The organism is Mycolicibacterium arcueilense, assembly GCF_058536225.1.
Genome location: NZ_JBZTYL010000007.1, coordinates 338,686 through 569,371, shown reverse-complemented (window position 1 = coordinate 569,371; position 230,686 = coordinate 338,686). Strand labels below are relative to the sequence as shown.

214 protein-coding genes and 2 pseudogenes (2 of these 216 running past the window's edge) are annotated in these 230,686 nt (G+C 64.6%); 114 read left to right on the top strand and 102 right to left on the bottom strand.

Annotated elements, in window-relative coordinates; translation table 11 throughout:
- Positions 1–2,824, bottom strand: partial view of a HAMP domain-containing sensor histidine kinase gene (locus AC4LGL_RS06875; protein ID WP_491838067.1) — the 5' portion only. The gene continues 176 nt to the left of window position 1, outside the view; the window shows 2,824 of its 3,000 coding nt (coding positions 1–2,824); the start codon lies at positions 2,822–2,824; its stop codon lies beyond the left edge, outside the window.
- A 331-nt stretch (positions 2,825–3,155) separates the two neighbouring features.
- Here AC4LGL_RS06875 and AC4LGL_RS06870 point away from each other — a divergent pair, with 331 nt between their 5' ends.
- The gene (locus tag AC4LGL_RS06870; RefSeq protein WP_491838066.1) at positions 3,156–3,620 is read left to right on the top strand and encodes a tRNA (cytidine(34)-2'-O)-methyltransferase; all 465 of its coding nucleotides are present in this window, start codon (positions 3,156–3,158) and stop codon (positions 3,618–3,620) included.
- A gap of 111 nt (positions 3,621–3,731) precedes the next feature.
- On the opposite strand, the gene AC4LGL_RS06865 is transcribed toward AC4LGL_RS06870, so the two are convergent.
- Positions 3,732–4,385, bottom strand: coding sequence for a nitroreductase family protein (locus tag AC4LGL_RS06865; RefSeq protein ID WP_491838065.1), 654 nt, complete (start codon positions 4,383–4,385; stop codon positions 3,732–3,734).
- A gap of 146 nt (positions 4,386–4,531) precedes the next feature.
- Positions 4,532–5,104, bottom strand: a complete 573-nt coding sequence (locus tag AC4LGL_RS06860) for a hypothetical protein (RefSeq protein WP_064880189.1) — start codon at positions 5,102–5,104, stop codon at positions 4,532–4,534.
- A gap of 264 nt (positions 5,105–5,368) precedes the next feature.
- On the opposite strand from AC4LGL_RS06860, the gene AC4LGL_RS06855 reads away from it, so the two are divergent.
- On the top strand, positions 5,369–6,340 hold the full coding sequence (locus AC4LGL_RS06855) for a hypothetical protein (RefSeq protein WP_491838064.1): 972 nt from the start codon (positions 5,369–5,371) through the stop codon (positions 6,338–6,340).
- A gap of 17 nt (positions 6,341–6,357) precedes the next feature.
- Here AC4LGL_RS06855 and AC4LGL_RS06850 read toward each other — a convergent pair whose 3' ends face one another.
- Positions 6,358–9,642, bottom strand: a complete 3,285-nt coding sequence (locus AC4LGL_RS06850) for an error-prone DNA polymerase (RefSeq protein WP_491838063.1) — start codon at positions 9,640–9,642, stop codon at positions 6,358–6,360.
- A gap of 141 nt (positions 9,643–9,783) precedes the next feature.
- Here AC4LGL_RS06850 and AC4LGL_RS06845 point away from each other — a divergent pair, with 141 nt between their 5' ends.
- Positions 9,784–10,785: a hypothetical protein gene (locus tag AC4LGL_RS06845; protein ID WP_491838062.1), complete on the top strand. Its 1,002-nt coding sequence runs from the start codon at positions 9,784–9,786 to the stop codon at positions 10,783–10,785.
- A gap of 29 nt (positions 10,786–10,814) precedes the next feature.
- On the opposite strand, the gene AC4LGL_RS06840 is transcribed toward AC4LGL_RS06845, so the two are convergent.
- The 3 genes from AC4LGL_RS06840 to AC4LGL_RS06830 all read right to left on the bottom strand — a co-directional run bounded on the left by AC4LGL_RS06840 (position 10,815) and on the right by AC4LGL_RS06830 (position 14,242).
- Entirely contained in the window at positions 10,815–12,371 is a 1,557-nt protein-coding gene (locus AC4LGL_RS06840; protein ID WP_491838061.1) for an APC family permease, read from the bottom strand.
- Positions 12,368–13,258, bottom strand: a complete 891-nt coding sequence (locus tag AC4LGL_RS06835) for a universal stress protein (RefSeq protein WP_491839287.1) — start codon at positions 13,256–13,258, stop codon at positions 12,368–12,370. The genes AC4LGL_RS06840 and AC4LGL_RS06835 overlap by 4 nt, the downstream gene beginning before the upstream one ends.
- A 114-nt stretch (positions 13,259–13,372) precedes the next feature.
- Positions 13,373–14,242, bottom strand: a complete 870-nt coding sequence (locus AC4LGL_RS06830; protein WP_055109688.1) for a MaoC family dehydratase — start codon at positions 14,240–14,242, stop codon at positions 13,373–13,375.
- An 816-nt stretch (positions 14,243–15,058) separates the two neighbouring features.
- On the opposite strand from AC4LGL_RS06830, the gene AC4LGL_RS06825 reads away from it, so the two are divergent.
- Both AC4LGL_RS06825 and AC4LGL_RS06820 read left to right on the top strand, forming a co-directional pair.
- Positions 15,059–15,781, top strand: a complete 723-nt coding sequence (locus AC4LGL_RS06825) for a hypothetical protein (protein ID WP_077743356.1) — start codon at positions 15,059–15,061, stop codon at positions 15,779–15,781.
- Positions 15,782–15,871: 90 nt separating this feature from the next.
- Entirely contained in the window at positions 15,872–16,540 is a 669-nt protein-coding gene (locus AC4LGL_RS06820) for a hypothetical protein (RefSeq protein ID WP_077743355.1), read from the top strand.
- A gap of 334 nt (positions 16,541–16,874) precedes the next feature.
- On the opposite strand, the gene AC4LGL_RS06815 is transcribed toward AC4LGL_RS06820, so the two are convergent.
- Both AC4LGL_RS06815 and AC4LGL_RS06810 read right to left on the bottom strand, forming a co-directional pair.
- Positions 16,875–17,135 carry a hypothetical protein gene (locus tag AC4LGL_RS06815; RefSeq protein WP_077743354.1) on the bottom strand — a complete coding sequence of 87 codons (261 nt, stop codon included), beginning with the start codon at positions 17,133–17,135 and terminating at the stop codon, positions 16,875–16,877.
- 56 nt (positions 17,136–17,191) lie between these two features.
- Positions 17,192–17,371: a hypothetical protein gene (locus AC4LGL_RS06810; RefSeq protein WP_133118292.1), complete on the bottom strand. Its 180-nt coding sequence runs from the start codon at positions 17,369–17,371 to the stop codon at positions 17,192–17,194.
- A gap of 450 nt (positions 17,372–17,821) precedes the next feature.
- Between AC4LGL_RS06810 and AC4LGL_RS06805 the strand changes: the two genes are divergently transcribed.
- From AC4LGL_RS06805 to AC4LGL_RS06790, 4 genes are all read left to right on the top strand, one after another.
- Entirely contained in the window at positions 17,822–18,757 is a 936-nt protein-coding gene (locus AC4LGL_RS06805) for a hypothetical protein (RefSeq protein WP_133118291.1), read from the top strand.
- Between the two features lie 941 nt (positions 18,758–19,698).
- Positions 19,699–20,685 (top strand): hypothetical protein, encoded by a 987-nt coding sequence (locus tag AC4LGL_RS06800; protein WP_133118290.1) that lies wholly within the window; start codon positions 19,699–19,701, stop codon positions 20,683–20,685.
- A gap of 241 nt (positions 20,686–20,926) precedes the next feature.
- The gene (locus AC4LGL_RS06795) at positions 20,927–21,487 is read left to right on the top strand and encodes a hypothetical protein (RefSeq protein WP_077743351.1); all 561 of its coding nucleotides are present in this window, start codon (positions 20,927–20,929) and stop codon (positions 21,485–21,487) included.
- A 37-nt stretch (positions 21,488–21,524) separates the two neighbouring features.
- Positions 21,525–23,165, top strand: coding sequence for a hypothetical protein (locus AC4LGL_RS06790; protein WP_077743350.1), 1,641 nt, complete (start codon positions 21,525–21,527; stop codon positions 23,163–23,165).
- Between the two features lie 91 nt (positions 23,166–23,256).
- On the opposite strand, the gene AC4LGL_RS06785 is transcribed toward AC4LGL_RS06790, so the two are convergent.
- Together AC4LGL_RS06785 and AC4LGL_RS06780 are read right to left on the bottom strand one after the other, a co-directional pair.
- Positions 23,257–24,435 carry a hypothetical protein gene (locus AC4LGL_RS06785; protein WP_133118289.1) on the bottom strand — a complete coding sequence of 393 codons (1,179 nt, stop codon included), beginning with the start codon at positions 24,433–24,435 and terminating at the stop codon, positions 23,257–23,259.
- A gap of 146 nt (positions 24,436–24,581) precedes the next feature.
- Positions 24,582–25,568, bottom strand: coding sequence for a hypothetical protein (locus AC4LGL_RS06780; protein WP_491838060.1), 987 nt, complete (start codon positions 25,566–25,568; stop codon positions 24,582–24,584).
- A 1,033-nt stretch (positions 25,569–26,601) separates the two neighbouring features.
- Between AC4LGL_RS06780 and AC4LGL_RS06775 the strand changes: the two genes are divergently transcribed.
- Entirely contained in the window at positions 26,602–27,066 is a 465-nt protein-coding gene (locus tag AC4LGL_RS06775) for a YbaB/EbfC family nucleoid-associated protein (protein ID WP_077743346.1), read from the top strand.
- Between the two features lie 1,355 nt (positions 27,067–28,421).
- Here the strand turns inward: AC4LGL_RS06775 and AC4LGL_RS06770 are convergent.
- The 15 genes from AC4LGL_RS06770 to AC4LGL_RS06700 form a co-directional block, all read right to left on the bottom strand.
- The gene (locus tag AC4LGL_RS06770; protein ID WP_097925775.1) at positions 28,422–30,557 is read right to left on the bottom strand and encodes a 3-hydroxyacyl-CoA dehydrogenase NAD-binding domain-containing protein; all 2,136 of its coding nucleotides are present in this window, start codon (positions 30,555–30,557) and stop codon (positions 28,422–28,424) included.
- 15 nt (positions 30,558–30,572) lie between these two features.
- Positions 30,573–31,784, bottom strand: a complete 1,212-nt coding sequence (locus AC4LGL_RS06765; protein ID WP_077743345.1) for an acetyl-CoA C-acetyltransferase — start codon at positions 31,782–31,784, stop codon at positions 30,573–30,575.
- A 65-nt stretch (positions 31,785–31,849) separates the two neighbouring features.
- Positions 31,850–33,820: an acetate--CoA ligase gene (gene acs, locus AC4LGL_RS06760; protein ID WP_077743344.1), complete on the bottom strand. Its 1,971-nt coding sequence runs from the start codon at positions 33,818–33,820 to the stop codon at positions 31,850–31,852.
- A gap of 177 nt (positions 33,821–33,997) precedes the next feature.
- Positions 33,998–34,492, bottom strand: coding sequence for a CAP domain-containing protein (locus AC4LGL_RS06755; protein ID WP_061263317.1), 495 nt, complete (start codon positions 34,490–34,492; stop codon positions 33,998–34,000).
- Positions 34,489–34,875, bottom strand: coding sequence for a DUF732 domain-containing protein (locus AC4LGL_RS06750; RefSeq protein WP_061263316.1), 387 nt, complete (start codon positions 34,873–34,875; stop codon positions 34,489–34,491). The genes AC4LGL_RS06755 and AC4LGL_RS06750 overlap by 4 nt, the downstream gene beginning before the upstream one ends.
- On the bottom strand, positions 34,845–35,504 hold the full coding sequence (locus AC4LGL_RS06745; RefSeq protein WP_234815572.1) for an Rv1363c family protein: 660 nt from the start codon (positions 35,502–35,504) through the stop codon (positions 34,845–34,847). The genes AC4LGL_RS06750 and AC4LGL_RS06745 overlap by 31 nt, the downstream gene beginning before the upstream one ends.
- The gene (locus AC4LGL_RS06740) at positions 35,501–36,094 is read right to left on the bottom strand and encodes an Rv1363c family protein (RefSeq protein WP_077743343.1); all 594 of its coding nucleotides are present in this window, start codon (positions 36,092–36,094) and stop codon (positions 35,501–35,503) included. Before AC4LGL_RS06740 ends, AC4LGL_RS06745 begins: the two co-directional genes overlap by 4 nt.
- On the bottom strand, positions 36,058–37,518 hold the full coding sequence (locus tag AC4LGL_RS06735; protein WP_077743342.1) for an MCE family protein: 1,461 nt from the start codon (positions 37,516–37,518) through the stop codon (positions 36,058–36,060). Before AC4LGL_RS06735 ends, AC4LGL_RS06740 begins: the two co-directional genes overlap by 37 nt.
- 1 nt (position 37,519) lies before the next feature.
- Positions 37,520–38,659: a virulence factor Mce family protein gene (locus tag AC4LGL_RS06730; RefSeq protein WP_491839286.1), complete on the bottom strand. Its 1,140-nt coding sequence runs from the start codon at positions 38,657–38,659 to the stop codon at positions 37,520–37,522.
- A 29-nt stretch (positions 38,660–38,688) separates the two neighbouring features.
- Complete coding sequence (locus AC4LGL_RS06725) at positions 38,689–39,990, bottom strand: MCE family protein (RefSeq protein WP_077743341.1); 1,302 nt, start codon at positions 39,988–39,990, stop codon at positions 38,689–38,691.
- Positions 39,987–41,303, bottom strand: a complete 1,317-nt coding sequence (locus AC4LGL_RS06720; RefSeq protein WP_077743340.1) for an MCE family protein — start codon at positions 41,301–41,303, stop codon at positions 39,987–39,989. Before AC4LGL_RS06720 ends, AC4LGL_RS06725 begins: the two co-directional genes overlap by 4 nt.
- Positions 41,300–42,328: a virulence factor Mce family protein gene (locus AC4LGL_RS06715; protein WP_036447014.1), complete on the bottom strand. Its 1,029-nt coding sequence runs from the start codon at positions 42,326–42,328 to the stop codon at positions 41,300–41,302. Before AC4LGL_RS06715 ends, AC4LGL_RS06720 begins: the two co-directional genes overlap by 4 nt.
- A gap of 30 nt (positions 42,329–42,358) precedes the next feature.
- Positions 42,359–43,774 carry an MCE family protein gene (locus AC4LGL_RS06710; protein WP_077743339.1) on the bottom strand — a complete coding sequence of 472 codons (1,416 nt, stop codon included), beginning with the start codon at positions 43,772–43,774 and terminating at the stop codon, positions 42,359–42,361.
- Positions 43,775–43,778: 4 nt separating this feature from the next.
- Complete coding sequence (locus AC4LGL_RS06705; protein WP_077743338.1) at positions 43,779–44,597, bottom strand: ABC transporter permease; 819 nt, start codon at positions 44,595–44,597, stop codon at positions 43,779–43,781.
- A gap of 43 nt (positions 44,598–44,640) precedes the next feature.
- Positions 44,641–45,354: an MlaE family ABC transporter permease gene (locus AC4LGL_RS06700; protein ID WP_234815585.1), complete on the bottom strand. Its 714-nt coding sequence runs from the start codon at positions 45,352–45,354 to the stop codon at positions 44,641–44,643.
- A 324-nt stretch (positions 45,355–45,678) separates the two neighbouring features.
- Between AC4LGL_RS06700 and AC4LGL_RS06695 the strand changes: the two genes are divergently transcribed.
- The 3 genes from AC4LGL_RS06695 (at position 45,679) to AC4LGL_RS06685 (ending at position 48,373) form a co-directional block, all read left to right on the top strand.
- Complete coding sequence (locus AC4LGL_RS06695; protein WP_077743337.1) at positions 45,679–46,329, top strand: TetR/AcrR family transcriptional regulator; 651 nt, start codon at positions 45,679–45,681, stop codon at positions 46,327–46,329.
- 148 nt (positions 46,330–46,477) lie between these two features.
- A complete protein-coding gene (locus tag AC4LGL_RS06690; RefSeq protein ID WP_077743336.1) occupies positions 46,478–47,323 on the top strand; it encodes a hypothetical protein in 846 nt (281 codons plus the stop codon).
- Positions 47,324–47,341: 18 nt separating this feature from the next.
- On the top strand, positions 47,342–48,373 hold the full coding sequence (locus AC4LGL_RS06685) for an LLM class F420-dependent oxidoreductase (protein ID WP_077743335.1): 1,032 nt from the start codon (positions 47,342–47,344) through the stop codon (positions 48,371–48,373).
- A gap of 4 nt (positions 48,374–48,377) precedes the next feature.
- Here the strand turns inward: AC4LGL_RS06685 and AC4LGL_RS06680 are convergent, their stop codons facing one another.
- From AC4LGL_RS06680 to AC4LGL_RS06640, 9 genes are all read right to left on the bottom strand, one after another.
- On the bottom strand, positions 48,378–49,130 hold the full coding sequence (locus tag AC4LGL_RS06680; RefSeq protein WP_077743334.1) for an enoyl-CoA hydratase/isomerase family protein: 753 nt from the start codon (positions 49,128–49,130) through the stop codon (positions 48,378–48,380).
- An 8-nt stretch (positions 49,131–49,138) separates the two neighbouring features.
- On the bottom strand, positions 49,139–50,167 hold the full coding sequence (locus AC4LGL_RS06675; protein ID WP_491838059.1) for an LLM class F420-dependent oxidoreductase: 1,029 nt from the start codon (positions 50,165–50,167) through the stop codon (positions 49,139–49,141).
- 24 nt (positions 50,168–50,191) lie between these two features.
- Entirely contained in the window at positions 50,192–51,328 is a 1,137-nt protein-coding gene (locus AC4LGL_RS06670; RefSeq protein WP_077743332.1) for an acyl-CoA dehydrogenase family protein, read from the bottom strand.
- 15 nt (positions 51,329–51,343) lie between these two features.
- Complete coding sequence (locus tag AC4LGL_RS06665; RefSeq protein WP_077743331.1) at positions 51,344–53,098, bottom strand: acyclic terpene utilization AtuA family protein; 1,755 nt, start codon at positions 53,096–53,098, stop codon at positions 51,344–51,346.
- A complete protein-coding gene (locus AC4LGL_RS06660) occupies positions 53,095–53,889 on the bottom strand; it encodes a TIGR03084 family metal-binding protein (protein WP_077743330.1) in 795 nt (264 codons plus the stop codon). Before AC4LGL_RS06660 ends, AC4LGL_RS06665 begins: the two co-directional genes overlap by 4 nt.
- Positions 53,889–54,647: an enoyl-CoA hydratase/isomerase family protein gene (locus tag AC4LGL_RS06655; protein ID WP_077743329.1), complete on the bottom strand. Its 759-nt coding sequence runs from the start codon at positions 54,645–54,647 to the stop codon at positions 53,889–53,891. The genes AC4LGL_RS06660 and AC4LGL_RS06655 overlap by 1 nt, the downstream gene beginning before the upstream one ends.
- The gene (locus tag AC4LGL_RS06650; protein ID WP_077743328.1) at positions 54,644–56,653 is read right to left on the bottom strand and encodes an ATP-binding protein; all 2,010 of its coding nucleotides are present in this window, start codon (positions 56,651–56,653) and stop codon (positions 54,644–54,646) included. The genes AC4LGL_RS06655 and AC4LGL_RS06650 overlap by 4 nt, the downstream gene beginning before the upstream one ends.
- Before the next feature lie 5 nt (positions 56,654–56,658).
- The gene (locus AC4LGL_RS06645; protein ID WP_061263298.1) at positions 56,659–58,257 is read right to left on the bottom strand and encodes an acyl-CoA carboxylase subunit beta; all 1,599 of its coding nucleotides are present in this window, start codon (positions 58,255–58,257) and stop codon (positions 56,659–56,661) included.
- Positions 58,258–58,373: 116 nt separating this feature from the next.
- Positions 58,374–59,324: an NAD(P)H-dependent flavin oxidoreductase gene (locus AC4LGL_RS06640; RefSeq protein ID WP_061263297.1), complete on the bottom strand. Its 951-nt coding sequence runs from the start codon at positions 59,322–59,324 to the stop codon at positions 58,374–58,376.
- Positions 59,325–59,515: 191 nt separating this feature from the next.
- On the opposite strand from AC4LGL_RS06640, the gene AC4LGL_RS06635 reads away from it, so the two are divergent.
- Together AC4LGL_RS06635 and AC4LGL_RS06630 are read left to right on the top strand one after the other, a co-directional pair.
- A complete protein-coding gene (locus AC4LGL_RS06635; protein WP_234815571.1) occupies positions 59,516–60,598 on the top strand; it encodes a LuxR C-terminal-related transcriptional regulator in 1,083 nt (360 codons plus the stop codon).
- The gene (locus AC4LGL_RS06630; protein WP_061263296.1) at positions 60,595–61,785 is read left to right on the top strand and encodes a LuxR C-terminal-related transcriptional regulator; all 1,191 of its coding nucleotides are present in this window, start codon (positions 60,595–60,597) and stop codon (positions 61,783–61,785) included. The genes AC4LGL_RS06635 and AC4LGL_RS06630 overlap by 4 nt, the downstream gene beginning before the upstream one ends.
- A gap of 18 nt (positions 61,786–61,803) precedes the next feature.
- On the opposite strand, the gene AC4LGL_RS06625 is transcribed toward AC4LGL_RS06630, so the two are convergent.
- From AC4LGL_RS06625 to AC4LGL_RS06600, 6 genes are read right to left on the bottom strand one after another with little or no spacing between them, the layout of a single operon-like run.
- Positions 61,804–62,298 (bottom strand): flavin reductase family protein, encoded by a 495-nt coding sequence (locus AC4LGL_RS06625; protein ID WP_061263295.1) that lies wholly within the window; start codon positions 62,296–62,298, stop codon positions 61,804–61,806.
- The gene (locus AC4LGL_RS06620; protein ID WP_061263294.1) at positions 62,295–62,744 is read right to left on the bottom strand and encodes a hypothetical protein; all 450 of its coding nucleotides are present in this window, start codon (positions 62,742–62,744) and stop codon (positions 62,295–62,297) included. The genes AC4LGL_RS06625 and AC4LGL_RS06620 overlap by 4 nt, the downstream gene beginning before the upstream one ends.
- Positions 62,745–62,770: 26 nt before the next feature.
- Positions 62,771–64,273: an aldehyde dehydrogenase family protein gene (locus AC4LGL_RS06615; RefSeq protein WP_061263354.1), complete on the bottom strand. Its 1,503-nt coding sequence runs from the start codon at positions 64,271–64,273 to the stop codon at positions 62,771–62,773.
- 16 nt (positions 64,274–64,289) lie between these two features.
- Entirely contained in the window at positions 64,290–65,897 is a 1,608-nt protein-coding gene (locus AC4LGL_RS06610; protein WP_077743326.1) for an AMP-binding protein, read from the bottom strand.
- Between the two features lie 6 nt (positions 65,898–65,903).
- A complete protein-coding gene (locus AC4LGL_RS06605) occupies positions 65,904–66,416 on the bottom strand; it encodes a ketosteroid isomerase-related protein (protein WP_077743325.1) in 513 nt (170 codons plus the stop codon).
- An 11-nt stretch (positions 66,417–66,427) separates the two neighbouring features.
- Positions 66,428–66,880, bottom strand: a complete 453-nt coding sequence (locus tag AC4LGL_RS06600; protein ID WP_036446991.1) for a nuclear transport factor 2 family protein — start codon at positions 66,878–66,880, stop codon at positions 66,428–66,430.
- 255 nt (positions 66,881–67,135) lie between these two features.
- Between AC4LGL_RS06600 and AC4LGL_RS06595 the strand changes: the two genes are divergently transcribed.
- From AC4LGL_RS06595 to AC4LGL_RS06560, 8 genes are all read left to right on the top strand, one after another.
- Positions 67,136–68,371 (top strand): acyl-CoA dehydrogenase family protein, encoded by a 1,236-nt coding sequence (locus tag AC4LGL_RS06595; protein ID WP_061263353.1) that lies wholly within the window; start codon positions 67,136–67,138, stop codon positions 68,369–68,371.
- A gap of 1,102 nt (positions 68,372–69,473) precedes the next feature.
- Positions 69,474–70,322, top strand: a complete 849-nt coding sequence (locus AC4LGL_RS06590; protein WP_061263291.1) for an SDR family oxidoreductase — start codon at positions 69,474–69,476, stop codon at positions 70,320–70,322.
- A 370-nt stretch (positions 70,323–70,692) separates the two neighbouring features.
- On the top strand, positions 70,693–70,887 hold the full coding sequence (locus AC4LGL_RS06585) for a ferredoxin (protein WP_061263290.1): 195 nt from the start codon (positions 70,693–70,695) through the stop codon (positions 70,885–70,887).
- The gene (locus tag AC4LGL_RS06580; RefSeq protein ID WP_061263289.1) at positions 70,884–72,089 is read left to right on the top strand and encodes an NAD(P)/FAD-dependent oxidoreductase; all 1,206 of its coding nucleotides are present in this window, start codon (positions 70,884–70,886) and stop codon (positions 72,087–72,089) included. Before AC4LGL_RS06585 ends, AC4LGL_RS06580 begins: the two co-directional genes overlap by 4 nt.
- Positions 72,086–72,973, top strand: a complete 888-nt coding sequence (locus AC4LGL_RS06575; RefSeq protein WP_201027954.1) for an NAD(P)-dependent oxidoreductase — start codon at positions 72,086–72,088, stop codon at positions 72,971–72,973. Before AC4LGL_RS06580 ends, AC4LGL_RS06575 begins: the two co-directional genes overlap by 4 nt.
- Positions 72,966–73,361, top strand: coding sequence for a carboxymuconolactone decarboxylase family protein (locus AC4LGL_RS06570; RefSeq protein ID WP_064774126.1), 396 nt, complete (start codon positions 72,966–72,968; stop codon positions 73,359–73,361). The genes AC4LGL_RS06575 and AC4LGL_RS06570 overlap by 8 nt, the downstream gene beginning before the upstream one ends.
- On the top strand, positions 73,358–74,590 hold the full coding sequence (locus AC4LGL_RS06565) for a cytochrome P450 (RefSeq protein WP_061263288.1): 1,233 nt from the start codon (positions 73,358–73,360) through the stop codon (positions 74,588–74,590). Before AC4LGL_RS06570 ends, AC4LGL_RS06565 begins: the two co-directional genes overlap by 4 nt.
- A 61-nt stretch (positions 74,591–74,651) precedes the next feature.
- Positions 74,652–75,353, top strand: a complete 702-nt coding sequence (locus AC4LGL_RS06560) for a TetR/AcrR family transcriptional regulator (protein WP_234815569.1) — start codon at positions 74,652–74,654, stop codon at positions 75,351–75,353.
- Here AC4LGL_RS06560 and AC4LGL_RS06555 read toward each other — a convergent pair.
- Both AC4LGL_RS06555 and AC4LGL_RS06550 read right to left on the bottom strand, forming a co-directional pair.
- Positions 75,350–76,291: an SAM-dependent methyltransferase gene (locus AC4LGL_RS06555; RefSeq protein WP_061263286.1), complete on the bottom strand. Its 942-nt coding sequence runs from the start codon at positions 76,289–76,291 to the stop codon at positions 75,350–75,352. The genes AC4LGL_RS06560 and AC4LGL_RS06555 overlap by 4 nt on opposite strands.
- 60 nt (positions 76,292–76,351) lie before the next feature.
- The gene (locus tag AC4LGL_RS06550; RefSeq protein ID WP_308207267.1) at positions 76,352–77,182 is read right to left on the bottom strand and encodes an acyl-CoA thioesterase; all 831 of its coding nucleotides are present in this window, start codon (positions 77,180–77,182) and stop codon (positions 76,352–76,354) included.
- A 101-nt stretch (positions 77,183–77,283) separates the two neighbouring features.
- On the opposite strand from AC4LGL_RS06550, the gene AC4LGL_RS06545 reads away from it, so the two are divergent.
- From AC4LGL_RS06545 to AC4LGL_RS06535, 3 genes are read left to right on the top strand one after another with little or no spacing between them, the layout of a single operon-like run.
- Complete coding sequence (locus tag AC4LGL_RS06545) at positions 77,284–78,105, top strand: SDR family NAD(P)-dependent oxidoreductase (RefSeq protein WP_061263284.1); 822 nt, start codon at positions 77,284–77,286, stop codon at positions 78,103–78,105.
- Positions 78,102–79,256: an acyl-CoA dehydrogenase family protein gene (locus AC4LGL_RS06540; RefSeq protein ID WP_061263283.1), complete on the top strand. Its 1,155-nt coding sequence runs from the start codon at positions 78,102–78,104 to the stop codon at positions 79,254–79,256. The genes AC4LGL_RS06545 and AC4LGL_RS06540 overlap by 4 nt, the downstream gene beginning before the upstream one ends.
- Positions 79,253–79,711: a Zn-ribbon domain-containing OB-fold protein gene (locus tag AC4LGL_RS06535; protein WP_061263282.1), complete on the top strand. Its 459-nt coding sequence runs from the start codon at positions 79,253–79,255 to the stop codon at positions 79,709–79,711. The genes AC4LGL_RS06540 and AC4LGL_RS06535 overlap by 4 nt, the downstream gene beginning before the upstream one ends.
- 20 nt (positions 79,712–79,731) lie before the next feature.
- Here the strand turns inward: AC4LGL_RS06535 and AC4LGL_RS06530 are convergent.
- Positions 79,732–79,854 (bottom strand): annotated as a pseudogene (locus AC4LGL_RS06530) (Zn-ribbon domain-containing OB-fold protein); the annotation flags it as partial.
- 231 nt (positions 79,855–80,085) lie between these two features.
- Between AC4LGL_RS06530 and AC4LGL_RS06525 the strand changes: the two are divergent.
- Positions 80,086–80,943, top strand: coding sequence for a 3-carboxyethylcatechol 2,3-dioxygenase (locus AC4LGL_RS06525; protein ID WP_061263281.1), 858 nt, complete (start codon positions 80,086–80,088; stop codon positions 80,941–80,943).
- On the opposite strand, the gene AC4LGL_RS06520 is transcribed toward AC4LGL_RS06525, so the two are convergent.
- Positions 80,912–82,021: a CaiB/BaiF CoA transferase family protein gene (locus tag AC4LGL_RS06520; protein WP_072278937.1), complete on the bottom strand. Its 1,110-nt coding sequence runs from the start codon at positions 82,019–82,021 to the stop codon at positions 80,912–80,914. The genes AC4LGL_RS06525 and AC4LGL_RS06520 overlap by 32 nt on opposite strands.
- Positions 82,022–82,105: 84 nt before the next feature.
- On the opposite strand from AC4LGL_RS06520, the gene AC4LGL_RS06515 reads away from it, so the two are divergent.
- A complete protein-coding gene (locus tag AC4LGL_RS06515) occupies positions 82,106–84,280 on the top strand; it encodes an acyl-CoA dehydrogenase family protein (RefSeq protein WP_061263280.1) in 2,175 nt (724 codons plus the stop codon).
- Complete coding sequence (locus tag AC4LGL_RS06510) at positions 84,277–85,467, top strand: CaiB/BaiF CoA transferase family protein (protein WP_061263279.1); 1,191 nt, start codon at positions 84,277–84,279, stop codon at positions 85,465–85,467. The genes AC4LGL_RS06515 and AC4LGL_RS06510 overlap by 4 nt, the downstream gene beginning before the upstream one ends.
- On the opposite strand, the gene AC4LGL_RS06505 is transcribed toward AC4LGL_RS06510, so the two are convergent.
- From AC4LGL_RS06505 to AC4LGL_RS06495, 3 genes are read right to left on the bottom strand one after another with little or no spacing between them, the layout of a single operon-like run.
- On the bottom strand, positions 85,454–86,794 hold the full coding sequence (locus AC4LGL_RS06505) for a TetR/AcrR family transcriptional regulator (protein WP_061263278.1): 1,341 nt from the start codon (positions 86,792–86,794) through the stop codon (positions 85,454–85,456). The two genes, AC4LGL_RS06510 and AC4LGL_RS06505, sit on opposite strands and share 14 nt — an antisense overlap.
- Before the next feature lie 12 nt (positions 86,795–86,806).
- A complete protein-coding gene (locus AC4LGL_RS06500; protein ID WP_061263277.1) occupies positions 86,807–87,256 on the bottom strand; it encodes a MaoC/PaaZ C-terminal domain-containing protein in 450 nt (149 codons plus the stop codon).
- On the bottom strand, positions 87,253–87,690 hold the full coding sequence (locus tag AC4LGL_RS06495) for an FAS1-like dehydratase domain-containing protein (protein WP_171508149.1): 438 nt from the start codon (positions 87,688–87,690) through the stop codon (positions 87,253–87,255). The genes AC4LGL_RS06500 and AC4LGL_RS06495 overlap by 4 nt, the downstream gene beginning before the upstream one ends.
- Before the next feature lie 87 nt (positions 87,691–87,777).
- Here AC4LGL_RS06495 and AC4LGL_RS06490 point away from each other — a divergent pair, with 87 nt between their 5' ends.
- Both AC4LGL_RS06490 and AC4LGL_RS06485 read left to right on the top strand, forming a co-directional pair.
- Positions 87,778–89,217 carry an aldehyde dehydrogenase gene (locus AC4LGL_RS06490; RefSeq protein WP_234815568.1) on the top strand — a complete coding sequence of 480 codons (1,440 nt, stop codon included), beginning with the start codon at positions 87,778–87,780 and terminating at the stop codon, positions 89,215–89,217.
- A gap of 19 nt (positions 89,218–89,236) precedes the next feature.
- Positions 89,237–90,361 (top strand): Zn-dependent alcohol dehydrogenase, encoded by a 1,125-nt coding sequence (locus tag AC4LGL_RS06485; protein ID WP_061263275.1) that lies wholly within the window; start codon positions 89,237–89,239, stop codon positions 90,359–90,361.
- 70 nt (positions 90,362–90,431) lie between these two features.
- Here AC4LGL_RS06485 and AC4LGL_RS06480 read toward each other — a convergent pair whose 3' ends face one another.
- Positions 90,432–91,526: a Gfo/Idh/MocA family protein gene (locus AC4LGL_RS06480; protein ID WP_061263274.1), complete on the bottom strand. Its 1,095-nt coding sequence runs from the start codon at positions 91,524–91,526 to the stop codon at positions 90,432–90,434.
- A 139-nt stretch (positions 91,527–91,665) separates the two neighbouring features.
- On the opposite strand from AC4LGL_RS06480, the gene AC4LGL_RS06475 reads away from it, so the two are divergent.
- From AC4LGL_RS06475 to AC4LGL_RS06410, 14 genes and pseudogenes are all read left to right on the top strand, one after another.
- Positions 91,666–92,940: a cytochrome P450 gene (locus AC4LGL_RS06475; protein ID WP_061263273.1), complete on the top strand. Its 1,275-nt coding sequence runs from the start codon at positions 91,666–91,668 to the stop codon at positions 92,938–92,940.
- On the top strand, positions 92,937–93,740 hold the full coding sequence (locus AC4LGL_RS06470; protein WP_061263272.1) for an enoyl-CoA hydratase/isomerase family protein: 804 nt from the start codon (positions 92,937–92,939) through the stop codon (positions 93,738–93,740). Before AC4LGL_RS06475 ends, AC4LGL_RS06470 begins: the two co-directional genes overlap by 4 nt.
- Before the next feature lie 2 nt (positions 93,741–93,742).
- On the top strand, positions 93,743–94,168 hold the full coding sequence (locus tag AC4LGL_RS06465; RefSeq protein WP_061263271.1) for a Zn-ribbon domain-containing OB-fold protein: 426 nt from the start codon (positions 93,743–93,745) through the stop codon (positions 94,166–94,168).
- Complete coding sequence (locus AC4LGL_RS06460; RefSeq protein WP_061263270.1) at positions 94,165–95,088, top strand: SDR family NAD(P)-dependent oxidoreductase; 924 nt, start codon at positions 94,165–94,167, stop codon at positions 95,086–95,088. Before AC4LGL_RS06465 ends, AC4LGL_RS06460 begins: the two co-directional genes overlap by 4 nt.
- 1,386 nt (positions 95,089–96,474) lie before the next feature.
- Positions 96,475–97,372 (top strand): annotated as a pseudogene (locus AC4LGL_RS06455) (IS1634 family transposase); the annotation flags it as partial.
- 1,289 nt (positions 97,373–98,661) lie between these two features.
- Entirely contained in the window at positions 98,662–99,429 is a 768-nt protein-coding gene (locus tag AC4LGL_RS06450) for an MlaE family ABC transporter permease (RefSeq protein WP_061263350.1), read from the top strand.
- Positions 99,426–100,286 carry an ABC transporter permease gene (locus tag AC4LGL_RS06445; RefSeq protein WP_077743320.1) on the top strand — a complete coding sequence of 287 codons (861 nt, stop codon included), beginning with the start codon at positions 99,426–99,428 and terminating at the stop codon, positions 100,284–100,286. The genes AC4LGL_RS06450 and AC4LGL_RS06445 overlap by 4 nt, the downstream gene beginning before the upstream one ends.
- 4 nt (positions 100,287–100,290) lie before the next feature.
- Positions 100,291–101,727 carry an MCE family protein gene (locus AC4LGL_RS06440; protein WP_061263267.1) on the top strand — a complete coding sequence of 479 codons (1,437 nt, stop codon included), beginning with the start codon at positions 100,291–100,293 and terminating at the stop codon, positions 101,725–101,727.
- Positions 101,728–101,771: 44 nt separating this feature from the next.
- The gene (locus AC4LGL_RS06435) at positions 101,772–102,800 is read left to right on the top strand and encodes an MCE family protein (protein WP_061263266.1); all 1,029 of its coding nucleotides are present in this window, start codon (positions 101,772–101,774) and stop codon (positions 102,798–102,800) included.
- Complete coding sequence (locus AC4LGL_RS06430) at positions 102,797–104,158, top strand: MCE family protein (RefSeq protein WP_061263348.1); 1,362 nt, start codon at positions 102,797–102,799, stop codon at positions 104,156–104,158. Before AC4LGL_RS06435 ends, AC4LGL_RS06430 begins: the two co-directional genes overlap by 4 nt.
- Positions 104,158–105,492 (top strand): MCE family protein, encoded by a 1,335-nt coding sequence (locus AC4LGL_RS06425; protein WP_061263265.1) that lies wholly within the window; start codon positions 104,158–104,160, stop codon positions 105,490–105,492. The genes AC4LGL_RS06430 and AC4LGL_RS06425 overlap by 1 nt, the downstream gene beginning before the upstream one ends.
- On the top strand, positions 105,489–106,634 hold the full coding sequence (locus AC4LGL_RS06420) for a virulence factor Mce family protein (RefSeq protein WP_061263264.1): 1,146 nt from the start codon (positions 105,489–105,491) through the stop codon (positions 106,632–106,634). Before AC4LGL_RS06425 ends, AC4LGL_RS06420 begins: the two co-directional genes overlap by 4 nt.
- 1 nt (position 106,635) lies before the next feature.
- Positions 106,636–108,072 (top strand): MCE family protein, encoded by a 1,437-nt coding sequence (locus AC4LGL_RS06415; RefSeq protein ID WP_061263263.1) that lies wholly within the window; start codon positions 106,636–106,638, stop codon positions 108,070–108,072.
- A gap of 180 nt (positions 108,073–108,252) precedes the next feature.
- Positions 108,253–108,519, top strand: coding sequence for a hypothetical protein (locus AC4LGL_RS06410; protein WP_234815567.1), 267 nt, complete (start codon positions 108,253–108,255; stop codon positions 108,517–108,519).
- Positions 108,520–108,587: 68 nt separating this feature from the next.
- On the opposite strand, the gene AC4LGL_RS06405 is transcribed toward AC4LGL_RS06410, so the two are convergent.
- Positions 108,588–110,003, bottom strand: a complete 1,416-nt coding sequence (locus tag AC4LGL_RS06405) for an amidohydrolase family protein (RefSeq protein ID WP_061263347.1) — start codon at positions 110,001–110,003, stop codon at positions 108,588–108,590.
- 127 nt (positions 110,004–110,130) lie between these two features.
- Here AC4LGL_RS06405 and AC4LGL_RS06400 point away from each other — a divergent pair, with 127 nt between their 5' ends.
- Positions 110,131–110,766: a TetR/AcrR family transcriptional regulator gene (locus tag AC4LGL_RS06400; RefSeq protein ID WP_061263261.1), complete on the top strand. Its 636-nt coding sequence runs from the start codon at positions 110,131–110,133 to the stop codon at positions 110,764–110,766.
- An 18-nt stretch (positions 110,767–110,784) separates the two neighbouring features.
- Here AC4LGL_RS06400 and AC4LGL_RS06395 read toward each other — a convergent pair whose 3' ends face one another.
- On the bottom strand, positions 110,785–112,119 hold the full coding sequence (locus AC4LGL_RS06395; protein ID WP_491838058.1) for a phosphotransferase family protein: 1,335 nt from the start codon (positions 112,117–112,119) through the stop codon (positions 110,785–110,787).
- The gene (locus tag AC4LGL_RS06390; RefSeq protein ID WP_061263259.1) at positions 112,112–113,173 is read right to left on the bottom strand and encodes a TIGR03857 family LLM class F420-dependent oxidoreductase; all 1,062 of its coding nucleotides are present in this window, start codon (positions 113,171–113,173) and stop codon (positions 112,112–112,114) included. Before AC4LGL_RS06390 ends, AC4LGL_RS06395 begins: the two co-directional genes overlap by 8 nt.
- Positions 113,174–113,222: 49 nt before the next feature.
- Between AC4LGL_RS06390 and AC4LGL_RS06385 the strand changes: the two genes are divergently transcribed.
- Complete coding sequence (locus tag AC4LGL_RS06385) at positions 113,223–114,308, top strand: phosphotransferase family protein (RefSeq protein WP_061263258.1); 1,086 nt, start codon at positions 113,223–113,225, stop codon at positions 114,306–114,308.
- 8 nt (positions 114,309–114,316) lie between these two features.
- On the opposite strand, the gene AC4LGL_RS06380 is transcribed toward AC4LGL_RS06385, so the two are convergent.
- On the bottom strand, positions 114,317–115,549 hold the full coding sequence (locus tag AC4LGL_RS06380) for an FAD-dependent oxidoreductase (protein WP_061263257.1): 1,233 nt from the start codon (positions 115,547–115,549) through the stop codon (positions 114,317–114,319).
- A 74-nt stretch (positions 115,550–115,623) separates the two neighbouring features.
- On the opposite strand from AC4LGL_RS06380, the gene AC4LGL_RS06375 reads away from it, so the two are divergent.
- Both AC4LGL_RS06375 and AC4LGL_RS06370 read left to right on the top strand, forming a co-directional pair.
- Positions 115,624–116,235, top strand: coding sequence for a TetR family transcriptional regulator (locus AC4LGL_RS06375; RefSeq protein WP_077743319.1), 612 nt, complete (start codon positions 115,624–115,626; stop codon positions 116,233–116,235).
- Entirely contained in the window at positions 116,220–116,579 is a 360-nt protein-coding gene (locus AC4LGL_RS06370) for a nuclear transport factor 2 family protein (RefSeq protein WP_491838057.1), read from the top strand. The genes AC4LGL_RS06375 and AC4LGL_RS06370 overlap by 16 nt, the downstream gene beginning before the upstream one ends.
- A 120-nt stretch (positions 116,580–116,699) precedes the next feature.
- Here AC4LGL_RS06370 and AC4LGL_RS06365 read toward each other — a convergent pair whose 3' ends face one another.
- From AC4LGL_RS06365 to AC4LGL_RS06335, 7 genes are all read right to left on the bottom strand, one after another.
- The gene (locus AC4LGL_RS06365) at positions 116,700–118,178 is read right to left on the bottom strand and encodes a class I adenylate-forming enzyme family protein (protein WP_061263345.1); all 1,479 of its coding nucleotides are present in this window, start codon (positions 118,176–118,178) and stop codon (positions 116,700–116,702) included.
- 66 nt (positions 118,179–118,244) lie between these two features.
- On the bottom strand, positions 118,245–119,396 hold the full coding sequence (locus AC4LGL_RS06360; protein ID WP_061263255.1) for an acetyl-CoA acetyltransferase: 1,152 nt from the start codon (positions 119,394–119,396) through the stop codon (positions 118,245–118,247).
- Complete coding sequence (locus tag AC4LGL_RS06355) at positions 119,393–120,415, bottom strand: acyl-CoA dehydrogenase family protein (protein ID WP_061263344.1); 1,023 nt, start codon at positions 120,413–120,415, stop codon at positions 119,393–119,395. Before AC4LGL_RS06355 ends, AC4LGL_RS06360 begins: the two co-directional genes overlap by 4 nt.
- A gap of 21 nt (positions 120,416–120,436) precedes the next feature.
- Positions 120,437–121,609 carry an acyl-CoA dehydrogenase family protein gene (locus AC4LGL_RS06350; protein ID WP_061263254.1) on the bottom strand — a complete coding sequence of 391 codons (1,173 nt, stop codon included), beginning with the start codon at positions 121,607–121,609 and terminating at the stop codon, positions 120,437–120,439.
- Positions 121,610–121,740: 131 nt separating this feature from the next.
- Positions 121,741–122,457: an aldolase/citrate lyase family protein gene (locus AC4LGL_RS06345; RefSeq protein ID WP_174814597.1), complete on the bottom strand. Its 717-nt coding sequence runs from the start codon at positions 122,455–122,457 to the stop codon at positions 121,741–121,743.
- Positions 122,458–122,501: 44 nt separating this feature from the next.
- Entirely contained in the window at positions 122,502–123,323 is an 822-nt protein-coding gene (hpaH, locus tag AC4LGL_RS06340; protein ID WP_077743315.1) for a 2-oxo-hept-4-ene-1,7-dioate hydratase, read from the bottom strand.
- Positions 123,320–124,246, bottom strand: coding sequence for an alpha/beta fold hydrolase (locus AC4LGL_RS06335; RefSeq protein ID WP_061263343.1), 927 nt, complete (start codon positions 124,244–124,246; stop codon positions 123,320–123,322). The genes hpaH and AC4LGL_RS06335 overlap by 4 nt, the downstream gene beginning before the upstream one ends.
- Before the next feature lie 198 nt (positions 124,247–124,444).
- Between AC4LGL_RS06335 and AC4LGL_RS06330 the strand changes: the two genes are divergently transcribed.
- From AC4LGL_RS06330 to AC4LGL_RS06270, 13 genes are read left to right on the top strand one after another with little or no spacing between them, the layout of a single operon-like run.
- The gene (locus AC4LGL_RS06330; protein ID WP_061263251.1) at positions 124,445–124,690 is read left to right on the top strand and encodes a hypothetical protein; all 246 of its coding nucleotides are present in this window, start codon (positions 124,445–124,447) and stop codon (positions 124,688–124,690) included.
- 32 nt (positions 124,691–124,722) lie between these two features.
- Positions 124,723–125,841: a thiolase family protein gene (locus AC4LGL_RS06325; RefSeq protein WP_061263342.1), complete on the top strand. Its 1,119-nt coding sequence runs from the start codon at positions 124,723–124,725 to the stop codon at positions 125,839–125,841.
- Positions 125,838–126,278: a PhlB family protein gene (locus tag AC4LGL_RS06320; RefSeq protein WP_061263250.1), complete on the top strand. Its 441-nt coding sequence runs from the start codon at positions 125,838–125,840 to the stop codon at positions 126,276–126,278. Before AC4LGL_RS06325 ends, AC4LGL_RS06320 begins: the two co-directional genes overlap by 4 nt.
- On the top strand, positions 126,275–127,564 hold the full coding sequence (locus tag AC4LGL_RS06315; protein ID WP_171508157.1) for an aromatic ring-hydroxylating oxygenase subunit alpha: 1,290 nt from the start codon (positions 126,275–126,277) through the stop codon (positions 127,562–127,564). The genes AC4LGL_RS06320 and AC4LGL_RS06315 overlap by 4 nt, the downstream gene beginning before the upstream one ends.
- A 2-nt stretch (positions 127,565–127,566) precedes the next feature.
- Positions 127,567–128,082: an aromatic-ring-hydroxylating dioxygenase subunit beta gene (locus tag AC4LGL_RS06310; RefSeq protein WP_061263249.1), complete on the top strand. Its 516-nt coding sequence runs from the start codon at positions 127,567–127,569 to the stop codon at positions 128,080–128,082.
- Positions 128,082–129,656 carry a class I adenylate-forming enzyme family protein gene (locus AC4LGL_RS06305; protein WP_061263248.1) on the top strand — a complete coding sequence of 525 codons (1,575 nt, stop codon included), beginning with the start codon at positions 128,082–128,084 and terminating at the stop codon, positions 129,654–129,656. The genes AC4LGL_RS06310 and AC4LGL_RS06305 overlap by 1 nt, the downstream gene beginning before the upstream one ends.
- Positions 129,653–130,432 (top strand): enoyl-CoA hydratase/isomerase family protein, encoded by a 780-nt coding sequence (locus tag AC4LGL_RS06300; RefSeq protein ID WP_061263247.1) that lies wholly within the window; start codon positions 129,653–129,655, stop codon positions 130,430–130,432. Before AC4LGL_RS06305 ends, AC4LGL_RS06300 begins: the two co-directional genes overlap by 4 nt.
- 9 nt (positions 130,433–130,441) lie before the next feature.
- Positions 130,442–131,932, top strand: coding sequence for an aldehyde dehydrogenase (locus AC4LGL_RS06295; protein ID WP_061263246.1), 1,491 nt, complete (start codon positions 130,442–130,444; stop codon positions 131,930–131,932).
- Positions 131,933–131,954: 22 nt separating this feature from the next.
- Positions 131,955–132,542: a flavin reductase family protein gene (locus tag AC4LGL_RS06290; RefSeq protein ID WP_061263245.1), complete on the top strand. Its 588-nt coding sequence runs from the start codon at positions 131,955–131,957 to the stop codon at positions 132,540–132,542.
- A 44-nt stretch (positions 132,543–132,586) separates the two neighbouring features.
- On the top strand, positions 132,587–133,702 hold the full coding sequence (locus AC4LGL_RS06285; protein ID WP_061263340.1) for an acyl-CoA dehydrogenase family protein: 1,116 nt from the start codon (positions 132,587–132,589) through the stop codon (positions 133,700–133,702).
- 51 nt (positions 133,703–133,753) lie between these two features.
- Entirely contained in the window at positions 133,754–134,650 is an 897-nt protein-coding gene (locus AC4LGL_RS06280; protein WP_174814598.1) for a TIGR03619 family F420-dependent LLM class oxidoreductase, read from the top strand.
- Positions 134,651–134,663: 13 nt separating this feature from the next.
- Positions 134,664–135,407, top strand: a complete 744-nt coding sequence (locus tag AC4LGL_RS06275; RefSeq protein WP_061263243.1) for an alpha/beta fold hydrolase — start codon at positions 134,664–134,666, stop codon at positions 135,405–135,407.
- Positions 135,404–136,243, top strand: a complete 840-nt coding sequence (locus tag AC4LGL_RS06270; RefSeq protein WP_061263242.1) for a thioesterase family protein — start codon at positions 135,404–135,406, stop codon at positions 136,241–136,243. The genes AC4LGL_RS06275 and AC4LGL_RS06270 overlap by 4 nt, the downstream gene beginning before the upstream one ends.
- Positions 136,244–136,259: 16 nt before the next feature.
- Here AC4LGL_RS06270 and AC4LGL_RS06265 read toward each other — a convergent pair whose 3' ends face one another.
- Complete coding sequence (locus AC4LGL_RS06265) at positions 136,260–137,489, bottom strand: CaiB/BaiF CoA transferase family protein (RefSeq protein ID WP_077743314.1); 1,230 nt, start codon at positions 137,487–137,489, stop codon at positions 136,260–136,262.
- 224 nt (positions 137,490–137,713) lie between these two features.
- Here AC4LGL_RS06265 and AC4LGL_RS06260 point away from each other — a divergent pair, with 224 nt between their 5' ends.
- Positions 137,714–138,352, top strand: coding sequence for a TetR/AcrR family transcriptional regulator (locus tag AC4LGL_RS06260; RefSeq protein WP_061263240.1), 639 nt, complete (start codon positions 137,714–137,716; stop codon positions 138,350–138,352).
- A 118-nt stretch (positions 138,353–138,470) separates the two neighbouring features.
- Here AC4LGL_RS06260 and AC4LGL_RS06255 read toward each other — a convergent pair whose 3' ends face one another.
- The 3 genes from AC4LGL_RS06255 to AC4LGL_RS06245 all read right to left on the bottom strand — a co-directional run bounded on the left by AC4LGL_RS06255 (position 138,471) and on the right by AC4LGL_RS06245 (position 139,961).
- A complete protein-coding gene (locus AC4LGL_RS06255) occupies positions 138,471–138,860 on the bottom strand; it encodes a PaaI family thioesterase (protein ID WP_061263239.1) in 390 nt (129 codons plus the stop codon).
- 19 nt (positions 138,861–138,879) lie between these two features.
- On the bottom strand, positions 138,880–139,665 hold the full coding sequence (locus tag AC4LGL_RS06250) for an enoyl-CoA hydratase-related protein (protein ID WP_061263238.1): 786 nt from the start codon (positions 139,663–139,665) through the stop codon (positions 138,880–138,882).
- 101 nt (positions 139,666–139,766) lie between these two features.
- On the bottom strand, positions 139,767–139,961 hold the full coding sequence (locus AC4LGL_RS06245) for a ferredoxin FdxE (protein ID WP_072278936.1): 195 nt from the start codon (positions 139,959–139,961) through the stop codon (positions 139,767–139,769).
- 323 nt (positions 139,962–140,284) lie between these two features.
- On the opposite strand from AC4LGL_RS06245, the gene AC4LGL_RS06240 reads away from it, so the two are divergent.
- Positions 140,285–141,439, top strand: coding sequence for an acyl-CoA dehydrogenase family protein (locus AC4LGL_RS06240; protein WP_061263236.1), 1,155 nt, complete (start codon positions 140,285–140,287; stop codon positions 141,437–141,439).
- Positions 141,440–141,466: 27 nt separating this feature from the next.
- Positions 141,467–143,071, top strand: coding sequence for an FAD-dependent oxidoreductase (locus AC4LGL_RS06235; RefSeq protein ID WP_061263235.1), 1,605 nt, complete (start codon positions 141,467–141,469; stop codon positions 143,069–143,071).
- Positions 143,072–143,077: 6 nt separating this feature from the next.
- On the opposite strand, the gene AC4LGL_RS06230 is transcribed toward AC4LGL_RS06235, so the two are convergent.
- Positions 143,078–144,277 (bottom strand): amidohydrolase family protein, encoded by a 1,200-nt coding sequence (locus AC4LGL_RS06230; protein ID WP_061263339.1) that lies wholly within the window; start codon positions 144,275–144,277, stop codon positions 143,078–143,080.
- Between the two features lie 102 nt (positions 144,278–144,379).
- Here AC4LGL_RS06230 and AC4LGL_RS06225 point away from each other — a divergent pair, with 102 nt between their 5' ends.
- Positions 144,380–144,688 carry a hypothetical protein gene (locus AC4LGL_RS06225; protein WP_061263234.1) on the top strand — a complete coding sequence of 103 codons (309 nt, stop codon included), beginning with the start codon at positions 144,380–144,382 and terminating at the stop codon, positions 144,686–144,688.
- A gap of 36 nt (positions 144,689–144,724) precedes the next feature.
- Positions 144,725–146,041, top strand: a complete 1,317-nt coding sequence (locus AC4LGL_RS06220) for a TetR/AcrR family transcriptional regulator (RefSeq protein ID WP_061263233.1) — start codon at positions 144,725–144,727, stop codon at positions 146,039–146,041.
- Here AC4LGL_RS06220 and AC4LGL_RS06215 read toward each other — a convergent pair.
- The gene (locus tag AC4LGL_RS06215) at positions 146,020–146,370 is read right to left on the bottom strand and encodes a DUF732 domain-containing protein (protein WP_061263232.1); all 351 of its coding nucleotides are present in this window, start codon (positions 146,368–146,370) and stop codon (positions 146,020–146,022) included. The genes AC4LGL_RS06220 and AC4LGL_RS06215 overlap by 22 nt on opposite strands.
- Positions 146,371–146,421: 51 nt before the next feature.
- On the opposite strand from AC4LGL_RS06215, the gene AC4LGL_RS06210 reads away from it, so the two are divergent.
- Complete coding sequence (locus tag AC4LGL_RS06210; protein WP_061263231.1) at positions 146,422–146,919, top strand: CAP domain-containing protein; 498 nt, start codon at positions 146,422–146,424, stop codon at positions 146,917–146,919.
- Between the two features lies 1 nt (position 146,920).
- On the opposite strand, the gene AC4LGL_RS06205 is transcribed toward AC4LGL_RS06210, so the two are convergent.
- The 3 genes from AC4LGL_RS06205 to AC4LGL_RS06195 form a co-directional block, all read right to left on the bottom strand.
- Positions 146,921–148,459, bottom strand: coding sequence for a class I adenylate-forming enzyme family protein (locus tag AC4LGL_RS06205; protein WP_061263230.1), 1,539 nt, complete (start codon positions 148,457–148,459; stop codon positions 146,921–146,923).
- A 19-nt stretch (positions 148,460–148,478) separates the two neighbouring features.
- Positions 148,479–149,672: a thiolase family protein gene (locus AC4LGL_RS06200; RefSeq protein ID WP_061263229.1), complete on the bottom strand. Its 1,194-nt coding sequence runs from the start codon at positions 149,670–149,672 to the stop codon at positions 148,479–148,481.
- A 64-nt stretch (positions 149,673–149,736) separates the two neighbouring features.
- Positions 149,737–150,195 carry a MaoC family dehydratase gene (locus AC4LGL_RS06195; RefSeq protein WP_061263228.1) on the bottom strand — a complete coding sequence of 153 codons (459 nt, stop codon included), beginning with the start codon at positions 150,193–150,195 and terminating at the stop codon, positions 149,737–149,739.
- A gap of 109 nt (positions 150,196–150,304) precedes the next feature.
- Here AC4LGL_RS06195 and AC4LGL_RS06190 point away from each other — a divergent pair, with 109 nt between their 5' ends.
- The 3 genes from AC4LGL_RS06190 to AC4LGL_RS06180 are packed head-to-tail and all read left to right on the top strand — an operon-like array spanning position 150,305 to position 152,949.
- On the top strand, positions 150,305–151,495 hold the full coding sequence (locus AC4LGL_RS06190) for a thiolase family protein (protein WP_061263227.1): 1,191 nt from the start codon (positions 150,305–150,307) through the stop codon (positions 151,493–151,495).
- 1 nt (position 151,496) lies between these two features.
- Positions 151,497–151,922, top strand: coding sequence for a Zn-ribbon domain-containing OB-fold protein (locus tag AC4LGL_RS06185; protein ID WP_061263226.1), 426 nt, complete (start codon positions 151,497–151,499; stop codon positions 151,920–151,922).
- A 10-nt stretch (positions 151,923–151,932) separates the two neighbouring features.
- Positions 151,933–152,949: a DUF2889 domain-containing protein gene (locus AC4LGL_RS06180; protein WP_077743312.1), complete on the top strand. Its 1,017-nt coding sequence runs from the start codon at positions 151,933–151,935 to the stop codon at positions 152,947–152,949.
- 28 nt (positions 152,950–152,977) lie between these two features.
- On the opposite strand, the gene AC4LGL_RS06175 is transcribed toward AC4LGL_RS06180, so the two are convergent.
- Positions 152,978–153,985: an aromatic ring-hydroxylating oxygenase subunit alpha gene (locus tag AC4LGL_RS06175; RefSeq protein WP_491838056.1), complete on the bottom strand. Its 1,008-nt coding sequence runs from the start codon at positions 153,983–153,985 to the stop codon at positions 152,978–152,980.
- Positions 153,986–154,147: 162 nt separating this feature from the next.
- Between AC4LGL_RS06175 and AC4LGL_RS06170 the strand changes: the two genes are divergently transcribed.
- Complete coding sequence (locus AC4LGL_RS06170; RefSeq protein ID WP_418020300.1) at positions 154,148–154,753, top strand: TetR/AcrR family transcriptional regulator; 606 nt, start codon at positions 154,148–154,150, stop codon at positions 154,751–154,753.
- A gap of 62 nt (positions 154,754–154,815) precedes the next feature.
- On the opposite strand, the gene AC4LGL_RS06165 is transcribed toward AC4LGL_RS06170, so the two are convergent.
- Positions 154,816–155,418, bottom strand: coding sequence for a TetR/AcrR family transcriptional regulator (locus AC4LGL_RS06165; protein ID WP_061263338.1), 603 nt, complete (start codon positions 155,416–155,418; stop codon positions 154,816–154,818).
- A gap of 148 nt (positions 155,419–155,566) precedes the next feature.
- Between AC4LGL_RS06165 and AC4LGL_RS06160 the strand changes: the two genes are divergently transcribed.
- Positions 155,567–156,808 (top strand): amidohydrolase family protein, encoded by a 1,242-nt coding sequence (locus AC4LGL_RS06160; protein ID WP_491838055.1) that lies wholly within the window; start codon positions 155,567–155,569, stop codon positions 156,806–156,808.
- A gap of 47 nt (positions 156,809–156,855) precedes the next feature.
- Here the strand turns inward: AC4LGL_RS06160 and AC4LGL_RS06155 are convergent, their stop codons facing one another.
- Positions 156,856–157,158 carry a hypothetical protein gene (locus AC4LGL_RS06155; protein ID WP_491838054.1) on the bottom strand — a complete coding sequence of 101 codons (303 nt, stop codon included), beginning with the start codon at positions 157,156–157,158 and terminating at the stop codon, positions 156,856–156,858.
- 31 nt (positions 157,159–157,189) lie between these two features.
- Complete coding sequence (locus tag AC4LGL_RS06150) at positions 157,190–158,683, bottom strand: class I adenylate-forming enzyme family protein (RefSeq protein ID WP_491838053.1); 1,494 nt, start codon at positions 158,681–158,683, stop codon at positions 157,190–157,192.
- A gap of 135 nt (positions 158,684–158,818) precedes the next feature.
- Here AC4LGL_RS06150 and AC4LGL_RS06145 point away from each other — a divergent pair, with 135 nt between their 5' ends.
- From AC4LGL_RS06145 to AC4LGL_RS06105, 9 genes are all read left to right on the top strand, one after another.
- Positions 158,819–159,973, top strand: coding sequence for a thiolase family protein (locus AC4LGL_RS06145; protein ID WP_491838052.1), 1,155 nt, complete (start codon positions 158,819–158,821; stop codon positions 159,971–159,973).
- Between the two features lie 39 nt (positions 159,974–160,012).
- Positions 160,013–161,233 (top strand): cytochrome P450, encoded by a 1,221-nt coding sequence (locus AC4LGL_RS06140; RefSeq protein WP_491838051.1) that lies wholly within the window; start codon positions 160,013–160,015, stop codon positions 161,231–161,233.
- A 67-nt stretch (positions 161,234–161,300) separates the two neighbouring features.
- Positions 161,301–162,815 (top strand): class I adenylate-forming enzyme family protein, encoded by a 1,515-nt coding sequence (locus AC4LGL_RS06135; protein WP_491838050.1) that lies wholly within the window; start codon positions 161,301–161,303, stop codon positions 162,813–162,815.
- Positions 162,812–163,963: an acyl-CoA dehydrogenase family protein gene (locus AC4LGL_RS06130; RefSeq protein WP_061263218.1), complete on the top strand. Its 1,152-nt coding sequence runs from the start codon at positions 162,812–162,814 to the stop codon at positions 163,961–163,963. Before AC4LGL_RS06135 ends, AC4LGL_RS06130 begins: the two co-directional genes overlap by 4 nt.
- Before the next feature lie 116 nt (positions 163,964–164,079).
- A complete protein-coding gene (locus tag AC4LGL_RS06125; protein WP_491838049.1) occupies positions 164,080–165,231 on the top strand; it encodes an amidohydrolase family protein in 1,152 nt (383 codons plus the stop codon).
- 11 nt (positions 165,232–165,242) lie between these two features.
- Complete coding sequence (locus AC4LGL_RS06120; protein ID WP_061263335.1) at positions 165,243–165,470, top strand: hypothetical protein; 228 nt, start codon at positions 165,243–165,245, stop codon at positions 165,468–165,470.
- A 30-nt stretch (positions 165,471–165,500) separates the two neighbouring features.
- Positions 165,501–166,661 carry an acyl-CoA dehydrogenase family protein gene (locus AC4LGL_RS06115; RefSeq protein ID WP_061263216.1) on the top strand — a complete coding sequence of 387 codons (1,161 nt, stop codon included), beginning with the start codon at positions 165,501–165,503 and terminating at the stop codon, positions 166,659–166,661.
- A gap of 44 nt (positions 166,662–166,705) precedes the next feature.
- Positions 166,706–167,848, top strand: coding sequence for an acetyl-CoA hydrolase/transferase C-terminal domain-containing protein (locus AC4LGL_RS06110; RefSeq protein ID WP_491839285.1), 1,143 nt, complete (start codon positions 166,706–166,708; stop codon positions 167,846–167,848).
- Positions 167,849–167,863: 15 nt separating this feature from the next.
- On the top strand, positions 167,864–168,775 hold the full coding sequence (locus AC4LGL_RS06105) for an SDR family NAD(P)-dependent oxidoreductase (RefSeq protein WP_491838048.1): 912 nt from the start codon (positions 167,864–167,866) through the stop codon (positions 168,773–168,775).
- 50 nt (positions 168,776–168,825) lie between these two features.
- Here the strand turns inward: AC4LGL_RS06105 and AC4LGL_RS06100 are convergent, their stop codons facing one another.
- From AC4LGL_RS06100 to AC4LGL_RS06075, 6 genes are all read right to left on the bottom strand, one after another.
- Complete coding sequence (locus AC4LGL_RS06100) at positions 168,826–169,212, bottom strand: hypothetical protein (RefSeq protein WP_491838047.1); 387 nt, start codon at positions 169,210–169,212, stop codon at positions 168,826–168,828.
- Between the two features lie 37 nt (positions 169,213–169,249).
- Entirely contained in the window at positions 169,250–170,194 is a 945-nt protein-coding gene (locus tag AC4LGL_RS06095) for a VOC family protein (RefSeq protein ID WP_061263212.1), read from the bottom strand.
- Positions 170,194–171,405, bottom strand: a complete 1,212-nt coding sequence (locus tag AC4LGL_RS06090; protein WP_491838046.1) for a CaiB/BaiF CoA transferase family protein — start codon at positions 171,403–171,405, stop codon at positions 170,194–170,196. The genes AC4LGL_RS06095 and AC4LGL_RS06090 overlap by 1 nt, the downstream gene beginning before the upstream one ends.
- 32 nt (positions 171,406–171,437) lie before the next feature.
- Complete coding sequence (locus tag AC4LGL_RS06085) at positions 171,438–172,019, bottom strand: nuclear transport factor 2 family protein (protein ID WP_061263210.1); 582 nt, start codon at positions 172,017–172,019, stop codon at positions 171,438–171,440.
- A 2-nt stretch (positions 172,020–172,021) separates the two neighbouring features.
- A complete protein-coding gene (locus AC4LGL_RS06080) occupies positions 172,022–172,756 on the bottom strand; it encodes an SDR family NAD(P)-dependent oxidoreductase (RefSeq protein ID WP_491839284.1) in 735 nt (244 codons plus the stop codon).
- A gap of 185 nt (positions 172,757–172,941) precedes the next feature.
- Complete coding sequence (locus tag AC4LGL_RS06075; protein ID WP_491838045.1) at positions 172,942–174,444, bottom strand: aldehyde dehydrogenase family protein; 1,503 nt, start codon at positions 174,442–174,444, stop codon at positions 172,942–172,944.
- A gap of 113 nt (positions 174,445–174,557) precedes the next feature.
- On the opposite strand from AC4LGL_RS06075, the gene AC4LGL_RS06070 reads away from it, so the two are divergent.
- From AC4LGL_RS06070 to AC4LGL_RS06050, 5 genes are all read left to right on the top strand, one after another.
- The gene (locus tag AC4LGL_RS06070) at positions 174,558–175,766 is read left to right on the top strand and encodes an acyl-CoA dehydrogenase family protein (RefSeq protein ID WP_491838044.1); all 1,209 of its coding nucleotides are present in this window, start codon (positions 174,558–174,560) and stop codon (positions 175,764–175,766) included.
- Positions 175,763–176,743 (top strand): acyl-CoA dehydrogenase family protein, encoded by a 981-nt coding sequence (locus AC4LGL_RS06065; RefSeq protein WP_491838043.1) that lies wholly within the window; start codon positions 175,763–175,765, stop codon positions 176,741–176,743. The genes AC4LGL_RS06070 and AC4LGL_RS06065 overlap by 4 nt, the downstream gene beginning before the upstream one ends.
- A 10-nt stretch (positions 176,744–176,753) precedes the next feature.
- On the top strand, positions 176,754–177,896 hold the full coding sequence (locus AC4LGL_RS06060; RefSeq protein WP_061263206.1) for an acyl-CoA dehydrogenase family protein: 1,143 nt from the start codon (positions 176,754–176,756) through the stop codon (positions 177,894–177,896).
- Between the two features lie 111 nt (positions 177,897–178,007).
- Positions 178,008–178,748: a FadR/GntR family transcriptional regulator gene (locus tag AC4LGL_RS06055; RefSeq protein WP_061263205.1), complete on the top strand. Its 741-nt coding sequence runs from the start codon at positions 178,008–178,010 to the stop codon at positions 178,746–178,748.
- Complete coding sequence (locus AC4LGL_RS06050) at positions 178,745–179,566, top strand: PaaI family thioesterase (protein WP_491838042.1); 822 nt, start codon at positions 178,745–178,747, stop codon at positions 179,564–179,566. Before AC4LGL_RS06055 ends, AC4LGL_RS06050 begins: the two co-directional genes overlap by 4 nt.
- Positions 179,567–179,611: 45 nt before the next feature.
- On the opposite strand, the gene AC4LGL_RS06045 is transcribed toward AC4LGL_RS06050, so the two are convergent.
- Genes AC4LGL_RS06045 through AC4LGL_RS06035 form a run of 3 tightly spaced genes read right to left on the bottom strand, consistent with a single transcriptional unit; the run spans position 179,612 to position 182,807 of the window.
- Entirely contained in the window at positions 179,612–180,421 is an 810-nt protein-coding gene (locus tag AC4LGL_RS06045; RefSeq protein WP_061263203.1) for an enoyl-CoA hydratase/isomerase family protein, read from the bottom strand.
- Positions 180,422–180,432: 11 nt separating this feature from the next.
- A complete protein-coding gene (locus tag AC4LGL_RS06040) occupies positions 180,433–181,593 on the bottom strand; it encodes a thiolase C-terminal domain-containing protein (protein WP_061263202.1) in 1,161 nt (386 codons plus the stop codon).
- Positions 181,590–182,807 carry a Zn-ribbon domain-containing OB-fold protein gene (locus tag AC4LGL_RS06035; protein WP_491838041.1) on the bottom strand — a complete coding sequence of 406 codons (1,218 nt, stop codon included), beginning with the start codon at positions 182,805–182,807 and terminating at the stop codon, positions 181,590–181,592. Before AC4LGL_RS06035 ends, AC4LGL_RS06040 begins: the two co-directional genes overlap by 4 nt.
- 106 nt (positions 182,808–182,913) lie before the next feature.
- Here AC4LGL_RS06035 and AC4LGL_RS06030 point away from each other — a divergent pair, with 106 nt between their 5' ends.
- From AC4LGL_RS06030 to AC4LGL_RS06015, 4 genes are read left to right on the top strand one after another with little or no spacing between them, the layout of a single operon-like run.
- Positions 182,914–183,765 (top strand): SDR family oxidoreductase, encoded by an 852-nt coding sequence (locus AC4LGL_RS06030; RefSeq protein ID WP_235680577.1) that lies wholly within the window; start codon positions 182,914–182,916, stop codon positions 183,763–183,765.
- On the top strand, positions 183,762–184,895 hold the full coding sequence (locus AC4LGL_RS06025) for an acyl-CoA dehydrogenase family protein (protein ID WP_061263200.1): 1,134 nt from the start codon (positions 183,762–183,764) through the stop codon (positions 184,893–184,895). The genes AC4LGL_RS06030 and AC4LGL_RS06025 overlap by 4 nt, the downstream gene beginning before the upstream one ends.
- Complete coding sequence (locus AC4LGL_RS06020; RefSeq protein ID WP_151247257.1) at positions 184,892–185,962, top strand: acyl-CoA dehydrogenase family protein; 1,071 nt, start codon at positions 184,892–184,894, stop codon at positions 185,960–185,962. Before AC4LGL_RS06025 ends, AC4LGL_RS06020 begins: the two co-directional genes overlap by 4 nt.
- Before the next feature lie 45 nt (positions 185,963–186,007).
- Complete coding sequence (locus AC4LGL_RS06015; RefSeq protein ID WP_491838040.1) at positions 186,008–186,787, top strand: SDR family oxidoreductase; 780 nt, start codon at positions 186,008–186,010, stop codon at positions 186,785–186,787.
- A 54-nt stretch (positions 186,788–186,841) separates the two neighbouring features.
- On the opposite strand, the gene AC4LGL_RS06010 is transcribed toward AC4LGL_RS06015, so the two are convergent.
- Positions 186,842–187,669, bottom strand: coding sequence for an enoyl-CoA hydratase/isomerase family protein (locus AC4LGL_RS06010; RefSeq protein ID WP_061263197.1), 828 nt, complete (start codon positions 187,667–187,669; stop codon positions 186,842–186,844).
- A gap of 173 nt (positions 187,670–187,842) precedes the next feature.
- Between AC4LGL_RS06010 and AC4LGL_RS06005 the strand changes: the two genes are divergently transcribed.
- The 4 genes from AC4LGL_RS06005 (at position 187,843) to AC4LGL_RS05990 (ending at position 191,602) form a co-directional block, all read left to right on the top strand.
- A complete protein-coding gene (locus tag AC4LGL_RS06005) occupies positions 187,843–188,670 on the top strand; it encodes a mycofactocin-coupled SDR family oxidoreductase (protein ID WP_061263196.1) in 828 nt (275 codons plus the stop codon).
- A gap of 5 nt (positions 188,671–188,675) precedes the next feature.
- The gene (locus AC4LGL_RS06000; protein ID WP_061263195.1) at positions 188,676–189,473 is read left to right on the top strand and encodes an SDR family oxidoreductase; all 798 of its coding nucleotides are present in this window, start codon (positions 188,676–188,678) and stop codon (positions 189,471–189,473) included.
- A gap of 60 nt (positions 189,474–189,533) precedes the next feature.
- Positions 189,534–190,646, top strand: coding sequence for a cytochrome P450 (locus AC4LGL_RS05995; RefSeq protein ID WP_077743562.1), 1,113 nt, complete (start codon positions 189,534–189,536; stop codon positions 190,644–190,646).
- A gap of 335 nt (positions 190,647–190,981) precedes the next feature.
- The gene (locus AC4LGL_RS05990; RefSeq protein ID WP_061263193.1) at positions 190,982–191,602 is read left to right on the top strand and encodes a cysteine hydrolase family protein; all 621 of its coding nucleotides are present in this window, start codon (positions 190,982–190,984) and stop codon (positions 191,600–191,602) included.
- Here the strand turns inward: AC4LGL_RS05990 and AC4LGL_RS05985 are convergent.
- From AC4LGL_RS05985 to AC4LGL_RS05975, 3 genes are all read right to left on the bottom strand, one after another.
- Entirely contained in the window at positions 191,582–192,283 is a 702-nt protein-coding gene (locus AC4LGL_RS05985; RefSeq protein WP_174814531.1) for an Rv1363c family protein, read from the bottom strand. The two genes, AC4LGL_RS05990 and AC4LGL_RS05985, sit on opposite strands and share 21 nt — an antisense overlap.
- On the bottom strand, positions 192,280–192,915 hold the full coding sequence (locus tag AC4LGL_RS05980) for an Rv1363c family protein (RefSeq protein ID WP_061263192.1): 636 nt from the start codon (positions 192,913–192,915) through the stop codon (positions 192,280–192,282). Before AC4LGL_RS05980 ends, AC4LGL_RS05985 begins: the two co-directional genes overlap by 4 nt.
- Before the next feature lie 732 nt (positions 192,916–193,647).
- Positions 193,648–194,256, bottom strand: a complete 609-nt coding sequence (locus AC4LGL_RS05975; RefSeq protein WP_061263191.1) for a DUF305 domain-containing protein — start codon at positions 194,254–194,256, stop codon at positions 193,648–193,650.
- Positions 194,257–194,605: 349 nt separating this feature from the next.
- Between AC4LGL_RS05975 and AC4LGL_RS05970 the strand changes: the two genes are divergently transcribed.
- Complete coding sequence (locus tag AC4LGL_RS05970) at positions 194,606–195,067, top strand: hypothetical protein (protein ID WP_131809025.1); 462 nt, start codon at positions 194,606–194,608, stop codon at positions 195,065–195,067.
- 413 nt (positions 195,068–195,480) lie between these two features.
- On the opposite strand, the gene AC4LGL_RS05965 is transcribed toward AC4LGL_RS05970, so the two are convergent.
- The 5 genes from AC4LGL_RS05965 to AC4LGL_RS05945 all read right to left on the bottom strand — a co-directional run bounded on the left by AC4LGL_RS05965 (position 195,481) and on the right by AC4LGL_RS05945 (position 198,527).
- Positions 195,481–196,029, bottom strand: coding sequence for a hypothetical protein (locus tag AC4LGL_RS05965; protein ID WP_077743308.1), 549 nt, complete (start codon positions 196,027–196,029; stop codon positions 195,481–195,483).
- Between the two features lie 360 nt (positions 196,030–196,389).
- The gene (locus AC4LGL_RS05960; protein WP_133118288.1) at positions 196,390–196,584 is read right to left on the bottom strand and encodes a hypothetical protein; all 195 of its coding nucleotides are present in this window, start codon (positions 196,582–196,584) and stop codon (positions 196,390–196,392) included.
- Positions 196,585–196,645: 61 nt separating this feature from the next.
- Positions 196,646–197,808 (bottom strand): IS3 family transposase gene (locus AC4LGL_RS05955; RefSeq protein ID WP_491838039.1). Its coding sequence is split into 2 segments (ribosomal slippage): positions 196,646–197,521 and positions 197,524–197,808, totalling 1,161 coding nucleotides; the frame shifts between segments, so codons are not numbered across the junction.
- A gap of 91 nt (positions 197,809–197,899) precedes the next feature.
- Positions 197,900–198,160: a helix-turn-helix domain-containing protein gene (locus AC4LGL_RS05950; protein ID WP_151247243.1), complete on the bottom strand. Its 261-nt coding sequence runs from the start codon at positions 198,158–198,160 to the stop codon at positions 197,900–197,902.
- A gap of 91 nt (positions 198,161–198,251) precedes the next feature.
- A complete protein-coding gene (locus tag AC4LGL_RS05945; protein WP_491838038.1) occupies positions 198,252–198,527 on the bottom strand; it encodes a helix-turn-helix domain-containing protein in 276 nt (91 codons plus the stop codon).
- Positions 198,528–198,718: 191 nt separating this feature from the next.
- Between AC4LGL_RS05945 and AC4LGL_RS05940 the strand changes: the two genes are divergently transcribed.
- Positions 198,719–200,746, top strand: coding sequence for an SDR family oxidoreductase (locus AC4LGL_RS05940; RefSeq protein ID WP_491838037.1), 2,028 nt, complete (start codon positions 198,719–198,721; stop codon positions 200,744–200,746).
- 1 nt (position 200,747) lies between these two features.
- Here the strand turns inward: AC4LGL_RS05940 and AC4LGL_RS05935 are convergent, their stop codons facing one another.
- Complete coding sequence (locus AC4LGL_RS05935) at positions 200,748–201,395, bottom strand: TetR/AcrR family transcriptional regulator (RefSeq protein WP_491838036.1); 648 nt, start codon at positions 201,393–201,395, stop codon at positions 200,748–200,750.
- Between the two features lie 51 nt (positions 201,396–201,446).
- Between AC4LGL_RS05935 and AC4LGL_RS05930 the strand changes: the two genes are divergently transcribed.
- The 3 genes from AC4LGL_RS05930 (at position 201,447) to AC4LGL_RS05920 (ending at position 203,652) form a co-directional block, all read left to right on the top strand.
- A complete protein-coding gene (locus tag AC4LGL_RS05930) occupies positions 201,447–202,193 on the top strand; it encodes a 3-oxoacyl-ACP reductase family protein (RefSeq protein ID WP_491838035.1) in 747 nt (248 codons plus the stop codon).
- A gap of 16 nt (positions 202,194–202,209) precedes the next feature.
- Positions 202,210–202,527, top strand: a complete 318-nt coding sequence (locus AC4LGL_RS05925) for a DMT family transporter (RefSeq protein WP_491838034.1) — start codon at positions 202,210–202,212, stop codon at positions 202,525–202,527.
- 90 nt (positions 202,528–202,617) lie between these two features.
- Positions 202,618–203,652, top strand: coding sequence for a nucleoside hydrolase (locus AC4LGL_RS05920; RefSeq protein ID WP_491839283.1), 1,035 nt, complete (start codon positions 202,618–202,620; stop codon positions 203,650–203,652).
- Between the two features lie 7 nt (positions 203,653–203,659).
- Here AC4LGL_RS05920 and AC4LGL_RS05915 read toward each other — a convergent pair whose 3' ends face one another.
- Positions 203,660–205,210, bottom strand: a complete 1,551-nt coding sequence (locus AC4LGL_RS05915) for a DNA polymerase Y family protein (RefSeq protein WP_491838033.1) — start codon at positions 205,208–205,210, stop codon at positions 203,660–203,662.
- Between the two features lie 39 nt (positions 205,211–205,249).
- Positions 205,250–205,957, bottom strand: coding sequence for a DnaE2-dependent mutagenesis accessory factor ImuA' (gene imuA', locus AC4LGL_RS05910; protein WP_491838032.1), 708 nt, complete (start codon positions 205,955–205,957; stop codon positions 205,250–205,252).
- A gap of 294 nt (positions 205,958–206,251) precedes the next feature.
- Between imuA' and AC4LGL_RS05905 the strand changes: the two genes are divergently transcribed.
- The 6 genes from AC4LGL_RS05905 to AC4LGL_RS05880 all read left to right on the top strand — a co-directional run bounded on the left by AC4LGL_RS05905 (position 206,252) and on the right by AC4LGL_RS05880 (position 212,884).
- Positions 206,252–206,548: a hypothetical protein gene (locus AC4LGL_RS05905; RefSeq protein ID WP_491838031.1), complete on the top strand. Its 297-nt coding sequence runs from the start codon at positions 206,252–206,254 to the stop codon at positions 206,546–206,548.
- 254 nt (positions 206,549–206,802) lie between these two features.
- Positions 206,803–207,090, top strand: coding sequence for a hypothetical protein (locus tag AC4LGL_RS05900; RefSeq protein ID WP_491838030.1), 288 nt, complete (start codon positions 206,803–206,805; stop codon positions 207,088–207,090).
- Between the two features lie 40 nt (positions 207,091–207,130).
- Positions 207,131–208,744, top strand: coding sequence for a S53 family peptidase (locus AC4LGL_RS05895; RefSeq protein WP_491839282.1), 1,614 nt, complete (start codon positions 207,131–207,133; stop codon positions 208,742–208,744).
- Entirely contained in the window at positions 208,741–209,949 is a 1,209-nt protein-coding gene (locus tag AC4LGL_RS05890) for a zinc ribbon domain-containing protein (RefSeq protein ID WP_491838029.1), read from the top strand. The genes AC4LGL_RS05895 and AC4LGL_RS05890 overlap by 4 nt, the downstream gene beginning before the upstream one ends.
- Complete coding sequence (locus tag AC4LGL_RS05885) at positions 209,946–210,665, top strand: hypothetical protein (protein ID WP_491838028.1); 720 nt, start codon at positions 209,946–209,948, stop codon at positions 210,663–210,665. The genes AC4LGL_RS05890 and AC4LGL_RS05885 overlap by 4 nt, the downstream gene beginning before the upstream one ends.
- 467 nt (positions 210,666–211,132) lie before the next feature.
- Complete coding sequence (locus AC4LGL_RS05880; RefSeq protein ID WP_491838027.1) at positions 211,133–212,884, top strand: zinc ribbon domain-containing protein; 1,752 nt, start codon at positions 211,133–211,135, stop codon at positions 212,882–212,884.
- On the opposite strand, the gene guaA is transcribed toward AC4LGL_RS05880, so the two are convergent.
- Positions 212,885–214,444 (bottom strand): glutamine-hydrolyzing GMP synthase, encoded by a 1,560-nt coding sequence (gene guaA, locus AC4LGL_RS05875; RefSeq protein ID WP_491838026.1) that lies wholly within the window; start codon positions 214,442–214,444, stop codon positions 212,885–212,887.
- Between the two features lie 113 nt (positions 214,445–214,557).
- Here guaA and AC4LGL_RS05870 point away from each other — a divergent pair, with 113 nt between their 5' ends.
- From AC4LGL_RS05870 to AC4LGL_RS05850, 5 genes are all read left to right on the top strand, one after another.
- Complete coding sequence (locus AC4LGL_RS05870; protein WP_491838025.1) at positions 214,558–214,806, top strand: DUF7683 domain-containing protein; 249 nt, start codon at positions 214,558–214,560, stop codon at positions 214,804–214,806.
- A 38-nt stretch (positions 214,807–214,844) separates the two neighbouring features.
- Positions 214,845–215,090, top strand: coding sequence for a DUF7683 domain-containing protein (locus tag AC4LGL_RS05865; protein WP_491838024.1), 246 nt, complete (start codon positions 214,845–214,847; stop codon positions 215,088–215,090).
- A 92-nt stretch (positions 215,091–215,182) separates the two neighbouring features.
- On the top strand, positions 215,183–215,926 hold the full coding sequence (locus AC4LGL_RS05860) for a beta-phosphoglucomutase family hydrolase (protein ID WP_491839281.1): 744 nt from the start codon (positions 215,183–215,185) through the stop codon (positions 215,924–215,926).
- Positions 215,926–218,283 carry a glycoside hydrolase family 65 protein gene (locus AC4LGL_RS05855; protein WP_491838023.1) on the top strand — a complete coding sequence of 786 codons (2,358 nt, stop codon included), beginning with the start codon at positions 215,926–215,928 and terminating at the stop codon, positions 218,281–218,283. Before AC4LGL_RS05860 ends, AC4LGL_RS05855 begins: the two co-directional genes overlap by 1 nt.
- A 116-nt stretch (positions 218,284–218,399) precedes the next feature.
- On the top strand, positions 218,400–219,854 hold the full coding sequence (locus AC4LGL_RS05850; protein WP_491838022.1) for a catalase: 1,455 nt from the start codon (positions 218,400–218,402) through the stop codon (positions 219,852–219,854).
- Here AC4LGL_RS05850 and AC4LGL_RS05845 read toward each other — a convergent pair whose 3' ends face one another.
- Positions 219,855–220,436, bottom strand: a complete 582-nt coding sequence (locus tag AC4LGL_RS05845) for a TetR/AcrR family transcriptional regulator (protein ID WP_491838021.1) — start codon at positions 220,434–220,436, stop codon at positions 219,855–219,857. It abuts the gene before it with no gap.
- Between the two features lie 73 nt (positions 220,437–220,509).
- Here AC4LGL_RS05845 and AC4LGL_RS05840 point away from each other — a divergent pair, with 73 nt between their 5' ends.
- Positions 220,510–221,406 carry a TauD/TfdA dioxygenase family protein gene (locus AC4LGL_RS05840; protein ID WP_491838020.1) on the top strand — a complete coding sequence of 299 codons (897 nt, stop codon included), beginning with the start codon at positions 220,510–220,512 and terminating at the stop codon, positions 221,404–221,406.
- Here the strand turns inward: AC4LGL_RS05840 and AC4LGL_RS05835 are convergent, their stop codons facing one another.
- Together AC4LGL_RS05835 and AC4LGL_RS05830 are read right to left on the bottom strand one after the other, a co-directional pair.
- Positions 221,407–223,362 (bottom strand): YhgE/Pip family protein, encoded by a 1,956-nt coding sequence (locus AC4LGL_RS05835; RefSeq protein WP_491839280.1) that lies wholly within the window; start codon positions 223,360–223,362, stop codon positions 221,407–221,409.
- 68 nt (positions 223,363–223,430) lie between these two features.
- Positions 223,431–224,210: a P-loop NTPase family protein gene (locus AC4LGL_RS05830; RefSeq protein ID WP_491838019.1), complete on the bottom strand. Its 780-nt coding sequence runs from the start codon at positions 224,208–224,210 to the stop codon at positions 223,431–223,433.
- Between the two features lie 58 nt (positions 224,211–224,268).
- Between AC4LGL_RS05830 and AC4LGL_RS05825 the strand changes: the two genes are divergently transcribed.
- Positions 224,269–224,880, top strand: coding sequence for a TetR/AcrR family transcriptional regulator (locus AC4LGL_RS05825; RefSeq protein WP_491838018.1), 612 nt, complete (start codon positions 224,269–224,271; stop codon positions 224,878–224,880).
- Positions 224,881–224,885: 5 nt separating this feature from the next.
- Here AC4LGL_RS05825 and phoU read toward each other — a convergent pair whose 3' ends face one another.
- From phoU to guaB, 4 genes are all read right to left on the bottom strand, one after another.
- Positions 224,886–225,545: a phosphate signaling complex protein PhoU gene (gene phoU, locus AC4LGL_RS05820; RefSeq protein ID WP_055111425.1), complete on the bottom strand. Its 660-nt coding sequence runs from the start codon at positions 225,543–225,545 to the stop codon at positions 224,886–224,888.
- 66 nt (positions 225,546–225,611) lie between these two features.
- Positions 225,612–227,348, bottom strand: a complete 1,737-nt coding sequence (locus AC4LGL_RS05815) for a GMC oxidoreductase (RefSeq protein ID WP_491838017.1) — start codon at positions 227,346–227,348, stop codon at positions 225,612–225,614.
- A gap of 204 nt (positions 227,349–227,552) precedes the next feature.
- Complete coding sequence (locus tag AC4LGL_RS05810; RefSeq protein WP_064878374.1) at positions 227,553–228,689, bottom strand: GuaB3 family IMP dehydrogenase-related protein; 1,137 nt, start codon at positions 228,687–228,689, stop codon at positions 227,553–227,555.
- 29 nt (positions 228,690–228,718) lie between these two features.
- Entirely contained in the window at positions 228,719–230,260 is a 1,542-nt protein-coding gene (gene guaB, locus AC4LGL_RS05805; protein WP_055109737.1) for an IMP dehydrogenase, read from the bottom strand.
- Between the two features lie 158 nt (positions 230,261–230,418).
- On the opposite strand from guaB, the gene AC4LGL_RS05800 reads away from it, so the two are divergent.
- Positions 230,419–230,686: the 5' portion of a DUF5319 domain-containing protein gene (locus AC4LGL_RS05800; RefSeq protein ID WP_003882245.1), read on the top strand. 137 nt of this gene lie beyond the right edge of the window; 268 of the gene's 405 nt are visible here — the first part of the coding sequence; its start codon is at positions 230,419–230,421; its stop codon lies off the right edge, out of view.

Here is a 230,686-nt window from a genome sequence, read left to right as displayed (position 1 = left end):
GGTGTACTCCACCGTTGCGGTGACGACCGTTGGACTCGCCGGCCACCCCGACCGCGGCAGCGACACCACCCGGCACCAGACGGGCACCCGGCGTACGCATGGGCAGGCCTTCCTCGGTGTGCTCCTCGACGGGCGCATCCTGCGCCGCGGCGGCCACCGACCAGCCCTTCTCCCAGACCGTTTTCCAATCCAGGTCGGCGCTGCGCACATGCGTCGTCGGGTCGATATCGAATTCCGAAATCATCGACTGATAGATCGAGTCGCCCTCGACCTCTGCGCTTTCGGCCTGAGCCTGAGCCGCTTCGACGGGTTCTTCCGCTCCCTCGCCGGGATCCGGTACGTGCACACCGTTGACACCGTTGAGGTCACTGTGGCCGTTCAGACCGCTGTGGCCGTTGAGACCGTTGACCCCATTGAGGCCGTTGACTCCGTTGACGCCGTTCGTGGCGGCTTGCCCGCGAGAGGCGAAGAACGACGACGTGTTGGTCGGTGACAGTCGTCCGGGCTCCGCGTCTTCGTCGGCCGCGGTGTCGGCCCCCGCGTCCGCCGCTGCATCCGAACCCAGGTCCGCCGCCGCGCCCGCTTGCCCCTTGGCCAGGGCCGCACTCTCTTCGGTATGCACCGGCCACTGCTGTGGCCACTCGCTGACCGGTTCGTCCTCGGGCTCTTCAACCGATTCCTCGGCCTCCGATTCCGGTTGGGGGGCCAGCGTGCCCGGCAGCTCCGAGATACCGCTGGCTCCCGGACTGCGCTGAGGCAGCAGGTCGAACGGAACATCGGCACCGTTGACATGAGGCTCGTCGAGACCGGACCCGAACATCGAGGCGTCGGCGGGATCGGCGTCCAACGACAACGCCGTGGCGATCCCGGCATGGGCATCGACGGGCATGCCATAGGGCAGCTCGTCGACGGCGTCGCCGCCGTCGCGGGCCAACAGCGTGGCCGGGACGTACACCCCTGCCGTGGTGCCCGAGCTCGGTTCCTCGGCGACCGTGCTGCGCAGCCGCACCACCAAACCGTGCTGGGTGGCCAGTCGCCCGACCACGAACAGGCCCATGTGGCGTGCGGTGTAGGGGTTGACCTCACCGCCGGACTGCAGACGGGTGTTCGCGACCCGCAGGTCAGCCTCGGTCATGCCGAGGCCGACGTCGCTGACCTCGATCACCAACGCACCCTTGGCGGCGTGCACCGCTGACACCCGCACCTGCGAAATCGGCGGCGAATAGCGCAGCGCGTTGTCGAGCAGCTCGGCCAGCATGTGGATCAAGTCGCCGGCTACGGCACCGGCAATCTCGACGTCGGCCACCGAGGCGGTGACGACGCGCGTGTAGTCCTCCACCTCCGAGGCCGCTGCGTTGACCACCGTCGCCAGCGGGACCGGGCGGCTGTGCTCGCGGGCCAGCTTGGATCCGGACAGCACCAACAGGTTGGCACCGTTTCGGCGCATGCGGGCAGCCAGGTGGTCGAGCCGGAACAGGCTCTCCAAGCGCTCCGGGTTGTCCTCGTTGCGTTCCAGCTGATCGATGAGGCTCAGCTGCTGATCGACCAGTGAGCGGCTGCGCCGCGACAACGTCTCGAACATGTCGGAGACCTGCAACTGGAGCTGCGCCTGCTCGCCGGCGAGGAACACCGCCTGCTCGTGCAGTTCATCGACGGCGTGGGCCACCTGGCCGACCTCTTCGGTGGTCTGCACGGGGATCGGGGTGACCGGAACCAACTCGCCGCCGGCGCGGACCCGTTCGATCTCCTTGGCCAGATCCTGATGGGCCACCCGCAGGGCGCTGTCCCGAAGGGTCCGCAGCGGACGCACCAGCGAGCGGGCCACCAGCAAAACGATGACCATGGCGCTGACGATCGCGGTCGCAACCAGGATCGCGTCGCGGATCGCGTCGTTGCGGGCGTCGTTGGCCTGAGCCTCGACCGCGGCCGGAATCGCCGAGGTGGTGTTCTCGATGATCTGCCCGGCGATCTTGTCGGTCGCCTGCAGCGACGCCAGCATGTCGGGGTTACCGACGAGCGGAACGCCCGGGTTGGACATCATCGCCATGCGCTTGACCATCTCGGCGCGGAGTGTGGCCGCCTCCTCGGAGCCACCTCCCAGAACCTTGGTCAGTGCCGCGACTGTGGACGGTTCGGTACCGGCCATCGTGATCATCGAGGTGCGCAGCAGAGGTTCCGGCTCGGCACCGCCCGCAGTGACCAGCATCTGCTGGATGGCCATCTGGCCGCGCGCGCCGACCGCCCGGGCCAGCGCCTCAACCTGAGACTGAAGCGACTGCTGGTTGCTGTGCACCGAACCGGTGATGGCAGCTTCCCCGGTCAGCAGCAGCGGGCCGTAGTTGAGGATGCGCTGACGGAGGTCGATCGAGTTCGACATCACGGCATCGACCAGTTCCGGCCCCTTGGTGAGCAGGCTGCCCACCGCCTGGCCGACGTCCTCGGCCACCTCGGTGGCTTCCAGACGTTGCTGCAGGTCCAATTTCCGGTCATTGAAAGTGGACATCGCGGCCTGCCCATCGCCACCCTCGGTAGCTGCGATGAGCACACCCTCCATGGCGGCCATGTAGTCGTCGATACCGGGAATCAACTCGGCCCGGTCGGCGGCCAGCCGGAGATCTCCGGCGGCGCTGGCACTGGCATAGATGCGCAAGCCACCGAACGTCGCGGCCAGGATCAGTGGCACGAGGACGATGGCGAGGACTTTCCGGGTGACCGGCCAGTTGGCCGGCGACCAGCGCGAAGGGCGCTTGGCCGGAGCCGATGGTGCTGGGGAGAATTCGACGAGGGTGCCGTCAGCCTGTTTCAGCTGCGTAAAGGCAGTCATCGGCGCCCAACCGCACTACCGGCTGCGTGGCCGCAATTTACTCGTGGGGCGTGATTCATAAGACTTCCTGCTGTTTCCGCCCAGGCGGGGGCGGGCGTCAAACGCCTTGGCAATTGCACGAGTATGACAGCAGCTCGCGAGCGTTTCCACAATTCTTACTGAACAGACAGAGTTCGTGACCGAGCTGTAGCGGAGTTGTGTGGTAATCGAGCAAACAGTGATGTGCTTGCCCAAACACGTGCCGATTTCCCGCTCCGATTCGCAGGCTGATTCACGGATGAAATTGCATCCCGATTCGTCACCGGGCGGGCCGCCATACGATCATCATCGGATGTTCCGGGTGATGTTCTTTTCTCCCCGTATCGCACCCAACACCGGCAATGCGATCCGGATGGTGGCGGGCACCGGATGCGAGCTGCATCTGGTCGAGCCGCTGGGTTTCGATCTGTCCGAACCCAAGCTGCGCCGGGCCGGCCTGGACTACCACGACCTGGCATCGGTGACGGTGCACGCCGACCTGGCCGCGGCGTGGCGCGCGCTGATGCCGGCCCGGGTCTATGCCTTCACCGCGCACGCGTCGACGTCGTTCACCGACGTCTCCTATCAACCCGGCGATGTACTGATGTTCGGCCCGGAACCCACCGGACTGGATGCACAAACTCTGGCCGATCCCAATATCACCGCGCAGGTGCGTATTCCGATGGTCGCCGGCAGGCGGTCGCTGAATTTGTCGAATGCGGCGGCCGTCGCCGCCTATGAGGCTTGGCGCCAACACGGGTTCGCCGGCGGCGTCTAGTTACGCCGCGGGCGTGGGCCGCCACGCGACCCACGCCCGAATCCCACAGAGTGTTCATACTCCGGCTTCACAATTTCATCTCGGACAACAGGCGCCCCAGGGCGCCCGGACTCACCAACTGTCCCAGTGCGAGAACTGCTCGGCGGGAAGGCGCTTGGCCTTCTTGAAATCGGTGCCCACGGTGTAGGCGACCGGGAACAGACCGGCCTGGGCGTACCGGTCGAACGGGATGCCCAGCAGTTCGGCGGCCTGCTTCTCACCGTCGCCGAGCAGGTGCAGCGTCGTCCAGGCCGACCCAAGGCCCCGCGACCGCAGCGCCAGCATGAAGCTCCACACCGCGGGTAGCAGGGAACCCCAGAACGATGCGCTCATGCCGGCGGGTGCGCCGTCGGGACGGCCCTCAAGGCACGGGATCATGAGCACCGGCGCCTTCTCGAAGTTGTCGGTGAGATACCGAGCGGAACTAGTCACCGCATCCATCTGCTGGTCGCGGATGTCGCCGCGCTCCGGCTTCGGTTGATCGAGGTACGGGTTGGCATTGGCCCGGTAGATGTCAGCCAGGGCCTTTTTCTTCGCCGGGTCTTCGACGAAAACCCATTGCCAGCCTTGCGCATTCGACCCGGTCGGGGCCTGAAGCGCCAGGTCGAGGCACTCCATGAGCACCTCGCGCGAGACCGGCTTCTCGAAGTCGAGACGTTTGCGCACCGAGCGCGTAGTGGTGAGGAGCTCGTCAACGGTCAAGTTCAGGGCTGGTTCGGCTGTCATGCCGCGAGACTACAACCGTTCGCCGAACCAGAGAAGCTCCCCAGCAGTTTGCTGGGGAGCTTCCAATCATCGTGCGCTGCAGTACAACTCAGCTAACCGATGGAGGTTGCGCGCCGACGCCTGATCGACGACGGTGCACGGGCTTTTCAGCCGGCGTTCTCGGAGACCAGCACCGGCTCCCAGCCGTTGGCCTGCGGCTCGTCCGATGACGCGTAGTCAACCGAGGACGGGACGGCGTGGATGCCGTGATCGTCGCCGGGCAACCCGCCGAGCGCGGCGATGGTGTCGCGGATCTTGGCGGCCTCGGCATCGGTCGGCGTTGCGCCGGCCTCGAGTTCGTCGAGCAGTCCGTCGCGCAGACCCGCGCCGTTGGCGACTTCCTGAGCCGACAGCTTGGCGTGGACGCGGGTGACGTAGATCTGCTGTCCCAGAGAGGAACCCGGAGCCGACGCGGCGTGGGCCATCAGCGAGTCATACCGCTGGCGAACCCCGCTGAGCGCCACGATCACCGCAGGAGACGGCCGGTTGCTGCTGGCCGCCTCGGCCAGGGAGGCACGCAGCTTGCGCAGGCCGGACAGGACGACGTCGGCGCGCTTGTGGAACTTCTTGTCCTCGGGGAAGGGCAGTGCGTCGATAGCAGCGGAATACATGTGCATCGCCGCCTCCGACAGACTGACGATGACCGCCGAATCACCTTCCAGCGTCGCGTTTTGTCCCATGGGCCCTCAATTCTCAAGCGAACAGATCAACAGAAAGTGGGCGGCCGGTTGCCGGACCATCGGGTCCGATTCTCCGCCGCTCACGGTGAGCACGCCGATGACACTAGCGGTTTCGGAGCGGCACGTCATCGCTAGGGGCCCTTGAAGAATGACGAGAAACAGGGTATGCGAGTGCGGGTGCCACCGGCCGGTAGCACGCGGCGCCGAGGGTGGCCTTACTCTGAACGTCGGCACGGTGGCAGGCTTGGCCGACGGGAGGTCGACATGGCCGGACTAACTGAATCGACAAGGGCCGCTGAGTCTTCAGTGGGTGCCCCGCCGGACTACGACCAGGTGGGCGAGGTGACCGAGCCGATGCGGGTGGCTGTGGTGGGTCAAGCCACCGCCCCCAAGGCGATGTCGGTCGACACCAAGGCGAACAAGGGATGGCTGGTGTGCGGCGGCCTGGCCGGTCTGGCGATCGTCGGTTATCTGGTGTTCGGCCCGGGAGCATCCGGCAGTAAGGCCGAGTGGTTCTTCGGTGCCGTCGTCTTCGTCGTCGTGATGGTGACGATGTGGCTGACCCTCACCATCCAGCGTCAGGCCAAGAACGACATTGCCCGGGCCGACGAGCGGCTGCGCCATGAGCTGGCGGCCGCCGACGAGCGCTCGGCGCTGGAACTCGCCCTGACCCAGAAATGGCATCGGGCCCAGATGGAGTCGCAGCAGAAACTGCACCACGCCGAACTGGTGGCCCAGCACGAACTCGCGCGCATCGAGCGCAACAACCTGCTGGAACAACTGCAGAAGCAGGCAATGATCGAGGTGTCCCGCGCGGTGGGTGCACACACCCGGATGCTCGCAACGCTGTGGACCGAAGGCGCGACGCAGCTGCGCAACCCGGACCGCGCCGAACGGGAAGCCGCGATGAACGCGCTCTTCGGGCAGATCAGCCAGGTGGTGAGCGACGTTTCGGTCGAGCTCGACAACGCCCACCTGCTCAGCCAGGACGACCGCCTGCAGGATGCGCTCAACCGGGTCAACGACGCGGTGCTGATGGCGATCCAGGTCGCCGAGGATCTGCACGCCGATGTGGTCGAGGGCCGGACCCCGGAGACCAACCCCATCCCGGCCGTCCAGCATCTCCTGCACGAGCGGGCCACCGCCGCGCGGCGGCTGGCCTGGTCGCTGCTGCGGACCGGGCTGGAAGGCAGCGCCGGTCCGGCCGTCGACCCGGTCATCGACCCGTCGGTCTGAGCGCCGATCCTCGGCCCTCAGCGGAAGTCTCGCGACCGCGAGCCGACCCTCAGCTCGACCGGCCCCATCCGGTCGGCGATCACGGTGACCGCACCACTGGCGTTCTGCACGATGCCGCGGACCACCAGCGCCGGTGCCGTCTGCGCCAGCTTGCGGTAGCGCGCCCACACCCCCGGTGCACACAGCACATTGACCATCCCGGTCTCGTCTTCCAGGTTCATGAACGTCACCCCCTGCGCGGTCGCCGGGCGCTGGCGGTGAGTCACCGCCCCGGCAACCAGGATTCGGGTCCCGTCGACGACCTCCAGCAACTTGTCGGCGGGAATCACGCCGAGGGCGTCGAGGTCGGCGCGCAGGTACTGGGTGGGGTAACTGTCCGGTGAGACACCGGTGGCCCACACATCAGCGGCCGACAGCTCCAGCGCACTCATCCCGGGTAGCGGCGGCACGTGCGAGGAAGAGCCCACCCCCGGCAGCCGGTCTGGCCGCTGGGTGGCCGCCGCACCTGCCGCCCACAGCGCCTCGCGCCTGCTGATCCCGAAACAACCCAGCGCACCGGCGGTGGCCAGCGCCTCGGTCTGCGGCACCGACAGCTGCACCCGGTTGGTCAGGTCGATCAGGGTGGTGAACGGCCCGTTGGCATCTCGCTCATCGACCAACCGCCCCGCCAACTCGTCACCGATGTGGCGGACACTGCCCAGCCCCAACCGCACGTCCATGCCGAGGTTCTCGCACGTCGCGTAGGCCAGGGATGCGTTGACGTCAGGGCCGTGCACCATCACCCCGTGCCGACGGGCGTCGGCAACCAGGGACTGCGGCGAGTAGAACCCCATCGGCTGAGCCCGCAGCAGAGCCGCGCAGAACGCCGCCGGATGGTGCAGCTTGAACCACGAGGAATAGAAGACGAGCGACGCGAAACTCAACGAATGGCTTTCCGGGAAGCCGAAATTGGCGAACGCTTCCAGCTTCTCGTAGATCTGCTCGGCCACGTCGCCGGTGATCCCGTGAAGCTCCCGCATGCCGTCGTAGAACCGGCCGCGTAGCCGCCGCATCTTCTCGGTGGAGCGTTTGGAACCCATCGCCCGGCGCAGCTGGTCGGCCTCGGCCGCGGTGAAACCCGCACAGTCGACTGCCAATTGCATGAGCTGCTCCTGGAACAACGGGATGCCCAGCGTCTTGCGCAGCGCGGACTCCATCGACGGATGGTCGTAGGTGACGGGCTCCATACCGTTGCGGCGACGGATGTACGGATGCACCGAGCCACCCTGGATCGGGCCCGGCCGGATCAGCGCCACCTCGACCACCAGGTCGTAGAACTCCCGCGGCTTGAGCCGGGGCAGGGTGGCCATCTGCGCGCGGGACTCGACCTGGAACACCCCTACCGAGTCGGCCTTCTGCAACATCTCGTAGACCGCCGGTTCGGACAGATCCAGCTTGGCCAGGTCGACGACGATGCCCTTGTGCTCGGCCAACAGGTCGATGGCGTAGTGCAGCGCCGAGAGCATGCCGAGGCCGAGCAGATCGAACTTCACCAAACCTATTGCCGCACAGTCATCCTTGTCCCACTGCAACACGCTGCGGTTGGCCATGCGGGCCCACTCCACCGGGCACACGTCGGCGATCGGGCGGTCACAGATCACCATGCCGCCCGAGTGGATGCCGAGGTGCCGGGGCAGATTGGCGATCTGGGTGGCCAGCTCGATCACCGGTTGCGGGATGTCTTCCGCCTCCGGCGAGTCCGGACGCCCGTTCCACCGGCTGAGTTGCTTGCTCCAGGCGTCCTGCTGACCCTGGGAAAAGCCCAACGCCCTGGCCATGTCGCGGACCGCACTGCGTCCGCGGTAGGTGATGACGTTGGCGACCTGGGCGGCGTAGTCACGGCCGTAACGCTCGTAGACGTACTGGATAACGTTCTCGCGCAAGTCCGATTCGATATCGATGTCGATATCGGGCGGCCCGTCGCGAGCCGGAGACAGAAACCGTTCGAACAGCAGCTCGTTGGCGATCGGGTCGACGTTGGTGACCTTGAGCGCGTAGCAGACCGCCGAGTTGGCCGCCGATCCCCTACCCTGACACAGGATGTCGTTGTCCCGGCAGAACCGGGTGATGTCGTGCACCACCAGGAAATAGCCGGGAAACTTCAACTGCTCGATAATGCGCAACTCGTGTTCTATCTGCGCATAGGCCTTTTTCGCGCTGTCGACGGGCCCGTAGCGTTCGGCCGCTCCCGCCATGACCAGATGCCGCAGCCAACTGTCCTCGGTATGCCCGGCCGGGATGTCGAACGGCGGCAGCTGCGGAGCGATGAGCGCCAGGCCGAAGGCACACTGCTCACCGAGATCGGCTGCGGCCGAAACGATATCAGTACCGAACCGCTGGGCCATCTCCTCCCCCGAACGCAGGTGGGACCCGCCGAGCGGGGCCAGCCAGCCCGCCGCGGTGTCCATCGAGTTGCGGGCCCGGATCGCCGCCATCGCCATGGCCAGCCGGCCCCGGTCGGGTGCCGCGAAGTGCGCACCGGTGGTGGCCACCACCGGTATCCCGAACCTCGACGCCAGCCCGGCCAGGACGGCATTGCGTTCGTCGTCACACGGATGGCCATGATGGGTGAGTTCGATGCTGACCCGGTCGACCCCGAACCGGTCCACCAGATCCGCCAGCGCAGCGGCGGCAGCGTCCGGACCACCTTCCGAGAGCGCCTGGCGGACATGACCTTTGCGACAGCCCGTGAGAATGTGCCAGTGCCCACCGGCAGCCTCGGTGAGCCCGTCGAAGTCGTAGCGCGGCTTACCCTTCTCGCCACCGGCCAGGTGCGCCTTGGCGATCTCGCGAGACAACCGCCGATACCCCTCCGGCCCGCGGGCCAGCACCAGCAGATGCGGACCGGGCGGGTCCGGATCCTCGGTACGGGGAACGTTCCCCAGCGACAGCTCCGCGCCGAACACCGTGGCCACGTCCAGTTCCCGGGCCGCCTCGGCGAACCGGACCACTCCGTAGAGCCCGTCGTGATCGGTCAGCGCGATCGCCCGCAGGTTCAGCCGGGCCGCCTCCTCGACCAACTCCTCCGGCGTACTCACACCGTCGAGGAAGCTGTAGGCGCTGTGCGTGTGCAGCTCGGCGTACGGCACTGAGCCGGGTGTGCGGGAAACCTCGGGTGGCTGATAGCTACCGCGTTTGCGCGACCAGGCCGGGCTGTCCCCGCCGTCGCCGACGGGCTCCAATGGCAGGCCGGAACGGCGGGGCTTGCCGGTAAGCACCCGCTCCATCTCCGACCAGCTCGGCGGCCCGTTATGCCAACCCACCTCGCCAGTATATCGAACGTCTGTTCGATATCTCATGGGTGTGCGGCAACGGGTGTAGCCCGATACAACCCAAGAGATGCCGATCACGTCGTCGCCCCCTACGATGCCTCTGGGCTGGGGATCGGCTGTGAAAGGACGGCAATGGCGTCAACGAAATACATCGGCTACGTCGGTGGTGTCGCGGTGGCGGCGGGAGTCGGCGCGGCGATCGCCGTGGCCGGCCAGGGCACTGCTCACGCTGATTCGACGGATGGTGCCTCCAAGGAGTCGACCGGCAGCACATCCCAGCACGTCAACGCCGGACCCAAGCGCGGTATCGCCAAGGCCGGCGAGGTCAAGCGCCCTAAGCCGTTGTCCAAGGTCCCGTTGTCCAAGGTCAAAGAAAGCGTCAGGGACAACCTCGAGAAGCGCGCCGGCAAGATCGAGAAAGCCGCTGCCCAGGTCACTGACACCGTCAAGTCCGCCAAACCGGTGGCCGCCGCGCCCAAACCGAAGCCCACTGCCGAGGAGTTCGAGGCCGGCGAGGTCGCCAAGCTCAAGGACCTGTTCTCCCCCAAGCAGGCCGCAGCTCCCAAGCCGGCGCCCGTGGTGGAGGAAAAGCCGGATACCGAAACAGTCGCGCAGCCGACGAGCAAAACCTCGGTCGCCCCGAAGGTCGCCGCGGTCCAGGACCAGGCAGCTACGCCGTGGGACCCCAACCCGCTGCGCGACAATGATCCCGAACCGAAAGGCATTCCCCCCGAGATCCTGAATCTGCGGGATGCGTTGATGGGCGCCGCGCCGAACGAGCTCAAACCGCTTGTGCGCGAGGCGACCGAGCAGATCTACCGGGGCACCCAGATCGTGCCGTGGGTGAATGCGGTGATCCCGATCAGCAAGATTCTGCCCAGCCTGGCACCGGCGCTGGGTGACGATCCGGCCGCGCGGGATGCCCGGCAGACCATCATCAACGAGCTGATCAAGACCACGCCGCCGGGTTCGGCGGTGTACTACGGCTACGACATCATCGCCGACTTGATCAACCTGGAGGAGCCCGGCGCCGAACTCAAGGTCCAGGCCGTGACCACGGTCTGGGATCTCCTCGATCCATTCGAGCTGGCACACAACAAGGGCAACTCCGGCATCGGCGGCGCGGCCGGCTGAGCCACACCTTCACCGCGCCCGGGTGGGCCCTACTCCACGAGTGAAGGCGTGTCGTACCGCAGGGTTTCGCCCCGGAAGAACTCTGGACTGCGAGACCGCCAGACCATCATCAGCACGGCACCGAGGATCAGCACGCCGAAGCCGATGAAGAACACCAGGCCGATGCCGCCGATCGCCGCGCCGCTGGCGTTCTCCGGGTCCATGCTCTCCTTGATCGAGATCACGAACACCGCGGCCAGCACGATTCCGCCGAGCAGCGGGAACAGGAACTTGAACACCATGTTGTGGGCGTTGTCGAACAGCTCACGGCGGAAGTACCAGACACATGCAAACGCGGTGATGCCGTAGTACCAGCAGATCATGATGCCAAGGGCGGCAATGGTATCCAGCAGCGCACTCTCCGAGAGCAGGCTCACCACGGTGTAGAACACCCCGGTGACCACCCCGGCGGTGACGGTCGCGAACACCGGCACCAGATAGCGCGGGCTGACCTCGGCGAAACGCGGCGGGAACGCCTTGTAGGCGCCCATCGCCAGCATCGCCCGTGCGGCGGGCAGGAACGTGGTCTGCAGGCTGGCCACCGACGAAGCCAGGATCGCCAGGAACAGCAGCGGCCCGGCATAGGTACCGAGCACCGGATCCGCCAACGCGGCGAACACGTTTTCGGCATTGTCCGGATTGCCCAGCCCGAGATCGGTTTCCCCGACGCCGGCATACATCATGACCGCGACAGCGATCAGCAGATACGTCGCCAGGATGGACAGGACGCACAGCAGCCCGGCCCGGCCCGGCACCTTCGTCGGATCTTTGGACTCCTCCCCCAGGGTCAGGCAGGTGTCCCAACCCCAGAAGGCGAAGATCGACCCTGTTACCCCAACCACGAAGGCGCTCAACGCAAGTCCGTTGAACGGATTGAACCAGTCCAGGTCGAACGACAGCCCGGCCGGCGCATCGCCGCGGCTCACGTGCACGAACGCCATCACCGCGAACGCCAGCAGCACCACCATCTGGAATCCGACCAGTACGTACTGCACGCGTTCACTGGTGGTGATGCCACGACTGGCGACCAGAGTCGCGATGACCAGGAACACCAGCGTGGTGATGATGTTGATGGCCTTGTTGTCGGCGAGCTCGGCGATCGACGGGTGGTTGGTGATCCGAGCGATGAACAGATAGAAGAACTCCACCGCGATGGCGGCGAGGTTGGACAGCACGATGATGGACGCGACCACCATGCCCCACCCACACATCCAGCCGACATACGGGCCGAATGCCTTGGTGGACCACGTGAACGACGCCCCGCAGTCGGGTGCGCGCGAGTTCAGCTCACGATAGGCGTAGGCGGTCAGGAACATCGGGATGAACCCGGCGATGAAGATCGCGGGCATCTTGAGTCCGACGGCCGCGACGATCAACCCGATGCTCGCGGTCAGCGTGTATCCGGGTGCCACACATGAGATGCCGAGGATCGCACCGGAGAAGGTGCCGACCTTGCCCGCGGCCAGACCCTTGGAGACCAGCCCGGCAGAGTGCTCGGCGGCTTCGAGCTTCTGATGCGACGCGGATTCCGATGCGGACTCGGTCATGAGTGATCCTCGCCGTCTTTCAGTTCATCCCGGGGCACAACCACCATGGGCACGTCCAACACCCGCAACATCTTGGCCGCCGTGGAACCGAGGAAGATCCGTCGCGGCGCGCTGAGCCGACTGGATCCGACCATGATGATGTCGCCGTCATCCCACCCCAACTGTTCGACGGCGGCCTCGACGCTGGGCCCGGTCACGATGGTCGAGGACACCGGAAAATCCGCAGGCAGTTCATTTCTGGCGGCCTCCAAAGTCCGTTCGGCGTGCGCGAGCGCGTGGGCTCGCACGGCTTCACTGTCGCCGCGCAGCGAGCCGAAGGTCGGATCGAGCGCAACCAGCGACACCAACCGCAGCGGGATATCCGCGGCCCGGCTGGCCCGTACCGCGGTGGCGAGCAACAGATCCGAACCTTGACGCTGACCGATGGCACACGTGATCTCATGCACCCGTTCGATCTTCGAATCGCGCGTTCCGCGGGGTGCCACCGCAACCGGCACCGGCGAGGCGTGCAACAACTCGTTGACCACCGACCCCAGCGAGTAGCTGCCGACCAACCCGCCACCTGCACCGCCGACCACGATCGCGATCGCCTGGAGACGCAGTGCTTCGCGGATCAGACCGTCGGTGAACGACTCGTCGAAGCTCAGATGCGTGTGCGCCACAACGTCGTCGGGCACCAGGCCCAGGGCATCGTCCAGCCAACCCTGCGCCTGCTCGGCCAGGACTTCCTCGTAGCCGCCCTTGGGAACGGTGCCCGGCGGCGCGTTGTCGGGTGGCAGCACGATGCAGACGTGGACCTCGGCGGCCAGCGTTCGGGCGAACCGAACTGCCAACGCCAGCGCGTCGGCGCCACCGGGAGTGGCCAGATACCCAACGACCAGGTTCACCTGCGTCATCTGCCACCGCCCATCCCCGCACCGCCGTGCGACCTCAGTGGTTCGATCCTGTCAATCCACCACGCGGTGTGCAGCCGCTTCTACGAAATTGCCGCGCCTGCCAGATCAGTCGGAATACTCGGCGACACCGTCCTCCAGCACGAGCCGGGCATCGGCACCGTCGGGCCCGGCGGCCTCGGTACGGAACACGGCCCGCCCCGGTTCGGTGCGCCAGATCGACGTCGTCAACGTCTCCCCCGGGAACACCGGAGAGCTGAACCGCGCTGCCACGGCATGGACCTTCGTGGCGTCGCCGCCACCGAGTTCGGCGACCAGCGCCCGCCCGGCCACCCCGTAGGTGCACAGACCGTGCAGGATCGGCTTCGGGAACCCGGCCAGATTCTTCGCGAACCACGGATCGCTGTGCAGCGGGTTGCGGTCCCCAGAGAGTCGATAGATCAGCGCCTGATCCTCGCGGGTGGGCAACGCCACCTGGGCGTCCGCGTCGCGATCGGGAATCTGCGGCGCCACGGGACGTTGCCCCTGCTGCCCACCGAACCCGCCTTCACCCCGAATCACCACGGTGGTAAGGGTTTCCGCGACGACCTCGCCGCTGGCCGGATCGGTGCCGATGCCCTTGAGCATGACCACCGCGTTCTTACCCTCACCCTTGTCCTGGATGTCGACGACCTCGGAGACCACACTGAGCTTCCCGGCCGGGGGCAGTGGCCGGTGCAGCCGGATCTCCTGGGAGCCGTGCAGAAGCATGCCGAAGTTGAACGTGCCGATCTTGAGTGCTGCAGGGAAAGCCGAGCAGGCGATCACCGCATAGGTCGGCAACACCTGCTGTTCGATCTCGTGACTGTTCTCGGTGGTGAAGGCGAGGTCGTCGGTACCCGCGCCCACGCCGATGGCGTACAGCAGGGTGTCGCGGTCGGTCCAGTCGAACGGAATCGGATCGGTTGTCTCGCCAATGGCGTCCGGATTGAGGGGCATGCGTGCCGACGATAGCGGTTCAGTGGCCGAGTTGACCGGCCTTGTTGACTGTAGGTTCTCAATCCGCGTGTCATCTCAGGACCCCCTGACCGGCGGTAACGCGAGTTATCTCACGTCGTGTCATCCAGGTTTTGTCTCAAGTTCGTGTCATTTTTTCGGGCGGACCCGATGGCAGGACTCCGGTCAGTCCGATCGGTTTTCCGCGAGGCGCCACTGGGCCAACCGTGCCGGCAGGTCACGTGACGGGGCTGGATCCGTCGCGCAAGTCGCAACGTTTCGCTCCGAGGGGTTCTTCCAGGCAGATACGGCCGCGCTGAGACCATGGGCGACCTGCATGAATGGCTGCCCACGAGCCAGCGTAGGAGACACGTCGCAATCACCTTCGATGGTTTGGATCACTCCACTCGGCAACTAACCCGGGCCTTGTCAGATACACAGTTCAGCTGACCGTCCCAGATATCTTGAATACATGACGTTTCAGCGCATCATTGCGCCGTTCAAGAGTTCACTTCCGCAGGTTGAGATAGTCCCCCGCCAAAAGATACTGGTGAACGGATATCCCAATCCGATTTTCAAACGAAAGCGGCAAGGCTTTCAGGTCGCCGCGATAGGAATGTCCGTCGCAAGTGTGTCATTCCTTGTTTGCATCGTCGCATTGTGGGTAGAGACGCACTTTAATCTCGCGATTCATTGGCCACATCTACTTGCATTGGGCACGTCAGGCCTAGCAGCTCTGATATCTTTTGTGTCCATTCTGGCGGTCAGCATACGTCCGGAGACGTCCGGCGGAATCGCATCTAAAGACGAGGACGTATCGTGACGGTCGGACAGGTCGCCGGCGCGGTCGGGATCTGGCTGCTGATGTGCGTCTTCACCGTTTGGATATTGGCCGCTTACCACCGTTATGCGGGCGCTGAACTTCGTCTCAACGGGCTGTACCGAGCGGCCGTTACTGATGCAATCACCAAGTCGTCAGGATGGGATCAAGGTTGCGCGGAGTTCAAACCGGACGCTTTCCTGTTGCTGACAGAATCCGAACGAAGCGACCTGCGAAAGGTGCGCGTTCCATTGACGCGCTGGCTAGGCACCGCGAAGCTCTCTGAACTTGACTCTCAGTCCGCAGCGGACTTCGAGGCCTTGGCGCGAGAGCGTATGGAAAAATTTGAAGACCGCTTCACACTGATGATGCTGCTGCCCGGCCAGATATTTTCAGTAGTGACGGTACCATTGATAATTAGATTGGCCACGTCAGCAGAGCCCGAGTTATTAGTGACTATGGGACTGTCAATCACCGGCATAGCCATTATGGCTGTAGTTGTGTTTGGATTGCAGTGTCGACGGGTAGCGAACGTGGTCAGAGAGCAGGTCAAGTTATTCGCTGACCGGAAAGAAGAAGCTCAGCTGGCAGAACGGGCCGTTGAACAATCCGAAGCCGACACGCCACCGCCGAAGCGAGCTACCAATCTCCGCCGATGGACTCACAGCCGAAAATGGGTCCACCGCATCGTGATCCGAGGGATTGACGCGACCGAACGTTAAGGGATACGCGCTGTTGGTGGTGTCGCTGAATCGAACTCCTCAGGGACGCTTCCCTACCGCTCACCTCGCTACTCGTATCCGCACTCGCCAGTGAGCTACTACCGGGCCTCCAGCCTCGCCTGCGCCATGCGTTTTCGACGGCCCGGAAGGGATGCAGGTGCGATCCCGGACCGTCGAGAACGCGCGCATCGTGGTCACCACGGACACGGCCACGCTCGCTGCCGTGAACAACGGCGCCCGGACAGTGGCGGATGCGATCGCAGAAGGGGCACATTCTTCGGTGTCGACAAAACCCTGCTGGTTCCGGAATTCGGCGCTGAGTTCACCGACATCACCTCCAGCGACCTCACAACCATCGAGCAGATGACCGGGCTGGAGAATCTCGGGCCAGCCCAGCGCGTCGCCATATTCCGGATGAATGTCACTCCGAAACTCCGGATCTATCTGCGCCAGGATGGCATCTGGACGGCCCCTGCGCACATCAAGGCGCCAAAGCTGTTGCGCAGTATCGGTGTTCCCGCGCCGTTCTCGATCGACACCGACGTTCCGTTGCCGGACAGTGTGCTGCTGGAGTACCTCGTCACAGGCAAGGCATCCACCGCGCTGGGCCGCAACTTCTTGCGCAGGGTGCGGGATCGCTTCTTAGACAACCACAGCTGGTTCGACTCCCAAACGACGGTCACCGAACGTTCCGGGGAGATCGCAGATGCCTTTGCAGACACCCGCCGCGTCGTACGTGGCAGCAGTTCCGCACTCTGATCTAGCAACAGCGCAAGACTGCTCTGCGACGGGCGGGGGGCGCGTGAGTGGTACGAGTACGCAGCACAATCCGGCACTTAAAACCACTTACATGCCGATGCAGGCGATCATCTGCGACCAGATGGGCGAGTCCACCCTCTATAGTCACTGGCTGCAAAATGCCGCCGACCCTCGCGATCCTGCCGCTTGGTGGGCGCAGGGCAGATCGCCGAAGTGAAAGACTGCGACGCCGGCAGGGCCTCTGGCGACAATCGGACCGTGTGAGACAGCTTGACGTCCGTACCTAATTGCGGCAAGTGTGCGGCGGTGCGGATTTGAGGGCACCGCCGCGCCCCTAACCCTTACCCTTTTCGGCGGCGCGCGCCTGGAGCTTGCGGAACTCGTCTTCGTCAATCGCACGGTCGTAGCCGTGCTGCCGCTGCTCGAACTCGCTGTTCATCTGGACGTAGCGCTTGCGCAGGACGGCGCCCGCCGCCTCAAGATCGTCACCTTCGGTGAGGATCTTGTCGTCGGCGGCGTCTTCAGCTTCCCGCTTGTTCTTCGCTGCGAGGATGTCATTGACGTTCTGGAATTCCCTGCCTGGTGTCCTCTGCACTCTCGGTGTCTTGTGCTGTGCTTGTACACAACGCAGGAGAACGGCCACGGCGATGGCTAAGTTCCTCGCGACGGCATCCACTCCGTGGTAGCGGTCATCCTTAATAATTGCGGTGTGGACGTACGTACTGCCTTTTGCAGCTCGGCGAACAGCGATTGATCAAGGTCGGCCACTTTGAGGAGCAAGTCGGCGGCCAGCGCAAATTTCCGGAGCTCATCGTCGTCGAGGTAGGACACCTCAACGAGGCTCGGACCCTCTCCTAACGGACACGGTGGCGCCATCGAGCCGTACGCAAATCCGCGACCTTGCACCGCATCAAAGACCTCTCTCGGCTGCCAGTTGGTCTCATCGACTGCGCGAACTGACGTCCGGATAAGTGAACAGGCAGAATTGCCTTTTGCGAAGTCCACCGGAGCGGGCGGGCGCACGAGATCCCGTTGCCCTTCCGCCGCATCAACCCTCGCACCACTCACCGTCGAGGATCGGCTCACACCGCCAGTGTTCCCGCACAGTTCTGAGTCGCAGCGCTTTCGACCGGCTCTAAGGTGGGCGCATGCCCCTCCAGCTCCACCAAGTTGTCGACGGCATGCTGCTGACTATCAGCAGGCCGAACTCAGGTAAGCAGAACGCAGTGCGTTCTGCCTCGCCGATGAATGAGGCGTCAGTACGGCGCGAAGGTTGCCAACGTGACGGCATTTGAAATCGCGACCGTAGTTGTCGGCGCGGTGGCCGCACTGGGCGTCGGCGCAATCGCAGCCGCGGTAATCACAGCTGTCGCCACTAATCGCCGCGAACGAGGCGCGTGGCTACGCGAGCTGCAGATCAATGCCAACCGCGACTTCTACGCCGCCGCGCAGGATATCGTCACCTACGTCGTGACCGGAAGTGCAGACGAACCGCTCATCGACCCCAACGCGCCGCCGAGCGGCGCGCCCGATGCGATAGCGATACGCGCAACCAATCTGACTCAGAGACACCTCGAAATGATGCCGGTCAGTGAGCAGAGAACGGTCGACTTGGCGACAACTGTCGTACAAGCGCTGCCCTGTCTTGCCTACCAAGGGGTACCGCTTCCGGGGGCGGCCACGATCGCCGCGCTAAGCCAGCGGCGACTCGCCATAGGAGCAATGACCCTGCTCATGGTGGACTTGACAGGCGTCATGCGCCAAGATGTCGGATTATCGGGCTGGCGCGAACGCCGCCAGTTCACCAAGCAGAAAAAGAGTTCCCAGCCCGTCTACGCGGCCATGATTTTGAGTATCGTTGATCGACCTCATCCGCCTGAGGACCTAGGGAAACTGCTGTGGGAGTGGCAGGTTCAGGACTTGTCTGCCAGCACTGTGCCCGACACCATCGCAGGCTACTACGTCGAGGCGAAGCGCATTCCGTTGAAGCATCCCAAAGGATTTGAACCGCAAGCCTGCGCCCAAAAGCCACGAGACGGTAGTTGGCGGTTCGCCATTGTGCGAGGGCTGCCGACCGCAGTCGAGTCTGAAATCATCAAGGACATGGTCAGGTTGGTGACCGGGCACCACAACGCATTCAGACCCAAACACACCGGTCAGTGGCTTTCGCTGCCTGACGGTGGCCGCGGATATGTGTGGCCGAGCGTAGGCGGATAGCCCAAATGTGCGAATCCCGCCGGCGACGCGTGCCCAGAGGCCACAAGTGGTCCACGTTCGGTCACCGCAATGGGCAGGATCCAATGGTGCCCAGATCTGGACGCACCAGCACAAGCTGGTCAGATGGAACAGCACAGCCCGGATGCCGCCGCCACCGCTGAACTGGGCTGTGTGGGTCCCCAATCGCATTCGCATGCCACGCGGCTTTCGTTCCCTGTTCAACAACTGACGCGCCCTGTGGCGGCAGTTCGCATAGAAACAGGTCTGGGGCGACTACCTGTCACGCACCACAACCCGGCGGACACAGACCGGACAGAATCTGTGGCGTGAGCTGCTCACGCGGATTCGTGCCGATCACGCCAGCCGACCTCTGCGAGCCATCAGAGCACCGTTTGCCGCGTTCCTGCTGCGCACCATCTACTCCGAAGACAACGAAGGGGACCCCAGCGAACTCACCAATCTCACGCCGCCAACGCAATGTCTATGAGGCCAGCCTCCCAGGCGGCACGCCCGGCGGGCAACCGGGAGTGCAGCACCGTCGACATGTTTCATTGCCACCACGAGTTGTTTGTTGCTTGCGAACTGGGACTTGCCTGAAAGAGCTTCATAATTCACGCTCCGCAGACATGCTGGCCGCGGTGTCTATCATTAGGCGAGCCGGGTCTCTACAACTTCGGATACTGTTGGGGCGCTGGCTAAGTCTGCGAGTTTGGCTCGACCGGTCCGTGCGATCAGGGACTCACTCTGTCAGCTCACAACTTCAGGCGGCTGTGTTGTGTACGGACGACGGCACGAACCGCCACAACGATCGGGATGGCTAGCTGAGAATTCACCTCGACTTCACCGACGAAACCCCAAGAATATTGACTTGACCGCTCATGGGCAAAATCTGATGGAATCACCTTTGCCCGAAGATAACTCAGACCGAAGTCAGGAGCGCAATGAGCGCACCCAGCGACCTTGAAGCTGAAAGTCCAGCAGCGCTAACGACGATCAGCGACGCCTACATTCGCGAATCCTGTCTGGGTGTCGCGGGCTTGATCAACGATCTTGTCCAATGGGGTGCATATGAACCTCACGGCGATCCCGCTGCTATCGATTCAACCTACGCATCGTTGATTTTCCCGGCGCCGCTGTCATATTCGCACCAACTAATCAGGTATTACCTTGAAGGGGTGCGCGACGGGCTCATCGCGTTGTCGCGAGTGTTCACGCAGGACATCACCGTCCATGTTCCAACAGCTGTTCTTAGTCGTCAGGTAATTGAATACAGCGCGAGCGCTCACTATCTTTCCGATCCGGACGACACTCCTGAGATGCGGCTCGCCAAGATGCTGAGCATCTATAAGCCGTCGTTGGTCAAGCGCACGCTCAAGGCACCACAGGTGCACGGCCTCTACAGCGCGGCGAACAGATTGTTGAACGACTGGCAAAGCACTACGTCGCTGCCTTCGGCGACTCCCCCGTTCGGCAGTATCACCGACGCTGTTGCGGTGTTGCTCAGCAGTTTCGCCGAAAGGAAAGTGTCGGAAGGGTCGTATCGGCGGTTATGCGGGTTCGCCCACGCGTCGCCGCGAGACATCACCGAACTGTATGAACTCACTTGGCGGGAATCGGCACAGATGAACGCTGTGCGCTACGCCGAAGCTGTCGGCGACATCGCTGTGGGCTTACGCAGCGTATGCGCCGCCACACTCAGGGTGTATCGCCTGCGTGTGCCACCGTCAGAGTTGGACCACAAACTCCTCGGCATCAGAATCCAACACTTTGGCCTCGTCATCGACGAGATCACCGCACGACTCGGCGCATTCTGGAAAACCGTGCCACAACTGATGGAACAGGCATACGCGTCACGGGGAATGGAGTCGCCGCGACTGGAGGACCTGTTCGATGATATGTCCGACGATGGCGAGGACGAGACCGATTGAGGACCGCTCCGGAGCAAGTTGGCAGCGGCGCCATGTGGAACCAAGGAAGACGAAACCTATGAATTTGGACCGACTCTCACATGAGGCTTTTCCGACCCAGATGGCCTGTGACAGGGCAATGTCAGTGAAGGAAGGGATGGTGTTGGCGACAAGAAGCCGCCGCATCTCGTCACCCGGAGCGAAAAGCCCTGTCTAGGAAAATATTTGATGAGAGCTGCATCGACCGTATCGGGGGCGAGAAATGACCTACAGTGAGCTGGCGAAGAGGTTGCAGGCACTACTTGCAGGGGATCCGGCCGCATTGCGGCACGTCGAGGCCATGACTGATGTCGTGGACTTTCCGACGACACCGCTGCTGCAAACACATCTGCTACCACCCGAATTGGACTCGTTGGCGGTGCTAGTCGTCGACCTCAACGACCCCGACCAGCACCGCGCACTGGCGACCCTCGGCGCGTTCGAGAACTTGGGTATCCCGCGACGCCGGGACCTCATCGATGGAACGGCCCTCGCCCTCGCCCCGCCAGGCTGGAGCTATTTCCTGTGGCCGTGGCAGGTCGCTATTCTCGCTGGCAAGCATCCGCGAACACACGCCGCACGCAAACTGTTGTTCACCGAGCTCTTATGCCCCCGCCCCTGGTATGACCAACTCGCCCACGGCCAGACCGGGGCAATGGGCCTGTTCATCGGCAACTTCTTCAACCAAGACGTGTCCGCACAAGCGATTGTCGACCACATGAGGGCAGGTGAACTGCTCGCCTGTGTCGTCCCAGGGCTCACCTCGGAAGGCAAACTCCGCTGAACCACGCCGCTAGTCAGCACCGGAATAGGGACACGCAATGATGGACTATGACCGGGCGTTCTTCGCCCGGAATCTACGACCGGAATTCCTCGCCACCGCGGCGGGACAACAGACCCTCGAATGGGTCGATTACCGCGACCACATCTGGGCCGCTGCGCTCACGGGCGAGCGCATTGAGCGCCGAAACTTTGATCCCTCACTGCTGATCGCCCTCGACACCGAGCTCAACTACACCAGCAAGCAAGCCGGCGACGCGCTTGGCAAGGTCAACCCTCGCACCGTGGGAGCATTTGGCATCTTCGACGACCTCGTGAGCGCCGCTAGCTGGGGCGAGGATTTGCGGGCGGGCGGACTGGGCCAGCCGATTTGGGCGGCAGGCGCAGCCGGGGCTGGGACCGCAGCACCCGGCGGGTACTTGGCGCGATACTTGCGTTGCTACGCCCAATGGCGGGCAACATCATTGCTGTCCGACCTGATGGAAGTGCCCGACGAATCCGGCTCCCTTACCGTCATGATTGAGGCGCTCTCCGCTCGCCTCCTCCCATCGCGCGCCAGTTTCTGGTGGGCATCGCGCGAACTGGCACAACTGATCGCCCGACACACACCCAATGGCGTTCTGCCACAACAAGCGGTCAACGAGTTGGCCGACTACGTCGACACCACCGCCCAACAAGCCCACTGGTGGGACGGCAATTGCGGCGCCGTGCCCCTCTCACCGGCCGCGCGTGCCGTTGCCCAACTGTGCTCGTATCCGTGTGGATCGCAAGCCGAAAAGCCGTTCGACGACATCATGGTCAAACGCGATATCGAGGTGCACCCGTTCATCGACGTCGACGGGGTGATCATCCCGGCCGCGCTACAGCACATCTTCGAGTCCTACCACGTGGCGATCTTTGATGCCCTGCGCCGAACACACGGGAACAATGTCGACACCTCCGAGCTGTTCGAGCTCGTCTGCCGAGACACGCTAGCCCGGCTTTTCACGACATCGACCAGGCTCTTTCCCGACCGGATGCACGTCTACAACCGCGCCGGAAAACAAGTTGGGGAAACCGATTTCGCGATCGCCCATGGCCCGGTCCTGCTGCTCGGGGAAGTGAAGTCGAAAGCGGCACCCGGGCAGGTCCTCATGAATGGCAAGCGGTTCAACGACCAAATCACCGAGACGATCGAACAACTCGATACAGTCATCGACAACCTCGCCAACCACGAGGGGACCCTGGTGTCCAACGGCCACACCGTCGACACCACCGGAATCAGCACATACCTCGGGTTCGCTGTCGTGCTCCACGACTACGGCGGCGGCATATGGAACTCAGCCGTGCTGCACCAGGCACGCAAGGGCCGGCCCGGATTCGCGATCCTGCGCGCAACCGACCTGATGTTGCTGGCTCACACGCTGCGCGACATGAGCGAGTTCATCGAATACCTGAAATTCCGGCAAGAATTCATCGACCACACCGGGATGTCGACCGACGAAATCGACATCCTCGCAACTTTTCTGGAGGACTCCCGCCGGTTTCGGCACCGACTCAGCAACACCGCCGACATCACTGGCCTGACAACCCTGCTACGGCCGCGGGATGTGGACAAGACACTGCTGAACTCCCCCACGCCACCAGCAAGTTCGGGGCAGTGGCGGGCAACGGTAGCCAACCTCCCCAAAGTGGGCGGTTGACTTCTCCAAAGGCGCTTCGGTCACTCGTCGACGATCCCGTCACTATCGCCGAGCGACCATGCTCGCCGGGAAACATTTCAGGTTCGTTGCCTTAGCCCGCAGCGCCCTCGCCTGTGGATTCGTCTGAAGGCTGCATCGCCGAATGTCGATCGGCCAACTGACCCAGCCCGGCATGAAAGGGTAAGTCCACAAGGCGTTCAAGCGGTAGCGCGACTTGCTCACCTCCAACCTGACGTAGGCAGCGCAGGCTTACCAGCAGTAGGCCTCGGTGTTCGGCGGTGAACAGATGCGCGAACGCTGGCGCCTTCCATGCCGATCCGCCCAGGATTGCTTCAAAACAGGCCAATTCGGCGGTCTGGAGAAGTTCACGGGCCACCACTGGGTTCGCGCGAAGGCGGGCCACGAAATCCATGTAATCATCGATGTACGGTGGCGGCTGGGCTATCGCGTCGCGTAGAGACGGGACATCGATGCGTATCGCGTCAGCACCAGCAGCCGTGTAGGCGCGGTGTGTTTTTTCTTGATAGTAACGGACAAGCGAGTCAGCCCGCTCCAGCAGTGGCAACAGGAAAACGTCGTTTTCATCACCGGTCGTCAGCGCCCGTATTCGACGCGCCCGCAATTCGGTTTGCCCAAGCGAATCGATTTGGCCGGCATCTCTGGTAGCTGCCAGGATCAGCGCGAGCAGCGCGTGACCGGCCAGCACCTGAGAAGCGGGTTCGGGTAGAACGCCTTGCAGTTCGGATGCCCGTCCGAGTTGTGCCACTGCTGACAGCAATGCCGGAGCGTCGGACAGGACTCCATGGCCCCGCAAGAATCGCGTTAAATCCAGTGGGACGTCCGGAAGTCCTTTGAGCTGAACATCTGTGCGCGTCTCAGCGATAGTGCAGTGCTCTCCGTCGACGTGAGCGAAGCGCTCGGGTATCCACGCGTGGCCTTGTTCACGGTGGGTCAGCGCTTCTACGTCGATCGCAGTGATTCCCAATTGACGCGCGAGGTTTCGGCCGCGAACGCTTATTGTTTGGCGCATGATCGCGACGCGATCGAGACGCAGGAGTTGCCGAAATCCCGCGAGCCAGACCAACGTATAGGGCTCGCCTTTTTGGCCCGCGCCTCCTTTCGACTCATAACTTGATGTCTCGACACGCAGCCTATTGTCGACATCGATCGACAGGACATCGATATCGGTGAGCACACTGCGCGCAGAGTCGTCAGTGTCGGCGGGCAACGGAACACGCAGTCGCACGAACGCGCCCTCAGCGAACTCCAATCGAGCTATCCGTCGTTCGAGGTCCCCGCCGGCGGTGTCGCTCGGCCGGGTGCCCGGTGGCGTCTTCTCCGAGCGCCGGTATGTCCTGCTGGTCGTGCCCTGTCGACGCCCTGAGCGATGGGGTTGGCCGGTTTCGTCCGACGATGTCACTTTTGGCTCCTCAGTGTCCGCGCCACAGGTACTTCCCGGAGTGCCGAAAGCAGCCGTTGTTGTTCGACCTCGTCGACGTCAGTCGTCAGTCCCAGACGCGCGCGTTCACGTTCAACATGCACGTACGAGCGCTGAGCCCGAAGGGCTGCGGCATCATGGCCGCCACTTGTGGCCGCGTCACGGATGCTGAGCATCGATAGTGCCGACTCAGCGACGTCGGAACGCAAAAGCTCCAATCGATATCGCTGTGCGCTCGAACCCTGGATAACCTTGACGATGCCAGCCTTTTCCAGCATGGGATAGTCGGTGCCGATCGAGGTGACGTCGCCTGCTACACCGTTCTCGATCAGGCGTCGCAAGAACAGGGCCGGGTTCTGCAACCGGTACTCCGCGAAAGTCGCTGCATAGATCATCGAACCGACTAGTTGCCTGACTTGCCCGGACGCGTCGCCGGCAGTTCCACCGAACGGGTCGCGTCCCAGATGGGGAGTAAAGAGGAATCCCTGTTCGATGCCCTCTGATGTCTGAATGAAGGACCGCTGGACCAACCCCTGTGCGATCGCGAAATTGATCCACTTTGGCTCGGTGGATGTCACATGCGCCTCGGGCAAACCTGGGTTCTCCGCAAGCTCTTCGAGTAACCCCCGCAGTTCGACGGTCGAACGAGCATCCGCGGCGGCCAATGCGGCCTGCGCGATCTGGTCACCCTGGGCCCAGACATTTGGGTTATAGACAACGTCTCGCCCGTCCTCAGTGCGGACGCGGCGCACCAGCCCCACCGCGATCAGGGTGCGAACCGCATCCTCAGCGGTTTCGTCGCTGGCACCTGGGGCGGTTTTTGCTGCAGCCAGTGCATCTTCGATGACGAGCGGTTGCAGAGTGGTCGCGCGCAGCAAGGACAAGGCCGCGTAGTCATGCGGCTGTGCATCACAAGCGGTCAACACGTTGTCTGACTCGGCGATCAAAATGCCCGGGGCCGGCATTGTCTCAGTCACCACGAGCGGGCGCCCTTGGGCGTCGCGATCGACGATCAGTCAGCCGAGCTGCTCCATTGTCGCCACGACGCTTGTCAGGTCTCGCTGCCCCAGACCGATGTCACGGCCCATCGCCCTCACCCGACCGGGCGTGTTTGTGGTGCTGCCCTGAAGCCTGAACGCGAGATCGTATATCCAACCGGCGAACTCGATGGTGTCTAGGTCTGCGCGTTCAGAGGTCTTGGCGTAGGCCGAAAGGTGCCTTGACAGACCCAATACCAGTTCTGCGTCTGACAGAATCATTTGGCAACAGCTCCTCTGAGCGAACACCTGTTAGAGATGGCCCGCGCGTGACCGTTGAGAACTTTAGCCTCTGAGATGCACTGACCGGTACGCAATCTCGACAACCATTTGCGTGGCGACCGCAGCCACAACGTCGTCCTCGGCAGGCCTCGATGGGCGTTGCGAATACTGCGGCACCTTGCGCACAGGGCCGGCTGATCGATCAGGTGGGACCACCCGCTTATCTGCCGATCCCTCTGATAGCCAGGTGGGCTATGAGCGCCTGCGCATGGCGCGGTAGTTCAGCTGTGCCGTGACTGAAGTTCTTTCGCTCCGGACAATCGAGGTCGCCCCCGGGGAGCAAAGGGCGTCTCCGGCATCGGTGGGATGCACGTTCGGATCACCAGTCGCGTTGGAGTCAGAGTTTCTGTAGTACGTGGTCGTGCTGAAGAGCGACCTGGACGAGCGAGTCCAGGTCACGCTCGGTCTCGTACTGGTCTTCGATGCTCGATGGCACCGGTGTGGGCATTGGGCGGGGCCAGCCCCGAGCATGGATCTAGCGCCACGCGGCCCCGGAGCTCTGAGCGTCACCCATTATCGAGATAACGATGCGTCCGCACAGTCGACGGATTTACCAAAAGGGACCGACCATGAGAACCCGACATGGCAGCGGCTACATCTTCGTGCAGCCAACTAGGGAGGCACTGCCGGGGTGCTTGCACTATGGACACGACGCGCTATGGAGCGGCTCCCCGAATGAGTGACGACCACCTTTTCGGCCCGGACCTCGACCTCGACACCCCGCGAAGGTCAAGCCGAAGCGTTCCGGCGAGCTCGACAAGCCATCGACGCCATCGGCCGCGTCGACGGCGTATCCGACAACGGGCTTGTGCGCGCGTGGGTCACCGCCTCCGGCGAGCTCGTCGACATCGACCTGGCCGACGACACCCAATACATGGACTGTGATCAACTGAGCCGACTCATCGTCGCAGCCACCCAGCAGGCCTCGTTCAACGCAGCAACACAGATGGCCGAAGTGCTTGAGCCGCTGGAACGACACCGACAACGGCTACTCGAGGACCTCGAAGGCACCGATGCCTTCACCGCGACGACCCTACGCAACGTCACAGCTGAGGCACTGCCGCATTTCACCCGGCCGCCATCGAGCGATCCTGGCTTCAGCCAAGACCTTTTTCGGCGTCCTTGGCGAGCAGACGACTCCTAACACCAGGCCCACGTTGGATGAGTGCGCCGTCGGCACTGGTTCGTCGCCACGTATCCACGGCAGCCAAGTCCAGTTGGACAGCCAACCCACCGATCCGGTTGCCTACCAAAACCCCACACGACGTCGCGAGACCACTACAGAGAAAAGTACTGTTTCCAACGAACCGGCCGGGCCCGTCAACGCCCGTGGGCAGCGGTCCTCCACAGCGCGAAAGCCATTGCGACGACACGGGTCACCGACTACATCATGCGGGTTGGGCGAGTCAGCGCTCGCACCACAATCAACCGTGAACGGGAGTGGCTATTCACGCACTGGCACTGGGTGGTGGGCGCCGACACCCTGAGCTGGGCGATAAGCACGCGCAGCATGTTTTCGCGTGCGCCGCCCTTGTAGCCTGCGAGCCAATTCTGCAGATCGGCAACGACATTCTGCGGCACGTGAGCCTTATGGCTTGCAAGGCATGACAGTACTCTTCGAATGGCAGTGTCCAGCTCCCCTGCACCGATATGTGCGCACAACCACGCGCGTGTGTCGGGGCTAACGTATTGCGTCGCTAACTCCAGCAAATCCCATGCAAGCGAAACCTCCTGCGCCCGGTTCACATCAGTGTCCGCTTCAAGTTAGTCACCGCGGGGTGCCCGCCGGCTGACGCACCACCTGTCGACGGTGACCGGCCGACGGGCGCCGGTCCACTGACCCCGCCAACACCTCGCCTCCCGCGGCAGTTCGTTTGATCCGTGGCGTCCCGCATTCCATGCGTGCTCTCCCAGGTCGTCGCGTTCGCGCGGCAACGAGGCTGGTCGTCGCTGCCATCGAGGGACTCAGTCATTTTCAATTCCTGATCATCGAAGCGACAATGTGCTCACCTGACGAAAGGCGAACATCAAAGGTGTACGGCGCGACCGGACTGACCACTCCCAGACATCTGATGTAGTGCTTGGCGTCGCGGCCGGTGGCCCACTCTGAACGATGACTGCTGTCGCTTCGCTCCACTGCCCACATCTGAGCCTCCTTGAATCCGAAGGTGACGCACCCCCTCGGCGAGGGTTGACGTGCTCAGATTTAGGGTGCGCGAAAGGCGGCATCGGTGCGCCTATCACCAGGGGGAATTGCTTCCCCCAACGGGGTTGCGGTGGCCGGCGCGCATACCGAATGCACCGGTAAATGCGCTCCGCAGCACCACTCAGGTTCATCCACCCGTCAACTCGAAAACGACTGGGCGGGCACCCCCAGACGCACTCGGACGGCACGGGGCTCTCAGCTCATACCGGTTTGCCGAAAGCGCCGCGCCAACAGTGGTCGGCGACTCCGTGCCAACCACTGTGGTCAGCACGGTCCGCGGACCGTCGAATGAGCTATTCGCTTAGTGAGGCTGGGGGCAGGAAGCGGTCACCGTAGCGGGCGGCCAGTTCCTTGGCACGGGCCACGAAGGCCGCCTTGCCGACGCCGAGCTCGCCCTGGTAGCCGACGATGAACTGGGCCGAGCCACCGGTGTACGGCGGGAAGCCGATGCCCATGATCGAGCCGATGTTCGCATCAGCGGTCGAGGTGAGCACGCCCTCGTCGATGCACTTCTGGGTCTCCAGCGCTTCGGCGAACAGCATGCGGTCGATCATGTCCTGCAGCGGGATCGAGGTGCTTCCGGAGTTGAACGTCTCCTTCAGTCCGGGCCACAGCTGCGTCCGCTTGCCGTCGACGTACTCGTAGAAGCCGGCACCCTTCAGACGCGACGGGCGACCGATCTCGATCATCTTCTCCACCACGGCTTCACCGGGGTGCGCGACGTACGTATCGCCGTTGTCTTCGGTGGCTTTGCGGGTCTCAACCGAAACCTTCTGCAGCAGTTCCAGGTTGAGCTCGTCGAGCAGTTGCAGCGGAGGTGCGGGATATCCGGCCTGCGAACCCGCCTGCTCGATCGACGCGGGCGCCACGCCCTCGGCGAGAATTGCCATGGCTTCCCGTACGAAAGTCATGATGACACGCGAGGTGAAGAAGCCGCGGCTGTCGTTGACCACGATCGGGGTCTTGCGGATGGCCAGGGTGTAGTCGAACACCCGGGCCAGGGCCTCGTCGGAGGTCTTCTCGCCCTTGATGATCTCCACCAGCGGCATCTTGTCGACGGGTGAGAAGAAGTGGATGCCGATGAAGTCCTCCTGGCGCTTCACGCCGGTCGCCAGACCGGTGATCGGCAGCGTGGAGGTGTTCGAGCCGAGCAGCGCGTTGGGCTCGACGATGTCCTCGATCTCCTGGAACACCTTGTGCTTGAGTTCCTGGTTCTCGAACACGGCCTCGATCACGAAGTCGACGCCCTTGAGATCCTGCGGATCGGCGGTCGGGGTGATCCTGGAAAGCAACTCAGCAGCACGCTCTTCTGAGCTGGCGCCCCGGCCGATCGCCTTCGCTTCCAGCTTCCTCGAATAGTCCTTGCCGCCTTCTGCAGCCTCCATCGTGACGTCCTTGAGCACGACGTCGTAGCCGGCCTTGGCCGACACGTAGGCGATACCGGCGCCCATCATGCCCGCGCCCAGCACACCGATCTTCTTGATCTCCTGCTTGGCGATGCCCTCGGGGCGCGACGCGCCACCGTTGATGGCCTGCAGGTCCAGGAAGAACGCCTGAATCATGTTCTTGGCGGTCTGGCCGGCAGCCACCTCCGAGAAGTAGCGGCTCTCGATACGGCTGGCGGTGTCGAAGTCGACCTGCGCACCCTCGACAGCAGCAGCAAGGATCGCCCGAAGGGCGGGCACCGGAGCACCCTTGAGCTGGCTACGCAGGTTCGACCCCAGCGACGGCAAGATCGCTGCTAACCCCTCACTGCCAGGAACCTTGTAGCCCTTGACGTCCCACGGCTGGGTGTGGGCCTCGGGGTTGGCCTTGATCCACGCCTTTGCGGCCGGAACCAGCTCGTCGACCGAACCGACCAACTCGTCGACCAGACCGGTCTCCTTCGCCTTGGCCGGGTTGAAGCGCGTGCCCTGGCTCAGGACCTCCATGAAGGCCTTCTGGATACCGAACATGCGCACGGTGCGGGCCACGCCGCCACCACCGGGCAGCAGGCCCAGGGTGACCTCGGGCAGACCGATCTGGCTGCCCTTGACGTCGGCGGCGATGCGGTGGTTGGTGGCCAGCGCGATCTCCAGGCCGCCGCCGAGCGCGGCACCGTTGATGGCGGCCACGACGGGCTTGGGCAGGGTCTCCAGCTTGCGCAGATCAGCCTTGACACGTTCCACAGTGTCAAACGCCTCCGCCGCTTCGCCTGGCCCCAGATTCAACATCCATTTCAAGTCGCCACCGGCGAAGAAGGTCTTCTTCGCGCTAGTGATGACCACACCGGTGATCGAATCCTGCTCAGCAACAAGGCGTTGTACCGCGCGGTGAATCGATTCCTGGAAATCGGCGTTCATCACGTTGGCCGAACCGGTCGGGTCGTCCAGCGTCAGGGTGACGATGCCGTCGGCATCTTTGTCCCACTGAATGGTGTTCTCAGCCAATGTTTTTCGCTCTCCCTAGACGCGCTCGATGATGGTGGCCACGCCCATGCCGCCGCCGATACACAGCGTGATCAGGGCACGTCGAGCGCCACGACGCTCGAGCTCGTCGACCATGGTTCCGGTGATCATGGCGCCGGTGGCGCCCAGCGGGTGACCCATCGCGATGGCGCCACCGTTGACGTTGAGCTTCTCGTCCGGGATGTTGAGGTCCTTCTGGAACTTCAGGACGACGGAGGCAAAGGCCTCGTTGAGCTCGAACAGGTCGATGTCATCGACCGTCAGGCCGGCACGATCCAGCACTTTTCGGGTCGCTGGCTGCGGTCCAGTCAGCATGATCGTCGCGTCGGCGCCGCTGGTAGCCGTCGCCACCACGCGCGCCCGCGGCGTCAAGCCTTGAGAGACGCCCGCCTTCTCCGAGCCGATTAACACCAGCGCGGCGCCGTCAACTATGCCCGAGCTGTTTCCACCGGTGTGAACGTGGTTGATCTTCTCGACGTAGTGGTAGCGCTGCAGCGCCACGTCGTCGAAGCCGCCCATCGCGCCGAGGCCCTCGAACGCGGACTTGAGCTTGCCGAGGTCAGCCGCGGTGGTGCCGGGGCGCATGTGCTCGTCGTGGTCCAGGACGACGAGGCCGTTCTGGTCCTTGACCGGGACGACCGACTTGGCGAAGTAGCCGCCGGACCAGGCCGCCGCCGCGCGCTCCTGCGAGCGTGCAGCGTAGGCGTCGACGTCGTCGCGGGAGAAGCCCTCGATGGTGGCGATCAGGTCGGCGCCGATGCCCTGCGGGGCAATGCGGTGGTCGTAGGTAAAAGCGACGTCGTTGAACATGGCGCCACCGTCGGAAAGCATCGTGATGCGGCTCATCGACTCAACACCACCGGCCAGCACCAGGTCGTCCCAGCCCGAACGCACCTTCTGCGCAGCCATGTTGACCGCCTCAAGACCCGACCCACAAAACCGGTTCAGCTGGACCCCGCCGGTCGTGTCCGGCATGCCTGCCGCAATAGCGACAGTGCGGGCGATGTCGCCGCCTTGCTCGCGGATCGGTGTCACCACACCGAGCAGGACATCGCTGATCAGCGTCTCGTCCAGGCCCGGGAACCGGGCGCGCAGCTCCTCGATGAGCCCGACCACCAACGCAACCGGGCGAATCTCGGTAAGAGACCCACCACGCTGTTTCCCGCGCGGAGTGCGAATCGCCTCGTAGATGAACGCTTCTTCAGACATATCAGCTCCCTGCCATGTGGCGTTGGTACTTGCAGATCGTGAAAGACATTCCGGTTAGCGGCCTCTTACTTGCTGGCGCGGATCGCCTCGAACACGCTGGGGTCGACCAGGGTCGAGGTGTCACCGAGCTCGCGGCCCTCGGCCACGTCGCGCAGCAACCGGCGCATGATCTTGCCGCTGCGGGTCTTGGGCAGCTCGGGCACCACGTGGATCTCGCGCGGCTTGGCGATCGGGGAGATCTCGGTGGCCACCTGGGCCCGCAGTTCCTCGATCATGGTGTCGGCCCCGCCGTGCGCGGACGCCGTGAGGATCACGAACGCGCAGATGGCCTGGCCGGTGGTGTCGTCGCTGGCGCCGACCACGGCGGCCTCGGCCACCCCGGAGTGCCCGACGAGGGCCGACTCCACCTCGGCGGTCGAGATGCGGTGGCCCGAGATGTTCATGACATCGTCGATGCGGCCCAGCACCCAGATGTTGCCGTCCGAGTCGTAGCGGGCGCCGTCGCCGGCGAAGTACCAGCCCTGCTCGGCGAAGCGCGACCAGTAGGTGTCGGTGAACCGCTGCGGGTCGCCCCAGATGCCGCGCAGCATCGCCGGCCACGGCTGGTCCAGCACCAGGTAGCCGGTGACATGTTCGGCTTCGTCGGCGCCGGGAACCAGCTCGTTGCCGGCGTCGTCGACGATCTTGGCCGAGATGCCGGGCAGCGGGGTCATCGCCGAGCCGGGCTTGGCCGCGGTGACACCAGGCAGCGGGGAGATCATGATCGCCCCGGTCTCGGTCTGCCACCAGGTGTCCACGATCGGGGTCTTGTTGGCGCCGATGACTTCCCGGTACCAGCGCCAGGCCTCGGGGTTGATCGGCTCGCCCACCGAACCCAGCAGCCGCAGGCTCGACAGATTGTGCTCGGCCGGGATCTGCCGTCCCAGCTTCATGAACGTGCGGATCAGCGTGGGCGCGGTGTAATAGATTGTGACGCCGTACTTTTCGATGATCTCGAAGTGGCGGTGCTCGGTCGGCGAGGTGGGAGTGCCCTCGTACACCACCTGGGTGGCGCCGTTGGCCAGCGGCCCGTAGGTGATGTAGGTGTGCCCGGTCACCCAGCCGATGTCGGCGGTGCACCAGTACACGTCGGTCTCGGGTTTGAGGTCGAAGACGTTGTAGTGCGTGTACGCCGCCTGGGTGAGGTAGCCACCCGAGGTGTGCACGATGCCCTTGGGCTTGCCGGTGGTGCCCGAGGTGTACAGCAGGAACAGCGGCTGCTCGGAGTCGAACGCTTCCGGGGTGTGGTCGGTCGACGCCTCGTCGACGGTCTCGTGCCACCACAGGTCGCGGCCGTCGGTCCAGTTCACGTCGATCCCGGTGCGCCGCACCACCAGGACGTGCTCGACCGACGGCTGATCCGCGACAGCTTCGTCGACCGCGTCCTTGAGGGAGGCGGCCTTGCCGCGGCGGTACTGGCCGTCGGTGGTGATGACGAGCTTGGCCTCGGCGTCCTCGACGCGCGCCTTGAGCGCACTGGCCGAGAACCCCGCGAAGACAACACTGTGCATGGCGCCGAGCCGGGCGCACGCCAGCATCGCCACGATCGCCTCGGGCACCATCGGCATGTAGATGGCGACGCGGTCGCCGGCGGTCAGTCCGAGTGCGGTCAGCGCGTTGGCGGCCTTGCTGACCTCGTCCTTGAGCTGGGCGTAAGTGATGTCGCGGGCGTCGCCGACGGGCTCACCCTCCCAGTGGATCGCGACCCGGTCGCCGTTGCCTGCCTCGACGTGACGGTCCACGCAGTTGTAGGCCACGTTGAGCTTGCCGCCCACGAACCACTTCGCGAACGGAGCCTCCGACCAGTCGAGCACCTCGTTGAACGGGGTCTGCCAGCTCAGCCGGTTGGCCTGGGCGGCCCAGAACGCCAGCCGGTCGGCCTCGGCCTCGGCGTACAACTCGCCCGTCGCGTTGGCGTTGGCCGCGAAATCGGCAGGCGGTGCAAAACTCGACTGCTCCTCAGACACGTTGCCCGAGCGGATCGAGGGTGAATCCATTGCGTGTCACCTCTACTTCATCGTGGCGGCCGGCGTCATGCGTCATCGAGCCCGGCGGCGTATCAACCGGCACGCGTGACATGGTGCTGGCTTGCGCCGCCGGAAACACCCACCGCTGGGGGGAATTCACTCCTCCGACCCGGGGATTGATTCCCCGAACGGGAGGTGTTGATGTCGTCAGGGATCGGGGCTGCCATAGACCGCGACGAGCACCGAGCGATCGAGGCTGTTCTCCGACCAGACTCCGATTCTCGTGAAGCCGCAATCCTGCATGATCGCCAGATAGTCGGGCCGGTGATACCACTGATTGATCACGTCGAGGTTGTTGATCGCCAACGCCGGGTTGATGGCGATGGTTTGGGCCACTCGTCCACGAAATCCCGCGTTAGATGCCCGAACTTGTGGTGTCGACCCGTCCGACCCGGTGTCACCGTCGAGGGATCTGTTGTTGAGGACGTCGAGGGTGTGCCAGTGGGCGGCTTCCAGCAGGCGCGGATCTACGGTGATGTTGTTGGCGCAGCCAGCTTGGCGTTGGACGGTGTAGACGTTGGCGACAACACTGCTGTTGAGGCGTCGGTTGTCTGCTGCGGCACCGGGTGCATGCAGCAATGCGGTCACGGTGAGCACGCCGCACTGGGCCAGGATGGCTAGCCGCCGGGCATTGATTGTCATTTCACCTCGCCGGGTCGATAGCCGGCTGCCGAATTCCGCAGCTGCCAGATCAATTCGGGGCACAGCTCGTTGACGGCTTGCGTTACCAGATAGGACGCGTGGAATTCGTCGTTGGTGTTGAAGTCACGATCGATGTCGCCGATGAGTTGGCGGTAGGCAATTCCAGCTGCCACTTCCGAACAGATGTCGTGCCCATAGGCCAGGGCGGCGTCAGGGCCGGCGAAGTTGTAGCCGGGGCGCACGGTGACGTTGACCAAGTACACGAAATCATCTGCGGCGGCACGTGGCACTGCCGTTGTCGCTGTCGCCGTGCCCATCGCAGCGGCGATCAATACGAGCGCCGTTGACCGGTTCAGATCGGGGTGAAATCGGAAACGAGCCATCGGTCACCCACTTTGTCCATCGTCACCCTGACAGTCGAGGCTGTCGCGGTCGGCGGATCTGCGCCCACGATCGTCGTTTGGTTCACGAAGACCATGACCACCGCGCGCTTGGCGGTCGCCGAAACCACCGAGGCTGCAGGCACTGTCGCCACTGCGGATATCTGCTTCTGCTGGGCGCCCGGTATCACGACGTCGTGGGTCAGCGCGTTGTAGGAATCCTTGAACGCCCCGGTGAGTCCTTCGCGTGCTGCCTCCAGATCCTTCTGAACGGTGTCGGGTTTGTAAGACAACATCTTGATCGTGCTGTCGGTAGCGGCGGGCACAGCACTGACGCTGGCAGCCTGGGCGGCGCGCAGCGAACTGTCTTTCCACAGCAGATAACCCGCGCATGCGGCCAGGCCGACGATGAGGACCGGAATGATTCCGTAGGTCAACCACATGACCGATCGTCGAGATGTGCTCGTGGGATGTTCCTCGGCCGCAGCTGGTTCCGAGGCCGCTTCGACTGCAGGCTCGTCGGCGTCGCCACGGGTTTCGTCGGGGAGTTCCATCCGCGCGTGTTCTAGGAGATCACCGCCGGCATCGATGTCGGCTTCGGATGTTTCCTTGGTCTTGAGGCGGGTGCTCATGCCACGAACCCCACATTCGTCACCTTCGCGACGTCGCCGACTTTCTGGACATCGATGCGCATCCGCCACAACCTCGGACGCTGTTCGGCTGCGGCGATATTCGAGGTTTTCACCGACACCGCGACCAGCACTCTGGCCGAATCGCCGGACACAGATTCAATTCCGGCTTCCGTCACCGTTCCCTGCGTCTTGGACTGGGTCTTCCTCACCACTTCCTCAAATGCCGGTGCCCGTTGCTCGAAGTCGTCGTAGAACGTTCCGACCGACCCGTCCAGTACACGCTGAATGTCAGCTTCGACATGTGCGAAGTCCATGGTGGTCAGGTTCAACGCGCCCTGACGACCTGCCTGCAGGAACATGTCGTTGAGCCGCTGTGTCTGCTCGGATCGGTGGGTGTGCCAACCGAGCCAGCCCGTCAGTCCACCGATGACGGCGAGGGTGAGCAGTCCCACCAGCAGAGTGCCACGCACTCCCCTGCCCCGACGTGTGGCTCGGGACCGAAAGCCGTTGTCGACCTTGAGATCGTTGCCGGTGTAGTCGGCGGTGGGCTCGGCTACTTCATCGCTGGCGGGGTCAGCATCGACTGCCATGTTTGCTCCTTTGATCCGTTGTCAGCCAAATCGGCCTGGGTGTACACCTGACCGTCTGGTCCTAGATAGGTGCCTGTCGCCGGGTCGTAGCGGGCTACCGCCATCGGTACCGGCTCGCCCTCAGCAGGTGCAGCCGGCAGGCCCTGCCCGGGTCCCCGATCGGGGATGGGCTGTCCCGACAAGGTTGCGTTGGGGTCGCCCTTCCAGTTGAAGCCGTCATTGAGGGGCACGAAATCCTCGTCGCTCTCACAGAGCTTCACCGTCGGCGCACGTTTGCCTGGCACCGTTTCACACGGCAGGTTGCGGGCGCCGCGCACGTTGAACACTGAATCCTGGGGGGTGCGGCAGTACAGATCGCCGGCTGGGCGCTCGGGGTAGTCCTGGAAGGACGGGGGGCGGCGTTGCTGTGCCGGTAGGAATCCGGTGGTGCACGGTGGTGGCAGGTTGATGTTGGTGTTGAAGGCCAGATAGATGCCCTTGTGGGCCTTGTCTTTATTGTCGCGGTTGGCCAGGTTGGGCCCCTGTAGTTGGGCGATGCCCTGGGGTAAGAGAACGAGCAGTTGCTCGATATCTGGCTGATAGGTCAGGGCCACCTGGTTGAGGCTGACCAGGTTGGCCAACAGGATCGGCAGCGTCGGCTGAACCCGCTGCAGCAGATCGCGGGCCTCTGCGGCCGCCGGCGCTCCATGCTCGATGAGACCGACGACATCGCCATTGTGCTGCCTGAGTTGATCGGTGACCGAGGCCAGGTTCGCCGCCCACGCCTCGATCGAATCGGCGGTGTGGGTTTGCGAGTCGGCGACCGGCTGCCAGTGGTCGATCAAGGTGGTCAGTGAGTCCAGGTTCTTCCTGGCATCGGACGCTAGCGCGGTCGAGCCCCGGACCAGCCGGGAGATCTCTGGTCCGAGACCTCCTACGGCGGCATACGATTCGTCGATCGCCGTCTTGAGGTTGTCATGCGGGATCGCCTGCAACCCGGTGTTGGCGGCACTGAGCAGGCTGTTGATGTCAGGCGGGATAAAGGCGTCTTTGGCGGCGATCACATCGCCGTCCTTCAGTGGTGGCGCTGCGGCGTTGCGCGGCAACAACTCGACGTACTGTTCGCCGATCGCTGATTGGCTGTGCACTTCGGCGCGCAGGTCCGAGGGGATGTCGATGCCCGATCTCAGCGTCAAAACTGCTTGTACGCTGCCGTTGTCGTTGAGGCCCACCGATTTCACACGACCGACCTCGGTGCCGCGGTAGGTGACGTTGCCCGTGGGGTACAGCCCGCCGGTGGTGTCCAGCTCAAGGGTGACCGTGTACTGGCCGATGCCGAACAGGTGCGCCGGCAGCCTCATGTATCCGAAGATCATGACGGTGCCGAACACCACGGCGATCACAGCGAAGATGGCTAACTGAATTTTTGTTCTGCGGTGGATCATGTCAACGCCCCTGATCCCAGCGGTAGGGCGCCACAAGCGGATTGACCGCGGTATAGGGGCTTGGGAGCTGACCGATGGTGCGGCCCCATTGCATTTCGAGCTCGGTCAGGTTGCCTTCCCAGCGGGTGCCGGTGAAGAATCCGGCGTCGATTCGACTCAATGTGAGGTCCACGATCGCAGTCATGTTGGCGTAGTCACCGCGCAGCCACTTCTCCAGGGTTTCGTTCGGGAATGGGTAGGTGGTCAGGATCGACAGCGAGCGCGTCATGTTGGGGCCCGCGTTGGCCAGCGATTCCAGCACCGGGCCGAGGTTGTTGAATTCTCGGACCAGCGATTCCTTGGTTTGTCGTGTCGAGTCAGCGGCCAGGGCACTGAACTTGCCGAGCTGATCCAGTGCTGCGATCAGGTGGTCGCGCTGGTCTTTGAGCACCTGCAAAGCGTCGGGAATGGTGCGTACAGCCTTGTCGACGATGGGCTGTTGGGCGGCGAATTTGCCTGTCAGGCTGTTGAGTTTGTCGGTGGCCTCGATGATGTCGCCGGTCTGCTCGTTGGTTTTCGCGACGAACGTCTCGAGCTGGTTGATGAGGTTTCTCAGATCGGCCTCACGTCCGCGCAGCGCAGTGCTCAGCGCCGTGGTGATGTCTTGCATCTGGCCCAGGCCGCCGCCATTGAGAAGCATCGACACCGCGGCCAGTGTCTGCTCGGTGGTCGGGTAGGCAGCCGAGTTGGCCAACGGGATCAACGAACCCTGGTGCAGCCTTCCCTGCGGTGCGACGCCCGCCGGCGGCGCCAGTTCGACGTGCAACGAGCCCAGCAGGCTGGTTTGGCCGATAGTGGCGGTGGCGTTGGCGGGAAGATTCACTTCGCCGTTGAGGCGCAGCGTCAATAGTGCGTGCCAGTCTTGACGTTCGACCTTGGTGACGGTGCCTACGGTGACATCGGCGACCCGAACCCGCGAATTCGGCTGCAGATTGGTGATGTCAGGCAGCTGCACCTGGATGTCGAAGGCGCCCGGCCCGCCGCCTTCGGTGCCGGGCAGCGACACCGAGTTCAAGCCGCGCCAATTGCCGCAGCCGGTGACGCTGAGGGCGATGGTTGCCGCGCCAACCGTGCCCGCGACCAGTCGCTTCATCATCGTCATCGATGTCGTCGGCCACGCGATGCTGATGGTCATGATCCCGCTCCCGTGGGAATCATCAGGCCGGGCAGCCCGGCGGCGGGGTCGGTGCTGTGATCGGGCGGCGCTGCTTCGGCCGGCAACGCTGCAGGTTCTGGAACAGACACCGCAGACCCCGCGGGCGGAATGTAATCGGGGCGCAGCCAATCCTGGCTGTAGGTGACCTCATTGGGCCGCGCTTGAGCACCGACGAAGGCGTTCTCCCCAAACGGTGGAAAGTTGAACTGGCGGTTTTTGACGATGGGCGCCAGGTACTGCACACACAGCTTCGCCGATTGCTCGGCGCCGAGCCGCGATGCCGCCTCGACCGCGCCGCAGATGAACGAGATCGGATCAGAGAAGTTGTTGACCGCCAGCGCACCGGTCAGTGAGCCGCTCGCCGGCTCGTAGATGTTGCCGAAGTTGGCCAGAGTGGTGGGAAATATGTGCAGGGACTGTTTGATGTCGTCAAGACTTTGCACCAGCGCCGTGCTGATCGACGCTGCCGTGTCCGACGTCGTTCCCACCGCCTCGCGGTTGTCGGCCACGAAGCTTTTCACATCAACTGCCAACGCGCTCAGGTCAGCCATCGCCTGACCTACCTCGTCGGGGCTGTCGGAGAGTAGTGCGCTCACCGCGGCCAGGTTGTGGTTGAGCGTTGACAGCACATCGGTGCTGTCATGCAGCGCCGAGACCAAGGTGGCGAGGTTGGTCAGGGTGGAGAAGACGTCGTCTTTGTGATCGCTGAGCGTGGTCACCGTTTTGGATAGCTTCAGCAGCGCATCGTGGATGTTGGCGCCTTCACCGCGCAGGTTGTCGGCCGCGGTATTGATGAAGTTGCCCAGGGCACTGGTCCCGCCAGGCCCCTGGGGCTGCAGCGTGCGGGTCAGCTTCTCCAACTGCACTCGAAAGTCGTCCCAGCTCACCGGTACTGCGGTCCGCTCGATCGGTACGACAGCGTTGTCGAGCAATTCGGGACCGGATTCATAGGGCGGGGTCAGCTGAATCGCGCGGCCCGTCACCAACTGCGGTGAGAGGATCGCGGCGGTGACCTCTGCGGGGACCTTGTATTGGGTGTCCACCCAGAACGTCACCTTCGCACGTTCGGGTTGCGGTTCGATCTTGCTGACCTTGCCGACCGGCACGCCCAGGATCAGCACGTCGTCCCCGACGAACAACCCGTTACTGTTCTCGAAATAGGCGGTGACAGTGGTGCGGGCAGTTGGGCCGTTCAACCGGAACGCCAAGAGCACTCCGGCCGTCAAGACGACTACCAGGCCCATCGTCAGCGCCAGTTGTGTTTTGCTGATCCTCATTGTCCTTCACCTGCCGGAGTCGGGTTCATGGGCTCGCCGGGAGCGGGTACGAAGACCGGGCTCGGTGTCGGCTCCGGTGTCGATTCCAGCCCGGGGATCGGTGGTGCGGGCGGTCCCGGCGGCGGGCCGCCAGGGGCGGGGGCGGGCTCAGGCTCCCGGTACGGGTATCGCGGATCGCCGGGCTTTCCGGTGATCGCATCGGGCAGATTCAGGCGTGGCTCTCCGCCTTGCCCGGTGCGCGGGAACGGCACCGGCAACGCCGGGGTGCCCGGCTGCCCCACCGGCGGGTCGACGCGCTCAGAGGGAAGCAGCGTCGCGGGGTCCAGACCGAGGTCGGAGAATGCCGCATCGATGAACGGCTGCGCGATCTGGCCGGGGATCAGGTTGGGGATATAGGCCTTGAAGAACGGGCCCGAACCCACCGACTCCCCGAGCGACAGCGCATACTTGTTGAGGAGTTTGATGGCCTCTTGCAGCCGTTCCTTGCGATTGTCGACGATCGTCAGGACGCCATTGAGCTTGTCGAGCATCGGGTGCAACTGCTGACGATTGTCGGCGATGAACCCTCTCAATTGCGTTGCAGCTCTGCTGATGTCCTGAGACACCCGGTCAAGCGCATCGCCTTGGGTGCGCAACTCGGCCAGTAGTGCGTTGCTGTCACGCACAAGGCCGACGACCTGGTCACTGCGATTGGCCAGGACGGCTGTCGCCTTGCGTGCATTGGTGAGCAGGTTGCGCAGTGCGCTGTCGCGCTTGTTGATCGTCTCGGAAAGCCGTGCCACGCCGGCTACAGCGATCTTGACGTCGGGTGGCGTGCCCGCGAAGGTCTGCGCCATGGTGTCGAGTGCGGCCGAGAGGCTGTCGGTGTTGAGTCCTTCGACAGTGGTGGCCAAGTCGCCCAGCGCATCGGGCAGCTGATATGGCGAGGTTGTGCGTTCCAGCGGAATAGTTTCGCGCAGTTGACCGCTGCCTCGCGGGATGACGTCGATCACCTTCGTCCCCAACAGGCTCTTCACCTTGATTGCGGCTTCGCTCTGCTCGCCGAGCCGAATGGCGCTGTCGACGGTGAAATCGACCAGAACCCTCCTGCCGTCGAGCCTGATGCGGTGCACCTTGCCGACGGCGAAACCCGAGACTCGTACGGTGGCACCGGTATTGAGGCCGCCTGCGTCGGCGAAATATGCCGAATACTCTTTGGTGCTGCTGAGCATCGGCAGCTTGTCGAAGTTCAGCGCCGCGGCCGCGATGACGATCGTGATGGCAATACCGATCAGACCGATCGTGCGCGGGTTGCGTTCTGAGAAGGACTTCATTTCGCCGCGCACCGTCCTGTCACCTGTTCGGCGAGCTTGACGTAAACGGGTTGTCCTCCTTTGCCGTTGAGCTTCAAGATCAGGTCACAGATGTAGAAGCTGAAATAGTCGCCGTACATCGCCTGTCTGCCGAGCACCCGGTACTTGTCGGGAAGGGTGTTGAGAATGTTGTCGAGATACTCGTGATCGGCGACGGCGATCGAGGCGACCCGGTCGGTTTGGGCGATCACGTTCTGTAGTGGCGGGCGGGCTTGGGACATCAGGTCGGCGATCTCAGTGGCCGCGTTGTCACTGTGTGCGATGGCAGCGGCGATGTCGGTCCTGCGCGCCGATAGCCCGGCCACCAGATCCGACAGTGAGGTGACCGCTTTGTCGAACTGGTCGCTTTGGCCACCGAGTGAACCCAAGAGGGCGTTGAGGTTGGTGATCACCTCGCCGATGAGCTGGTCACGGTCGGCCAGCGTGGAGGTCATCGCCGCGGTTTGGTTCAAGAATGACCCGATGGTGGCACCTTGCCCCTGGAACACCTCGATGAGCTGGCTGCTCAGCGCGTTGACCTGATCTGGATCCAGCGCCTTGAACAACGGCCGGAACCCACCGATCAGTTCGTCGAGGTCGAGGGCGGGTTGGGTGCGTTCCACCGGAATCGTGGCGCCCGCTGCCAGGGCCTGGCCCGGTCCGTCGCCCTGCTGCAGCTCCAGGTAACGACCACCGATCAAGTTGTCGTACCGGATCACCGCGGTGCTCGCGGTGGTCAGAGCCACCGAGTCCTCGGTGGAGAAGTCGACGAGCACCTTGGCGTCGCTGTCGATCGAAACACCCTGCACCTGACCGACTTCCACGCCGGCGATCCGTACGAAATCCCCCTTCTTCAACCCGCTGATGTCGGTGAACTGCGCGGTGTATTGACTGCGCTCACCGAAGCGCAGGTCGGCGAAGATCGAGAACAGGGCGAACACTCCGACAGCGCAGACGGTCAGGAAGGCGACAACGCGTATCAGGGTGGCGAGCACTTCTTTGTTCACGGATCGGCTCCTGTCGGGGTCGGCGGGCCATCACTGAGTGGGCGTCATGGCGGCGGGTGCGGGGGGAACGAACGGCTCCGCACCTGGTGGTGGGTTGTTCGGATCCGGTGGTGGCTGATCCGAGGCCGGTGGCGCCGGCGGCAGACCCGGCCACAACGGGGTCCCGTCGTCGGCGTACAAGTCCGCGCCGTAAGCCGGTGCGCCCGGATACGGAATGGGTCCGGGCGCCGGCCCGCCACCGAGATTGCGCAGGATCGGCGGCTGCGGGGTTGCACGGGTGACAGGGAAGTAATTGGCCCAACCGGGAAACCCGATGCCGGGGTTGGGCCGAATGTCCATGCCGGTGCCCCACCCGGTGTCGGTCACCAACTGTCGCACTGGGAAGTTCTTCGCAACATCGGGCAGCGAACCGCAGCCCGGCGTTCCGCCGGGACCGCCCTTGGCCCCGACGATCGGCAGGTTGTCCGGATAGAGGTAGGGATCGTTGCCCAACAGCAGACCGATGTCGAAGATCGCCGAGCGCCCGTTGGCGCCGAAAGCATCGACATGGCCGTTCTGCAGCAACGAGACCGACCCATTCAGCAGACAGGTGTACTCGGGCTGGTATTTCATCAGTAGATCCGACGTCGGAGCGAAGCCATTGACCGCATCGACAAGGTTCTTGGCGTTGGGGGCCAACAAGTCGACACCGGCTTGGCCGAAGCCGGCGACGTTGAGCAACAACGTGTCAAGCTCTGCACGCTGGGCGGTGATCGTCTCGGCGGTGGCGCTACCGGCGTCGAGGATCGCGACGATATCGTCGGCGGCACGGTCATAGGTAGCGCTGAGCTCGCCCATCGCCTTCCAGTCCTGGCGGATCACATCCTGGCGCGGGTTGATCGCCGACAGAACCTCATTGGAATCGGTGATCGCCTGCCCAATGTGCTCTCCCTGGCCGCGAAATCCCTGGGCCAGCGCCGACAGAACGGCGTTCAGCTTGGCCGGATCGACCATTTTCAGAACGTCGGTCAGATTCTCGAACACAGTGTTGACCTCAGTGCTGACGTTGCGCGAGTGCAACACCGCACCAGCGGCCAGTCGCTGACTGACAGGGTCGTCCGGATAGCTCAGATCAACGTACTTCGCGCCGAAAGCCGTTGTCGCAGTGATTCTCGCGTCGACATTGGCCGGGATGAACTTGATCTGATCGGGAGCGATCTCCAACTGAAGGCTCACCGCCGAGGCACCGCCGTGGATGGCACTGACGCGGCCCACCTCGACGCCGTGCAGTTTCACCTTCGCCCCGGTTTCCATCACCAAACCGGCGCGGTCTGACATCAGTGTCACCGGGACGAAGGTGCGGAAGGTTCCGGCGAACAGCGAACCGGTCGTGAAGAAGAAAACGCCGAGGGCGGCGACGAGGATCAGTGTCCACCAGGCTGGCTTGATCCGGGCATCGTTGTGCATGGATTCACCCCGCCAGATGGAAGTTGCCGGACTGGCCGTACAACGCCAGCGAGATCATCACCACGACGATGGCGGCCACGATCAACGAAGTCCGCACCGCGCGGCCGACGGCTTCGCCCACACCGGCCGGTCCGCCGGAGGCAGTGAACCCGTAGTAGGTATGCACCAACATGATCACCACCGTGATCGCCACGGACTGGCCGAACGACCACAGCAGATCGGTCGTGTTGAGGAACGTATTGAAATAGTGGTCGTAGACACCGGAACCCTGCCCGTAGATCACGGTGGTACCCAACCGCGACGAAACGAACGACATGATGACCGCGACGCAGTACAGCGGAATCACGACGATGACCCCCGCGGCCACCCGCGTCGATGCCAGATAGCTGACGCTGCGAATACCGATGACTTCCAATGCGTCGATTTCCTCGTTGATGCGCATCGCGCCCAGCTGGGCAGTCGCGCCGGCACCGATCGTGGCCGACAGTGCCACCGCCGTGGTGCCCGGAGCGATGAGCCTGACGTTGAAGAATGCCGACGCGAACCCGGTCAGCGCTTCCACACCCACCGACGCGAATTGGTTATAGCCCTGGACCGCGACCAATGCACCGGTGGTCGTGGTCAAAAACCCAACGATGGCCACCGTGCCGCCGACGACGGCCAACGCCCCCGCACCCAGCCCCATCGTGGCGATCAGCCGGATGAGCTCGGTGCGATAGTTCATCGCCGCGTCGCCGATCGACGCGATCGCACGGGCGTAGAACTGGGTTTGCACACCGATGTCGTTCCACGCCGTGCCGATTCGTCCGGCCCGCCTGCTCACCCTCGGGAACCTTTGACGCACTACAGAACTCAACTCCCCCACCTCATACCACCGTGATCTTCACACCGACCGCTGTGGCGATCACGTTGATCGCAAACAGGGCCATGAAGGTGAATACGACTGTTTCGTTGACCGCATTGCCGACACCGGCGGGTCCACCCCCGACAGAAATCCCCTTATAGCAGGCGATCAACCCGGCAGACAGCCCGAACAGTGCAGCCTTGGCCAGTGCCACAGCGACATCGGCCCCGTGAGTCAGCACCGTCAGTCCGGCCACAAACGAGCCCGGCGGAACATGCTGAATGAAGACGGCGAAGGTGAATCCGCCCGCCAACCCGACCATGATGACCGTTGCCGACAGCGCCAGTGCCACAGTGGTTGCGGCCAGCACACGCGGGACCACCAACGCCTGGATGGGATCGATACCCATGACCCGCATGGCGTCGAGCTCCTCGCGAATCGTTCTGGCGCCCAGGTCAGCACACATCGCTGTGGAGCCAGCGCCGGCCACGACCAACACCGTCACGATCGGCCCGATCTGGCTCACCGTGCCGATCGCGGCCCCGGTTCCCGAGAAGTCGGCGGCCCCGAACTCGATCAGCAAGATGTTGAAGGTGAACACCAGCAGCACGGTGTAAGGAATCGTCAACATCAATGCCGGGACCAGCGATACCCGGGCCACAAACCACGTTTGGTTCAGATACTCGCGCCACGCGAAGGGGGGACGGAAAATCAGCACGAACACATCGAGGGTCATCGCGAAGAACCCGCCGAGCGCGCCCACCGGCTTGGCCACGGGCCCCAACGCGATCACCGAGCGTCCCGACACACCGGTAGCGAGCGGTCACTTTGCCAAAATGCGTGCGCGGTGCGCATAAACGGGGACCCTTCGTTGGGAAGCACGCCGAAAATGTATGGCACAGATCACTGTGGTTTCCCCTCCTCGCAGGAGGAGATGGCTCCCCCCATCGGGGCACAACCCCACCTCGGCACGTGCCAACCGACGTTGCATTGACGCCCGAGTTAGTTATTTGTGGTTCACTTAAGTGAAGTGATATGCCCAGCCCAGACACGATGCATAATGAGTGGACATGCACTAGGAGGTGTACTCATCGTCGTTGATTCGCGCCCCGGCGCAGCGGGGGTCAGAACGCGCGATCCCGACCGCAAGAACCGTATTCTGCTGGCGGCCTCAGATCTGATCGGGCGCAAAGGCTTTCACGCGGTTTCGATTGCTGACATCGGCAACGCGGCCGGAATCACCGGATCCGGGGTCTATCGCCACTTCGACAGCAAATCGGCAATCCTGGTCGCCTTGTTCGACCGGGTGATCGACGATCTGATCGCCGAGGAGCAGAGCATCCTCGACGGCACCGCCGAGCTGCCCACCGCGCTGGAAGCGCTGATCGACGGCCAGGTCGAGTTCGTGGTCGGAGATCGTCAGTTGGCGCAGGTCTATTACAACGAGATCAACAACCTGCCCGACGAGGACCGCAGGCGGTTGCGCCGAAAGCAGCGGCTGTACCTGGAGGAGTGGGTACATCTGGTCGACGAGCTGCGCGAGGACTTGGACGACACCGAAGCACGGGTCGTCGTGCACGCCGCCATCGGCGCCATTCAATCACCGCTGTTTCACAACACAGGTCTGGCCGATGACCAGTTGCGGGTTCTGCTGACCGACTCAGCTCGCGCCATCTTGAGCACCAGCCGCGCCGGCGCAGCACGCCTTTGACGGCGCTTCGCTCGTGCACCCCCTAATGAGAGTGCATGTCCCCCCGCAGGGGATATGAGACACACATCACCGTGGATAGCGTCCTTCCTGCAGGGCGGCACCCGGGCACCTCAACGCTCACCGTCGCCACGTCAACGGAGGAGCGCACATGGGCCGAATGACCACCGAGGTGATGACACATGATGTCAGCCTGCTGTGGCAGAACATTTTCACCTGGCTGAGTTGGGCGATCGCGTTGGCGATGATCGTTGTCGCCATTCAGATGGGCCGTCGGCACCGCACGCCGTTCTACCTCATCGCGTGCGTGGCAGCCGGTGTGGCCGCCTACGCCGAGCCGCTCTACGACGTGGCGTTCGACCTGTGGTTCTACGACGCGCACAACGGCCAGCCCGGTGCCGGGCTGATGCACTTTTCGGCTTTCGGTATCCCGCAGCCGAACTGGACTCACAGCGGCTACATCATCCTCTACGCCGGTGCCTGCCTGTACGCCGGAAAACGTATCTACGAGGGCCGGTTCAACCGCAAGGGCCTGTTCGCGTTGTGGGGGCTGGAAGTTCTCACCTCCTGCGTGTTCGAAGTGATCGGCACCGGTACCGATGTGTACACGTACTACGGTCCCCATGTCCTGCGGATATGGAACTACCCGATCGTGATCGGAATCCTGGAGGGCACCCAGGTCGTGCTGTTCACCGTTGTGGCGGTGCTCATCTGGCGCAAGACTTCTCGTTGGTGGGAACTGATGAGCCTGTTCGTGGTGTTCCCAATGACTTTCTTCGGCGCCAACTTCGGTCTGGGCTATCCACTCATCATCGCGATGCATCTCGACAACGGGCTGGCATCCCCCGCGCTGGTCTTCGCAGCGACATTGGTGTCGATCATCTTGTGCACCATCGTCATCTACGGGCTTACCGTCTTTCTTCCAGCGGCACCGGCTGTGGCCGGGGCGCCACCGAACCGACCTGGCCGACCAGCCGAAGCGCAGCTCGCCGGATAAGCCTAGGTAGAGCTATTCATGTACATCGACTGCAACATCGGGGGCACAGTCTCGGGCGGCGACGAGGCCGGCATCGCCGGTCTCGTCGCCCAGGCAGCTCGTGCCGAACGCATCGGGTTCGACGGCATCTGGTCGACCGATGTCGACCGAGATCCGTTTCTGCCCTTGGCAATCGCAGCCATGACCACCACCGGTGTGCAGTTGGGCACCGGTGTCGCAGTGGCGTTCGCGCGCAATCCCATGACCACTGCCATAGCCGCAAACGATCTCCAGGAAATGAGCGGCGGGCGCTTTGTGCTGGGACTGGGCACCCAGATCCAGGCGCACATCGAACGACGATTCTCGATGCCGTGGTCGGCTCCCGCGGACCGGATGTGCGAATACGTGCACGCGCTGCGTGCGATCTGGCACGCCTGGCGCACCGGGGAGCGCCTGGACTTCCGGGGAGTGCACTACCAGCACACGCTGATGACCCCGATGTTCACCCCGACCCCTCATCCTTACGGAGATCCCAAGATCGTGGTCTCAGCCGTGGGGCCCAAGATGACCCAGGCTGCCGCGCAAGTCGCCGACGGCCTGCTCGTGCATGGTTTCACCACGCGCCGCTACCTCAGCGAGGTAACCCTGCCGGCCGTCACCACGGTCTTGCACGAAACCGGCCGCGCCCGCGCCGATCTCACCGTGTCCTATCCGGGACTGATCGCCTCGGGTCGAACCGAGTGCGAGATCGCCCACGCCATCGAAGCGGTCCGACGCCAGATCGCCTTCTACGGGTCCACTCCGGCCTACCGCCACGTCCTGGAACTGCACGGATGGCACGACTTGCACACCGAGCTGCATCGGCTTTCCAAGGCGGGGGACTGGACGACGATGAGCGCCCTGATCGGCGACGAGGTATTGGATACCTTTGCCGTGGTGGGTGAACCGGCCGAGATCGGGCCGCAGGTGCTCAGTCGGTTCAGCGGATTGGTCGACCGTTTCACACTACTGACGCCCTATCCGTTGGCCGAGGAGGCAGCCGCGGCGATCGTCGCCAGCATGAGGTCGTGAGTCGCTACGTGCGGCCCTCGACGAATCTGGCCAGCGCCTGCGCATTGTCTGGAGCCCCGAGAAGATCCTCGAGATAGGCATCCTCCCTGGCCAGCGCCGCGCGAACCGCCCCGATATGGGGTGCGGTGATGGTTCGCTTGACCGCGATCAAGCTAGACAGAGGATGGCTGGCAAGGATTTCGGCGTGCCGACGGACCTCGGTGTCGAGATCGTCCGGTTCGCACAGCCGCCACACCAGCCCCATCGCATGGGCCTGCTCGGCATCAATCCATTCCGAGGACATCAGTACCCAGGCCGCGTTCTGCCTGCCCAGCAGCGCCGGCAGCAGGTACGACGACCCTGCTTCGGGTGCGAGACCCAGACTGGTGAACGGGCACTTGAGGCGGGCGGTGGTGGACATGAATGCCAGATCGGCGAACCCCAGGATGGTGGCGCCGATCCCCAACCCCACTCCGTTCACCGCGCAGATCAACGGTTTGGGGAATTCGGCGAGAACATCCATCAGTCCTGTGAAGCCGTATTCCCCTGGAATGAAACCATTTTGGGAGGCTCGGGCCGCAAGTTCCTTCAGATCGGTCCCAGCGCTGAACGCCCGGCCCGATCCGGTGAGGATGACCACCGCGACGGCGTCGTCTTCGGCGGCCTCCTGCAGTGCGATCGCGGTGGCGTCATAGAGCGCCTCGTCGAAGGCGTTGAGTGCCTCCCGGCGCGCCAAGGCGATGGTGCGAACCCGATTGTGGTCGGAGATTTCCAGCATGGCTGTCCTCACAAGTTGCTCAGTTGGTGGATGTATTCGGGGCTGCGGGTGTTGATGACCATGGTCGTCACGCCTGCGGCCTGCCAGACCTCGATCTGCTCGCGGACCTGGTCGTAGTCCCCCACGATCGCCGAATCCTCGACCAGTTCGTCCGGAATGACCTGGGCGGCGCGATGTTTGTCCTTGTTGCGCAGCAACGCGGTGACCTCGTCGACCACCTCGCCGTAGCCCATCCGTCGGTAGACGTCGGCGTGAAAGTTGGTGTCGCGGGCACCCATTCCGCCCAGGTACAAGGCCAGCCGCGGTTTCATGGCCGCACATGCGGCGGCGCGATCGTCGGTGATCACGACGTTGGCGGTCGCGCAGATCTCGAAATCCTCGCGGCGACGCCGGGCACCGGGACGGGCGAAGCCCTCGTCGAGCCAGGCGTTGTAGGTCTGGGCCATTCGCGGGGTGTAGAAGATCGGAAGCCATCCGTCGCAGATCTCGGCGGCCAGCGCGACGTTTTTGGGTCCCTCAGCGCCGAGCATGATGGGGATGTCGTTCCGCAACGGATGGGTGATCGACTTCAGCGGTGTTCCCGCACCGGTGCTGCCCTGCCCTGTCAGGGGCAGTGGATAGTGCGGCCCACTGTGGGTTACCGGCTCTTGGCGGGCCCACACCTGCCGGACGATGTCGATGTATTCGCGGGTCCGCGCCAACGGTTTCGGGAAACGCTGTCCGTACCAGCCCTCGACCACCTGCGGCCCGGATACGCCCAGGCCGAGGATGTGTCGTCCACCGCTGAGGTGGTCCAACGTCAGCGATGCCATCGCGCACGCTGTCGGTGTGCGGGCCGACAGTTGCGCCACCGACACCCCCAGGCGCATCCGATTGGTCTGCCGGCCCCACCAGGCCAACGGGGTGAAGGCATCCGAGCCCCACGCCTCGGCGGTGAACACGGTGTCGAATCCGGCGTCTTCGGCTGCGGCAACCAGCTGTGCGTGGTTGGTGGGCGGTTGGGCATCCCAATAGCCAAGCTGCAGACCGAACTTCACGATTGTTCTGCTTGCTGTCCGGGGTCAGTACGATCGGGGCAGGTTGAGGCTGTGCTGCGCGACATAGTTCAAGATCATCTCTCTGCTGACCGGAGCGATCTGCAACAATCTGGCCAGACCCCATTGCGGGAGCAAGCCGTACTCGGCTGATATTCCATTTCCACCGTGTAGTTGGATCGCGTGATCGACGGCGCTGACCGCTGCCTCGGCGGCCACGTATTTAGCGATGTTGGATGCCTCTCCGGCGGGCAACCGGCGATCGAAGAGCCAGGCGGCGCGGCCGGTGGCGATGGCGGCCAGGTCGACGTCGATCTTGGCTTTGGCCAACGGATGTGAGATCGCCTGATAGGTGCCGATAGGTGGGCCCCACACCGACCGTTGGCGCGCGTAGTCGGCTCCTTTTTCGACCGCATGTCTGCCGATGCCCACGCACACCGCGGCTCCGGTGATGCGCTCTGGATTGAGTCCGTCGAAAACCTGGTTGAACCCTTCGTGTTCGACACCCAGAAGCTGCGATGCGGGCACCCGGACGTCATCGAAGTGCAGCGTGTACTGCTTCTCTGGGAGGTTGATCCCCACCGGAAGTCGGTGTTTGACCAGACCCGCTGTATCGGTAGGCACCACAAACAACGACAGCCGCTGTGGCGCACTACGCGCCACGACGACGATCGCGCCGGCTTCGTCGACTCCGGAGATGTAGTACTTGGTGCCGTTGAGCACATAGTCGCCGCCGTCGCGTACCGCGGTGGTGGCGATCTGTCGGGTGTTGGATCCGGCGTCGGGCTCGGTGATGGCGAACGCCATCTTGGTGTCGCCGGAGGCCATGCGCGGCAACCATTCCCGTTGCTGGCTGCTGGTGCCGTATCGGGTGAGAAGCTCACCCGATATGGCGCTGGACACCAGCATGAGCAACAGGGGGCAGCCGTGAGCGGCGGTTTCCTCGCAGACGATGGCCAGTTCGGTCAGTCCCGCGCCGCCACCGCCGAATTCCTCGGGGAAGTTGATGCCGATGAATCCGTGTTGGGCCAGCTCCAGCCAGAGTTCGTCGGTGGGTTCGTGAGCGGTGGCTCGTTCGGCGAAGTAGGTGGGGCCGTATTTGTCGGTGATCGCGGCGACAGCGGTGCGCAGGTCGCGGTGTTCGCTGGATTCGGTGAAGTCCATTCGCCCTGCGTTCTCCTAGATCAGCTTGTCCGGAACGTCGGTGTTGAGCGCCCGCAGGTACTCCCCCAGGCTTTTGGCCTGGGCATCGGGGCGGGTGCACGACGCGACACCGTCGCCGAGGAATCCGACGACCACGAAGTTCAGCGCCTTGAGGTTGGGGAACGCGTAGCGCCGGATGGTCAGCCCGTGGACCTCGGGCACGAGTTCGGCGAACTTCTGTGCGCTCAGGTGTTCATCCAGCCATTCCCAACGCTGGTCGGTGTCGGTCCAGATGCCGACGTTGGCGTTTCCGCCCTTGTCACCTGAGCGGGCCGCCACGATGCTGCCCAGCGGCCGGCGGGTGGTCGGCCCGAAATCTGAGCGGACCGGTGAGGGTGCGGGATCAGGCACATCGATCTCGGTCACCTCGGTCGGCGGGTCTATCGGCTCTCGTGTCCCGTCGGCGTGAACCACGGTGTGCAGCACTGCCGTTGCCGGGACCAGTGTCGGCCAGTAGACGCCGAATTCGCTGGCCGTGGTGGGTGGGGTGGTGGTGTAGAAGCCGGCGTATCCGGCCACGTACAGCTCGATGACCGCATTGGAGAATGCTCGGTCGACCTTGGTGCGGTCGCGGTCTTTGACGGTGACCCGCAGATGGGCGGTTGCCTGGGCCATGTTGGCCGGATCGGCAGTGTCATAGCGCAGCAATTGGATATCGACACCGTCGAATCGGTCTCGCCCGCCAAGGATCGTCATGAGTTCCTCGACGGCCCATTGGGCCTTCTCGTCGATGTCCAGGCCGGTCAGCGCCATGGTCATGGTGTTGCGGAAGCCACCGATGTAGTTCATGGCGACTTTGAGCGCCGGCGGTGGCGGCGTGCCGGTCGTGCCGCTGACCCGCACTCGGTTCTCACCGACCTGGGTGATCGAGCAGGTGTCGAAGTGGGCCACCACATCGGGGTTGGCGTAGGCAGGGGCGCCGACCTCGTAGAGCAGCTGGGCGGTGACGGTGCCCGGTGTGACCACGCCCCCGCTGCCGGGCGCCTTGGTGATGACGAAGCTGCCGTCGTGGCCCAGTTCGGCAATCGGTGAACCGGGGTAGCGCCGGTCGGTGACCTCCCGAATCTGGGAGTAGTTTCCGCCCGTAGCCTGTGGGCCGCACTCGATGATGTGACCGGCTGCGACGGCACCGGCCAGCGCGTTGTAGTCGTTGCGTGCCCAACCGTGCCACCAGGCACCCACCCCGACCACCAGCGCCGCGTCGGTCACTCTGCCCGTGATCACAATGCCGGCGCCGCGAGTCAGGGCCGAGGCGATTCCCCAGCCGCCCAGGTAGGCGTTGGCCGAGACCGGTTCGACGTTCTTGTCGCGCAACCGGATACCGGTGTCGAGGTTGGCGAAGTCGATGCCTTGCTCCATCAGCTGCGGTAGCCGCGGCATCAGGTCGTCGCCCTCGACGTGGGCGACCGTGAGATCGACGTCGAGCTCAGTGAGCAGGTGGCGAACTCGTTGGGCCATTCCGGCGGGATTGAGCCCGCCCGCATTCACCACAACTTTGGTCCCGCGGCGCGCGCATTCGGCGGCCACGTCCCGGAATTGGGTGAGAAAAGTATGCGCGTAACCGGTGTCGGGATTCTTCTTGCGCGCCTTCCACAGGATCAGCATGGTGAGCTCGGCCAGGTAGTCGCCGGTGATCACGTCGACGTCGGCGGCGGCGACCAACTCCTGCATCGCCGAGTGCCGGTCCCCGTAGAACCCCGAGGCGTTGCCGATCCGAACCGCACGTTTCATCGCTGCTGCACCTTCGGTTTGCGCTGGCTGGCTGCTCCGGCGAACGCTTGAGCGATCTCCATCCAGCCGGTGGCCACCGCACCGTTGACGGTCAGCCCGGTCTCGGTCCAGTGTTTGCGTTGGGTGACAGTGAGGACGAAATCTTGCGCGGCGCCCACGACCGTGTTGGCGGTGTCTTGTGGTCCCCAAGTCCACGTCTGGCCCTCGGCCGAATGCAGCTGCACGCCGACCGGCTCGCCAGGCACATCAAGACCGTTGAGGCGGTGTGAGAACGCGAACGTGGACACGCCGAGATGCGCGATGCTGCGCAGCCCGGGGGTGGCCGGGTGTTCGACACCGAGTGCTTCGTAGATGTCGTGTCCGTGCGCCCATGTCTCCATCAGCCGGGCGGTCGCCGAGGACGCCACGCTCATGTCGGGACCGAACCACGGCACACGGCGTTTGGGGTCGCTGTTGGCGAACAGGGTCAGCAGCTCCTGACGTGCCGCCGAAAACCAGCTCATCAGTGCCTCGGGGGCCAGGATGCGGTGTTGTTCGGCAATCCGGTCGGGAAAGTCCATCCCGCCGTCGATCAATTTGGCGGCCATCTGCGCGAAGTGATCCGGCGCGGTCAAGGCCAGTTTGGTGGCATCGTCGAAGAAGGCCAGGTGAGATACCTGATCTTGGATGCTCCAGCCCTGCGCTGGTGTCGCGCGACCCCAATACTCGAACGGCAAGTCCTGCAAACGATGTGTGAGCAGCTCAGATTCCACGTGCAGCGCTGCTAGCAGTCCGGGGTAGTCCAGGCTCATCAGCGTCCTTTCCACTGTGGGGAGCGCTTCTCCTTGAAGGCGGCCATTCCCTCTTGCGCGTCCTGGCTCAAATAGACGGGCTCCCAGATTGATTCGGCTAGTTCGAACGCCTCGCGCAGTGGATGCTGCGCAGTCAGTGTCGCGGTCTGCTTGCCCGCAGCCACCGACAGCGGCGCGTTCGCCGCGATCTGCTCGGCGAGTTCTTGCGCCGCCGCATGCAGGTCGGTGGGCTCTGCCAGCCGGTTGACCAGTCCGATCTCGTGGGCGCGCGCGGCCGATATCGGCGCGCCGGTGAGCACCAGTTCCATGGCGATGCGGCGCGGAATCATCAGTGGCAGCGGCGCTGCCCATGGCGAACCGCGGCCTACCTTGACCTCGGTGATGGCAAACTTCGCCGTCGTCGAGGCCACACACAGGTCACACGTCTGTGCCAGCAGGAAACCGCCGGCGAAGGCGACGCCGTTGACCGCGGCGATGGTCGGCTTGTCCACGGCGATGTTGCGCCCGAACTGTGGCACGAAATCCACCGGCGGAACGGTGAGTTGTTCCTCCGACATCTCTTTGAGGTCGCCGCCGGCACAGAATGCTTTGTCCCCGGCGCCGGTCAGGACCAGAACCTTGGCTTGCCGGTCGTCGTTGAATCTGCGTACCCCGTCGAATAACCCATCGCGGACTGCCTTGTTGAGGCTGTTGCGCGCCTCTGGACGGTTGATAGTCAGCCAAGCGATCCCGTTGCGGACCTCGTACTCAACGCTCACGACGCGGCACCGTCATCGGGCCCGGAGACCACGGCCAGCACCTGCCCCGATTCCACCTGGTCCCCGGACTTGACGGCGATCGTTGCCACGAGGCCATCGGCTGGGGCGCGCACGGTGTGTTCCATCTTCATTGCCTCCAGCACCACGATGGCGGCGCCTAGGCGTACTTCGTCGCCTTCGCTGACCTCGACGCGCACCACCGCCCCTGGCATCGGGGCCAGCAGTGACCCGGTCTCCTGCATCGAGCTGGGGTCTGGGAATCGTGGAGTCTCGTGCAGTGCCGTCGATCCCAGCGCACTGTCGACGTAGTGAACGTCCCCGGACCGTGCCACCTGGTAGCGCCGTCGCACTCCGTCGATTTCGGCGTCAATCAAGTCTGGGGCCGCACTGAGTATCCGCACCTGGGGCTGCCAGTCGCCGACGGTGACTTTGACGCCGTCACGCTCTACGCGGTAGTGCACCTCGACAATGTCTTCGCCGAGGCGGTACTGCACGATCTGATCCTGGCTGGGCAGATTGCGCCAGCCAGCGGGAAGACCGGGCACGACGGTTGTCTGCTGACGTCGCTGCGCCAGCGAGGCCAGCGCCGCGGCTACCGCGTGGGTGCCGGTTGCGGCCCGCTCCGCCACGATCAGGGCGGCGGGATCGTGGCGCTGCAGGTAGCCGGTGTCGATCGCGCCGGCGCGGAATTCGGCCTCGCGCAGGATTCCCACCAGCAGATCACGGTTGGTGGTGACACCGTGGATGCGGGTCTCGCGCAGCGCCCGCGCCACCCGTCGGCAGGCTTCGTCTCGCGTCTGGCCGTAGCCGATGACTTTGGCCAGCATCGGGTCGTAGAACGTGCTGACTGTCGACCCGGAGCTGAATCCGGCATCGACCCGCACGCCGGGCAGATCGGGGAACTCCAGGGTGTGCAATGTTCCCGATGCCGGAATGAAGCCGGCGGCAACGTCTTCGGCGTAGAGCCGGACCTCGACCGCGTGGCCGTCGGGGCGGGTGTGCAGCATCTGAGCCGGCAACGGTTGCCCGGCGGCGACCAGCAACTGCGCGCGTACCAGGTCGATTCCGGTGACCAGCTCGGTCACCGGGTGTTCGACCTGAAGCCGGGTGTTGACTTCGAGGAAATAGAAGGAGCCGTCGGGTGCCATCACGAACTCGACGGTGCCGGCCCCCTCGTAGGCCAATGCTTTACCCGCGGCCACCGCGGCGCGCCCCAGTTCTTCGCGCAGCGACGGGTCGACTGCCGTCGAAGGTGCCTCTTCGATGATCTTCTGATAGCGACGCTGAATGGAACATTCGCGTTCACCCAGGTGCACGACCGTGCCGTGGCTGTCGCCGAAGATCTGGACCTCGATGTGTCGGGGTGATTCGACGAACTTCTCCAGGAACACGGTTCCGTTGCCGAACGCCGACGCCGCTTCTCGCCGTGCGCCGGTGACCGCTTCCAGCAGTTCGTTCTCGTCGGTGACGATCCGCATTCCGCGGCCACCGCCGCCGAAGGCGGCTTTGACCAGTATCGGGAAGCCGATTTGGGTTGCGGCGTTGCGCAGGTTGTCGGGGTCGGCGTCCTGTTCGGCATCCACGGTGACCCCGGGCAGCACCGGTACGCCGGCTGCGGCCATCATGTCTTTGGCGGCGATCTTGGATCCCATCGAGGCGATCGCTTCGGGGCTGGGACCGACGAAGATCACGTTCGCATCGGCGCAGGCTTTGGCGAATTCGGCGTTCTCAGAAAGAAATCCGTAGCCTGGGTGGATCGCGTCGGCGCCAGTGGCGGCGGCGGCAGCCAAAACCAGGTCGCCGCGCAGGTAGGTATCGGCCGGCGCGGTGCCGGGTAGGTGCACCGACTGGTCGGCCTGGGCGACGTAGGGGGCGAACCGGTCGGCATCGGAGTAGATCGCGACGGTGGCGATGTCCATTTCGCGGGCGGTGCGAATGATCCTTGAGGCGATCTCGCCGCGGTTGGCGATGAGCAGCTTGCCGATGGGCTGATGAGTGGTGGTCACGTTCCTCACATCCTGAATACGCCGAAGCCGCGGCGTCCGGAAATCACGTTGGAATGTGCTGCGGACAGGGCCATTCCGAGCACTGAGCGGGTGTCGCGTGGGTCGATCACCCCGTCGTCGTAGATGCGGGCGGAGATGAAGAAGGCGTGCGATTCGCGCTCGATCTGCTCTTCGATCTCTGCGGTGCGCTTCGCGTCGGTCTCCAGGTCGAATTCGCGGCCGGCGGCCTGGGCGGCGGCCTTGCCCACGATGGACAGCACACCTGCGAGTTGCTGGGCGCCCATGACGGCGAGTTTGGCGTTGACCCAGGTGAACATGAACCTGGGGTCGTAGGCCCGGCCGGACATCCCGTAGTTCCCGGCGCCGAAGGATCCGCCCATGTTGATGGTGATGTGCGGGACGGTGCTGTTGGTGACGGCGTTGATCATCTTGGCGCCGTCTTTGATGATGCCGCCCTGCTCGTACTCGGTGCCGACCATAAAGCCGGTCACGTTCTGCAGGAAGATCAAGGGTGTGTCGGTCTGGTTGGCCAGCAGAATGAATTCTGTTGCCTTCTTTGATTCTTCGCTGAACAGGACACCTCGGGTGTTGGCCAGGATGCCGACGGGGAAACCGTGGATCGATGCCCATCCGGTGGCCAGGCTGGTCCCCCACCGGGGCTTGTACTCGGAGAAGCGGCTGCCGTCGACGATGCGGGCGATCACCTCTCGGGGGTCGAACGGGACGCGGGAGTCGCCCGAGGCGATCCCGAGAAGTTCGTCGCTGTCATAGAGCGGATCATCGGCCGCAGTGCTCGGTCCCGGTCCCAGCTTGCGCCAGTTCAGGTGCGCGACGATATCGCGGCCGATGCGGATAGCGTCGACCTCGTCGACGGCGAAGTAGTCACCGAGTCCCGAGACCCGGGTGTGCATGTCTGCCCCGCCCAAGGATTCGTCGTCGGCGTCCTCACCGGTTGCCATCTTGACCAGCGGCGGGCCGCCGAGGAATACCTTGGCCTGCTTGTCCACCAGCACCGCGTAGTCGCACATGCCCGGCACGTAGGCGCCACCGGCGGTGGAGTTTCCGAACACCATGGCGACGCTAGGAATGCCCATCGACGACAGTTCGGTGAGGTCCCGGAAAATTCGGCCCGCGTGCACAAACAACTCGGACTGGGTGGGCAGATCAGCACCGCCGGACTCCACCAGGTACAGCACGGGAAGCCGGTTGACTTTCGCGATCTCCAACGCGCGCAGGTTTTTGCGCAGTGTGTACGGGTTCATGGTGCCGCCACGGACGGTGGGGTCGTGGGCGATGATCATGCATTCGGCACCGCTGACGACCCCCACGCCGGTGACGATTGCAGCGCCCACGTTGAACTGGGTGCCCCACGCCGCCAGCGATGACAGTTCCAGGAACGGCGCGTCACGGTCGAGAAGCAATTCGATGCGTTCACGGGCCAGCAGTCGGCCGCGATCGTGGTGGCGTTTGACGTAGCGCTCACCGCCGCCGGCGGCCACAGCTTGGAGTTGCTCGTTGAGCGCTGCGACCGCTGCCGACTGCACTTCGTAATTGCTGACAAAGGTGTCGGAGTCGGTGTCAATCTCCGATGACAGGGCTGGCATCGATGTCCTTAACGTTGTTAGTGAATGCCAATACACTAAGTGCGTTGGCGCTGATCACAATGGGGATGCCGGCGAAACACCCCCAATAGGTGACAAAGGCCGTTCGAACGGGGCATTCACCCCACCGGCCGGCCCTCCGCGCACAGGGCCGCCAGTTCCCGCCGGGCTTGGCGGTACTGGCCGGCCAACTCCGCGACCAGTTCGTCGACCGTGGTCAGCTCGTGTACGCCGAAGACGCTGTGGCCTGCGCTCCAGGCGTCGGCGTTGGACAGCAACTGGTCTTGGGTAAACCCGTCACCGCTGCCGCCGCGCTCGCCGCCTTGGCGATCCAGCCATGCAGCCAGCAGGCTGGCCGGTATTCCGCCCACCCGGTCGGACAGCCGGACATCGTCGAGTGTCGAGGCGACCAGCGCTCGGCGGTATTCGTCGCTGGCCCGGCTTTCTGCGGTGGCGATGAACCGGGTCCCGATGTAGGCCAGGTCGGCACCAGCGGTTTGGGCGGCGAGGATCGAGCGGCCGTCTGCGATGCCGCCGGCAAGGACCAGCGGCCCGTCGAATCGTTCGCGAACAGCGCGCACAAAAGCGAAGGGGTTCGCCCAGCCGGTCTGTCCGCCCGCGCCCGCGGTTAGCAGCACCAGTCCGTCCGCGCCTGCCTCCAGCGCGGCCCAGGCATGCTGAACGCTGGCCACATCCGCGTATACCTCGGCACCGGCCGCGTGCAGTCGCTCTACGACCGGCGCCGGAGAGCCCACGCTGGTGATGACCAGTTTCACCTGGTGGCCGATAAGGCAGTCCAGGTCGGCCTGTAGTCGGGCATTGCTGCGGTGCACCACCAGGTTCGGCGCCACCGGTGCGCACCCATCCCCGGAGGCCTCCGACGCGATCTGGCCCATCCAGGAGTCGAGGTCACCAGGCGAGGGAGCGTTGTGGGTCGGGAACGAACCGATCACCCCCGCACGGCAGGCCGCAATCACCAATTCCGGTCCCGACACGTTGGTCATCGGCGCGGCGATCACCGGCAGCGCCAGAGCCCCAGGCCAGCCGGCAGATCGCATCAACGGGTCCATCTCATCCTCACCTCCTAATTAGTGAATTGAGATTTACTAGCACGGGATCGTCCTTGTCAACCGCGGCACCGCCGAATCGACGCCCAACTGCGGTTCAGCGGCAATAACGCAGGCCACGAATGGTTTGACAAAGTGATTCAGATCACCAATGATGAGGGCGCGTTAGTAAATCCTGAACCGCATTCGTGGTGATGACGACCAAGGAGCACCCCATCGGCACCGAGCTTCTGTCGCGGTCATCGTCGACCGACGACCCAAAGTTGCTGAGCGAGCAGGCCATTGCGTCCGATTGCACGCCACACCGTGACCTCGCCTCACCGGGCGAGCAGATATCGGCAGCCCTCACCGCACTGCTTGCATCCCTGGCAACGGTGAGAGACGCGCCCTCCCCGGCCGCGACTTTGGAATGCGCCCCCCACGCACTGGCCGAATCGGCGGTATTCCAGCGGGTGATGTATTCCCAGGTACGCGGGTCCACATGGTCGCCCGACGCCATATACGGGGTGGACGGGCAACGGCATGTGAGCATGCAGATCGAGTGCTACCCCACCGATCGGGTCGAAGACCTGCAGATTCCGCTGGCATCACCGCTGGTAGAGGCCGAAGTGGTGCGCCGCCGGTTACCCGCCCTGATCCTGGACGCCGACCAGGAGGCTCGGGTGTACCGTCCCCTGGTCGAACGCATGCGGACCAGCGAATACGTGGTGGCCCCCGTCGTGGCGGGTTCGGTGGTTATCGGATTGCTGCACGCAGACCGTCCCACCGACGGCCGACCGTTGACCGCAGCACATCGCGACCTGCTGCGGATGTTCGCCGACGGTGTGGGGTTGTCCTACGAACGCGCTCTACTTGTCGAACGCATCGAGCGTCAGCGCCAGTACGTCCTCGGAGTTTGCGATGCGGCAGTGGGATCGGTGACCACCACCGACATGACCAGCCCGATCCCCTTGCGCGCCAATGCCGCGGCCACCGCATCGATCGACGCACCCGAATCCGCACCGCCGCCCAGGGTTCGCCACACCAAGCCCGCCCATGCCACCGAGGTGCGGGACTCGTCTCGGTTGACCACATTGACCAGCCGGGAGCGCGAGGTCTTGGGATTGTTGGCCAGCGGCGCAACCAACGCCCAGTTGGCCGACCAACTGACCGTCGCGGAGAGCACCGTGAAATCGCACGTCAAGCACATCCTGCACAAACTCGGTGCCACCAACCGGGCCGCGGCGATCTCGTACTATCTGCGCGAAACCCGCGACGTGAACAGGTCACGCCGATGAGCGTCCTCATCGGCGGCGAGTCTTCACGCGCAGCCGGCACCGGACGGGTGCGCGCCGACTGGTCGTCGAAACAAGCCGAGTTCAGCGAGCGCTTCTCAGCGCTGCGCGCACAGGTCGTCGGTGTCTTGGGCATCGAGGGACCGCCGGGACTGGAAGCCGACTCTCCGGCACAGGCCGGCGAGGTGATCTCGGACTTCTCGAGGTTGTGCGCGTTGCGTTTGCGCGCGGTGCCTAGTTCGGACACCGAGACCGAACGACAGTTGTACACCTTGTTATTGAGGCTGCAGCAGTTGGCCATGGACTGGTATCTGTTCGAGACCGGCGTGCGCAGCCAGCGCCTGGCCGACTGCGCAGTGAGCCTCAACAGGCTGCGCGCCATGCCGACCACGGCCGCTCTGGTCGATAACGCGTGCCACGAATTGGTTTTCCGCCTGGGGTTTCGCCGCGCGGTGCTTTCCACCGTGGACGCCGCAGGGTGGAAGCCGCTGATCCTGCTGGATCGGACCGAGGTCGCCAACCGAGCCTGGTTCAGTGCGTGGCAAAACCAGCCGGTGCCGTTGATGCCGGCCACCCCAGAGGCGGTATCGCTGTCGCGGCGCCAGCCCACCCTTATCCAGGACACCGCCGATGCGCCGGTCTATCGACCGTTGATCGTCCAAGCCGGCCAGTCGCGTTCCTATGTCGTCGCACCGCTGGTGCAGGGCAGCGACGTGATGGGATTCCTGCATATCGACCATTACCCGGAGACCACTCGGGTCGACGAAGCCGATCGGGATGTGTTGTGGGCCTTTGCCGACGGTTTCAGCCATATCTACCAACGTGCCGCACTGCTGGAGAACCTGCGCCAGCAGCGCGACACCATCAGGGACATGCTGATCACCACCGTCGACCAGATCGACGATTTGTGCGACCTGGGTACCGACGCCGCCGCCTGGTCAAGCGATGACAGAGCAAATGGCCATGACCTCGGCGCAGCGCCTGGGAGCCATGCGCCGCACCGGGTGGAACTGACCGAACGCGAATCCGAGGTACTGCGGCTCATGGTGACCGGCGCCAGCAACCACGAAATCGCCGACCAACTGGTAATCACCGAGGGCACCGTGAAATCTCACGTCAAACACATTCTGCGCAAGTACGGGGCAGTCAACCGCGCCCAAGCCATCGCCTGGGCCCTGCAGAGCACCTGAGCTGGCCTGCGCCAGCCGTCAGGTCAGCGGTTGAGTGCACAGGTAGGCGCCGTCGTGATACAGCAACGGCTCCGGGCGCGCCAGGGAATCCTCGCAATGAATCTGGGCGACCGCGCCGACGACCAGCGTGGAATCGCCAGCGGCGATGAGGCGGTCCACGCGTACCCGCAACCACGTCGGCACCCCATCGAGCACGGGTTCGCCGGTCGGCAGCAGATGCCACAAGGATCGGTCGGAGAATCGCTGCTCGGCCGATCGCGAAAACCGTTGTGCCAGTTCGAGCTGCCCAGCACCGGGCAAGTGAATGACCACCGAGCGGGCTGCCCGCATGGCCTCGATACTCGACGAGGTATGGGTGATGTTGAACGACACCAACGGTGGATTCAGCGACAGGGAGGCAAACGATGTCGCGGTGAAACCCACTGGGCCGCCTGCCGACGTCATGGTGACGATGGCGACGCCGGCGGGATGGCGTCGAAGCGCGGTACGGTACTGCTCAGCGCTGACCATCATGCCGCCGACATTGTGTGCAGCTCGGGGACGACGACGTCGCGGATCAGCTCCACAACGCCCTCGCTGTCGACCGGCAGCAGGATTGCTCCGTCGGCGATGCCCAACGCGTAGATATCGGCGATCAGTCCGGACAACCCGCCCGGAGTGCCTACATAAGTCATCGTGTCACCGCATTCACACCCCGAATCGCTGATCGCAGCGCGCGCGGTGCGGGCATCGCCGGCGATCAGCACGTTGATGTCGACGACGACCACAGCGTGGGGGCAATCCTCGCGGGCCGCCGCCGCCTTGTGCGTTAGGTCCCGCAGATCCACGGCGTGGATACGGACCAACTCATCAGATCCGTTGGTCCACAACCCCTTGTCCGATACCACACCGAATCTCAGGGGCCGCCTCGGTGCGCCCGGAGATCCGGCTATGTCACGTTCTGCAGTCGCCATCGTCATCAGCTTCTCCTCGTTGCCGCTTGGGCTCAGTTCTCTGCGGGATCGATCACGATGGCGAACGCTTTGTTCTCGATTCCGCCGGAACGATCGAGTGCGATGAACTTCTCCTCGACGTATTCGTCGATCGCGTTCGGGCCTCCTTCACGGCCCAAACCGCTCTCCTTGTATCCACCGAAGGGATAGGCGGGGTGGATGATGTGCCAGTTGTTCACCCACACCATGCCTGCCTCGAGCCGGCGAGCCAGGCTGGCGGCTCGTTCGTCGCTGCCCCAAACACCGGCCGACAGGCCATAATTGGTGTCGTTGGCTATCGCGAGGGCTTGCTCGTCGGTGTCGTAGGTCATCACGACCAGTACCGGACCGAACACCTCTTCCCGGGCGATTCTCATGTCGTTGGTCACGTCGAGGAAGATGGTGGGTTCGATCCAGTAGCCCTTGTCGAAGCCCGCTCCCGAGGGTGCCTTGCCGCCGATGGCGGCGGTGGCGCCCTCTTCGGACGCGATCCGGAAGTAGTCCAGGATTCGGTCGCGTTGGGTCGGGGAGATGATCGGCCCGACGTGGGTCGTCGGGTCCAATGGGTCACCGACGCGCAATGTCGCTGCCCGCGTCAGCAGCTTGTCCACGATCTCATCGCGTCGTGACGCCGGGATGAGCAAGCGGGTGCCCGCCTCACACGCCTCGCCGTTGTTGGCCATGCATGCGAACAGGGCCCCGTCGACGGCCATGTCGATGTCGGCGTCATCCAGGATGATGTTGGCGCCCTTACCGCCCAGTTCGAGGGTAACCCTTCGCACTGAGTCCGCCGACTGGCGCAAGATGCTCTTGCCCACCGCCGTCGAGCCGGTGAACGCCACCTTGCGCACATCGGGGTGTCCAGAAAGGTGGGCGCCCACCGGCTCGCCGTCCCCGGTGACGACGTTGAATACACCGGGCGGCAAACCCACAGCGTCGAACTCGCGGGCCAGCTCCAGTGCCAGCAACGGTGCGTGCTCATCGGGCTTGAGCACCACCGAGTTACCGGCGACCAAGGCCGGCGCGATCTTCCACACCGTGGTCAGCATCGGTATGTTCCACGGCACGATGGCAGCGACCACACCGAGCGGCTCGCGCACCACAACACCGTCGGCGGCAATCGGTGCAATCGCCGGCCCGGGCGTCTCCCACTCGTAGTTCTGCGCGATCCCCGCCAGATACTGCATCTGGGCAACCGACAACCCGACGTGTAGTGCACTGGTGATGCGGATTGTGGCCCCGTTCTCGCGGCTCTGCAGGGCTGCGAGTTCCTCGGCGCGAGCGCCCAGCCTTTCGGCGACGGTGTTGATGATCGCCGCCCGCTGCGCCGGGGGGGTCCGGCGCCACGTCCCGTCGGCGAAGGCTCCCTTGGCAGCGTTCACCGCGGTGTCGACCAGCTCAGGGGTGCCTTTGGCGACAGTGGCGACCAGTTCTTCTGTTGCCGGGCTGCAGATCTCATACACCTCGTCGGTGTCGACCCACTTGCCGTCGATGTACATCGGGTAGTGCTCGGACATCGCGAGCATCCTTTCCTTAGCCGACCTGGCGAGACTTGTTGCGCCAGTAGGGTTTACGAATGGCCTTCTTGTCGACCTTGCCCGCCGGATTCAGCGGGAGACTGTCGGCAAAAAGGATGGTCTTGGGAGCGGGGATGCTTCCCAGCGCGGCCTTGACATGCTTGATGAGTTCGGATTCCAATGCCGGCCCCGTGATCTCACCGGTGCGGGCGACCACCACGGCCATCACCGCCTCACCCCACTTCTCGTCGGGCACACCGATCACCGCCGCCTGAGCTACCGCGGCATGGGTGGCCAGAACGTCCTCGACCTGACGTGGGAACACATTGAACCCGCCGCTGACCACCATGTCCTTCTTGCGGTCGACGAGGTAGAGGTAGCCGTCGGTGTCGAGGTAGCCCACGTCTCCGGTGTGCACCCACCCGCCCCGCAGTGTTTCGGCGTTGCGTGCCGGATCGAGGTAGCCCAACATTTGTCCCAGCTGGCGTGAACAGATCTCGCCCACCTCGCCGACCGGCAATATCGCATCGTTGTCGTCCTGAATCGTGACACTGACCTGAAACATCGGCCGGCCCGCACCACCGAGGCGAGCCGTCCATTGACCGACCGATTCGCCGTCACGCTTGACGTGTTCGTGTTTGCGCAGGCACGCGATGTAGCCGGGTTCGGTGCCTGCGTAGGTCTGGATGAAGATCGGTCCGAAGACCTCCAGCGCCTGGCGCAACCGCTCCGGGGTGATGGGAGACCCCGCATAGACCACGGTCTGCAGCGAAGTGAGGTCGAATTCGCTTCGGCGAGGGTGATCGAGCAGCAGGTAGATGATGGTGGGCACTAGTGCGGCTGCGGTGACGCGGTACCGCTCGATATGGGCCAGCAGCGACTCTGGCTCCAGCCCGGGAAGCATTACGTTGGTGCCACCTCGGATGAAGGTCGGCATCACAAAGATCTGCGTGAAATGCGTCAGCGGTGCGCCGTGGGCGAACACTTCGCCGAACCGGATATCGGCGATCTCCAGCCCGGCCGAAATGCTGTAGTGACTCCAGGTGAAGTGAGAATTGACCACGCCCTTGGGTTCGCCGGTGCTGCCCGAGGTGAACAGCACGTAGGCTTCGTCGTGCTCAGCGATATCGACCTGTGGTCGCTGTGAGCTCTGTGCAGCCACCAGAGTCGCAAAGTCCAGTGCGTCAACCTTGGCGGCACCTTCGACGGTGCCCACCCGGATCAGGGTCTGTAGCTTCGGCAACTGGCCCCGGATCGCGGCGACGGCGTCTTCGAACTTCGCGTGATACAGCAACGTCGTCGCGTCGGTCTGTTCCAGATTGGACTTGAATCCGTCGGCCGCAGCCCGGGTCGGCATCTGCACCAGCACCGCCCCAGCCGCCCACACGGCCTGCTGAATCGGGATGAACTCCAGGCAGTTGGGCATCAGCAGCCCGATTCGATCGCCCTTCTGAACCCCGGCACCGATCAGGGCATTGGCGATCCTGTTGCGCCACTGGCCCAGCTCGCGATAGGTAACACTCGCGCCGGACGCGGCATCCAGAATCGCGGTGCGCTCACCGTAGTAAGCGCACGCGCGATCCAGGACGTCGGGCAGCACGCCCCACACACCATCGTTGGACACCTGCGGCTATCCCGTCAGCGAAGCGGGGTCGAAGCCCTCGACCCAGTACTCCGGTGTGACGATCGGCAGGCCGAGTTCCTGCAGTACCGGGGTGTCATTCCAGTAGGTGGTTTCGCGGGCGATCTTGCCCTGGGCATCCAGCTGATGCCAGGTGATGCCCCGAGTGCTGAGGGTTTTGCCCTCGGTGGGAACGCCGCGGAACGCGCTCAGGCCCTCACCGGCCCAATTCCACAAGATGACCACTGCGGGTTGTCCATCCACGCCGGCGAGCTGGAACGCCTCGGTGGCAGTGAAGGCGTGCACACCGATCCCGTTGTCGAGGTCTGTGTTGGCGAAAGGCGCAAGCCGCGGTTCGAGCTCGGCTTTGGTGATGGCGGTGTCGATCATGTGATCGGAGTCGCCGTGGTCGTCGTAGACCAGGTCGTCGGCGTAGAGCGCGACCGCTGAAGCGGTGTCGCTAGTCAGCGCATCGACCCAGCGTTGGGCGTGCTGTCTTGCTTGGGAAGTATCCAGGCTCATCGCAATTCCTTTCAGACCAGAGCCGGGGCTTTGGCCACGGCGGTGGGGTCGACGGGCAGACCGAGATCGCGAACGGCGGTCGAGACGTCCCAGAAGCTTGCTTCCCGCGTGATACGGCCGTCTGTGTCGTAGATGTGGAAGGTGATGCCGCGGGCACCCGGGATCTTTCCGCCGGTCGGGACCCCGACGAACGCCGCTGCCGTGGGGGCGTGCCAGGTCCAGCGGTAGATCGCGGCGTTCTTGTCTCCGACCACCTCGTCGATGCGGAAGTTGTTGATACCGATGCCGTTTTCGGTGTCTTTGTTGGCGTAGGGGGCGAACACCCGCAACAGTTCCTCTTTGGAGGTGATTCTCTGGCCGAGAATCGGGTCTTCGAACAGGAAGTCGTCGGCGTATAGGGCGACCACGGCTTCTGCGCTGGTGCGGAACGCTTTCAACCATTTGACCGCGAATGTATGACTCATCGGAAAGTTCAACTCCTCGCGTTGAAATGCAAGTTAGACAACTCCGAGGCTATGGACGACGGACCTGCTGCGGCGACTACCGGGGGGAGGAAACCTCCTGCCCGTAGGGGGGACATGATCCTGCTGCCCCATAACTCTGTCAGCGAGACGGTCTCCTCCGATGCCGGAGCGAGTTCCCCCTTGGGAGAGGTGTGCAGCCCTAGTGGCCGGAGCAGCATGTGGACGACCGGACACCAATAGCTATAGGGAGTGACCATGTTGGAACAAGATCTGACCGACGAAGACTTCGAGCCCTACTTCGCCAAGGCGCAGGAGGTCTCTGAATTCTTCCGCGAGATCGGCCCGAAGTACGACGTGGAAAACACGTTCGCCTACCCGTCGATCGATGTCTTCAAAAAATCCGGGTTGGGCAAGCTACCCGTGCCGAAGGCATTTGGCGGGCCCGGTGCCAACATCCTTCAGGTATCGAAGATCGTCTCGGAGCTGTCACGGGGTGACTCGGCGATCACGCTCGCTTACAACATGCACTACATAATGGTCGGCATTGCCGGAAACCTGATGACTGATGAGCAGAACAAGTACTGGTTGGGCCGCGTCGCCGACGGCGAGCTGATGTTCGGGCCGTTCTCCGAGCAGCGCGCCGGCTTCTCCGGTCTGGCCGACATGAAGGCCGTACCGCAGGCCGGTGGCGGCTGGAAGATCTACGGCAAGAAGACCTGGGGCACGTTATGTGAGGCCGCAGACATCATCACCACCAATGCCACCGAAACCGATGCCGACGGCAACCTCCCAGAGACTTTCGAAGGCCGGATCGCCGCCGAGAAACTGTTCATCGGCGACTTCAAGGTCGACAAGAACGGTGTCGGCGACGGAATCCGGATTGAGAAGACCTGGAACGCACTCGGTATGCACGCCACCGGAACCCAGACCATCGTGTTCGACGGATACTTCGTGCCCGAGGACGGTTTCGTCTCGCCTTGGCGTGCCGGCGCTTTCGGTGTACTCGAGTGGGCGTCTCTGATGTTCGCCAGCATCTATCTCGGTATGCAGCAACGGATTCTGGAAGAGTCGGTGGCTGTCCTGTCGAAGAAGCACCTCGGCGCCACTTTCGGGGCCATCGTCGCCGCCGACACTGAGGTCAAGAGCGTCGGACACATCATCGACGGTATCGGCGACATGGCCTCCCGGGTCGAGATGTCGCGTCGCGTTCTCTACCAGACCTGCCAGGAGCAGATCGAAGGCAAGGACAAACTCTGGGCGCCGGAGCTGCGATTCCCCTACCTCGGCCTGGCCAAGACGTTCGTCGCCGACAACGTCATGCATATGTCGCGGCATGCCATGAGCCTCGTCGGCGGCTCGTCCTTCCGAAAAGGCACCATCTTCGAGCGGCTCTACCGCGATTCGGCGGCATCGATGTTCCAGCCGCTCAATGCTGACCAGACTCGCACCTACGTCGGCCAGTTTCTACTCGAGCAGGCTGCGGCCAAGTAAACGACGCGGCGCCAGTGTCCGACGCCCCGGTGGATTTGATCCGCCGGGGCGCACGTCATGACTGCGATGTGTCAAGCCTGGCTACCCAATTGACGGACCCGACCTGCATCCTGAGGCTAACGCGGGTCGACCCTGTCAGCGCCGTGTCATGCGGGCCAATCATGATCCAAGGCTTGCCAGCCGACCGCGTTCCAGATGGTGTGCGCTGTGCGTACCAAGATATGAGCCACAACGTGTTTCAGCCAGAATCGCAGATCGATCGATTTGCAGACCGCATTTTCGATCACATGCGAATCATCGTCCTATGACACCAAATCCGCGCATATCAGTGTGACAGTACCGTCTCGAACAATGGCGGTCAGCCTCCCTCACCAGACCAGTCAAACGAAAGCGGTCGGGCACCAGACGCCAGCCATTGCCCTCGTGGCGTATGGAGAAGTCCTGCCATCGGCTGGTCCTCTGTTTCCAGGCCGCGGCATTCCTCAGCACCGATGAGCAGATCACCGCGTGCGCGCTTAACCCGACAGACCTCTGCGAAGGTATCCGTGCAGGTTCACTGGCGTAGACAGCAAGGCATCCACCGCCCATTTCGCCACGTTGCGCCGGATCGTCGACTACGCGGGCGTAGCAATGCTTTTCGGTGAGCGAGCAGATTCTGGAGCGTGCGCCACGATCGCGACGGTCTGAGCACCAGACTTCAGGCCTATTGAGCGCGTGTGCGATTCGTTATCACAGGAGGCGGTTACGCACTTGGTGACCCCAACGACGACGGGCCACCGTGAAGCCAGGGTCTCGAATCGACTAGTTCGGAGGATAAGCCGGTGGCGGATACGTGCCACGCAATGCCCACGGCAACCAGTTGAAGAAGAACTCGAGCTCATCGCTCGCGTCGTAGTCCGGAACCGGATCCATATTCCACCCCTTCGCCGGGCAATGTTTCGAGACATTGTATCGTTGCAAATCGATAAACCACTAACTCTTTAACTGTTTATTCGGACGATCTGGGCCTGCCTTCAGAAGCGGGACGGATCGGCCCGAACTACCTGCCCGCCCACCTGAACCACGAGCCAAGCTAGGCGCACAACCAACCGCCAGGAGGACCATGTCGCTGTCTGGGAAGACCATGTTCATCTCCGGCGCCAGCCGCGGTATCGGCCTGGCCATCGCCAAGAAGGCCGCCGCCGACGGCGCCAACATCGCGTTGGTCGCCAAGACCGCCGAACCGCATCCCAAGCTCGAAGGCACCGTCTACACCGCCGCCAAGGAGATCGAGGACGCCGGCGGGCAGGCCCTGCCGATCGTCGGTGACGTCCGCGACGGCGACTCGGTGGCAGCCGCGGTCGCCAAGGCCGTCGAGCAGTTCGGCGGCATCGACCTCTGCGTCAACAACGCCTCGGCCATCAACCTCGGCTCCATCGAGGAAGTTCCGCTCAAGCGCTTCGACCTGATGAACGGGATCCAGATCCGCGGCACCTATGCCGTGTCGCAGGCCTGCATCCCGCACATGAAGGGCCGCGAAAACCCGCACATCCTCACACTGTCCCCGCCGATCCGGCTGGAATCCGAGTGGCTCAAGCCCACCGCCTACATGATGGCAAAGTTCGGAATGACGTTGTGCGCGTTGGGTATCGCCGAAGAGATGCGGGAGGCAGGCATCGCTTCGAACACACTGTGGCCGCGCACCCTGGTGGCCACCGCAGCGGTGCAGAACCTGCTCGGCGGCGACGAGGCGATCGGCCGGGCCCGCAAGCCTTCGGTGTATGCCGATGCGGCGTACACGATCTTCAACAAGCCCGCGCGGGAGTACACCGGGCAGAGCCTCCTGTGCGAGGACGTGCTACTCGACAACGGCGTGACCGATCTGTCGGTGTACGACTGCGTGCCCGGGTCCGACCTCGGCGTGGACCTGTGGGTGGACACCCCCAACCCGCCCGGATACACCGCCCCGTAGCACGATCGCCCCTGGAGATTATCCAGTTCCATGCCGCGATCCCTGCGAATTTGAACCGCTGCCCACCGTCCCAGAAGTGCCTTCTTGGACGGTGGGCAGCTTCGCGTACACCGATGAGGAGTCCCGCGAGGCCCATCACGGCCATCCCAGACGGACGTATCGACACTCGTCCCGCATCAGCAGCCATACATCGCTCGGTGAGGGTCGCGCTGCCGCCGGTCGACCTAAACACCAACGATCCTGGATTAGTTAGCACATTTATCGACTGTGTGCTGAATCACCGCACGCCGACGTGCCGAAACCGCTTTTCCGGGTATAGCCTCACGTTGTACTGAACTTAGTTAGGTTAAGGCGGAAAGGTGAGAGTCGGATGCACATCACAATCGACGAAACGAAATGCTGCGGCGCGGGCCAGTGCGTGCTCGCCGCCCCAGACATCTTTGACCAGCGTGAAGATGACGGCGTGGTCATTCTGCTGAACGCTGATCCCCCCGAGGACCAGTACGGTCCGGCGCGGGAGGCAGCGGCGGTGTGTCCTGCGGCGCTGATCGAGGTACACGAATGACACCAGCACCATCCGTGCTGATCGTCGGCGCCTCGGCGGCCGGGTTATCGGTTGCTGATAATTTGCGGAGAGGCAACTTTGCCGGTCGACTGACGATGATCGGCGAGGAGCACCACCTGCCCTACGACCGTCCCCCTCTGTCCAAAGAAGTGCTGTCGGGGCTTTGGCCGGACAGCAAGACTCAACTCCGGGATCGGAGCACGTTCTCCGAACTCGACATCGACCTGCGCCTTGGGACGGTCGCTGAACGCGTCGACAGCGCCGCTCGCATCGTCACCTGTTCCGACGGTACCCAGATCACCTACGACGACCTGGTGATCGCTACCGGGGTCCGCCCCCGGCCACTGCCCGGCACCGAGGGTCTCCAGGGAGTGCATATGCTGCGCACCCTCGACGATGCCCAACGGCTGCGCTCAGCCCTCGATGGGCGTCCCCGCTTGGTGATCGTCGGCGCAGGATTCTTGGGCGCAGAGGTGGCTTCAGTGGCACGCACCGCCGGGGCCGACGTGACACTGATTTCCGATATCGAGTCACCTCTGTCCGACGTGATTGGCACCGAACTCGGCGGGCTGTTGCTGCGCGCGCATACCGACCACGGCGTGCACCTCAAGACCGGCGTGAAAGTAGCTGCCGTCACGCACCACGACAACCGGGTCACGGGAGTCGAACTGGCCGACGGCTCGACGCTGCCTGCCGACGCGGTCCTGGTTGCGATCGGATCAGTCCCCAACACCGAATGGCTTGCCGGCAGCGGTATCCCGATTGGCAACGGGGTGATCTGTGACGAATTCTGCCGTGCGCAACCCGGAGTGTGGGCCGCCGGCGATGTCGCCTCCTGGCACCACGTTGAGCTCGACGAGCGCCTCAGGCTGGAGCATCGCACCAACGCCGCCGAGCAGGGTATCGCGGTGGCACGCAACATCCTTGCCGCCGACAGCCCTACTCCCTTCACACCCGTCCCCTACATCTGGTCAGACCAATACGACCTGAAACTGCAGATCTACGGACAGACCCGTGGGGCAGACGCGTTCGCCGTCATCGACGGCGATCTGGCCGACCGCAAATTTGTCGCGGTCTACGGCAAGGACGGACATGTCCGTGGGGCCGTCGGCGCCGGGATGATCCGCCCACTACGGGCGGCGCGCGCCCTCGTCGCCGCCCGCGCACCCTGGTCCACCATCGAACAAGGAGCATCAGTATGAGTGTTCAAACCCACAGCGCTACAACAGGCTCCGTGCGCATCGCACCGCGGGCCGGCGTCATCGGCCTTGGCATGATCGGTGGCGGTGTCGCTGTCAGCCTGGCCCGCAGCGGACGCATCCCGGTCGTCTACGACATCCGCCCCGACGCTGCCGACGGCCTGCTGGGAGTACCACCCGTGGCGGCCTCGCCCGCCGACGTGGCTCGCGACAGCGATGTCGTGCTGGTTGCAGTGGTCGATGCCGCCCAGGCCAGGACCGTGCTGTGTGCCGATGACGGTGTGCTCGCCGGCGCTCACCCCGGCCTCGTCGTGGTGCTGCTGAGCACCGTTGCCGTCCCGGTCGTGCACGAGCTCGCCCGGGCGTGCTCGGCCAAAGGTGTCGAATTGCTGGACTGCGGAGTCACTCCGGGCGATCAGGCAGCCAACAACGGCCTGGTTGCCATCCTCGGCGGCAACGACGACGCCGTCCGCGCGGCGATGCCCGTTCTGGTCGACTTCGCCAAGGAGGTGGTGCACTGCGGGCCCCTCGGTGCCGGCATGGCCACCAAGATCGCCCGCAACGTCATCACCTACGGCACCTGGCGCGCAGTCCACGAAGCCGCGGGACTTGTCCACGCCGCGGGTGTTGCACCGGAAAGACTGATCGAAGTGGTTCAGGCAGCCGACCCCGACGGCGCCACGTTGTTCTCCTGGCTGCGCAATCAGATTGCCGCACAGCCGGATACCCGCGCGCTTGTCCCGCAAGTGCGCCGGTTGATGGACAAGGACCTCGCCGCCGCACAGGAACTGGCCGCCGATTGCGGTGTCGCCGTACCGCTGGTCGACGCAACCCGCGGTAACGGCGCTGAAACCCTGGACATCCCCATGAGGAGCACCGATGAGTGAGACCACAGAACTCGGCTTGAAAACGATGGACGCCGTCTACGGACCCGGCTTCGCCGAGTCGCTTCCCGACGAGCGGACTCCGACGTTGGAAATGACCGTAGACCATCTGTTCGGCGAGGTGTGGAGCCGGCCAGGCCTGTCCATTCGGGACCGTCGACTGCTCGTTCTGGGCGCCACCGCGGCGCTGGGCCGGGCCGACCTGGTCGAGATCCAGGTGCGCGGTGCGCTGGCCAACGACGAGCTGTCCGCGGGCGAACTGCGCGAAGCCGTTCTGCAACTGCAGTACTACGTCGGCTGGGGCAACGGAACCCAGCTGAACAACGGTGTCGAGGCCGCGCTGCGGGCCCACGCCGAAAGCAATCACGAGAAGCCGGAGAACCACAAATGACCATCGAACTCGACGTTCCCGCCATGCCCGTCGAACGGCAACGACTGCTCGACCCGCCAATGGCCTACTACCACCTGCGCGAAGAGCAACCCATCACCCGCATCCGGTTCCCCAGCGGCCGAATCGGTTGGCTGGTCACGCGATTCGAGGAAGGCAGCCAGGTCTTCTCCGATCCTCGAATGAGCTCCGCGCGACCCCGCCACGACGTTCCGCCTGAGGAAGGCGTCGATCCCAACTCCAACGACACATCCGAAGCGGTCGATCCGACTTTCGTGTTCATGGACGAGCCCGACCACAGCGCCTACCGCCGGCTGCTCTCAGGGCGGTTCACCCCGAAAGCGGTCCAAACTCGGTTGCAGCCCTACATCGACCAGATCGTGACCGAGCATCTCGACACCATTGAGGCGCTCGGGTCCGACGGCGAACCGGTCGACCTCATTGAACATCTGGCTCTGCCCATCCCGTGCCTCGTCATCTGCGAGCTACTGGGTGTCCCCTACGCCGACCGGGATAAATTCCACCATGCCACCGAGGCCATGATGGACACCAGCCGCACTCGCGCTGAACGTGCCGAAGGCGGCCTCTGGCTGCGTGATTACATCACCACGTTGGTCGCCGAGAAGCGAGCCGATCCTGCCTCAGAAGGGCTGCTGGCCGATCTCATTCGCAGCAGCCAGGAGGAAGGCTCGATCCTGACCGACAACGATCTGGTGTCCATCGGTGTCCTACTGCTGTTCGCCGGTCACGACACCACCATGGCGATGATCGGCCTGTCCACCCTGACATTGCTCACGCACCCGGAGGCGCGTCAGAACCTGGTGGAACATCCCGACAAAGTGGGCCCCGCCGTCGAGGAACTGCTGCGCTACCTGACCATCGTCCAATTCGGCCTCGGCCGGACCGCGAAGGAGGATCTCGAAATCGGTGGTCAGCAGATCGCCAAGGGAGACCTGGTGGTGGTGGCGATGCCTGCGGCCAACCGGGACCCGCGAGTATTCGACAATCCCGATGAACCCGACTTTGACCGGAAGATCACCCGGCACCTGGCCTTCGGCTACGGCGTGCACCAGTGCTTGGGGCAAAATGTCGCCCGCGCCGAGTTGAAAACCATTCTGCCTCAGTTGTTCACGCGGTTCCCGGAGTTGCGCCTTGCGACGCCGCTCGATCAGGTCGAGATGGATACCTATGGGACGAACTACGGAGTGCGCAAACTTCTCGCCACCTGGTGATCCCACACTCCGCGATCGGCACCGCTTAGGCTGGACCGGCGGTGTCGATTGCGGAGGTGTGGTGGAGCAGGTCGCAAACGTGCCAGCGCGGCGACGACGCCGGCGCGGGCAGGGAGATCTTCGCGGCGAGGTACTCGACGCCGTGAATCGGCTGCTCGACAGATGGGGTAGCGACGAGAAGCTCACCATGCGCGCCGTCGCTCAGGAAGTCGGAGTCGCCGCGCCCAGTATCTACCTGCACTTCTCCGACAAGGCCGAGCTGGTCTGGGCGGCCCTGTCCGAGAAATACGCTCAGCTGGCTGACCAGATGGACGTGGCCGAACGCACCGCCGATAGGGAGGGGCCGCGCGAGCGGCTCCGGGCCCAGGTCCACTCCTACTGCAGATTCGCGATGGACAATCCGGGCCACTACCGGCTGATGTACGAAATACGACAACCGGCAGTGGACCCCGAACGGATGGGCCTGCACCCGGCACGGCAGGTGTCGGGCCGGCTGCGACGCGCATTGGCCGCATGCGCCGACGCGGGCTATCCGCTCACCCTGCCGCTGTACCAGGCGACGCACACCCTCTGGACCGGCCTGCACGGATTGGTGTCGATCCAGCACAGTCTTGCCATGGCGGGATCGATCGATCAGCTCGACGACATGGCCGACGGTCTCCTCGACGTGCTGGTCAGCCCGGAACAGCGGGACGGCCCAGCGTATCCGCCGCAAACAGACGTGGACCGCTTCATCGCCGAAACCGTCGTCGATGAGCCTTAGCTCAATCGACCGTCGACGAAGACGCTTTCTGGAATGCCGTCGTCCAGACCCTCCGGCATCGAACGGCCGTTGCGAGCCAGCAGGTCGACTGCGCTCACACCGGTGGCTTGCCAGCCGTGGGCTTCGAGCCAGTCAACGACCTCAGTACGCTCCTCTTCATAAAGGAGGTTGCCGGATGCGGCGATGTCCTCCCGGCCGAGTTTGGCAGCAGCCTCGCGATACCGCTGCATCTGCTCCTCGCGACGCGCGAAACTCTCGGCGCTGAAGAACTCGTTGCTGAATGCCTCCACCGCCACCCGGCTGCCCGGCGCGCTCAACTCTGTGATCCGCTCGAACAGCACGTCCTGCGCCTCGGCTGTCAGGTACGGCAGCAGGCCCTCGGCCGACCAGGCCGTCGGCGCTGCGGGATCGAAACCCGCTGCGCGCAGAGCGGCCGGCCAGTCGTTGCGCAGGTCGATAGGAACACCTACATAGGTCGCCAGCGGTGATACCCCCCGCGCTTCCAGAGTGGCGAACTTGAAGTCCAGTACTTTGGGTTGATCGATCTCGTACACCACGCTGCCGGCGGGCCAGTCCAACCGCCAAGCTCGCGCATCCAGACCTGCCGCCAGGATCACTGACTGCCGGATGCCGCTCGCCGCCGCATCGGTGAAGAATTCGTCGAAGAACAACGTGCGCGACGCGGTGTAGCCCATCATCGCCTGCATCCGCTCTTTGAAATGGGGGTCCAGTGCCGCCAGTTCGGCGGGCAATTCTTCCGGTCGAAGGTACATGTTCCAGAGACCATCGCCGGCGGCCTCCAGAAACATCTGCGCATACGGATCACGGATCAACGGGTTCTCACTGTTGGTCTCCGCCGCCCGACCCGCGGCGACACCCAAGGCGGTGGCACCCACGCTCTCGTTGATGTCCCAGCTGTCGCCTTCTGTTCTAGCCATGGTTGCCCCTTCGCCGTCTTCGTCCGATGTCCACGGACGAAGTCCAAATCATTATACTGACTAACTTTCCCTGGGCGGTGGGAAGTAAATCTCCTGGGCCGCCGTGCAGACCAAATCGCCGGCCCGGTTATAGATCGCGCCCGTCGCCAGAGCGCGTCCGGCGACTCCGGTGGTTGAGGTCTGTTCGTAGAAAAGCCAATCCGAGAAATCAGCAGGGCGGTGGAACCACACTGTGTGATCGAGAAGAGCCGAGATATCGTATTGCGATTTCCGCATCGGCCCCAGCGTGGCCTCCACCGGCGTGAGAGCGCTCTGCAGGGTGAGCACACAACTGTTCACCACCGGGTCCGCCGGAACCGCACCCCTGGCGCGCAGCCAGATGCGACTCACCGGGCCAGAGGGCTCTTCTGAGTCCATGGCGATGCGCGGCGGCGGGTCGAGATAGCGGACGTCGAACGGTCGTTCCTCGATCCAAAACCCGCCGAACTCTTCGGCGTAGGGCGCGAGTTGTTGTTCGATGGGCATCAACGATTCCGGCGGTGGCGCCGCGGGCATCGTGCGCTGGTACCCGGCGGAGTGGACGCCTGCGGTGAACGAGGCGAGGCCCTCCATCAGCACCTCGCCGGCCTGGGTGGCGGCGATGCGGCGGGCCGAAAAGGTGCCGCCGTCATGCAGTCGGGTGACCTCGAACCGGACCGGCCAACGTGCATCACCACGGCGCAAGAAGTAGACGTGCAGGCTGTGCGGCCGGCGCCCCTGTGCGGTCCGGCTTGCAGCCATCAACGCCTGCGCAGCGATCTGACCACCGACGATGTGATGGTTGGGCGGATCGGGTTGGGTGCCCTCGAAGGTGTCGCCCCCCAACGGTGCGAGTTCAAACAAGTTCAACACATCCGCCAGCGTTACCAGCATCCAACCCTCGATCCCCGTGTCACTAAAACGATAAATAGTTTACTGTTTGTGGAACATCGTGCGAAGGAGGACGCGGCAACGTGCGGATCATCGTTACGGGAGGAAACAGCGGCGTAGGCAGGGCGACCGCTGGCGCGATGGTCGCGGCAGGCCATGAAGTGGTGATCGCCTGCCGGACTCTGAGCAAAGGCTTCGAGGCCGCCGAGGCGATGCCCGGCGATGTCGATGTACGCGAACTCGACCTGGCAGATCTCACGAGTGTGCGCAAGTTCGCCGATACCGTCGACTACGTCGATGTACTGGTGAACAACGCCGGAATACTCGGCCTGCCACTCACCCGTACGGCCGACGGATTCGAAGCCCACATGGGCACCAACCACCTCGGCCACTTCGCATTGACCTGTCTGCTCAGCGACCGGATCCGCGATCGCGTGGTGGCGGTGGCCAGCACGAACTACCAAACGGCCCAGATCCACCTTCACGACCTGAACTGGGAGCACCGCAAATACAACCCGTGGGCGGCGTACGGGGAATCCAAGCTGGCCAACTTGCTGTTCGTGCGTGAGTTGACGGCTCGCGGAGTAACCGCGTACGCCTCGGATCCGGGGATGACGAACACGTCGATCACCCGTGACGGTTCGGGTGCGCTGCAGTGGGCCGGCCGCGTGATCTCACCCCACATCGCCCAGAGTCCGGCTGACGGCGCACGTTCCACCATTCAAGCGATCACCACGGCACTGCCCAATGGCAGCTACATCGCCCCGCGCGGCCCATTTCATCAGTGGGGCGCGCCGAAGCCCACCAAACTGAAAGACAAGGCCCGCGACGCGAACAGCGCAAAACGGTTGTGGGAGTTGTCCGCCGAACTGACGGGATGCGAGTGGCAGGGCGACGGGACGTGACCGTCGAACGTCTGCTGCCCACCCCCGAGGCGTACGAGTTGGTACGCCTTGCCGCCACTGTCGCCGACAAGGTACTAGACCCGGTCGTCGACGAGCACGAAAGAGCGCAGACCTACCCTGAAGGCGTGTTCCGCACACTCGGCGAAACCGGTCTGCTCACACTGCCCCACCCCGAGGAATGGGGGGGCGGTGGGCAACCCTACGAGGTCTACCTGCAGGTCCTTGAGGAGCTGGCGGCGCGCTGGGCTGCTGTGGCGGTCGCAGTGAGTGTGCATGTGCTGTCGTGTCATCCGTTGATCGCGTTCGGTACCGCCGAGCAACAGGAAATGTGGCTGCCGGACATGTTGGGCGGTCAGAGGATCGGCGCCTACAGCCTGTCCGAGCCGCAGGCCGGCTCAGACGCGGCCGCACTGTCATGCAAAGCTTCCGCGGTAGATGGCGGCTACCGCATCAACGGCGCCAAGGCCTGGATCACCCACGGAGGCATCGCCGACTTCTATAGCCTTTTTGCACGTACCGGTGATGGCGCACAACCGATCTCATGCTTCCTAGTCGACCGGAGCACCGACGGGCTGTCCTTCGGCAAACCAGAGGACAAGATGGGCCTGCACGCGATACCGACCACCACGGCGCACTATGACGACGCGTTCGTAGACACCCAGCGCCGGATAGGCACCGAGGGTCAAGGATTGCAAATCGCCTTCAGTGCACTGGATTCCGGACGACTGGGCATCTCTGCCGTCGCCGTTGGACTGGCACAGGCTGCACTCGATGAAGCATCCACCTATGCCCAGCAACGGACGACATTCGGCCGCAGGATCATCGACCACCAGGGATTGGCATTCCTGTTGGCCGATATGGCCGCCGCCGTCGACTCGGCCCGTGCCACCTACCTGGATGCCGCGCGCCGACGCGATGCCGGACTGCCGTATTCACGCAATGCGTCGGTCGCAAAACTCGTTGCAACCGACGCGGCGATGAAGGTGACTACCGACGCCGTGCAGGTCCTCGGCGGGTACGGCTACACCCGCGACTACCGTGTAGAACGGTATATGCGCGAGGCGAAGATTACCCAGATCTTCGAAGGCACCAATCAGATTCAGCGGCTGGTCATCGGCCGGTCGCTCACCGCCTCGGGAGGAACGAAATGACGTCTGACACCGAATACCAGCGACCGCAGCTGCGGCTGGCACCCAGCCCGACCGCAGAGTCGCGGGCTTTCTGGACCGGGGGCGAACACGGTCAACTGCTGATCAACCGCTGTCATGGTTGCGGACATTTCTTCCACCCGCCGGGACCGGCCTGCTGGCGCTGCCGGAGCACCGATGTCGCACCGGAGCCGGTGTCCGGGCGGGGGAAGGTGACGACCTACACCGTCAACCGCCAGCCCTGGATCCCCGGGTTCGAGCCGCCCTACATCGTGGCGATGGTCGAACTCGAGGATGAGCCCGACGTCCGGCTCATCACCAATGTGGTTGGAGTGTCTGAGAACGACATCCGAATCGGCATGGCCGTCGAGGTGTTCTTCGAAGACTGGACTGCGCTCTCGGGCGCCGAGGACAGCCGGGTCTGGCTACCGCTGTTCCGTCCCGTCGGCACGGCTTGACTCCCGCCCCAACAGGTCTGTTTGATGACGAATTCAGTTATGCGGTAGCTGCTTTCGCCGAGATCAACGATGCGCAGCTTGACCCCTTGCCCGATTCGCAGGTGAGCGGGATCGGCGTCGATGACAGCGGTGATCCGCAGCCCATGATCGCCACCTCCTGGCACCCATCGGACGCTCCTCGTCGAGCGTGCGTTCGACCGAATGGTTGCCGGAGCCGGTGCGCGCCCTCGATGACCTGATACGTCAAAGAGGTCGCCGCGTTGCCGACCGTGCTGAACTGACGAGGTACGGTTTGAAGCGGTCCGCCATAGTGGTGCCGGCTGTGCGCTGAACGTCATCTAACATTAGTGTCACTTTCCATGGAGGTGACAGATATGAAGCCTGACCGACTCGTGGTGTGCGCAAGCCACAGCCCGGGCAAAGAACGCGACGTCGAGCACGCCTTTGGTCGCCAGTTCCGCTCAGCGCTCGACGCCGCCGCCGAAAAGGTGCGGGAGTTCGACCCGGACGTCGTGGTGTTGTTCGGCGGTGATCACCGACGCGCCTTCCGGCACGTGGTGCCAGCCTTCGGCGTTGCGCTGTCCGCGTCGATCCTGGCCGAGGGCGGCCATCCGGCCGGGGCTCTCGATGTGCCGTCCGCGTTGGCTCGCAGCCTGTGCGAATATCTGCTCGCAGCCGGATTCGATATCGCCACGTGTCGCGATATCGGACTCGATCATGCCTTCGCCCAACCAATTCGGGATCTGCTTGGCGATCTCACCGCCAAACCCGTCATCCCCATTGCGGTGAACTGCGCCACCGCTCCGCTCCCCACTGCCCGCCGCGTCGCCGATTTCGCAGCTGAGGTTGGGCGGTTCCTCGACGGCGTCGACCAACGCGTCCTACTGATCGGCACGGGCGGGTTGTCGCATTCACCCCCGAGCCTCGAGATCGACACCTACGACCTCAGTGACGAGGAGCGGGCACGGATCATCGCTGACGGTATGGCAGACGCGCGCAACAAGATTCGCCCCGACTGGGATGCCGAAGTGCTTGACGCGATGTCGACCTGGGATCTGGCGGCTCTGATCCGGCTCGTCGACAGCGCGCACTCCCGTGCGGGCGCCGGCGCCAATGAGGTGCGTACCTGGCTGGCGGCCGGTGCCGCCGGCGGCGGTCGGCCCATCACCCCGCTGGTCTACGAACCCGTACCGGAGTGGATCACCGGGATGGCGGTCGCGATGTCGGAGTGAGGGACCCGTCTCGCGCGGGCACCGGCCGCAACGCCGGCGTGCGGGAGAACAACGGCGCGGGCGCCGGCTGACGGACGCCATCCACCTCGACAAACACATTGCGGGCCTGCAGCTGGGCATCGTCGGCCGCCTCGACGACCGTCAGCACGGGCGTGACGCAGGCGTCGCTGTCCGCGAACACCCGAGACCACTCGTCGCGGGAACGCTGCCGGAACGTCTCAGCCAGTACCCGCCGCATCTCCGGCCAGCCGGCCTTGTCCCGTTGCGCACCAAGGGTTCCCGGATCGATCTCCAGCAGCCGCAACATCTCTCCGAAGAACTCCGGTTCGAGCGCGCCCACGGCGACGTAGCCACCGTCCGCGCATTCGTAGGTGCAGTAGAACGGCGCTGAGCCGTCGAAGATGTTGGTACCGCGCTGATCCGACCAACGGCCGTCGCCCAGCATCGACCACAACACGTGACCAAGCACCGGAGCACCGTTGACGATGGCGGCGTCGATCACCTGGCCGCGCCCCGAGCCTTGCCGCTCGATTAGGGCGGCAAGCACACCAAGGACGGCGAACATCGAGCCACCGCCGTAGTCGCCAACCAGGTTCAGCGGCGGGACGGGGGGAAGGCCTGGGTTGCCCATGGCATACAGCAACCCGGTCAGCCCGATGTAGTTGATGTCGTGACCGGCCTGCTGAGCGCGCGGCCCGGTCTGCCCCCAGCCCGTAACCCGGGTATAGATCAGACCCGGATTGCGCCGACAGCATTCGTCGGGGCCGAGTCCGAGCCGCTCGGTGACGCCGGGGCGGAATCCTTCGATGAGGACGTCGGCGCGGTCGATCAGCTGGCGAACCCGGTCGAGATCATCGGTGTTCTTCAGGTCCGCAGCGACCAGTTGGCGACCGCGCAGCCCAGCGCCGCTGCCCACATGCCCCGGTCGGTGTACTCGTAGTACCTCGGCGCCGAGATCAGCGAGCACCATGGCGGCGTGCGGACCGGGACCCATGCCCGCCAGCTCGACGACTGTGACATCTACCAGAGGGCCACTTCTTTCTTCGCCGGCCCTGCCGATATCTGACGCAACGTTCATATCTCTAACCTTGCCTACTTGGGTTGTTAACTCGTCATGTTAGATTGCATCTGACATATCCGTCACTATGCCGGGAGTAACATCGTGAGCATCTCCGCGCTCGCCATCGTCGAGGAGCACCACGAGCTGGCCGAGGCCGCCGTGGGTCAACTGTCCAGGCACAAGAGTCGCGCCACCGCCCGCGCCACCCTCGACGGCGGTTCGCCACACCCAATCGACCTGTGGGAAGCAGCTGCGGCACTCGGTTGGCATGGGTTGGCCATCAGCGAGGAGCACGGCGGCTCGGGATTCGGCATCGCCGAGCTGGCCATCGTGCTGGAAGCCATGGGTCACGAACTGTGCCCTGGACCCTTCCTGCCCACTGCGACCGCCGCACTGGTGATCGACCGCTGCGGCACCGATATGCTGCGCGCAGCCCTTCTCCCCTCGTTGGCGAGCGGGAAACTGGTTGGCGCCGTGGGCCTCTCCACAGACATCGTGCTCAGCCGCGACTCGATCGCCAATGGCACCGCCCGCGCCGTCGCCGGGGCGCCCGATGCCGGTGTGCTGGTGCTGGCCGCCGGCGCAGACCTGATCGTGGTGGACACCGAGGCCGACGGCGTGACCATCACCGCACTGGCCGGGTTGGATACCAGCCGCAGCATCGGAGATGTCACTCTGCACGATGTCGAGCTACCCGTCGAACGAATTCTTTCGGGCGCAGACACAAAGGCGCGCTCAGCTTTCCGCATTCTTGCTGCTGCCGAAGCGGTCGGTGTCGGCTGGGCGGCGCTGCGGATGGCCACCGAGTACGTCAAGGTCCGCGAGCAGTTCGGACGCACCATCGGCACCTTCCAGGCGGTCAAGCATCACCTGGCCAACATGTTCATAGCCGCCCAACAGAGCACCGCGGCGGTGTGGGACGCGGCGCGCTCGAACGATCTGGACGATGCGTCATTCGCCGCCGCGGTCGCCGCGGCCCACGCCACACGCATGCAGACGTTCATCACGCAGAAGAACATTCAGCTTCACGGCGGAATCGGCTACACCTGGGAGCACGATGCCCACCTGTACCTGCGGCGGGCCCAGAGCCTGACCGCACTGATCGGGGATACCGGCGACGCACTCGCCGACATCACCGAGGCGCAACGCACCGGGGCAGCCCACGGCGTTTCGTTCACGCTGCCCGCCGAGGCCGACAGATTCCGGCGTGAGGCGGCCGAGGCGGCCGCGCGGTTGCGCTCGTTGCCATCTGCCGAGCAACGCGACTACCTGGTCGATTCCGGTTATCTGGTGCCGCACTGGCCAAAACCGTGGGGACGCCAAGCCGGTGTGGTCGAACAACTCGTCATCGACGAGGAATTCGCGGCAGACAGCGGTGTCGATCTGCCTGATCTGGGTATCACCGGGTGGGTGATGCTCACCATCGCGCAGGCCGGTACCGATGACCAGAGGGCGCGCTGGGTAGAGCCGGTGCTGCGCGGTCAGACCAACTGGTGCCAACTGTTTTCCGAACCTGGCGCAGGCTCCGATGCCGCGGCTGTGCGCACCACGGCCACCCGGGTCGACGGTGGGTGGCGGGTCACGGGGCAAAAGGTCTGGACCAGCTTGGCGCACGAATGTCAATGGGGCCTCGCGACGGTACGCACCGATCCGGACGCCCCGAAACACGCAGGTGTCACGATGATGGCGATCGACATGTCCGCCCCTGGCGTCCGGGTGCTTCCGCTGCGTGAGCTCACCGGCGAGGCATTGTTCAACGAGGTGTTCTTGGACGATGTGTTCGTGCCCGACAACGATGTGGTCGGGGACGTCAACCGTGGCTGGCTCGTGGCGCGCGCGACGCTGGGCAATGAGCGGGTGTCGATCGGCGGCGGCTCCGGTGCCATCGGCGTGGGTGCCGACGACCTGATCAAGCTGCTCGACAACACTTCCCACGCAGCAGCGGCGCGCCGGGAGCACCGGGTCGGCGAGGTGATCGCCGAACTTCATGCCCTACGCCTACTGAATCTGCGCAATGCCAGCCGCGCCATCGCGGGCGGCGACACCGCGGCCGAGGCCAATGTCAGCAAGCTGCTTCAGGCCGAATCCTCGCAACACGTCAGCGAACTCGCGATCGAGCTGGCCGGAACGTCCGCGGTCGCCGGCGGAACGCCGGAGCTGACCCGCGCCTATCTGTACGCCCGGTGTCTGACCATCGCCGGCGGCACCTCGGAGATCATCCGCAACACCATCGCCGAGCGCCTGCTGGGCCTACCGCGCGATCCGCTGGCGAAATGACGGACGCACCGCTGGCGGGAGTCACCGTCGTGAGCATGGAACAGGCCGTCGCGGCACCGTACGCGACCCGCCAACTCGCCGACCTCGGCGCCCGCGTAGTGAAAGTCGAACGCCCGCAAGGTGGTGACTTCGCGCGCGGCTACGACCGTTCGGTGCATGGCGAGTCGAGCTACTTCGTCTGGCTCAACCGCGGCAAGGAGTCCTTGACTCTGGACCTCAAAGCTCCCGAAGGTCTGCGGATCGTGCACCGGTTGCTCGAGGACGCCGATGTGCTGGTGCAGAACCTGGGGCCGGGGGCGTCGGCCCGGATGGGTCTCGATGCCGAGTCGGTCGCCCGCTCGCACCCACAAATCATCACCGCGACCATCAGCGGCTACGGCCAGGACGGCCCGTGGAAGAACCGCAAGGCCTATGACCTGCTGGTGCAAGCCGAAGCCGGGCTGCTGTCGGTGACCGGTTCCCCGGCCGAGGTGGCACGCACCGGGGTGTCCATCGCCGACATCGCGGCCGGAATGTTCACCTTCTCCGGTATTCTCACCGCGCTGTACACCCGTGCCACCACCGGTGTGGCGCGGCCGGTTTCGGTGTCCTTGTTCGATGCGCTGGTCGAATGGATGTCTCAACCGCACTACTACGGCCGCTACGGCGGAACTGCACCCGCCCGCACGGGTGCGCGCCATCCGACCATCGCCCCGTACGGCCCGTTCACGGCCGGCGACGGCGGCACGGTTCTACTGGCGGTGCAGAATCCGCCGGAATGGCAGCGGCTCTGCGAAATCGTCTTGAACAGAGCCGATCTCGTCGCAGATCCGCGATTCGCCACCAACCCCGATCGCGTTGCGCACCGCGACGAGTTGGAGGCGATCATCAGCGCTGCGGTGGCCCGCTTGGGCACCGACGAACTCGAGGCGCGTCTCGACGAAGCGGTGGTGGCGCATGCCCGCATGAACGATGTCAAGCACCTGTCGGACCACCCGGTACTCACCGGCCGCGACCGGTGGCGCGGAATTCAGACTCCGGGCGGGCCCGCCCAGGCGCTGCCGCCTCCGGCAGAACTGGCAGGTGTGGAGCCGACGCTCGGCGACGTGCCGGCGCTGGGCGCGCACAGCCGAAAGGTGTTGTCCGAGCTGGGTTACTCCCACTCCACTGTTGACCAGTTGATCGCGGCGGGCGTCACTTCGTCGTAGCGAGGAAGCCGCGCTTGATGCAGGTCATCAACAATTCGATGACATCATCCTGGCTCAGCTGTTCGGGCAGATCCAGGGCGGCTTCGGGCACCCGGGTGACCAGGGACCGCAGGATCAGTGCCGAAATCACCGGGTCATACGGGTACGCACCGGGTCGGCGGATCAACATCCTGGCTGCGCCGATGTCCATCAGCACCTGGCCGTTCTCGCCTATCCCAACAATCGTGGGGTCGTCAGTGGTGCCCTCGGCCCAGGCGTCGATGCAGCCGGAGTACCGGTCGTAAAACTCGACGTACGTGGCCAGCCAGTGCCGCAGTGTCGATTCGTCGGCCACCGGATCCACCTGCGCGATCCGTTCTGCGAATGCCTTTGCAGCCACATAGACCTCGGCACCCACCGCGGCGAGCAGATCCTGCTTGTCGCTGAAGTACTTGTAGAAGGTGCCACGGGCGACGTCAGCGGCCGCGACGATGTCGTCGACACTGGTACTGCGGTATCCCCTGGCCCGGAACTGCGCGGCACCGGCGTCGGCCAGCGTCGTCACGGTGGCGACGGCGCGCTTACTCAGGTTCGCGGTGCGCTCGGTGATGGACAGCCCCGTGAGATCGGGAGCGTCGGGCACCTGCACGGCGTCCACATCGGCGGCCGGGTCCTCGCTGGCGTGCAGTCGTAGCGATTTCAGCACGGCCGGTGGCGTATCGGGGAACAGCACCAACTGCAGGAATACGGACAGGGTATCGATGGCGTCCTTGGCGCTGCGACCGTAGGCACGGTCGGTGTGCACGAACAGGTTGATGCGGTGCACCAGCGCGGTCATCGTCATGGCCGCGACCTCGGGATCCAGACCTTGCAGACCCGACGCGGTGAGACGTTCGGCGAGCCGATGGTTGTAGCTGCGCACGAACCCCGTGATCGCGGGTCGCACCTTCGTGTCCGACGACGCGATCGCCGTCCACTGCACGAACATCGTGGAGTACTTCTCGAAGACCCAACTCCACTCGCCGAGCCACCAGTTCAGATTGTCGAAGCCGGTTTCATCCGGGCCCATCGGGCCGATCCGGCGTGCGACCCGGAACAGTGCGCTGCCGCATTCGTTCAGCAGCTCCAGGAAGATCTCGTCCTTGCCCTGGAAGTACTGATATAGCGCGGCGCGCGATATTCCGGCGGCCTTGGCAATCGCATCGACGGAGGTGTCGAAGTAGCCGAGCCGGCCGAACAGCTCCAGCGAGACCTCGGTGATCCGGCTGCGGGTGCTGGCACCCCGGGCACCAACAGCGGGGCTGGAGGGGCCATAACTGGAGCGGCGGACTATCGAGGCTTCGGACATGGTGCCACCAGCCTATTGCTGATTCGCCGGGCCCGCGGCACCGTGTGCCGCGTTTCGTGGTCCGCTTCTAGGTACAGCGAATTCCGCAGTGCTGGTGATCGCCACACCGCCGGTCTGTCTGGTGGCGGTGAGTTCGACACTCACCCGGTCGACCTCGTCCTCCTCAGACACTGCGACGATCGTTCCCGCGCAGGTCAGAACGTCGCCCGGCCAGACCTGTTCGCGGAAGCGAACGCCGAACCGCCGCACACCGGGTGCCCCCAGCCAGTCGATGGCGAACCCGGCCAGCAGCGCTGCCGAGAACATGCCTTGCGCGAACACCGAGGGATGGCCCGCGGACCGTGCCAGTTCGTCGTCATAGTGCATGGGGTTGAAGTCACCGGACGCGCCGGAGTAGCGGACGAACATCTGCCGGGTGAGTGGACCGAACTCCCGGGACGATGCCTGATCGCCGGGCTTCATTGCCTTGCCGCCGTTTCGATGAAGGTGGCCTTTGCCTCGGCCACCACCGCCCCTGCAGTGTCGCGGTATTCGGTCACCACCGTGGCGAAGCGCATGATGCCGCCACGCTTGCCCGGCTTGGAGAACCGCTCGACGATCCGCTCCCGCGCGGTCAGGACATCGCCGGCAGCGGGCAGTTCGCCATGGAACGTGTACTCCTGCTCGCCGTGCAGGAGTCGCTTGCGGTCGAAGCCCACGTTGACCCGGACACCCGGCGGCGCCCAGCGGGCCGCACTCGTCAGGAAGGTCGGCGGAACGATCGCGTCCGGACCGCGATAGGCGGGATCCTCGCTGAGCATGGCTTCCGCGAACTCCGCGATCTTGCCGCGCTCCACGACCACCTCCCACGGTTGTCCCACACCGAGGTCGGCGTCGCTGTCAGGCTCTGCAGTCATAGTGACCAATAGTGTCAGAAAACTGTCGGATACGAAACACGAACCACATTTAATCGCCCATGAACAGCTTGTCTAAAGATGACATAGATGCCAGAATTGGCGTCCATGATCGAGTTGGCGGCGAGCTACGTCGCAGGCAAATGGGTGACGAGCGCGGCCGCCGTCACGATGGAGGTGGCCTCGCCGACCACCGGTGAGGTGCTCGGCACAGTAGGTATCGCGGGCGACGACGAAGTCTCTGCCGCCGTGGCGGCGGCCCGTACCGCACTGCCGACGTGGGCGCAAACCTCCCCCGCCGATCGCGGCGCCGCGCTGGGACGGCTCGCCGATGCCCTCACCGCCCGCAAGGGCGGGCTGGCCGACCTGGCCACCGCGGAGATCGGTTCGCCACGCTCATGGAGCACCTTCGGTCAGGTCATCACCGCGACCGGGGTGTTGCGCGCCTACGCCGCCATCACACCCGACCATCCGTTCAGCTCCAGCCGACCCTCGATGACCGGTGGCGTGGTCGACGTGCGGCAGGTGCCGGTGGGCGTGGTCGCTGCGATCGTGCCGTGGAACACCCCATTGTTCATCGCGGTGCTGAAACTGGGCCCTGCGCTGGCCGCAGGATGCACGGTGGTGCTCAAGCCTGCACCCGATGCACCGCTGAGCTTCGGTGTGCTCATGGATGCGGTCGAGGAAGCCGGCATCCCGGACGGTGTGGTCAATGTGGTCAACGGCGGGGCCGTGACCGGCGAGTTGCTCACTGAGCACCCCGATGTCGACAAAGTCAGCTTCACCGGATCGACGGCGGTCGGCGCTCGAATCGCCGCGTCGTGCGGATCCCGGATCCGCCGCTGCAGCACGGAATTGGGGGGCAAGTCCGCGGCCATCGTGCTGCCCGATGCGCCGATCGAGAAGACGGTCGCCGGACTGGTCGGCGGGGTGATGGGCAACAACGGCCAGCTGTGCGCCGCGCTGACCCGAATCCTGTTGCCGCGCAGTCGGTACGACGAGTACGCAACGGCCCTGACCGCCGCGGTCTCCACGCTGACGGTCGGCGATCCGGCCGAGCGGTCCACCGATATCGGTCCCCTGATCAACGAAGCGGCGCGTGACAAGGTGGAAGGTCTCCTGCGCCGAGCGCGCGACGAGGGTGCCACGGTACTCACCGGCGGTGAGCGTCCGGACCGGCCGGGGTGGTTCGTCACCCCCGCCGTCGTCGAGGCCACCAACGACATGGAGATCGCCCGCGAGGAGGTTTTCGGTCCGGTCGTCGTCGTCATCGCCTATGACGACATTGCCGAGGCGGTGGCCATCGCCAACGACTCGCGCTACGGACTGGTGGGTGCGGTGTGGTCGGCCGATGAGGAACGAGCAGCCACGGTGGCGACGCAACTGCAAGCCGGGTCGATCGCCGTCAACTCCACCGCCGTTCTCGACTTCGGCAGCCCGTTCGGCGGCTTCAAAGAGTCCGGCATCGGCCGCGAAGGCGGCCCGGAAGGCATCACCGGATTCGTCGAGTACCAAGCCATCATCCGTTGATCCGAAAGGGATTTCATCAATGCTGACGCAGGCCGCAGTCCTGTTCGAACGCAATTCACCGTGGTCGGTCGAGACGATCGAACTCGACCCACCGAAAGCGACCGAGGTCCTCGTCGAATTGCACGCCTCCGGTATGTGCCATTCCGATGACCATCTGGTCACCGGCGACATGCCGATCGCGCTGCCGTGCATCGGTGGGCACGAGGGCGCGGGTGTGGTCAAGGCCGTCGGTGAGCACGTGTCATGGTTGGCACCAGGCGACCATGTCGTGTTCAGCTTCATCCCGTCGTGCGGGCGCTGCCCGTCATGTTCGACCGGCCATCAGAGCCTGTGCGACCTCGGCGCAAAAATCTACTCCGGCATGCAGATTCACGACGGTACCGCCCGCCACCACTTCGGCGACCAGGACCTTGCACTGGCCTGCGGCGTCGGATCGTTCGCACACCACACCGTGGTTCACGAGGCCAGCTGCGTGAAGATCCCGAAGCACTACCGGCTGGACCGGGCCTGCCTGCTCGGCTGCGGCTTCATCACCGGATGGGGATCGTCGGTGTACGCCGCCGACGTGCGGCCGGGTGACACGGTGGCCGTCGCGGGCGTCGGCGGCATCGGCGCGGCGGCGGTGCAGGGCGCCCGACTCGCCGGCGCGCGCACGATCACCGTCATCGACCCGTCGGAGTACAAGCGGGCCGAAGCGGTGAAAATGGGCGCCACCCATACCGCAGCGAACTGGGACGAAGCCAAAGGCGTTGTCGCCGCAGCCACCTGGGATCGAGGTGTGGACAAGTTCATCTGCGCCATGGGAGTCGGTGACGGCCAGCTCGTCGGCCAGGCCCTGGCCATGACGGCCAAGCGCGGCAAGCTCGTCGTCACCAACATCCACCCCATGCTGGAGCGGGAGATCCGGGCCAACCTCATGGATCTCACCCTGACCGAGAAGCAGATCGTGGGCACTCTCTACGGCTCGGGTAACCCGCGCGCTGATATCCCGAAAATCCTCGAGCTGAGCAGCGCCGGGCAGGTGGACCTGGACTCTATGGTGACCCGCACCTATCCCTTGGAGAAGGTCAACGACGGATACGCCGATATGCACGCGGGCGCCAACATCCGTGGCGTGCTGGTCTATCCGCCGGCCGAGGGTTAGCAGTCGCCGAACATGAGCTCGTGCACTACTTTTCGGTTGATTTTTCGCACACGAGCTCATGTTCGAACCGCTAAACTTGCACGGGTTCCCACCCACCGCCTTCGGTAGAGCGGTGCGCAGCGTCAATCACCGCGAGCGAGAGCAGCCCGTCCTCGAAGGTTGCTGCCGAACTGGGCGCACCATCGAACGCCGGCAGCCAATCCTCAAGCATCAGCGCCATCGCCCGGCTCGCGTGTCCGGCCAGACCAGAAGGCAGCTTCTCCGGATAGGCCGGCTCGCGGTCGGCGACCGTCAGCCGGTTCAGCCCGTCGTCGGTGGCCAAGCCCGCCGAGTATGCCGCCGAGCGCAGGTCACCGTCGCCGATGATCGTGCCGTCAGAGCCGAACAACTCCAGCCGGTAGTGATCGGCGTGGGCGCCCATCACCGAAACGCTCAGCACCGCGGTCACCCCGGATTCCATCCGCATCAACAGCGCCGCGGTGTCGTCGGCGGTGACGTTCAGGATCGTGCCATCGGGCCGCTCCCGCTCCGGCTCGGTGGTCCGCACCTCGGCGCACACAGACACCGGTTGGCCGAGCAGGCTGCACAGGAAGTCCAGGTCGTGCACCAGCATCCCGGCGAGGTAGCCTCCGCCCTGATCACGGTCGTACATCCAGCCGGCCTGCAGCGGGTGACTCGGATGCCAGTACGACGCGCTGCGGCTGACCCGGGCCAGGTACTGGGTGCCCAGAAAGCCCGAACGCACCCGGTCTGCGACGGCCAACCAGTCCGGATTCCACCGATTCTCGAAGCAACAGGCAGTGGGCAGGCTTGACTCGGCGGCGGCTCGCACCATCTCACGCGCCGCATCGAGGTCACCGGCAAGCGGCTTCTCACACAGCACAGGCTTGCCCGCGGCCAAGGCGGCCAGCGTCATATCACGATGCAGGACGTTGGGCGTCGCGACCGAGATGACATCGAGATCGTCGCGGGTCACGAACGACTGCCAATCGGTGGAAGTCTCTTCGATCCCCAGCTTGGCGGCCACGCGCTCCAGTCGATCGGGTGTGCGTGCACAGAGTGCCACAGGCTCAAAGCCCTTCGCCGCCCGCAATGCAGGCACCTGCACATGCGCACCCCACCCGACCCCGATGACGCCGACTCGCTTGGGCCCCTGTTCTGTCATGTCTCTCCTCGGTCGATTCCCTATGTGACACATATGTTAGATACGTGACGCCCACCCATCGGGATGAATCCGCACGATCCCTTCAATTGCACGTGCTCGACATTGCCAAAAGGTGACACTAGTGCCAGAATCGAGTGTTGTGAACGCGATCGACACCGATGAGCAGCAGTTCGCACCGCTGATCGACCTGCAGTGGTGGCAGGAACGCCCCGCCGACCGAACGGAGCTTTACCGGAGCCTGCGCGACGCGGGTAGTCCGGTGTTCGTCCGCACCAGCCGCCCCGACTCGCCGCGGGTACGCGGATTCTGGGCAGTCGGCTCGCACCGTGACGTCTCCCAGATCAGTCGGCGGCCGGAAGACTTCTGTTCGGGGCAAGGCACCCAGATCTTCGACCAGACGGCGGAGATGCGGGAGTACCGCGGGTCGATCATCGATATGGACGACCCCGAGCACATGCGGCTGCGCAAGATCGTCTCCCGTGGATTCACCCCGCGCATGCTCTCCGAGCTTCGTGGACTGGTGCAGGAGACGACGGCGGAGATCCTCGAAGAAATGCCGCGCTCCGGTGAGTGTGATTTCGTCGCCTCTTTCGCCACGCTGCTGCCACTCCGCATCATCGACAACATGCTGGGCGTGCCACGCGAGCACGAACAGTTCATCCTGCACGCCACCAATGTGGTGCTCGGAGCCTCCGATCCCGAATACGTACCCGACCAGAGCATCAAGGGCATCGAGACGGCCGTCACAGAAACCAGCGAACAACTCATCGACTTGCTGAAAAGCATTGCCGAGGACCGTATCGCGAGCCCCCGCGACGATGTGATCAGCAAATTGGTGACCTCTGACGAGGAGAACCTGACCCCGCAGGAACTGGCCAAGTTTTTCATCCTGCTGATTGGCGCTGGTAATGAGACGACCCGCAATGCACTCACGCACGGCTTGCTGATCCTCAGCGCCCACCCCGAGCAGCGGGATCGGCTGCTGGCGAACTACGACGAACTGGCATCGCCTGCGGTCGAGGAGATCTTGCGATATGCCAGTCCCGTGATCCACATGCGCCGCACCGTCACCCGCGACGGCGTGACGCTGACCGACGAGCAGGGCGCGATCACTCACACCTTCAACGCCGGCGACAAGGTCGTCCTCTGGTACCCCGCCGCCAACCGCGATCCAGCTGTCTTCGCGGAGCCGGAGCTCTTCGATATCGCACGAAAACCGAATAACCACATAGCCTTCGGCGGTCCGGGTCCACATTTCTGCCTGGGTGCACACCTCGCCAGGCTCGAACTCAACGTCGCGTTCAAAATGCTTTTCGACCGATATCCTGATATCACCTCGGCCGGCGAGCCGGTCATGCTGAGATCGAACTTCGTCAACGGCATCAAACACCTCAAGGCGACCTACACCCCATGAACACTCAACCTGCGGTGCTGTCCGACACCACCGACGGCGTCCTGACCATCACCCTCAACCGCCCCGAGGCCGCCAACGCGGTGCGTCCTGATGACCGCGATGCGTTGATCGCGTTGTTGACTGCTGCGGATGCCGACGACAAGGTGCGCGTGGTCGTATTGCGGGCCAACGGCAAACACTTCTGCGCAGGTGCCGATGTCGGATCGCTCGCCGACCGGCGTGCAACTGTGGAAAAGCGGGTGATGGACCCGATGCGGCGCATCATGAACGGCGCCCAGAAGCTGGTGGCCAGCGTGCTGGACTGCAACAAGCCGGTGATCGCCGCAGTGCAGGGTGCCGCGACCGGCGTAGGAGCTCACCTTGTATACGCCTCCGATCTGGTCATCGCCACCGAAAATGCCTATTTTGCAGAGTCTTTCGCCAAGCGCGGCTTAGTGGTCGATGGCGGCGGCTGCTACCTGCTGCCGCGGCGGATCGGCATGCAGAAGGCCAAGGAGTTGGCGTTCTTTGGTGAGAAGCTCACCGCAGCCGAGGCTTTGAGCCTCGGCCTGGTGAACAGGGTGGTGGCGGCCGATGAGCTTGATGCCGCGATTGCCGATTTCGCCGGCCGACTGGCTACCGCACCCACGACTGCGATCGCGTTCACCAAACGACTGCTCAACGACTCCCCCGACACGGATCGCACCGGAGCCTTCGTCGCCGAGGCGATGGCGCAAGAGATCCAGTCGTATTCGCACGACTCGAAAGAGGGCGTGCAGGCCTTCGTCGAGAAGCGCCCGACCGAATTCACCGGGTGGTGACGATGGCACGTGCGGACATCCCCGTCATCGATCCGGCCAGCGCCCCGTACTGGGAAGCCGCACGACAGGGCCGATTGTTGATCGCCGAGTGCGCGGCGTGCGGCGCCGTGCACCACTATCCGCGGCCGTTCTGTCCATGGTGCTGGAGTGAGGACGTGCATCCGGTGCAGGCCGCAGGCACGGGCACGCTCTATACGTACTCGACAGTGTTCGTGAACGACCTGGCGCCCTTCAAGGAACAGCTGCCTTATGTGGCTGCCCTCGTCGAGCTAGACGAGGGTCCACGATTGATGACCACCATAGAAGGCGTTGACTCCCAAAAGCTTCGGGTCGGCATGCCGGTCACCGCGGTGTTCCGGCCTGTCGACGACAGCGACCCGGCCAGTCCGTATCTGACCATTTTCACCCCCAGCAAGGAGAACGCATGACCCGACTACTCGACGGCAAGGTGGCGCTGGTGACCGGCGCCGGTCACGGCATCGGCCGCGGCCACGCGCTCGAACTGGCCAAACACGGTGCCACTGTCGTCATCAACGACCTGGGCACCAGCCTGTCGGGTGAGGGCACCGGAAAGGTAGCCGACGAGGTGGTGCAGATCATCGAAAGCCGCGGCGGCAAAGCAGTTTCGGACTTCAGCGATGTCGGCGACGAGGAACAGGTCGATCTGGCGGTGGAGCGCGCCTACTCGCAACTGGGCCGGTTGGACATCGTTGTCAACAACGCCGGCATCGTGCGTGACAAGGCAATCTGGAACATGACCGCCGACGATTTCGACCTGGTGATGCGGGTACACGTGCGCGGTAGTTGGCTGACCAGCCGCGCGGTCGCCCGTAAGTGGCGGGACGAGTCGAAAGCCAACGGCGGGAAGGTGTATGGGCGCATCATCAACACCACCTCGGGTGCGGGGCTGCACGGACACTTCGGGCAGACCAACTACAGCGCCGCAAAAGCTGCCATCGTAGGGCTCACCCAGACCCTGAGCCTGGAGCTGGCGTCGATCGGCGCAACAGTGAACGCGATCAGCCCAGGCGGGCGCACCAGGATGTCCGCGTCGATGCCCGGAGCGCAGGCACCGATCGAGCCCGATGAGCGCCCTGACGACGAGTTCGACCCGAAAGATCCGTCGCTGGGCTCGCCAGTGGTGGCCTGGCTGGCCAGCCCTGAGGCCGGTCACGTCAGCGGTCAGGTAATCCGCGCGATGGGCGAGAGTATCCAACTGCTCAAGGGCTGGCATCCGGCGGCCTCGGTATCCAACGGCCAGAAGCGCTGGGATGCAGACAAGTTGGGCGCGATCATGGCCACCGACGTGTTCGGCACCCGCAACACCGGGCTGCGCTTAGGCGGCTGAAGCCGACGTCCTACGGACATCCAACGGACGCGCCGGGAATGCGATATCAACTGTGGCGCATTCCCGGACCGCACGCCACGAGCTCATGGTGCGCGCGGCCACTGACGACGATGACTTGCATTGCTGCGGTAGTGGTTGCGCAAACCGCCAGGGCCGCTGTTTCGAGTGTTACCAACTGTCGCGGCGGCAGTGCCGTCTGGATTCCTCGGGCCTCCGTCCAGACCAATTCGCTCGGCTCCTCGACCGGAGCATCACTCACCGCAGCCCGCACAGATATCTAATTATACAACTATCTGAATCTATTGCTATGTGTGGACTAGGATAGCTCGCTGGGTGGTCCGTCTCCCGGAAGGATTGCGACGGCATGGCTTTTTGGACGACAGGACGGTGCTCGTCGCCGTCACTCTGGCCAAAATGGACTCCACCATGGACGTACGGTGAACTCAGCGACCTTTCCGCGACGGCGACGCTTGCCACGATCGATGGCATAACGGCGAACTTGGTACCTCGCGACGTGAGTCCGTCACGCAGACAATGCGGTTCGGTTACCACAGGCGGAAGATCTGCCGGCGTCTCTGCCTACGTGAGTGGAAGCAATATCTCGGTGCCGAGTACCGCGACACATCGCATGCGAACGCTGAGCGACCGAACAACACGTTGCCCGCGAATACAGATGTCAACGCAATGGACCCCTGGATCAATCTGAGTACTGAAGACCCCGACGAATCGCGCAGACCGTGTACCGAGCATAGAGGAGGACGCCGGGCTACTGCCCCATCGAGCGGGGCGAAACTGGCCGGGCACAACGGAAATGACCCTTCAACACACGCTCACCCGCCATCGCTTTTCCAGGTCCATCCTGTTCGCATTGGCTGTCGCCATAGCTGCGGGATCAGTCGGCGCCCTCACGAGCGGCGCGCCCTCGGCAGCCGCCGATGACGAGGGCTGCACGTTCCAGCTGTCGGCACCCCAGGCGGAACAACTACCCGGCGGAAGTAGGACTGCGGTATCTGCAACTCTGGTGGCGACGAAGTGCTCGGGTCTAGCCCAGGCCACAAGCGCCACAGTCTGCATTACCGGCCCCAGGGGCACCGACACGTGCTCGTCGAGTCCCGCATGGTCGACGGCGAGGGCATTCATCAACATGTCAGCGCCGGGAGGCATCTACACCGCCCGCGGCCAGGGCTGCTGGGCAGTCTTCGAGAATGCTCAGTGCACTGACCTCGGGCCGGTCGGCTCGACGATCTGAGTGCCCACCCCACGGGCTGACACAGCACAACGGCCTGCGCTCCGCAGCTGGGACCGCGGCGGCCTGAATCTCGGCTGATGATCCGCGTATCTCGGCTCCTGACTTCGGACATCGTGTGGGGTTTTTCAGCCCGGAAACGCCGAGACCTGTACGCAAACCCGGTGCTCTACTGCATAATTGGGCGGCATATCGATCAGATGGGCCCCGAGAACTACCGAGGTGCGATCGCCGGGAAGTGCTTCACTTACGCCACCGCTTGCGGCGGACTCAGGCTGCTGCCCTACGACGCGACAACGCTGTATTTCGCGGACGAACCCGAGGACGACCTACGCACAGTCGGTTGTTCCAAGGAGTGCCACGTCCATCCGCAGATCGTGGTCGGCCTGCTGGTTGATCGAACCGGACTCCCGTTAGAACTCAGCTGATACCGGGGCCACACCGCCGAGACCACCATCATCGTCCTGATCGTCACCAGCTTCTTGGAACGCCATAGCCTCCAGGTCACGCCGATGGCGACGGCTGCCGATGCGGGCCATGCTCTCGGCGGTCAACTTCGAAGCCCTCGACGAGCTCGGACTGTCGTCCATCGTCGGCTCCCGCGCAACAAAAGCGGCCGCAGACCTGGAATCGCATTTCCTTGGAACGGTGACGTTTTCACCGACGGGCAGTTCATCAACACGGTCACACCCCCGGCACCGCAACGCCAAAGCCAACAATCTAGCTCTACGAGCCGAGCCGGTCCGGGACCCCCACACTCATCCAGGAGCGTGGTGGGCGATCTGGGCATACTCGGCCAATCGGTCCCGGCGCGACCAGAAACCCCTGGCCGCTCAGGAAGCCCGCGCGAGAGCGGTCGTAGACGGCGAAAAGAAAGCCAACTCAGCATGATTCGTCAAAGTCCGCGGCAATGACCGCTGCGTCGATGAGACCAGCCTGGCCCCGGCGCAATCCCTGGTCGGACTCAAGACCTACGTCACCAACATGGCCGTCGCAGCGATACCGGCTGCCGAAGTGATCGCCGAGTACCACGACCTGCGGCAAGGCGGCGAGAATCTGCCATCGTCAACTTGCGCTCCCCAGCTGGGACCGCGGTCTGCATCTCGGCTGATGTGTTGCGTTTCCCGGCACCGGGACCGCTTATCCGGTAAGCCGGCCTCCAGCTGCTCGCGTCTCCAAAAGCCTGTGAACCCGTGTCGACCCAGGGACGATCGCCCGCGCCTACACCGGCCGACGAACGACACCTGAAGAACTTCCATCGCGTGTTCTGCGAACGTCAGGTCGACGGCGCGGACGCGGTCCAAGGCCGCGCAGACCGCCGCGAGCAACGGTCGACAAACAATGGTCCCGCGTGCGGCACCCACCGCAGGTACGGCGCGTTCAACGCGTTGACCACCGTTCATTAACTAGATAAATAGATATATATATTGCCCCTTCATCGGGCGACCATTTGCCCATCTAACGATCCATGTAGGTAAGAATCGACTGCTGGCCGTGGGTCCGACCCCCACCGCCGCAATGGGTTCCACAGGCGACCAGCCAGACGCCCCGGCGGAGACCCCCCGGGGGCGCGGCGCCGTGTGCAGCACGGATGCGCCCCAGGCGGGAGCAAGACTGCCCGAATCGCCTGCCGGCTGCGATCTCGACCACCCCGAGATGCCCGGCGCCGACACGTCGACACCGACCGTGAATTCATCGACATAAGACATTTCGACCAAAAACCATCAGGCGCACTTCCTGTCATAAAGGGGGGCTGTTTTAACGCGTACGAAGGGGCGCATATTCGCGGCCGAATAAGCACCACAATGGCGTCAATTGAGTTTCCTTTGCTTGTTGCTAGCAAATCCTAGCTAGTGGGTGTCGACCGTCGGCGACAAATACCTCAGCAACTCTCTCCGGTAACGCAAACCCCTTGCCCCCGTCGACGCACCAGGCACGAGCACAGGCTCATGCCCAACGCGGCGCAACCCGCGCCAGGTATGTCGATATGCACTTCTAGCTGCACTGACATCAGACATCTCACCCGGAGTGGACGTTGCGTTAGTAGCACTACGAGCAGCGGCACCAGCTCTTGCCTCCGCGCAAGACACGGTCACAGCGACCATCTCGACAGAACAAGCAAATCCACCCGACCGAACTAGTCGGCCCCTGTATCGTCCGTCGGCATTGGGTCGAATCTGTTGCTACCGCCGAAAACAATGGTGTACGGTTCCCCCGCAACGGCGTGTGTGCTGGACCACATCTCCGATCCAGTCATCTGTCGATAAAGTTCCATGAAGGGAATCGCAGGCCATGAAACATCGCGACGCACAGGTGGTGCACGAGTCTTGGTGACCGTGGGAAATGCTTATCGACCCCTTCGCGCGCTCGGCGACTTCTTCGCGACCACCTTGGACACGTTCGTGTTGATGTTCAAGCCGCCCTTCGCGTGGCGCGAGTTCCTGCTGCAGACCTGGTTCGTCGCACGTGTGTCTATCGCGCCGACCTTGCTGCTATCGATCCCCTTCACGGTCCTGACCGTGTTCATCATCAACATCCTGCTCGTTGAGCTGGGTGCGGCCGACTTCTCGGGCACTGGAGCCGCTCTGGGCGCGGTCACTCAGATCGGCCCGCTGGTCACCGTGCTTGTCATTTCAGGCGCGGGCGCGACGGCGATGTGCGCGGACCTGGGATCGCGAACCATCCGCGAAGAGTTGGACGCAATGAGGGTGCTCGGCATCGACCCGGTACAGGCACTCGTCGTGCCCCGCGTGTTGGCCGCCACCGTCGTCGCCGTCATGTTGACCTCGCTGGTGACCATGGTTGGCATCGTCGGCAGCTTCTTCTTCGCGGTGTTCTTCCAGAACGTCACGCCTGGCGCCTTCGCATCCGGTCTGACCCTCCTGGTCGGGGGCATTGACGTGGTGGTGAACCTTGCCAAAGCCGCGATCTTCGGTCTCGTCGCCGGCCTTATCGCCTGCTACAAGGGCATCTCGGTCGGCGGCGGTCCCCAGGGCGTGGGGAACGCGGTCAACGAGACAGTGGTTTTCACCTTCATGGCTCTGTTCGTCATCAACGTCATCGCCACAGCGGTCGCAGTCAGGGTCACAGCGTGACGGCGCAAGTTGGAAGGGCCAGCAGCCTGCATCCCCGGACCCGACGGTTCTTGGCGTCCTGCTCCAAGAGCTGGAAACGGGTGGGCGAGCAGACCCAGTTCTACGGCTGGACCGTGCGCGGCATCGGCGACGCCGTTGTCCACTACAAGGTCGAAGTCATCCGGCAGATCGCTCAGATGAGTCTGGGTGTGGGCGCGCTCGCGCTCATCGGCGGGACGGTGGTCATCGTGGCCTTCCTGACGTTGTCCGCCGGATCGCTCATCGCGGTTCAGTCGTACAACCAGCTCGCCCAAATCGGTGTCGAGGCGCTGGCTGGATTCACGTCGGCGTTTCTCAACGTCCGACTGGTGTCGCCGCTGGTGGCCGGCATCGGCCTCGCCGCGACCATCGGCGCCGGCGCCACCGCCCAACTTGGCGCCATGCGGATCAGTGAGGAGATCGACGCACTCGAAGTGATGGGTGTCCGGTCGGTCGCGTACCTGGCGTCGACGCGCGTGTTGGCCGGTGTGCTGGTAGTCATTCCGCTCTATTGCATCGCCGTCATCATGGCTTTCGTCGCCACCAGGTTCGGTACCACCTTCGTCTATGGGCAGTCCACCGGCGTCTACGACCACTACTTCAAAACGTTCCTCAACCCCACCGATCTCATCTGGTCGTTCATGCAAGCGATCCTGATCGCCGTCGTGGTGATGCTGGTGCACACCTATTACGGCTTCACCGCCACGGGAGGCCCCGCCGGAGTCGGCGAGGCTGTCGGCCGGGGTGTACGTACGTCGCTCGTCGCCACTGTCTTCGTAACCCTGTTCGTCTCGCTAGCCGTCTACGGCCAGTCCGGCAACTTCCACCTTTCGGGATAACGCGATGGATTTTTTACGCAATGACAGCCGGCTGAACCCCGGGTGGTGGACGCTCTTCCTAGTCGCTTTCCTTGCGGCCGTGGTGTTCGTGACCAGTGCGCTGTTCTCCGGGGCCTTCACCGCCTACGTGCCCGTCACCTTGACCTCCGACCGATCCGGCCTGGTGATGGAGCCGGGCGGCAAGGTCAAGATGCAGGGCGTGGAGGTAGGCCGGGTTGGCGAGGTCCAAGGTGGCGACCCCGTTCGGCTCAAGCTCGAGATCTTCCCGGACCAGCTCCAATACCTCCCCGCCAACATCGGCGCCCAGATTCGGGCGACCACAGCCTTCGGCGCAAAGTTCGTGGACCTGACCTACCCGTCTGCTCCGAGCGCACACCACCTGCAGCCAGGGGCGGTCATCGAGGCGTCGAACGTCTCGACCGAGGTCAACACTGTCTTCCAGAATCTGATGGGCGTGCTCAAGCAGATCGATCCAGCCAAGCTCAATGGTGTGCTGTCCGCCCTGGCCGAGGGCCTTCGCGGCCAGGGCTCGACCATCGGCCAGGCCACTACCGATGCCAATGAGGTGCTGTCGGCTCTGAACCCCCGAGCAGACACCATGCGGCGAGACTGGCAGTCGCTCAAGGGTTTCAGCGACACCTACAGCGCCGCCGCCCAGAACATCCTGACGGTGCTGGATGCAGCGAGTACAACCAGCACCACGATCACCGACCACGCGCAGGCACTGGACGCACTGCTGCTCAATCTGACCGGACTCTCACGCAGCGGCGAGAACCTACTCGGGTCGAGCAAGGACAACCTTGTGACGTCAGTCAACGACCTCTCGTCGACCACCAGCTTGTTGCTCGGATACAACCCGATGATCACGTGCACCATCGTCGGCGGAAAGCATTTTCTGGATAACGGCGGCTACAAGGGCGCAGGCGGAAACGGTTACTCGACAATCACCGACGTCGGACTTCTGCTGGGCGATGACCCGTACAAGTATCCGGACAACTTGCCGATCGTCGCGGCCAAGGGCGGTCCCGGCGGAAAGCCAGGATGCGGATCCCTTCCGTACGTCGAAAACATGTACCCCGTGCGCCAGTTGGTCACCAATACCGGTTGGGGTACCGGCAACGATATTCGGACCAACCCCGGTATCGGTTTCCCGGCCTACAACAACTTCTTCCCCGTCACCCGGGGCAACCCCGAGCCGCCGAGCATCCGCAATCTCTTCGGAGGCCCAGCGCCCGGCCCCATCCCGTATCCCGGCGCCCCGCCCTACGGCGCACCGATGTACGCCCCGGACGGCACCCCGCTGTGGCCCGGACTTCCCCCGGGAGTTCCATCGGCGTCACCGCCACCCGACCCCAACGATGTCCCCGCCGGGGCGGAGCCGTTCACGCCGCCCGCGCCCGCGGAACTGGTGCCGACACCGCTACCCCCGCCAGTGCCCTGAATCCGCCAAACAGCCGTACCGCGAAGCTATGAGAGGCAACAGTCGTGAGATCTAATCTGCGAGGCGCCGTCTGGCGACTTGCCGTCTTCGCAGTGGCAGCAGCGCTAGGCATCTTTTCGCTCTTCGCGATTTTCGCCCAGCTGCGGTTCGAGGACGGAAAGACCTACGGGGCGGAGTTCAGCAACATCAGCGGACTGGAGACGGGCCAATTCGTCCGCGTCGCCGGCGTCGAGGTCGGCAAGGTGACGGATATCCGGATCCAGCCCGACAACAAGGTGCTGGTCCACTTCACCGCCGATAACACCGTCGTACTGACCCAGGGCAGCCGGGCGGTGATCCGCTACGACGACCTGATCGGCGGCCGCTACCTGGCCCTCGAAGAGGGGGCGGGAAGCACCGCTGAGCTCAAGCCCGGTGGCACTATCCCGCTAGCCAACACCTCGCCAGCGCTGAACCTCGACGCACTCATCGGTGGCTTCCGACCGCTGTTCCGCGCCTTGAACCCAGACCAGGTCAATGCCTTGTCGGGCCAGCTGATCAAAGCACTGCAGGGCCAAGGCGCCACGATCGGCTCATTCTTGAATCAAACTGCGGCACTGACGAACACCCTCGCGGACCGGGACCAGTTGATCGGACAGGTGATCGTGAACCTCAACACCGTCGTGGGCTCGCTCGGCGATCAGAGCAAGAACGTCGACACCGCCGTGACCTCCCTGTCCGACCTCGTCGACACCTTGGCCAGCCACAAATCCGATATCAGCAATTCCGTGGCATACACCAACGCCGCCTCAAACTCGATCGCCGATCTGCTGGCCCAGGCACGAACCCCCTTGAAGAAGGTTATCGCCGAGACCGACCGGTCCGCAGGCCTGGTAGTGGCCGACCACGACTACATGGACAACCTCCTCAACACCTTGCCCGAGGCATACCAGCAGTTGGGCCGCCAAGGGCTTTACGGAGACTTCTTCAGCTTCTATCTGTGCGAAGTCGCCTTGAAAGTCAACGGCAAAGGGGGCCAACCGGTCTACATCAAGCTCGTCGGCCAAGACTCCGGAAGGTGCACGCCGAAATGAAGTCCTTCCGAGAACGTAACCCCGTGGTGATCGGCGCCGTCGGCGTCGGCATCACCGCCGGTCTGATGCTGCTGGCGCTGAACTACGACAAACTGCCCGTCGTCAATCGGACAACAAGCTACTCGGCGTACTTCGCCGAGGCCGGTGGCCTCACTCCCGGTGCGCCAGTGCAGGTTTCCGGCTTCAAGGTCGGTGCCGTCGAAGGTGTGAAGCTCGACCATGCCCGCGTGCTGGTCACGTTCAACGTGGCCCACGACATCCGTCTCGGCGACCACACCGAAGCAGCCATCCAGACCAAGAGCCTGCTGGGGTCGAAAATCATCGAGATCACCCCACGGGGTGGTGGCATTCAAGACGGTCCGATCCCGCTCGACCGCACACGTTCTGCGTATCAATTGCCCGATGCCCTTGGCGATCTCACCGCCACGATCAGCGGCCTGGACACCGATCAGCTGTCGGACTCGCTGGCGGTCCTAACCGACACATTCAAGGACACTCCCCCAGATCTGAAGGTCGCGGTTGCCGGCGTGGAGCGATTCTCGCGCACCCTGAGCGCCCGCGACGAGCAATTACGCAACCTGCTGGCCAACGCCGACAAAGCCACCGCGGTGCTGTCGGAGCGCAGTGACCAGGTGGTCAACCTCATCGCCAACAGCGATGCACTGCTCGTCCAGCTGCAGAGCCAAAGCGCGGCACTCGACCAGATCGCTGGATCCATCTCGGCGCTCTCGCGGCAGGCGAAGACATTCATCGACGAGAACAACGCGACATTCAAGCCCGCGATCGACAAGCTCAACGGGGTACTCGCGATTGTTGACAATCGCAAAGAGCAGGTGCAGAAGTCCATCAAGTTACTGAACGCCTACGCGATGTCTCTCGGCGAGTCGGTGTCCGCGGCCCCGTTCTTCAAGGCTTACATCGGCAACCTGTTACCGGGCCAGTTCCTGCAACCTTTTATCGACGCCGCATTTTCCGACCTCGGCCTGGATCCCAGCGTGCTGCTGCCGTCGCAACTGACAGACCCACCCGTCGGCCAACCCGGCACACCGGCTCTGCCGGTCCCCTACCCCCGCACTGGTCAGGGCGGCGAGCCGAATCTGACACTGCCCGACGCGATCACCGGCAAGCCGGGCGATCAGGGGTGCGGTCAGCCCGGCCTGCCACTGCCCGGACCGACCGGCTGCTACCCGTACCGGGAACCGCCGCCCGCTCCACCGCCGGGAGGCCCGCCTCCTGGACCACCGGCCGCGGCCGCCCCAGGGTTGGCATCCGTTCCCTCGCCGGTACCCAACCCCGTGACTGTTCATGCCCCCGGTGAATTGCCGGCCCCGAGCGCACCCACCAACGGAGGACAGTGATGACCGCACGCAGAGCGCGAGTCGGCCTCGCCGCCCTTCTCGCCGTCCTGGTGGTGGCCGGGATCGTGGTCGTGACGAAGACTCAGCAGCGCATCAACCGCGTCAATGTTGTGGGCTACTTCGCCAACAGCAATGGCATCTTCGCCGGCGACGAAGTACGAGTTCTCGGGGTGCCGGTCGGAAAGATCGACACGATCACGCCAGAGGCCACCCGGGTCAAGATCACCTTTTGGTACGACGCCCAGTACCAGGTGCCCGCCGATGCCAAGGCGGTTATCCTTTCTCCGTCGCTGGTCACCTCCCGGGCCATCCAACTGACGCCGGCGTACACCACCGGGCCCACCATGGCGGATCACGCCGTCGTGCCTGAGGAGCGCACCGCTGTTCCCGTTGAATGGGACGACTTTCGCGTGCAGTTGGAGCGACTCACCGACACCCTGCAACCCACTCATCCAGGCGGTGTCAGCACGCTGGGCGGGCTCATCAACACCTCGGCGGACAACCTGCGCGGCCAGGGCGCGAACATCCGGCAAACGATTATTCAGATGTCCCAGGCATTTTCGGCGCTCGGAGATCGCAGCAAGAACCTGTTCAGCACAGTCAAGAACATCTCAGCCGTGGTCACGGCGCTTCAGAGCAGTCAGGACCTGCTACGCCAGCTCAATCAGAACCTCGCCGCCGTCACCGGACTTCTGGCCAACGATCCGAACGAGATCGCCAACGCCGTCCGCGATATCGACTCCGTCGTCGGCGAACTGACGGCCTTCGTCGCCGCCAACAAGGAAACGGTGGGCACCACGTCGGACAAACTGGCCTCGGTAAGCACCGCGCTCAATCAGAGCCTCGACGACATCAAACAGACGCTGCACATCGCGCCAACTGCGTTGCAGAACTTCGTCAACATCTACCAGCCCGCACAGGGCGCGCTGACAGGCGCGCTGGCCGTCAACCAGTTTTCCAATCCGATCGAATTCATCTGCGGCGCCATCCAGGCGGCCTCACGACTCGGCGCCGAACAATCCGCCAAACTGTGCGCACAATACCTGGCGCCCATCATCAAGAACCGGCAGTACAACTTTCTTCCCTTGGGACAAAACGTTCTTGTCGGCGCTCAGGCGCGGCCCAACGAGATCACTTACAGCGAGGATTGGATGCGGCCGGATTACGTTCCACCGCAGCAATCTTCGCCGCCACCGGCTGGCGCAGCGCCCACCGACACAGCGCCGATGGCCGCGGAATCATCGACGTCTACGCCGCCCGCCCCTGCACCCGTCGCTACCAACCCAGACAACGGATTGACCGGCATGATGATCCCCCCCGGCGGTGGCTCGTGATCGACCGCCGCCTCCATCGGACCGGCTCGGCCCTGTTGGCCGCCCTCGTCCTAGTCAGCAGCGCATCCGGTTGTTCACAGTGGCGCGGCGTGAACACCCTGGACCTTCCGGGCACCGAAGGCCACCGCAACAACCCGTTCACCATCCAGGCACAGTTCCCCGATGTCGAGAACCTGCAAAGGAATTCGCGCGTCCGCGTCGGTGACGTCACAGTCGGCAATGTCACCAAGATCGAACGGCAGGGCTGGCACGCGCTAGTGACGATGAGCCTCAATGGCGACGTCAAACTCCCCGCCAATGCCACGGCAACCGTCGGCCAGACAAGCCTGTTGGGCTCACTGCACGTCGAGCTCGCTCCGCCGGTCGGAGTCGCACCGCAAGGCAGACTGACCGCGGGGGCGGTGATCCCGTTGTCGTCGGGGTCTATCTATCCCTCGACAGAGCAAACCCTGGCTGGTATCTCGATGCTCCTCAACGGTGGCGGCATCGGGCAACTCCAGGACATCACACAGTCGCTGAGCACCGCCTTTGCCGGCCGCGAAGGCGACCTACGTAGCCTGCTCACCCAGCTGGATCAATTCATCGGTTCCCTCAACGACCAGACCACCGACATCATCGCGGCCACGGACAGCTTCAACGGACTGGTGAGCCAGCTCGCCGACCAGAAGCCAGTGCTGGACAAGGCATTACAGACGTTGCCTGCCGCCCTGCAGGTGCTCAGTGATCAGCGTCAGCATCTTGCCGATGCGTTGACGGAACTCGGCAGGTTCAGCGCATTGACAGCTGACACGGTCAACCAGACCAAGGAGAATCTGATCAAGGAGCTCAACGATCTCGGGCCGGTTCTGCAGTCGCTCGCCGACGCCGGTCCGGCGCTGACCAGATCCCTGAGTTTCTTCGCCACCTTCCCGTATCCGAAAGAGACGCTCAACAAGTGGCTACGTGGCGAGTACGCCAATCAGACCATCATCCTCGACCTGACACTGAGCCGGTTGGACGCCAGCTTCTTCACCGGCACCCGCTGGGAAGGCGACCTGACCGAACTGGAGCTGCAGTGGGGCCGCACGATCGGCCAGATGCCCAGCCCGTACACCGCGGCCAACCCACTGGTTGCGCCCTACCACGGCGATCAAGGACCCTAGTATGCACATGACCAGACGCATCTGGATACAGCTGATCGCGTTTCTCGTAGTGTCCACGGTCGCGTTCGCCGTTATGGCCTTCGGCTACATGGGGTTGCCCAACCTGCTCTTCGGCGTCGGGCACTATCAGGTCACCGTTCAACTTCCTGAAGCCGGCGGGCTCTACGCCCGCGGCAACGTCACCTACCGGGGCACCGAAGTCGGTCAGGTCAAAGACGTCCGGTTGATCAAGGGCGGCGGCGTCGAAGCGGTGCTGTCGTTGAGGTCCGACGTGAGAATCCCCTCAGATCTGCAGGCCGAGGTGCACAGCCAGACCGCGGTGGGAGAGCAATTCGTTGCGCTGTTGCCGCGCAACGCCGACTCGCCACCGCTGCGCGACGGCGACGTCATCACCCGGGCCAACTCCAGCGTTCCACCAGATATCAACAGCCTGCTCGACGCCACCAACCGCGGACTACTGGCGATCCCTCAGGACGATCTGCGCACCACCATCGACGAGGCGTACAACGCAGTCGGCGGTCTCGGGCCCGATATCGCACGGTTCGTCAAGGGATCTACCGCGCTGGCCACCGACGCCCGGCAAAACCTCGGAGACCTCACCAACCTCGTCGACCAGGCCTGGCCTATCCTCGACACCCAGACTGATACATCAAACTCGGTGCAGGCCTGGACATCTCACTTGGCCACCATCACGCAGCAACTGCGCGACAACGACGGCGCGGTGGCAGGCATCCTAGAGAAAGGCGCGCCGGCCGCCGCCGAGGTACGCGCGCTCATCGACCGGGTCCAACCCACGCTACCGATCCTGGCGGCCAACCTGGCCAACGTCGCGCCGGTCCTGATCACCTATCGCGCCGATCTGGAGCAGCTGCTCGTCCTGCTCCCTCAGGCCACCGCGATGATGCAGGCCATCAGCGTTCCGAGCATGAACAACCCGAGCCCGTACGCGGGTGGCCTGTTGGCCTTCAACCTTAATCTCAACCTGCCCCCGCCGTGTACGACAGGATTCCTCCCGGCCCAGCAGCGGCGGACCGCCAACTTCGAGGACTATCCCGAACGCCCGGCCGGTGACCTCTACTGCCGGGTGCCGCAGGATTCGCCGCTGGGTGTCCGTGGCGCACGCAATATTCCGTGCGAGACGGTGCCCGGCAAACGCGCGCCGACGGTAAAGCTATGCGAAAGCGACGAGAACTACGTTCCGCTCAACGACGGCTTCAACTGGAAAGGCGACCCCAACGCCACCTTGACAGGGCAGGGTGTCCCCCAGTTGCCGCCGGGGTCTACGGGTCCCGCGCCGCCAATAGCGGTGGCTCAATATGACCCTGCGACGGGCGATTACGTAGGTCCGGACGGAAAGCTGTACAACCAGGCCGACGTGGGTCAGAACGCACCGAAGGACAAGAACTGGCAGACGATGCTCATCCCTCCGACGCCTTGACGCCCGGCGGAATTGAGCCTGGTCCGTCGAGCTGGGAATCCGGTGGTGATGCACGACGCGCAGTTGATGACCCCGCACACGGGATTGCCCCGGTTTGGTTGACTCCGGCGCGACCGTGAACGCGGCGAAAATGAGTTCGACCCGAAGGATTCGTCGCTGCGCTCATAGGTGGTCGCGTGGTTGGCCGGCCCCGAGGCCGACCACATCAGCGGTCAGGTGATCCGCGCGATCGGCGAGAATATCCAGCTGCTCAAGGGCTGGTATCCGGCGGCCTCGGTGTCCAACGGCCAGAAGCGCTGGGATGCAAATAAATTCGGCGCGATCATGGCCACAGGCATATTCGGCACCCGCAACACCGGGCTGCGCCTCGCCGGCTGGGCCCGACATCGACGATCTTCGGTTGCATCGGCACCTCGAAATGCCCAGCCATGCGGTCCGGGAGCGTGATACCACCCGCGGTATCACGCTCCCGGACCGATTTGTTGCACAGTGCCGCCTTGACAGGCGGTATCAGCTCAGGGTGCGAGCAGCAGATCCTCGTCTGCGAACCGAAGCACCGCGTCTTGATCGACCCGTTCGGTGGGGCGCAGGAATCCGCCCCGCCGGTGGTAGTGCTCGACGTGTTCCGTTGGCACGGCGTCACCGCCAGTCAACACGTCGATCGAAGCTGGACCGATCCGGTCTGCCACTGCGCGCAGATGCGCACCGTCCACTGGGAAGGCACGTAGTGCATTCTCCCCCAGGATCTTTCGGGCATCACCTTCCGGAACTCCGGCGAACGCCACCTTGATCCAGTTCCAAGTGTCAGGCCACATGCCTTCCGGATGCGGGTAGTCGATGCCCAGCATCAGCCGATCCACACCGATATCGTCGCGGGCCTCGACCTCGACCTTGTGAATCGATGACGGGGTCGCAAAGCAGTGACGCTCCCAATATTCACTCGGGCGCATCTTCAGCGGAGTATCCCGCTGCTCGTACCAGGAATCGAGAATCTGCAGTGTGATTGGCAGCCAATCCGACCTGACCTCGGTCAGGACGAACCGCAGCTGCGGGTACCGGTCGAACACTCCACCGATCATCAATTGCCAGAGCAACCGGCGTGGGCCGTAATCCAAGCGGAACGGCGATGCCGGGGATTCGGCGAACTCCTTCTGCAGCGCCTCGCGGGCCTGCTCGTCAAGTCGCTGCTGAGTAGCCATCATCTGGCTTGCCTCCGCGCCGCCAAGATGGGTGGCCACGAACGCCGAGATGAACTCCTGATAGCGACCTTGCGGGAATCCCCACCCGGCGTGCACTGCGAGGGTGAGATCGAGGTCGACGCACGCCTTCCAGAACAGTTCGTAGTGGTCGCTGACGATAGCCGGCAGGGCGGGGTCCTCGATGATGCCGGGCACACCTACGCTGACGTAGCCGTGCCGGCGCGCCCAATGCAGTTCGCGAACTGAGGCCTCGATGTCGTGGCACGTACCCGGGTCCGCCATTCCGTAGAGCCGACCGTCGCCCCCGGACATGAAGTCGGCCAGCCACCGGTGGTACGCCCGCATGCCTGCGTCGCGCAAACTCGCCTCGAAGGGCTTGTTCACCACACTGAACAATGGCAGTGACGAGAACTGGTGCCCCGGTACCAACATCTCACCCGCAACGCCCTCGCGATCGAGCTGTTCCATGCGTACGCCGATGTCCCAGCCACCGAAGCGCTCCGGGAAGGCGGGGGCCCAGCGCGGGTCCAACTCGGCCGCCGGCTCCTCGCGCGGCCCCGAACTGAAGTCCGGAGCCAGCATTCGTCGATAGGCCTGCTCCTCCTCGGACAACAGATCCTTGACGGTGTCGCGAACATCCGGATCGAAATAGGGCAGATAGTCGGCCATCCGTTTCGCGCCGGCATGCCCATCGGCCGAGAAGATCAGCACCTTGTCCTGCGTCTCACCCATGTTTCGCTCCTGATTCACGGCATCCGGCGCTGCGCGGGATACCTTTGCAATATCGAGCACTCAATCCGATCGACCTGGTGCCACCGCACGCGGTACATACAGGCTGTATGTAGAGGATACAAATTGTATGTCTAGTGGTCAACCGTCAAAAGCGCAGAAGCGTGCTGTCCGTACGGCGGAGATCGCCGAACGTGCTGAGGCCACCCGCGCTGCACTGGTCGCTGCTGGGCGCCGACTCTTTGTCGAGAAGGGCTACTTCGCTACCGGCACCGAGGAGATCGTCGCGGCCGCAGGCGTGGGCACCAGAGGTGCGCTCTACCACCATTTTGCGAACAAGGAAGCACTGTTCCTCGCGGTTTTTCTCGCCGTCCAGGAACAAGTCAACAGCCAAGCGCCGCGGCCCGAAGATGCCGACGACGCTTTGGGCGCATTGCGCGCCGGCCTGCGTGCCTATCTGAAGTCGTCGCTCACCGGCGAGGTTCAGCGCATCCTGATGATCGAGGGCCCTGCTGTGCTCGGTTGGCAGCGGTGGCGCGAGCTACAGGTTCAATTCGGTCTCGGGTCGATTCGCGCTCTCCTGGAGAAGGCGGTCGAGCAGGGTGCCGTCATTCCGCAGCCACTAGACGTGCTTGCCCATGTGCTGCTCGCCGCCGCCGACGAAGCCGCCCAGTTCGTTGCCAACGCTCCCGATCCACATCAGGCACGCGACAATGCCATAGAGGTCATCGACGGTATACTGCAACGGCTCGGTCCGCCACGCTGAGATGGAATCTGCGCCGCGTCATCCCTTGAAAGGCTGCACCTTCCGGTGGACGGTCATTGCCGATCCGGCGGGCCCCAGCACGGCATTGGCGCGCAGGAAGCGTCGATAGAACAACTGGACCAGGGCCTCGTCGTGGCGCCCGTCGTCAGCGAGGACGAAGTCCTCCAACTCGGCGTCACCGGCGACGACGTCCCGGGGCCGGTGCCCTAGCAGCGGCGTCAGATCATCAAGATCCTGTTCGTCGAGCTGCGCCCCGATCTCCTGCCGGCGCAGCAGATGTCTGGCCAGTCGAAATGAATTGCGGACCTCGTAGCGGGCGAACGGCTCGTCGATGGTCACCGAGCCCAGCGTCTGAACCATGTGATGGAACGCAACATCATTGGTGAACTGCGCCGGTTCGGGCACATCGATCGTCTCGTCAAGGTCGTAGCCCAGCAGCTCAGCGAAGGCTTCGACCGAGTGCAGGTTGGTTTCGGTACACCACTGCAAATTGGTCATATACGCCGAACCCGGGCTCGGAGCCGCCAGAGCACCATGAAAGGCGAGTTCATTGGTCAGGGTGAACGACAAGTGGTGGTGTTGGATTGCCTCCATGTCGAGCTCGGCCCCGCCAGCCTCGGCGTAGATGCCGTAGAGCTCATCGAAGTCGCCGAAGTTCAGAACCGTGTCGCGCATGCGAAAGGCTGCCAGGTCCATCATCGGGTCACCGATGTGACCGATTTCGAGATCCAGCAGTGCCATGATCTTGCCGTCCTCATGATGGAACTGACCGGAGTCCCACACGACAGGTGCCTCGCGAGTGTTGTCGGGCAGCGGGTTTCGGCGCAGCCAGCCCAACGCGAACTCCACGAAGGGATCCGGCCTGCCCTTGGTCTGCCGGTAGAGCTTCTCGAAGTAAGCCATACCGACCGAGCCTGGAGTCGAGACTGGCGACGATGCCCGGGTCGTACCTGCCGCGTCGAATTCATCGACGTTCAGTGCGTGAATACGCGCAAGGATGCGCATGTATTCAGCCATCACCGCGTCACGCTCGGCCACGGCGGAGTCGGCGAAGTCGGGGCGCCCCGGCACCCGATCCATCACGTAGGCCGGTAGGGCCTCGAGCCAGCCATACACCCGTGGAACCGGAATACCGTTCCGGTACAGGAGATCTTGGAAGGTCATCTCGTGGTGCAGCGGGAACACCAGCGGTGAGTCGATCCGGTGTCCACGCACCATCAGTTCGAGGCGCTGACCATCGAGCTCTGCGTCGACAAGCCAGTTCGGTCGCCACCGGGTCTGTCGTTCGATCGCGAGAACCTCACCGCCCAGACCGGTGCGAACCCATTCGCTGATCAGCTCGATTTCATTCACGTCCGGGACCTACCTTGATAGTCGGAAACAACGGGCCCAACCGATCGGGGGTACTGCCGTGCAAGACGAGTTCGTCTGCGCCCGCGTCGCGATAGCGTTCGAAAGCCTCGTGGCAGTTCCGCGCCGATCCAACCGCAGCCGCCTCCGCGGTCCATTCAACTGGCAACACCGACGCCACCTCGACCAATTGCTCGCGGGTGAGCACCGAGTCTGCCGCGCCCCTGATCCCAGCCAGCAGAGAGTGAGAGCGTAAGCGCTCCAATGGTTCCGGATCCCATCCGTTCGCCGCCGCCAGGCGCTCCCCGAACCCCGGAATCTGGTAGTAGGTGACCGCCCTGGCCCCCACCACAGCGAGCTCCTCCGCCGCGGGCAGATCGCAGGCGACGACCACCGTGGCGTACACCCGCACGCTACCTACCGGCCGCCCTGCGGATCGCTCGGTGTCTCGGACGACCGCTACAGCGCGCGCCACCGCCGACGGAGTCAGGAACGGGTGCAGCAACACACCGTCGAAGTGCCGACCGGCCAACTCCAGGCCTCTAGGACCGATAGCAGCGAAAACCAGCGAAGGCACCGGTTGATCGGGTACATCGTTGAGTCGCAGCGACGGATACCGACCTGCCGGTCCGTCGTAGCGCACCTTCTCCCCGCGGCAGAGTCGCCGGAAGATGTCGGCGTGATCAACGATCGATGCGTTCGTCGAGCGCGGAAGACCGACAGCGGCCCACATGGCGTCCACGGAACGTCCGATGCCCAGGATGAAGCGGCCGTCCGATAACGCCTGGGCCGTCATCGCCAGCGAAGCCAGCAGCGCAGGATGGCGGGACTGGAAATGAGTTATGCCTGAGGCGATTCGGACCGTTGTGGTGACTTGGCTGAGCGCACCGACGATCACACCCAGATCTTTGGTACCCCATCGCTCGCTGAGCCACAGGGTCCGCAGTCCCAGCCGTTCAGCCGCATCGGCCTGCGCCACCGCTGCCCGGGGGTCGGAAACCCGGCCCGGCAGCGTGTAAGCACCGAGCGGTACGCGACTGGATATTTCGGCGTCCATCGCCCTATTCTGACACTAGTGTTCACTTTGTGGGCGAAAGGGGTATAGCGTGGCCTACACATCAACGCGTGGTGACATCGGTTCCGGGATCGACGACATCATGCGCGGTTGGCTGCCGCAATGCCTGAAGCCGGACAACGCGACGCCGATCGAGATTTCCGATTTCAGCGCGCCTGACGCCGGCTACTCCGGGAAGACAGTGTTCTTCACGGCGACCTGGACCGATCCGCAGAGCCGTCCTCGCAGCGAGGATCTGGTATTGCGGCTGCAGGCCAAGGACCATCAGCTGTTCACCACACCCAATGCGCCTCGGCAAGCCGAGGTGATGCGCAGACTCGGGCGGCACGGAATCGCAGTGCCACACATTGTGGGGGTCGAGACAGATCCATCGATACTGGGAGCACCGTTCTATGTGATGCGGCGGGTTCACGGCCGCACCCCGTCCGATGTCCCGAGCTGGCATAAGCGTGGGTGGACTGTCGAATTGTCAGCATCAGAACGGGAATTGCTGTGCAACAACGGCTTACGCGCACTGGTGGCGGTCCACCAGGTCAATGCTCCGGCCGACCTGGAGTTTCTTCGCGCCACTGACCCCGGTGGGTCCACCGCGCTACAGCGCTACCTGCACACCCTGCAGGGTTGGTATAACTGGTGCCGCGACGACCTGAAGGTCGGCGCAGACACCCTGGGCCGTGCGCTGCGGGTGATCCACGATCAGGCTCCCGAGACCAACGCCGAGACCATTGTCTGGGGAGACGCGCGCGTCGGGAACATGTCGTTCGCCGATGATCTCTCGGTGGCCGCCCTGTTCGACTGGGAGACAGCCAGCACCGGACCCGCCGACATCGATCTCGGCTGGTGGCTCATGTTCGAGACGTTTCTCTGCGAATCGCTGGGATTCGCCCGACCTCCGGGGGTGCCGACCGATGACGAATTCGTCAGCCGTTACCGGGAATTCGGCGGGAAGCTCACCGGCGACATCGTCTACTACCAGCTGGTGGCGGCCTTCGTACTGTCGCTGATCAACAATCGGCTTGCGCTGCTGTTGGTGCGCGACGGGCTGGATGTCGCCACCGCGCGCAGCTACCCGCAGTCCGCGGTCGACCTGGTCGAGCGGTACCTGCGGCGGCTGTAGCGCTTCGCTCAGGCCAGCGCCAGCGTGGTCAAGATGTCAGGCGTATACGCCTCGTCCGGCGCTTCCCACGGGCCGGCGTGCACAGCATCTAGGGCGGCACCGAGTTCGGGACGGCGATGCAGCAACTTGAACATCCGCGACCGACGGGCCAACCGATCCGGCATGCCGAAACCGGTGAGCAGGTCTGTCAGGGCACTGGCGAAGCGCAGGCGGCTCATCCGCATGCGCCGCTCGTGGACATATTCAGCCAGCCCATGCGGAGTCCAGTCGGAACTGCCCAACAGCGCCTCCGATAGCACCCGCACGTCACGCATGCTGATGCTGAGCCCCTGGGCAGTAACCGGATTGCTCCAGCCGGCCGCATCGCCGATGAGCACCGCGCCGGGCACGGCGGGCTCGTCAACCCAGGCGTCATTCATCGGGAACGTCGCGCACGGACCGATCGGCGTGGAGGCGGCGAGAGCGCTCGAATTTGGGAATATTGGCGTTCGGAACGCGTTCATGAATTCGCCGACCGCAGAGATCCCCCTGAGCGGCTCGGGGTCGTCGACCCTGCGACCGACATAGAGCCGCAGTCGGTTGTCAGCGCGCGGAAGGACGATGTACTGGTTCCGGCCGTCCACAGATATGGCCGTTTCTGCGCGATCCCATACCCCTCCATCGTCAACCAGCATGCCCGACAAGCGAACCCGGGCCTGTGTCGTGAACAGCGTCATACCTAGCGCCGATCGGGTAGCCGACATCTTGCCGTCAGCTCCGACGATCAAGCGGCACATGGCAGTTTGGGTGCCGTCGTCCGTCTCGTAGCCGACGGAGGGGGTCGCACCGGCCTTTATTGACGTCCGGCGAACGCCGCGTACAACCTCGGCGCCGGCCTTGGCCGCAGCGGTGGCCAGCGCCTCGCGCAGCTCTGGGTGGCCCACGCCGACGACTCCCGGCGCGCTCGGTACCGCGGTGGAAAGGTCCCGGGACCGCCGCTGGGCCTCCTCGACGCTGAAGCCCTCGTCGTACGGGACCATCTTTGTCATCACCGAGACACCGTCGGCCAGCAAGATCGTTTCGGCTACTCCAAGTTCGACGGCCTCCCGAAAACCCCAGGGCACCATGGCCTCTCCACGCACGATGTCGCGGTAGGCCTGCTCACGTTCGAGAACCGTCACGGCGATTCCCGCGTTGGCCAGTCGAATCGCGAGCGTACATCCAGCAATCCCACCACCAACAACCACAACATCGGCGTCCATCAGGCTCCTCTCCCACGAATCCCATTTACTATGACATAATGAGATCTGCCGACGCCACAGGAAGGGGTACAGCCATGGGACGCCGAGGCGGTACGCAGTCGTCCCCTATCTCGAAAGTCGATGTGGTGGAAGCCGCCATGCGCGTGGTCTCGCAATCCTCTTTGGAGAAGTTGACGGTTCGCGAAGTAGCCGCCGAATGCGGAGTGACCCCTCCGGCGATCCACTACCACCTCCGCGGTGGTGACGACCTTGCCGATCGCGTTGTCGAGGCCGTCGCGGCGCGAATCGAGGTGCACCTGGATCCGGACGCTTCCTGGATCGACCAATACGTCGAACTGGTCCTCGCCATGGATCGAGCATTCCTCGCCTATCCGGGTACCGGCTTGCACGCGCTGACATCGACCGGCCCGTCAGCGGCGGCCACCCGGCTCACCGATACCGCGCTGGACATCCTGCGCAATGCAGGATTCACCGAAGAGGTTGCCGTACAGACATTCACCGCCACATACCTGATGTTCGTCGGCTGGCTGGCCACCCGAAGCCGAGCTGAAGGCAACACCATCCATCCCGCGTTGGCCGCTGCCGGCGCCGAAGACCTGGGCCGCGATGGCGGTCAACCAATCGAAGGTGCGATACGCCGCATCTTGACAACCGCCAAAGGAGATCCGCAGTGTCCGACAAACTGACGGCGAACGACGACGCATCCTGGGTGAAGCGCTACTACGCAGACTGGGATTCCGGCGACGCCAGGGCGATCAGCGCCTGGTTCGACGACGAAGTCGTTCTGGAAGACGTCCCGACCGGCCATACCGCCAGGGGCGCAGGCGAAGCCCGGAGCTTCGTCGAAGGTGCCCTGAAGCTTGTGCCGGGCGCCCGCTACGAGGTTCTTACGGCATTGGTCAGCGGCGATCAGTTCGCCGTTGAGTGGGTCATGCAACCGGCAGGCCTGCACGGCTCATCGGTGGGAACCGTGCGCAACGGCAAAGTACTGACCAACCGCGACTTCTGGGATGCCTCACCCAAGAAGTGATCGCGGCGGATTTCGGTGGGCGCCGATCTCCCAGATTGTCGCCGAATTGTGTTGCCGCAGCGATGAGCTGGGCATTGGCAGCGAACAGCAGATTGCCTATCAGTTTGACAGCCAGTGCGCTCAGTTCGGCACCCGCCGCTGAAACTCATTGTCGTGCACAGTGATCAGCTCTCGCAGCGCGGCCCGATCGGGCTTCAGCATCACCGTCAGCGGTAATTCGTCGACGATCAGCAGTTCGTCGGGTGCCTTGTAGTCGGCCAGTTCGGCTGCCACATGAGTGCGCAGCTCGGCCAGCGTCGGTGGATCGGTAGGGTCACGCGCCACCACGAAGGCGACGCCGATCTCCCCGATCACCGGTGCGGGACGGCCGATGACTGCGGCCTGTTTGACCCCGGGGTGGTCACCTAGGGTCCGTTCCACTTCACCAGGGTGCACGTTGTAGCCGCCCCGGATGTACATGTCGCCCCGGCGTCCCACCAGGATGAGGTTGCCGTCGTCGCCGAGAACCCCGATGTCGCCGGTACGTAGCCAGCCGTCCCGCAGTACCTCTGCGGTGAGTTCCGGGTTTCGCCAGTAGCCGCGCATCACGCACGGACCACTGACCTCGACGACACCGTCGGGTCCGATACGTACCTCGGTCCCCGCCGCGGGCCGTCCGACGCTGCGGAACTGTACCTCGGGCATGTCATCGGGTGCGGTGCCGCTGATGGTCGGGCATTCCGTCATCGCGTACCGCACCACCAGCGGCACACCGATCCGCTCGGCGACCCGGCGCACCAGCTCGGGCGGTGCCGGCGCGGTCGCCACCACACCGATCCGTAAGTGCGGCAACGTCCGTGGGCTCACGCCCTCAACGTCGAGCAGCTTGGTCCACTGGGTCGGTACGGCACCGGCCACGGTGATCCGCTCGTCGCGCAGCACGTCGAACATGCCCCGAGCCGACCACGGCGTCGGCGGGATCACTAGCGTGGTGCCCCAGATCAACTGATCCCACAGCTTGAACATGTAGCCGGCGTGCGCGAACGGCGTCGAGGTGAGCCGCCGATCGTAGGGAGCACTCATCACTCCGGCCGCCGCGGCACCGGCCGCCAACCGGTCAGCATCGAACACCGCTCCTTTGGGTGTTCCGGTGGTTCCGCTGGTGAAGATCAGCGCCACAGGGTCGCGCCGGGTCAGTTCGGCAGGTGGCGCCACCCCGCCGGGATCGGTCGACAGAGCATCACGCCGCAGCAGACGGCGCCCGGCAGCCGGCAGCTCGCCCAGTTGTTCATCGGCCACGATCAATGCGGGATCAGCCTGTTGGACGATGGATTCGAGTTCGCGCCGGCCCAGCCGCGGGTTGAGTCCGGTGGTGATGGCTCCGATCAACGCTGCTGCGGCGTAGCACGTCGCATAGTCAATGCCCGACGGCAGCCAAAGCGTGACCACGTCGCCCTTGCCGACCCCTAGTTCGGCGAATTGCGCAGCAACGCTGCGGGCTCGGCCTATCCACTCGGCGAACGTGACCCGCCCGCCCGGCTCGACGTAGGCCTCCCGGTCGCCGTGGGCCAGAGCCGCCGCCTCCAACAGCTCCCGCGTACTCGCGAAACTACGGTTCATGACGGAACTCGATGAGTACTTGTCACAAACCGTAGTGTCGGCGGGCTGATTGGGCTGGTCGGGCATCTACGGCTGTTCAGCGCCGAGGATCACGGTGCCGCTGGAACAGAACCATCCGCCGGTACCACTGACACAGGCGATCTTGGCGTCAGGAACCTGCCGCGGCCCGCATTCCCCGCGTAATTGGCGTGCCGCCTCGACTAACAGGAACAGACCGCGCTGCCCGGGGTGGCACGCCGACAGCCCGCCGCCGTCGGTGTTGGTGGGCAGTGCGCCGCCCAGCCGCAAGGCCCCCGACTCGACGAACGCCCCGCCCTCGCCCTTCGGGCAGAACCCGAGGTCTTCCAGCGTGAGCAGCAGCATGTAGGTGAATGCGTCGTAGAGTTCGGCCACGTCGACATCTGCCGGGGATACCCCGGCGCGCGCGAAGGCCAGCGGGCCGCTGACGGCAGCCGGGCCAACGGTGAGGTCGTCCCACTGAGAGGTGAGCATGTGGGAGGTGGTCTCGCCCGTTCCGAGCATCCAGACCGGTTTGCTCTTGAGATCTTTCGCACGTTCGGCACTGACCAGAACGACAGCCGCCCCGCCGTCACTGCGGATGCAGCAGTGCAGCTTGGTGAACGGGTCGGCGATCATCTGCCCGGCCAGTACGTCGTCGACGGTGATCGGATCTCGGTAGTAGGCCTCGGGATTGTCGGCGGCGTTGAATCGTGCAGATACCGCAACCTCAGCCAGCTGCTCGATGGTGGTGCCGTAGGTGTGCATGTGCCGACGCGCCGCCATTGCGTACTTGGAGATCAGAGTGTGCCCGTAGGGTGCCTCCCACTGCAGCGGCCCGCGGGCACCCCAGTTGATGCTGGCTCCCCGCAGGCCTTTTCGAAGATCAGCCCGCGCGGTCGACCCGTAGGTGAGCAGCACCACGTCGGCGTGCCCGGCGGCGATGGCATCGGCGGCATGTGCTGCCATCACCTCCCATGACGCGCCCCCGACGGCGGTCGAGTCAATCCATCTGGGCCGCAGACCGAGGTACTCACCGACGTCGACCGGAGGTAGGGTGCCCTGCCCGGTGGAGGCCAGTCCGTCGACATCGGCGGGTGTCAGCCCGGCATCCGCCAGTGCCCGCCGACTAGCCTGCGCGATCAGCTCATAGGGACTCTTGTCGTCGACTCGGCCGACGTCGGACAGCGCAACCCCGGCAATCGCAACACCGCGATTCACTGCGCGCGGTCCTGCGCCAGCAATTCGGCCAGCACCTCGGTGGGCTCAGCGAAGAGATGTCGGAACACATGCGCGCGTTTGAGATATAGGTGCATATCGTTTTCGAAGGTGTAGCCCATGCCGCCGAATACCTGGATCCCGGCGGCGGCGTTGTCCACCGCAGCCGAGCCTGCGACAGTCACCGCCGAGAGTACCTGCCACAGCGCGTCGGCACGCCCGTCAGCTAGTGCGATCGCGGCGAAGAACGCCTGTGCCTGTGCGGCTTCGGCAGCAATCTCCATATCGACGCAGGCGTGTTTGATGGCCTGATGCACACCGATCGGCTTACCGAACTGCTCTCGTGTCTTGGCATGTTCGGTCGCTGAGGCGCCTGCCGCGGCCGCCAGACCGGACAGGAACGCCGCCGACAGCACCATGGCCCGACCCCAGATCCATTCGTCGTCGGTGGGCAGCCAGTGCCGAGGTTCGGCGGATTCGACGGTGGCGGTGGCGATTCGGGTACCGGGGTCAGCGGCATCCACCGGCGTCAGTTCGCCGAGCGACTCGATGTCGATGACCGCAGCCCCGCTGCGGGCCACCACGAGTGCATAAGAGGCCCCAGTGGGTTCGAAGACGTCGAAGGTGCCTTTGATGGGCCGGACTTCACCGTCGCCTCGCAGCACCGCGAGCGCCACCAATGCACGTCCGGAACCGATGTGCTCGGCAAGCGCAGTGTCCCCGCTGCGCGCGGCCACCCGGGCGGCCAGGGTGCAGGCCAGGAACGGGCCGGGTGCGAGTCGCTTACCGAGTTCGATGAACAGCAACACCTCGTCGTCGAACGGCCGACCGGACCCACCGAACTCCTCGTCGAGCCCGAGTGTGAGCAAGCCCATCTCCGCACCCTCGCGCCAGAGCTGTTCGGGCACTGACATTTCCGCATTCCGGTCGGCGCGGATGCGTTCGACCGGCATCCGTTCGGCGAGGAACTCCCCTGCCGCCGAAACGATTTCGAGCTGTTCAGCTCCTGGTAACAGGTTCACGGCCGTCTCCTGACTGATCACTCATCGGGGCAGCCCCAACACCCGCTCGCCGACGATATTGCGCTGAATCTCCGAGGTGCCGCCGCCGATCGCCTGGGAGAAGCTGTAGTAGTAGTAGCCCACCCACCCGTCGATGTCCCATCGTGACGAATGACGATTCGACGCGGGACCAACAATGTCCATCGCCAATTTGCCTATTTCCTTGGCCAACTCTGCATACATCAACTTGACGATCGACCCACGCGGGCCTGGGGTTTCGGTCTTCATCGCCTCACAGATATTGGTGTACGTAAGCGCGCGCAGCGCTGCGACCGATGCCCGTGCGTGAGCCAGTCGGCGGGCGATCTCGTCGTCGGCAATTGCCGGCCGGCGACCATCGGGGCCGACATGGTCGCGCGCATAGTCGATGAGGTCTTCGATGATCTTGGCCAGTCGAACCTGGTTCGCGGTGAAGGCGGTCCCCCGCTCGAACGACAGCGTGGCCATCGCAACCGACCACCCCGCACCGACATCGCCCACCACATTGGACAGCGGGATACGGACATCGTCGTAGAACACCTCGCAGAATTCGGCGCCGCCCTCGATGGTCTCGATCGGGCGGACATCGATACCCGGTGTGCTCATATCGCAGATCACCCAGGTGATGCCGCTGTGCTTGCCGCCGGTGTTGTCGGTGCGGACCAAGAGTTCCTGGTAGTCGGCGACAGTGGCGAAGCTGGTCCACAACTTCTGTCCGGAGACGACCAAGTGATCGCCGTCGACTACCGCTTTGGTGCGCAGCGCCGCCAGGTCCGATCCGGCGTCCGGCTCGGAGAATCCTTGACACCAGATCACCTCGCCACGAAGGATTTTCGGCAGATGAAGGGACTTCTGCGCATCAGTGGCCCTGGTGATCAGTGTCGGCCCGGCGTGCGACAGGCCGACGAAGCACGCGTCGATACCGGGGAATCCCCGTGCGGCGTACTCCTCGTACCAGATCAGCTGTTGCAGCAGGGTCAGGCCCTTGCCGCCATACTCCTGCGGCCACGCGATGCCGGCCCAGCCGCCCGCCCATTGGGTGCGCTGCCAGGCCAGGTCGTACTCACGGATGCCCGCATCGTCACGGGGGCGGGGTTCGCTCGGCTTGTTCTCGTCGAGCCAGGTGCGGACCTGATCGCGGAACTCGATCTGGTCAGGAGTGAAGTCCAGGTCCATACTAACGAGTGTAGGTGACAGGATCGTCAGAAACAATGGCGCCACAGCGACGGTGGAGCGCGTAATAGTCGCGTAAGTACACGCTACTCACCCGGTCCGTTTTAGTGACGAACAAGTCAGATACTCGTATCTCACGACGATTCCCGATACCTGTCGACCAGCTGCTCGGCCCCCCGCGCCAGCAGTGCTACATCCGCACCGACCAGCACGAAACTCGCGCCGGCTGCGACGTACCGCCGCGCAATCGCCTCGTTGAACGCATTCACCCCGGCACTCTTGCCGTGTGCCACGATCGTCGCCAGCGCAGTCTCGATGGTGTGCACCACCTCCGGGTGTTCGGGCTGGCCGAGCTTGCCCATCGACGCGGCCAAGTCGGCGGGTCCGATGAATACCGCGTCCACGCCGTCGACATCGGCGATGTCACCTAGCTGCTCCAGCGCCGCCACCGTCTCAACCTGCACGGTCAGCGACACCGATGCGTCCGCGGTCGCCAGGTAGTCCGAGATCCGATTCCACCGGGACGCGCGCGCTAGGGCGCTGCCCACGCCGCGGATGCCGGTGGGTGGGTAGCGCGTGGCCGCCACCGCCGCACAGGCTTCCGCGGGGTCGTCGATCATCGGGACGATGAGGTTCTGCACTCCGATGTCGAGTAGCCGCTTGATCGTGACCGGGTCTGCGGACGGCGGGCGCACCAGGACGTCGACGTCGGGGTAGCCGGCCAGCACCTGCAACTGTTCCAGCGTGGTGTGCAGATCGTTGGGAGCATGTTCCTGGTCCAGCAGCACCCAGTCGATACCGGACCCCGCACAGATCTCGGTGACGTACCCGCTTCCAGAAGCCAGCCACATGCCGAATCTCGGGCGTCCGGCCCAGATCCGTTGCACCCACCGGTTCACGACGACTCCCGATCAAACAACACCGAGACGGTGCCCAGCGGTCCGTAGTCGGCGACGAAGGTGTCCCCCAGCTCGGCGAATACCGGCTTGGTGAATGACCCGGACAAGATCACCTCACCGCGCTGCAGCGAAACACCGTGCGGAGCCAGCCTGTTCGCTAACCAGGCGACACCGTTACCGGGGTGGTTGAGCACCGCGGCGGCGACCCCGGACTCCTCGATGGTTCCGTTACGCAGCAGCAGTGCCGATACCCAGCGCAGATCGACGTCCAACGGCCGGAAGACCCGTCCCCCCAGCACCAGACCCGCGTTGGCGGCGTTGTCGGCGATGGTATCGACGATGGTGCGCAAGTGGCCGGTCTCGGGATCGGACATCTGCACCCTGGCATCGAGTATTTCCATTGCGGGCGTGACGAATTCGGTGGCGCGCAATACGTCGAACAGGGTGACGTCAGGCCCCTGTAGTGTTTCGCCGAGCACGAAGGCCAATTCGACTTCGACGCGGGGACGGATGAACCGGTCGGGCGGTACGCGTCCGCCGTCTTCGAAGAACATGTCATCGAACAGCGCACCGTAGTCGGGTTCGTCGATCGAGACCGCGCGCTGCATCACGTTGGAGGTCAGACCGATCTTGCGGCCCTTGACCTTTCGGCCATCCGCGACCTTGTGCTCCACCAATGCCCGTTGGACGGCGTACGCATCCTCGATGGTCATGTCGGGGTAGTCCAGCGACAGTTGTCGGATCGGCGTGCGAGTCCGCTCGGCGCCGTACAGCCGACGAGCGATGTCTTCGAGGGCAGCGGGATCGGGGCGGGTCATCTCGTCAGAAACTCCACCGCTGCCGCATTGAACGCCTCTGGGTCTTCGAAATGCGGCCAGTGCCGCACCGACGGCATCTCGAACACCTCGGAGTTCGGGATCAGATCCGCAATGGTGCGTGCGGTGTCCTGGTAGACGCCGTGGTCCTTGCCGGAGGCGACGATCATCACCGGCGCGCTGATACCCCGCCACTTGTCGTCCGGAATCAGATTGCGGTGGCGCACCTTTTCGTCCTGCAGGATCAGCAGCCGGTCGATGGTGTTGCGAGTGTCCGCACGCCGATAGATCGACTGACGCAAACCGATGAGGTCAGGCAGGCGGTTGGCCTCGTCAGCGATCAGATGCGCGAACACGGCGTGCAGCGACTCCCAGGTCGGTTCATTGACCGCCTTGGTCCGTTCCGCGCGAATCCGCGCCATATTCGACGCCGACGCCTCCCGTCCGGCCGGCGACATCAGGATCAGCCTGTCCACCCGGTCGGGGTGGCCCACCGATACGGCGGAGGCGACGAACGCGCCCAGCGACATTGCCACAAGACTGGCCGAGGACATGCCGAAGTGGTCCATCACCCCGAGCACGTGCTCGACGTAGACCGCGATCTCGTAGTCATAGTCGGGCTTGTCGGTGAAGCCATTGCCCACCATATCGATGGCCACGCAATGGAAGTGCTCGCTCAACGCGGCCAAGTTGGGCGCGAATGTCTCCCAGTGCCCGCCGGTGCCGTGCAGCAGGATGGCGTGCGGCTTGGCTGGATCGCCGGCCTCGACGTAGCGCGTCCGCACCGTCGTTCCGTTGACCTCGATATCGATGAACCCCTGACGGAACTCGAGCTCCTTCAGATACATCCAGATGCTGCGGTAATCGCCGGTATCGGGCCCGGAGCCCCACTCCGCCTCGGTATGCGGTGCCTGCGCTTGGGTCATCTCACCCTTCCTGATCATCTTTCTGACATCCTTGTCAACTTATTCTCGTGACGCCAGACGAGTACGTCAATGGTGCCATAACCACTATGTTCCCATGTAAATAACAGATGAGATGGACCGATGCCCCCCTTGTAACACCCCGATCCGATCACGTCCCGCGCATTGATTCTGACAGTTGTATGCGGTAATACTTGGCAGGTGACTTCTTCCGCCGGACGCCGCGAACTCGCCGAGTTGGTGAACGAGTTCGCCGCTGTGCGGGTGTCGTTGGACGTCAACGGCAACGGGCCTCGCCTGCTCGTCGAAGACTTGGAGAGCGGCCAGCACGTTTTTCTGTGCCCCCTTGAGCTGGCCAGCTTCACCCAGGCCACACCACAGGACCGTGAAGACTGGCTGTGGGTTGGCAACTTCCGCGGCGAACGTCGACCACGGGAGCAGCGGTGAATACACCCGATGTCGACCTGGTCGGCCTGGGTATGACAGCGATGTCGCTGCAGCCCGGGGCGACGCCGCTGCACCTGGCCGCCGAGGCGAGTGCCGCCGCGCTGGCCGATTCTCAGATCGGCCGCGCCGAGATCGACGGGCTGCTGGTCGGCTCCTCGCAAGGCGTGCGACCGGACCGCCTCGGTGTCGGATTCGCCGCGGCCGGCGGGTTCGGGGATCTGCGGCTGCTCGAACACGTTGAGATCAAGGGCGCCACCACCATTGCGATGATTCAGCGCGCCCGCCACGCGATCTTGACCGGCGAGGCGTCGACCGTGCTCTGCGTTTTCGCGGACACACCGTTGGTCGCAGGCAAGGGAGCGGGTTCGACGTATGCGCACAGTGGCGGCAATGCCGGGATCCGCGGCTTGGAGCGCGCCTCCGGGCTGCTCGGCTCGGTACCGACGTACGCCCTACTGGCCCAGCGTTGGCTGCACATCACGGGCACGGACCCGACCGCCCTGCGTTCGGTTGCCGTCACCGCCCGGGGCTGGGCGCTGGGTAACCCGGATGCCGTGAATCGAGAACCGCTCGACGACGCTGGCTACGACGCCAGCCCGATGATCGCCGAACCATTGCGCCGGCTCGACTGTGCCCGCCCGGTGAACGGCGCGGTCGCAGTGGTACTGACGGGCCGGCCCTCGATCGGGACCAACCGGCTGCGGGTGCGCGGCGCCGGCCGCGACCATCCGGTGCGACGCCGCCGCGCGAGCGCGGAGTCATGGTTCGGCGGGGGCCGCCGAGCAGTGGACGACGCACTGCAGCAGGCCGGCATGACCCGGTCGGACCTCGATATCGCCGAGCTGTATGACCCGTTCTCGATCGTCACGCTGCTGCTGCTCGACGAATACCAGCTGACCGGCGACGTTCCCGCGGGCTCCTTTGTGCGCGACGGCCAGACCGGCCCCGGCGGGGCGCTGCCGACCAACACCGGCGGGGGGCAGCTGTCCGGTTTCTATCTGCAGGGCATGACGCCGCTGGCCGAGGCAGTCGTCCAGCTGCGTGGCGCCGGCGGGCAACGCCAGGTCCCGGACGCGACGGTGGCACTGGTCGGCGGGATCGGCGGCCGACTGGACCACCACGCCGCGCTGGTGCTGGAGCGTACGGCATGACCACCGTGACGCTGCAGGATTGGTTGCTGGACAACACCCTTGCGCCTACCGTCGTCGGCGATTCGTTGGCGCCGCTGTATGACGCGGCCACCCGGGGTGAGCTCGCGCTGCCGTTCTGCGCCGGGTGCGCGCAGCCCGTCGAACTCGACCAGGAAATCTGCGATATCTGCGGGTCCCCCGAACACAATTGGCGCACAGTCGAACTGCAGGGCATCGTGCACTCCGCGACGCTCATGCACCGGCGCGAACCTGGCCTGGTCCGCGCACAAAACCCGTATCCCATCATCGACATCGAGCTGAACAGCGGGCACCGTCTGGTACTCACCACGCTGCGTCCTGCGGACGCCGCACCCGCTATCGGCACCGCGGCGACTATCGGTTTCCGCCACCTCGGCAATGTCGCGATACCAGCCATCGACACCCTGGAGGACCAGTGACGACTCTCGAACCTGCGACCGACGTTGACGATTTCGACGTCCGCAGCATCGTCCAGACCGACCGCGTGCACGGGTCGGTCTACACTTCCGCCGATATCTTCCGACGTGAGATGGACACCATCTTCAAGACCGGCTGGGTCTACGTCGCGCACGACAGCGAGGTCAGCGAGCCCGGCGATTACCTCACCCGGTTCATCGGTCACGACCCCGTCGTGGTGGTCCGCGGTAAGGACGGAGAGGTCAGGGTCCTGCTCAACCGCTGCACCCATCGCGCCAACAAGCTGTGCAACGCCGAGATGGGCAACGCAAACTCGTTCCGCTGCCCCTATCACGGCTGGACCTTCAGCAACACCGGTGCACTACAAGGTGTTCCGATGCGCGAGGGTTACGGCGACGCCTATCCAGAGGTGCGCGCCGAACTCGGTCTGGCACAGGCCGCGCGGGTGGACAGCTATGGCGGGTTCGTCTTCGCCTCACTGTCCCCCGACGGCGTCTCCCTACGCGAGCATCTCGGCAACGCCACACGGGCCATCGACCGTCTGCTCAACCTGTCCCCCACCGGCAAGATCGACCTGCGGGCCAACTGGATGAAGCATCTTCACCACGCAAACTGGAAGATGGTGGTGGAGAACAATGTTGACGGCTACCACGCACTGTTCACCCACGCCTCGGTGTACGACGCGATCAAGCCGGCCAAGGTGTCGCACGTCCCGACAAAGGTGGACGTGCTCGTGCGCGATCTCGGCAATGGGCACTCGGAGATCGACTACACCGACGAATACCGGAAGCTTGACGAGGAATTCGTCTGGTACGGACGAATTCCCCGGGCCAAGCTCCCCGACTACGTCGAGGCGCTGGAAGGCGCCTACGGCCCCGAGCAGGCACACGACGCGCTGGTGGTCGGGCCGCCGCACACCTTGATCTGGCCGAACCTGTTCCTCGCCGAGATGAACGTGATGTTCGTCGAGCCGCAGGCTCCGGATCGCACCGTCGCGTATACCACCGCGGTGCTGATTCCCGGCCAGGATGCACTCAACGAACGCACCCTGCGGCGATCCGAGGGTGCGATGGGCCCGGCAGGCTTCCTCATCGCCGATGATGGCGAGATCGGGATGCGCAACCAAGCCGGACTCGCCGCAGAACTGCCGGAATGGCTGGTCCTGGCCCGCGGAGTGTCCGACGACATCACCGACGAGACCGGAATCATCAACCGGGACAAGAGCGCCGAGACACCGCAGCGTGGGTTCTACTCGCAATGGGCGGCCGTCGTCGGCGGGGAGGCATGACCATGACCGCTGACACCACACCCCGGATCCGTCCCGTCCTGCACCCGGTTCCCGACGCCGAGATCGTGGCTTTCCTGAACCTGGAGGCCCGGCTGGCCGACGAGGGCCGCTACTCGGAGTGGGAAGCGCTATGGGCCGATGATGACGACCAGGTCGAGTACCGCGTCCCCATTCACCCCGAGGACAATCCACGGACCACGCTCGCTTATATCAACGACAACCGGCGCCGAATCAAGAGCCGGGTGGCTCAACTCAACACTGGCAATCGACACTCGCAGACACCGCCCTCGGTGATGCGAAGGATGCTGTCCAACTCTGAGGTCGTCGCGGAAGAGGGCGATACCGTCACCGTCGAATCCAACTTCGCGTTGTTCGAATACCGGATACGGCAAAGGTTCTGGGCTGGAAGGGTGATCCACACCGTGCGCCGCTCCCCCGACGGCCCTTGGCTGATCCGCAAGATCGTGCACCTGATCGACGCGGGTGGACCGGTCGAAACCCTGGCATTCCTGATCTGATGTTCATCGGAGACATCGCGGCCAACAATGCCCGCCGCTACCCAGACAAGACCGCGCTCGTCGACGCCGACCGGGCACACACCTGGTCCCAGGTCGACGAACGGGCCCGCCGGCTCGCCAACCACCTGACCACCCGGGGGCTGACACCCGGGGACCGGGTGATGGTGATCGCCCGCAACTGTATTGAATGGCCCGAGATCTCGTTCGGTCTGGCCAAAGCAGGGTTGATCGCCGTTCCGGTCAACATCCGGCTCGCACCCGACGAGGTCGCCCACGTCCGCGAGGATTCCGGTGCCCGGGCGGTGCTCGTTCACGCCGACCACGCGGGCAAGTTCGGCGACGAGCTGACCGGTCTCAGTGTGGTCCTGACGATCGGCCCCGAGTACGAATCGGCCTTGGCCGGCGCGGATCCGATTGCCCCTCAGATCGATATCTCGCCCGACGACATCGCCGTCATCCTGTACACCAGCGGCACCACCGGTCGCGCGAAGGGCGTCATGCATTCCCATCGCGCACTGCTCTATCAGGCTGCTGACACCAACCTGGTCACCGAGGCCAATCGCTCGGACGTCATGCTGGCGACGACGCCGTTCTTCACCGCGGGCGGCATGGTGCGCACGGTGTCCTGGCTGTATCTGGGCCAGACCATGGTGATCCACCAGCGATTCGACCCGCAGGCCGTCATCGATGAGATCGAACGCAGCAGGATCACCTTCACCACATTCATCCCGACCATGCTGCATCGCACCCTGGCCATCCTGGAGGAGGGTCCACCGCGGGACATGTCCAGCCTGCGTCGGATCTCCTACGGTTCGGCCCCCGTGCCGCCGGGCCTGGCCCGCAAGGCGATGGACCTGCTCGGCTGCGATCTCCAGCAGCGGTACGGGCTGACCGAATGCGGTGGGCAGGCAACGATCCTCACCCCACAGGATCATCGCGATATCGTTGCAGGCCGGACATCGATCGCCACTTCGTGCGGCCAGGAAACACCGATGTGCGTCATCCGGGTCATCGGCCCGGACGGCACCGACGCCACCACGGGCGAGGTCGGCGAGATCGTGATCGCCAGCCCCGCCAACGCCATCGGGTACTGGAACCGTCCCGAACAGACTGCGGAGACGTTCCGGCCCGACGGCCTGCGCAGCGGCGACCTCGGCTATCTCGACGGGGACGGCTATCTGCACATCACCGGCCGCAAGACCGACATGATCATCTCCGGTGGGTTCAACGTGTATCCCGCGGAGATCGAGCGCGTCATCGCGCACCACAGCGGGGTCGACCTGGTTGCCGTGGTCGGCGCACCGGACCCGGAATGGGGCGAAACCCCGGTCGCGGTGATCATTCCAAAGTCGCACATCACCGATCGCGATGCGCTGAGTACAGAACTCACGGCGCTGTGTCGTGCCGAGTTGGCCGGCTACAAGCAACCCCGCCGCTTCATGTTCTGGACCGAGTTCCCGCTGGGGCCCGCGGGGAAGATCCTCAAACGCGAGATAGCCAACCAGATAAACAACGTCGTCGATGAGGGTGCGATGGTGCCGGTACCCACCGGATCGACAGAGGAGCACGCGTGACGACCGCCGGCCTGGAGACCATCGAGTTCGAGGTGAGCGACCACGTCGCCACTGTGACACTCAATCGGCCCGAGAAGTTGAATAGTTTCACCGAGCAGATGGCCGCCGACCTCGGCAGTGCGTGGGCGCGAGTACGCGACGACGACGACATTCACGTCGCGGTGCTCCAGGCCAACGGCGACCGAGCCTTCTGCACCGGCATCGACATCGCCGCCGGCACCTGGTGGAAGCACAAAACCATCTTCAACCAGGAAGACCCCGGCGAGCTCCTGGGCCCCAAGGCGCACAAGGTGTGGAAGCCGGTGATCGCCGCACTACACGGCATCGTCGCCGGCGGTGCGATGTACTTCGTCAACGAATGTGATTTCGCTATCTGCAGCGAGACCGCCACCTTCTTCGACCCCCATCCCAATGCGGGCATCGTGTCGGCACTGGAACCCATGGGCATGCTCGCGATGGGCCTTCCCTACGGCGAGGTGATGCGCTGGGCGCTGCTGGGCAGCGAGGAACGGATGACTGCCCAGACCGCACTGCGCATCGGCATTGTCACCGAGATCGTCCCCGACGCTCGATTGCGCTCCCGCGCCGCCGAGTTGGCGGCCGAGGTCGCCGCCCGCCGCCCCGCGGGCATTCAGGGAACAGTCCGCGCCATGTGGGAGGCCCGTGATCTGCCGCCGACGATCGCCGCGCGGCACGGGAAGTTCTACACCGATCTGGGCAATGCCGGCGCCAAGCCGGACTCACTCAACAACAAGAAGAAGCCGCGAACTCGATGAGGAGCGCGCATGACTGACATCAGCAGCCAGCATTTGGTCAAGTTTGACCTTGTTATCGGTGGCGAGTCCACGGTCGCCGCATCCGGCGCCACTTACGACAGCGTGGACCCGTTCACCGGTCGGCCCTGGGCCCGGGTCCCCGACGGCGATGCCACCGATATCGACCGCGCGGTGGCCGCGGCCCGTGCCGCGCTGGACGGGCCGTGGGGTGCACTCACCGCGACCGCCCGCGGCAAGCTGCTGTGGCGCCTGGGCGAGCTCATCGCGCGTGACGCCGAGCAGTTGGCCGAGTTAGAGGTGCGCGACGGCGGCAAGCTGACCCGCGAGATGGTCGGGCAGATGCGCGCGCTGCCGGAGTATTACTTCTACTACGCCGGGCTGGCCGACAAGCTACAGGGCGACGTCGTACCGACCGACAAACCCAACTATCTCGTGTACACCCGGTACGAGCCGGTCGGCGTGGTCGGGGCGATCACCCCGTGGAATTCTCCACTGCTGCTGCTGACCTGGAAGCTGGCGGCCGGTCTGGCCGCAGGCTGCACATTCGTGGTGAAGCCGAGCGACCACACCCCCGCCTCGACGCTCGCGTTCGCAAAGTTGTTCGCCGAGGCCGGTTTTCCGCCGGGCGTGATCAATGTGGTCACCGGCTGGGGCCCACAGACCGGTGCCGCGTTGGCTTCGCATCCCGGCGTGGACAAGATCGCGTTCACCGGGTCGACCGACACCGGGATCCGGGTCGGCAAAGCCGCGATCGAGAACATGACCCGGTTCACCCTGGAGCTCGGCGGCAAGTCCGCACAGGTGGTGTTCGGAGATGCCGACCTCGACGCGGCAGCCAACGGCATCATCGCCGGCGTGTTCGCCGCCACCGGCCAGACCTGCCTGGCCGGGTCGCGATTGCTGGTCCACGAAAGCGTCGCCGACGCACTGGTGCAGCGCATCGTCGCCCGCGCAGCCACCATCAAACTCGGCGACCCGAAAGATCCCGCGACTGAGATGGGTCCGGTGTCGAATCAGCCGCAGTACGAGAAAGTGTTGTCGCACTTCGCCTCTGCCCGTGAGCAGGGAGCCACGATCGCCTACGGCGGCGAGCCGGCCGCCGATCTGGGTGGCTTCTTCGTCAAGCCGACGGTCCTGACTGATGTCGACCCGTCGATGCGGGCCGTCGCCGAGGAGATCTTCGGGCCCGTGCTGGCGGTGATGACGTTCTCCGACGAGGACGAGGCCATCGCCGCCGCCAACTCCACCGAGTTCGGGCTGGCCGCGTCAGTGTGGACCAAGGATGTCCACCTGGCCCACCGCGTCGCCGCGAAGCTTCGGGCCGGCACAGTCTGGGTGAACGCCTATCGCGTTGTCGCCCCCCATGTTCCGTTCGGCGGCATCGGCCACAGCGGTATCGGCCGGGAGAACGGTATCGACGCCGTCAAGGACTTTACCGAGACCAAAGCGGTGTGGGTGGAACTGTCCGGGGAAACCCGCGACCCGTTCACTCTCGGGTAGCGACTCAACAAAGGAGATACACATGACACTCGACCTCACGGCCGCCGACAAGGTACTGGCCGGCTTACGCCCCTTCCCGGTGGCCATCACCACCATCGACAACGGCTTCGCGAACGGCCTGATGTCGCTGTCGGCAGGCTCGGCCAGCATCGTGCCGGAGTTGCCGCGCGCCACCGTCAGCCTCACCAAGTACAACCGGACCCACGACATGCTGGTCAACTCGGGCATTTTCGTGATGCACATGCTGTCCGCCGGGCCCGACGAGATCGAAGCGTCGATGGATATCCTGATGACACTGGGCGGCAGCTCGGGCCGCGACGGCGACAAGATCGCCAAACTGCGCACCAAAACCGGTGTCACCGGGGCACCGATCCTCCTGGACTCACACAGCTACGTCGAGTGCCGGATCACCGGCTCACTGGACAACGACGAGAACACCATCTTCGTCGGTGACGTGGTGGCCGCCGAGGTGTTCAGCTCCGCACAGCGGCTGCGTATCGGCGAGGCGTGGGGCAAGCTGCCACACGAGTGGATCGAGCAGTACGAGGCCAATCACGAGCCACAACTGCAGAGCGCGCGTGACCTGCGGGCCGCCGCACAATCGGCGTGACCGACCAGCAGACCGGCGCTTGGGAGCTGCCGGAAGAACTTGTGATGCTGCGCGATACCGTGCGGCGTTTCATGGATGCGCACGTACATCCGCTCGAGGAGAAACTCGACCACGACAGCGTCGGGCTGCCTCGTGAGCAGCTGGTCGATTTGCAGGCTAAAGCCCGGGATCTCGGACTGTGGGCATTGCAGACACCCGAGGAGTACGGCGGCGCCGGGCTGAGTGTGCTGGGTCAGGTGGTGGTCGCCGAGGAGGCCGCGAAATGCCGGATGGGAGCGTTCTTCCCTGCGCTCGGCGCCTTTGGCGGTAACCCACCGAACATTATGTTCAAGGCCACGGCCGAGCAGTTCGAGAAGTACGCCCGGCCGATTATCGACGGCACCATGTCCAAGGCATACACCGCGATCACCGAGGCGTCAGGCGGATCCGATCCGGCGCGGGCAATCAAGCTCAAGGCTGTCAGAAGCGCTGACGGGTATGTGCTCAACGGCTCCAAGATGTGGATCTCGCACGCTCCCGGCGCCGACTGGGGAGTCGTATACGCACGTACGGGGGAAGGCCGCCAGGGCATCTCGGCGTTCATCCTGGAGAAGGACACCCCCGGCGTCACGTTCAGCCGCATCCCGGTGATGGCCTCCTTCGCCCCTTATGAAGTGCACTTCGACAACGTGCGATTACCGGCGGCGCAGCTGATCGGCGCAGAGGGACAAGGTTTCTCGCTGGCCAGCGACTTCCTCATCCACGGCCGGATCATCTATGCGGCGGGGCCGATCGGTATCGCGCAGAGTGCGCTGGACCTGGCCTGCCAATGGGCCAAGGACCGTGACGTGTTCGGCGGAAGGCTGGCCGACAAACAGGGTGTGCAGTGGATGCTCGTGGACAGCGAAGTGGAACTGCGGGCTGCTCGACTGTTGATGTACCAAGCCGCGTGGAATGCCGATCTGGGCCGCAATGTCCGGGTGGACGCATCGGTGGCCAAGATGTACGGCACCGAAGTGGCTTACAAGGTCCTGGATCGGTGCATCCAACTTCATGGCGCGCTGGGCATTTCCGCGGAGCTGCCACTGGAACGGTGGTTCCGTGACCTGCGGGTCAAGCGACTCGGTGAGGGTGCTACCGAGGTACAGCGCGAGGTTATTGCCAGATCACTGTTGAAATAGTTATATAGTTCGCTCATTGTCGGCGAGAGGGGTCACGTGCGCTACAACCTGATGTTCCCAATGCGGGCGGTCAAGCACTGGAATCAGTGGTCCGAGGGCGCCGCCATCGGCGATATCGCGCGACTGGTCGAAGAGGCCGGCTTCGACGGGTTCGCGATGTCGGAGCACCCCTACCCTGACAAGAAATGGTTGGCCAGTGGTGGCCACCACGCGTTCGACCCGTTCGTATCGTTGAGTTTTGCCGCTGCCGCGACCACCCGCATCCGGGTGATGACCTACATCCTGGTGTCGGGTTACCGCAGCCCGTTTTTGACGGCCAAGGGAGCCGCAAGCTTGGACCTGCTGTCCGGCGGCCGTTTCACTCTGGGCACCGGAGCCGGTTACCTGAGGGCCGAATTCGAGGCACTGGGAGCCGATTTCGGCCATCGTGGTGCACTGCTCGACGAGGCGATCTCCGCGTGGCGCGCGGCATGGGCGGGCATCGACCATGACGGACCCGCGTTCGGCGCGAGCGGTCACGTCGCGCTGCCGCCCCCTCTGACCCCTGGCGGTCCGCCGGTATGGATCGGCGGCAACAGCGACGCCGCACAGCGCCGCGTCATCGAGGTGGCCGACGGTTGGATGCCGATGGCCGCATCGGGTGAACTGGCCACCATCACCCGGTCGCGCCCGCTGGAAGACATTGGGACGCTCGGCGAATGGGTTGCTGCAGTTAACAAGCGCCGCGGCGAACTCGACCGCGGCCCCGCCGACGTGTCGTTCGTCCCGTTCGAGTCGGATCTGCTCGCCAGCGGCGACTGTACGGCTTACACCACTGCAGTGCAGCCCAGGCTGGACGACTACGCAGCGGCGGGCGTCACGTGGATCACCATCGAGCCCGCCAGTAGGAGCTTCAGCGACTTCCGCACCGATATCGACGTACTGGCATCCCGACTGATCAACCGCTGAGGGGCTGCTACGCATGGCGCTTCCCGATCTCGTCCTAGTCCATGGCGGCGAGCATGCCGCCGACTGCTGGGATCTCACTATTGCCGAATTACACCGTCAGGCACCGGATTTGCGCACCCTGGCGGTCGATCTCCCCGGCCGCGGCGCCAAGCCGGGTGATCTCGCCACCGCGACCATCGACGAATGGGTGGATTCGGTGGTCGCCGATATCGACGACGCAGACCTGGGCGCCATCGTGATCGTCGGCCACTCGATGGCCGGCGTCACGGTACCCGGTGTGGTGGCCAAGCTTGGCACGCCGCGGGTACGGGAGATGATCCTGGCGACCGCGTTTGTGCCCGGGCAAGGCCAGGCGATCGTGGACACTCTTGGCGGCCCGTTGGCGTTCTTTGCGCGCCGCGCCGCGAAAGGAGGCAACCCGGTGAAGATTCCACAGCTCGCGGCGCAATATGCCTTCTGCAACGGCATGACACGCGCACAACGCCAGTTCACGCTGACGCGCCTCTACGCCGAGTCCGCCCGCATTCCTGCCGAACCGGTCGACCGCAGCGGACTCCCCGACGATGTCCCGCGAACCTGGATTCTGACCACCCGGGACCGGGCGCTGTCACAGAAGTCCCAGCAGGCCAGCATCACGGCACTCGGCGGGGTACAGCACGTGATCCCCATCGATGCCTGTCACGAGGTCATGATCAGTCATCCAGAAGTGTTGGCAGGCATTCTGATCGAGCGGTGCCGGCTGCGAGGAGAAGCGTGACAAACTCATCGGCGAAGCCGTCCTGTTTCTTCGTCACCGATGGCAATGGTTATGTGCCAACCCCTTTGGCGAGAGGGCCGTGGGGTCCGTCGCTCAGCGGTCACTATGTGGGTGGATTGCTCGGGCGGGCTGTCGAGCAGGAAGTCAACGATGCCGATAGTGATCTGCAGCCCGCCCGGCTGACGGTCGACCTGCTCAGACCGGTGGCTCTGTCACCGCTGCAGGTGCATTCGTCGGTGGTGCGCGAAGGCCGCCGGCTTCGGCTGGTGGACGCGACGATGACGCAGAACGACATCATGGTGGCGCGGGCCAGCGCGTTGTTCCTCCGCCGCAGCGAGCACACCACAGACAAGGTGTGGACAATGCCGATGACGATGCCGGCGATCCCCGCTGGACTCGACGCGGTGAACGACGACCACCTCATGCTGTTCCATTCATACGGCCGCGATCCAGTCGCGGGCAGTCCGGGTGTCGGGGTCGACGAATGGCGACACGGTGGGCAGAAGTTCGCGTGGGTGCGGGAGACGAAGTCGCTCGTCGACGACGAGCCGCTCTCCCCTTTCACGCGCGCCGCGATGGCCGGGGACGTGACCAGCTCGATAACCCATTGGGGCACAGACGGACTGCAATTCATCAACGCCGACTACACCGTCACGCTCAGCCGGTTGCCAGAAGGTCCCTACATCGGTTTGGCGTCAGTCACGCACTACGGCCATGCCGGGGTCGGCACCGGCGTCGCCACCCTCTTCGACGCGTTGGGGCCTATCGGCAGCGGTATGGCAACCGCGTTGGTGAACCCCGGATTCACGCCACCGCGGTCGTTGGTACCGAGCTGAGCGAGCCCGACGGGGCTCAGGTGATGGCCCCTTCCATCTTCAGCTCAACCAACTCGTGATCGCAGATGCCGAGTTCCCGCAATACCTCGTCGGTGTGTTCGGCGAACATCGGCGCCCGGGTGAGATGCACCGTCGCCTCGTCGAACTTCACCGGATTGGCCACCAGCCGTTGCTTATTACCTTGTGCATCAATGACATCGGCGATACGCCCGTTGGCGATCAGCGATTCGTCATTGGCAGTCTCCCAGGCGTCCTGCACGGGCGCCCACTGCCCACCGGACTGGTTGAGCAGGTGCCTGCACTGCTCAAGGGTCCGCGAACCGATCGCATACGCGATCAGCTCGGTGGCCTCCTCGGCGTGTGCCGCCAGGGATTCAAGCGAGGCGAACCTCTCGTCATCGGCGGCTTCCTCCAGACCGAACACTCGGCAGACGGGAGACCAATAGCGAGTCGGCTGCAGCATCGACAATTGGATGAACCGGCCATCAGAACACCGGTACGCCCCTGTGAGTGGGTTACCCGGGGCTTGGCCGCGGTGATCGATTTTCGGTAACGGGCAGTCGTACAGCATCGCCAGGTTCAGATTGAATTGGTTGGCCCATGCACCCACCGCCAGCAGGGAAACGTCGATGACCGAGGTCTGGCCGGTGGTCTGCCTGCCGTACAACGCCGCAGCGACCGCGCCCGCGATGGTGATGCCGCCCATGTTGTCGCCGTACCCAGCGGCAGGCATACCAGCCGACCTCTCGGAGTCGGTGTGCGTCACCTCGTCGGCGCTGCCCGAGCGCGCCCAGAATGCCGTTACATCGTGTGCGCCGGAGTCCCGGTCCGGCCCTTCGCTGCCGAATCCACTGCCCGCCACATAGATGATCGACGGATTGATCCGCCGGATCGCATCAAGGTCGATCCGGAGCTTGGCCCGCGCCTGCGGTAGGTAGTTGGTCAGGAAGACATCACTGCGCCGAACGAGTTCCTCGAACACCGGGCGCGAGTGGTTGAGCGCCAGGGACAGCCCGACGCTACGCTTGCCGCGGTTCGGCGCCTCCATCATCGGCGCGAACGCAACCCCCGGTGCGGTGGCCGAGCGGCCGCCGACGGTCACCAATCCCCTTTGGCCGTCACCGGTTACCGGATTCTCGATCTTGATGACATCGGCGCCCCAATCGGCGAGCACCGCGCCCGCCGAGGGCACGAAGGTGAACTGTGCGACTTCCAGGACACGCACCCCTGTCATCGGTTTCTGCATCTACCCACATCCATCCTCGGGCCAGGGCTGAGCATGTCACGGCGCTTCGAATAGCCAATCCATCTTCTGCGCCTAGTTACCAACGTTGCGAGACATGGAACGCGTCGATCAACTCGCACGCCCTGCCTCTTGAACCACATTTTCCCATTTTTGTGGTTCGCACCACACGCTAAGGTCGACTGTGGCGTGAAGTCAAGACGTTCTGTGGGATCGGGGTGGCAAGAATGACGAGCGTGTCGGGGCGAGCGAGTTCGGGGCGAGCCGCCCCGTGGGGAGCGGATGCGCCTGTCGGCGAAGAGCAGGCCCGGGAGCGATTGTTGGCCGCAGCCGAAGCGTGCTACCTAGAGCGCGGTCCGGCCCGTACCCGGATGAGCGACATAGCCAACAAGGCCGGCGTGCATCGACGCACCCTGTACGACTACTTCCCCACCAAGGACGCGCTGCTGGCCGCGTCATTCGTGCGCGCGACCAGTGCCGTAATCGACGCCACCGGACCGCTGTGGAATACCGACGAACCGTTCCTCGACCGCCTCGTCAATGCGACAGCGGTCGGGTTGAAGGCAGCGCGCAGCTCACCGACCATGGCGCTGCTGATTGGCACCGACGACCTGGGCCGGACCTTCCACGCAGCAGAGGCTTCCGAAGCCTGGAGTCAGCACCTCGCGCAGGTGCTGGGACAACGACTGGAAGTGGCCCAGGCCGCCGGCGAAGTCCGCGACGATCTCGCCGCTGACACCATGGCGCACTGGGTGACCCGTATCGCGTTCAGCCTCGTTGCCGAACCCGGTCGGCCCGAGGACGGCGGCGACGCAGGGCTCCTCCGCGCGTTCCTGCCCGCTTGCTTGGCTCCTCGAACGCGTTAGGACCCACGCTGCATGTTGCGTGCAAGCAGCGCGGGCGACCACGTCGGCGTACCCCTTGGCGGTCTGCTCCGGCGCGAATCGGCCGTCGATGCGGGCCGCACAAACTCGCCGAGGCAATTCACTGCGTTCGATAGGTGATGGTGTACCCGATGTTGCCGACCGCGATCAGCCGCCCGGTGTCATCGGACACCCTTACCGAGAGGGCAATCGTCGTCGCACCGACGCGGTCGACCGTGGTGGTCGCGCGCAGCGTCGAACCCTCGCGGGCCGGCGCAAGGTAGCGGACGAATACGTCTGTAGTCGATCCCGCACATCCGGTGAGATGTAATGCGCCCCAGCCCGCCACCCAATCGATCATCGTCGCGGTCGCGCCACCATGAACCGAATCGGCAAGGTTGAGAGTCTGGGGCCCGGCGTACATCTCACCCACCCAAGCGCCGTCGGGATGCTCGTCTGCAGCACGCAGCCCGAGAAAGTCGGCAATGGGGATCGCACCCTCGAGATTCACCGTGTCTATCCGCGTCCGATTAGCGCGCCTTCCATATGGGTTGACGCTTCTGCGCGAAGGCCAACGGGCCTTCCTGTGCGTCTTCGGATTTCAGGAGCAACGCGAACTCACGCGAAGTGCGGTCCCACTTGGGTTCCTCAGAGGCGATGACACCGTCGTCGGCGCCGTACGCGAGCCGCTTGCTGGCCTGTACCGACAACGGCGCGTTCACCGTGATCCGCTCGGCGAGCGCCAGTGCCGCTTCCACCACGGTGCCGTCTGGCACTACCTGGTTGATCAGCCCCCATCGCAACGCCTCATCAGCGGTGATCGGTTCGCCGGTGAACACGAGTTCGAGCGCCACCTTGCGCGGCAGTTGTTCGACGATCCGGAATACGCCACCCGCGCCGGCGATCAGGCCGCGTTTGACCTCGGGCAGCCCGAAACTGGCCGTCTCACCGGCGACCACCAGATCGCTGGCCAGCGCCAACTCCGATCCGCCGCCCAGGGCGGTGCCGTTGACCGCGGCGATGGTGGGCTTGTCGATGAAGTGGTGAACATAACCGGCGAAACCCCACTCCGGGTGCGTGTCGTGGAACAGGTTCTCGCCACGCGAGATCGCCTTGAGGTCCGCACCGGCGCAGAACGATTTGTCTCCGGCGCCGGTGAGCACCACCGCCCACACATCGGGATCCTGTTGCGCCGCCTCCAGCGCGTCGCCGACCGCCGTGCTCACCGCACCGTTGACCGCGTTGCGGGCGTCCGGCCGGTTGATCGTGATGAGTGCGACGTTGCCCTTGCGCTCCACGATGGCGGCGTCAGTCATGATTTCTCCTTGTCGATTTGTTGAGAACCGTTCGTCTGTCCGGCGCCGAAGTCCGCCAGAATGGCGAGCAGTCGGCGCCTGTCAACCCTGAGCAGGTCGCGTCACTCCTCTTCGAGCACCAGAGCCAATTCAGGGCATGCGGCAACTCCATCGCGGACGCGCTGCTGATCCCCAGGCCCGACTTCGGTCGGCTCAAGTGCCGAGTAGCCCGAGTCATCGATCGGGAAGAGATCCGGATCGACGGCGTAACACTGCGCGTGGCCTACACATTTCGACCGGTCGAGATGAACCTGCACGCGACCTCCTCCACTCGACCGCCAACGATTGCGGCGGTGCCGAGACTCCAATCCATAACACTAAAGGATTAACTATTTAGTTTTACCGGATGGCATCACCGGTCGCGCTTGGAAGTGGGGCCCAAGCCGACAACCCGCAGGAATGCCCATCCAGCGATTGCCACAATCTGACATCGTTGTCACATAAGAGGAACCCCGGTAGCATGTCTTTACCGTGCACAAACCCTAACATTCGAGCGGATGATCAGGCCTGTATCCCACTTGATTCTGACAGCTATATCCGATAGTAATGAGGCGTCGTCCACCGGTAGAGAGGTCCACGAATGACGTCCGAGCTCAACAACGAAGAGACCATGCTGGTCGAGACGGTGCGGACGTTCATCGACCGTGACGTGAAACCCTCGGTGCGCGAGGTCGAACACGCGAACGAATACCCACATGCGTGGATCGAACAAATGAAGCGCATCGGAATCTTCGGCCTGGCCGTGCCCGAGGAGTACGGCGGATCACCCGTGTCGATGCCCTGCTACGTGCAGGTGACGCAGGAGCTTGCCAGAGGCTGGATGAGTTTGGCCGGTGCGATGGGTGGGCACACCGTGGTCGCCAAGCTGATCTCGCTATTCGGTACCGAGGAACAGCGTCGAAAGTATCTACCGGACATGGCAACCGGTGAGAACCGGGCAACGATGGCACTCACCGAGCCTGGTGGCGGTTCGGATCTGCAGGCGATGACGACCACGGCGCGCGCCGATGGCGACGAGCTCGTCATCAACGGCACAAAGACCTGGATCAGCAATGCCCGCCGATCCAATCTGATTGCCCTGCTGTGTAAAACGGATCCACAGGCTTCGCCGCGCCATCGCGGCATCTCGGTGGTGTTGGTCGAGCACCGGCCCGGCCTGACCGTGTCGCGGGATCTGCCTAAGCTCGGGTACAAGGGCGTGGAGAGTTGCGAGCTCTCGTTCGACGATTGCCGGGTGCCGCAGTCCGCAATACTCGGCGGCGAGCCCGGCAAGGGATTCGCCCAGATGATGAAAGGCCTTGAGACAGGACGAATTCAAGTGGCATCGCGCGCACTCGGCGTGGCGACCGCGGCACTCGAAGACGCTCTCAAATACGCGCAGGAACGCGAAAGCTTTGGTCAGCCGATCTGGAAACACCAGGCGGTGGGCAACTATCTGGCCGACATGGCAACCAAACTCACCGCGGCCAGACAGCTCACTCGGCATGCCGCGGAGCGCTACGACAGCGGTGAACGCTGCGATATGGAAGCCGGGATGGCCAAACTGTTCGCCTCAGAGGCTGCCATGCAGATCGCCCTGGACGCGGTCCGCATCCACGGCGGTTACGGGTATTCGACCGAATACGACGTCGAGCGCTACTTCCGCGACGCCCCACTGATGATCGTCGGCGAAGGCACGAACGAGATCCAGCGCAACGTCATCGCCGCGCAACTGGTCTCCCGCGGAACCCTGTAAACCCACGCAACGAACGAGGGATCGACCGTGGCCTACGTAATCACGCAGAACTGCTGCAAAGACGGCAGTTGCGTCCCGGTCTGCCCGGTGAGCTGCATCCGTCCCGCCGGCAGTCCAGGCGAATTCACCGGGACCGAGATGCTGTACATCGATCCTGACGCGTGCATCGACTGCGGCGCCTGCCTGGAGGAATGCCCAGTCGACGCGATCTTCTACGACGAGGATCTTCCACCCGACCAGGAGCGGTTTCGCGAGATCAATGCCAGATTCTTCGAACGACACCCACTGCAGATCCACAGCCAAGAAACACCGTTGGAACGCCACGGCGTCAAGCCAGGTGCACTGCGGGTTGCCGTCGTCGGCGCCGGTCCTGCCGCCTGCTATGCGTCCACCGCGCTGATCGGCGTCGACGGCGTCGAGGTCAATCTTTTCGAACGCCTCCCCACGCCATTCGGCCTGATCCGCGCCGGCGTCGCGCCGGACCACCAGCACACCAAGTCTGTCGTGCGAATCTTCGACCACACCTTCACCAACAAGCGCTTCGAGTGTTATCTCAACGTCGAGATCGGTTCGGACCTGACCCACGACGAGTTGTTGGCGCATCACCATGCCGTCATCTATGCGGTCGGGGCATCCCGCAGCCGGGAGCTCGACCTACCTGGTAACGAACTGCCCGGCAATCACTCTGCCGTCGACTTCGTGGGCTGGTACAACGGTCATCCGGATCACGCACATCATGTGTTTGATCTGTCCGGAGAGCGGGCCGTAATCATCGGCAACGGCAACGTCGCGCTGGATGTCGCGAGAGTGCTGCTGCTCGACACCGACCATCTGGCGACCACCGACATCGCACCATATGCCTTGGCTGCCTTGTCCGACAGCAGGATTCGCGAAGTGGTGGTCCTCGCGCGACGTGGACCCCGTGACGCGGCCTTCTCCACGGGCGAGTTCCTCGCTCTCGGCCACCTCCCCGGAGTCGACGTCATCATCGACAGCACCGACTTGGCGACCCGCCCGGACGACGATGTCGAGACTGTGCTCAAACTCCAGATCGCACGCGAGTACGCAGACCGGCCCAGCACCGCTGCAAACAAGCGGATCGTCTTCCGATTCGCGGCGTCTCCGACCGAAGTGGTCGGCTCTGACCGGGCCGAAGGCCTACGCGTGGCAACCAACGGCTCACCGGAAAGCGAACTGCTGACGGCGCCACTGATACTGCGCGCCATCGGATATCAAGGATCGGCGATCGATTCGCTGCCTTTCGACGCAGCAAGAGGCGTGGTTCCCAACGAAGGCGGTCGGGTCATCGATGAACACGGTCAGCCCGTCCCCGGTGTCTACGTGACCGGGTGGATCAAACGCGGACCGCGTGGCGTCATCGGCACCAACCGAAACTGCGCGGAAGAAACGGTCGCCGCCCTGCTGGAGGACTTTCATACCGGCAAGTTGGCCCCCGATGTGGCTGACCCCGCGGGCGTCAGGCGACTGCTCAGCGAGCGCGGATTGTCACCGATCGGATGGGCAGGTTGGCGGTCGATCGACGCCGCCGAACGTCGACGCGGGGCCGAGGTGTCCCGGCCCCGCGTGAAGTTCACAGCCATTGCCGACATGGTGTCGGCGGCGAATCTCTGAACCCGTTCAGACACCGGCTAATTCGTGTTCGCCAGCAATGACCCGTGGGAAGTTGAGCATCCGCCGGGCGTTCTGCTCGACGATCAGTGAGCATTCTTCGTCCGGCACATCGGCGAGCACCTCAGCGGCCCGCTGACGCGAATTGGGCCAGTTGGAATCGCTGTGCGGGAAATCGATTTCAAGCGTGATCCGGTCGATACCGATCTCGTGGCGGTTCTTCAACCCGTGCTCATCGTCGATGAAGCAACCCCAGAAATGCTTCTTGAAGAGATCCGACGGCCGGGTGTCGAAATCGATGTTCTGGTAATAGCGGTGACGTTCCCACACATAGTCCGAGCGCTCCAGGATGTAAGGCACCCAGCCGATACCGCCCTCGGCCAGCGAGATCTGCAGATTCGGGAACTTCTGCAGTTTGCCGGAGAACAAGAGGTCGACCGTCGTCCACATCAGGTTGGTGGAGAACAGCGTGATCGCCACGGCGAACGGGGCGTCTGGGATGACCATCTGGCCGGGCACAGGCTTCATCGACGAGAACGAGAACCCCGGCACGTAGGAGCCCGACCCGAAGTGCAGGGATACCGGCATTTGCGCATCAGAGCAGACCTGCCACAACGGATCCCAGTGATCGGAATGAAACGACGGCAACCCCAGCGGCACCGGGCTGTCCGGGAACGACACCGTCCGCGCCCCCTTCGCCGCCACTCGCTCAGCCTCGGCGACGGTCGCATCGATATCCCACACCGGCAGGATCGCCAACGGGACATAACGATCCGGTGCGGTGGCGCACCACTCGTCGATATGGAAATCGTTCCACGCCTTCACACACAGCAGGGCGAGTTCCTTGTCCTGGGCGCGATAGAAGGTACCGCCGCCGAAGCCCGGGAAGGACGGAAAGCACAGCGCGGCCTGCACACCGTCCACGTCCATGTCGGCAATGCGGGCCACCGGGTCATAACAACCGGGGATCATGTCCTCGTAGCGCACTGGATCCATGCCCCACTCCTCGGGCGGCTTGCCCGCCACCGCGTTGAGGCCGATCGTCGGGAAGATCTGCCCGTCGTAGCTCCACAGGTGCTTACCGTCCATCTCAAGAATCCGCGGCCCGGCATCGAGGAACCGCTGCGGCAGGCGGTCTTGCCACACCCGCGGGTGTTCGACTAGGTGGTCGTCGACGGACACGATCTGGTGTTCATCTTGAAGCGGCACTACACGCTCCTTCTTTTCTGACATTTCGTCTTGTTTTCTGACGGTTCATCTCAGAGACTATATGACGTAGGACACGATCGTCTACCGATTGAGAGCCACGACATGAACACCTTGGATCAAGCCGGCGAGGCCGGCTCCCGCGGGAAGATCGACGAGGACGACCATGATCTGCTGACCTTCGGAGAAGCAGGTGAGCGTTTGCGCCTCGAAATCGCCACGGCCGCAGCGAAGCTCGAGGGAATCCGGCAGACCGGGTCCCCGACAGACGTGGAGAAGGCGAGCGCCCGGCTGGGAGCGCTACGCGCCGCAGCCAAGCGCAACAGCGCCCAGCCCATCAACGACGACAACTTCGAGAAGTTCTTCGGCTACCCCGGCAAGGCCAAACGCAACCTGCCAGGACCACCGCCGTAGGCCACCGCCGGGTGGACCAACCCGGATACTTCTCCTATGGCGCCTACCCCCGACAAGACACGCCGTCCCGGTTACGCCCCGTCGGACAACGTCGGCGTGGGACGACGCGGCTTGCACACTCGGCAGCGGATCCTGACCTGCGCTGCCGACGCCTTTCTGTCCAACGGCTTCCACAGCACCTCCCTGGACACCATCGCCAAGGAGGCAAACGCCTCCCGAGCGACCGTCTACCAGTACTTCGCCGGCAAGGAGGAGATCTTCCGTGAACTGAGTGACGCGGCCGGGCGCGCCGTACTCGACCATGGCGAACGACTGGGCGATCTTGGCCCGACCGTGCACGGGTTTGGAGCGTTGCACCGCTGGCTCACCGGATGGGCCGACATCTATGACGCCCACACGGCCGCGTTCGCGGAGTACCCCGGTATCGGTACCGAGATGTCGGTCATTGATGCCGGTCCAGTCGCCGAGGAGTATCGCAGGCGCGTGACTGCCCGGCTAAACGCCGCGAAACTGCAAGGACTCGGCACCGATGATGCGGCGGCGGCGCTCATGCGCATCCCGCACATGGTCCACCTCTACCGGCACCGCGCGATGTTCCCGCTGCCTGCCCGCGAGGTGGTGTCGTGGTCGCTGGCCGTTGCCTTGCAGCTCATGCTCTTCCCCGACACCCCGGCAGAGGCCTTGGCCGCACCACCCCCAATCACCGGAGCGACCGACATGCCGACTGACGTCGCCGAACGAGCCGCGCCCGAGCCCGCCACGGTGACCGACGAGCTGTCGCCGATAGCCCACGACGTTCTGTTGGCCAGCTCGTCATTGTTCGCCGAGCATGGCTACTACGCGGTCAGCATGGAGGACATCGCAGCCGCTACCGATATCAGCCGCGCCACGCTGTACCGGTATTTCAGCGCCAAGGACAAGATCCTCGCCGAACTCACCCGCGAGGCGGTGGCCGAGATCGAGGAGTCCGCCACCGCCCTGACTCGTATCGCCGACACCGACGCGTTCACAAGATGGGTTCATGGCTATGTCCGGTTCCACCGCGGCTACCGCGGTGTCATCCGGGCCTGGTTCGATGGCACCGTCGCCGAGCAGCTCTCCGACGCTGCGGTGGGTCACGGTATCGGGGCGATCCACCTGGCGGTGAATACGTTGCTGCAGACCATCGAACTGCCGGACGCTATCGACCGCGAAGCGGCCGGTGCGGTGTTTCTCGCGGTATTGGGACGGATGACCGAACCGACTGCGATCGACGAACCCGACAGCGACGAGCGCGCCGGCGACCTCATCGTGAACTTGCTGCGACGCTCCCTGCTTCGCTCGGCCTGGGGTCAGCCCGGGGCGCCGACGTAGCCCGCCGCTGAATTGCGCAACTGCCAGATCTGGGCCGGGCACAGCTCCTGGGCCGATTGCGAGATCAGATACGAAGCCTGGAATTCGTCCGAGGTGTTGAAGTCGGACTTGATATCACCGACCAGCTGGGCATAGCTCTTGCCCGCTGCGATCTTGTCGCACACCCCGTACCCGTAAGCCAGTGCCTGGTCCGCGTTGGCGAAGTTGTATCCGGGCCGCACCGTCACGTTGACGAGATACCCGACGTTGTCCGCATGGGCCACCGGCGTGCCCACCATCACGGCAGCCAACAGCGCGGGGAGCCCGACCGATGAGATTAGTTTCCTCATAACCAGGCAAAGCGTAATTCATTTATATGTTTACCGGTAGTCTGCTCAACCATGTTCCCCACCCGCATCGGCCGTCGTTGCACGTTGACACTGGCGCTGGCGTCCGGGCTCGCAGCCGCGGTCGCGATGCCGTCCGCACAGGCCGACAACAAACGACTGAACGACAGCGTATTCACCAACATCTACACGGCACAGAAGCAGAATGGCTGCGTCACCAATCCGAAACGGGACGGTCGCCTGGTGGAGGCGGCACGCCTCCACGCACTCGACGTGCTCAACAACCCAAACATCAACGGAGACATCGGCTCTGATGGCTCGACCCCGCAAGACCGCGCCAACGGCACCGGGTTCGTCGGCACGGTGTCAGAGACCGTCGCGATCAATCCGGCGCTGGCAATCAGCGGAATCGAAATACTCAACCAATGGTGGTGGGATCCGCCGTCTCGGGCCACTATGCAGGACTGCGCGAACACAGCTATCGGTGTCTGGTCGGAGAACAGCCTGGCTCGCTCCGTGGTGGTCGCGGTGTATGGGCAGCCTTCGCTGTAGCTCAGACTGCCAGTTCGGCGCGCAGGCGCTTCTTGTCCACCTTGCCGCTGGGCAGCACCGGCAGTTCGGCGGCCAGCACCAGTCGGCGCGGGACCTTGTAGCGGGCGAGCCGTTGGCGCACTCCATCCTGCAGCACCTCGAGCGTCAAGGTCGCGCCAGCCGATGGCACGACGACCGCGCAGACCGCTTCGCCCCAACGGTCGTCGGGCACGCCGACCACTGCGCAGGCCGCCACCCCGTCGATCGCACTCAGTGCGTCTTCGACCTCCGGCGAGTAGACGTTCTCCCCACCGCTGATGATCACGTCCTTCTTGCGGTCCACCAGGTAGAGCAGCCCGCGTTCGTCCACGCGGCCCACGTCGCCGGTGTGGCACCACCCGTCGCGTAGCGTCACCTCGGTTGCCGACCTGTCCTGCCAGTAGCCGCGGAACATTGAGCCGGATCGCACGACGATTTCGCCGGCGTGCCCGGCCGGCACATCGCGTCCGTCCTCGTCGACGATGCGAATCCGGGTGCCGGGAAACGGGAATCCGACCGAACGCAGCTGCGCTTGCGCGTCGGGGGTATGTAGTTCTCGTGGCAGCCCGGACACAATGACCTCGGTCTGCCCGTAGAGGTTGAGAAAGCCCGCGCCGGGAAGCACCGACATCGCGCGCCTCAGCACAGTCGCCGTCATCGGTGCGGCCGAATACACCACGGTGCGCACCGATTCCACATCCGCGCGCTCCCCTACGGCATCGAGCAGTGCCCGGAGCATGATCGGCGCCAGATGCAACACCGTGATCCGCTGGGCCGCAATCAGTCGCACCGCATCGGCAGCGTCGAACTGCTGCTGCAGCACCACGGTTCCGCCGCGGGCGTGCAGGCCGCCGACGATCGCGAGTGCCCCAACGTGGAACATCGGCATGGTGATCAACCCGCGGTCATCACTGCCGCAACACATCTCATTGTTCATCGTGAGCGCGACGGCACGCATCTCCCGTTGCCCGAGAATGCAGCACTTCGAAGCGCCGGTGGTGCCACTGGTGAACAGTAGGTAGGCGATATCGTCGGGCTCGGCGACGAGCTCGAGCGCCTCACTGGGCGCAGCGCTGAGGAAGCCTTCGTAACCGACGGTCCCCGGTGGTGGTTCGCAGCCGAAGGCCACCACAAGTGGCCGAGACGGCAGACCTGACATCAGGTCAGTGATCACGGCGACGAACTCGTCGGCGACAAACACGATCGACGGTTCCACCCGGCGTACCACGTCGCGGATCTCCGGCGTCGCGAGCCGGAAGTTGATGGTGGCCAAGATGATTCCACTGAGTTGGGTGGCAGCGTTCAGCTCACCGAACTCGATGCTGTTCCGGCTGAGCACCGCGACGCGATCCTGGCGCCGCAGGCCGGCCGCGGCCATCGCCGACACCAGCCGTACGGCCCGGTTACGCAACTGCGCGTGACTGACGGTGCGGTTGCCGCACCGGTAGGCGGCCACGTCCGGGAAACGCACGGCGTTATCGGTCACGATGTCGCCGAGCGTCATGCCGTCGGCCGTGTCCATCGCGCGAGCCCCGCGGCCCTTACCGACTACTCAGCAGCATGGACCCGGCGACCGGGCCGCCACCCACGCCGACGGCCACCACTTCGGGCGTCTTCGGGGCCTGCCGCTGCCCGCCCTCGCCCCACATCTGCACACACGCCTCGTGTAGGAAGCCCATACCGTGCAACCGGCCGCCGGAGAGCTGCCCGCCGCTGGTGTTGATCGGCAGCGCGCCGTCCAGCGAGATGCGGGAACCGTCGTTCAAGAACTCCCCGACCTTGCCGTGATCGCAGAAACCCAACGCCTCCAACCACATCACAGTCAGGAAGGAGAAGCCGTCATACAGCTGCGCCATGTCCACGTCGGCGGAAGTCAACGTGGTGTGCTCCCACAGTGTGGCAGCCGAATCGTGGGCGGCCATCGTGGTGATATCCGAACGTTGGTCCCAGGTGGCGCGTTCGAACATGCCCGGCCCGACGGACTCCACCGTCAGCGGATGCCGTGGCAGGTCGGCTGTGGCATCACGGCGCGACACGATCACGGCGGTGGCACCATCGCATGGAACATCGCAGTCGTAGAGGCACAGCGGCTCGGAGATCATCCGGGCGCCGAGGTAGTCCTCCATGGTCATCGGGTCGCGGTAGACCGCGTCGGGGTTGAGCCCAGCATTGGTGCGCGCGTTGATCGCGATGAGGCCGAGATGCTCACGTGTCAAACCGAAGTCATGCATATAACGCTGGGCGGGCATCGCCAGCCAGTTCGCCGCCGACAGCGCGCCGAACGGAGCCATCCATTCCAGATGCGGGGGCAGCTCGCCCCCGCCGAACAGGACCGAGGCGCGCCCGCCGCCGGCCTGCTGTGCCGCGGTCGACTCCCACACCGACCGGTACACCACGACGTGGTTGGCGAGCCCCAGACTGACCGCCATGCAAGCCTCGATCACCGGGCCGATCTGGCCTGCAGTCTCCATCGCCGACATGTACCAGCGCGAGCGCATACCCAGGGCATTTCGGACTTCCTGGACGGTGGCACCGGAGAACCCGGCGTCGGGCACCCCTGGCCCCGGGTAGCTCGCGATGCCGTCAACGTCGTCGACGCTCAACCCGGCGTCCTCGATTGCCCGCAGTACGGCTTCCAACGTCAGGTCCAGGCCGGTGCGGCCCAACCGGCGCCCGACCTGCGACTTACCCGCCCCGGTGAGGACGGCTTTGCCCTCGAACGGACCGCCCCTCATGCGATCACCTCCTCGCCATCGATACCAGCCAACTGTTTAACCCTTTCAGCTTGCACCGCAGCCATCAGAACACGAACCGCGCGATCAGTTCGGCGACTGCGGCCGGTTTGTCGACGCCGTCGATCTCGACGGTATGACGAACCGTCAGGTTCACGGCGTCCTCTCCCACCGGGGTGGCGTCGGCGAGCTGGGAGCGGACCCGGATGCGGCTACCGACCTTGACCGGGGACAGGAAGCGCACCTTGTTCAGGCCGTAGTTAATGCCCAATTTCGCGTTCTGCACGCGATAGTTGTCCTTGCTCACGCCCGGGATCAGCGAAATCGTCAGGAAGCCATGGGCAATCGTGGCGCCGTAGGGACTTTCAGCCTTGGCCTTCTCGACATCGACATGGATCCACTGGTGGTCCATCGTCACGTCCGCGAACTCGTCGATACGGGTCTGGTCGATCTCTACCCACCGGCTCACTCCGAGTTCCTCGCCGATCGTCGCGACCGCCTCGTCGACAGACCCGATCACCTTCATTGTCCAGCTCCCTCTGACGTCACCCGCTATACCGATATTCATTTAACGGTATAGACTGACTGCGCTCTCCGGGCAAGCGACCCGGACATTCGAGGATCTTGGGAGACACATGGGCTCGACGACGTCCCGCGCAGCGATTGTGGCCGCTGCCCGCACACCGATCGGAACCGCACGCCGGGGCACGCTGGCCAACACGCCGGCGATCGAGCTCGCCAAACCGGTGGTCGCTACCGTCGTCGAACGGTCCGGTCTCGGTGCCGCGGACTTCGATGACCTGGTGCTGGCCGAGAGCCTGCAGGGCGGCGGCGACAGCGCCCGCTACGTCGCCGTCGATCTCGGCCTTACCAACATCCCCGGCCTCGCTGTGAACCGCCAGTGCGCGTCCAGCCTCTCGGCGATCGCCGTCGGCGCCGGCCAGATCGCGGCAGGCATGAGCCGGGCCATCCTGGCCGGTGGCATGGAATCCTGCTCCACCACGCCACTGCTGCGTAAGCGCAAGCCGTTTACCACCGGCAAGGCTGCCGAGGATTACGAGGATCCATGGTTCCCGTTCTCTCATCCCCCCACCGCGGACGCCCCGGCCCTGGACATGTCGATCACCGTCGCACACAACTGCGCGGTGCAGTACGGCATCACCCGCGAAGCGCAGGACGAGTGGGCGCTACGCAGTCACCAGCGCGCGGTCAAGGCCATCGACTCCGGCTCCTTCCTCGACGAGATCGTGCCAGTCCGGGTGCCGCAGGCCGACGGCTCGACCATCACCTTCAGCCAGGATGAACATCCACGCCGCGACAGTTCACTCGAGACACTTGCGGGCCTGAAGGTGCTCCATCCCGAGATCGACGGCTTCACCGTGACCGCCGGCAACTCCTCAGGTGTCAACGACGCCGCCGCCGCGGTGGCGCTGACCACCCCGGATGCCTCCCGCGAGGTGCTGGCGCACGTGCTGTCGTGGTCGGCAGTCGGCGTGGCGCCGAACCGTACCGGCAGCGGACCCATCACCGCCATCCCCAAGGCACTGGAGCTGGCCGGCCGCAAACTGCAAGACGTGGCACTGTTCGAGATCAACGAGGCGTTCGCCGCCCAGGCAGTCGCGTGTGCCCGAGAGCTCGGGCTCGACGAGGAGATCGTCAACGTCTATGGGTCAGGCATCAGCCTGGGCCATCCGATCGCGGCAACCGGGGCCCGAATGGTCACCTCGGCGATCTACGAACTGCGCAGGCGTGGTGGCGGTCTCGGCGTGTTGTCCATGTGCGCCGGCGGCGGCATGGGCGCGGCGATGGTCATCGAGGTGAGCTGAGATGACCACATTGATCACCGAGGGACTGTTCCGAATCGACGGCGACCGCGCCGTCCTGTTTGCGTCGCGCCGGCGGTCGACGGGTGCCGTGAAATTCCCGGCCGAGCGACCGGAACTCTTCGATGGCGCTCCGGACATCCAGGACGATATCGAGGCGATCGAGTTGTCCACCGAGGGAACGCTTTACACCTACACCACCCAGCAGTTCGCGCCACCGCTCCCGTACAAGGGCAACCGGTCCCCCGAGGTGTTCAAACCCTATGTGGTGGGTTTCGTCGAACTGGCCGAGGGCCTGCTGGTGGAGACGTTGATCATCGGTGCGGAACCGGCCGACCTGCGGATCGGGCAGCGCCTGGTATCAACGACCACCACGTTGGAGACCGCCGACGGCAAGTCGCTGGTGACGTTCGCGTTCCGGCCTGCCTAAGCTCGGCGGTGTGACAGACCTGGGCACCCCTGAGTTCGGGCTTCACCCCCTGCACGGTGTGCACCAGCCCACGACAGGCAATCCGCCGCGCCGTCGTCGGTCCGCGCGTCGCACTTCGTCGATCGACATGACGCGCGATACGGGCGCGCTGGACCCGGTGTACTTGGCTGGGCGGGCCCGCGATATCTGGACCGACGACGCGGGCGCGGTCACCGAAATCGGTTCGGCCGGTTTGTCGGCCACCGTCGAATTGGTGGCCCGTGTGGTACGGCATGTTGAGGTGACGCCACCGGTCGCGGCGGTGGCCCGACTCTCAGGCGCACCGGCCATGAGCGGGTTCCGCGCCACCGCCGACAAGGCGGCCCCGGAATTGCGCCGGACCCGAGACCTGCGCTACGCGCTGCTTGACGATGTTCCGGTCGCGACGCTGATCTCCGGGCATGCGTTGTCGGCGTCCGGTCTACTCGGGGACGTCGGGAGTTCCGGCTATCTGCCCGTCGCCGATCAATGTGCGGGCTTCGCCGCCGGCGGGCTGCTGATGACCTCCTTCGAGGCGGGAGATCCGGTAGTCGTCACCGGTCCACAGGCTCCCGATCTCGATCACAGCGACGATCCCTATGCCTGGCATCAGGTTTCACCATTACCGCGCTATGGCATGCGTCGCCGGCGCCGCGTCGACGTCTTCGAGGAGACACCCGAGCGGATCGGGATCGACGCTATGTTTCGCGATACCTATGTACACGGAGATGACCTGGAGACGATCATCCACGAGTACACGCTCACCGCCACAGTGGATGCCGCCACCGGCGTCATCGTCGACTCACACGCCACACCACGGGTGCTGCCGTGGCAGGAATGCCCGGGCGCGGTCGCCAGCGCCGAGCGCATCACCGGAATGACATTGCGCGACCTACATTTCCGCGTTCGTCAAGAATTATTCGGGACCAGCACCTGCACGCATCTCAACGATCTGCTGCGCAGCGTCGCCGACGCTGCGCAGCTGATGGAGCGGGTGCGCGGCGGGTAACCCGAGCACGACGCCGTCGACAATGTCTTCAGCGGACGCCGGACGACGTGGAATCAGCAGCAGCTGTGGCAGTTTCGGGATAGAAGCCGCGAGCCCAATTGCGCAGCTGGCGGAACCCCGCGGCTTCGGAGGCGGTCAGGCCCGGCGGATCCATATAGACCTGGCTGTCCCAGATCGCGATATCGTCGGGCAATGCCGCCTGGGCCGCCTTCAGGCGTTCGTCGTAGTTGCCGTTGGCCTCGTCGATCCAGTACGTGGAGAAGATATCTGACGTCTCGTCGTCGACTGGCGTGGCGCAGATGGCGATGACCCGGTACCCCTCGCGGGTGTGTTCGCCGTTGAAGGCAATGCCGAGGCCGGACCAGTAGATCTCCAGGGTGTTGGTGGTCTCCCCCGGAATGTCGACCCCATCGCTCCACCGACGGCCGAAGCCGACCTTTGCCGACCACGTCGAATCGTCGCTGCTCTCCCGCAACACCGTTGGGCTCACCGGGGTGTGGTGGACAAATCGGAAATGATGCGGATCGACGGCGTTCTCGGCAATGACCTGCGGGTGCACGTGGATCCCTGGGAACTTGATGCGCGCCTCCGGCCCAACCGGGAGGTACCCCCGATCACGGATGTGGTCCCCGAGTACCCGCAGCCCGTCCGGCACCTCCCACATCGGGTCGCGTCCAGACGCGTCATGCCAGATGTAGATGGAATCGTTGAGTTCGGCCACCGGCCAAGACCGCACCTTGCGGCCACGGTTCGGACGGTTCTCATACGGGATCCGCACATTGCGGCCGTGCCCGTTCCATACCCAGCCATGGAACGGGCATTGAATGCCGTCCTCGACGACGCAACCGCCCTTGGACAGGTTCGCGCCAAGGTGTTGGCAGTGCGCATCAAGCACGTGCACGGCGCCCTCGAGGTCGCGGAAGGCGACAAGTTCGACGCCGAAATAGCGCAAACCGATGACATCACCTCTGGCGATGTCGGCGCTCCAACCGACCTGGAACCATCCGGTCGGCTGCATGCTGGGCAGGCCCTTCATCATTTCTCCTTCGACGTCTGCACCCGAGGACTGGAGCCGAGGGCGGGCGATCGCCTCCGCCGTACGAGTCGGGATGCGGTTGAACCCACCATAACGGGAATGGCGTTCCCAAACAATGCTCGTGTTATTTTGGGAATTGGATTCCCCGAAAGGAATGCGCGCATGAGTGACCAATCCGAACGCGACGCGATCATGCGTGCCGCCTACCGGTTGATCAGCCGTGGCAGCGACTCGACCAGGGCCAGCACATCGATCGAGAAGATCCTGCAAGCGGCGGGGGTCAACCGGCGCATCTTCTACCGCCACTTCGCCTCCAAGGACGACTTGATCATCGCGATGCAGGAGTGGGCGGGCGAGTTGATCCTGACCGACCTACAACAGGCCGTCGACGCTGCGACGACGCCGGCCGCGGCGGTGGCCGCCTGGATCGAGCACTACCTCAGCATCGGCTGGCAGGAGACCCGGTTCCGAGATGCATTAGCGTTCATGTCAACAGAAGTCGCCGGCGCCCCGGGTATCGGCGCGGGCCTCGAAGCCACCTACGCCCGTCACCGCGAGGTGCTCACTGCAGCACTGACCGAGGGGTTGGCCGACGGCAGCCTTCCCAATGCGCGGCCCGAACTCGACTCGTTCGCCATCCACGCGGTCGCCGTGCGCCACCTCGAGGCGCGTATCCGCGGCCGCCTGGGCACCGATTTCGACGAGGTTCGCAATCAGATGACCCGGCTGATCTTAACCGGATTATCAGCGGCGCCAGTGGAGCCCTGACCGGCCATGGGAATACCATTCCCAAACAGGTGTAATTCGGCCGATAAAGCGCGACGACAAGGCTACGGCATCACCATTTGGCCGATCATCTCGGCGACCACCGCAATCATCTCGTTGCGGTCGACGGCGACCGTTTGCCGGTGCACGGTATGCCAGGCCCGGTCCAGCAGGCCCATCACCGCGACACCGATGACATCCGGTGAATGCGGGCCGTTTCCGGCGATGGCCTGACCCAACTTCCACGATGCGCGAGACACCATGCGGTTACGGGAGTTTCGGAAGTCGTCGTCATCGGGGGCGGACTGCGCCGAAGCCAGTACGAACGCGCCGTGGTGGTCCATGTAATCGAAGTAGTGCCCGACCCAGGTCCGAATGTCATTCGCGCCGAACGGTTCATCGGCGTCCGCCCATTCGGCGATGACAGCGAGAACCTCGTGATAGGCGTTCTTGCCGAGGACGTTGAAGATCTCCCGCTTGTCCTTGAAGTACGTGTAGAACCCGGCCCGCGAGATGCCGCACGCCTCGGTGATCGCATTGATCGGGGTGCCGGCGTAGCCCCGTTCCAAGAACAGCCGGCGACTGGCCTCCAGGATTGCCGACCGGGTGCGTTCACCCCGGCCGCGGTCCAGTTGCGCACCGGCCGCGGTACCCGAGGTCATCGTCATGCGGATGACCATATATGACACATATGTCAAGTTCAATCATCGCAGTTCAATATTGTTTCTTACAGATCGCCTGCCCATACTTGACACTAGTGTCAAGTATGGGCGATGCTCTTGCCGAGCCCACGTTTTGACCTTGAGGGAGAGACCGATGACACCGCCCACTGACCAGTTCACGGATGCGCCGATTTTCGATGCAGATCAGCACATGTACGAGACACCCGACGCGCTCCTGAAGTTCCTGCCGGACAAGTACAAGTCGAAGGTGCAGTTCGTCCAGATCGGCCGCCACACCAGGATCGCGATCCTGAACAAGATCACCGACTACATGCCGAACCCCACTTTCGAACGGGTCGCAGCCCCCGGCGCACACGAGCGGTTCTACTCGGGCCAGAACCCCGAGGGCCTGACCATGCGGGAAATGTCCGGACGCGGTATCGATGCGCCGCCGGCGTCACGCAACCCCGAAGACCGCATCGCCGAACTGGACCGCCAGGGCGTCGATTCCTGCCTGAACTACCCCACATTGGCCAATCTGGTCGAGCATTCCTCGGCCGAGGATCCGGAGCTGACGGCGGCGATCATCCACGCACTCAACCAATGGATGCTTGAGCACTGGGGTTTCAGCCACGCCAACCGCATCTACTCGACGCCAGTCATCAACCTGGGCCTCCTTGATGAGGGCCGTCGCGAACTCGAATACATCTTGAACAACGGCGCCAAGGTCGCGTTGATCAAGCCGGCGCCGGTGTACGGCTACAAGGGCTGGCGTTCCCCCGCCTTGCCCGAGTTCGACCCGTTCTGGAAGGACGTCGAGGACGCCGGGCTGCCGATCGTGTTCCACGCCAGCCAACCCCCACTGCAGGAGTACATCGACAAGTGGGAGCCGGCGGACACCAGCAACGCCTTCGAGATGTCGGCGTTCAAATGGACCGCGCTGGGGCACCGCGAGATCGCCGACATGCTAACCAGCATGATCTGCCACGGCACCCTGACCCGGTTTCCGAAGCTCCGGATCGCCAGCGTCGAGAACGGAAGCGCCTGGATCAAACCGCTTTTCGATGATCTGGCGTCAACCTACGGCAAGATGCCCCAGAACTTCCCCGAGCACCCGCACGAGGTCTTCCGCCGCAACATCTGGGTCAGCCCATTCTGGGAGGGCTCGGTTGCCGATGTGGTCAAATCCGTCGGGTGGGACAAGGTGCTGTTCGGTTCGGACTGGCCGCATCCCGAAGGCCTGGAGACCCCCAAGGGCTACTTCAAGTACGCCGAGGGTATGGATGAGCGCCGCACCTACGACTTCATGGGCGACAACGCGCGGCGCTTCATGGGTCTGCCGATCGCCAACCCCGACCCAGAGGCCGTCAAGCCTCCGGTGTTGGCGAACGCCTGAGCACTAAAAGGGCGCCCGGGCCTGTTGCCCGGGCGCCCTTTTAGCTGTCAGTCGCTGGCGGGCAGCGGCTTGGCTTCCTTGAGCGCCAGCGCGGTCGTGCCCACAGCGAGGGTGCCCGCACCGGCCCTGGTGACCAGCACCTCGGCGTCACCCGCATCCACATACCGTTTACCCATCGCGTTGCCGTCGGCCAATGCGGGGTCGGGCGCGGCACCGATCGGGCGGTCGGCGCCCACCGGGACCATGGGCTGACCGCCACAGCGCAGATCGTCGAGACTTTCCGCCGCCTTGACGACAATCACCTGGGTTTCACAAACCTGGCTCTGCAACCGGGTTCCGTTCTTGATCATGCTGCGCTCCTTGCTCTTTCGGCGAAATTGTTCATTTGTCGGCGGAGGCTAGCCTGAGGTCATCGAGGATCTCGCGGCGCAACACCTTGCCGGTAGGGGTGGTCGGTAGCTGCCCGCGGAACACGATGCGGTCGGGCGTGCGGGACCCGCGCAGTTTGGTGCGGGCGAATTCCCGCAGCTGCTCGGGTTCCGGATCCCGGCCGGCCTCACGCACGATCACCGCGACGATGATCTGGCCCCATTCGGCATCCTCAAGGCCGACGACAGCAACCTCGCGGACATCGGGGTGTTCGACAAGCACATCCTCGATCTCCGACGGCGCGATGTTCTCGCCACCCCGGATGATGGTGTCGTCGGATCGACCGCCGATGAACAGGTAGCCCTCGTCGTCGAGCATCGCGATGTCCTTGGTCGGGAACCACCCTTCGGCGTCGAGTACCGAGCCGATTTCGGCATACCGGCCGGAGACCTGCGGGCCACGTACGAACAGCTCGCCGGTGTCACCTGGGCCGAGCACGGTACCGTCCTCCGCGCGGATCTGCACCTCGATATCGGGTACCGGACGACCGACCGAGCTCAACCGCCGGGCGACGACTTCATCGTCGGCGACGTGGGCCTGACGGTGGTCGTCCGGGGTCAGCACCGCGATGGTCGAGCTGGTCTCGGTCAGCCCGTAGGCGTTGACGAAGCCGACATGTGGAAGCAGATCAAGCGCCTTACGGACGAGTGGCTGCGCGACCTTCGATCCGCCGTAGGCCAGGCTGCGCAGGGTCGGGAGCTCGGTGGCGTCTTGCTCCAATACGGACACGATGCGGTCCAGCATGGTCGGCACCACGGTCGCGGTGGTGACCCCCTCGTCGGCCACGAGGCGCACCCATTCCCGCGGATCGAACCGCCGCAGGTACACCACCGTCCGACCGGCGTAGAGGTTCGACAGCGCGGCCATGACCCCGGCGATGTGATACGGCGGTACACATACCAGTGCGACGTCCGCTGGGGCGGCAGATCCGAACTCCACGGCTCCGGTGACGTAGCTGGTGAGATTGTTGTGCGTCAGCTCAACGGCTTTCGGTCGCGACGTGGTGCCCGAGGTGAACAACACGACCGCCACATCATCGGGATCGGCGAACTCCGCCGCAGGCTCGGCTGACCGCGCGGAGGCTATGAATTCGGCGGAGCTCACTACGCGCGCCCCGGCCACCATGTCGCGGTAGTCGTCATCGACCACGATCAACGGGTCGGCCAACCTGTCGATGAGCTGCCCCAGCCCGTCGGCACTCAGCCGGTAATTCAGCGGGGTGAACGCGGCGTTGGCGCGTGCCGCGGAAAACATCAGCAGCGGGAGCATCGCGCCCCCGGTGCCCACGTAGACGACGTGCGATGCCCCCGAGGAGGCCACTACGCCTGCGCCGCCGTCGGCGAGTCCGCTCAATTCGGCCGCGGTCAGCCGGATATCGCTGTCCACGAAGGCGACCCGGTCAGGATCATCCGAAACAGCCATCTCAAGTAGCAACGAGATACTCAACGCCCTCATCTTTCGCACACGATATCGCCGACCCGCCCCTTCGGGCGGTGATCTGATTCTAGAACCTGCGCCCTAGAATCAGATATATAGTTATAGAGTTAGCGTACTCGAGTCAACGCACACCGCAGGAGCACAATGAGCAGCACGCCCGACATCGCCATCATCGGCGTCGGACTTCACCCATTCGGACGCTACGAGGATCGCTCCGCGCTGGAGATGGGTGCCGTGGCCATCAGCAGGGCACTGCGTGATGCCGGGGTGGCCTGGTCGAACGTGGGCAGTCTGTACGCGGGCAGCCTCGAGGTGGCCAACCCCGAGGCGGTCACCGGGCTGGCCGGGATGACCGGGCTGCCGGCACGGGCGACGCTCAGCGGGTGCGCCACCGGAAACTCGCTGCTGACGCTGGCGGCCCGCGACGTGCAACTCGGGGAGGCCGACATCGCAGTCGGCGTCGGCCTGGACAAGCATCCGCGGGGCGCGTTCGGCGCCGACCCATCAGTGTCCGGCCTACCACAGTGGTACGGCGAACAAGGCATGTTCCTGACCACCCACTACTTCGGCACAAAGATCATGCGCTACATGCACGATCACGGCATCAGCGAACAGACGCTGGCCCGGGTCGCGGCGAAGAACTTCGACAACGGCGCGCTGGCACCGCACGCCTGGCGGCGCAAGCCCATGAGCATCGAGGCGATTCTCAGCTCCCCAGTCGTGAATGCGCCGCTGCGCCAGTACATGTACTGCAACCCGAACGAGGGTGCCGCAGCCGTGGTCGTCTGCCGCGCCGATAAAGCCAAGCAGTACACCGACACTCCGATCTACCTGCGATCAACCGCCTTGCGTAGCCGCCGCGAAGGCGCCTACGAACTGCTGCGGACATCGATCGAACTGCCCATCGTGCCCGGCACGACAGCCGAAGCGGCCACGGCCGCATACGAACTGGCCGGCATCGGTCCCGAGGATGTCGACGTCGCCCAGCTGCAGGACACCGACTCGGGCTCGGAGATCATCCACATGGCCGAGACCGGCCTGTGCAAAGACGGCGAACAGGAGGCACTGCTCGCCGACGGAGCCACCAAGATCGGCGGTCGGCTGCCCGTCAACACCGACGGTGGCCTGCTCGCCAACGGCGAACCGGTCGGTGCATCCGGCCTGCGCCAGATCTACGAACTGGTACAGCAACTGCGCGGCACCGCCGGCGAACGTCAGGTGCCCAACGACCCGCAGGTCGGACTGGCTCAGCTGTACGGCGCACCGGGAACAGCTGCGGTCGCAATCCTCTCCAAGTAGCCACGAAAAGTAGCCGCGAACGACGAAGGAGCCCTCCGGATGACCGAAACTCAAACGACGCCGCGCCCGCGCGCCGAGGTGGACCTCGATCACCACTCGGCGCAATTCCGCGAGGACCCCTACGGAAGATTCCGTCAGATGCGTGAATCCGGTTGTCCGGTCGCGCACTCCGATCACTACGAAGGTTTCTGGGCCCTGACCGACTACGCCTCGGTTTTCGAGGCGGCCCGCGACGATGCGTTGTTCAACTCCTACCCCTCGGTCGGTGTGCCGGCCAGCGAGCTGCCACTACCCATCCTGCCGATCGAGTCTGATCCGCCGGAGACCCAGGAGTTGCGCGAAGTCACCCTCAAGCGGTTCTCCCCCGGTTCGGCCGAACGCTTCCGAGAAGCCGCGATCGACATGACCAACGAGGCGATCGATGCGTTCATCGAGCGGGGCCGGTGTGATCTCGTCAGCGAGCTGACCACGCCGCTGCCTGCGCGGTTGATCCTGCGCCTGCTGAACTTCGACGAGTCACGGTTCATGGACTGGGTGCACTGGGTGCACACCACCGTGCACGACCGCGCCCACGACCCGGAGAAGGCGGGGACGGCCGGCATGGAGATGTTCGGCGAGATCGTCAAACACATGACCGAACGGCGCACGGAGGGCCTCGGCGACGATCTGTTCAGCGATATCCTGCGCGGTTCGCTCAACGGCCAACCGCTCGACGACGGCCAGATCACCATGTACACGGTGCTGATGATGCTGGGCGGAATGGACACCACCAGCGGCTTCACCGGCAACGTCCTGCTGCGGCTATGCACAGACAGCGAGCTCCGCGAGAAGTTCATCGAAGACCCCAGCCTCATCAAGAAGTCAACCGACGAGCTGCTGCGGCTGTACACGCCCACGCTCGGCCTGGCCCGCACCGTCGCACACGACGCCGAATTCCACGGTCAACCGCTGTGCCAGGGTGATCGGGCAATTCTGATGTGGGCGGCTGCCAACCGTGACCCCGCCATATTCGAAAACCCCGACACCCTCGATCTTGACCGACCGAACGCCAAGAAGCACATGGCATTCGGCATCGGCATGCACCGGTGCCTGGGTTCTCACTACGCCAAGATGATGTTCGATGTGATGCTCACCCAGATCCTGTCGCGGCTACCGGACTTCGAATTGGCCGGTGAGGCAAAGCTGTTCGAAGACGCCGGCGAGGTGTACGCGGTGCGCGAGCTGCCGGTCACGTTCACGCCCGGCCAAAGGTTGAGCTGACGTTGAGCCACGATATTCACCGGTCAGACCGCTTCCGTGATCCGCGGCTTCCTGGACGGCTGAGCCAGTGAACACCCAAGTGCGGCGGCCTGTCTCAGCAGCCAGTGTCGCCGGTCTACTCGACGAGTGTGCGGCCGCCCGACCGGACCGGCCGCTCCTGCGCGATACCGACGGCATGACACTGTCGGTGTCAGAGGTCGCCTCGATGTCGGTGGCCGCTACCCGCTGGTTGTGGGACGCCGGTGTGCGGCCCGGGACGACAGTGGCCTGGCAGCTGCCGTCGCACGTCATGGCGGCAGTGGTGATGCTGGCGCTGTCCCGCATGCACGTCACCCAGGCGCCCGTCCTTCACCTGTATCGCCAACGTGAAGTTCGCACGGCACTCGATGTCGCGGACGCCGACATCCTGTTGGCCGACAAGTCGACTGCAGATAATGCTCCCGACGACATCCCTACCGTCGTCCTACCAGACGACATCCTCCGACAGCTGCCGACCGTACCGGCACCACACTCCGAACCGGACAGCTCGCGCACAGCGACGGACCCACGCTGGGTGTACTTCACCTCGGGCACCACCGGTCGCCCCAAAGGCGTCGTGCACACCGACGCCACGCTACTCACCGCTTCCCGTGGGTACGTGACCCATCTCGGGTTGGGCGATCATCCGCAGGAAGTCGGCACCATCGCCTTTCCCATCGCACACGTAGGTGGAATGGTGTACCTCGCCGCGGCTCTGCTCGCAGACTTCCCGGTGCTGCTCGTCCCGAAAGTCTCTGCCGAGTCCCTGCCCCGACTGCTCGCCGAGCACCAGGTGACGGTGACCGGCGCCAGCACCGCCTTCTACCAGATGCTGGTGGCAGCCCAAATCGACGCGAAGACAACCGAATTGCTGATGCCGTCGCTACGCATGCTGATCGGCGGCGGTGCCGCGTGCCCGCCCGAAGTGCACCACCAGGTACGCCGGCATCTGCGCATTCCGGTAGTACACGCGTACGGCATGACCGAGGCGCCGATGGTCTGCGTCAGTGAGTGCACCGACACCGATGAACAACTCACCAACAGCGCGGGGCGGCCAATCCCGGGATCGCACGTCCGGGTCGGGCCGACCGGCGAGATCGAATTGCGTGGCGGCAACCTGACAGCGGGCTACGTAGACGCCGAACAATGGGGGCAGGCGCTGACCGCTGACGGCTGGTTCCGCACCGGAGACCGCGGCCACCTACGTCCGGACGACCGCATCGTGGTCACCGGCCGCACCAAGGATCTGATCATCCGCAAGGGCGAGAACATCGCGCCCGACGAGATAGAGAACGAGCTACTGGCCCATCCGCTCGTCGACGAAATCGCCGTGCTGGGCCAGCCAGACGAACAACGCGGCGAGTTGGTATGCGCGGTAGTGCGGCGGTCCCGGCAACACCGCGACGTCACCCTCGCCGAATTGTGCACATTCCTCGACGACCGCGGGCTCATGAAGCAGAAGTGGCCGGAACGCCTTGTCATCGTCGACGAGTTCCCGCTGACCGGGTTGGGCAAGGTGGCCAAGTCCGAACTGGCCCGACAGATCACAGGAGGACCCCGATGACCGCGTTGGCAGACGACGAACGTCACGAGCTCGCGCAGTCGGTACGTGCCGCCTGCGAACGGATGGGCTCAGAGGAGCGAATGCGCGACATCGCCTACGGCGACGTCGGTGCGGACGGCCGTGCCGGTTTCGATGCTGCACTGTGGGACGCGTTGTGCAATCAGGTCGGGGTGGCCGCCATCGCTCTGCCAGAACATCTGGGGGGTGCCGGTTACGGCGCGTCCGCACTCGGCGTGGTCGCCCACGAACTGGGCCGCGCGCTCGCGCCGGTGCCGTTCGTCAGTTCAGCCGTATTGGCGACCGGTCTGCTACTCGAACTGACAGAGCACGATCTCGACTCCGACAAGCGGCTCGCCGGACTCGCCGAGGGCCGGCGGGTCGCTGCGGCCGCGCTTACCGGCGACGGCGGACTGTGGAGCCGAGATGCAGTGACGCTCAACGCAACTCACATAAGCGGACAATGGCACGTTGACGGCACTGCGCGGCACGTACTGAGTGCCGGCATCGCCGACGATCTCGTCGTGGTTGCCAACGCCGAAGACGGTGAGCCCGCGGTGTTTCTCGTCGAATCGGCCGACGAAGGCGTCGCCAGCCAGGCCGAACAAGTGCTCGACGGCACCAGACCGATGGCGACCGTCACGCTCAGCGCGGTGCGCGCGACGCGACTCTCCGGTGCCGGACCGATCGACGACCTCATCCAACGTAATGTCAATGTGGCGCTTGCGGTGCTCTCGGCCGAACAGGTCGGCGCATGCGAACGGGTCCTCGAAATCGCCACCGACTACGCGAGAACCCGCGAGCAGTTCGGCCGCCCCATCGGCAGCTTCCAAGCGGTCAAACACAAATGCGCGGACATGCTGGTCGATCTGGAGTGGGCACGGTCGGCATCACAGGCTGCGCTGCAGGCTATCGATGCCACAGACGGTGCTGCAGACGAATCCGACTGGCGCGCAAGCATGGCCAAGGCGGTGTCCTCGGAAGCGCTCCGCGATGCAGCGCACGCCAACGTGCAGATCCGCGGGGGGATCGGCTTCACGTGGGAAGACTCCGCACATCTCTACCTGCGGCGAGCCCGCACCGATGAGGTGCTGTTCGGCTCACCCGCCCAACACTGGGACCGGTTGGCCGCATTGACCAAATTGGTCTGACCCCCACCCTGCTGAGCCGGCTTGCCGCGCACTGACCAGAGTGACTAGACTCACACATAAATAACTAAATATTTTCCTGTTTTAGGTCCACGAAGAAGTAGCCCTAGGAGGCACCAGTGCCGCTGCAGCCCTGGATGGAAATGATCTCCGTCGACGATCACCTGATCGAACACCCGAAGGTGTGGAACGATCGGCTCCCCAGCAAGTACCTGGAAGCCGGGCCGAAAATCATCGAATGGGAGCGTCCGGACACCGGCCAGATGTGTCAGGTCTGGGAGTACGAAGGCCGGATCTACCCCTACATCGGCCTCAACGCCGTCGCGGGCAAGAAGCCCGAGGAGTACGGCATCGAGCCGGTGCGCTACGACGACATGATCCCGGGCTGCTACGACCCCAAAGCGCGGGTGGCCGACATGGACATCGACGGCGTGCAGGCGATGACCTGCTTCCCGTCGTTCCCACGGTTCGCCGGCGCGGTGTTCGCCGAGGGTGAGGACAAGGAACTGGCCAAGTTGTGTTCGGCCGCGTGGAACGACTTTCACCTCGACGAGTGGGCAGCCACGGCGCCGGACCGCTTCATCCCGGTTGCGATGCTGCCGTTCTGGGACATCGAGGCCAGCGTGAAGGAAATCCACCGTGTCGCGGCCAAGGGCGCCAAGTGCGTGACGTTCCCCGACCTCCCCGACAGGCTCGGACTGCCGTCGGTGCACTCCGACCACTGGGATCCGCTGCTGTCAGCGCTGGAGGAAACCGGCCTGGTGCTGGCCCAGCACTTCGGGTCGGGTGGCTTCCCACCGCCGATTGCTCCCGATGCCCCGTTCGCGGTATTCATCACCCTGATGGGCACCATGTCGATGACTGCGCTGACCGACTGGCTATTCTCCAACACCCTCTACCGCCATCCCGACCTCAAGATCGGGCTGTCCGAAGGAGGAATTGGCTGGATTCCCTACATCCTGGAGCGCGCCGACAGCGTGTGGCGCAAGCACCGGTTCTACAACAACATCAACCAGGACCACCCGCCGTCATACCTGTGGAAGAAACACTTCCATGGCTGCTTCATCGAGGACGATTTCGGCGTGGAGATGCGCCACGCCGTAGGCGTCGACCAGATCACCTGGGAGTGCGACTACCCGCATTCGGATTCTTTCTGGCCACAAAGCCGCGATCGCGCAGCGCAAGCTCTGCAGAAGGTTCCCGACGACGAGGTGCATCGCATCGTGGAGTTGAATGCCCGCGAGTTCTACAACTTCCCGCGGGTGTCGTGACGGGAGACGGCGTGGAGCGCATCGAGCAACTGCCACAGTCGGACTGGACGGATCAGGACCTCCTCACCAAGGACGAGGCACGCGAGCGCCTCGTCGAGGAGATCGCTCGCACCCGTGCCCGGCTCGACAAAGTCGTTGCAGGTAGCGGCGATCCGGCCGAGATCGCACTGCTGGAACGCCGGCTCCACGCCATGGAATCAATCCACAACGAGTACAACGACTATCTGGACGGGAAGTGATTGCAACCCGACCGGGGCCAAGGAGTAAATGTGTCGGCTTCCGCTGACGTGGTCGAGGACATCGACGCGGTGCGTGCCCGGATCCGCGAGTTCCTCGACAATGCCCCCAAGCCGACGGGCCTGCGGAACTACGGCCCCACTCCGACTGCGGGCGACGTCGAGGCGGGCCAGCAGTGGCACCGCTATCTCGCCGATCACGGCTACACCTGCCTGCACTGGCCGCTCGAATTCGGCGGCGCTGCAGCCTCTGTGGCATACCAGGCCGTCTTCGCCGAAGAATGTGCCCGGGCCGGCCTGCCCCGGCAACTGAACATCACCGGGGCGGATCTGGTCGGCCCAGTGTTGATCAAGTTCGGCAGCCAGGACCAGAAGGACCGCTACCTGGACGGCATCCGGCTCGGCGACGACGTCTGGACGCAGCTGTTCTCCGAACCGGGCGCAGGCTCGGACCTGGCCGGCGTCCGCACCCGAGCCGCGCGGACCGACAACGGCTGGCGGATCGACGGTCAGAAGGTGTGGAGTTCGGCGGCGGCATCGGCCGACTACGGGCTGCTACTCGCCCGCACGGGCCCTGACAAACACCGCGGCCTATCGATGTTCGTTGTGCCGATGGGCATTCCGGGAGTCACGGTTCGCCCGCTCACCCAGATGGACGGTGAAAGCAAGTTCAACGAGGTCTTCCTCGACGGCGTCGAACTGAGCGAAGGCGCACTGATCGGTGAGGTCGGCCAGGGCTGGGCGGTGGCAATGGTCACCCTCGGCCGCGAGCGTCTGACGCTGGGCACGCAGGCCGTGGCAATGTTTCAGCTGCACGAACAGATGGTCCAGGCGGCCCGTCAACGCGGTTTGCTCGACCAAACACTCTCCCGGTCGATGACGCGGTTGTGGGCTCGGATGTGGCTGCTGCGATTCACCTGGCAGCGCGCAATCGACTCCGGCGACCTGACGTCACCGGCCTTCTCGGTGCTCAAGCTGATGACCTCGGAGACTGACCGGGACCTCGGCGACATGGCCACCGAGGTCCTGGGCACCGACGCATGTACCGACCCGACGGGCTCAGGTGACGCCTCGAACCTGGTGCACCACATGCTGGTCGGGCGGGCGCAGACAATCCTCGGCGGCACCAGCGAGATTCAGCGCAACATCCTGGGTGAGCGGGTGCTGGGGCTCCCGAAGGAACCCCCACGGTGACACAGCATCTCACCGCAGCCGTCGTCACGGCCGCGCTGCGTGCGATGCTGCGTCCCGGGATGACGCTGGCTCTCGGCGACGGGGTCGGTGCGCTGAATTGCCTTGATGACGGCACATCGATCGGCACGGCCGTGAGCGCGGCAGCCCGCGAGGTGGGTTCGGTACGACTCGTGCTGGGCTGGCTGCCCGCCGCGGTGGACGGCATCGAAGTAGACGCGTTCGCCGATGTGGTGGCATTGATGCCGGGCTGGGGTGTGCGCGAGGTGCTACGCAGTCCGTCGGCGCAGTTCCTGCCGACCCGGCTCGCTGCGATACCCGCGCTGTTGACCGATGTGCTGCGCCCCGACGTGTTGCTCACTCGCCTCGTGCAACGCGACGGCGCGCTCCAGTTCGGCACCGAGGTGTCCTGGCAACGCACGGTGATCGCAAGCGGTGCAAGCGTACTCGGTATTGTCGACACGTCCGCCCCCGCCGCCGACGCTGAACGCACCGTCGATGTTACCGCGGTAGAAGTGCTGGGCACGGTCGGCGGCGGCGTGACCCGCCTTCCCGAGCGAAAACCTGAACCGATCCACGAGGTGCTCGCCGACGCGGTATTGCGGTTTGTCCCCGAAGGTGCGCGCCTGCAATATGGTCCAGGCCAGTTGGGGACGGCGCTGCTGCAACGGGCGCAGGTACCACTGCAGATCGACACCGGTCTGCTCACCGACGCCGTCGTCGACCTCGACCGGCACGGTCTACTGGTCGGCACCCCGTCGGCGACATACCTGCTCGGCAGTGACGTGCTCTACGACTGGGCCGACGGCCGCCGAATCTTGCGGGGAATCGACCACACCCACGACCTGAGCCGGCTTTCCCGCGGCGCACCGTTGATCGCCGTGAACACCGCCATCGAGATCGACCCGTACGGGCAGATAAACGTGGAAGGTGCGGGTGAGAAGGTGTTCGGCGGGATCGGTGGCCACCCTGACTACTGCGCAGCCGCAAGAATGAGTTGTGGCGGACTGTCGATCATCGCCGTGCCCGCCAAAACCAATGGGCGCTCACCACTTGTCGAACGGCTCAGCCGGCCCGTTTCCACGCCGGCCCACGATGTCGATCTCATTGTCACCGAGTCCGGGTACGTCGACCTGCGCGCGGCGGCCTGGTCGCAGCGCCGCACGCTCATCGCCGGACTCTTCGCCTGAAGAAAGGGAATTTCCATGACCACACTCGAGGGTCAGGTCGTCCTCGTCACCGGGGGCGGGCGCGGCATCGGACGGGCGCATTGCCTGGAGCTCGCCGCACGCGGTGCAGCCGTTGTGGTGAACGATCCGGGCGTGAGCCGCGACGGCACGACAGGCGGTGATGCGTCAGGTCCAGCGGCCGAAGTCGTCGCCGAGATCGAGGCGGCCGGCGGTAAGGCCGTGGCCCACAAGGGATCAGTGTCGTCATGGGACGACGTCGACGACATGATCTCGACGGCCGTCGACAGCTTCGGCACGTTGACCGGTGTTGTCAACAACGCGGGGATCGTGCGCGATGGCATGGTCGCGACCGTGTCGGAATCCGATTGGGACGCGGTGGTCGCCGTGCACCTCAAGGGTACGTTCGCGGTGACCCGGCACGCGTGCGAGTACTGGCGCGCCCAATCGAAGGCCGGCAACCCGATCGACGCGCACATCGTCAACACCGTCTCGGGCGCGGGTTTGTGGGGCAACATCGGTCAGAGCGCATACGGTGCCGCCAAAGCGGCGATCGCCAATCTGACTGTCGTCACGGCGATGGAAGCCCGTCGTTATGGCGTCGCAGTGAACGCAATTTCACCGCTGGCGGTAACCCGGATCAGCGCGGACTTCTTCGGAAGTGACCAGGCTGCCGACCCAGCGTTGGACCCCGCCCGCAGTTCGGCGGTGGTGGCGTGGCTGCAGTCGCGCGAGTCGTCTTGGCTCACGGGCCAGATCTTGCGGGTGAACGGGCACCAGCTCAGCCGGATCGAGGGATTCACTGAAGCATCCGGCAGCTATTCCGCCAAAGATGGTGTGTCACTGGAGTTCTCTGAGATCGGCCAAGCCGTCAGCTGGCTGTACGGCACATCACCGCGGGGGTTGGCCGGTCCACTACCTGCGCGGTAGCAGACCTCACACCGTGACCGCGATACTCTGCGTGAGTGCCACGGCTGAGGTCACCGGCAGTCGGAACGGGCTGGCGCCTCCGGCGAAATCGAATTGGATCGGGCATGGCGGTAGCGGGCGGTGACCGACAGGAACCTGCGTTGCAGTTGCGGAGGCGACGGTTGGATACGCATACTCGTCCGGAACTGTGCGACAAGCTCCCGAAGCGAGGATTCGGCGTCATGGCCAACATAGCCTTCGAGCCACGCCACGCACTTCTCGATGACGTCATCAGGTACTGACAACCGCAATCGCACCACCGCTGCCATCAGATACCCGGTGGGTAAAAGTGTTTCACCGCTGCCGATACTGACGTAGAGCTCGGCCCGCTCTGCGCGGCCTAGGTGCGGTCCAACGAGCTCCGCCAGTTCCCAGGCCACCGCGTTGGCTTCCGTCATGTCTTGCTCGTCAATCTCTACGTTGCAGACCGCGTGGCTAGCGGCCGAAGTGGGCCAGCGGTCGCTCGACGAACTCGAACACCACGCCGTCTGGCGACCGAAGAAACGCGATGTGCAACCCATCGATCTTCGTTCCCGGCAGCGGGCACCACACCGGATCACCCATGCGCTCAACCGAATCGGGTATCGATGCCAGCGCATCGCGGACGTTCTCCACCCGCAGCGCGCAGCGGTACAGCCCTTGGCGGTTGCCGCCCCACGGCACCTTCTGCGGCTTGGTCGCGGGGTGCTGCACCACGACGAGAGTGAACTGATGACCATCCTCGGCAAGCGCGTAACTGGAGACCACACAGTCCATCGCGCCGGTTCCGCGAGGAGCCAGTTGGGCACCTGTCACCGGCACCGTCTTCGGCGCATCCACCTCCTCAAACCCGATCGCAGTGAGGAACTCGCCGGTGGCTGCCGCGTCGATCGCCGAGATCCTGATTCCGTTGAACAATCCACCCTTCGACGCATCGTCGCCGACAGGCAGTTCGGTCAACTCGATCACGACGCCGTCGGGATCGATCGCGAGCACCGCCGTACCGTCACCGAGCAAGCCCTCAACCGGCTCCCCCACCGTCAACCCGGCTTCACGTAGCGCCGAGGCCACGCCATCGAGGTCCGCAACACCGAATTGCGCGGCACGAATCCCGGGCCGGACCGGATCGTTGTTGAAGTCCCGACCCAGCGCCGGTGAGAAGTACTCGATGGCCTCCAACGCGCAGCCGCCGCGCCCACCTCGCGCGTCATAGAGAAACGAGGTGGCACAGAAGGTTTCACCGTCCAGACCGAGAATCGTGCCGTCGGTGGCAACCTTGGGATCGGTACGCATCCGCGCGTTCAGACCGAGTATCTCGCCGTAGACCCGCTCGGTGGTGTCCAACGATGCACAGTTCAGGTTGACGTGCAGGAAACGGCGGGCCAGAACGTCGACCGCCACTAAAGGACCACCGAGTTGATCTTGAAGTCGATGATCTCGTCCTCGTCGAACCCGAGTTCGGCCAGCAATGCATCGGTGTGCTCCCCGTGTCCGGGTGCACAGGTCAGATTCAGTGGTACCTCGTCGAACTGCACCGGGCTGGCGGCCAACGCGAACTCGTTGCCCTGCGCGTCGGTGGTGCGTGGCAGATACCCGTTGGCGATGGCCTGCGGATCGCTGTGCACCTCGTGAGCGGTGTGCATGACATCCCAGACACCGTCGAACCCCGCAAAAGCCTTCTCCCAGTGGGCCAGGTCCTCGGATTCGAAGCTGCGTCGCAACTCCGCGATGCACTCGACCCGGTTTCCGAAGCGCGCGGCCGCGTTGGCGAACCGCTCATCGGCTATCAGGTCGACCCTGCCGAGCCGAGTGCAGAAGTCGGACCAGAAGCGGTCCGACTGCAGCAGCACGAAGGCGATGAACCTGTCATCGCGGGTCTTGTAGATACTGGCCACCGGGTTGGGCATCTCGTCCAGGTTGAACTTTGGGATGTCCTGACCGGTGACGCCCGCCCCGACGATGTCCGGTCCGAGCTGCCAGATCGCGGCATTGAGCAGCGACACGTCGACCACCGACGGTTCACCGGTGCGCTCACGTTTCAGCAGTGCCGCGGCGATACCGCCGGCAATCGCCAACCCACCATAGGAATCCCCGAAAGCCGGCCGCTGGATCGGTGGGTATGAGCCGGTACCGTCGGAGTAGGCATCGGCGATGCCACCACGCGCCCAGTACGCCGCGAGATCAAAGCCGCCCTGCGAGGCCAGGTCACCACGGATGCCGTAACCGTGCCCGCGGGCGTAGATGATCTTGGGGTTGCGCGCCCGGACCTGGTCGACGTCAATGCCCATGCGCTGCCGCGAATCCGGCAGCAGATTCGTGACGAATACATCGGCAGTCTCGATCAGCTTCATCAACAGCTCCAGACCCTCGGGGGTCGAGGTGTCCAGGCCGATGCTGCGCTTACCGCGATTGGGCTGTTCGACGAAGTGGTTCACGCCCCCAGCGCCGGTGACGATTCCGGAGCTGATCAAGCCGCGCTGCGGGTCTCCGGTCTCAGGATGCTCGACCTTGATGACGTCGGCCCCCCAGTCGGCTAGTACCGCGCCGGCGGCCGGGACGAACGTCCATGCCGCCAACTCGACGACACGGATTCCGTTGAGAATGTCTGTCATTGTCTCTCTCGCTTCGCATCAGGGAATGGTGGTCAGTGGGATCGAATCCCGAATTGGATATCGTCGATTCCCCGAAACGGCGTGAAATCGGGCTTTCCGTACCAGGATGGTCGTGCGCGGTGGCCGGGCTCGGGGCGGGCCCAGTCGACCCAGGGGCCCCAGTCGTCGCGGCTGAGTTTGTCCTCGAGGGTCTGCGGGAAGTCGCGCTCGGCTTCGGCGTAGCGGCGCGCGAAATCCTTCATCTCACCCATGAGCCAAATGTCCTCCTCGCGACTCCACTTGCCCGCGCCGGCGTAGTCGACGACCTGAAAGGAGGGAAAGTCGATGGGCGGCGCTCCGGGCTCGGGGTTATCGGCCCGGTTGAGGCACTCGTACACCACTCGATCACCGTCGATGACATACCACTTCAGGACGGTGTACACCATGGGCGAAGCACCCATGGTGCCTTCGAGGTACGGCGCAATCTCGTTGGGGCCGATGAAGGTTCCGTAGAAGTGGTCGAAGTACGGGGCATCATCAGTGAACAGGTTGGCCCACCCGACCCAGTCCTCCAGCACCGGACCGGTGAGATAGTAGTGACGAAACTCCCGCTCGACCTCTGCACGATCTGCCATGGCTACGGTGCTCCTCCGTCTGCATAGATGGTCTGGCCGGTCACGAATCCGCACCGATCCGATAAGAGGAACGCGATGAGCGCGCCGATCTCATCGGGTTGGCCGGGCCGGGCCAGCGCCGCGTCGAATCCGAAGTCTTCGACTAGGGCCCGCTCCAGAGCCTCGTCGTACGGGTAGCCCTTGTTCTCCGCGATGTATCCGCGAATAGCGTGCAACGCATCGGTTTCCACCGCTCCGGGTGCAATGGAGTTGGCCCGGACACCGTCCTTACCGTAGGTACGCGCGATTCCGCGGGTGAATGTAGCGACAGCGGCCTTCAGACTGGCGTATGGCAGCCGGGGCTCATGCGGCGCGCGCGACGAATACGCGGATGTGGTGACGACCGCCCCTCTCGTCTTGACCAGATGCGGTATTGCCGCCTGGACGCTCCGCGTCGTCGCGAGCAGCACATCGCGGAAGGCCGCATCCCATGCGTCGTCGGAGGAATCGATGGCCATCATTCCCGCGGTACCCATCGTGACCGCGATGCCATCAAGGCGACCCAACAGTTTCACCGCCTCGGTCACGGCATCGACAGCCACGCCCGGCTGACTGAGATCGGCCGTCACGCTGTACACCGCCGACGCTCCGGCCTCGGTGACAGCGTCAATGGCCGATTTGGCCCGCACTTCATCCCGACCGATCACTGCGACGGCAGCCCCGTCGGCCGCCAATACCTTGGCTCCAGCCAAACCCATACCCGCGGTACCACCGACGATGACATATGCCTTGTCCCGGACGTTCAGATCCACCGACAGTCACCCTTCAGTTTATGAACATAACTGTCAGAATAGTATCGCACTATCTCCCCACAAAACAGAGAAGTGGACTGGCCAAGAATAAGATTCAGAGCAGTACATCTCAGTACACAGTTGCCAGAAATTCAGCTCAGCGGGTATCCGATGGTCTTGGTCTGCAGATGCTGCTCGAAGCCCTCGATGCCGTTCTGCCTGCCGATACCGCTCATCTTGTATCCGCCGAACGGCGCATCGGCGCCGTAGTACATGCCGCTGTTGATCATCAGCGAGCCGGTCCGGATGCGACGAGCGACGGCCATGGCGCGCTCGTTGGAGCCCATGATCCCGCCAGCCAGACCATATTTCGAGTTGTTCGCCATCTCGACGGCACCGTCGTCGCCGCCGTCGTACGGGGTGATCGACAGCACCGGGCCAAAGACCTCCTCCTGGAAGATGGTGTGATCCGGTGCGACGTCGGCGACAACCGTCGGCGCCACGAAGAAGCCACGAGCCAAGCCCTCGGGCACACCGCCGCCGACGGTGACCCGCCCCCCTTCGGCCTTCGCAATCTCGACGTAGTTCAGGACCCTGTCGCGCTGCTTCGCCGACACCAGCGGACCGCAGAAGGTGTTCGGGTCGGCCGGGTCACCTACGGCAAGAGCGCCGAATGTCGCGGTCGCAACCTCGACGGCCTGGTCATAGTGACTGCGCGGCACCAGCATTCGAGTTGCCAGCGCACAGCCCTGCCCGGAATGCATCAGCGCGCCGATACAACCCGGCAGCGCCATATTCAAGTCGGCGTCGTCAAGTATGAGATAGGCCGATTTGCCGCCGAGCTCGAGCATGTTGCGCTTCATGGTGTCCCCGGACAGCCGCTGGATCAGCTGGCCGACCGCCGTCGAACCGGTGAAGGAAATCATGTCAACCCGCGGATCGGTAACCAAGCGCTGGGCAATGCCATTGTCCGACGTCGTCACGATGTTGACGACTCCGGCTGGAATGTCGGTCTTTTCGGCGATGATCCGACCCCAGCGCAGCGCGCTCCACGGGGTCTCGATCGCCGGCTTCAGCACCATGGTGTTACCAGTGGCCAGGACCTGGCCGATCTTGTTACTGATGATCTCGAACGGGAAGTTCCACGGCGTGATGGCCCCGACCACACCCATGGGCTCCTTCACCACGACCCGGTTATAAGGCACGCCCATCTTGGCATCCTGGGCGAGCATCCTTTCCCACTGGAAGGAGGAGATCAGCTCTGCGGGGTACCGGATGGCATCAGCCAGCGGCCATTCCAGCTGCGCGATATAGGTCATCCCCACCGTCGCACCGACCTCGGCGATCAGCTCGGCGCGGATATCTTCCTTTTCCTCCTGCAGCGCCTCGTGTAACTGGATCAGGCAACGCTGACGCAACGCCCGGTTGGTCGACCAGTCGGTGGTGTCGAAGGCGTGACGGGCAGCGGCGATCGCCTCGTCCATATCCTCAGCACCCGCATCGGCAGTGACACCGAGCACCTCCTCGGTCGCGGGATTGAGGTTGTCGGCTGTCTGACCAGTCGCCGCCTCACGCAGTTCACCGTTGATCAGCAGTCGAGCCTCGGGGTTGAAGTTGCAGTTGACGGTGGCGGCGGCGGTCGGTGAAGCCGTCATTGGCAGTCCCTCTCCAAGAAGTGTTGGCTTGCGCTATTGTAGCCCTTTATAGATAACTGTTTAGCGGATTCGGCTTTCTCGACGGATCCTCGACCCAACGAAGGGGGATCCGGTTGACCGCCCCTGCCGACAGCGCCGTGACCGGCCGCCGTCACGACGAGTATGTCGCCCAAATCGCCGTGTTTCGCCAGGACTTCCGGCGCTACCTGCGTGAGCTGGACGTGGCCGATCAATGGCGCTCGGCCGCCTTCACCAGCGCCGAGGACGGCCTGGCCCACGATGCCACCGTAATGGCCCGGTTGTACTCCGACGGCTGGAACCGGTACGGATGGCCTGAGTCCGCAGGAGGGCTGGGCGGCAACGAAATTCACCGCGCGGTCTACTACGAGGAACTCGGCTACGCGATGCTGCCGATCCCGGCCCAGCATTGGACGTTGGAGACGCTCGGCCCGGCCCTGCTGAAATTCGCACCCCACCTGGGCGCCCAGTATCTGCCCGGTTACCTCAGTGGTGCCGAATGGTGGGGGCAGAGTTTCTCCGAGCCGGAGTCCGGCAGCGACCTGGCCACGCTGCGTACCCGCGCGGTCTACGACGGTGCCGGCGGATTCGTCCTCAACGGCCAGAAGATCTGGACCAGTCAAGGGCCGACGGCGACGCGCTTGTTGGCGCTGGTCCGCACCGGTGCGCCCGAGAGCCGCCACCGCGGACTGACCATGATGATGGTAGACGCTGATGCACCGGGTGTCACCATCCGGCCGATCGCGCTGGCCAGCGGACGCCGGGAACTGGCCGAGGTGTTCTTCGACGATGTACGCGTCGACCGCGAGCGAGTGGTCGGCGACATCGACGGTGGCTGGGCCGTGGCGATGCACCTGATGCAGTACGAACGCGGAATGTACGGCTACGCCGTGCTGAACAAGGTGCTCACCGAATTGAGCCGTCTGCGGGAGGACATGGTCACCGCGGGTTCGACCGCCGCACAACGTCAGCGCTTCGCCCGGGTGTACGTCGACGTCGCGGCCGCTCAGGCCCGCACCGCCACCACCGTGCGTCGGCTCGCCGCGGGTGAGGCGGTCGGCGCCGACAGCAGTATCGACAAGTTGTTGTTCGGCCGCGCCGAAAGAGACGTCAACGATCTCGTCCTCGAGATCACCAGGGATCACCTGATAGCCGGGGTCGGGGCCGGCGGGGCCGTGCTGAACACCGCGCGTGCCGAGTGGTGGTATTCGCGCGCCGCCACGGTGATGGGCGGTACCGCTGAAGTGCAGCGCGGCATCATCGCCGACCACCTCCTCGGCCTCCCGAAGGAGAGGGGCAAATGACCGACGAATCGTGGCCGATGGTCGAGGAGGCGGTATTCCGGCTCTTCGACGAGCTGGCCGGCAAGGGCACCCCCGAGCATGTGACGATCGGCCCGCGGCTCGCCGACCTGGGCTGGTCGGACATCGAGGCCGAGTATCCGGTCGAGGCCTGCGAACTACTGTTCCGCGCCCAGGGCCGCTCGCTGGCACTCACCGACTGCCTGGACCGCGTCATGTTGGCGGAATTGGCCGGACTGCTCGACGGACCTGCCGACCGTGTCCTGCTGCCCGACCTGACGCCTGGGCACCTCCCTGGCTCCGATGAACACCACATCTCGGGTATCGCACTCGGCCCGCTGGAGGGCCGGTTGGTAGTCCCTGTACCAGGACCGATGGGTTCGGTGTCGATCTGCGTGGTCGACGCCTCTGGATTACACGGCGAACGCCTGGACACCTTCGATGCATCGGTCTGCTGGACACAGGTAACCGGTCCACTGGACACTCCCCTCGTCGAGGCGTCCACCGAGTGGAACCAGGCGATCGCCGCAGCACAGCGGGCTTTGGCCACCGAACTGGTAGCGCTGGCCGAGCAGGCGTTGCGGATCGCCGTCGAGCACGTCAGCGTGCGTGTGCAGTTCGGCGGACCGATCGGATCGTTCCAGTCGCCCCGGCACGCGCTCGCGGATGCGTCGGCGGCGCTGGCCGGCGCGCGGGCTCTTCTCGGCGAGTCGTGGCGCTACGGCGGCCAGCTGTCGGCTATCACCACCAAGTCCGCAGCCGGGCGGGCGCACCGCGCGGTCAGCGACGTAGCACTGCAGGTGTGCGGCGCGATCGGCCTGACCGCCGAACACGATCTGCACCGCTACGTCACCCGCGGATTCCAGCTGGATGCGCTGTGCGGTTCGCACGATCAACTGGAGTCGCTCCTCGGCGAGCGGCTCTTCGAAACCTACACCCCGGGCCAGGCACTCCCCGCGGTCGTCACGTGGGCTGAGTAGAGGGATTTTTATGCGCCGCAACATCTTTGATGAGATCCACGACGACTTCCGAGCCACCGCCCGGGAATTCTTCGAGCGCGAATGTGTGCCGAACGTCGAGAAATGGGAGAAGGACGGCAAGGTCAGCCGTGAAGCGTGGCTCGCGGCGGGCGAACACGGCCTGATCGGCTGGGAGTTCGACGAGAAGTACGGAGGACTGGGTGTCAAGGACTTCCGGTTCAACCAGATCATCTCCGAGGAGATGTTCGGTACCGGATCGGTCGGTATCGGTCTGGGCGTGCAGAACGACATACTGATGCCGTACCTCAACCACCTCACCACCGAGGAACAGAAACAGCGCTGGCTGCCCGGCTTCGTCAAGGGCGAACTGATCGGCTCGATCGCGATGTCCGAGCCTGCGGCCGGATCGGATCTGGCAGGCATCAAGACGACCGCCCGCGACGAAGGCGACCATTGGGTGGTCAACGGCCAGAAGACCTTCATCAGCAACGGCCTGCTCTCCAAACTCGTGCTGACCGCAGTGAAGACCGACCCCTCGGCGCGGCACAAGGGCATCAGCCTGCTGATGATCGAGGACGGCATGGAGGGGTTCACCCGGGGTCGCAAACTCGACAAGATCGGCCAATACTCCGCCGACACCGCCGAACTGTTCTTCGAGGACGTCAAGGTGCCCAAAGAGAACCTGGTCGGCGAACTCAACCGCGGCTTCTACCATCTGGTGTCCAACCTGCCCAGCGAGCGTGTCGGCGTGGCCTGTTACGCCCTGCCCGCCGCCCGCCGCGCACTCGATCTGACCAAGGCCTACGCGCTGGAACGAACCGCATTCGGCCAGCCGATCGGCAAGTTCCAGGTCAACCGGCACTTCCTGGCCGAGATGCAGACCAAACTCGACGCCGCTCAGACCTACCTCGATCAGTGCGTGCTGTCCGTCAACGACGGCACCCTGACCGACCAGGACGCTGCAGGCCTGAAGTGGTGGACCTCCGAGGTCCAGTGGGAGATCATCGACCGCTGCCTACAGCTGTACGGCGGATACGGCTACATCAATGAGTACGAGGTTGCCAGACTCTGGCGCGATTCACGGGTACAGCGGCTGTACGCCGGCACTACCGAGATCATGAAAGACCTCATGGGTCGGGCGATGGGTTACTGACAGATGACTTTAGTCACTGGCGGGGCGCCAATACCCAGATCGAACCAGGGATTCGGTTAACCTGCAATACAGTTAATGATTTTGTAGATTGCACAAGCGGTGGAGGTTGTCATGGAGGTCACCAGTCTTCGGGAGCCGAAGATGGCGGATCGGGTGGCCACGGTGCTGCGCCGGATGTTCATCCGGGGTGAGATCACCGAAGGCACCATGCTGCCCCCGGAATCCGAACTGATGGAGCGCTTCGGGGTATCGAGGCCAACCCTGCGAGAAGCGTTCCGTGTGCTGGAGTCCGAGTCGCTGATCCAAGTTCAACGCGGAGTGCGGGGCGGCGCCCGCGTCACCCGTCCCCAGCGCGAGACACTCGCACGCTACGCCGGTCTGATCCTCGAGTACGAAAGCGTCACCGTCAAGGATGTTTACGAGGCCCGCGTGACCCTGGAGGTTCCGATGGTCGAGCAGTTGGCCAAGGACCGGGATCCAAAGGTGATCGCAGAACTGGAGCAGATCGTCGAGCGTGAATCGCAGCTGACACCCGGCAACGAGGCCGTCGACCAGCTCACCGACTTCCACGCCGCGATTTCTCGCCTGTCCGGAAACGCCACGCTGCAGATCGTCAGTGACATGCTGCACCACATCATCGAGAAGGCCAACCGCTCATTGCAGCCCACCAGGGGTGACCGCGCCGAGCAGGCGGTCCGCCGGTCGGCCAAGACACATCGGATGGTGCTGGACATGATCAAGGCCGGTGATGCGGAAAAGGCCGGCGCACTCTGGAAGAAGCATCTTCAGAAGGCAGAGGAGTTCGTCCTGTCCGGATCTGAATTGTCCACTGTCGTCGACCTTCTCGAATGACGGGTGTCGACGACCGGGTAATCGAGTATGACCTGGAGACGCCGGATTCAATTCAGGTTCGGTTCGGGATCGAGTACCTCGAATCGCGACCGGACGAAGGTACCGCCGTGTACTCGATGCCGATGGAGCGCTTCTGCAATCCGGTCACCGGCGCGCCGACCATCGGACCGTTGGCCATCCTCATCGATGCGGCGGGCGGGATCGTCAACCACTACCGCAGGCCGGTAGAGCAATGGACGGTGTCCTCCGAGCTGTCGGTGGAACTCAGCACCGATGACACCAGGCATCTCAACGGCCCCGTCATCGCGAGCGCACGCACGCTGGGTCCAATAGGAGCGACTTCGCTGTCGATCTGCACCCTGACCTATCGGGGTGCCGTGATCGGCGGTGGAACGGTGCGGTCGTTTTTCATCCCAGCCGATGGTGTCCTCACCAAGCGACCACCGGAAACATTGCGGCGGACAGCGCAGACCACCCTGGCGGATCTGATGGCGGTAGCGCCTCGCCGCGACACCGACGGCGTGGTACTGGCCCAGCGCCCAGATCCCAACCTCAACAATGACATCGGCATCGTGCACGGCGGTGTGGCTTCCACCGGTCTCGAACTCGCCGCGTCAGCGGCGATCAACGGGACCGACGACGCGCTGCGGACGGGCTCGTTACGGGTGAACTTCCTGCGGCCGTTCTTCGCCGGTGCGGACTCCCGCTACGTGGGTACCTCGCTGCGGGTGGGCCGCAACACTGGCGTCGGCGACGCGCAGGCCATCGGTGACGACGGCAAAGTGGCGATCACCGCGCGGGTGACCGCCTATCGCTGACCTGCGATTTTGGGGCGCAGGACAAAAGCCTGCGCCCCAAAATCGTTACTTCTTGGCGCGGGCCCGGAACGCCGCGACGCGTTCCTTGAACTCCGGGGTTGAGAATGATGTCAGTTCTTCGGCGAGCGCGTACTCCAGCACACCGTGCGCAGCGCGGGACAGATGCATATTGAGCGCCACCTTCGACGATCGCAGAGCCTGTGGCGGCAGCGCGGCCAACCGCTCACCCAGCGCAAGTGCCTCGTCGAGTACCGCATCGTCGCCGACCACCTTGGTGACCAGGTTGAGTTTCTCGGCGATCGGGGCGGTGATGCGATCCCCCAGCAGCACATACTCTTTGGCTTTCATCATGCCGATCAGTAGGGGCAGCATCGCCGCACCGCCGTCACCGGCGGTCAGCCCGACCGCGACATGCGGGTCGGCCAGGTAGCTGTTCTCCCCCATCACCAGCAAATCGGACAGCAGGGCGATTGAGCACCCGAGTCCCACCGCGGGCCCGTTGACCGCGGATACCAGCGGTTTGGGGAAGTTGATCACCTCGAGAAAGACCGTGCGCGCTTCATGGATCTGGAATGCCCGCGCCGCCTCATCCTCGATCAGACGACCGAACATCACCATGTCACCACCGGCCGAGAAGGCCTTGCCAACCCCGGTGGTGACGACGGCCTTCACATCGTCGTCGGCGTCCAGCACCTTCCAGATGGTGGCGAACGCGTGGTGCACCTCCTCGGTGACCGCGTTCAACGCTTCGGGACGGTTGATGCTCACCACGTGCACGTTGCCGCGCTTTTCCACCAGCAGCCACGGGGCGAACTGCTCGTAGCCGGCCAGGGTCGCGATCTCGGATGTCGTCATGTGATGTCCCGTCAGTTCTTCTTGTTGGAAAGGATGGTGACCGCGGAGACCGCGGTCGGGCCGCCGATGTTGTGGGCCAACGCGACTCGCGCACCGTCAACCTGATTCTCGGCCTCACCACGCAGCTGGTTGAACAGTTCGTAGCATTGCGCGACACCGGTTGCGCCTGGCGGGTGGCCCTTAGCCTTCAGTCCCCCGCTCGGATTGATCGGGATCGATCCGCCAACGTAGTGCTCGCGGCCCTCGACCAGCTTGTAGGCCTCGAATCGCTCGGCGAACCCTAGATCCTCGTAACTGATCAGCTCGACCCCGGTGAAGCAGTCATGGACCTCGGCGACGTCGATATCACGCGGAGTCACGCCGGCCATCGCCATCGCCGCTTTCGCCGCCCGTACTGTCGGCGGGAAACTCGTCATATCGCCCTTGTGCTGGTGCATCACCCGGTCCATACCCAAACCGACACCACGCACCCAGACCGGCCGGTCGGTGTAGCGATCCACGACCTCCTCGGCGGCAAGGATTACGGCAGCCGCGCCGTCGCTCTGAGGGGTGCAGTCATACAGCCCGAAGGGTTCCACTACGATCGGCGCAGCCAAGGCCTGCTCGACGGTGATCTCGTAACGCAGTTGGGCTTTCGGGTTCTTCAGCGCGTGGAAGTGGTTCTTGACCGCCACCATCGCCATGTGTTCCTTGGTTGCCGGCGACTCGTGCAGGTAGCGGACGACGTGCAGCGCGAAGTTCGCGGGTGCAACAAGCCCCAGCGGATAGTCCCAGGCGTTATCGCGGGTCATCGCCGCCCAATCCCAGAACGTAGTGCTCGACGAGGTCTCACGTACCTTGTCCGCACCGACCACGAGCACCACGTCGTAGAGCCCTGAAGCGATAGCCAAGGCCCCGTTGCGGATCGCGTCATTACCGGTGGCGCAGGCATTTTCGACGCGGGTGACCGGGATGTCGGTGAGGTCCAGGGTGTCGGCCAGGATGCCCGACGGGAAGCCGTCGGTGGTGGACAGCTCGCCGAACCAGGCGGCCTGGATGTCTGATTTCTTGATGCCCTTGTCGACGTGGGCGACTGCCTCGGCGTACGCCATCGGGATCAGGTCTTTGATGCCGAGGTCGAAATGCTCGGCGAACGGGGTCATCCCCGCGCCGATGATCGCGACATTCCTCATGCGTGGGCTCCTTCCGTACTTGTGGGCCAAAACGCATAGCCATAGTCGGGAACGCCGGCGCGGTCGGCGATCTTGCGAAGAACCACCGATCCCGCCTGACCGATGGCAGCCTCACCCGCGGGGACGCCGGTGACCTTCATCAGCACCCGGACGGAACTGCCGTCGAGTTGGACGACGGCGATCGAATACGGGCTGGGCAGGTCCGGCACCGGGATCCGAATGGTGGTCTGGGTGTAGACGGTCCCCGTACGCGGCAATGGTTCCAACCGGTAGTCGGTGACCAAGCCACCGTCGTCGCTAACCCGGGCGCGCGGCGGGAACTGCGGAGCCACGTCGATGCCGGGCTGCTCGTCGAATACTGCCGCTTCCCACCGCAGTTTAGGTTCGAACGCGCGCGCATAGGCAGGCAGCGAGATCGGGATGCCGTTGCCTTCGGCGGTACGGAATGTGGGCAGCTCCCGCGACGGGGCCTCGTCACGTGTGATCGTCGGGGCTTTGGCTGACGTGATGACTTCGGCCGCCGTCACGCTGGACTGCTCGACCGCCAGCAACAGACCGCTCGTCTGACCTTTCTCGATGAGATTGGCCAGTGCGCGGATGACTCCGGAGGCCGACGAGATCGGGTCTTCGATCGCACCCCTGGCATCGACGTCGCCGCCGAGCTCTCTGGCCTTCACGCCGACGACGGCCGCAACCCTCCGGGAGTTGTCCAGCCTCAATCGCGCAACGGTCGACTTGACCCCGACCTCACGATCCAACCGCGGGTCCCCGTAGTGATGACGCGTGCCGTCCTCACCCCGGGTGGTGGTCGGCAGGCTGCGGATCTGCCGGGCGACCGGCGCCAGGGTGGCGCCTTCGGCGCCGGTCAGGACCGCGGCCGCCCCGGCTACCGATGCATCGTCCGCGGCGATGACCAGGGTGCCCTCGATCGCCCCGAGGAGTTGGTCGAGCACGGCTGGTGCACCGCCGAGCACTTCGCTGACCGGCACATCGGCGGCCAGCGACAGCCCTGCCAGCAGGACACCACCGTTACCCCCTTCCAACAGCGGAAAGTCGCGTGACACCAGCACCACCCGGCGTGCGGTGGCATCGAGGTCGGCGGCACGACCGGCGGCGACCGCCATGGTCAGCGCGTCCTCGTCGGGCCCTTTCACGCGGCGTTCGCGCACGGTCCATGGCGGCAGGTAGGTGCCGATCGCGGCGACCTGAGTCATAGCGCCTCACTTTGGTCGGTGGCCGCACTACAGCAGCCAACTAATGAGCTATATAGTTATAGCATTCAAGGGTACAGCCGAGCGACGGCGGAAGGACAACTGGACTGTGAGCATTCCTGCTCCTAACACTCTGAAGGATCGTGTCGTCGTGGTGACCGGCGCCAGCCGCGGTATCGGCGCTGCCATTGCGGTACGCGCGGCCCAGGACGGTGCGGCGGTGGCACTGCTGGCCAAGACCGAGACGCCCAGTCCGAAAATCGCGGGCACGCTGGCCGAGACCGCGGAGGCGGTGCAGCGCGCCGGCGGGCGGGCGCTTCCGGTGGCGTGCGATGTCCGTGATGCCGCCGCGGTGGCATCGGCCGTCGCGGCGGTCGCCGACGCGTTCGGCGGCATCGACGTCGTGATCAACAATGCCGGCGCGCTGGATCTGCGACCGACCGAGACTCTGCCCCCGAAGAACTTGCGCAGGCTGCTGGAAATCAATGTCGAAGGTCCCTTCGCGGTGGTTCAGGCAGCCCTGCCGCACCTGCGGAAATCGGCAAATGCTCACGTGGTCAACGTTTCTCCGCCGCTGAGCCTCGAACCCCGGTGGGTGGGCGCCCATGTCGGGCACACCGTCGGCAAGTACGCCGAAAGCTTGCTTACACTCGGCTGGGCCGACGAATTCGCCTCCGTGCCGATCGCGGTCAACTCGGTATGGCCGGCCACCACGATCGCCAGCACCGGAATGATGGTTGCGATGGGCGAAGCGGAGGTGCGCGCCCAGGCTCGGAGCCCGCAGATCATGGCCGACGCGGTGCACGCGCTGGTTACCCGTCCGGCCTCTACGTGCAGCGGACACTTCTACACCGACGAGGAGATCCTTCGCGACGAGGGCCGCGACGACCTGTCGGACTACCGACTGGCCGCCCACGAGCAGGACCTGACGCCCAACTTTTATCTGACGGCCGCCCGGTGAGTGCCGACGATGCGCCCGAGCTGGCCAAACTTCGTTCCGCCGTGCGCGATTTCCTGCGAGCCGACCACGCAGAGTTCGGCTGGCAGCCAGCCGTCGACTCGTGGCTGGGCGGCTGGGATGAAGGATTTTCAGCACGATTGGGCGCTGCCGGCTTCGTCGGCCTGACCATCCCGCGCCGCTACGGCGGTCATGAGCTCGGCCACCTGCACCGCTACGTGGTGGCCGAGGAACTGATCGCGGCGGGGGCACCGGTGGCAGCGCACTGGACCGCTGACCGCCAGGTTGCGCCGAGTTTGTTGACCTACGGCACCGAGGACCAGCGTCAGCGCCTGTTGCCCAAGATCGCTGCCGGAGAGCTGTATTCGTCGATCGGCATGAGCGAACACGGCGCGGGATCCGACTTGGCCGCAGTCACCAGCAAAGCCACCCGCACCGACGGGGGTTGGCTGCTGTCCGGCACCAAGGTGTGGACCAGCGGCGCCCACCATGCACACCAGGTGGTGGTGCTGGCCCGGACCAGCCCCGCCGACCCCGAGCACCGTCACGCCGGGTTCAGCCAGTTCCTGGTGCCGTGCGCGGCGAAGGGCGTCCGCGTCGAACCGATCGCCTTGATGTCCGGTGCACACCATTTCAACGAGGTGATCTTCGACCAGGTGTTCGTTCCCGACGACGACGTGCTCGGCGAGGTCGGAAACGGTTGGCACCAGGTCACGTCGGAGTTGTCGTTCGAACGCAGCGGGCCTGAACGCATCCTTTCCACCGGCCCATTGCTGTTCGCCGCAATCCGCGCGCTGGGGTCCGGGCAGGCAGTCGATGACCGCACGGCTACCGCGGTGGGTGACTTGCTGGCCCGGTTGATCTCGTTGCGACAGCTGTCTTTGTCGGTGGCCCGCACGCTCAGCAACGGCGGCGACGCGGCGAACCAGGCGGCGTTGGTGAAAGACCTCGGCACCAGCTTCGAAGCCGCGTCCGTCGGGTTGATCGACGACCTGCTCGAGGCATTGCCCCCGACTCCGGAAGTGGAGACCATGCTGAGAACGGCCTGGATGCACAAGCCCATGTTCACGTTGCGTGGCGGTACCAACGAGGTTCTGCGCGGCGTGATCGCCCGCGGAATGGGGTTGAGGTGACTGCACTCGCAGGAGGAGTGTTCGGCTCCGGTGACCGCAATGACGATGATGCCGAGCTTCGCCGGCTCGTCGACGATCTGGGTCGGCTTGCCTTCGACGCTCGGCTAGGTCACCGAGCCCTACCCGATCGGTTTGACGCCGACCTGTGGCGCATCCTGGAAGACGCCGGACTGGCCCGTCTGACGAGCACCCCCGATAATGGCGCCGGTCCGCGAGAGCTTGCTATCTCGCTCTATGGCCTGGCCCGTCATGCCGGGTCAGTGCCGCTGGCCGAAACCGACCTGTTGGCAGGGTGGTTGGGCCTCCGTGCCGGCATCGAATTGCCAGAGGGCCCGATGACGGTCGCCATTACCGACGCAGACACCAACGGCCGCCGGGTCACCGGGACGGCACGGTCGGTGCCGTGGGCACGATCCTGCGCAACGGTGCTCCTGGCGGTGCGCGTTCCGGACGGACTGCGGGTGGGCCTGGTTGAGGTGCCGCCCCGCAGCCTGCGCGAAGATCACAACCTCGCTGGCGAACCCCGCGATTCGATCACGTTCGATCTGCCCGCCGATCAGTTAGCTGTTGTAGACCCGGAGCTGGGTGAGGAACTGGTGCGGCGTGGTGCATGGTCACGTTGCGTGCAGATCGTCGGGGCGCTGGACGCTGCCGCCGCACTGTCGGTGGACCACACGCGCGAGCGTGTCCAATTCGGCCGCCCGCTCAGCGCTTTCCAGGCCGTGCAGCAATCATTGGCCGGGATGGCCGGGGAGATCGAAACCGCCCGTGCGGCTGCAGAACTGGCTGTCACCACGGCCGTCGAGCATGGCTTCGATTCTCCCGCCACCGACTATGCCGTCACGGTCGCCAAAGTGACAGTCGGACGTGCTGTCGGTCCGGTCACCACCGTCGCGCACCAACTGCACGGCGCGATCGGCGTTACCCGCGAGCATCCCCTGTGGCTCTTCACTTTGCGCGCTCAGAGCTGGGCCGAAGATTACGGCACCACTAGGCAGTACGCGTGCAAGCTGGGCCGGCTTGGCCTCAGTACCGAGGATCCGTGGGACCTGGTCGCGGCGACATGACGCAACCGAAAACCCAATGAAAACAACAGGAGAGAAGGAGTACCGGTGACGGTTAAGAAATTCGAAGGCGCATCGGCGATTGTCAGCGGAGGCGCGGGAGGCCTGGGCGAAGCCACGGTGCGCCGACTCCACGCCGACGGACTCGGCGTGGTGATCGCCGATCTCGCCGCCGACAAGGGCAAGGCACTGGCTGATGAGTTGGGCAGTCGGGCGCTCTTCGTCAGCACCGACGTGACGAGTGACGAAAGCATCCTCGGTGCCATCGAACAGGCCAACCAACTGGGCGAGCTTCGCTACGCCGTGGTGGCGCACGGTGGTTTCGGTGTAGCCCAACGTATTGTGCAGCGCGACGGCAGCCCGGCCGACCTGGGCGGCTTCACCAAGACCATCGACCTCTACCTCACCGGTACCTACAACCTGACCAGGCTGGTCGCGGCAACGGTGGCCGCCAGAGAACCCCGCGAGGATGGGGAACGGGGTGCCATCGTGATGACTGCGTCCATCGCGGGCTACGAGGGTCAGATCGGCCAGACAGCCTATGCCGCAGCAAAAGCGGGTGTCATCGGATTGACCATCGCGGCCGCTCGTGACCTCAGTTCGGCAGGCATTCGGGTCAACACGATCGCGCCTGGCACCATGAAGACGCCGATCATGGAATCGGTCGGCGAAGAGGCCATCGCCAAGTTCGCGGCCAATATCCCGTTCCCGAAGCGTCTGGGCGAACCCGATGAATACGCGGACGCTGCGGCATTCCTACTGAGCAACGGCTATGTCAACGGCGAGGTGATGCGCCTCGACGGCGCACAGCGCTTCACCCCAAAGTAGCCCCGACGGCCACGGTCTGGCGCACCCCTCACCGCGCCAGACCGTGGCCATGGGCTAAAGCCGGCCATCGACCTGCAACTCGGGGTGCACCCAGGCCGGCGAGTTCTTCTGCTTGAACGCGCGGAAACCTTCCCGCGCCTCGGGACCGAACAAACTTGTCTGCATACCAATCCGGTCGTATAGGCCCAGGTAGTTGTCCAAGCTGGCTTTGATCACGCCCCGGGCTCCAGGGGCGGTCCGGCAGCATTGTGCAAGAAGATCTTTCGCGACATCCAATAGTTCGTCATGGGGAACCACTCTGGCCACCATGCCCCAGTCGAGCGCCTCTTCCGCAGTGAGTGTTCGCCCGGTGAACATCAGGTCCTTGGTGCGGACCGGGCCGATCAGTCGCGCGAGCACCTGGCTGTAGTAGGTGTCAGCGATACCACGGAACAGCTCGGGCACCCGGAAGGTCGCCCGGTCGCTGACGACGGCAAGATCGCTGCACATCGCGATCTGCAGGCCGCCTCCCTGACAGAGCCCGTTGACCGCCGATACCACCGGCTTGGGCGACTGGCGCAGCACATCGAAGGGCGTGACATCCATACCCATGGTCGACGCGAAATCCATCCAGTTGTCTTCGGCAGCCTGGCCGAGATCGCCGCCCGGCGCGAAGACATCTCCGGTGCCGGTGATGAGCAGGCCGGCCAGGTCCGGATCGGTATTCACGTGGTTGATGGCGTACCGGATGCCGAAGTACATGGCGGGTGTCATCGCGTTGCGCGCCTGCGGACGATCCAACGTGCAGATCGCAAACGGGCCTTCCCTTTTGAACGTCAGGAAAGGGGTACCCAACCAATCGCCATCGGGTGGCCGCGGACCGCCATTGAGCTTGTCGAGCATTAGGAATCCCTTCCAGATCTTAGTGAACCCATTTTCACCCAAAGTAGCGAAATAGTTGTATGTTTCCAACCTCTCTGCGTAGCATTCACGCCAGTGGCGCATCTCACATGCACTGCGCCCCAGCGCCGCCGAACCATGGTGGCCGCCTCGCTCTACCACCGGAGGAATACAGAATGGGTTCACTGGACGGACGGGTCGTCTTCATCACCGGCGCAGCTCGAGGACAGGGCCGTTCGCACGCGGTGATGTGTGCCGAACAGGGCGCAGATATCGTCGGCATCGACATCTGCGAGAACCTCGACGTCGTCCCGTATCCGCTGGGCACCGCCGAGGAGCTGGAAGAGACGGCGCGCCTGGTCGAGAAGACCGGCCGACAGATGCTGACCCGCAAGGCTGACGTCCGCGACAAGGCCGCATTGCAGGACGCCTTCGACGCAGGCGTGGAGCAGTTCGGTCACATCGATACCGTGCTCGCCAACGCTGGCGCCGTCCTGACCAATGAGGATGAGCGTGATGCCTCCGAGGCACTGCGACTCGGCCTCGACATCATGCTCGTCGGCGTGTGGAACGCCTTTCAAGTCGCCATCCCCCACATCAAGGAACGCGGTCAGGGCGGCCACCTGATCGCCACCAGCTCCATGATTGCGTTACTGGATCTCACCGACGGCCGCGGCGGTAGCGACGCCTACCTGATGTCCAAGGTCGCCATCGTCGGCCTGGTTCGGGCCTATGCGGCCATGCTCGCCCCCGACCGGATCCGCGTCAACGCGGTGGCACCGACCAACTGCGCGACGCCGATGATCACCGAGAACCCGGCGCTGTTCAAGGTGATCGAAGCGAATCCGAGCATGGTCAACGCCGTGCAGACCGCACTGCCGGACTTGCCATTGATCGAGCCCCGCGATGTCTCCAACGCCATCCTGTTCCTGCTCAGTGACGCGGGCCGGTCGTTTACCGGCAGCCTGCTGAAGGTCGATGCCGGCATGGACGTACGGCGCTAGCGCCCATGCACTACGGAATCGAAGGCCGGTCGGCACTGATCGTCGGCGGCAGCAAGGGAATCGGCCTTGAAGTCGCCAAACTGCTTGCCGCAGAGGGTGCCAGGGTGGCCGTGATGGCCCGAACCAAGACCGACGTCGACGCTGCGGTGGAGGCGGTCCGCAGCGAGGGTGGCACCGCGATCGGCGTCCCTGCCGAAGTGAGCAACCCGCAGGAACTCACCGACGCCGTCCATGAGGTGACAGCTGGACACGGATCGCCGCTCATCGTCGTCGGCCAGGCCAAGTACCAGCGGCCCGGCGACTTCGCCGACATCACCGACGTCAACGTGTACCGCGAGTCGTTCGAGTCGCACACGATGAGCCAGATCCTGCTGCTGCAGGCAGTCCTGCCGGCGATGAAAGACGCCGGCTGGGGCCGATTCGTGCACATCGGCTCGGCCACCGCGAAGGAACCCGCCGGGAACATTCACCATGTGGTGGCGAACACCAGTCGCCCGTCTACCATCGGCTTGCTCAAAACCGTGTCTGACGAATATGCCCAGTACGGCATCACGGTCAACACCGTCGCGCCGGGGTGGATCGAGACGCAGAACGCGATCGACTATCTGCAGCGCCACCTCGGCACAAGCTCCGAGGAGCAGCGGCGCGACTTCATGTTGAACCAGGCCCGCGTGCCTGCCGCCCGCATGAGCAAACCACACGAGATCGCCTCGCTCATCGCCTATCTGTGCTCGGAACCTGCCGGATACCTCACCGGTAGCTGGATCGAAGTCGACGGCGGCCTGCATCGGTCGGCGTTTTAGCCCAGAGGAGAACACGTGGAAACCCTTGGAGCACCACAACTCTCCTACGCCGGCCTGCCGATGGCAGTCGACCGCCACGCCGGGTGGAAGACCCTGCGCGACACCGGTCGGGTGGTCTTCGTCGACGGCTGGTTCTACTTGAGCCACCGCGACGACGTGCTGGCCGCGTTGCGGAAACCGGAACTGTTCTCATCGAAGAAGGCTTTCGATGTCCTAGGCAGCCCACTACCTCTGGTGCCGATCTCGTTCGACCCGCCAGAGCACACCCGGTTCCGGAAGATGCTGCAACCGTTCTTCAGCCCGCACACCCTAGCCGAGATGTTGCCCTCGCTGCAGAAGCAGGCGGCCGACATCATCGACGACGTGGTCACGAAGGGCAATTGCGAAGTCGTGGCCGACATCGCAATCCCCTATCCCTCGCAGGTGTTCCTCACGTTATTCGGCCTGCCTCTGAAAGACCGCGACCGACTCATCGCCTGGAAAGACTCGGTTATCGCGCTAGCGGATTCACCGACGCTCGAGGGGGCCGACCTGACCCCTGCCCTCGAACTCTTCGCCTACCTCACCGAGGCGATCAACGAACGGCGTGCGAACCCTGGACGCGACATCCTTTCCCAGGTGATCACCGGCGAGGATGCTCTCGACGACGCCGAGGCCATCGGCCTGAGTTACCTTTTCGTCCTCGCCGGCCTTGACACCGTCACTGCCGCGATGACCGCCGCTCTACTCGAACTAGCCCGCAATCCGGAACTGCGGACCACGCTCCGCGAGGATCCCGACCAGATGGGCGTATTTGTCGAGGAGATCGTCCGATTGGAGCCGCCGGCGCCAATGCTGCCACGAGTAACGACCGCGGAGGTCACCATCGGGGACATCACTCTGCCTCCCGACACCCGGGTGCGGCTGTGCATCGGTGCGATCAACCGCGACGACAGCGACGCGATCTCGACCAATGATGTCGTCATGGATGGAAAGGTGCACCGCCACTGGGGCTTCGGTGGAGGCCCGCATCGCTGCCTCGGTTCGCACCTGGCCCGGATGGAGCTGACGCTCATCGTCGGAGAGTGGCTACGGCGAATCCCCGAATTCTCTCTCGAGCCCGGCTACGAACCGCAGATAGTGTTCCCCGCGAATACCTTTGGGATCCGCAGTTTGCCATTGCGCCTGGGCTGACTAGCACACCGTAGGTGAATACTTGTCGACGAGTCGCTGCTTGTAGAGCTTGCCGGTGTCCGTGCGCGGCAGTTGGTCTTCGAACGAGAGCGACCGCGGGCACTTGTAGTGCACGCCAGAAGTATGCCAGGCGATTGGTGCGCTCCTCCAACTCGGCGAACGAGGTCACCTTGCCGACGAGGATCACGGCTGGTTTGCCGGATGCGGCGTGCTCACGAATCTGCATGACACTCCCCTATCAACGGTTTCAGCGTTTTGATCGAAATGTTCTACGAGATAACATATTTCGTGAGATTGCGATGGCATTTGGCCCACAACTCAACTAGGTTTGAGTGATGTCTACACCTCTCTTCGATCCCAGTAGCGTCGCCGTCGTTTGTGTGGAATGCCAGAACGGTGTGCTCGGCCCCGATTCGGTGTTGCCCGCGCTGGCCACCGACTCCACGGACCTGGTGGGAAACATACGTCGATTGCTCGACAGCGCACGCGAATTCGGCGTGCGGGTGGTACATGCCACTTTTGAGGGAAACCTGGGTGGCCGACCGACCGGAACCGCACGGCTGTGGCGCGCTTTGGGACCCGCCACAGCCGACTGGAAGCCAGGGGCCTCCGTCACGTCGGTGGTTTCCGAACTGTTGGCCCCTACTGACTTGGTGCTGCCACGGCACCACGGGTTGTTCCCGACGTCGGGCTCGGAGCTGCTGCCCGTGCTGAAGGGCCTTGGTGTGACGACCATCGTGCTTACCGGAGTCTCCCTGAACCTGGCGATCACGCACACAGCCGGAGACGCGACCCAGGCCGGGTTTCACCTCGTGGTCCCACGCGACGCGGTCGGCGGTACGCCCGCCAGCTACGCACAGCAGGTGCTGGACAACACCATTGCCGTCCTCGGCCGGCTGACCACCGTCGATCAGTTGATCCAGGAATGGTCCGGATCAGATCGGATCGAACCCTGAGACGAGCCAGCGCTCCCCGACCTTGTCGAGAGTGACCCGCACGCTCGACGTGGAGTCCGTCGGCCGGTCCTGCCCAATCGTCGTGGTCTGATTGACGAATACGACCACGACCGCATGCTTCGGTGTCGCCGACACCGATGCTGCCGCAGGAACCGTTGCAACAGCGGTGATCTGCTTCTGCTTCGAGCCCGGAATCACCACGTCATCGGTCAATTGAGTGTAAGAGTCACGGAAACTGCCGGTTAGCAGATCCCGCGCAGCGGTAAGGTCGCGGTCAACGCTTTCCGGCTTGTACGACAGCAGAGCGACAGTCGAATCCTTTGCCACCTCAACGGATTCGACAGCCGCAGCCTCGGCGGCACGTATGGATCCATCTTGCCATTTCAGCATTCCCGCGACTAGGACGAGCACCAATACCAGACCCGGCAGCACTCCGTACGCGAACACGCGTGTCCAGTTAGTTCCGCGCCGCGCACTCGAAGTCTCCGACTCTGAGGCCGCACTGTCACCATCGCCGACACCGCTACCGGCTTCTGCCGTGGGCAGTACTTCGTCCTGCTCGCCATTCACGTCCGCGATGTCGTCGGCGATCAGTTCAGCGGCGTCACCGTCAACGACGGCCTCAGCGGCATCCTCATCAATAGCGTCCACGTCGGCACGCCTCGTCTTCAGTTTGATCACGCTACAAACCCCACATTCGAAACCTTCACGTCCTGACCGACCTTCTGCATGGTGAAGCGCATCCGCCACGATCGGGGCTGCTGCTCGGGTGCGCCGGCATTGGACGTTCTGACAGTCACCGCAACGATCGCCTGGGCCTCACCATCCGTCACAGATTCCAGACCCGAATCAGTGACGGTACCCACCGACTTCGACTGCGCCTTCTTCACAACATCGACAAACGGCTGCGCACGCTGGGAGAAGTCATCGTGGAACTGGCCCGTGGCCAAGTCGAGTATGCGTTGAACGTCGGAGTCGGCGTTCTGGTAGTCGATGGTTGTCAAGTTCAGCGCGCCTTGTCTGGCGACCTGCAGGAATAGCTGCCGCTCCTTCTCTGCGTGCTGAGATTGGTAGGTGCGGAATCCCAGCCAGCCGACCAAGCCCCCCAGCACCACAACGCCGATCAGCCCGGCAATGAGTGCGAGTCGTAGGGGTGAAGCCGACCGCTTGGCGTCCGCTGAGGCGCCAGCAATGATGTCGACTTCGCCTCCTTCGTCGCTGTCGGCAGCGGCATCGATGTCGACAACAAGCTCGTCGACAACGACGTCGACGGACCCATTCACTGTCCCGGTGGCATCACTGTCGTCTGCCATGTTTGTTCCTTTGCGTCGTGGGCCACATTGGTTGGGCGTGGACCTTCTGTCCTGCCCGATGTACGTTTCGTCGCCGAGTCATACTCGGCGACCGCGCCTTACCGGATGCGACGGTGGCGCAGACATCACTGCAGGTGGGGCCGTCAATCCCGGCGGTGACCGGGAACCGACCAACCAGGTGATATGCAGGTCGGGGCGCCCTTCCAACTGAAACCCTTGCTCAGCGGCACGCGCACCTCGTTGCTGTCACATGACGCGACGGTGGGTGCCCGCTTTGCTGAACGCGCCCCACACCCCACGCACTCACGCACCACCGATACTTCATCAAGACAGTTAATCATATATCGATTTCTCGGGACAGAACTCTCGCGACGATTGGGCGATCCCTCCGCGACGCGAGACCACGTACGGCCATAGGCCACCAGGTGGCCTATGTGAACCACGACGATGTTGTGACCAGTGAGGTTGCGTACCGACATCGAGATCGACAAATTGGTCAAGCAGACGTACATCGCCGCTGGAGGAGATCGATTGGTCCGAAGACGAAGTCCGGCGACGGCTCCGACACTTCATCGTCCCGGTCTTGCCGCCTTGGATGGCTTCAGCGGCGAGCGCGTCTCCCGCACCTCAGAGGTTCAGGTCGCGGTAAGAGCAGACCTTGAGTCGCTGAACAATCTCGCGGACCAGTTGCGTGCCGCAACGATATGGTAGCGAGTTTCCTCCGCTAGCTCCCTATCCTCCACCCGCGAGCATCTGTTGCATCCGGTCGATCTCCGCCTGCCGTTTTCCAACGATCTGCTTCGCAAACCCGACGGCATCGACGTTTACCCCGTTGGCAATCTCGGCGTTGGCAATCTGAATGGCCCTCTGGCCGTGGGCAATCATCGACTGAAGCCACAGAACGTCAAAGTCCCGGCCGCTCGATCCTTGCAGCCGGGCCAAAGCCGCTTCGTCGATAGCACCCGGAGCAGTCGGGCCAGGGCTGCCAGGATCGGGCGGCGTGGTGGAATCCGCGTTCCATTGGACGAGTAGTGCTTTCATCAGCTCGATGTCAGGCCGCCGTGACGATGCGATGTCTGCCGCAAATTCGATGAGGTCCGAGTTGGTCGAGCGGTCAGCTACCAGTCCTGAAACCTGAATAGCCTGCTGATGATTGGCGATAATGCTGTCCGCAAAAGCAGTATCTTCATCATTTGATCCCGCCGGTTCGCCGGTGATGACGGGCGCTTCCGATGTCGATGGCGGCTTCTCATCTGGAGTCGGGCCGCTACAAGCCCCCAGGAACAACGTCGCGGCCACGGCGCTGAGACCGGCCAGCGATCGGAAGGAAGTGCGCCTCATCGCCGCAGCATATCGATCGCACCAGGACCAACGTCATCCAGTGACGGAAAGGACTAGATCGACAGATTCGGATCTACCCAAATCAGTGGGTTTTCGAAGATCGGACCCCTTGCCGTGACCTACTAGTAGTACGGTAGTGGTGCGGGTCCGGAAGTGGCTTTTCGGAAGAGTCGGGCGTTCTGGTGCGGGTTCGACAGCGGCTTTTCAGAAGTGTCCGTTGCTTGAGGATGATGAGCGGGCCGCGCATCATCCGATGGTCGTTCTTGGCAGTTCTGGCGGCCCCGCACCCCCCATTCGGCGCGGTGACGCTCGGGCCCAACCAGGTGGAGATGCGGCGAAGACGAACGTAGTGCATCAAGTGCTCAACCCTGACGATTCTGAACTTCTCGACATCGCCGATCTGCCGGAATACGCCGGCATCGGCGTCGATGCCCGCATCCGAGAGTTGGTCGGTTCGGCGTTCACAGCCAAGGAAGTGGCCCGTGGGCTCTCGGTCAGCGCCTCAAGCGTGCACCGCCGGCGGCGCCACCGCGCGCTGTGGGGAATCAACCATGCGCGGACATGGCGATTCCCGGCCGCGCAATTCGTCGTCGCCGACGGGCGGCCGGTCCGACAAGTGCCCGGCCTCGAGGTGGTGCTCAAGGAGTTGCCCGCGGATCTTCATCCCTTGTCCATCGACGGATTCCTTCACACTCCCCAACCCGATTTGCTCGTCCGTGACAAGTTGGTCTCCCCCTTGGACTGGTTGCGGGCTGGACGCCCTACCCGGTCAGTACTTACCTGCGCAGCTGCGCTGGACTGGTACGGGTAGCCGATCGGCCCTCAACCATTGCGGAGGAAAGCAGCCCGCACGAAAGCGGATGCTCGACATGAGGTGCGCACACAGCAATCTCAGCTGATTCCATCCCACTCCCCGCTGCAGTTCTACAGCGCTGCACCACGGCGACGGGCGGGGCCGTCTATTGGCCAAAGCTTCTCGGGCTCGTCGGCTCCCGTTGAAGGTGTCACCGTTCGGTCAGCTGGTTCCTGACCTTCCTCTGAAGGACCAGACTTTTCTGCCACCGCTATGACCTCTGAACAACTGCATGTCGACTGACTGTTTGTTGCCGCCGCGGCTGAGACTGCGACCGACCACCTCGGTATCGAGACGAGAACCGCATTTGGCCGTCACCGGATAGTTCGCCGCGTCGACACGGACAAGCCCGTACACACAAGGGTGTGATATCAACGGGCCCAACATTGTTCGGCGTTGCGATACCGATCGTCATGAGCAGACCCGGCGAGATGCGACTGGCGCTTGGCCCGGGAGGTGCTGAAGTAACGGCGGAGTTTGCGATGAACGTTGGCGTCGGCGTATGCGCGGCGGTAGGCCAGTCGCAGAGAAGGAGTGAGGGTGCCTTCGTCGGCTTCGCTCGATCGGCGGATGCGGCCGTGGGTGGCTGCGATCATGAGGTTCCGCCAGGTGTGCGCGGCCTCAGTTATGCTGTGCGCGTTGAGGATCGTTAGTGCGGTGGTGACCCTTGCGGCGGTTTCGGCGGCCGTGTTCTGGGCGGTGCGGCCCGAGTGGGGTGCCGCGGAATTGAGATGTTCCGAATCGCAGCAGGGTAAATCGGCCTGGGGCTGCAATTGAGAGTAGTCAATTGTCAGTGCTACCCACCTGACGAGGACTCTCAGGGTGTCGAGCGCAGCGACTGACCCCTGACCGCGGCGTGTAGCGATCGGCGCTTCGGCGAGGAGCAGGCGCATCACCTGGCCTTGGGCCTGAAGAATCATCGGACTACCGGAGAGGTCGACCGGTTGCGCTGAAGCCAGCTCCGCAGGCGCGCAGCGCTCCGCTCGAATCTCGCCTGCGCACACCGCGGCACCGACCGGGGTACGGGACGCGGGTCACATTCACCACAACACCAACACTGACCAGACCGTGGACTCAGATCAGACCGTCACCCCGGACCCAGGTCGGATTGACATATTCATAGGGGGACGCTCGTCGAAACGAGGATTCGCTCCGATGAACCATGCCCGCGCGATGGTTTCGCCGTCGACGCCAGCGATCGTCCACCAGGCACGATAGGCCACTTGTAGACGCGCCAGCGACGCATCCCGAGGCTCAGCGCCATCCTGGCTGGCTCACCCCTACGGCTGTTTGCGGTCACGCGACCCCGCCAACGCGGCCACCAAAGTCGGCCCTAGATGATCGAGAAGTTCACTGACCAGCTCGTGGACAGGCAGGCGCACCGCCTGCGCATGGAGCTCCTTGCCGTTCACCGTGATCACCTCCCAAGCGCCTTTGGCATGGCATAACGCAATAATTTGCACATCTAAACCCACGAAAAAACCACTAGTAAGCGACCAGATTCGGGTCTGCTGCACGACTAGGTGACAGTTTCAGTCACGCGGCCTGACTGGCCGGTGCGGTCATGATTGCTTCGAATTCGATCGGGGTCAACCGTCCGAGTCCGGTTTGGCGGCGGCGGCGATGGTAGGTGCGTTCGATCCAGATGACGATCGCGATCCGCAGCTCTTCTCGTGTGCTCCAGCGGCGGCGATCGAGCACGTTCTTTTGGAGCAGACTGAAGAAGCTCTCCATGGCGGCGTTGTCGCCGGCCGCCCCGACTCGACCCATCGAGCCGACCATCTCATAGCGGCTCAGAGCGTGTACGAATTTCCTTGATCTGAACTGAGATCCGCGATCGGTGTGGACGATGCAGCCGGCCACCTCACCTCGGCGTGCCACCGCATTACTGAGCGCGCCGGTCGCCAACCTGGACTTCATCCTGGAATCGATCGAATACCCGACGATGCGGTTGGAGAACACGTCTTTGATCGCGCAGAGGTAGAGCTTGCCTTCGCCGGTGCGGTGTTCGGTGATATCACTGAGCCACAACTGGTTTGGCGCATCTGCGGTGAAGTCGCGCTCGACGAGATCGTCGTGGACCGGTGGGCCGGCTTTGCCGTTCTTGCCGCGCTTCTTGCCGAACACACTCCACAATCGATTCTCAGAGCAGATTCGCCAGCCGGTGCGCTGCGCCATCGGCTCACCGGCATCGCGGGCTTCCTCGACCAAGTAGCGGTAGCCGAACTCCGGGTCCTCGTGGTGGGCGTTAAACAAGGCGTTGGCACGGTGGGCCTCGACGATCTCGGCGTCGGTGATGGGTTTGGCCAGCCAGCGGTAATACGGTTGGCGGGCGAGCTGCAGGACCCGGCACGTCACCGCGACGGGGATCCCGTCGGCGGCGAGCTCTTTCACGAGCGGGTAGAGCTTTTTCCCGGCAGATTGGCCTGCGACAGATACGCCGCGGCCCGGCGCAGAACTTCGTTTTCCTGCTCGAGCAGCTTGATCCGCCGCCGCGCTTCCCGCAGCTCAGCGGACTCACTAGCGCTTTTGCCGGGCTTGGTGCCCTCGTCGATGTCGGCTTGGCGCATCCACTTGTGCAGAGTCATCGGGTGAACACCGAAATCGGTGGCGATCTGCTCGATCGTCACACCGTCATCACGGTTACGAGCGACCCGCACGACATCGTCGCGGAACTCACGGGGGTACGGCTTGGGCACACTGACATCCTTCCAGCCCGCCTCTTCGGGCAAGCCAACTCAGATGTCACCTAGTCGTGCAGCAGACCCCCGTGACGCACCGGCCTGCACGCTATTTGATGCCCTCAAGCAAGTCGGAAGCCGTCACGCCCAGCGCCTTCGCCAAGTCACCGAGCCGCTCATACAGAAGCCCGCGCCTACCGAACTCAACATCGATGATGATGTTCCTGGATACACCAGATTTAAACGAGAGCTGCTCTTGCGTCATGCCTTTTTCGATGCGCAGTTCGACAATGCGAGCACCTACAGCACGCCGCCGTCTCTCCCATACTTTGACTCGTTTGGGATCGTCCTGACTGGGGCGGGTCGGCACGTGCTTAAGCTATCAGGCAGGAACGCCGAGCGATCGCATCTAGTCAGCTCTTCGGCATCGAGACGAGGCGCAGCCCCCCATCGAGCGGCCACTACTCCATCCCCTCAACAAGGTCCGAAGCAGCCACGTCGAGCTCAATGGCGATATCGATCAAGCATTCAAAGGTGACTCCGTGCTCTCCACTTTCGACAGCCTCGAGGACGCCAGCCGAAAGGCCGACCCGTTGGCCCAGCTCCTCCAGACTGAGTCCGCGATGTTCCCGAAAGCGAGTGATGCGCGAGCCGACGTAACGACGCCGCTGCGCCGAAAGGCTCGTTCCGCCGGCTCGCGATGAGGGGGCCGGATTGTCGCCTTCAGGTTCGTCCACTCGCCGATCGTAGCCCTACTAGTAGGACATTCGTCGGTATCCGCCAAGCTATTTCGTGGTCGGCACCAGTAGACGGTTCTTCTCAGATTCGTGTCATATGTGACATCGATGTGACGCTCATCGCGAGAATATGACACTGGTTCTGAGAATCTACATTGACGTTTGCCCGATCTAAGGCCACGATGGCTCGCATGCACTATGTCGTTACCGGCGGTACCGGGTTTATTGGCCGCCGAGTGATCAGCCGGATTCTGTCCCGCGAACCCGACGCCGAGGTGTGGGTGCTGGTGCGCCGCGAGTCGCTGACGCGGTTCGAGCGGCTGGCCCAGAACTGGGATGAGCGGGTGAAACCGCTGGTCGGCGACCTGACAGTGGCTGATCTGGGGCTATCCGACGCCGATATCGCCGAGCTGGGCGACGTCTCGCATGTGGTGCACTGCGCGGCGATCTACGACATGACGGTCGGCGAATCCGAACAGCGGGCGGCCAACGTGGAGGGCACCCGCGCGGTGATCGGGTTGACCCGGCGCCTCGACGCCACGTTGCACCACGTGTCCTCGATCGCGGTGGCGGGAAACCACCGGGGCGTGTTCACCGAGGACGATTTCGACGTCGCCCAGGACCTGCCGACGCCGTATCACCAGACCAAGTTCGAGGCCGAACTGCTGGTGCGCTCGACGCCGGGCCTGCGCTACCGGGTGTACCGCCCGGCCGTCGTGGTCGGCGATTCGGCGACCGGCGAGATGGACAAGATCGACGGCCCGTATTACTTCTTCGGCGTGCTGGCCCGGCTGGCGGCGCTTCCCAGGTTCACGCCCATGATGCTGCCGGACTCGGGTAGGACGAATGTGGTGCCGGTGGACTACGTGGTCGACGCGATGGTTGCGCTGATGCATACCGACGGCAAGGACGGTGAGGCGTTCCACCTGACCGCACCCGAGACCATCGGGTTGCGCGACATCTACCGCGGCGTGGCCGCCGAGGCCGGGCTGCCGCCGCTGCGCGGCTCGCTGCCGCGGGCGACCGCGGCGCCGGTGTTGCGGGCGCGGGGCCGGGTCAAGGCGGTACGCAACATCGTCGCCACCCAGCTGGGCATTCCGGGTGACGTGCTCGACGTGGCGGAGTTACGGCCGACCTTCACCGCGGACAACGCCACCGCTGCGCTGCGCGGTACCGGGATCGCAGTACCCGAATTCTCTTCGTACGCACCGAAACTATGGCGGTACTGGGCTGAGCACCTCGATCCCGACCGGGCCCGTCGCGATGATCCGGCCGGCCCCCTCGTCGGCAAACACGTCATCATCACCGGAGCCTCCAGCGGTATCGGCCGAGCCTCGGCGATCGCCGTGGCCGAACGCGGTGCCTGCGTCTTCGCCCTGGCCCGCAGCGGCGAGGCACTCGACGGCCTGGTCGCCGAGATCCGCGCGGCGGGCGGGCAGGCCTACGCATTCACCTGTGACGTCACCGATTCCGCGTCGGTCGAGCACACCGTCAAGGACATCCTCGGCCGGTTCGGCCACGTCGACTACCTGGTGAACAACGCCGGCCGGTCGATCCGCCGGTCGGTGACCAACTCGACGGACCGGTTGCACGATTACGAACGGGTGATGGCGGTCAACTACTTCGGTTCGGTGCGCATGGTGCTGGCCCTGCTGCCGCACTGGCGCGAACGCCGGTTCGGCCACGTGGTCAACGTGTCCAGCGCCGGCGTGCAGGCCAACACCCCGAAGTACAGTGCCTACCTGCCCTCCAAGGCGGCGCTCGACGCCTTCTCCGAGGTGGTCGGCACCGAAACCCTCTCCGATCACATCACCTTCACCAATATCCATATGCCGCTGGTGAAGACGCCGATGATCGCGCCGTCGCGCAAGCTCAATCCCGTGCCGCCGATCTCGGCCGAACATGCCGCGGCCATGGTGGTGCGCGGCCTGGTGGACAAGCCGGCCCGGATCGACACCCCGCTGGGCACCGTCGCCGATTTCGGTAACTACCTGACCCCGAAACTGTCTCGTCGCGTTCTGCATCAGCTGTATCTGGGGTATCCGGATTCGGCGGCCGCGCGCGGTGAGGCCGGTGAGAGCCCTCAGACGCCGGCAGGTGAACTGACGCAGCGGCGACCGAAGCGGCCGGTCCGCAGCGCCCGAAGCCTGCGGGTCCCGCGTACGGTGGCCCGCCCGGTGAAGCGGGCGGTGCGGCTGGTGCCGGGCGTGCACTGGTAAGTCACGGCGTACCAGACCTTTTCGCGCCGGCATTCCTGACCGCACTGTCCCAGGCCAGCATTGCCAGGTCCACGGCCGCATCCATGTCGGCCCGGGGCGCGCCGTCCCTTGCCTGGATGGACAATCCGTGGAGCACGGTGATCAGGAACGACGCGAGCCGCTGCGGATCCACATCACCGGGCAGCTCGCCGTCGGCCACGGCCTCCCGGATCCGGGCCTGTAACTGCGCGCGATCTTCGTCCCGGTAGCGCTTGAGCAGGTCGCGCAACGCCTCGGTCTCGGTCGAATACGCGATCCCCGCGAGCACGATCAAGCAGCCGGGTGGACTGTCAGGGTCGGCGTACTGGCGCACACTGTCGCGCAGCATGGCCTCGACGGCGTCCCGAATCGGAACCGGACGCGCCAGCGCCATCATGAGCGGCGAGCGTTCCGGGGCACCGTAATACGCGACCACCTCGCGGAACAGCTCTTCCTTCGAGCCGAACGTCGCATACAGGCTCGGCGCGTTGAGCCCCATCGCGCCGGTCAGGTCACTCACCCGGGTGCCTTCGTAGCCACGCTCCCAGAACACGTCCATCGCAGCCTGCAGCGCGGTGTCTCGGTCGAACGCGCGCGGCCGGCCGCGACGGGCAGTGGGTTGACGGGGCATGCCAACAGTCTATATTTGTAGTGTCTATTACAAAATTGATTGGAGCCAGGTATGGCGTTGAAGGCGTTGACATCCAAGGTCGCACTCGTCACCGGCGGCAGCCGCGGAATCGGTGCGGCCATCGCGCGCCGCCTGGCGGCCGAAGGCGCCGACGTGGCCTTCACCTATCACTCCTCCCCCGAGCGAGCGGCCGAAGTGGTCGACGCGATCACCGGTCTCGGCACGAAAGCCCTTGCCCTGCAGATCGACAGCGCTGCACCCGATGCGGCACCGCGCGCGGTCGACGCCGTCCTCGAGGCGTTCGGCCGGCTGGACATCCTGGTGAACAACGCCGGAGTTTTCCCCAACGGTCCGCTGGAGACGGTGACCGCCGCCGACATCGACCAGGCGATCAATCTGCACATCCGCGCGCCGTTCCTGTTCAGTCAGTCCGCGGCAGCGGCCATGGGCGAAGGCGGCCGGATCATCACGATCGGTAGCAATCTCGCCGACCGCACCCCCTTTCCCGGGGTGACGCTGTATTCGACGACCAAGGCTGCCGTCGGCGCGCTCGCTCGGGGACTGGCCCGCGATCTCGGGCCCCGTGGAATCACCGCCAACGTGGTGCAGCCCGGCAATACCGACACCGAGATGAATCCGGCCGGCAGTCCCGAGGCCCTCGCCGATCTGCCGAACATTCCGCTGGGACGCTTCGCGCAGGCCGACGAAATCGCCGGCGCTGTCGCCTACCTCGCCGGTCCGGACGCGCAGTACGTGAACGGCGCAACCCTTACCGTCGACGGCGGCTACAACGCCTGACGTCGTGGAGACAAGGATGTCGTGGGCATTGCTGGTCTTCGCCGGCTCGCTGGAGATCGTGTGGGCACTGGCGATCAAGCAGTCGGACGGGTTCACCCGGTTGTGGTGGAGTGTGGTGTGCGTGGTGGCCGCGGTGGCCAGCTTCGTGATTCTCGCCATGGTGGTCAGGCACCTGCCCGTCGGCACCGCGTATGCGGTCTGGGCAGGCATCGGCGCGGTCGGTGTCACCATCGCGGGAGTGGTGATGTTCAGCGATGCGTTGACGCCCTTGCGAATGACGTTCATCGCGATGATCGTGGTCGGCCTCGTCGGGCTGCGATTCGTCGAGTCGTGAGCCGATACGCCATGACGTTGGCATATCGTTGACGCCGTGACGCCACCGCTGCCGAGCGGCGAATCAACCGAGCCGCCGAACGGCGAACCGATGCTGCCCGTGTTCGCCGACGTCGACACCGGTGTCGACGACGCCATGGCGCTGGCTTATCTGCTGGCCAGCCCGGAGGCCGAGCTGGTCGGTATCGCCTCGACCGCGGGAAATGTTCCGGTGCAACAGGTCTGCACCAACAACCTCGGTCTGCTGGAGCTGTGCAGGGTGACCGGAATACCGGTCTCCAAGGGAGCCGAACAGCCATTGAGCGCTCCGCTGCGGACCGCCGAGGACACCCACGGGCCGCAGGGCCTGGGATACGCAGAGCTGCCGGCCGGCGACCGACTGCTCACCGCGCATGACGCCGCCGAGGCCTGGGTGCGGGCCGCGCGCGCCTATCCTGGCGAGCTGATCGGGCTGGCGACCGGCCCACTGACCAACCTGGCGCTGGCCATGCGCGCCGAGCCCACCCTTCCCAAGCTGCTGCGCCGGCTGGTGATCATGGGCGGGGCATTCGACTACCGGGGCAACACCACACCCGTGTCGGAATGGAACATCAGCGTCGACCCCGAATCGGCAGCCGAGGTGTTCGGCGGTTGGAATGCCGCCTGGGGTCTCGACGAAGCCACCCATGTGCCAATCGTGCTGGGCCTCAACCTCACCGAGAACATCGCGATGACGCCTGCGCTGCTGAACCGGCTGGCGACCGCAGCCGGTTCACCGTCCATCCCGATGAGCGTGCTCGACGAGCGGGGCACCCGGTCGAGCACGGACAATCCGTTGATCCGGGCCCTCGAGGACGCCATGCGGTTCTACTTCGAATTCCACTTCGACACCGGTGACGGGTACCTGGCACACCTGCACGATCCGCTGGCCGCCGCAGTCGCTCTGGATCCAGAACTGGTGAGCTACCGGGAAACCACTGTCGATGTGGAGCTCAGCGGCACCCTGACGCGCGGCATGACGGTGGCCGACTGGCGGGGACATTGGGGCCGTCCACCGAATGCGCTGATCGGTACCGAGGTCGACCCGACAGCATTCTTCGACCGGTTCATCAGCCGGGTCGGGGCTTTCGCACAACGCCTGAGCTGATCAGTCCTCATTCATAGGCGCCCTCCAGATACCACCGACGCTGCCGATAACACAGCAGCAGGGCGAGATCATCCCCTTCTCTGCCTCCAGAACGCAGCAGCACCTGGACCCGCGCCGTCCGGCCGGCCCCTCGGTTCTCCGGATCCCACCACCGCTCGTCGACCGGCCACGGCCCGGCCCACCAGCGCAGCCTGCCGTCACGGCGGCCGGCACCGGCCAGCTGCGCCGGATCTGCCGAGAACAACCCGCGACTGGTGACCCGCACCAGGTTTCCTTGTCCATCAAGCAATTCCACCGGATCGTCGAGCAGCACGGTCGGCGAGGGCTCGGGTAACTGACCGGGCCAGGGCTGGCGTGGATCGGCTCGCGGTACCGGCTCGTCCCCCAACGGCGTGAGGGTGATGCGCTCGGCAGGCCCGCGCCCGCCGCTGAGCACCGGAACCTGCACCGCTTCCGGGCCGAGCAGCCCCTGAACCCGCAGCAGCGCCCGCCGGGCCCGCAGCCGATCCTCCTCCCCCAACCCGCCCCACAGCGGCAATTGCAGCGCCGCCGCCGACACCACCTCCACCGGGCGCAGGCGCAGCACCGTGACCGGACCGGTGGGCCGCTCGGAGGTGCGACGGTTCAGCCAGCCGTCCAGCTGCCAACGCACCCGGTCGGCGGTGGCATCCTCGGACAGTGGTTCGGCACACCGCCAGACCCGTTCCAGCTCTTCGCCGTTGGCAGTGATGGCGTGGATGGCCAAGCGGGTACAGCCCACCCCGGCCGCCTCCAGATGACGATGCAGATCACTGGCCAGGGACCGTCCCGCGAAGGCTGCGGCGTCCACCCTTTCGATCGGCGGGTCACAGTTCATCACCGCATCGAGTTCGGTGGCCGGATCCCGTCCGGAGGGACCGCGGTCAGGCTCCCCGCAGGCGAACCGGTGCGCCGTCACCGCGTCGGCCCCGAACCGTGAGGCGACGTCGGTGCGGGACAATTCGGCGAACTGGCCGAGGGTTCGGATGCCCATCCGCCACAACAGGTCTGCGAGTTCTTCGCGCCCCGGGGCAGCCAGGGCCGGTTCCGTGGACAGTTGCCGGATCGACAGCCCGGACAGAAACCGGGCGTCGTTCCCGGGTTCGACGATGCAACCAGCCCGGGCGGCGAAGACCGCGGTGGAAAGTTGGTCGGCGATACCGACCTGGCATTCGACCCCCGCTGCGGCGACGGCGTCGATCAACCGTTCGGCCGCAACCGGTTCGGACCCGAAGTACCGCGCCGCGCCGCGCACCGAGAGCACCAGCAGTCCCGGACGCAGCACCTCGGCGCGCGGCACCAGGTCATCGACGGCGAGCGTCACGTTCTCGAAATGGCGGGCGTCCCTGGCCGGATCCGCAGTGACGACGTGCAGTTGTGGGCACCGGGCCTGCGCCTCGCGCCGGCGCAGCCTGCGCCGGACCCCGGCCGCACGCGCCGACGCCGAGCAGGCGATCACCCGGTTGGCCAGGGTGACCGCGACCGGCACCGTCGAGGACAGACCCGCCGCCGTCGCCGCGGCCACCGCCGGCCAGTCCATACACCAGAGGGCAAGCACCCTGGAATCAGCAGGCACGAGCTATCCGCCTGCCGCACAAGCCGTTCCGATGCCCCGCCCCCTGGCCCGCATGGCCAACCGGACCCGGCTGATGCGGCCGCAGCCGGGTGTCGGGGTGTCCTGACCGGCACCGGCCACCTCATAACCGCACACCCGGGCCTCCAGCCGAGCCGATGCACCCTGCCAGTCACCGTCGGTAACCAGCAGCGTGCAGCCTTTCTGCCGGGCCCGCGCCACCATCACCCTGGCCCGACTCGGAGGCACCGAACGCCCACCCAACCCGAGCACCACCAGATCCATCCCGTCCATCAGCACCGAGGCCACCTCGACCGGGTCGGCACCTGGATCGGGGATCACCGCGAGCCGGCTCAGATCGGCGCCCATCTCCACCGCGGCCAGCAGGCCGACATCGGGTTGGCCGATGATCACCGCATGCCCACCCCCGGATGTCACCGCCGCCACCATGCCCAGCGTCAGCGACCGGGCACCCGCGGCCACCGCGACGGACCCGCGAGGCAGCATCGTCGGTAAGCCCTCAGGCAACGCCTCAACCAGGGTTTCAGGCGGCTCCAGCAAAGATTCCGGAGCCGGTACCACCGCTTCGGACCGGGGCACGCCGCGATGCACCGGACCGACCTTCCCCGACACCGAGGCAATCTTGCGACGGAGGTGTTCTACCTGTTCAGAGCGGGTAAGTAGGCGTAAATCAAGCTCAGCCGCAACAGTCACAACAACACCTCCCGCACCATCTGCATCTAACGATTTTCGAATGTATGTTCGATGTCTCGAGTAAACACCTACCCCCCGACAGCGTCAAGCTGCGCCCAACGGCGACCGCCCCGGGAAGGCGAAGCCGGCCGGGACCGTTCTGCGGCCGTGCCGACTCTGAGTTAGAGTTCGCCCCACCAGCACCCGCTTCGGGATGGGGCTGGGCCGCCATTTGCGTTGCAGGTAGCGGGAATCCGCAGCGATTCGCCGAAGGCCAGGATCTGTAACAGCACGGGGGACAGTGAGGACAGCATCATGAAGTCTGGGCAGTTGACTCGTCGGCTCACCGTCATCGCGGGCGGTGCGGCAGTCATCGGGATGATCTCGTTCACCGCGGCATGCGGTACCGAGGAGCAGAAGGGTCCCGAGACCACCACGCCGACGACGACAACCACGACCACCACCACCGCGCCGGCCACCCCTGCCCCGCCCCCGACGGTCGAGCCGACCGAGAAGTCGATCAACCCCACCGGCGGCAACCTGTTCACGCCCGGTGTGAAGGCACCGGCGGCACCGACCGCCATCCCCGGCAACAGGTCGAACACCGGGTAGAACGCGGTTTCGGCGGCTTGCCGGACCCCGGCGCCACCTGCCCCGGCAAGCAACGCCGTCCCGTCACATCCCGATCAGCAGTGCCTGCAGCAAATGGCTCTGCGACCACGCGGACCTTAAGTTAGAGTTCGGTTCACCAGAACCCGCTTCGGGATGGGACTGGCCACCACTTTGCGTTGCAGGTAGTGGGAATCCACCAGGATTCGCCGAAGATCGAGTTCTGTAACAGCACGGGGGACAGTGAGGACACCATCATGAAGTCTGGGCAGTTGACTCGTCGGCTCACCGTCATCGCGGGCGGTGCAGCAGTCATCGGGATGATCTCGTTCACCGCAGCATGCGGTACCGAAGAGCAGAAGGGTCCCGAGACCACCACGCCGACCACGACGACAACCACGACCACCACCACCGCGCCGGCCACCCCTGCCCCGCCCCCGACGATCGAACCGAGCGAGAAGTCGATCAACCCCACCGGCGGCAACCTGTTCACGCCCGGCGTGAAGGCACCGCCGGCACCGACCGCCATCCCCGGCGACAACTAGACGCGGAGCGCAGAGAGTCGGTCGTCCGCCCATGGCCGGGATGAACATCGCCCCCTGGCGGGTAGTACTGGCGCTGGTCGTGTTCAGCACCCTGCTGGTCTCCGACCTGCGGACTACGCCCGCCCAGGGCGGATCGGCGTACGGACCCACCCACATCGCGGGTCCGTACGCCCAACTGCTTTCCGCCTCAACCGATCTCGGCCCAGCCGGGAGTGGTTCGGCGCAGCTCACCATGACGCTGCACAGCGCCGACCGACCGGCTGCGCTGCTCGGGTGGGCCGAAGAGCATTCACTGTCCATCCGGTGGCGGCCCGGTGACTCCTGGGCCATCGCCGAAGGCCGATCCGCCGACCTGGCAACCGCTTTCGGCGTGGACATCCATGACTACCGGGGCCGGCGCGGTCAGGAGTTCTACGCCTCACCGCAGCAGCCGTCGGTACCCGACCGGCTGTCCGCGGAGGTCACCGAAGTCGGCCGCATCCTGGGTTACACGCCCTACCGGATGTCACTGCCGGACCTGAGGAACCTGCCGACCGATGTCCCGGATCAAGGGTTGACGCCGCAGGGGGTGCTCAACACCTACAACCTCGGCAACCTGGCGGAGCAGGGATTCACCGGCAAGGGCACCACCATCGTGTTCTTCGCGTTCGACGGTTTCGATCAGGCCGACCTGGACACCTTCGCCACCACCTTCGACCTGCCCCAGTTCACGCCGATCGTGGTCGGCGGCCAACCGAGTGCCCCGCACGGCGAGACCACCATGGATCTGCAGCTCGCCCACGCCATCGCCCCGGATGCGCAGAAGGTCGTCGTCAACGCCCGGCCGACAGTCCAGGGTGACGGCGCCTACGAGAAGATCGGGAAGATGCTGGAATCTGCCGACCAGCAGTTTCCCGGTGCAGTCTGGAGCTTCTCGATCGGCTGGGGCTGCGACAAGCTGATCACCGCCGCCGATCTCGCCCCGGTCCGCTCCGCGCTGGCCACCGCACACACCCACGGCACCACGGCATTTGATGCCAGCGGAGACCTGGCCGGCCTGGAATGCAAAGGCGGACAAGACTGGTCATCCGCACCCAGCGAGGACGACATCGGCCTGGACTCGGTGGCCTCCCTGCCAGAGATGACCGATGTCGGTGGCACGACACTGTCCACCGACGCCCACGGCGGCTGGCTCGCCGAGCAGGCCTGGTTCGACGTCCCGCTGTCGCAAGGCACCGGCGGTGGCGTCTCCGCGATCTTCGACCGCCCCGAATGGCAACGCAACGTATCCGCTCCCGGCGACGACGGTGCCCGGCGGCGGCTCACCCCGGATGTGGCCGCGGTGGCCGATCCGTTCACCGGCGTGAAAATCGTTCTCAACAAACAGGTTCTGGTCGGGGGCGGCACATCGCAGTCCGCCCCGCTGTGGGCCGGGATGGCCGCCGTGATGAACCAGTACCTGATCGCCAACGGCGGCCGGGCGCTCGGCGACCTCAATCCGCTGTTGTACAAGATCGCCTCGGGCGCCCCGCTGCCGGCCTTCCGTGATGTCGACCTCGGTGGCAACGCGGTGGCCACCGCCTCACCCGGCTACGACCTGGTGACCGGACTCGGGTCACCCGATGTGGAGAACCTCGCCAAGAACATCCTTGTCCTGCAGAAGGCGCACCGATGACCGATACACCCGACGACACCGACGTGCCGACCACCGAGTGCCGGGTCTGCAAAGTCGATGTACCCGACGGCAAGTACTGCGGGCTGTGCGGGGTTCCGATCGACAAGGAACAAGGTGACGGCCCGGAGTGGTTGCGCCTCAGCGCATCCTGCGTGGCCCCCGATGAACACCTGTTGCGGCCGTCGATCGCCAGCTCACTGTTCCCCCACCTGTCGCACCAGTCCCGCACCCCCTTCCGCATCGCGATGCTGGTCCTGCTGGCAGGCCTGGTCACCTGCGCCGTGCTGCGGTTGCCCGCGGCCCTGATCGCGGTGGCCGCACTCGGGCTGCCGCTGCTGTTCCTGATCTACCTCTACGAGTCCGACGCCTTCCGCGACCTGCACCGCGTCAATCTGGTGGTGACCATCGTGCTGGGAATTGCGCTGGGTATCGGATGGGTGCTTCTCACCGGCCACGTGATGGCCAAGTCCTACGGCGTCCCACTCGGTAGCGGTGTGACCGCATTCCGGATCATGCGCAACGGCTTGGGAATTCCGCTGGGCGGAGCGTTCCTGATGCTGGTTCCCGCTGTGGTGGTCCGCGTGACCAACCGGTCGAGCCGGGAATCGTTGGACGGCTTCATGATCGGCGCCCTCGGCGCCACGGCCTTCACCGCAGCGACCACGCTCACCCGGCTGGCACCGCAACTCACCACCGGCATGGTGGCGCGAAACCGCCCGATCTCCGGTCTGATCGTCGAGGCCGGAATCCGCGGCGTAGCCATGCCTTTGACCGCAGCAGCCATCGGCGGCCTGATCGGTGCAGCGCTGTGGTTCACCCGCCCCGCCACCAAGGTCGACAAACACGTCGGATATGTACGGCTGGTGATGTTCTCGTGCGCGTTCGCGGTGCTGATCGTCTACTGCGCACTGGGTCTGATCGATGTGGCGCGCGTTCCGCAATGGATCCAGTTGGCGGTGCACCTCACGGTTTCGGTGATGGCGTTGTTGGCCTTGCGGGTCGGCCTGCATCTGGCGCTGCTGCACGAAGCCCAGGACGAGATCGCCTCCGATCAGCCAATCTTCTGTGCCCGCTGCGGCCATATCGTGCCCGACATGTCGTTCTGCCCGCACTGCGGTGCTGCCACCCACGCATCGTCGCGCACGTCCAGAGAACAGCGCCGTGAGCACCGGCCGGTGCGTGACCCGGGGTCAGATGCCGGGTGAGCACATTCTTTCCCGGATATGCGGTACCCATTTCTACCGGCAGAACCCGGGCCATTCGCGGCACCTCCGCCCTGAAAGTTGTGGCGACCCTGGCCACCGGAATCGCCCTCGTTGCCGGGGTACTGGCCTGGGTCTCGCATGCGACCAGTGAGCCACCGGCTCGCTACATGTGCCCACCCGACTGCGGGCGGCCCCCGACCGGGCAGGCGGTGGCGATCAACCCGGTGTTCACCGCGCCCGACGGCAGCTTCTCGGTTTCCTATCCCGTGGCCTCCTCCGCCTACACGGTCACCACCAACCCGACCGGTGTCACCGCGGAGTTCAAAGCCGGCGACGGCGGCATGCTGCAGTTGTTCAGCGAGCCGGCAACCGGACGTAGCGCCGAGGACATCGCCAACTCTCTGGTCAAGAAGACATATCCGGATACCAAGACCGCCTACAGCATCCCCAACGCCATGGTGGGTTACCACCCCGGATTCGGCCTGGTCGCCGACTGCTGGCCGCAGAGCGCGACAAGTAACTACATGCGGATGCGGGTGCTGGTGTTGGTCGCGGTGAAGGACGACCTCGCGCTCGTCGCGTCGGCTGTCGGACCGTATCGGGAATTCGGCCCCGGCTCGGGGGCCAGTAAACCGTCGGGCGCCAACCTGCAGTTGGCGCTGGACATGGGGAAATACGTCAACAGTTTCCGGTGGCGCGGAGATCCCGACCGCTGATCGCCTGCCGTCCGGTCGGAAACGCGGAATTGACGCCCACGCCGGAACGCACTGGGTTAGAGTTTGCTGGCAGACCCGCTTCACGGGCTGTATCTGTTTCGTCCGCGGGGGACAGTGAGGACTAATCATGAGGTCACGTCGATCAACTCGTCGCCTCGCAGCTGCCGCTGCCTCCGCCGCGATCATCGGGATGATCGGGCTCAGTGCTTGCGGTACCGGCGAGAAGGCACCAGAGACCACCACGCCGTCCACCACCACGACGACGACCACGACGCCGTCAGCTCCACCGCCGGCGGAGCCCACCGAGAAGCAGGTCTCCCCCGGGGGTGCCAACAGCTTCACGCCCACCCACGTAGAACCTGCGGCGCCGCCCACTGGGCGTCACGGCATCGGCAGCCCTCATAGGCAATAGCGCCGGAACCGGCTCAGAGGAGCCGGCGCCCACCATCGAATGGCGGGTATGCCGGGTGTGCCGCACCGAAGTACCGGCCGGCACATTCTGCGGAGCATGTGGCACCTACCTGAACCCGCCGCGCCAGGGGGCCCGGTGGTTACGGCCAGGGGCCTACTGCGCCGGCCGCGAGCACCTGCTGCGGCCGTCCGTGGTCAGCTCGCTGTTCCCGGCACTACCGCACCGTTCGCGGCCGTCCTACCGACTCGGGATAACAGCGCTGGCGGTGGCGGTGCTCGCCTGCACCCTGCTGCGAGTGCCCGCCGCGATCACCGCCCTGGCCGCGTTCGGTTTACCCCTGCTGTTCGTCACCTATCTCCGTGAATCCGCTGTCTTTCAGAATCTTCCGCCACGTACTCTGCTGCTGACCGGTGTCCTGGGTGCCGGTCTGGGCGCAGCCTGGACACTGCTGACCGGAACCGCGGTGGCGCGTGAGTACGACATGCCGATGGGCGTCGACGTGCCGGAGTTCCGGATCATGCGCGACGGCCTCGGCGTCCCGCTCGGTGCGGTGGTGCTGATGCTCATCCCGGTGGTGGTCATCCGCCTGATCGGACCGCGCACCCGAGAATCGTTGAACGGCTTTGTGATCGGAGCCCTCGGAGTGCTCTCCTTCACCGCGGCAGCCACATTGGGCCGGTTGGCGCCACAATTCGACGACGGGCTGGTGGACCACGACCGCCCCTTGACCGGGCTGCTGGTCCACGCCGGCATTCAGGCAGTCGCGGTTCCGTTGACCGCCGCGGCCGCAGGGGCTCTCGTCGGGGTGGTCCTGTGGTTCACTCCGGTCAAGGACAACGCCTGGCACCCCGGATACTTGCGCGCAGCCCTTGCGGTAACGGTCGCCGCCGTCCCAGTCTTATACGCGATCCTCGGCCTTGTCGACGTCGCGCCGACACCCGAGATCTTGGTCCTGGTAGTGCATTTGGCCGTGATGGCCTTGGCCATGCTTGCGTTGCGGATCGGTCTGCAGATCGCCCTGTTGTACGAAGCGCACGGCACCATCCACACCGACGGATCGCTGCAGTGCCGGCAATGCGAGCACACCGTTCCCGACCTGGCGTTCTGTCTCGATTGCGGCGCGGCGATCCGCGCATTGCAGCGGGCCGCACCCCGGGCCGGCCGACCGCTGCTGAGGGCATGGGGTAGCGGCGTCGTGCTGCTGACCGCCGCGCTCGTCGTGGTATCGGCGGTGGTCAGCAGTCCGCCCGCCCGCTACCGGTGTCCACCGGATTGCGGCCATCCGCCGACCAGCGATCCGGTGGCAACGAATCCCCGCTTCACCGCACCCGACGGCGCATTCTCGGTCGCCTATCCCGCGAATGGTGCGGCGTACCGGGTCACCACCGCCGACGACGGAGTCACGGCGGACTTTCTCGCCGGCGACGGCGGCACGATGCAACTGATCGGTACCCCCGCCAAGGGGCGGACGCCGAAGGCAATCGCCGAGGAGCTGGTCGAGAGCGCCTACCCCGACACCGAAATGGACTACGAGATCCCGAACGCGATGGTCGGGTACCAACCCGGCTACGGCATGGTCGTCGACAGCTGGCCGCAGAATGCCACCGGTGACTACATGCGGATGCGCGTCGTCATTCTGGCGGCGGTCAAAAACGACCTGGCACTGATCGCGATTGCGACGGGCCCGTACCACGAATACGGTCCGAGCTTCGGTTCAGGCAAACCCTCGGGCGCCAATCTCGACCTTGCCCTGGATATGGGTAAGTACGTCAACAGTTTTCGTTGGCGTGGAGACCCGGCGCGCTGATCACTCCCACTCGATGGTGCCCGGCGGCTTGCTGGTGACATCCAGCACGACCCGGTTGACCTCAGGCACCTCGTTGGTGATCCGGGTCGAAATCCGTTCCAGCACTTCGTAAGGCACGCGGGTCCAGTCCGCGGTCATGGCGTCCTCACTGGACACCGGCCGCAGCACGATCGGGTGGCCGTAGGTACGTCCATCGCCCTGCACGCCGACCGAACGGACGTCGGCCAGCAGCACGACCGGGCACTGCCAGATCTGTTGATCCAGACCGGCGGCGGTGAGCTCTTCGCGGGCGATCGCATCGGCACGGCGCAGGGTGTCCAGCCGATCGGCGGTCACCTCGCCGACGATGCGGATGCCCAGCCCCGGCCCCGGGAAGGGTTGGCGGCCAACGATTTCCTCGGGCAGGCCCAGTTCACGGCCCACCGCCCGCACCTCGTCCTTGAACAGCAGACGCAGCGGTTCGACGAGCTTGAACTTCAGGTCGTCGGGCAGCCCGCCGACGTTGTGGTGGCTCTTGATGTTGGCCGTGCCGGTGCCGCCGCCGGATTCCACGACGTCGGGGTACAGCGTGCCCTGCACCAGATACTCGATCTCGCCCTCGCTGGCACCCAGGGTGTCGCGGACCACCCGCTCGAACGCCCGGATGAACTCGCGACCGATGATCTTGCGCTTGCCCTCGGGGTTGGTCACCCCGGACAGTGCCTCCAGGAAGCGGTCGGCGACGTCGAGGGTGACCAGTTTGGCGCCGGTCGCCGCGACGAAGTCGCGCTCGACCTGGGCGCGCTCCCCCGCCCGCAGCAGGCCGTGGTCGACGAACACACACGTGAGCCGGTCGCCGATGGCGCGTTGCACCAGTGCGGCCGCCACCGCGGAGTCGACGCCGCCCGACAATGCGCAGATGGCCTGGCCGTCACCGATCTGGGCCCGCACTGCCTCGATCAGCTGATCGGCGATGTTGGCGGCGGTCCATGTTGCGCCGATGCCGGCGAACTCGTGCAGGAACCGGCTCAGCACCTGCTGGCCGTGCGGGGAATGCAGGACCTCGGGGTGGTACTGGACGCCGGCCAGCCGGCGGGCCCGGTTCTCGAAGCCGGCGACGGGCGCCCCGGCGCTCGAGGCGATGACACTGAACCCATCCGGCGCCGCGGTGACGGCGTCGCCGTGGCTCATCCACACGGGCTGGGTGCCCGGCAGTTCGGCATGCAGGTCGCCACCGGAGACGTTCAGCTCGGTCCGGCCATATTCGCTGGTCCCGGTGTGTTCGACGGTCCCACCGAGCGCCTGGGCCATCGCCTGGAAGCCGTAGCAGATGCCGAACACCGGGACGTCGAGATCGAACAGTGCGGGGTCGAGCCGCGGGGCACCCTCGGCATAGACACTGGCCGGGCCGCCCGAGAGCACGATGGCCTGCGGATCCTTGGCCTTGATCTCCTCGACCGTGGTGGTGTGCGGGATCACCTCGGAAAACACCCGCGCCTCGCGGACCCGGCGAGCGATCAGCTGTGCGTACTGAGCGCCGAAGTCGACGACGAGGACAGGACGGGGAGATGCAGACGTCACCGCAACAGTCTAGTGGGCAGGTCAGCGCGTGCTTGAGGTGCCGGAAATCTTGGTGATGGCACCCAGGTGTGGGTCCTACAGTCAGTTGACGATCTCGCGGAGGAAGTGGCGCCATGACACTGCAGTGGACTCTTGAAGGTTTTCACCCCCATACCGAAGAACTGGTTCACGACTACCCACTTCCCCGCTTGACTGCAGCAGCAATACGCCAGATCTTGAACGTACCCGAAGAAATTCCGGTCGAACCTTTTTGTTTCGACATACCGGACGACAAGGCGGTGCACGCACTGGCGGAATTCGCGGATGCGCCCGTCACCATTGATCCGGCGTTTACGTATCAACTCGGGTGCTCCAGCGAGTAGCTCATCGATCACTTTGACAGGAGAATGACCGAAACCCGATGTGGCACATAGAAGTATTTGACACAAAGACCGAATCACTGGCCGCCGAACACCCACTCCCCAAGCTCGATACTTCGACCGTCCGTAGAATATTGAATATTCATGACGACCAGCCTGTTGAACCATTCTCGTTCGACGTGAATCAGCCCGACATTTTTGATGCGCTTGCCGAATTCGGTGACGATGTCTTCGCGCTGGAGCCTGAGCGAACCTACTATCTGGCCTTCTCCAGCGTCGCCCGATGACACTCCAAAGTCACGCCGAAGCCGTGTTTAAACCCACCCCTCGCCCGGTGATTACGCATGATGGAGAAGACGTCGGCGAAAGCGAGGACGCTGTGCTGGGCTTGCCCGAGCAGATCACCGCGTGCCTGTTCGACCTCGATGGTGTCCTCACCGACACCGCGAGCGTGCACAAGAAGGCCTGGAAGGCCATGTTCGACGACTATCTGCGCACGCGGGCCACACGTACCGGGGACGAGTTCGTCGCCTTCGACATCGACGCCGACTACCTGAACTACGTCGACGGCAAGCGCCGTGAGGACGGCGTCCGGTCGTTTCTGTCCAGTCGCGGGATCCAACTGCCCGAGGGCACCCCGGACGACTCGGCAGATGCCGACACCATCGAGGGCCTCGGCAATCGGAAGAACGCGATGTTCCACCAGACCCTGAAGATGGACGGCGTCGAGGTGTTCCCTGGATCGCGGCGGTACCTGCAGGCAGTGACCGAGGCTGGGCTGCGCCGCGCGGTGGTGTCGTCGAGCGCCAACACCGAGGAGGTACTCAAGATCACCGGACTGGACAGCTTCATCGAGCAGCGCGTGGACGGAGTCACCATGCGCGAGGAGAACATCCCGGGGAAACCGGCACCGGACAGTTTCCTGCGTGCCGCCGAGCTACTCGGTGTCTCCCCCGCGCAGGCCGCGGTATTCGAGGATGCCCTGGCCGGGGTGGCGGCGGGCCGGGCCGGGAAGTTCGGATTCGTGGTGGGCGTGGACCGGGTGGGTCAGGCCGCGCAGTTGCGTCGCGACGGCGCGGACATCGTCGTCACCGATCTGGGCGAGCTGGGGGCAGCGCCATGATGATCACCCACGACGCGTACCCGGTGGAACCGTGGCAGGTGCGTGAAACCCGGCTGGATCTGAACCTGCTGGCACAGTCCGAATCGCTGTTCGCATTGTCCAACGGTCACATCGGCCTGCGCGGCAATCTTGATGAAGGCGAGCCGTTCGGTTTGCCCGGCACCTACCTGGCCGGCTTCTTCGAGATGCGTCCGCTGCCCTACGCCGAAGCCGGATTCGGCTACCCCGAGGCCGGGCAGACGGTCGTCGACGTCACCAACGGCAAGGTCATGCGGCTGCTGGTCGACGACGAGCCCTTCGACGTGCGCTACGGCGATCTGCTGGACCACGAGCGGACGCTGGATCTGCGCGCAGGCACTCTGACCCGCCGCGCCCACTGGCGGTCACCGGCCGGAAAACAGGTCAAGGTGGTTTCCACCCGACTCGTGTCGTTCGCGCACCGCGGAGTCGCAGCCATCGAATACGTCGTCGAAGCGATTGACGAATTCGTCCGCGTGACAGTCCAATCCGAACTCGTCACCAACGAAGACCAACCCGAGACGTCCGACGATCCCCGGGTCTCGGCAGTACTCAAACATCCACTGCACGCCGTGCACCACGAGAACACCGACCACGGTGCGCTGCTGGTCCACCGCACGATCGGCAGCGGCTTGATGATGGCGGCCGCGATGGACCACGACGTCGACGTGCCCGGCCGCGTCGAAGTCAGCACCGAATCCTGGGAAGATCTGGCCCGCACCACCGTCATCTGCGGGCTGCGGCCAGGTCAGAAGCTGCGGATCGTCAAATACCTCGGCTATGGATGGTCAAGCCTGCGTTCGCGCCCGGCACTGCGCGATCAGGCCGCCGCGGCCATCACGGGCGCCCGCTACAGCGGTTGGCAAGGGCTGCTCGACTCGCAGCGCGCCTATCTCGACGAGTTCTGGGACTGCGCCGACGTCGAAGTCGAGGGAGATCCGGATTGCCAGCAGGCGGTGCGCTTCGGCCTGTTCCACGTGTTGCAGGCCAGCGCGCGAGCCGAGCGACGCGCGATCGCGGGCAAGGGGCTGACCGGCACGGGTTATGACGGCCATGCGTTCTGGGACACCGAAGGTTTCGTGCTGCCGGTGCTGACGTACACCAAACCTGAGGCCGCGGCCGATGCGCTGCGGTGGCGGGCCTCCACACTGGAACTGGCCCGCGAACGCGCGGCACTGCTCGATCTGAAGGGCGCCAGTTTCCCGTGGCGAACCATCCGCGGCGAGGAATGTTCGGCCTACTGGCCCGCGGGTACGGCGGCATGGCACATCAACGCCGATATCGCCGCGGCGTTCGAGCGCTATCGCGTTGTGACCGGCGATGATTCGCTCGAGCAGGAGTGCGGCCTCGAGGTCCTGGTGGACACCGCGCGGCTGTGGATGTCGCTGGGGCACCATGATCGCCATGGGGTGTGGCATCTCGACGGCGTCACCGGTCCTGATGAATACACCGCGGTGGTGCGCGACAACGTGTTCACCAACCTGATGGCCGCACACAACCTGCGGGTGGCAGCCGCCGCGTGCATGCGCCATCCGGATCTGTCCAATTCGATGGGCGTGACCACAGAGGAGGCCGCGGCCTGGCGGGACGCCGCCGACGCCGTCCACATCCCCTACGACGAAGAGCTGGGCGTGCACCAGCAGTGCCAGGGCTTCACCACGCTGGCCGAATGGGATTTCACCGCCAACACCACCTACCCGCTGTTGATGAACGAGCCGTATGTCCGGCTCTACCCGACCCAGGTCCTCAAACAGGCAGATTTGGTGCTGGCCATGCAATGGCAGAGCCACGCCTTCACCCCGGAACAGAAAGCCCGCAACGTCGACTACTACGAGCGGCGCACCACCAGGGACTCGTCACTGTCGGCATGCACCCAGGCAGTGATGTGCGCGGAGGTCGGTCACCTCGACCTGGCCCACGACTACACCTATGAGGCCGCCCTGATCGACCTGCGGGATCTACACCGGAACACCCGCGACGGTCTGCACATGGCGTCGCTTGCCGGGGCCTGGACGGCACTGGTGGCGGGGTTCGGCGGACTGCGTGACGACGAGGGCGCCCTCTCCCTCGACCCACACCTGCCCGACGGCATCTCGTGCCTACGGTTCCGATTGCGGTGGAGGGATTTTCGGGTAACGGTCGACGCGCACCACGACACCGTCACCTACACCTTGCGCGACGGACCGGACGGGTCGCTGACCATCCGTCACGCCGGTGAGGAGGTACACCTGAGCACCCGCGAGCCGACCACCGTCAAAGTCCGTCCCCGGCATCCGCTGCTGCCGCCCCCGCCGCAGCCGGCGGGGCGCGAACCAGTGCGTCGCCGCACGGGTCAGTAGAAACCGACCCGGCCGGTTTGAAATCTCAAGGTCACGGGGTACTCGGCTGTCGTAAGTCTCAGCGGTCGCATTGCTGTGCGCAGTGCGCGGCGCTGAACAGCGAAAGGAGCGACGGGGTGACCGGTACCCAGCCCAAGCCGACAACCACCGACGCCGGAATTCCGGTGTACAGCGACGAACATTCGTTGACGATCGGTCCGGACGGGCCGATCCTGCTGCAGGACCACTACCTGATCGAGCAGATGGCGATGTTCAACCGGGAGCGCATCCCGGAGCGCCAGCCGCACGCCAAGGGCGGCGGCGCATTCGGTCACTTCGAGGTGACCCACGATGTCAGCGCCTACACCAAGGCCGCGGTGTTCCAGCCGGGCGTCAAAACCGAGACATTGACCCGGTTTTCGACCGTCGCCGGTGAACGGGGCAGCCCAGACACCTGGCGTGACCCTCGCGGGTTCGCGACCAAGTTCTACACCACCGAGGGCAATTTCGACATGGTCGGCAACAACACCCCGGTGTTCTTCATGCGGGACCCGTTGAAGTTCCAGCACTTCATCCGCTCGCAGAAGCGGCGAAGCGACAACAACACCCGCGATCACGACATGCAGTGGGATTTCTGGACGCTGTCGCCGGAATCCGCGCACCAAGTCACCTGGCTGATGGGTGACCGCGGCATCCCGAAAGACTGGCGGCACATGAACGGCTACTCCAGCCACACCTACAGCTGGATCAACGCTGCCGGAGAAATCACCTGGGTCAAGTACCACTTCATCACCAACCAGGGCATCGACTTCCTCACCCAGGAGGAAGCCGACCGAGTGGCCGGCGTCGACGGCGATGCCCATCAGCGTGATCTGTACGACTCGATCGACCGCGGCGACTTCCCGAGCTGGACGTTGAAGGTGCAGCTCATGCCGTTCGAGGAAGCCAAGGACTACCGGTTCAACCCGTTCGACCTGACCAAGGTGTGGCCGCACGGCGACTACCCGCTGCACGATGTCGGCACGCTGACGCTGGACCGCAATGTCGAGGACTATCACACCGAAATAGAGCAGGCCGCGTTCGAACCGAACAACCGGGTGGCCGGCACCGGTCTGAGTCCGGACAAGATGCTGTTGGCCCGTGACTTCTCCTACGCCGACGCCCACCGTCACCGGCTCGGGACCAACTACAAGCAGATCCCGGTCAACGCCCCGAAGGTCGAGGTGAACAGCTACTCGAAAGACGGGGCCATGCGGATGAAGAACGTGTCCGACCCGGTCTACGCCCCGAACTCGTACGGCGGCCCGCAGGCCGACCCGGCCCGCACCGGTGAATCGCTGTGGCGTGCCGACGGCGAGATGATCCGCGCCGCCTACACGCTGCACGCCGAGGATGACGATTGGGGCCAGGCCGGGACGATGGTGCGCGACGTGCTCGACGACGCGGCGCGGGCCCGGCTGGTGTCGAATATCGCCGGGCACCTGTCGAAGGGGGTTTCCGAGCACGTGCTCGAGCGGGCCTTCGAGTACTGGAAGAATGTCGACAAACAGCTCGGCGAGAAAGTCGAATCGTCAGTCCGCAACGGCGGCTGACTAATCCGCGGCGGCGCCGGGTTCGAGGATCCGTGCGACCTCGGCGCCCGTCGCGTCCCGTACCGCGTCGTCGCTGATCGGATCGAGTCCGGTCGCCGACCGCAGGAACGGCTCGAAGAACCGCCAACCCAGATTCAGGGCAACGGCATTGGCGACGGCCAGCCGACCCTCGCGTTCGTCGTCGAAACGCGGAAGCACCTCGTCGAGCAGCCTCGTGACCCCCGGAAACCGGGTCTGCAGTTGACCGATCGGGTAGCCGTCGAGCAGTGCCCTGGCCATCACTCGCATGTGCTGGTCCATGTTCCGATCGATCTCGTCGACCGGGCCATCGCCATCGAGCAGGGCGGTGAGCCGGGCACCGAGGTGCTCAAGCACCGCTCCGACCAACTGCTCCTTCGTGCCGAAGTGCCGGTAGATCAGCCCGTGGTTGACCTTCGACCTGGCGGCGATGTCGCGGATCGACGTGGCCGCCGGACCGCGTTCGGCGAACAGATCCGCTGCCGCCGACAGTGCGGCCGCGACCACCTCGTCCTTGCCGACCGGACCGGCCGCAGCCTTTGCCGGTGGCGTCGGTGTAGTCATGTGGTTACACTAGCCCATATGCATGTGTAGTCACCTGACTACACCTGTTCCCACCAGCGAAAAGGACAAGCCGATGACTGCTTCCACCACTGCGCTTACGGTCACAAAGCTCGGCAGCCGCATCGGCGCCCGGATTGACGGCGTGAAACTCAGCGGGGATCTCGACGAGGGCACGGTCGCCGAGATCCGGCGCGCGCTGCTCGAGCACAAGGTCGTCTTCTTCGGTGGCCAGCACGACCTCACCGACGAGGAGCACCATGCGTTCGCGCGACTGATGGGCAAGCCCGTCGGTCACCATGCCCTCAAACAGGAGGACGCCCCGCTCATCACCCCGCTCGATTCCGAGTACGCCAAGGCCACCCGCTGGCATACCGACGTCACGTTCGTGCCGGACTACCCGGCCATCTCGATCCTGCGGGCGGTGACACTGCCCGCATACGGCGGATCCACCCTGTGGGCCTCGACCGCGGCCGCCTACGATCACCTGCCCGCACCGCTGAAAGCCCTCACCGAAAACCTCTGGGCCGTCCACAGCAACCGCTTCGACTACGCGGCCGCAGCGGTTGCCGCACTGAGCGAAGAACAGCAGTTGATGCGGGCCGCGTTCGAGAAGCCCGACTTCCGCACCGAGCACCCGGTGGTGCGGGTACATCCCGAGACCGGTGAGCGCACCCTGGTGGCCGGCGATTTCACCCGCGGCTTCCTCGGCCTGGACAGCCATGAATCCGCCACCCTGCTGGAGTTGCTCCAGCGTCGGATCACCATGCCGGAAAACACGATTCGCTGGAACTGGGCACCCGGTGACGTCGCGATGTGGGACAACCGGGCCACCCAGCACCGTGCGGTCGACGATTACGACGACCAGCGCCGGGTGATGCACCGCGTGACGCTTTCCGGTGATGTCCCCGTCGATATCCACGGGCAGCCCAGCCGTCCCCTCGCGGATGCCGCACTGCTGCAGGCGGTCTGACTACATCTTGATCGCCGGCATCAGCCTGGTCATGTTCCACAGGCGGTTTCGTCGGGCCGAGAGTGCCGAAATGGTCAGGGCCCCCACCCAGATCAGCAGCAGGGTGATGATCGCCTGCCAGAGTCGGTGGTCGATCCCGCCCAGGATGAGCTGACGTAATCCGTTGACGCCGTAGGTCATCGGATCGTAATGGTGGAAGAACTGGAACGGCCGCGATGTTGTCTCGACCGGGTACATCCCGCCGGCGCTGACCAACTGAAGCATCAGCAGCGCCATCAGCAGCACGCGTCCCACCGCGGGGCCTACGAGGGCGTTGACCGCTTGCGTCGCGGCGACGAAGGCGCATGACACCAGGATCATGAAGCCCAGCATCGCGACGGGATGCACCACCTGCATGCCGAGCGCGAACCGCACCACGCAGTACAGGATGATCGCCTGGAACACCCCGATCACCGCGGCAGGAAGGTAGCTGGCGAGCACCACCCGGATCGCCAGCACCTCCGCGGCTATCGGCCGATTCTGCAACGGCCGCAACACCATCCACAGCACAAGTGCGCCGAAGAACAGGGCGAGGGTGATGAAGAACGGTGCCATCCCGGTGCCGAAGTTGGGCGCGGAGTTCTCTGCCGAGTTCTGCAGGTGAACCGGGCCGCCGATGGTGTCGGCGATCGCCTCCTTCTGGGCGGGAGTCCAATCCGGTACCTGGCCGGCACCGTCGGCCAGCTTGGTGGCCAACTCGGCCGATCCGCTCCGCAGCTGGGTGGTGCCGGATTTCAGCTGCCCGGCACCGGTGTCGAGTTTGGCGATACCACTGGCCAGTTCGGCATTGCCCGACGCAAGCTGCTGGGCGCCCCCGCGCAGTTGGTTCAGCTTGGCGCTGAGATCGGAGTTCTTGCTGCCCACCTGATCGAGCGCGGAGTTCAGCGGGCTGCCGGGGTTACGCAACGACGAGGTCATCGAGATCGCCGCGTTTTCGGCATCGGTGAGTTGTTGACGGATCTGCGGGGTAAATTGGTGGGCCCGAAGGTCATCCGCCACCCCGCGCAGGGCTCCGGCGGCATTGTTGGCGATCGGGTCGGGGCTGGTCGACAGCTGGTCGATCACCGAGGTCAGGGCCGTCGCGGCAGAATCCTGCGCTCCGGTGATGGCCCCGATCTGGTCATTGGCCTGCCGCAGTGCAGCGGTACCGTCTTCCAGTTTCTGGGTGTCGCCACCGATCTTCGACAGCGCCGAGGTGACCGCGACCAGCGGATCGGTCGCCTTGTTGATCCCATCGGAGAGCTGTTTGGCGCCGGTGGCCAGCTGCGCCGAACCGGACCGCGCATCGTGCAGGCCGGCCGCCAGCTGACCGGCACCGTCGTCGACTTTCACTGCGCCGTCGGCGAGTTGGGCCGCGCCATCGGCGGCCTGCTTGATGCCGGCGCCGGAGCTGACCACCACCGAGAGCACCTGGTTGACCGCCTGGCCGGAGATCCGCGTCGACACCGCATTGAGCACCTGGTCGATGGCGGTGCGGCCGATGTTCGACGAGATGTAGTTGTTGGCGTCGTTGTACACCGCGTTCAGGTTGGCCTGCTTGGGCGCTCCGGTCAGCGGTGACGCTATCGCCTCACTGAAATCCGGTGGCAGCTCGAGCATGAAGTAGTACGTGCCGTGGTCGACGCCTTTGCGGGCCTCTTCCTCGTCCACCACATGCCAGTTCAGGCTGGCATCGTCGGTCAGGCTTTTGGCGATCTCAGCCCCGACATTGACGTGCTGTCCCGACACCACGGCACCCCGGTCCGAATTGACCAGGGCCACCGGCATTTTGTCGACCTGGCCGAAGGGGTCCCAGTAGGCCCAGAGATACAGGGCACCGTAGACGAGCGGCAGCAGCATCAGCACCACGATCGCGGCCCGGGTCATCCGGCTGCGGCCGAAGCGTTTGATTTCGGAGCCGAAGGCAAGCCCGGCGATCGGGGATGAGCCGCTTGCGCGAAGACTATTCAGCCAAGATGAGCCGCTTGCGCGAAGACTATTCAGCATCACGAGTTCTTTCCGGTAAGGATGCGGTGATCGTGCAGGTCGTGGTCGGGAGCCTCATGACCGAGCGGATTGGTCACTCCGACAACGACACTGCGCTGGGTGGCGATGGCACCCAGCCGCTCGACCGCGATTGCGCGCCGGCAGTTGTCCCGTACCTGTTCGAGGTCACCGACCACGAGGATCGGGCGATTCGAGAACAGCGCCAGGGTGACTTTCAGCAGGAACAGGTCGAGGTCGGACAGTTCGCTGATATAGGTCTCCGGTGCGGGCGGCGTCAGGTCGCCGAAGACTTCGCGTAGTGCGGACTCGCCGGCTTCGGCCGGCACCCGGCGGTACCACGGGGCCAGCCAGCGGCGCTGCTCGGCGAGCACCGTCTGGACGGTGACCGAGTCTTCGAGTTCGTCGATGTCGGCGAACGCCGCGATCGCGCAATGTCGGCGGATGTCGCGGGGCCGAGACTCGCCGCAGACGGTCACGGTGCCGTGGGTAGGTGCCAGGCGGCCGGCCAGCGTCAGCAGCAGCGCGGTCTGGCCCCATCCCCCGGGCATCTGGATGGCGTGGAATCCCGGGGTGAGTTCGAGGTCGATCCCGGAGAACAACGGGCCGTGCTCGCCGTCGACCCCGAGTCCGGCCGCGGTGATCTGCGGCGCGCCTTCAGCACCTTCCGCGCCTTCAGCACCGTCCGCGTCGTTCTGGGCGTCGTCCCCATCGGACGCCTCCTGGGACGCGTCGGACGTCTCGGTCTCGGGGGTGTCCCCGGCGTCGTCCCTGTCTTCCATCTCCGACCTTTCGATACTCGCTGGTATCCATTCGATACTAGCGAGTATTGTGTTGGTCATGACCGCTGTCAAACCGGCACGTACCCGCCCGACCCGCGACGAGGTTCGCGACCGGATTCTGGATGCCGCGCTGACGGTTTTCGCCGCGGAAGGCTTCGCAGGCGCCACCATCGACGCCATCGGTCAGGCCGCGGGATTCACCAAGGGCGCGGTGTATTCCAACTTCGAATCCAAGGACGAGCTGTTCCTGGCCCTGTTGGACCGGCAGTTCGAGAGCCGCGGCGCACTCATCGCGACCGCTCTCGACAGCGGGCAGGGCGACACCGCCGCGATCGCCGCAGCGCTGAGTCGCGCAACGCTGGACTCAATCCACGACCAGAACGAGTACCAGATCGTGCTGATCGAGTACTGGCTGCGCGCAGTGCGCGATCCCCAGCTGCGCGAACGCCTGGTGGCCCGCCGCCGCACGGCCGCCGATCAAGCCCTACGCATCGTCGAACAGGCCGGAACGTCACTGCCCGGCAGGCAGCTGTCGGCGCTCGCCCAATTGGTGGTCACCATCATCTCGGGGATCGCGACCGAGGAGGTGCTGCAACCGGGCACCATCGACATCGACACCCTGACCCGCTTGTTCACGGCCCTGCTGGAATCCAGCCCGGACGGCCGGTAGCCGGCTCAGGCCAGCTTCTTGTGCACGGGCCGACCGCCCGTGGCCTCGAAGATCACCCGCTTGCCGATCTCGACGGCGTGGTCGGCATACCGCTCGTAGTAGCGGCCCAGCAGTGCGACGTCGACAGCCGAGCACACCCCGTCCTCCCACTGACGGTCCAGCAGCAGGGTGAACAGGTGGCGATGCTCGGCGTCGACGCCGTCGTCCTCGTCGCGCAGACGTGCCGCGGCGTCCGGATCCCGCGACACCAGGATTTCCTGCGCGGTCTGCGCCAACCGGACGGCCTGCGATCCCATGTCGGTGAAACTCGCGCGCACCTCGTCAGGCAGGGCGCACTCGGGATGGCGCAACCGGGAGATGTCGGCGACATGCACGGCGAGCGCGCCCATCCGGTCGATATCGGCAGCGATGTGCATCGACCCGACCACCGTGCGCAACTCGCCGGCGACGGGCTGCTGGAGGACCAGCAGCCGGAATGCCGACTCCTCGATGCGGCGGTTGTAGTCAGCGATGTGTTCGTGATCGGCGATGACCTGCTCGGCCAGGGACAGATCGGAGTCGAGCAGGGCCTCGTTGGCCCGCTGCATCGCACTCACCGCCAGTGCACACATCTCGGCAAGTTGGTCGGACAACGCCGCCAACTCGTCGTGAAACGCCTTTCGCATCCTCACGCCTTTCCTCGCCGGACGGTGCCGCCCGGCGAGGGTTAGGTACCCGGAATGCGGCGGGGGCTAACCGCCCGTATTGACGGGTTCGATCGGCAGCCGCCGCAACCCACCGGGAGCCTCGGCCGGCACCACGGGACGCTCGGGAGCGATCGGCGCCAGCCTCCGGTAGGACTCACCTTGAGCCGGACGCTCGTCGTTCTGCCCCTTGTTCGGCCACAGCGACGCCGCGCGTTCGGCCTGCGCGGTGATCGAAAGCGACGGGTTCACACCGAGGTTCGCCGATATCGCCGCGCCGTCCATGACGTAGAGCGTCGGGTAGTTGTACACCCGCTGATACGGGTCGATGACACCGTGCTCGGCGCTGTCGCCGATCGCCGCCCCGCCGAGGAAGTGCGCGGTGAGCGGGATGTTGAACAACTCACCCCAAGTGCCACCCGCGACGCCGTCGACCTTTTCCGCCATCCGCCTGGTGAACTCGTTGCCCACCGGGATCCACGTCGGATTCGGTTCACCGTGACCCTGTTTGGACGTCATCACGCGCTTACCCCCGGGCCCACGCTTGGTGAAGGTGGTGATCGAGTTGTCCAGGTGCTGCATCACCAGCGCGATCACCGTGCGCTCGCTCCACCGCTGCGGGTTGAGGAGCCGGACCAGCTTGCCCGGATCCTCGCGCGCCTGATCGAGGAACTGCCGCCAACGGGGAACGTCGGTGCCCTTCGGGCCGGTGCCGTCGGTCATCAGCGTCTGCAGCAGGCCCATCGCGTTGGAGCCCTTGCCGTAGCGCACCGGTTCCACGTGGGTGTCGGAGGTGGGATGCACCGAGGAGGTGATCGCCACGCCGTGGGTGAGGTCCATGCCGGGTGTCACCGTGAGGGTCTGCGCTCCCACGATGGACTCGGAGTTGGTCCGGGTCAGCACGCCGAGTTTGCTGGAGAGCTTGGCCAGCTTGCCGGTGTCCCGCATCTTGAACAGCAGCTTCTGGGTGTTGTAGGTCCCGGCCGCCAGGATCAGGTGCGTCGCAGTGAAGGTCTTGCGGTGACGCCGCAGCTTGCTGCCGGTGCGCACGGTCGTGACCTCCCAGACGCCGTCGGCGCGCTGCTCGAAGCTCGTCACGGTGGTCAACGGATGTACTTGTGCGCCGGCCGATTCCGCCAGGCCGAGGTAGTTCTTGACGAGCGTGTTCTTGGCGCCGTGCCGGCAGCCGGTCATGCACTCGCCACACTCGATACACCCGGTGCGGGCCGGGCCGACTCCACCGAAGAACGGATCCGGCACGGTCTTGCCCGGCGTCATCTCACCGTCGAGACCGAAGAACACGCCGACCGGTGTGGCGACGAACGTGTCCCCGCAACCCATGTCGTCGGCGACCTCTTTGACGATGCGGTCCGCGTCGGTGAAGGTCGGGTTCTTCACGACTCCGAGCATCCGCTGGGCCTGGTCGTAGTGCGGCATCAACTCAGCCCGCCAGTCGGTGATGTCCTTCCACTGCGGGTCGTTGAAGAACGGGTCCGGCGGCACGTACAGGGTGTTGGCGTAGTTCAGGGATCCACCGCCGACCCCGGCGCCGGCCAGGATCATCACGTTGCGCAGCAGATGGATGCGCTGGATGCCGTACATGCCCAGCTGCGGCGCCCAGAGGAACTTGCGCAGGTCCCACGAGGTCTTGGCGAAGTCGGCATCGGTGAACCGCTGGCCGGCTTCGAGTACTCCGACCCGATAGCCCTTCTCGGTGAGGCGCAGCGCGCTGACGCTGCCGCCGAATCCCGAACCGATCACCAAGACGTCATAGTCAGGCTGCATGTGACCAGTATGACGCTACCCGCAGGTAACTTCTAGACAGGAGGCCCTAACTTGTAAAGAAGAATTTCTCCATGCCGCGGCGACCTCTACCGATTTCTACCTCAGGGTCGCGATCTCGGCTGAGCACAACCCTGGCGTAGGAAACCGCGCGCGGCGGGCCCGGCAAACGGCGCAGCTGGTCCGGCGGGGGGGATCCCGCCGAGGTCAGGAACCGACCGTCAGGCCGACCTTCTGGAACTCCTTGAGATCGCAGTATCCGGCCTTGGCCATCGACCGGCGCAGGCCGCCGACCAGGTTCAACGAACCGAACGGATCGTCGGACGGTCCGGTGAGCACCTGCTCCAGGCTGGGCCGCTCCCCGACCGCCACCTGCAGCAGCGCGCCACGCGGCAACGACGGGTGGGCCGCCGCCGAGGGCCAGAACCAACCGCTGCCCTGCGCTTCGTCGGCCACCGCGAGCGGGGTACCGAGCACGACGGCGTCGGCGCCGCAAGCGATCGCCTTGGCCAGGTCGCCGGAGGTGTGGATGTCGCCGTCGGCCAGCACGTGCACGTAGCGGCCGCCGGTCTCATCGAGGTATTCACGGCGGGCGGCCGCCGCGTCGGCGATCGCAGTGGCCATCGGCACGCTGATGCCGAGCACCTCGTCGCTGGTGGTGACGCCGGCGGTGGAGCCGTAGCCGACGATCACGCCGGCCGCGCCGGTGCGCATCAAGTGCAGCGCGGTGCGGTGGTCGAGCACGCCACCGGCCACCACCGGTACGTCGAGCTCGGAGATGAAGGTCTTCAGGTTGAGCGGCTCGCCGTCGGACGCGACCCGCTCGGCGGAGATGATGGTGCCCTGGATGACCAGCAGGTCGATCCCGGCGGCCACCAGCGTCGGGGTCAGGGCCTGAGCGTTCTGCGGGCTGACGCGCACCGCCGTGGTCACGCCGGCCTCGCGGATACGGGCCACCGCTGCGCCGAGCAGGTCGGGGTCCAGCGGCGCGGCATGCAACTGCTGCAGCATGCGGATCGCGGCAGAGTCGTCGTCGGCGTTCGCGGCGACGTCGAGGACCTTGGCGATCTTCTCCTCGACATCGGCGTGCCGGCCGATCAGCCCCTCGCCGTTGAGCACGCCGAGACCGCCGAGCCGGCCCATCTCGATCGCGAACTCCACCGACACCAGGGAGTCGGTGGGGTGCGCGATGACCGGGACCTCGAAGCGGTAGGCATCGAGCTGCCAGGCCGTCGAGACATCCTGGGACGAGCGGGTGCGCCGCGAGGGCACGATCGTGACGTCGTCGAGCTCATAGGTACGGCGGGCGGTCCTGCCCATGCCGATTTCAACCATGTCGCGCATGACTGTTCTTAGTCTCCTGCCCCACCGATTCAGCGGGTGTAGTAGTTGGGGGCCTCGACAGTCATGGTGATGTCGTGCGGGTGGCTTTCCTTCAACCCGGCCGCCGTGATCTGGACGAACTGCGCCTGCTGCAACTGCTCGATGGTCGCCGAGCCGGTGTAGCCCATGGCTGCCCGCAGCCCGCCGGTGAGCTGATGGATCACCGAGCCCAGCGGACCCCGGAACGGCACCCGGCCCTCGATGCCCTCGGGCACCAGCTTGTCCTCGGAGAGCACGTCGTCCTGGAAGTAGCGGTCCTTGGAGTAGGACTTGCCACCGCCGCGCCCCTGCATGGCACCCAGCGAACCCATGCCGCGGTAACTCTTGAACTGCTTGCCGTTGACGAAGATCAGGTCGCCGGGCGACTCGGCGGTGCCGGCCAGCAGCGAGCCGAGCATGGCCGTCGATGCGCCGGCCGCCAGCGCCTTGGCGATGTCGCCCGAGTACTGCAGGCCGCCGTCGGCGATCACCGGCACGCCGTAGGGCTTGCAGGCGGCGACGGCTTCGAGGATCGCGGTGATCTGGGGAGCGCCGACACCGGCAACCACGCGGGTGGTGCAGATCGAGCCGGGGCCCACACCGACCTTGACCGCGTCGGCGCCGGCCTGCACCAGCGCAGCGGCCGCGGCCCGGGTCGCGACGTTGCCACCGACGACCTCGACGCGGTCGCCCACGGTCTGTTTCACCCGCGCCACCATGTCGAGCACGCCGCGGTTGTGGGCGTGGGCGGTGTCGACGATCAGCACATCGACTCCGGCGTCGACCAGGGTCATGGCCCGCGCCCAGGCGTCGTCGCCGACACCCACCGCAGCGCCGACCAGGAGCCGGCCGTCGCTGTCCTTGGTGGCCAACGGGAACTGCTCGGTCTTGACGAAGTCCTTGACGGTGATCAGGCCGGTCAGCTTGCCGTGACCGTCGACGATCGGCAGCTTCTCGATCTTGTGGCGGCGCAGCAGGCCCAGCGCAGCCTCGGCGGACACGCCTTCCTGGGCGGTGATCAGCGGCGTCTTGGTCATCACCTCGGCGACGGGCTTGTTCTCGTCGACCTCGAAGCGCATGTCGCGGTTGGTGATGATCCCGACGAGTTGCCCGGCCTCATCGACGACCGGGAGTCCGGAGATCCGGAACCGGGCGCACATCGCGTCGACCTCGGCCAGGGTGTTGGTCGGCGAGCAGGTGACCGGGTCGGTGACCATACCGGCCTCCGACCTCTTCACCGTCTCCACCTGGGCGGCCTGTTCGGCGGCCGGAAGGTTGCGGTGCAGCACGCCCATCCCGCCGGCGCGGGCCATCGCGATGGCCATCCGGGATTCGGTGACGGTGTCCATCGCGGAGCTGACCATCGGCACCCGCAGACGGATGTTCCGGGTCAGCTGGCTCGAGGTGTCAGCGGTGGCCGGGACCACATCCGAGGCGGCCGGCAGCAGCAGGACGTCGTCAAAGGTGAGACCGAGCATCGCGATCTTGGTGGGATCGTCGCCGCCGGTCGACACCGGTACGGCAATGGGAACGCTGCTTTCAGCGATCGACATGGGTGGGGCCTCCAGTGGCAGGCGTGGGGCTTATGACCCGATTCTATCGGCTCGGTTATTGACAGTGATGTTGCCGTTCCTTGCACCTCAGGGTGCACATCACCCCGCACATCAGGACGGCTGGCGCGATACCTGTACGGCTGCGTAGTGTGGGACTCGTGCGTGACCACCTCCCCCCTGGTTTGCCGCCCGATCCGTTTGCCGATGATCCTTGCGATCCTTCTGCTGCGCTGGACGCGATCGAGCCGGGCCAGCCTCTGGACCCCCAGGAACGGACGGCTGTCGAGGCTGATCTAGCCGATCTCGCGGTGTACGAGGCGCTGTTGGCGCACAAGGGAATTCGCGGTCTCGTCGTCTGCTGTGACGAATGCCAGCAGGACCACTACCACGACTGGGACATGCTGCGGGCCAACCTGCTGCAGCTTC

Excerpts from the sequence above, each read along its gene's own strand:
- AC4LGL_RS06870 (WP_491838066.1), top strand. The coding sequence starts at position 3,156 with ATGTTCCGGGTGATGTTCTTTTCTCCCCGTATCGCACCCAACACCGGC.
- AC4LGL_RS06865 (WP_491838065.1), bottom strand. The coding sequence starts at position 4,385 with ATGACAGCCGAACCAGCCCTGAACTTGACCGTTGACGAGCTCCTCACC.
- AC4LGL_RS06860 (WP_064880189.1), bottom strand. The coding sequence starts at position 5,104 with ATGGGACAAAACGCGACGCTGGAAGGTGATTCGGCGGTCATCGTCAGT.
- AC4LGL_RS06855 (WP_491838064.1), top strand. The coding sequence starts at position 5,369 with ATGGCCGGACTAACTGAATCGACAAGGGCCGCTGAGTCTTCAGTGGGT.
- AC4LGL_RS06845 (WP_491838062.1), top strand. The coding sequence starts at position 9,784 with ATGGCGTCAACGAAATACATCGGCTACGTCGGTGGTGTCGCGGTGGCG.
- AC4LGL_RS06840 (WP_491838061.1), bottom strand. The coding sequence starts at position 12,371 with ATGACCGAGTCCGCATCGGAATCCGCGTCGCATCAGAAGCTCGAAGCC.
- AC4LGL_RS06830 (WP_055109688.1), bottom strand. The coding sequence starts at position 14,242 with ATGCCCCTCAATCCGGACGCCATTGGCGAGACAACCGATCCGATTCCG.
- AC4LGL_RS06800 (WP_133118290.1), top strand. The coding sequence starts at position 19,699 with ATGAGCGCACCCAGCGACCTTGAAGCTGAAAGTCCAGCAGCGCTAACG.
- AC4LGL_RS06795 (WP_077743351.1), top strand. The coding sequence starts at position 20,927 with ATGACCTACAGTGAGCTGGCGAAGAGGTTGCAGGCACTACTTGCAGGG.
- AC4LGL_RS06790 (WP_077743350.1), top strand. The coding sequence starts at position 21,525 with ATGATGGACTATGACCGGGCGTTCTTCGCCCGGAATCTACGACCGGAA.
- AC4LGL_RS06780 (WP_491838060.1), bottom strand. The coding sequence starts at position 25,568 with ATGCCGGCCCCGGGCATTTTGATCGCCGAGTCAGACAACGTGTTGACC.
- AC4LGL_RS06765 (WP_077743345.1), bottom strand. The coding sequence starts at position 31,784 with ATGTCTGAAGAAGCGTTCATCTACGAGGCGATTCGCACTCCGCGCGGG.
- acs (WP_077743344.1), bottom strand. The coding sequence starts at position 33,820 with ATGGATTCACCCTCGATCCGCTCGGGCAACGTGTCTGAGGAGCAGTCG.
- AC4LGL_RS06755 (WP_061263317.1), bottom strand. The coding sequence starts at position 34,492 with ATGACAATCAATGCCCGGCGGCTAGCCATCCTGGCCCAGTGCGGCGTG.
- AC4LGL_RS06750 (WP_061263316.1), bottom strand. The coding sequence starts at position 34,875 with ATGGCTCGTTTCCGATTTCACCCCGATCTGAACCGGTCAACGGCGCTC.
- AC4LGL_RS06745 (WP_234815572.1), bottom strand. The coding sequence starts at position 35,504 with ATGAGCACCCGCCTCAAGACCAAGGAAACATCCGAAGCCGACATCGAT.
- AC4LGL_RS06740 (WP_077743343.1), bottom strand. The coding sequence starts at position 36,094 with ATGGCAGTCGATGCTGACCCCGCCAGCGATGAAGTAGCCGAGCCCACC.
- AC4LGL_RS06735 (WP_077743342.1), bottom strand. The coding sequence starts at position 37,518 with ATGATCCACCGCAGAACAAAAATTCAGTTAGCCATCTTCGCTGTGATC.
- AC4LGL_RS06730 (WP_491839286.1), bottom strand. The coding sequence starts at position 38,659 with ATGACGATGATGAAGCGACTGGTCGCGGGCACGGTTGGCGCGGCAACC.
- AC4LGL_RS06725 (WP_077743341.1), bottom strand. The coding sequence starts at position 39,990 with ATGAGGATCAGCAAAACACAACTGGCGCTGACGATGGGCCTGGTAGTC.
- AC4LGL_RS06720 (WP_077743340.1), bottom strand. The coding sequence starts at position 41,303 with ATGAAGTCCTTCTCAGAACGCAACCCGCGCACGATCGGTCTGATCGGT.
- AC4LGL_RS06710 (WP_077743339.1), bottom strand. The coding sequence starts at position 43,774 with ATGCACAACGATGCCCGGATCAAGCCAGCCTGGTGGACACTGATCCTC.
- AC4LGL_RS06700 (WP_234815585.1), bottom strand. The coding sequence starts at position 45,354 with ATGACCCTCGATGTGTTCGTGCTGATTTTCCGTCCCCCCTTCGCGTGG.
- AC4LGL_RS06695 (WP_077743337.1), top strand. The coding sequence starts at position 45,679 with ATGAGTGGACATGCACTAGGAGGTGTACTCATCGTCGTTGATTCGCGC.
- AC4LGL_RS06690 (WP_077743336.1), top strand. The coding sequence starts at position 46,478 with ATGGGCCGAATGACCACCGAGGTGATGACACATGATGTCAGCCTGCTG.
- AC4LGL_RS06685 (WP_077743335.1), top strand. The coding sequence starts at position 47,342 with ATGTACATCGACTGCAACATCGGGGGCACAGTCTCGGGCGGCGACGAG.
- AC4LGL_RS06680 (WP_077743334.1), bottom strand. The coding sequence starts at position 49,130 with ATGCTGGAAATCTCCGACCACAATCGGGTTCGCACCATCGCCTTGGCG.
- AC4LGL_RS06670 (WP_077743332.1), bottom strand. The coding sequence starts at position 51,328 with ATGGACTTCACCGAATCCAGCGAACACCGCGACCTGCGCACCGCTGTC.
- AC4LGL_RS06665 (WP_077743331.1), bottom strand. The coding sequence starts at position 53,098 with ATGAAACGTGCGGTTCGGATCGGCAACGCCTCGGGGTTCTACGGGGAC.
- AC4LGL_RS06660 (WP_077743330.1), bottom strand. The coding sequence starts at position 53,889 with ATGAGCCTGGACTACCCCGGACTGCTAGCAGCGCTGCACGTGGAATCT.
- AC4LGL_RS06645 (WP_061263298.1), bottom strand. The coding sequence starts at position 58,257 with ATGCCAGCCCTGTCATCGGAGATTGACACCGACTCCGACACCTTTGTC.
- AC4LGL_RS06640 (WP_061263297.1), bottom strand. The coding sequence starts at position 59,324 with ATGGACCCGTTGATGCGATCTGCCGGCTGGCCTGGGGCTCTGGCGCTG.
- AC4LGL_RS06635 (WP_234815571.1), top strand. The coding sequence starts at position 59,516 with ATGACGACCAAGGAGCACCCCATCGGCACCGAGCTTCTGTCGCGGTCA.
- AC4LGL_RS06630 (WP_061263296.1), top strand. The coding sequence starts at position 60,595 with ATGAGCGTCCTCATCGGCGGCGAGTCTTCACGCGCAGCCGGCACCGGA.
- AC4LGL_RS06625 (WP_061263295.1), bottom strand. The coding sequence starts at position 62,298 with ATGATGGTCAGCGCTGAGCAGTACCGTACCGCGCTTCGACGCCATCCC.
- AC4LGL_RS06620 (WP_061263294.1), bottom strand. The coding sequence starts at position 62,744 with ATGACGATGGCGACTGCAGAACGTGACATAGCCGGATCTCCGGGCGCA.
- AC4LGL_RS06615 (WP_061263354.1), bottom strand. The coding sequence starts at position 64,273 with ATGTCCGAGCACTACCCGATGTACATCGACGGCAAGTGGGTCGACACC.
- AC4LGL_RS06605 (WP_077743325.1), bottom strand. The coding sequence starts at position 66,416 with ATGAGCCTGGATACTTCCCAAGCAAGACAGCACGCCCAACGCTGGGTC.
- AC4LGL_RS06600 (WP_036446991.1), bottom strand. The coding sequence starts at position 66,880 with ATGAGTCATACATTCGCGGTCAAATGGTTGAAAGCGTTCCGCACCAGC.
- AC4LGL_RS06595 (WP_061263353.1), top strand. The coding sequence starts at position 67,136 with ATGTTGGAACAAGATCTGACCGACGAAGACTTCGAGCCCTACTTCGCC.
- AC4LGL_RS06590 (WP_061263291.1), top strand. The coding sequence starts at position 69,474 with ATGTCGCTGTCTGGGAAGACCATGTTCATCTCCGGCGCCAGCCGCGGT.
- AC4LGL_RS06585 (WP_061263290.1), top strand. The coding sequence starts at position 70,693 with ATGCACATCACAATCGACGAAACGAAATGCTGCGGCGCGGGCCAGTGC.
- AC4LGL_RS06580 (WP_061263289.1), top strand. The coding sequence starts at position 70,884 with ATGACACCAGCACCATCCGTGCTGATCGTCGGCGCCTCGGCGGCCGGG.
- AC4LGL_RS06575 (WP_201027954.1), top strand. The coding sequence starts at position 72,086 with ATGAGTGTTCAAACCCACAGCGCTACAACAGGCTCCGTGCGCATCGCA.
- AC4LGL_RS06570 (WP_064774126.1), top strand. The coding sequence starts at position 72,966 with ATGAGTGAGACCACAGAACTCGGCTTGAAAACGATGGACGCCGTCTAC.
- AC4LGL_RS06565 (WP_061263288.1), top strand. The coding sequence starts at position 73,358 with ATGACCATCGAACTCGACGTTCCCGCCATGCCCGTCGAACGGCAACGA.
- AC4LGL_RS06555 (WP_061263286.1), bottom strand. The coding sequence starts at position 76,291 with ATGGCTAGAACAGAAGGCGACAGCTGGGACATCAACGAGAGCGTGGGT.
- AC4LGL_RS06535 (WP_061263282.1), top strand. The coding sequence starts at position 79,253 with ATGACGTCTGACACCGAATACCAGCGACCGCAGCTGCGGCTGGCACCC.
- AC4LGL_RS06525 (WP_061263281.1), top strand. The coding sequence starts at position 80,086 with ATGAAGCCTGACCGACTCGTGGTGTGCGCAAGCCACAGCCCGGGCAAA.
- AC4LGL_RS06520 (WP_072278937.1), bottom strand. The coding sequence starts at position 82,021 with ATGAACGTTGCGTCAGATATCGGCAGGGCCGGCGAAGAAAGAAGTGGC.
- AC4LGL_RS06510 (WP_061263279.1), top strand. The coding sequence starts at position 84,277 with ATGACGGACGCACCGCTGGCGGGAGTCACCGTCGTGAGCATGGAACAG.
- AC4LGL_RS06505 (WP_061263278.1), bottom strand. The coding sequence starts at position 86,794 with ATGTCCGAAGCCTCGATAGTCCGCCGCTCCAGTTATGGCCCCTCCAGC.
- AC4LGL_RS06500 (WP_061263277.1), bottom strand. The coding sequence starts at position 87,256 with ATGAAGCCCGGCGATCAGGCATCGTCCCGGGAGTTCGGTCCACTCACC.
- AC4LGL_RS06495 (WP_171508149.1), bottom strand. The coding sequence starts at position 87,690 with ATGACTGCAGAGCCTGACAGCGACGCCGACCTCGGTGTGGGACAACCG.
- AC4LGL_RS06490 (WP_234815568.1), top strand. The coding sequence starts at position 87,778 with ATGCCAGAATTGGCGTCCATGATCGAGTTGGCGGCGAGCTACGTCGCA.
- AC4LGL_RS06485 (WP_061263275.1), top strand. The coding sequence starts at position 89,237 with ATGCTGACGCAGGCCGCAGTCCTGTTCGAACGCAATTCACCGTGGTCG.
- AC4LGL_RS06480 (WP_061263274.1), bottom strand. The coding sequence starts at position 91,526 with ATGACAGAACAGGGGCCCAAGCGAGTCGGCGTCATCGGGGTCGGGTGG.
- AC4LGL_RS06470 (WP_061263272.1), top strand. The coding sequence starts at position 92,937 with ATGAACACTCAACCTGCGGTGCTGTCCGACACCACCGACGGCGTCCTG.
- AC4LGL_RS06465 (WP_061263271.1), top strand. The coding sequence starts at position 93,743 with ATGGCACGTGCGGACATCCCCGTCATCGATCCGGCCAGCGCCCCGTAC.
- AC4LGL_RS06460 (WP_061263270.1), top strand. The coding sequence starts at position 94,165 with ATGACCCGACTACTCGACGGCAAGGTGGCGCTGGTGACCGGCGCCGGT.
- AC4LGL_RS06440 (WP_061263267.1), top strand. The coding sequence starts at position 100,291 with ATGGATTTTTTACGCAATGACAGCCGGCTGAACCCCGGGTGGTGGACG.
- AC4LGL_RS06430 (WP_061263348.1), top strand. The coding sequence starts at position 102,797 with ATGAAGTCCTTCCGAGAACGTAACCCCGTGGTGATCGGCGCCGTCGGC.
- AC4LGL_RS06425 (WP_061263265.1), top strand. The coding sequence starts at position 104,158 with ATGACCGCACGCAGAGCGCGAGTCGGCCTCGCCGCCCTTCTCGCCGTC.
- AC4LGL_RS06415 (WP_061263263.1), top strand. The coding sequence starts at position 106,636 with ATGCACATGACCAGACGCATCTGGATACAGCTGATCGCGTTTCTCGTA.
- AC4LGL_RS06405 (WP_061263347.1), bottom strand. The coding sequence starts at position 110,003 with ATGGGTGAGACGCAGGACAAGGTGCTGATCTTCTCGGCCGATGGGCAT.
- AC4LGL_RS06400 (WP_061263261.1), top strand. The coding sequence starts at position 110,131 with ATGTCTAGTGGTCAACCGTCAAAAGCGCAGAAGCGTGCTGTCCGTACG.
- AC4LGL_RS06390 (WP_061263259.1), bottom strand. The coding sequence starts at position 113,173 with ATGGACGCCGAAATATCCAGTCGCGTACCGCTCGGTGCTTACACGCTG.
- AC4LGL_RS06380 (WP_061263257.1), bottom strand. The coding sequence starts at position 115,549 with ATGGACGCCGATGTTGTGGTTGTTGGTGGTGGGATTGCTGGATGTACG.
- AC4LGL_RS06375 (WP_077743319.1), top strand. The coding sequence starts at position 115,624 with ATGGGACGCCGAGGCGGTACGCAGTCGTCCCCTATCTCGAAAGTCGAT.
- AC4LGL_RS06365 (WP_061263345.1), bottom strand. The coding sequence starts at position 118,178 with ATGAACCGTAGTTTCGCGAGTACGCGGGAGCTGTTGGAGGCGGCGGCT.
- AC4LGL_RS06350 (WP_061263254.1), bottom strand. The coding sequence starts at position 121,609 with ATGGACCTGGACTTCACTCCTGACCAGATCGAGTTCCGCGATCAGGTC.
- AC4LGL_RS06345 (WP_174814597.1), bottom strand. The coding sequence starts at position 122,457 with ATGTGGCTGGCTTCTGGAAGCGGGTACGTCACCGAGATCTGTGCGGGG.
- hpaH (WP_077743315.1), bottom strand. The coding sequence starts at position 123,323 with ATGACCCGCCCCGATCCCGCTGCCCTCGAAGACATCGCTCGTCGGCTG.
- AC4LGL_RS06335 (WP_061263343.1), bottom strand. The coding sequence starts at position 124,246 with ATGACCCAAGCGCAGGCACCGCATACCGAGGCGGAGTGGGGCTCCGGG.
- AC4LGL_RS06325 (WP_061263342.1), top strand. The coding sequence starts at position 124,723 with ATGACAGCGATGTCGCTGCAGCCCGGGGCGACGCCGCTGCACCTGGCC.
- AC4LGL_RS06320 (WP_061263250.1), top strand. The coding sequence starts at position 125,838 with ATGACCACCGTGACGCTGCAGGATTGGTTGCTGGACAACACCCTTGCG.
- AC4LGL_RS06310 (WP_061263249.1), top strand. The coding sequence starts at position 127,567 with ATGACCGCTGACACCACACCCCGGATCCGTCCCGTCCTGCACCCGGTT.
- AC4LGL_RS06305 (WP_061263248.1), top strand. The coding sequence starts at position 128,082 with ATGTTCATCGGAGACATCGCGGCCAACAATGCCCGCCGCTACCCAGAC.
- AC4LGL_RS06295 (WP_061263246.1), top strand. The coding sequence starts at position 130,442 with ATGACTGACATCAGCAGCCAGCATTTGGTCAAGTTTGACCTTGTTATC.
- AC4LGL_RS06290 (WP_061263245.1), top strand. The coding sequence starts at position 131,955 with ATGACACTCGACCTCACGGCCGCCGACAAGGTACTGGCCGGCTTACGC.
- AC4LGL_RS06285 (WP_061263340.1), top strand. The coding sequence starts at position 132,587 with ATGCTGCGCGATACCGTGCGGCGTTTCATGGATGCGCACGTACATCCG.
- AC4LGL_RS06280 (WP_174814598.1), top strand. The coding sequence starts at position 133,754 with ATGTTCCCAATGCGGGCGGTCAAGCACTGGAATCAGTGGTCCGAGGGC.
- AC4LGL_RS06275 (WP_061263243.1), top strand. The coding sequence starts at position 134,664 with ATGGCGCTTCCCGATCTCGTCCTAGTCCATGGCGGCGAGCATGCCGCC.
- AC4LGL_RS06265 (WP_077743314.1), bottom strand. The coding sequence starts at position 137,489 with ATGCAGAAACCGATGACAGGGGTGCGTGTCCTGGAAGTCGCACAGTTC.
- AC4LGL_RS06260 (WP_061263240.1), top strand. The coding sequence starts at position 137,714 with ATGACGAGCGTGTCGGGGCGAGCGAGTTCGGGGCGAGCCGCCCCGTGG.
- AC4LGL_RS06250 (WP_061263238.1), bottom strand. The coding sequence starts at position 139,665 with ATGACTGACGCCGCCATCGTGGAGCGCAAGGGCAACGTCGCACTCATC.
- AC4LGL_RS06240 (WP_061263236.1), top strand. The coding sequence starts at position 140,285 with ATGACGTCCGAGCTCAACAACGAAGAGACCATGCTGGTCGAGACGGTG.
- AC4LGL_RS06225 (WP_061263234.1), top strand. The coding sequence starts at position 144,380 with ATGAACACCTTGGATCAAGCCGGCGAGGCCGGCTCCCGCGGGAAGATC.
- AC4LGL_RS06220 (WP_061263233.1), top strand. The coding sequence starts at position 144,725 with ATGGCGCCTACCCCCGACAAGACACGCCGTCCCGGTTACGCCCCGTCG.
- AC4LGL_RS06215 (WP_061263232.1), bottom strand. The coding sequence starts at position 146,370 with ATGAGGAAACTAATCTCATCGGTCGGGCTCCCCGCGCTGTTGGCTGCC.
- AC4LGL_RS06210 (WP_061263231.1), top strand. The coding sequence starts at position 146,422 with ATGTTCCCCACCCGCATCGGCCGTCGTTGCACGTTGACACTGGCGCTG.
- AC4LGL_RS06205 (WP_061263230.1), bottom strand. The coding sequence starts at position 148,459 with ATGGACACGGCCGACGGCATGACGCTCGGCGACATCGTGACCGATAAC.
- AC4LGL_RS06200 (WP_061263229.1), bottom strand. The coding sequence starts at position 149,672 with ATGAGGGGCGGTCCGTTCGAGGGCAAAGCCGTCCTCACCGGGGCGGGT.
- AC4LGL_RS06195 (WP_061263228.1), bottom strand. The coding sequence starts at position 150,195 with ATGAAGGTGATCGGGTCTGTCGACGAGGCGGTCGCGACGATCGGCGAG.
- AC4LGL_RS06190 (WP_061263227.1), top strand. The coding sequence starts at position 150,305 with ATGGGCTCGACGACGTCCCGCGCAGCGATTGTGGCCGCTGCCCGCACA.
- AC4LGL_RS06185 (WP_061263226.1), top strand. The coding sequence starts at position 151,497 with ATGACCACATTGATCACCGAGGGACTGTTCCGAATCGACGGCGACCGC.
- AC4LGL_RS06175 (WP_491838056.1), bottom strand. The coding sequence starts at position 153,985 with ATGAAGGGCCTGCCCAGCATGCAGCCGACCGGATGGTTCCAGGTCGGT.
- AC4LGL_RS06170 (WP_418020300.1), top strand. The coding sequence starts at position 154,148 with ATGAGTGACCAATCCGAACGCGACGCGATCATGCGTGCCGCCTACCGG.
- AC4LGL_RS06165 (WP_061263338.1), bottom strand. The coding sequence starts at position 155,418 with ATGACGATGACCTCGGGTACCGCGGCCGGTGCGCAACTGGACCGCGGC.
- AC4LGL_RS06160 (WP_491838055.1), top strand. The coding sequence starts at position 155,567 with ATGACACCGCCCACTGACCAGTTCACGGATGCGCCGATTTTCGATGCA.
- AC4LGL_RS06155 (WP_491838054.1), bottom strand. The coding sequence starts at position 157,158 with ATGATCAAGAACGGAACCCGGTTGCAGAGCCAGGTTTGTGAAACCCAG.
- AC4LGL_RS06145 (WP_491838052.1), top strand. The coding sequence starts at position 158,819 with ATGAGCAGCACGCCCGACATCGCCATCATCGGCGTCGGACTTCACCCA.
- AC4LGL_RS06140 (WP_491838051.1), top strand. The coding sequence starts at position 160,013 with ATGACCGAAACTCAAACGACGCCGCGCCCGCGCGCCGAGGTGGACCTC.
- AC4LGL_RS06130 (WP_061263218.1), top strand. The coding sequence starts at position 162,812 with ATGACCGCGTTGGCAGACGACGAACGTCACGAGCTCGCGCAGTCGGTA.
- AC4LGL_RS06110 (WP_491839285.1), top strand. The coding sequence starts at position 166,706 with ATGCTGCGTCCCGGGATGACGCTGGCTCTCGGCGACGGGGTCGGTGCG.
- AC4LGL_RS06105 (WP_491838048.1), top strand. The coding sequence starts at position 167,864 with ATGACCACACTCGAGGGTCAGGTCGTCCTCGTCACCGGGGGCGGGCGC.
- AC4LGL_RS06100 (WP_491838047.1), bottom strand. The coding sequence starts at position 169,212 with ATGACGGAAGCCAACGCGGTGGCCTGGGAACTGGCGGAGCTCGTTGGA.
- AC4LGL_RS06090 (WP_491838046.1), bottom strand. The coding sequence starts at position 171,405 with ATGACAGACATTCTCAACGGAATCCGTGTCGTCGAGTTGGCGGCATGG.
- AC4LGL_RS06085 (WP_061263210.1), bottom strand. The coding sequence starts at position 172,019 with ATGGCAGATCGTGCAGAGGTCGAGCGGGAGTTTCGTCACTACTATCTC.
- AC4LGL_RS06080 (WP_491839284.1), bottom strand. The coding sequence starts at position 172,756 with ATGGGTTTGGCTGGAGCCAAGGTATTGGCGGCCGACGGGGCTGCCGTC.
- AC4LGL_RS06075 (WP_491838045.1), bottom strand. The coding sequence starts at position 174,444 with ATGACGGCTTCACCGACCGCCGCCGCCACCGTCAACTGCAACTTCAAC.
- AC4LGL_RS06065 (WP_491838043.1), top strand. The coding sequence starts at position 175,763 with ATGACCGACGAATCGTGGCCGATGGTCGAGGAGGCGGTATTCCGGCTC.
- AC4LGL_RS06060 (WP_061263206.1), top strand. The coding sequence starts at position 176,754 with ATGCGCCGCAACATCTTTGATGAGATCCACGACGACTTCCGAGCCACC.
- AC4LGL_RS06055 (WP_061263205.1), top strand. The coding sequence starts at position 178,008 with ATGGAGGTCACCAGTCTTCGGGAGCCGAAGATGGCGGATCGGGTGGCC.
- AC4LGL_RS06050 (WP_491838042.1), top strand. The coding sequence starts at position 178,745 with ATGACGGGTGTCGACGACCGGGTAATCGAGTATGACCTGGAGACGCCG.
- AC4LGL_RS06045 (WP_061263203.1), bottom strand. The coding sequence starts at position 180,421 with ATGACGACATCCGAGATCGCGACCCTGGCCGGCTACGAGCAGTTCGCC.
- AC4LGL_RS06040 (WP_061263202.1), bottom strand. The coding sequence starts at position 181,593 with ATGAGGAATGTCGCGATCATCGGCGCGGGGATGACCCCGTTCGCCGAG.
- AC4LGL_RS06035 (WP_491838041.1), bottom strand. The coding sequence starts at position 182,807 with ATGACTCAGGTCGCCGCGATCGGCACCTACCTGCCGCCATGGACCGTG.
- AC4LGL_RS06010 (WP_061263197.1), bottom strand. The coding sequence starts at position 187,669 with ATGCTCGACAAGCTCAATGGCGGTCCGCGGCCACCCGATGGCGATTGG.
- AC4LGL_RS06005 (WP_061263196.1), top strand. The coding sequence starts at position 187,843 with ATGGGTTCACTGGACGGACGGGTCGTCTTCATCACCGGCGCAGCTCGA.
- AC4LGL_RS06000 (WP_061263195.1), top strand. The coding sequence starts at position 188,676 with ATGCACTACGGAATCGAAGGCCGGTCGGCACTGATCGTCGGCGGCAGC.
- AC4LGL_RS05995 (WP_077743562.1), top strand. The coding sequence starts at position 189,534 with ATGGCAGTCGACCGCCACGCCGGGTGGAAGACCCTGCGCGACACCGGT.
- AC4LGL_RS05990 (WP_061263193.1), top strand. The coding sequence starts at position 190,982 with ATGTCTACACCTCTCTTCGATCCCAGTAGCGTCGCCGTCGTTTGTGTG.
- AC4LGL_RS05980 (WP_061263192.1), bottom strand. The coding sequence starts at position 192,915 with ATGGCAGACGACAGTGATGCCACCGGGACAGTGAATGGGTCCGTCGAC.
- AC4LGL_RS05975 (WP_061263191.1), bottom strand. The coding sequence starts at position 194,256 with ATGAGGCGCACTTCCTTCCGATCGCTGGCCGGTCTCAGCGCCGTGGCC.
- AC4LGL_RS05965 (WP_077743308.1), bottom strand. The coding sequence starts at position 196,029 with ATGATTCTTCAGGCCCAAGGCCAGGTGATGCGCCTGCTCCTCGCCGAA.
- AC4LGL_RS05940 (WP_491838037.1), top strand. The coding sequence starts at position 198,719 with ATGCACTATGTCGTTACCGGCGGTACCGGGTTTATTGGCCGCCGAGTG.
- AC4LGL_RS05935 (WP_491838036.1), bottom strand. The coding sequence starts at position 201,395 with ATGCCCCGTCAACCCACTGCCCGTCGCGGCCGGCCGCGCGCGTTCGAC.
- AC4LGL_RS05930 (WP_491838035.1), top strand. The coding sequence starts at position 201,447 with ATGGCGTTGAAGGCGTTGACATCCAAGGTCGCACTCGTCACCGGCGGC.
- AC4LGL_RS05925 (WP_491838034.1), top strand. The coding sequence starts at position 202,210 with ATGTCGTGGGCATTGCTGGTCTTCGCCGGCTCGCTGGAGATCGTGTGG.
- AC4LGL_RS05920 (WP_491839283.1), top strand. The coding sequence starts at position 202,618 with ATGCTGCCCGTGTTCGCCGACGTCGACACCGGTGTCGACGACGCCATG.
- AC4LGL_RS05915 (WP_491838033.1), bottom strand. The coding sequence starts at position 205,210 with ATGGACTGGCCGGCGGTGGCCGCGGCGACGGCGGCGGGTCTGTCCTCG.
- AC4LGL_RS05905 (WP_491838031.1), top strand. The coding sequence starts at position 206,252 with ATGAAGTCTGGGCAGTTGACTCGTCGGCTCACCGTCATCGCGGGCGGT.
- AC4LGL_RS05900 (WP_491838030.1), top strand. The coding sequence starts at position 206,803 with ATGAAGTCTGGGCAGTTGACTCGTCGGCTCACCGTCATCGCGGGCGGT.
- AC4LGL_RS05895 (WP_491839282.1), top strand. The coding sequence starts at position 207,131 with ATGAACATCGCCCCCTGGCGGGTAGTACTGGCGCTGGTCGTGTTCAGC.
- AC4LGL_RS05890 (WP_491838029.1), top strand. The coding sequence starts at position 208,741 with ATGACCGATACACCCGACGACACCGACGTGCCGACCACCGAGTGCCGG.
- AC4LGL_RS05870 (WP_491838025.1), top strand. The coding sequence starts at position 214,558 with ATGACACTGCAGTGGACTCTTGAAGGTTTTCACCCCCATACCGAAGAA.
- AC4LGL_RS05865 (WP_491838024.1), top strand. The coding sequence starts at position 214,845 with ATGTGGCACATAGAAGTATTTGACACAAAGACCGAATCACTGGCCGCC.
- AC4LGL_RS05855 (WP_491838023.1), top strand. The coding sequence starts at position 215,926 with ATGATCACCCACGACGCGTACCCGGTGGAACCGTGGCAGGTGCGTGAA.
- AC4LGL_RS05845 (WP_491838021.1), bottom strand. The coding sequence starts at position 220,436 with ATGACTACACCGACGCCACCGGCAAAGGCTGCGGCCGGTCCGGTCGGC.
- AC4LGL_RS05840 (WP_491838020.1), top strand. The coding sequence starts at position 220,510 with ATGACTGCTTCCACCACTGCGCTTACGGTCACAAAGCTCGGCAGCCGC.
- AC4LGL_RS05830 (WP_491838019.1), bottom strand. The coding sequence starts at position 224,210 with ATGGAAGACAGGGACGACGCCGGGGACACCCCCGAGACCGAGACGTCC.
- AC4LGL_RS05825 (WP_491838018.1), top strand. The coding sequence starts at position 224,269 with ATGACCGCTGTCAAACCGGCACGTACCCGCCCGACCCGCGACGAGGTT.
- phoU (WP_055111425.1), bottom strand. The coding sequence starts at position 225,545 with ATGCGAAAGGCGTTTCACGACGAGTTGGCGGCGTTGTCCGACCAACTT.
- AC4LGL_RS05815 (WP_491838017.1), bottom strand. The coding sequence starts at position 227,348 with ATGCAGCCTGACTATGACGTCTTGGTGATCGGTTCGGGATTCGGCGGC.
- AC4LGL_RS05810 (WP_064878374.1), bottom strand. The coding sequence starts at position 228,689 with ATGCGCGACATGGTTGAAATCGGCATGGGCAGGACCGCCCGCCGTACC.
- guaB (WP_055109737.1), bottom strand. The coding sequence starts at position 230,260 with ATGTCGATCGCTGAAAGCAGCGTTCCCATTGCCGTACCGGTGTCGACC.